198 protein-coding genes and 3 pseudogenes (1 of these 201 running past the window's edge) are annotated in these 227,834 nt (G+C 67.8%); 98 read left to right on the forward strand and 103 right to left on the reverse strand.

Features of this window, described 5'->3' with window-relative positions:
- From BFF94_RS05310 to BFF94_RS05340, 7 genes are all read left to right on the forward strand, one after another.
- The coding region (locus BFF94_RS05310; protein WP_219139060.1) for a circularly permuted type 2 ATP-grasp protein at nt 1-246 on the forward strand (246 nt) is incomplete at its 5' end.
- A gap of 64 nt (nt 247-310) precedes the next feature.
- Nucleotides 311-1,252, forward strand: coding sequence for an alpha-E domain-containing protein (locus tag BFF94_RS05315; RefSeq protein WP_219139061.1), 942 nt, complete (start codon nt 311-313; stop codon nt 1,250-1,252).
- Between the two features lie 8 nt (nt 1,253-1,260).
- Nucleotides 1,261-2,268: a transglutaminase family protein gene (locus BFF94_RS05320; protein WP_128846792.1), complete on the forward strand. Its 1,008-nt coding sequence runs from the start codon at nt 1,261-1,263 to the stop codon at nt 2,266-2,268.
- 104 nt (nt 2,269-2,372) lie between these two features.
- Nucleotides 2,373-5,801: a transglutaminase family protein gene (locus BFF94_RS05325; protein ID WP_219139062.1), complete on the forward strand. Its 3,429-nt coding sequence runs from the start codon at nt 2,373-2,375 to the stop codon at nt 5,799-5,801.
- Nucleotides 5,802-6,020: 219 nt separating this feature from the next.
- Complete coding sequence (locus BFF94_RS05330) at nt 6,021-8,627, forward strand: circularly permuted type 2 ATP-grasp protein (RefSeq protein ID WP_219139164.1); 2,607 nt, start codon at nt 6,021-6,023, stop codon at nt 8,625-8,627.
- Complete coding sequence (locus tag BFF94_RS05335; protein ID WP_219139063.1) at nt 8,621-9,664, forward strand: transglutaminase family protein; 1,044 nt, start codon at nt 8,621-8,623, stop codon at nt 9,662-9,664. Before BFF94_RS05330 ends, BFF94_RS05335 begins: the two co-directional genes overlap by 7 nt.
- A gap of 181 nt (nt 9,665-9,845) precedes the next feature.
- Entirely contained in the window at nt 9,846-10,118 is a 273-nt protein-coding gene (locus tag BFF94_RS05340; protein WP_128849232.1) for a hypothetical protein, read from the forward strand.
- A gap of 64 nt (nt 10,119-10,182) precedes the next feature.
- Here the strand turns inward: BFF94_RS05340 and pip are convergent, their stop codons facing one another.
- Complete coding sequence (gene pip, locus BFF94_RS05345) at nt 10,183-11,115, reverse strand: prolyl aminopeptidase (RefSeq protein WP_128849235.1); 933 nt, start codon at nt 11,113-11,115, stop codon at nt 10,183-10,185.
- Nucleotides 11,116-11,438: 323 nt separating this feature from the next.
- On the opposite strand from pip, the gene BFF94_RS05350 reads away from it, so the two are divergent.
- Nucleotides 11,439-12,590: an acyltransferase family protein gene (locus BFF94_RS05350; protein WP_128849238.1), complete on the forward strand. Its 1,152-nt coding sequence runs from the start codon at nt 11,439-11,441 to the stop codon at nt 12,588-12,590.
- A gap of 28 nt (nt 12,591-12,618) precedes the next feature.
- Here the strand turns inward: BFF94_RS05350 and BFF94_RS05355 are convergent, their stop codons facing one another.
- Entirely contained in the window at nt 12,619-13,437 is an 819-nt protein-coding gene (locus BFF94_RS05355) for a PA3715 family protein (protein WP_128849240.1), read from the reverse strand.
- 246 nt (nt 13,438-13,683) lie between these two features.
- A complete protein-coding gene (locus BFF94_RS05360) occupies nt 13,684-14,067 on the reverse strand; it encodes an ATP-dependent protease (protein ID WP_128849243.1) in 384 nt (127 codons plus the stop codon).
- Nucleotides 14,068-14,527: 460 nt separating this feature from the next.
- Here BFF94_RS05360 and BFF94_RS05365 point away from each other — a divergent pair, with 460 nt between their 5' ends.
- A complete protein-coding gene (locus BFF94_RS05365; protein WP_128849245.1) occupies nt 14,528-15,064 on the forward strand; it encodes a 2'-5' RNA ligase family protein in 537 nt (178 codons plus the stop codon).
- Nucleotides 15,065-15,128: 64 nt separating this feature from the next.
- On the opposite strand, the gene BFF94_RS05370 is transcribed toward BFF94_RS05365, so the two are convergent.
- From BFF94_RS05370 to BFF94_RS05410, 9 genes are all read right to left on the reverse strand, one after another.
- Nucleotides 15,129-15,707 carry a nucleotidyltransferase family protein gene (locus BFF94_RS05370; RefSeq protein ID WP_128849302.1) on the reverse strand — a complete coding sequence of 193 codons (579 nt, stop codon included), beginning with the start codon at nt 15,705-15,707 and terminating at the stop codon, nt 15,129-15,131.
- A gap of 313 nt (nt 15,708-16,020) precedes the next feature.
- Entirely contained in the window at nt 16,021-16,395 is a 375-nt protein-coding gene (locus BFF94_RS05375) for a hypothetical protein (protein ID WP_128849247.1), read from the reverse strand.
- Nucleotides 16,396-16,570: 175 nt separating this feature from the next.
- Entirely contained in the window at nt 16,571-17,635 is a 1,065-nt protein-coding gene (locus BFF94_RS05380; RefSeq protein ID WP_128849250.1) for a 2-aminoethylphosphonate aminotransferase, read from the reverse strand.
- A complete protein-coding gene (gene aepY / locus BFF94_RS05385; protein WP_128849253.1) occupies nt 17,635-18,816 on the reverse strand; it encodes a phosphonopyruvate decarboxylase in 1,182 nt (393 codons plus the stop codon). The genes BFF94_RS05380 and aepY overlap by 1 nt, the downstream gene beginning before the upstream one ends.
- Nucleotides 18,813-20,498 carry a phosphoenolpyruvate mutase gene (gene aepX, locus BFF94_RS05390; RefSeq protein ID WP_128849256.1) on the reverse strand — a complete coding sequence of 562 codons (1,686 nt, stop codon included), beginning with the start codon at nt 20,496-20,498 and terminating at the stop codon, nt 18,813-18,815. Before aepX ends, aepY begins: the two co-directional genes overlap by 4 nt.
- A complete protein-coding gene (locus tag BFF94_RS05395) occupies nt 20,495-21,262 on the reverse strand; it encodes a phosphocholine cytidylyltransferase family protein (protein WP_128849258.1) in 768 nt (255 codons plus the stop codon). The genes aepX and BFF94_RS05395 overlap by 4 nt, the downstream gene beginning before the upstream one ends.
- 36 nt (nt 21,263-21,298) lie before the next feature.
- Nucleotides 21,299-22,300 (reverse strand): HpnL family protein, encoded by a 1,002-nt coding sequence (locus BFF94_RS05400; RefSeq protein ID WP_128849260.1) that lies wholly within the window; start codon nt 22,298-22,300, stop codon nt 21,299-21,301.
- The gene (locus tag BFF94_RS05405; protein ID WP_128849263.1) at nt 22,297-23,106 is read right to left on the reverse strand and encodes a HalD/BesD family halogenase; all 810 of its coding nucleotides are present in this window, start codon (nt 23,104-23,106) and stop codon (nt 22,297-22,299) included. Before BFF94_RS05405 ends, BFF94_RS05400 begins: the two co-directional genes overlap by 4 nt.
- Nucleotides 23,103-23,792 (reverse strand): CDP-alcohol phosphatidyltransferase family protein, encoded by a 690-nt coding sequence (locus BFF94_RS05410; RefSeq protein ID WP_128849266.1) that lies wholly within the window; start codon nt 23,790-23,792, stop codon nt 23,103-23,105. The genes BFF94_RS05405 and BFF94_RS05410 overlap by 4 nt, the downstream gene beginning before the upstream one ends.
- 651 nt (nt 23,793-24,443) lie before the next feature.
- Here BFF94_RS05410 and scpC point away from each other — a divergent pair.
- On the forward strand, nt 24,444-25,958 hold the full coding sequence (scpC, locus tag BFF94_RS05415) for a succinyl-CoA:acetate CoA-transferase ScpC (RefSeq protein WP_128849272.1): 1,515 nt from the start codon (nt 24,444-24,446) through the stop codon (nt 25,956-25,958).
- 24 nt (nt 25,959-25,982) lie between these two features.
- Here scpC and BFF94_RS05420 read toward each other — a convergent pair whose 3' ends face one another.
- Nucleotides 25,983-27,512, reverse strand: coding sequence for a DHA2 family efflux MFS transporter permease subunit (locus BFF94_RS05420; RefSeq protein ID WP_128849275.1), 1,530 nt, complete (start codon nt 27,510-27,512; stop codon nt 25,983-25,985).
- A gap of 134 nt (nt 27,513-27,646) precedes the next feature.
- Between BFF94_RS05420 and BFF94_RS05425 the strand changes: the two genes are divergently transcribed.
- Entirely contained in the window at nt 27,647-28,087 is a 441-nt protein-coding gene (locus BFF94_RS05425) for a MarR family winged helix-turn-helix transcriptional regulator (RefSeq protein ID WP_128849277.1), read from the forward strand.
- A complete protein-coding gene (locus tag BFF94_RS05430) occupies nt 28,084-28,311 on the forward strand; it encodes a hypothetical protein (protein WP_128849280.1) in 228 nt (75 codons plus the stop codon). The genes BFF94_RS05425 and BFF94_RS05430 overlap by 4 nt, the downstream gene beginning before the upstream one ends.
- Nucleotides 28,312-28,350: 39 nt before the next feature.
- Here the strand turns inward: BFF94_RS05430 and BFF94_RS05435 are convergent, their stop codons facing one another.
- The gene (locus BFF94_RS05435; RefSeq protein WP_128849283.1) at nt 28,351-28,848 is read right to left on the reverse strand and encodes a DUF2938 domain-containing protein; all 498 of its coding nucleotides are present in this window, start codon (nt 28,846-28,848) and stop codon (nt 28,351-28,353) included.
- Nucleotides 28,849-28,988: 140 nt separating this feature from the next.
- On the opposite strand from BFF94_RS05435, the gene BFF94_RS05440 reads away from it, so the two are divergent.
- Together BFF94_RS05440 and BFF94_RS05445 are read left to right on the forward strand one after the other, a co-directional pair.
- Nucleotides 28,989-29,414 carry a helix-turn-helix domain-containing protein gene (locus BFF94_RS05440; RefSeq protein WP_128849285.1) on the forward strand — a complete coding sequence of 142 codons (426 nt, stop codon included), beginning with the start codon at nt 28,989-28,991 and terminating at the stop codon, nt 29,412-29,414.
- A 59-nt stretch (nt 29,415-29,473) separates the two neighbouring features.
- A complete protein-coding gene (locus tag BFF94_RS05445; protein WP_128849288.1) occupies nt 29,474-29,653 on the forward strand; it encodes a hypothetical protein in 180 nt (59 codons plus the stop codon).
- A 1-nt stretch (nt 29,654) separates the two neighbouring features.
- Here BFF94_RS05445 and BFF94_RS05450 read toward each other — a convergent pair whose 3' ends face one another.
- Together BFF94_RS05450 and BFF94_RS05455 are read right to left on the reverse strand one after the other, a co-directional pair.
- On the reverse strand, nt 29,655-30,536 hold the full coding sequence (locus BFF94_RS05450; protein ID WP_128849291.1) for a helix-hairpin-helix domain-containing protein: 882 nt from the start codon (nt 30,534-30,536) through the stop codon (nt 29,655-29,657).
- A gap of 179 nt (nt 30,537-30,715) precedes the next feature.
- A complete protein-coding gene (locus tag BFF94_RS05455) occupies nt 30,716-32,245 on the reverse strand; it encodes a sigma-70 family RNA polymerase sigma factor (protein WP_128849294.1) in 1,530 nt (509 codons plus the stop codon).
- A 297-nt stretch (nt 32,246-32,542) separates the two neighbouring features.
- Between BFF94_RS05455 and BFF94_RS05460 the strand changes: the two genes are divergently transcribed.
- Both BFF94_RS05460 and BFF94_RS05465 read left to right on the forward strand, forming a co-directional pair.
- Nucleotides 32,543-32,962: a hypothetical protein gene (locus BFF94_RS05460; RefSeq protein ID WP_128849296.1), complete on the forward strand. Its 420-nt coding sequence runs from the start codon at nt 32,543-32,545 to the stop codon at nt 32,960-32,962.
- A 30-nt stretch (nt 32,963-32,992) separates the two neighbouring features.
- Nucleotides 32,993-33,811 (forward strand): SH3 domain-containing protein, encoded by an 819-nt coding sequence (locus BFF94_RS05465; protein WP_219139064.1) that lies wholly within the window; start codon nt 32,993-32,995, stop codon nt 33,809-33,811.
- 190 nt (nt 33,812-34,001) lie between these two features.
- Here the strand turns inward: BFF94_RS05465 and ilvD are convergent, their stop codons facing one another.
- From ilvD to BFF94_RS05490, 5 genes are all read right to left on the reverse strand, one after another.
- A complete protein-coding gene (ilvD, locus tag BFF94_RS05470) occupies nt 34,002-35,861 on the reverse strand; it encodes a dihydroxy-acid dehydratase (protein ID WP_219139065.1) in 1,860 nt (619 codons plus the stop codon).
- 284 nt (nt 35,862-36,145) lie between these two features.
- Entirely contained in the window at nt 36,146-37,168 is a 1,023-nt protein-coding gene (locus BFF94_RS05475) for an Ldh family oxidoreductase (RefSeq protein ID WP_128841351.1), read from the reverse strand.
- Nucleotides 37,161-38,753: an aldehyde dehydrogenase (NADP(+)) gene (locus BFF94_RS05480; RefSeq protein ID WP_219139066.1), complete on the reverse strand. Its 1,593-nt coding sequence runs from the start codon at nt 38,751-38,753 to the stop codon at nt 37,161-37,163. The genes BFF94_RS05475 and BFF94_RS05480 overlap by 8 nt, the downstream gene beginning before the upstream one ends.
- Nucleotides 38,754-38,820: 67 nt before the next feature.
- Nucleotides 38,821-40,446 carry an APC family permease gene (locus tag BFF94_RS05485; protein WP_128841349.1) on the reverse strand — a complete coding sequence of 542 codons (1,626 nt, stop codon included), beginning with the start codon at nt 40,444-40,446 and terminating at the stop codon, nt 38,821-38,823.
- Nucleotides 40,447-40,674: 228 nt separating this feature from the next.
- Nucleotides 40,675-41,595 (reverse strand): dihydrodipicolinate synthase family protein, encoded by a 921-nt coding sequence (locus tag BFF94_RS05490; RefSeq protein ID WP_006484863.1) that lies wholly within the window; start codon nt 41,593-41,595, stop codon nt 40,675-40,677.
- Between the two features lie 251 nt (nt 41,596-41,846).
- Between BFF94_RS05490 and BFF94_RS05495 the strand changes: the two genes are divergently transcribed.
- The 4 genes from BFF94_RS05495 to BFF94_RS05510 all read left to right on the forward strand — a co-directional run bounded on the left by BFF94_RS05495 (nt 41,847) and on the right by BFF94_RS05510 (nt 45,529).
- Nucleotides 41,847-42,779 (forward strand): 4-hydroxyproline epimerase, encoded by a 933-nt coding sequence (locus BFF94_RS05495; protein ID WP_128841352.1) that lies wholly within the window; start codon nt 41,847-41,849, stop codon nt 42,777-42,779.
- The gene (locus tag BFF94_RS05500) at nt 42,776-43,903 is read left to right on the forward strand and encodes an NAD(P)/FAD-dependent oxidoreductase (RefSeq protein WP_219139067.1); all 1,128 of its coding nucleotides are present in this window, start codon (nt 42,776-42,778) and stop codon (nt 43,901-43,903) included. The genes BFF94_RS05495 and BFF94_RS05500 overlap by 4 nt, the downstream gene beginning before the upstream one ends.
- 127 nt (nt 43,904-44,030) lie before the next feature.
- Complete coding sequence (locus BFF94_RS05505; RefSeq protein WP_219139068.1) at nt 44,031-44,264, forward strand: 2Fe-2S iron-sulfur cluster-binding protein; 234 nt, start codon at nt 44,031-44,033, stop codon at nt 44,262-44,264.
- The gene (locus BFF94_RS05510; protein ID WP_128841348.1) at nt 44,261-45,529 is read left to right on the forward strand and encodes an NAD(P)/FAD-dependent oxidoreductase; all 1,269 of its coding nucleotides are present in this window, start codon (nt 44,261-44,263) and stop codon (nt 45,527-45,529) included. Before BFF94_RS05505 ends, BFF94_RS05510 begins: the two co-directional genes overlap by 4 nt.
- Nucleotides 45,530-45,572: 43 nt before the next feature.
- Here BFF94_RS05510 and BFF94_RS05515 read toward each other — a convergent pair whose 3' ends face one another.
- Nucleotides 45,573-46,517 carry a LysR family transcriptional regulator gene (locus BFF94_RS05515; protein WP_219139069.1) on the reverse strand — a complete coding sequence of 315 codons (945 nt, stop codon included), beginning with the start codon at nt 46,515-46,517 and terminating at the stop codon, nt 45,573-45,575.
- Between the two features lie 164 nt (nt 46,518-46,681).
- Between BFF94_RS05515 and gtdA the strand changes: the two genes are divergently transcribed.
- The 8 genes from gtdA to BFF94_RS05555 all read left to right on the forward strand — a co-directional run bounded on the left by gtdA (nt 46,682) and on the right by BFF94_RS05555 (nt 53,143).
- Nucleotides 46,682-47,728, forward strand: coding sequence for a gentisate 1,2-dioxygenase (gene gtdA, locus BFF94_RS05520; RefSeq protein ID WP_128841346.1), 1,047 nt, complete (start codon nt 46,682-46,684; stop codon nt 47,726-47,728).
- Between the two features lie 84 nt (nt 47,729-47,812).
- Nucleotides 47,813-48,511, forward strand: coding sequence for a fumarylacetoacetate hydrolase family protein (locus BFF94_RS05525; RefSeq protein WP_128841345.1), 699 nt, complete (start codon nt 47,813-47,815; stop codon nt 48,509-48,511).
- Nucleotides 48,512-48,536: 25 nt separating this feature from the next.
- The gene (gene maiA, locus BFF94_RS05530; RefSeq protein WP_128841344.1) at nt 48,537-49,178 is read left to right on the forward strand and encodes a maleylacetoacetate isomerase; all 642 of its coding nucleotides are present in this window, start codon (nt 48,537-48,539) and stop codon (nt 49,176-49,178) included.
- Nucleotides 49,179-49,197: 19 nt separating this feature from the next.
- A complete protein-coding gene (locus BFF94_RS05535) occupies nt 49,198-50,406 on the forward strand; it encodes a 3-hydroxybenzoate 6-monooxygenase (protein WP_128841343.1) in 1,209 nt (402 codons plus the stop codon).
- Between the two features lie 79 nt (nt 50,407-50,485).
- On the forward strand, nt 50,486-51,847 hold the full coding sequence (locus BFF94_RS05540; RefSeq protein WP_219139070.1) for an MFS transporter: 1,362 nt from the start codon (nt 50,486-50,488) through the stop codon (nt 51,845-51,847).
- Nucleotides 51,848-51,944: 97 nt separating this feature from the next.
- Complete coding sequence (locus tag BFF94_RS05545) at nt 51,945-52,295, forward strand: ArsR/SmtB family transcription factor (protein ID WP_128841342.1); 351 nt, start codon at nt 51,945-51,947, stop codon at nt 52,293-52,295.
- On the forward strand, nt 52,285-52,719 hold the full coding sequence (locus BFF94_RS05550; protein WP_219139071.1) for a YeeE/YedE family protein: 435 nt from the start codon (nt 52,285-52,287) through the stop codon (nt 52,717-52,719). Before BFF94_RS05545 ends, BFF94_RS05550 begins: the two co-directional genes overlap by 11 nt.
- A gap of 1 nt (nt 52,720) precedes the next feature.
- Complete coding sequence (locus BFF94_RS05555; RefSeq protein WP_128841341.1) at nt 52,721-53,143, forward strand: DUF6691 family protein; 423 nt, start codon at nt 52,721-52,723, stop codon at nt 53,141-53,143.
- Nucleotides 53,144-53,297: 154 nt separating this feature from the next.
- Here the strand turns inward: BFF94_RS05555 and BFF94_RS05560 are convergent, their stop codons facing one another.
- On the reverse strand, nt 53,298-53,648 hold the full coding sequence (locus tag BFF94_RS05560; RefSeq protein WP_128841340.1) for a hypothetical protein: 351 nt from the start codon (nt 53,646-53,648) through the stop codon (nt 53,298-53,300).
- Between the two features lie 203 nt (nt 53,649-53,851).
- On the opposite strand from BFF94_RS05560, the gene BFF94_RS05565 reads away from it, so the two are divergent.
- Nucleotides 53,852-55,336, forward strand: a complete 1,485-nt coding sequence (locus tag BFF94_RS05565; RefSeq protein ID WP_201260342.1) for an aminotransferase-like domain-containing protein — start codon at nt 53,852-53,854, stop codon at nt 55,334-55,336.
- Between the two features lie 30 nt (nt 55,337-55,366).
- Here the strand turns inward: BFF94_RS05565 and BFF94_RS05570 are convergent, their stop codons facing one another.
- The 3 genes from BFF94_RS05570 to BFF94_RS05580 form a co-directional block, all read right to left on the reverse strand.
- Nucleotides 55,367-55,642, reverse strand: coding sequence for a CppA family protein (locus tag BFF94_RS05570; protein WP_128841338.1), 276 nt, complete (start codon nt 55,640-55,642; stop codon nt 55,367-55,369).
- A 97-nt stretch (nt 55,643-55,739) separates the two neighbouring features.
- Entirely contained in the window at nt 55,740-57,158 is a 1,419-nt protein-coding gene (locus BFF94_RS05575; protein ID WP_219139072.1) for a cytochrome-c peroxidase, read from the reverse strand.
- Nucleotides 57,155-58,618: a metallophosphoesterase gene (locus BFF94_RS05580; RefSeq protein WP_128849817.1), complete on the reverse strand. Its 1,464-nt coding sequence runs from the start codon at nt 58,616-58,618 to the stop codon at nt 57,155-57,157. The genes BFF94_RS05575 and BFF94_RS05580 overlap by 4 nt, the downstream gene beginning before the upstream one ends.
- Before the next feature lie 177 nt (nt 58,619-58,795).
- Between BFF94_RS05580 and BFF94_RS05585 the strand changes: the two genes are divergently transcribed.
- Entirely contained in the window at nt 58,796-59,644 is an 849-nt protein-coding gene (locus tag BFF94_RS05585; RefSeq protein ID WP_128849815.1) for a methyltransferase domain-containing protein, read from the forward strand.
- A gap of 102 nt (nt 59,645-59,746) precedes the next feature.
- Here the strand turns inward: BFF94_RS05585 and BFF94_RS05590 are convergent, their stop codons facing one another.
- From BFF94_RS05590 to BFF94_RS05610, 5 genes are all read right to left on the reverse strand, one after another.
- On the reverse strand, nt 59,747-60,058 hold the full coding sequence (locus BFF94_RS05590) for a hypothetical protein (RefSeq protein WP_128849813.1): 312 nt from the start codon (nt 60,056-60,058) through the stop codon (nt 59,747-59,749).
- A gap of 61 nt (nt 60,059-60,119) precedes the next feature.
- Nucleotides 60,120-62,141 carry a BCCT family transporter gene (locus BFF94_RS05595; protein ID WP_128849811.1) on the reverse strand — a complete coding sequence of 674 codons (2,022 nt, stop codon included), beginning with the start codon at nt 62,139-62,141 and terminating at the stop codon, nt 60,120-60,122.
- 309 nt (nt 62,142-62,450) lie between these two features.
- Entirely contained in the window at nt 62,451-63,638 is a 1,188-nt protein-coding gene (locus BFF94_RS05600) for a porin (protein ID WP_128849809.1), read from the reverse strand.
- Nucleotides 63,639-63,748: 110 nt separating this feature from the next.
- Nucleotides 63,749-66,169: a glycoside hydrolase family 31 protein gene (locus tag BFF94_RS05605; protein WP_128849804.1), complete on the reverse strand. Its 2,421-nt coding sequence runs from the start codon at nt 66,167-66,169 to the stop codon at nt 63,749-63,751.
- Between the two features lie 27 nt (nt 66,170-66,196).
- On the reverse strand, nt 66,197-67,468 hold the full coding sequence (locus BFF94_RS05610; protein WP_128849801.1) for an MFS transporter: 1,272 nt from the start codon (nt 67,466-67,468) through the stop codon (nt 66,197-66,199).
- Between the two features lie 464 nt (nt 67,469-67,932).
- Here BFF94_RS05610 and BFF94_RS05615 point away from each other — a divergent pair, with 464 nt between their 5' ends.
- The 8 genes from BFF94_RS05615 (at nt 67,933) to BFF94_RS05650 (ending at nt 77,279) form a co-directional block, all read left to right on the forward strand.
- Nucleotides 67,933-68,877 (forward strand): MurR/RpiR family transcriptional regulator, encoded by a 945-nt coding sequence (locus tag BFF94_RS05615; RefSeq protein ID WP_128849799.1) that lies wholly within the window; start codon nt 67,933-67,935, stop codon nt 68,875-68,877.
- The gene (locus BFF94_RS05620; RefSeq protein WP_128849796.1) at nt 68,874-69,869 is read left to right on the forward strand and encodes an isoaspartyl peptidase/L-asparaginase family protein; all 996 of its coding nucleotides are present in this window, start codon (nt 68,874-68,876) and stop codon (nt 69,867-69,869) included. Before BFF94_RS05615 ends, BFF94_RS05620 begins: the two co-directional genes overlap by 4 nt.
- Nucleotides 69,870-69,897: 28 nt before the next feature.
- Nucleotides 69,898-71,802 carry a dipeptide ABC transporter ATP-binding protein gene (locus tag BFF94_RS05625; protein ID WP_128849794.1) on the forward strand — a complete coding sequence of 635 codons (1,905 nt, stop codon included), beginning with the start codon at nt 69,898-69,900 and terminating at the stop codon, nt 71,800-71,802.
- Between the two features lie 127 nt (nt 71,803-71,929).
- Nucleotides 71,930-73,492: a glutathione ABC transporter substrate-binding protein GsiB gene (gene gsiB, locus BFF94_RS05630; protein ID WP_128849792.1), complete on the forward strand. Its 1,563-nt coding sequence runs from the start codon at nt 71,930-71,932 to the stop codon at nt 73,490-73,492.
- A gap of 67 nt (nt 73,493-73,559) precedes the next feature.
- Nucleotides 73,560-74,480, forward strand: a complete 921-nt coding sequence (gene gsiC / locus BFF94_RS05635) for a glutathione ABC transporter permease GsiC (protein ID WP_128849790.1) — start codon at nt 73,560-73,562, stop codon at nt 74,478-74,480.
- 8 nt (nt 74,481-74,488) lie between these two features.
- Nucleotides 74,489-75,382, forward strand: a complete 894-nt coding sequence (gene gsiD, locus BFF94_RS05640) for a glutathione ABC transporter permease GsiD (protein ID WP_128849788.1) — start codon at nt 74,489-74,491, stop codon at nt 75,380-75,382.
- Nucleotides 75,382-76,455, forward strand: a complete 1,074-nt coding sequence (locus BFF94_RS05645) for a DmpA family aminopeptidase (protein ID WP_219139073.1) — start codon at nt 75,382-75,384, stop codon at nt 76,453-76,455. Before gsiD ends, BFF94_RS05645 begins: the two co-directional genes overlap by 1 nt.
- Nucleotides 76,452-77,279: a M55 family metallopeptidase gene (locus BFF94_RS05650; RefSeq protein ID WP_219139074.1), complete on the forward strand. Its 828-nt coding sequence runs from the start codon at nt 76,452-76,454 to the stop codon at nt 77,277-77,279. The genes BFF94_RS05645 and BFF94_RS05650 overlap by 4 nt, the downstream gene beginning before the upstream one ends.
- 35 nt (nt 77,280-77,314) lie before the next feature.
- Here the strand turns inward: BFF94_RS05650 and BFF94_RS05655 are convergent, their stop codons facing one another.
- Nucleotides 77,315-78,094: an alpha/beta fold hydrolase gene (locus BFF94_RS05655; protein ID WP_128849786.1), complete on the reverse strand. Its 780-nt coding sequence runs from the start codon at nt 78,092-78,094 to the stop codon at nt 77,315-77,317.
- A 141-nt stretch (nt 78,095-78,235) separates the two neighbouring features.
- Here BFF94_RS05655 and BFF94_RS05660 point away from each other — a divergent pair, with 141 nt between their 5' ends.
- Nucleotides 78,236-79,015: an AraC family transcriptional regulator gene (locus BFF94_RS05660; protein WP_219139075.1), complete on the forward strand. Its 780-nt coding sequence runs from the start codon at nt 78,236-78,238 to the stop codon at nt 79,013-79,015.
- A gap of 468 nt (nt 79,016-79,483) precedes the next feature.
- On the opposite strand, the gene pcaG is transcribed toward BFF94_RS05660, so the two are convergent.
- From pcaG to BFF94_RS05675, 3 genes are all read right to left on the reverse strand, one after another.
- Nucleotides 79,484-80,077, reverse strand: a complete 594-nt coding sequence (pcaG, locus tag BFF94_RS05665; protein ID WP_128849782.1) for a protocatechuate 3,4-dioxygenase subunit alpha — start codon at nt 80,075-80,077, stop codon at nt 79,484-79,486.
- Between the two features lie 3 nt (nt 80,078-80,080).
- Entirely contained in the window at nt 80,081-80,788 is a 708-nt protein-coding gene (pcaH, locus tag BFF94_RS05670; RefSeq protein WP_128849780.1) for a protocatechuate 3,4-dioxygenase subunit beta, read from the reverse strand.
- Nucleotides 80,789-81,064: 276 nt separating this feature from the next.
- The gene (locus tag BFF94_RS05675) at nt 81,065-81,640 is read right to left on the reverse strand and encodes a YiiX/YebB-like N1pC/P60 family cysteine hydrolase (RefSeq protein ID WP_128849778.1); all 576 of its coding nucleotides are present in this window, start codon (nt 81,638-81,640) and stop codon (nt 81,065-81,067) included.
- Nucleotides 81,641-81,760: 120 nt separating this feature from the next.
- Here BFF94_RS05675 and BFF94_RS05680 point away from each other — a divergent pair, with 120 nt between their 5' ends.
- From BFF94_RS05680 to BFF94_RS05695, 4 genes are all read left to right on the forward strand, one after another.
- Nucleotides 81,761-82,498: a helix-turn-helix domain-containing protein gene (locus BFF94_RS05680; protein WP_128849776.1), complete on the forward strand. Its 738-nt coding sequence runs from the start codon at nt 81,761-81,763 to the stop codon at nt 82,496-82,498.
- Between the two features lie 77 nt (nt 82,499-82,575).
- Nucleotides 82,576-83,562, forward strand: coding sequence for a pca operon transcription factor PcaQ (gene pcaQ, locus BFF94_RS05685; protein WP_128849773.1), 987 nt, complete (start codon nt 82,576-82,578; stop codon nt 83,560-83,562).
- Nucleotides 83,563-83,688: 126 nt separating this feature from the next.
- Nucleotides 83,689-84,048 carry a type II toxin-antitoxin system RelE/ParE family toxin gene (locus tag BFF94_RS05690; protein WP_128849771.1) on the forward strand — a complete coding sequence of 120 codons (360 nt, stop codon included), beginning with the start codon at nt 83,689-83,691 and terminating at the stop codon, nt 84,046-84,048.
- A gap of 73 nt (nt 84,049-84,121) precedes the next feature.
- A complete protein-coding gene (locus tag BFF94_RS05695; protein ID WP_128849769.1) occupies nt 84,122-84,418 on the forward strand; it encodes an XRE family transcriptional regulator in 297 nt (98 codons plus the stop codon).
- Nucleotides 84,419-84,592: 174 nt separating this feature from the next.
- Here the strand turns inward: BFF94_RS05695 and BFF94_RS05700 are convergent, their stop codons facing one another.
- From BFF94_RS05700 to BFF94_RS05710, 3 genes are all read right to left on the reverse strand, one after another.
- Nucleotides 84,593-85,867 (reverse strand): APC family permease, encoded by a 1,275-nt coding sequence (locus BFF94_RS05700; RefSeq protein ID WP_219139076.1) that lies wholly within the window; start codon nt 85,865-85,867, stop codon nt 84,593-84,595.
- A gap of 135 nt (nt 85,868-86,002) precedes the next feature.
- Nucleotides 86,003-90,514 carry a DEAD/DEAH box helicase gene (locus tag BFF94_RS05705; RefSeq protein ID WP_219139077.1) on the reverse strand — a complete coding sequence of 1,504 codons (4,512 nt, stop codon included), beginning with the start codon at nt 90,512-90,514 and terminating at the stop codon, nt 86,003-86,005.
- A 210-nt stretch (nt 90,515-90,724) separates the two neighbouring features.
- Nucleotides 90,725-91,249, reverse strand: a complete 525-nt coding sequence (locus tag BFF94_RS05710; protein ID WP_128849767.1) for a metal-dependent hydrolase — start codon at nt 91,247-91,249, stop codon at nt 90,725-90,727.
- Between the two features lie 401 nt (nt 91,250-91,650).
- Here BFF94_RS05710 and ggt point away from each other — a divergent pair, with 401 nt between their 5' ends.
- On the forward strand, nt 91,651-93,372 hold the full coding sequence (ggt, locus tag BFF94_RS05715; RefSeq protein ID WP_128849765.1) for a gamma-glutamyltransferase: 1,722 nt from the start codon (nt 91,651-91,653) through the stop codon (nt 93,370-93,372).
- 86 nt (nt 93,373-93,458) lie between these two features.
- Here ggt and BFF94_RS37770 read toward each other — a convergent pair.
- A pseudogene (locus BFF94_RS37770) lies at nt 93,459-93,587 on the reverse strand (alpha/beta fold hydrolase); the annotation flags it as partial.
- Between BFF94_RS37770 and BFF94_RS05720 the strand changes: the two are divergent.
- Both BFF94_RS05720 and ppk2 read left to right on the forward strand, forming a co-directional pair.
- Nucleotides 93,577-93,738 carry a hypothetical protein gene (locus BFF94_RS05720; protein WP_158062134.1) on the forward strand — a complete coding sequence of 54 codons (162 nt, stop codon included), beginning with the start codon at nt 93,577-93,579 and terminating at the stop codon, nt 93,736-93,738. The pseudogene BFF94_RS37770 and the gene BFF94_RS05720 sit on opposite strands and share 11 nt — an antisense overlap.
- Nucleotides 93,739-93,825: 87 nt before the next feature.
- Nucleotides 93,826-94,776, forward strand: a complete 951-nt coding sequence (gene ppk2, locus BFF94_RS05725; protein ID WP_128849763.1) for a polyphosphate kinase 2 — start codon at nt 93,826-93,828, stop codon at nt 94,774-94,776.
- Nucleotides 94,777-94,837: 61 nt separating this feature from the next.
- Here ppk2 and BFF94_RS05730 read toward each other — a convergent pair whose 3' ends face one another.
- The 3 genes from BFF94_RS05730 to BFF94_RS05740 all read right to left on the reverse strand — a co-directional run bounded on the left by BFF94_RS05730 (nt 94,838) and on the right by BFF94_RS05740 (nt 97,036).
- Entirely contained in the window at nt 94,838-95,128 is a 291-nt protein-coding gene (locus BFF94_RS05730; protein WP_128849761.1) for an H-NS histone family protein, read from the reverse strand.
- 266 nt (nt 95,129-95,394) lie between these two features.
- Nucleotides 95,395-95,982: an IMPACT family protein gene (locus tag BFF94_RS05735; protein ID WP_128849759.1), complete on the reverse strand. Its 588-nt coding sequence runs from the start codon at nt 95,980-95,982 to the stop codon at nt 95,395-95,397.
- Between the two features lie 196 nt (nt 95,983-96,178).
- On the reverse strand, nt 96,179-97,036 hold the full coding sequence (locus BFF94_RS05740) for a LysR family transcriptional regulator (protein WP_128849757.1): 858 nt from the start codon (nt 97,034-97,036) through the stop codon (nt 96,179-96,181).
- Nucleotides 97,037-97,163: 127 nt separating this feature from the next.
- On the opposite strand from BFF94_RS05740, the gene BFF94_RS05745 reads away from it, so the two are divergent.
- Nucleotides 97,164-97,745 (forward strand): DUF4865 family protein, encoded by a 582-nt coding sequence (locus tag BFF94_RS05745; protein WP_128849755.1) that lies wholly within the window; start codon nt 97,164-97,166, stop codon nt 97,743-97,745.
- On the forward strand, nt 97,742-97,867 hold the full coding sequence (locus BFF94_RS38175) for a hypothetical protein (protein ID WP_281426099.1): 126 nt from the start codon (nt 97,742-97,744) through the stop codon (nt 97,865-97,867). The genes BFF94_RS05745 and BFF94_RS38175 overlap by 4 nt, the downstream gene beginning before the upstream one ends.
- A gap of 75 nt (nt 97,868-97,942) precedes the next feature.
- On the opposite strand, the gene BFF94_RS05750 is transcribed toward BFF94_RS38175, so the two are convergent.
- A complete protein-coding gene (locus tag BFF94_RS05750; protein ID WP_128849753.1) occupies nt 97,943-100,144 on the reverse strand; it encodes a glycoside hydrolase family 3 C-terminal domain-containing protein in 2,202 nt (733 codons plus the stop codon).
- 724 nt (nt 100,145-100,868) lie between these two features.
- On the opposite strand from BFF94_RS05750, the gene BFF94_RS05755 reads away from it, so the two are divergent.
- Nucleotides 100,869-103,292 carry a right-handed parallel beta-helix repeat-containing protein gene (locus BFF94_RS05755; protein ID WP_128849751.1) on the forward strand — a complete coding sequence of 808 codons (2,424 nt, stop codon included), beginning with the start codon at nt 100,869-100,871 and terminating at the stop codon, nt 103,290-103,292.
- A gap of 61 nt (nt 103,293-103,353) precedes the next feature.
- Here BFF94_RS05755 and BFF94_RS05760 read toward each other — a convergent pair whose 3' ends face one another.
- On the reverse strand, nt 103,354-103,560 hold the full coding sequence (locus tag BFF94_RS05760; RefSeq protein ID WP_128849749.1) for a hypothetical protein: 207 nt from the start codon (nt 103,558-103,560) through the stop codon (nt 103,354-103,356).
- Between the two features lie 184 nt (nt 103,561-103,744).
- Nucleotides 103,745-105,004 (reverse strand): oligosaccharide flippase family protein, encoded by a 1,260-nt coding sequence (locus tag BFF94_RS05765; RefSeq protein WP_128849747.1) that lies wholly within the window; start codon nt 105,002-105,004, stop codon nt 103,745-103,747.
- A gap of 622 nt (nt 105,005-105,626) precedes the next feature.
- Between BFF94_RS05765 and BFF94_RS05770 the strand changes: the two genes are divergently transcribed.
- The gene (locus BFF94_RS05770; protein WP_128849743.1) at nt 105,627-107,477 is read left to right on the forward strand and encodes a serine aminopeptidase domain-containing protein; all 1,851 of its coding nucleotides are present in this window, start codon (nt 105,627-105,629) and stop codon (nt 107,475-107,477) included.
- Nucleotides 107,478-107,638: 161 nt separating this feature from the next.
- Here BFF94_RS05770 and BFF94_RS05775 read toward each other — a convergent pair whose 3' ends face one another.
- Nucleotides 107,639-108,049 (reverse strand): hypothetical protein, encoded by a 411-nt coding sequence (locus tag BFF94_RS05775; protein ID WP_128849823.1) that lies wholly within the window; start codon nt 108,047-108,049, stop codon nt 107,639-107,641.
- A 127-nt stretch (nt 108,050-108,176) separates the two neighbouring features.
- On the opposite strand from BFF94_RS05775, the gene BFF94_RS05780 reads away from it, so the two are divergent.
- From BFF94_RS05780 to BFF94_RS05790, 3 genes are all read left to right on the forward strand, one after another.
- On the forward strand, nt 108,177-109,409 hold the full coding sequence (locus BFF94_RS05780) for a polysaccharide biosynthesis/export family protein (protein ID WP_128849741.1): 1,233 nt from the start codon (nt 108,177-108,179) through the stop codon (nt 109,407-109,409).
- 74 nt (nt 109,410-109,483) lie between these two features.
- On the forward strand, nt 109,484-111,757 hold the full coding sequence (locus BFF94_RS05785; protein WP_219139078.1) for a polysaccharide biosynthesis tyrosine autokinase: 2,274 nt from the start codon (nt 109,484-109,486) through the stop codon (nt 111,755-111,757).
- Nucleotides 111,754-113,175 carry an O-antigen polymerase gene (locus BFF94_RS05790; protein WP_128849739.1) on the forward strand — a complete coding sequence of 474 codons (1,422 nt, stop codon included), beginning with the start codon at nt 111,754-111,756 and terminating at the stop codon, nt 113,173-113,175. The genes BFF94_RS05785 and BFF94_RS05790 overlap by 4 nt, the downstream gene beginning before the upstream one ends.
- A 454-nt stretch (nt 113,176-113,629) precedes the next feature.
- Here BFF94_RS05790 and BFF94_RS05795 read toward each other — a convergent pair whose 3' ends face one another.
- From BFF94_RS05795 to BFF94_RS05810, 4 genes are all read right to left on the reverse strand, one after another.
- Nucleotides 113,630-114,682, reverse strand: a complete 1,053-nt coding sequence (locus tag BFF94_RS05795) for an acyltransferase family protein (RefSeq protein WP_128849737.1) — start codon at nt 114,680-114,682, stop codon at nt 113,630-113,632.
- Between the two features lie 194 nt (nt 114,683-114,876).
- A complete protein-coding gene (locus tag BFF94_RS05800; RefSeq protein WP_128849734.1) occupies nt 114,877-115,956 on the reverse strand; it encodes a glycosyltransferase family 4 protein in 1,080 nt (359 codons plus the stop codon).
- A gap of 27 nt (nt 115,957-115,983) precedes the next feature.
- Nucleotides 115,984-117,132 carry a glycosyltransferase gene (locus BFF94_RS05805; protein WP_219139165.1) on the reverse strand — a complete coding sequence of 383 codons (1,149 nt, stop codon included), beginning with the start codon at nt 117,130-117,132 and terminating at the stop codon, nt 115,984-115,986.
- Between the two features lie 525 nt (nt 117,133-117,657).
- Nucleotides 117,658-118,719 (reverse strand): glycosyltransferase family 2 protein, encoded by a 1,062-nt coding sequence (locus BFF94_RS05810; protein WP_128849732.1) that lies wholly within the window; start codon nt 118,717-118,719, stop codon nt 117,658-117,660.
- A gap of 625 nt (nt 118,720-119,344) precedes the next feature.
- Between BFF94_RS05810 and BFF94_RS05815 the strand changes: the two genes are divergently transcribed.
- The gene (locus BFF94_RS05815) at nt 119,345-120,625 is read left to right on the forward strand and encodes a right-handed parallel beta-helix repeat-containing protein (protein ID WP_128849730.1); all 1,281 of its coding nucleotides are present in this window, start codon (nt 119,345-119,347) and stop codon (nt 120,623-120,625) included.
- Between the two features lie 125 nt (nt 120,626-120,750).
- Here BFF94_RS05815 and BFF94_RS05820 read toward each other — a convergent pair whose 3' ends face one another.
- The 3 genes from BFF94_RS05820 to BFF94_RS05830 all read right to left on the reverse strand — a co-directional run bounded on the left by BFF94_RS05820 (nt 120,751) and on the right by BFF94_RS05830 (nt 123,368).
- Entirely contained in the window at nt 120,751-122,331 is a 1,581-nt protein-coding gene (locus BFF94_RS05820) for a mannose-1-phosphate guanylyltransferase/mannose-6-phosphate isomerase (RefSeq protein WP_219139079.1), read from the reverse strand.
- On the reverse strand, nt 122,328-122,912 hold the full coding sequence (locus BFF94_RS05825) for a GNAT family protein (RefSeq protein ID WP_128849728.1): 585 nt from the start codon (nt 122,910-122,912) through the stop codon (nt 122,328-122,330). The genes BFF94_RS05820 and BFF94_RS05825 overlap by 4 nt, the downstream gene beginning before the upstream one ends.
- A 318-nt stretch (nt 122,913-123,230) precedes the next feature.
- On the reverse strand, nt 123,231-123,368 hold the full coding sequence (locus BFF94_RS05830) for a hypothetical protein (protein ID WP_219139080.1): 138 nt from the start codon (nt 123,366-123,368) through the stop codon (nt 123,231-123,233).
- Between the two features lie 933 nt (nt 123,369-124,301).
- Between BFF94_RS05830 and BFF94_RS05835 the strand changes: the two genes are divergently transcribed.
- Entirely contained in the window at nt 124,302-125,693 is a 1,392-nt protein-coding gene (locus BFF94_RS05835; protein WP_162285587.1) for a sigma-54 dependent transcriptional regulator, read from the forward strand.
- A gap of 46 nt (nt 125,694-125,739) precedes the next feature.
- Here the strand turns inward: BFF94_RS05835 and BFF94_RS05840 are convergent, their stop codons facing one another.
- The 6 genes from BFF94_RS05840 to BFF94_RS05865 form a co-directional block, all read right to left on the reverse strand.
- Nucleotides 125,740-128,223, reverse strand: coding sequence for a glycoside hydrolase family 2 protein (locus BFF94_RS05840; RefSeq protein WP_219139081.1), 2,484 nt, complete (start codon nt 128,221-128,223; stop codon nt 125,740-125,742).
- Entirely contained in the window at nt 128,220-129,275 is a 1,056-nt protein-coding gene (locus tag BFF94_RS05845; protein ID WP_128843353.1) for a DUF1839 family protein, read from the reverse strand. The genes BFF94_RS05840 and BFF94_RS05845 overlap by 4 nt, the downstream gene beginning before the upstream one ends.
- Nucleotides 129,272-130,264 carry an amino acid--[acyl-carrier-protein] ligase gene (locus BFF94_RS05850; RefSeq protein ID WP_128843354.1) on the reverse strand — a complete coding sequence of 331 codons (993 nt, stop codon included), beginning with the start codon at nt 130,262-130,264 and terminating at the stop codon, nt 129,272-129,274. The genes BFF94_RS05845 and BFF94_RS05850 overlap by 4 nt, the downstream gene beginning before the upstream one ends.
- The gene (locus BFF94_RS05855; RefSeq protein ID WP_219139082.1) at nt 130,261-131,457 is read right to left on the reverse strand and encodes an acyl-CoA dehydrogenase family protein; all 1,197 of its coding nucleotides are present in this window, start codon (nt 131,455-131,457) and stop codon (nt 130,261-130,263) included. The genes BFF94_RS05850 and BFF94_RS05855 overlap by 4 nt, the downstream gene beginning before the upstream one ends.
- Complete coding sequence (locus BFF94_RS05860; protein ID WP_128843355.1) at nt 131,454-131,705, reverse strand: acyl carrier protein; 252 nt, start codon at nt 131,703-131,705, stop codon at nt 131,454-131,456. The genes BFF94_RS05855 and BFF94_RS05860 overlap by 4 nt, the downstream gene beginning before the upstream one ends.
- 172 nt (nt 131,706-131,877) lie before the next feature.
- Nucleotides 131,878-132,660, reverse strand: coding sequence for a Crp/Fnr family transcriptional regulator (locus BFF94_RS05865; protein ID WP_201260391.1), 783 nt, complete (start codon nt 132,658-132,660; stop codon nt 131,878-131,880).
- A 921-nt stretch (nt 132,661-133,581) separates the two neighbouring features.
- On the opposite strand from BFF94_RS05865, the gene BFF94_RS05870 reads away from it, so the two are divergent.
- The 4 genes from BFF94_RS05870 (at nt 133,582) to polX (ending at nt 138,423) form a co-directional block, all read left to right on the forward strand.
- Entirely contained in the window at nt 133,582-134,364 is a 783-nt protein-coding gene (locus BFF94_RS05870) for a Crp/Fnr family transcriptional regulator (protein ID WP_128843356.1), read from the forward strand.
- 11 nt (nt 134,365-134,375) lie between these two features.
- Nucleotides 134,376-135,776, forward strand: coding sequence for an undecaprenyl-phosphate glucose phosphotransferase (locus BFF94_RS05875; protein WP_128843357.1), 1,401 nt, complete (start codon nt 134,376-134,378; stop codon nt 135,774-135,776).
- Nucleotides 135,777-136,142: 366 nt separating this feature from the next.
- Nucleotides 136,143-136,535 carry a TraR/DksA family transcriptional regulator gene (locus BFF94_RS05880; RefSeq protein ID WP_128843358.1) on the forward strand — a complete coding sequence of 131 codons (393 nt, stop codon included), beginning with the start codon at nt 136,143-136,145 and terminating at the stop codon, nt 136,533-136,535.
- 121 nt (nt 136,536-136,656) lie between these two features.
- Nucleotides 136,657-138,423 carry a DNA polymerase/3'-5' exonuclease PolX gene (gene polX / locus BFF94_RS05885; protein ID WP_128843359.1) on the forward strand — a complete coding sequence of 589 codons (1,767 nt, stop codon included), beginning with the start codon at nt 136,657-136,659 and terminating at the stop codon, nt 138,421-138,423.
- A gap of 71 nt (nt 138,424-138,494) precedes the next feature.
- Here polX and ald read toward each other — a convergent pair whose 3' ends face one another.
- The gene (ald, locus tag BFF94_RS05890; RefSeq protein WP_219139083.1) at nt 138,495-139,610 is read right to left on the reverse strand and encodes an alanine dehydrogenase; all 1,116 of its coding nucleotides are present in this window, start codon (nt 139,608-139,610) and stop codon (nt 138,495-138,497) included.
- 319 nt (nt 139,611-139,929) lie between these two features.
- Between ald and BFF94_RS05895 the strand changes: the two genes are divergently transcribed.
- Nucleotides 139,930-140,346, forward strand: coding sequence for a DUF3995 domain-containing protein (locus BFF94_RS05895; protein WP_219139084.1), 417 nt, complete (start codon nt 139,930-139,932; stop codon nt 140,344-140,346).
- A 9-nt stretch (nt 140,347-140,355) separates the two neighbouring features.
- Here the strand turns inward: BFF94_RS05895 and BFF94_RS05900 are convergent, their stop codons facing one another.
- Nucleotides 140,356-140,940: an RNA 2'-phosphotransferase gene (locus tag BFF94_RS05900; RefSeq protein WP_128842422.1), complete on the reverse strand. Its 585-nt coding sequence runs from the start codon at nt 140,938-140,940 to the stop codon at nt 140,356-140,358.
- A gap of 366 nt (nt 140,941-141,306) precedes the next feature.
- Between BFF94_RS05900 and BFF94_RS05905 the strand changes: the two genes are divergently transcribed.
- The 8 genes from BFF94_RS05905 (at nt 141,307) to BFF94_RS05940 (ending at nt 149,189) form a co-directional block, all read left to right on the forward strand.
- Entirely contained in the window at nt 141,307-141,570 is a 264-nt protein-coding gene (locus BFF94_RS05905) for a hypothetical protein (protein WP_219139085.1), read from the forward strand.
- On the forward strand, nt 141,554-142,294 hold the full coding sequence (locus BFF94_RS05910) for a gluconate 2-dehydrogenase subunit 3 family protein (RefSeq protein ID WP_128842421.1): 741 nt from the start codon (nt 141,554-141,556) through the stop codon (nt 142,292-142,294). The genes BFF94_RS05905 and BFF94_RS05910 overlap by 17 nt, the downstream gene beginning before the upstream one ends.
- Complete coding sequence (locus BFF94_RS05915) at nt 142,294-144,072, forward strand: GMC family oxidoreductase (protein WP_128842420.1); 1,779 nt, start codon at nt 142,294-142,296, stop codon at nt 144,070-144,072. Before BFF94_RS05910 ends, BFF94_RS05915 begins: the two co-directional genes overlap by 1 nt.
- Complete coding sequence (locus tag BFF94_RS05920; protein WP_219139086.1) at nt 144,069-145,490, forward strand: cytochrome c; 1,422 nt, start codon at nt 144,069-144,071, stop codon at nt 145,488-145,490. Before BFF94_RS05915 ends, BFF94_RS05920 begins: the two co-directional genes overlap by 4 nt.
- Nucleotides 145,491-145,698: 208 nt before the next feature.
- Nucleotides 145,699-147,417 carry a cation:proton antiporter domain-containing protein gene (locus tag BFF94_RS05925; RefSeq protein ID WP_219139087.1) on the forward strand — a complete coding sequence of 573 codons (1,719 nt, stop codon included), beginning with the start codon at nt 145,699-145,701 and terminating at the stop codon, nt 147,415-147,417.
- A 255-nt stretch (nt 147,418-147,672) separates the two neighbouring features.
- Nucleotides 147,673-148,227, forward strand: a complete 555-nt coding sequence (locus tag BFF94_RS05930; RefSeq protein ID WP_128842418.1) for a PAAR domain-containing protein — start codon at nt 147,673-147,675, stop codon at nt 148,225-148,227.
- Between the two features lie 3 nt (nt 148,228-148,230).
- The gene (locus tag BFF94_RS05935) at nt 148,231-148,851 is read left to right on the forward strand and encodes a type VI secretion system amidase effector protein Tae4 (RefSeq protein WP_128842417.1); all 621 of its coding nucleotides are present in this window, start codon (nt 148,231-148,233) and stop codon (nt 148,849-148,851) included.
- Nucleotides 148,851-149,189 (forward strand): hypothetical protein, encoded by a 339-nt coding sequence (locus BFF94_RS05940; RefSeq protein ID WP_128842416.1) that lies wholly within the window; start codon nt 148,851-148,853, stop codon nt 149,187-149,189. The genes BFF94_RS05935 and BFF94_RS05940 overlap by 1 nt, the downstream gene beginning before the upstream one ends.
- 404 nt (nt 149,190-149,593) lie before the next feature.
- Here BFF94_RS05940 and BFF94_RS05945 read toward each other — a convergent pair.
- Nucleotides 149,594-149,751: pseudogene (locus BFF94_RS05945) on the reverse strand (transposase); the annotation flags it as partial.
- An 82-nt stretch (nt 149,752-149,833) separates the two neighbouring features.
- On the opposite strand from BFF94_RS05945, the pseudogene BFF94_RS37775 reads away from it, so the two are divergent.
- A pseudogene (locus BFF94_RS37775) lies at nt 149,834-150,109 on the forward strand (IS5/IS1182 family transposase); the annotation flags it as partial.
- 159 nt (nt 150,110-150,268) lie between these two features.
- Here BFF94_RS37775 and BFF94_RS05950 read toward each other — a convergent pair.
- Nucleotides 150,269-152,146 (reverse strand): peptidoglycan D,D-transpeptidase FtsI family protein, encoded by a 1,878-nt coding sequence (locus BFF94_RS05950; protein ID WP_128842415.1) that lies wholly within the window; start codon nt 152,144-152,146, stop codon nt 150,269-150,271.
- Between the two features lie 415 nt (nt 152,147-152,561).
- Entirely contained in the window at nt 152,562-152,906 is a 345-nt protein-coding gene (locus BFF94_RS05955) for a DUF3564 family protein (RefSeq protein WP_128842414.1), read from the reverse strand.
- Nucleotides 152,907-153,554: 648 nt separating this feature from the next.
- Here BFF94_RS05955 and BFF94_RS05960 point away from each other — a divergent pair.
- A complete protein-coding gene (locus BFF94_RS05960) occupies nt 153,555-154,766 on the forward strand; it encodes an SDR family oxidoreductase (protein ID WP_219139088.1) in 1,212 nt (403 codons plus the stop codon).
- A 55-nt stretch (nt 154,767-154,821) separates the two neighbouring features.
- Here the strand turns inward: BFF94_RS05960 and hpaR are convergent, their stop codons facing one another.
- Nucleotides 154,822-155,262 carry a homoprotocatechuate degradation operon regulator HpaR gene (gene hpaR / locus BFF94_RS05965; protein WP_034179682.1) on the reverse strand — a complete coding sequence of 147 codons (441 nt, stop codon included), beginning with the start codon at nt 155,260-155,262 and terminating at the stop codon, nt 154,822-154,824.
- A 153-nt stretch (nt 155,263-155,415) separates the two neighbouring features.
- Between hpaR and BFF94_RS05970 the strand changes: the two genes are divergently transcribed.
- The 9 genes from BFF94_RS05970 (at nt 155,416) to BFF94_RS06010 (ending at nt 162,466) form a co-directional block, all read left to right on the forward strand.
- Nucleotides 155,416-156,105: a fumarylacetoacetate hydrolase family protein gene (locus tag BFF94_RS05970; protein WP_219139089.1), complete on the forward strand. Its 690-nt coding sequence runs from the start codon at nt 155,416-155,418 to the stop codon at nt 156,103-156,105.
- Nucleotides 156,102-156,866, forward strand: coding sequence for a fumarylacetoacetate hydrolase family protein (locus BFF94_RS05975; RefSeq protein ID WP_128850012.1), 765 nt, complete (start codon nt 156,102-156,104; stop codon nt 156,864-156,866). The genes BFF94_RS05970 and BFF94_RS05975 overlap by 4 nt, the downstream gene beginning before the upstream one ends.
- Nucleotides 156,867-156,888: 22 nt before the next feature.
- A complete protein-coding gene (gene hpaE / locus BFF94_RS05980) occupies nt 156,889-158,352 on the forward strand; it encodes a 5-carboxymethyl-2-hydroxymuconate semialdehyde dehydrogenase (protein WP_128850010.1) in 1,464 nt (487 codons plus the stop codon).
- A 43-nt stretch (nt 158,353-158,395) separates the two neighbouring features.
- A complete protein-coding gene (gene hpaD, locus BFF94_RS05985; protein WP_128850008.1) occupies nt 158,396-159,244 on the forward strand; it encodes a 3,4-dihydroxyphenylacetate 2,3-dioxygenase in 849 nt (282 codons plus the stop codon).
- 38 nt (nt 159,245-159,282) lie between these two features.
- Nucleotides 159,283-159,675, forward strand: a complete 393-nt coding sequence (locus tag BFF94_RS05990; protein ID WP_128850006.1) for a 5-carboxymethyl-2-hydroxymuconate Delta-isomerase — start codon at nt 159,283-159,285, stop codon at nt 159,673-159,675.
- 20 nt (nt 159,676-159,695) lie between these two features.
- A complete protein-coding gene (gene hpaH, locus BFF94_RS05995; protein WP_128850004.1) occupies nt 159,696-160,499 on the forward strand; it encodes a 2-oxo-hept-4-ene-1,7-dioate hydratase in 804 nt (267 codons plus the stop codon).
- A 7-nt stretch (nt 160,500-160,506) separates the two neighbouring features.
- Nucleotides 160,507-161,313: a 4-hydroxy-2-oxoheptanedioate aldolase gene (gene hpaI / locus BFF94_RS06000; protein ID WP_128850001.1), complete on the forward strand. Its 807-nt coding sequence runs from the start codon at nt 160,507-160,509 to the stop codon at nt 161,311-161,313.
- Between the two features lie 113 nt (nt 161,314-161,426).
- Nucleotides 161,427-161,894 (forward strand): helix-turn-helix domain-containing protein, encoded by a 468-nt coding sequence (locus BFF94_RS06005; RefSeq protein ID WP_128849999.1) that lies wholly within the window; start codon nt 161,427-161,429, stop codon nt 161,892-161,894.
- Nucleotides 161,891-162,466 (forward strand): PIN domain-containing protein, encoded by a 576-nt coding sequence (locus BFF94_RS06010; RefSeq protein ID WP_128849997.1) that lies wholly within the window; start codon nt 161,891-161,893, stop codon nt 162,464-162,466. Before BFF94_RS06005 ends, BFF94_RS06010 begins: the two co-directional genes overlap by 4 nt.
- Nucleotides 162,467-162,514: 48 nt before the next feature.
- Here the strand turns inward: BFF94_RS06010 and BFF94_RS06015 are convergent, their stop codons facing one another.
- Nucleotides 162,515-163,312 carry an AraC family transcriptional regulator gene (locus BFF94_RS06015; RefSeq protein WP_128849995.1) on the reverse strand — a complete coding sequence of 266 codons (798 nt, stop codon included), beginning with the start codon at nt 163,310-163,312 and terminating at the stop codon, nt 162,515-162,517.
- A gap of 95 nt (nt 163,313-163,407) precedes the next feature.
- Here BFF94_RS06015 and BFF94_RS06020 point away from each other — a divergent pair, with 95 nt between their 5' ends.
- Together BFF94_RS06020 and BFF94_RS06025 are read left to right on the forward strand one after the other, a co-directional pair.
- On the forward strand, nt 163,408-163,659 hold the full coding sequence (locus tag BFF94_RS06020) for a hypothetical protein (protein WP_128849993.1): 252 nt from the start codon (nt 163,408-163,410) through the stop codon (nt 163,657-163,659).
- 46 nt (nt 163,660-163,705) lie between these two features.
- Nucleotides 163,706-164,671 carry a quinone oxidoreductase family protein gene (locus tag BFF94_RS06025; RefSeq protein WP_128849991.1) on the forward strand — a complete coding sequence of 322 codons (966 nt, stop codon included), beginning with the start codon at nt 163,706-163,708 and terminating at the stop codon, nt 164,669-164,671.
- Nucleotides 164,672-164,735: 64 nt separating this feature from the next.
- Here the strand turns inward: BFF94_RS06025 and BFF94_RS06030 are convergent, their stop codons facing one another.
- The 5 genes from BFF94_RS06030 to pdxR (BFF94_RS06050) form a co-directional block, all read right to left on the reverse strand.
- Nucleotides 164,736-165,827, reverse strand: coding sequence for a porin (locus BFF94_RS06030; RefSeq protein WP_128849989.1), 1,092 nt, complete (start codon nt 165,825-165,827; stop codon nt 164,736-164,738).
- A 160-nt stretch (nt 165,828-165,987) separates the two neighbouring features.
- Nucleotides 165,988-167,055 (reverse strand): ABC transporter ATP-binding protein, encoded by a 1,068-nt coding sequence (locus tag BFF94_RS06035; RefSeq protein ID WP_219139090.1) that lies wholly within the window; start codon nt 167,053-167,055, stop codon nt 165,988-165,990.
- Nucleotides 167,048-168,820: an ABC transporter permease gene (locus BFF94_RS06040; RefSeq protein ID WP_128849985.1), complete on the reverse strand. Its 1,773-nt coding sequence runs from the start codon at nt 168,818-168,820 to the stop codon at nt 167,048-167,050. Before BFF94_RS06040 ends, BFF94_RS06035 begins: the two co-directional genes overlap by 8 nt.
- Before the next feature lie 100 nt (nt 168,821-168,920).
- A complete protein-coding gene (locus BFF94_RS06045; RefSeq protein WP_128849983.1) occupies nt 168,921-170,021 on the reverse strand; it encodes an ABC transporter substrate-binding protein in 1,101 nt (366 codons plus the stop codon).
- Between the two features lie 218 nt (nt 170,022-170,239).
- Nucleotides 170,240-171,718, reverse strand: a complete 1,479-nt coding sequence (gene pdxR / locus BFF94_RS06050; RefSeq protein ID WP_128849980.1) for a MocR-like pyridoxine biosynthesis transcription factor PdxR — start codon at nt 171,716-171,718, stop codon at nt 170,240-170,242.
- A 101-nt stretch (nt 171,719-171,819) separates the two neighbouring features.
- Here pdxR (BFF94_RS06050) and BFF94_RS06055 point away from each other — a divergent pair, with 101 nt between their 5' ends.
- The 3 genes from BFF94_RS06055 (at nt 171,820) to BFF94_RS06065 (ending at nt 175,275) form a co-directional block, all read left to right on the forward strand.
- Complete coding sequence (locus tag BFF94_RS06055) at nt 171,820-173,055, forward strand: multidrug effflux MFS transporter (RefSeq protein WP_219139091.1); 1,236 nt, start codon at nt 171,820-171,822, stop codon at nt 173,053-173,055.
- Nucleotides 173,056-173,185: 130 nt separating this feature from the next.
- On the forward strand, nt 173,186-173,860 hold the full coding sequence (locus tag BFF94_RS06060; protein ID WP_128849978.1) for a response regulator: 675 nt from the start codon (nt 173,186-173,188) through the stop codon (nt 173,858-173,860).
- Nucleotides 173,857-175,275, forward strand: coding sequence for a sensor histidine kinase (locus tag BFF94_RS06065; protein ID WP_128849976.1), 1,419 nt, complete (start codon nt 173,857-173,859; stop codon nt 175,273-175,275). Before BFF94_RS06060 ends, BFF94_RS06065 begins: the two co-directional genes overlap by 4 nt.
- A 182-nt stretch (nt 175,276-175,457) precedes the next feature.
- Here BFF94_RS06065 and BFF94_RS06070 read toward each other — a convergent pair whose 3' ends face one another.
- The 8 genes from BFF94_RS06070 to BFF94_RS06105 form a co-directional block, all read right to left on the reverse strand.
- The gene (locus BFF94_RS06070; protein ID WP_128849974.1) at nt 175,458-176,330 is read right to left on the reverse strand and encodes an MOSC domain-containing protein; all 873 of its coding nucleotides are present in this window, start codon (nt 176,328-176,330) and stop codon (nt 175,458-175,460) included.
- Between the two features lie 89 nt (nt 176,331-176,419).
- Entirely contained in the window at nt 176,420-177,373 is a 954-nt protein-coding gene (locus BFF94_RS06075) for an ABC transporter substrate-binding protein (RefSeq protein WP_128849972.1), read from the reverse strand.
- A 37-nt stretch (nt 177,374-177,410) separates the two neighbouring features.
- Nucleotides 177,411-178,598 carry a c-type cytochrome gene (locus tag BFF94_RS06080; protein ID WP_219139092.1) on the reverse strand — a complete coding sequence of 396 codons (1,188 nt, stop codon included), beginning with the start codon at nt 178,596-178,598 and terminating at the stop codon, nt 177,411-177,413.
- Nucleotides 178,599-178,648: 50 nt separating this feature from the next.
- Nucleotides 178,649-179,464, reverse strand: coding sequence for an ABC transporter ATP-binding protein (locus BFF94_RS06085; RefSeq protein ID WP_219139093.1), 816 nt, complete (start codon nt 179,462-179,464; stop codon nt 178,649-178,651).
- A complete protein-coding gene (locus BFF94_RS06090) occupies nt 179,458-180,549 on the reverse strand; it encodes an ABC transporter permease (RefSeq protein WP_219139094.1) in 1,092 nt (363 codons plus the stop codon). The genes BFF94_RS06085 and BFF94_RS06090 overlap by 7 nt, the downstream gene beginning before the upstream one ends.
- Before the next feature lie 4 nt (nt 180,550-180,553).
- Nucleotides 180,554-181,594, reverse strand: a complete 1,041-nt coding sequence (locus BFF94_RS06095) for an ABC transporter substrate-binding protein (protein ID WP_219139095.1) — start codon at nt 181,592-181,594, stop codon at nt 180,554-180,556.
- 32 nt (nt 181,595-181,626) lie between these two features.
- Nucleotides 181,627-182,466, reverse strand: coding sequence for a class II aldolase/adducin family protein (locus tag BFF94_RS06100; protein ID WP_219139096.1), 840 nt, complete (start codon nt 182,464-182,466; stop codon nt 181,627-181,629).
- Nucleotides 182,467-182,486: 20 nt separating this feature from the next.
- Nucleotides 182,487-183,572: an LLM class flavin-dependent oxidoreductase gene (locus tag BFF94_RS06105; protein ID WP_219139097.1), complete on the reverse strand. Its 1,086-nt coding sequence runs from the start codon at nt 183,570-183,572 to the stop codon at nt 182,487-182,489.
- Between the two features lie 279 nt (nt 183,573-183,851).
- On the opposite strand from BFF94_RS06105, the gene BFF94_RS06110 reads away from it, so the two are divergent.
- Nucleotides 183,852-185,180: an acyl-CoA dehydrogenase family protein gene (locus BFF94_RS06110; RefSeq protein ID WP_219139098.1), complete on the forward strand. Its 1,329-nt coding sequence runs from the start codon at nt 183,852-183,854 to the stop codon at nt 185,178-185,180.
- 61 nt (nt 185,181-185,241) lie between these two features.
- Here the strand turns inward: BFF94_RS06110 and BFF94_RS06115 are convergent, their stop codons facing one another.
- A complete protein-coding gene (locus BFF94_RS06115) occupies nt 185,242-186,159 on the reverse strand; it encodes a LysR family transcriptional regulator (protein WP_128846608.1) in 918 nt (305 codons plus the stop codon).
- A 62-nt stretch (nt 186,160-186,221) separates the two neighbouring features.
- Here BFF94_RS06115 and BFF94_RS06120 point away from each other — a divergent pair, with 62 nt between their 5' ends.
- A complete protein-coding gene (locus BFF94_RS06120; RefSeq protein ID WP_128846606.1) occupies nt 186,222-186,788 on the forward strand; it encodes a cysteine dioxygenase family protein in 567 nt (188 codons plus the stop codon).
- Between the two features lie 106 nt (nt 186,789-186,894).
- On the forward strand, nt 186,895-188,520 hold the full coding sequence (locus BFF94_RS06125) for a rhodanese-related sulfurtransferase (protein ID WP_219139099.1): 1,626 nt from the start codon (nt 186,895-186,897) through the stop codon (nt 188,518-188,520).
- A gap of 66 nt (nt 188,521-188,586) precedes the next feature.
- Here the strand turns inward: BFF94_RS06125 and BFF94_RS06130 are convergent, their stop codons facing one another.
- Entirely contained in the window at nt 188,587-189,732 is a 1,146-nt protein-coding gene (locus BFF94_RS06130) for a glycerophosphodiester phosphodiesterase (protein WP_128843137.1), read from the reverse strand.
- Between the two features lie 372 nt (nt 189,733-190,104).
- On the opposite strand from BFF94_RS06130, the gene BFF94_RS06135 reads away from it, so the two are divergent.
- Together BFF94_RS06135 and BFF94_RS06140 are read left to right on the forward strand one after the other, a co-directional pair.
- Nucleotides 190,105-191,169 (forward strand): phytoene/squalene synthase family protein, encoded by a 1,065-nt coding sequence (locus tag BFF94_RS06135; RefSeq protein WP_128843136.1) that lies wholly within the window; start codon nt 190,105-190,107, stop codon nt 191,167-191,169.
- A gap of 480 nt (nt 191,170-191,649) precedes the next feature.
- Nucleotides 191,650-192,867: a porin gene (locus BFF94_RS06140; protein ID WP_128843135.1), complete on the forward strand. Its 1,218-nt coding sequence runs from the start codon at nt 191,650-191,652 to the stop codon at nt 192,865-192,867.
- Between the two features lie 226 nt (nt 192,868-193,093).
- On the opposite strand, the gene BFF94_RS06145 is transcribed toward BFF94_RS06140, so the two are convergent.
- The 8 genes from BFF94_RS06145 to pdxR (BFF94_RS06180) all read right to left on the reverse strand — a co-directional run bounded on the left by BFF94_RS06145 (nt 193,094) and on the right by pdxR (BFF94_RS06180) (nt 201,093).
- Nucleotides 193,094-194,584: an efflux transporter outer membrane subunit gene (locus BFF94_RS06145; RefSeq protein ID WP_219139100.1), complete on the reverse strand. Its 1,491-nt coding sequence runs from the start codon at nt 194,582-194,584 to the stop codon at nt 193,094-193,096.
- 10 nt (nt 194,585-194,594) lie between these two features.
- Nucleotides 194,595-195,749: an ABC transporter permease gene (locus BFF94_RS06150; RefSeq protein ID WP_128843133.1), complete on the reverse strand. Its 1,155-nt coding sequence runs from the start codon at nt 195,747-195,749 to the stop codon at nt 194,595-194,597.
- Nucleotides 195,746-196,705 (reverse strand): ABC transporter ATP-binding protein, encoded by a 960-nt coding sequence (locus BFF94_RS06155; protein WP_219139101.1) that lies wholly within the window; start codon nt 196,703-196,705, stop codon nt 195,746-195,748. The genes BFF94_RS06150 and BFF94_RS06155 overlap by 4 nt, the downstream gene beginning before the upstream one ends.
- The gene (locus BFF94_RS06160) at nt 196,702-197,667 is read right to left on the reverse strand and encodes an HlyD family secretion protein (RefSeq protein ID WP_219139102.1); all 966 of its coding nucleotides are present in this window, start codon (nt 197,665-197,667) and stop codon (nt 196,702-196,704) included. Before BFF94_RS06160 ends, BFF94_RS06155 begins: the two co-directional genes overlap by 4 nt.
- Nucleotides 197,664-198,362 (reverse strand): TetR/AcrR family transcriptional regulator, encoded by a 699-nt coding sequence (locus tag BFF94_RS06165; RefSeq protein WP_219139103.1) that lies wholly within the window; start codon nt 198,360-198,362, stop codon nt 197,664-197,666. Before BFF94_RS06165 ends, BFF94_RS06160 begins: the two co-directional genes overlap by 4 nt.
- A 285-nt stretch (nt 198,363-198,647) precedes the next feature.
- Nucleotides 198,648-199,067: a cupin domain-containing protein gene (locus BFF94_RS06170; RefSeq protein WP_128847329.1), complete on the reverse strand. Its 420-nt coding sequence runs from the start codon at nt 199,065-199,067 to the stop codon at nt 198,648-198,650.
- A gap of 10 nt (nt 199,068-199,077) precedes the next feature.
- Nucleotides 199,078-199,515 carry a carboxymuconolactone decarboxylase family protein gene (locus BFF94_RS06175; RefSeq protein ID WP_128847326.1) on the reverse strand — a complete coding sequence of 146 codons (438 nt, stop codon included), beginning with the start codon at nt 199,513-199,515 and terminating at the stop codon, nt 199,078-199,080.
- A gap of 93 nt (nt 199,516-199,608) precedes the next feature.
- Entirely contained in the window at nt 199,609-201,093 is a 1,485-nt protein-coding gene (gene pdxR / locus BFF94_RS06180) for a MocR-like pyridoxine biosynthesis transcription factor PdxR (protein ID WP_219139104.1), read from the reverse strand.
- A 373-nt stretch (nt 201,094-201,466) separates the two neighbouring features.
- Here pdxR (BFF94_RS06180) and BFF94_RS06185 point away from each other — a divergent pair, with 373 nt between their 5' ends.
- Nucleotides 201,467-202,384: a LysR family transcriptional regulator gene (locus BFF94_RS06185; protein ID WP_219139105.1), complete on the forward strand. Its 918-nt coding sequence runs from the start codon at nt 201,467-201,469 to the stop codon at nt 202,382-202,384.
- A 140-nt stretch (nt 202,385-202,524) separates the two neighbouring features.
- Nucleotides 202,525-203,274: an SDR family oxidoreductase gene (locus BFF94_RS06190; protein ID WP_128841227.1), complete on the forward strand. Its 750-nt coding sequence runs from the start codon at nt 202,525-202,527 to the stop codon at nt 203,272-203,274.
- 92 nt (nt 203,275-203,366) lie between these two features.
- Here BFF94_RS06190 and BFF94_RS06195 read toward each other — a convergent pair whose 3' ends face one another.
- Both BFF94_RS06195 and BFF94_RS06200 read right to left on the reverse strand, forming a co-directional pair.
- A complete protein-coding gene (locus BFF94_RS06195) occupies nt 203,367-205,004 on the reverse strand; it encodes a glycoside hydrolase family 32 protein (RefSeq protein ID WP_128841226.1) in 1,638 nt (545 codons plus the stop codon).
- 161 nt (nt 205,005-205,165) lie between these two features.
- A complete protein-coding gene (locus BFF94_RS06200; RefSeq protein ID WP_219139106.1) occupies nt 205,166-206,752 on the reverse strand; it encodes a glycoside hydrolase family 68 protein in 1,587 nt (528 codons plus the stop codon).
- A 153-nt stretch (nt 206,753-206,905) separates the two neighbouring features.
- Between BFF94_RS06200 and BFF94_RS06205 the strand changes: the two genes are divergently transcribed.
- The 5 genes from BFF94_RS06205 (at nt 206,906) to BFF94_RS06225 (ending at nt 212,094) form a co-directional block, all read left to right on the forward strand.
- On the forward strand, nt 206,906-207,955 hold the full coding sequence (locus BFF94_RS06205) for a substrate-binding domain-containing protein (protein ID WP_128841234.1): 1,050 nt from the start codon (nt 206,906-206,908) through the stop codon (nt 207,953-207,955).
- Between the two features lie 403 nt (nt 207,956-208,358).
- Entirely contained in the window at nt 208,359-209,045 is a 687-nt protein-coding gene (locus tag BFF94_RS06210) for a type 1 glutamine amidotransferase domain-containing protein (protein ID WP_128841225.1), read from the forward strand.
- Between the two features lie 142 nt (nt 209,046-209,187).
- The gene (locus tag BFF94_RS06215; protein ID WP_128841224.1) at nt 209,188-210,297 is read left to right on the forward strand and encodes an NADH:flavin oxidoreductase/NADH oxidase; all 1,110 of its coding nucleotides are present in this window, start codon (nt 209,188-209,190) and stop codon (nt 210,295-210,297) included.
- Between the two features lie 139 nt (nt 210,298-210,436).
- Nucleotides 210,437-211,507 carry an AI-2E family transporter gene (locus BFF94_RS06220; protein ID WP_128841223.1) on the forward strand — a complete coding sequence of 357 codons (1,071 nt, stop codon included), beginning with the start codon at nt 210,437-210,439 and terminating at the stop codon, nt 211,505-211,507.
- Between the two features lie 212 nt (nt 211,508-211,719).
- Complete coding sequence (locus BFF94_RS06225) at nt 211,720-212,094, forward strand: hypothetical protein (protein ID WP_128841222.1); 375 nt, start codon at nt 211,720-211,722, stop codon at nt 212,092-212,094.
- A 24-nt stretch (nt 212,095-212,118) separates the two neighbouring features.
- Here BFF94_RS06225 and BFF94_RS06230 read toward each other — a convergent pair whose 3' ends face one another.
- Nucleotides 212,119-212,913, reverse strand: a complete 795-nt coding sequence (locus tag BFF94_RS06230; protein ID WP_128841221.1) for an SDR family NAD(P)-dependent oxidoreductase — start codon at nt 212,911-212,913, stop codon at nt 212,119-212,121.
- Nucleotides 212,914-213,082: 169 nt separating this feature from the next.
- Here BFF94_RS06230 and BFF94_RS06235 point away from each other — a divergent pair, with 169 nt between their 5' ends.
- Nucleotides 213,083-213,928, forward strand: coding sequence for an AraC family transcriptional regulator (locus BFF94_RS06235; RefSeq protein ID WP_128841220.1), 846 nt, complete (start codon nt 213,083-213,085; stop codon nt 213,926-213,928).
- 110 nt (nt 213,929-214,038) lie between these two features.
- On the opposite strand, the gene BFF94_RS06240 is transcribed toward BFF94_RS06235, so the two are convergent.
- From BFF94_RS06240 to BFF94_RS06270, 7 genes are all read right to left on the reverse strand, one after another.
- Nucleotides 214,039-214,626, reverse strand: a complete 588-nt coding sequence (locus tag BFF94_RS06240) for a LysE family translocator (protein ID WP_128841219.1) — start codon at nt 214,624-214,626, stop codon at nt 214,039-214,041.
- Nucleotides 214,627-214,725: 99 nt separating this feature from the next.
- The gene (locus tag BFF94_RS06245) at nt 214,726-216,183 is read right to left on the reverse strand and encodes a heavy metal sensor histidine kinase (protein ID WP_219139107.1); all 1,458 of its coding nucleotides are present in this window, start codon (nt 216,181-216,183) and stop codon (nt 214,726-214,728) included.
- A complete protein-coding gene (locus BFF94_RS06250; protein WP_128848954.1) occupies nt 216,180-216,875 on the reverse strand; it encodes a heavy metal response regulator transcription factor in 696 nt (231 codons plus the stop codon). Before BFF94_RS06250 ends, BFF94_RS06245 begins: the two co-directional genes overlap by 4 nt.
- A gap of 28 nt (nt 216,876-216,903) precedes the next feature.
- On the reverse strand, nt 216,904-218,421 hold the full coding sequence (locus BFF94_RS06255; protein ID WP_219139108.1) for an efflux transporter outer membrane subunit: 1,518 nt from the start codon (nt 218,419-218,421) through the stop codon (nt 216,904-216,906).
- 5 nt (nt 218,422-218,426) lie between these two features.
- Nucleotides 218,427-219,659: an efflux RND transporter periplasmic adaptor subunit gene (locus BFF94_RS06260; protein ID WP_128842007.1), complete on the reverse strand. Its 1,233-nt coding sequence runs from the start codon at nt 219,657-219,659 to the stop codon at nt 218,427-218,429.
- A gap of 50 nt (nt 219,660-219,709) precedes the next feature.
- Nucleotides 219,710-222,958, reverse strand: coding sequence for an efflux RND transporter permease subunit (locus BFF94_RS06265; RefSeq protein ID WP_219139109.1), 3,249 nt, complete (start codon nt 222,956-222,958; stop codon nt 219,710-219,712).
- 187 nt (nt 222,959-223,145) lie between these two features.
- The gene (locus BFF94_RS06270; RefSeq protein WP_219139110.1) at nt 223,146-223,901 is read right to left on the reverse strand and encodes a Crp/Fnr family transcriptional regulator; all 756 of its coding nucleotides are present in this window, start codon (nt 223,899-223,901) and stop codon (nt 223,146-223,148) included.
- Nucleotides 223,902-224,069: 168 nt separating this feature from the next.
- Here BFF94_RS06270 and BFF94_RS06275 point away from each other — a divergent pair, with 168 nt between their 5' ends.
- Nucleotides 224,070-225,722: an acyl-CoA synthetase gene (locus BFF94_RS06275; protein WP_128842008.1), complete on the forward strand. Its 1,653-nt coding sequence runs from the start codon at nt 224,070-224,072 to the stop codon at nt 225,720-225,722.
- Nucleotides 225,723-225,847: 125 nt separating this feature from the next.
- Here BFF94_RS06275 and BFF94_RS06280 read toward each other — a convergent pair whose 3' ends face one another.
- The 4 genes from BFF94_RS06280 to kch all read right to left on the reverse strand — a co-directional run.
- On the reverse strand, nt 225,848-226,129 hold the full coding sequence (locus BFF94_RS06280; protein ID WP_246637240.1) for a helix-turn-helix domain-containing protein: 282 nt from the start codon (nt 226,127-226,129) through the stop codon (nt 225,848-225,850).
- A 46-nt stretch (nt 226,130-226,175) separates the two neighbouring features.
- Nucleotides 226,176-226,502 (reverse strand): type II toxin-antitoxin system RelE/ParE family toxin, encoded by a 327-nt coding sequence (locus BFF94_RS06285; RefSeq protein ID WP_128842010.1) that lies wholly within the window; start codon nt 226,500-226,502, stop codon nt 226,176-226,178.
- A gap of 97 nt (nt 226,503-226,599) precedes the next feature.
- Complete coding sequence (locus BFF94_RS06290; RefSeq protein WP_128842011.1) at nt 226,600-227,031, reverse strand: YqaA family protein; 432 nt, start codon at nt 227,029-227,031, stop codon at nt 226,600-226,602.
- Between the two features lie 69 nt (nt 227,032-227,100).
- On the reverse strand, nt 227,101-227,834 hold the 3' portion of the coding sequence (kch, locus tag BFF94_RS06295; RefSeq protein WP_128842012.1) for a voltage-gated potassium channel protein. It continues 442 nt past the right edge of the window; the window shows 734 of its 1,176 coding nt (coding positions 443-1,176); its start codon lies off the right edge, out of view — the gene reads right to left on this strand; the stop codon is at nt 227,101-227,103.

Consider the following 227,834-nt stretch of genomic DNA (forward strand, 5'->3'; position numbering starts at 1 on the left):
GCGAAGCTGCGCGCGCGCCCCGCGAACTACATCGCGCAACCGACGCTGGCGCTGTCCACGACGCCGATCCTGACCGAAGCCGGCCTCGCGCCGCGCCACGTCGACCTGCGGCCGTTCGTGCTGGTGTCGGACCGGATCCGCATCACGCCGGGCGGGCTCACGCGCGTCGCGCTGAAGGAAGGATCGCTCGTCGTCAACTCGAGCCAGGGCGGCGGCACCAAGGACACCTGGGTGCTGGCCGACTGAGCCGGATGCGACCGCGCGCGCCGGAGTCGGCGCGCGAACCGAACGAAGATGGAGTGGATACGAGATGCTTCTGGGACGCACTGCGAGCGGTCTCTTCTGGATGTACCGCTATATCGAACGCGCGGAAAACATCGCGCGTATTGTCGACGCCGGGCTGCGGATGGCGCTGACGCGCACGTCCGACGCGCCGGCCGAATGGTCGTCGGTGCTCGTCAGCTCGGGCGCGGACGACGGCTATCGGCAGAAATACGACGCGTATGCGGCCGATACCGTGACCGACTACCTGCTGCGCGACCGCGACAACCCGTCGAGCGTGCTGTCGTGCATCGAGGCCGCGCGCTCGAATGCGCGGATGGTGCGCACGGCGCTCACCCGCGAGGCGTGGGAAAGCGTGAACGGCGCGTGGCTCGCGCTGCGCCGCGCGCTCGAGCGGCCGGTGCCGGAGAGCGAACTGCCGGCCGTGCTCGACGAGGTGAAGCGCGAAACCGCGCTGATCCTCGGCAGCTTCTACAGCACGATGCTGCGCAACGAGATCTTCGATTTCGCGCAGATCGGCGCGTTCGTCGAGCGCGCGGACAACACCGCGCGGATCATCGACGTGAAATATCACCTGCTGCTGCCGTCGGTGTCGCATGTCGGCACGATCCTCGACAACTACCAGTGGGAGACGATCCTGCGCTGCGTGGCCGCGCATCGTTCGTACCGCTGGGTGTACGACGTGCAGTACAAGCCGATGAACATCGCCGACTACCTGATCCTGAACGGCCGCATGCCGCGTTCGCTGCGCTATTGCTACGGGCGCGTCGTGTCGAGCCTGAACCTGCTCGCGAAGGATTACGGCGTGACACACCCGTGTCACGACACGGCCGCGAAGATCCTGCAGATGCTGTCCGACACCTCGGTCGAGCGGATCTTCAAGAGCGGCCTGCACGAGTTCCTGACCGACTTCATCGGCCGTAACAACAGCCTCGGGGTCGACATCGCCCAGGCCTACAACTTCGACTGAGACTTACCATGCGACTCGCCATTCGACACATCTCGCGTTATCAGTTCGACGATCAAGCCACCCACGCGCTGCAACGGCTGCGGCTGCGGCCTCAATCGGGCCCCGGGCAGACGGTGCGTGCGTGGCAGGTCACGATCGACGGCGTCGAGCCGACGCTGTCGTACGCCGACGGGCTCGGCAACCGGATCGACCTCGTGCGTCACGACCGCGGCGCGAAGGCGGAGATCGTCGTCGTCGCGGCCGGCGTCGTCGAGACGCAGGACCGCGCCGGCATTATTGGCAATCCCGAGGGTTATGCACCGCCGTGGATCTTCGAGCGCGAGACCGCGCTCACGAAGGCGGGCGATACCGTGTGCGCGCTCGCCGAAGCGCTGCCGATCGAGCCGCACGGCCTCGACGCATTGCACTGGCTGATGACGGAAGTGCACGGCCGCATCGCGTACGCGCCGAACCTGGCCGCCGACGCGCCCGTCGATGCGGAAACCGCGCTGCAAAGCGGCGAGGGCACGAGCCGCGACCATGCGCATGCGTTCATCGCGGCCGCGCGCGTGCTGAAGATTCCCGCGCGCTATATCTCGGGCTATGTGCTCGCCGACAGCGCGATGCAGCGCATCGCCGACGCGAAGCAGAGCGCGGGCGACGAAGACGTGGAGGAAGCGCTCGCGCTGCAGAGCGGCGAGGGCATGGAGCAGGCGCTCGGCGCGTCGCATGCCGCGCAGTCTCAGTCGCAGTCCCAGTCCCAGTCCCAGTCGCAGGGGCTGTCGCAGCCGGCGCTCGGCGCGCAGCCGCAAGCCGCCGCGTTGATGCAGCAGCCGGCCGGCCATGCATGGGCCGAGGCCTATGTCGAAGGGCTCGGCTGGGTCGGGTTCGATCCGTTCATGAACCGTTGCCCGGACGAGCGCTATGTGCGCATCGCGGTCGGCCTCGACTATCGCGACGCGCAGCCGGTGACGGGGCTCGGCGCGACGGCCGTCGGCGTCGAGATCAGCGTCGTGCAGACGCCGGAACTCGTCTGACCCGACGCGCGCTTTCGCCGAATCCGCCATGCCGGGCCGCCGCGTCGAAGGCGACGCGGCGGCCCGGCATGGCGTGAACAGACCCTAACCTGAACCGAGCTCCCATGTCCATCCACGTCGCGCTGCATCACACCACCCGCTACCGCTACGACCGGCTCGTCAACCTCGGCCCGCAGGTCGTGCGGCTGCGGCCCGCGCCGCACTGCCGGACGCCGATTCTCGCGTATTCGATGACGGTCGAGCCCGCGGAGCACTTCGTCAACTGGCAGCAGGATCCGTTCTCGAACTATCTCGCGCGGCTCGTGTTTCCCGAGCGCACGGATCACTTCGAGATCACGATCGATCTCGTCGCCGAGATGTCGGTGTACAACCCGTTCGACTTCTTCCTGGAAGCGAGCGCGGACCAATATCCGTTCAGCTATGACGATGCGCTGAAGACCGAGCTCGCGCCGTATCTCGTGTGCGATCCGCAGGCGAGCGCGTCGCCGCTGTTCCGCGCGTATGTCGACGGCGTCGACCGCACGCCGGCCGGCACCGTGGACTTCCTGGTCGCGCTGAACCAGCAGCTTCAGCACGACATCGGCTATCTCGTGCGGATGGAGCCGGGCGTGCAGACGCCCGAGCAGACGCTCGAGCTTGCATCCGGGTCGTGCCGCGACAGCGCATGGCTGCTCGTGCAGCTGTGCCGGCATCTCGGCATCGCCGCGCGTTTCGTGTCGGGCTACCTGATCCAGCTCACGCCCGACGTGAAGTCGCTCGACGGCCCGAGCGGCACGTCGGTCGACTTCACCGACCTGCACGCGTGGTGCGAGGTCTACCTGCCCGGCGCCGGCTGGATCGGCTTCGACCCGACGTCGGGCCTGCTTGCCGGCGAAGGACATATCCCGCTCGCGTGCACGCCGCAGCCGACCAGCGCCGCACCCGTCGAAGGTCTGATGGACGAGTGCGAGGTGTCGTTCGAGCACGAGATGGCCGTGACGCGCGTGTACGAATCGCCGCGTGTGACGAAGCCTTATACGGAGTCGCAATGGAACGCCATGCGCGCGCTCGGCACGCAGGTCGACGGCGCGCTGGCGGCCGGCGACGTGCGGCTCACGCAGGGCGGCGAGCCGACCTTCGTGTCGATCGACGATCGCGACGGCGCCGAGTGGAATACCGATGCGCTCGGCCCGACCAAGCGCGGCTATGCGACCGAACTCGTGCAGCGGCTGCGCGCCGAATACGGTGACGGCGGCTTCCTGCATTTCGGGCAGGGCAAGTGGTACCCGGGCGAGCAACTGCCGCGCTGGGCGCTGTCGATCTTCTGGCGCGCGGACGGCCAGCCCGTGTGGCACGATCCGTCGCTGTTCGCGGACGAGCGCGAGCCGTCCGCGCTGACGACCGACGATGCGAAACGCTTCATCGACGCGCTGGCCGCGCGGCTGAACCTGACTGGCGAATTCATCCTGCCCGGCTACGAAGATGTCTGGTACTACCTGTGGCGCGAACGCCGGCTGCCCGTCAACGTCGATCCGTTCGACTCGCGCCTTGACGACGAGCTCGAACGCGCGCGGCTGCGCAAGGTGTTCGAGCAGCAGCTCGACAGCGTGGTCGGCTACGTGCTGCCGGTCAAGCGCACGGAAGACGCGCCGGGCCGCGATCGGCCGAGCCTCGACGGGCCGCGCTGGCAGACGGGCCCGTGGTTCTTCCGCGACGAGCGGATGTACCTCGTGCCCGGCGATTCGCCGATGGGCTATCGGCTGCCGCTCGATTCGCTGCCGTGGGCCGGCCGCGCCGACTTGCCGTACCTCGTCGAGCGCGATCCGTTCGCGCCGCGCGACGCGTTGCCGGAAGCCGCTGCCATCCGCGCGCGATACGCGGGCCCGGCCGACGCGCCGCGTTACCTGTCCGGCGTACATCGCGAAGCGACCGCGCAGACCGTGATGCAGTGGCGCAACGACGAATCGGCCGCGGACGGGCGGCGCGCCGCGCACGACTCGCAGCGCCGGCCCGAGCCCTTCGAATCGGCCGGGTGGATCACGCGCACCGCGCTGTGCGTCGAAGTGCGCAACGGCATCCTGTACCTGTTCATGCCGCCGCTCACCGCGCTCGAGGATTATCTGGAGCTGCTCGGCGCGATCGAGCTGACCGCGCACGCGCTCGGCGTGAAGCTCGTGCTCGAAGGCTATCCGCCGCCGCGCGACGCGCGGCTGAAGGTGCTGCAGGTGACGCCCGATCCCGGCGTGATCGAGGTGAACATCCATCCGGCCGCGAGCTTCGACGAGCTCGTCGACCACACCGAATTCCTGTACGACGCCGCCTGGCAGTCGCGGCTGTGCAGCGAGAAGTTCATGGTCGACGGCCGCCATGTCGGCACGGGCGGCGGCAACCACTTCGTGCTCGGCGGCGCGACGCCGGCCGACAGCCCGTTCCTGCGCCGCCCGGACCTGCTCGCGAGCCTGATCGCGTACTGGCACAACCATCCGTCGCTGTCGTACCTGTTCTCCGGCCTCTTCATCGGGCCGACGAGCCAGGCGCCGCGCGTCGACGAGGCGCGCAACGACCAGCTCTACGAACTCGACATCGCGTTCGCGGAGATCCAGCGCAACAAGCTGCTGTACGGGCAGGGCATGCCGCCGTGGCTCGTCGACCGCGTGCTGCGCAACCTGCTGATCGACGTGACCGGCAACACGCACCGCAGCGAGTTCTGCATCGACAAGCTGTATTCGCCCGATTCGCCGACCGGCCGGCTCGGCCTGCTCGAACTGCGCGCGTTCGAGATGCCGCCGCATGCGCGGATGAGCGTCGTGCAGCAACTGCTGCTGCGCGCGCTGGTCGCGCGCTTCTGGGCCGAGCCGTACACGACGCCGCTCACGCGCTGGGGCACCGCGCTGCACGACCGCTTCATGCTGCCGGCGTTTCTTCAGATGGATTTCGGCGACGTGCTGGCCGAATTGCGCGACGCCGGTTTCGCGTTCGATCCGGCGTGGTTCGCACCGCACTTCGAATTCCGCTTCCCGCTGTTCGGCCAGATCGCGGTGAACGGGATGGCGCTTTCGCTGCGCGGCGCGCTGGAGCCGTGGCACGTGATGGGCGAGGAGGGCGCGCCCGGCGGCAACGTGCGCTACGTCGATTCGTCGGTCGAGCGGCTCGAAGTGCGTGTGACGGGGTTGAACGACAACCGGCACGTCGTGACGGTCAACGGCCGCGCGCTGCCGCTGCAGCCGACCGGCACCGTCGGCGAATACGTCGCGGGCGTGCGCTACAAGGCATGGTCGCCGCCGTCCGCGCTGCATCCGACCATCGACGTGCACGCGCCGCTCACGTTCGACATCGTCGACACTTGGCTGCAGCGCTCGCTCGGCGGCTGCCGCTATCACGTCACGCATCCGGGCGGGCGCAGCTATGACACGTTCCCCGTCAACGCATACGAGGCCGAGAGCCGCCGGCTCGCGCGCTTCGTCGAGATGGGGCACACGCCGGGGCGGATGGATGTCGCGGCCGCCGCGCCGAGCCGCGAATTCCCGTTCACGCTCGACTTGCGGCGGCCGTGACCGGCCGATGACGGGGTGACGACGATGCGCGGTTCGCGACCTGCCGGCACGCCGGCCGCTGTCGGCCCCGCCGGAATGCTAGGATGCGGGCAGATTGCGGCCGCGCGCCGCGGCCCGCCGCCTGTGCGGCGGCGCGCGTGCGCGGCCGCGGTCGCACCCTGAAGACGGAACGACATAGTGCCGCCCATTGACATCGATCATCTCGCCGCCCCCGACGCGATGCCCACGCTTTTCGATACCGGCGCGCAGCCGGACGCCGCAGAACTGGCCGCCGCGCTCGCGGCGCCGGCCGCCGCCGGCCGCTACGACGAACTGCGCGGCAGCGCGGCCGGCCTGAACGCGCCTTCGCTCGCGCCCGCGTGGCGCAGCTTCTTCACGTCGATCGGCAGCGACGGCGTGGCCGACCTCGATCGCCGCGCCGACGCGCTGCACCGGCGCATGCGCGAGAACGGCCTGTTCTACCAGCTGCACGAGCAGCGCGCCGGCGACGGCGCGGCCGGCCCGTGGTCGCTCGACCTGCTGCCGCTGATCGTCACGCCCGAGGACTGGGTCGCGATCGAGCGCGGCGTGCTGCAGCGCGTGCGGTTGCTCAACGCGACGCTGGCCGACCTGTACGGGCCGCAGACGATCCTGCAGCGCGGGCTGCTGCCGCCCGCGCTCGTCACCGGGCATCCCGGCTACCTGCGCGCGATGCGCGGCGCGCGCGTGCCGGGCGACACCTGGCTGCACGTCGTCGCGTTCGATCTCGCGCGCGGCCCGGACGGGCAGTGGCGGATCGTCGCGCAGCACACGCAGGGCGCGGCCGGGCTCGGCTACCTGCTCGAAAACCGGCTCATCGTGTCGCGGCTTTTTCCGCGCGGGTTTCGCGGGCTGCGCGTGCAGCGGCTCGCGTCCGCGTACCGCGCGCTGTTGCAGAGCATGCAGGCGCTCAGCCCTGCCGCCAGGAATTCGCGGATCGTGCTGCTGACGCCGGGGCCGCACAGCGCGACGTATTTCGAGCACGCGTATCTCGCGCGCTACCTCGGCCTCACGCTCGTCGAAGGCGGCGACCTGACTGCGCGCGACAACCGCGTATTCCTGAAGACGCTGCGCGGGCTCGAGCCGGTGCACGGCATCCTGCGGCGCGTCGACGACGCGTGGCTCGATCCGCTCGAACTGCGGCCCGATTCGATGCTCGGCGTTCCGGGGCTGCTGCAGGCCGTGCGTGCGGGCAACGTGCTGCTCGCGAACGCGCCGGGCTCGGGCTTCCTCGAATCGCCGGCCATGCTCGGCTTCATGCCGCGTCTCGCGGAAGGCCTGCTCGGCGAAACGCTGACGTTGCCGGCCGTGCATTCATGGTGGTGCGGCGAGGCGGCCGCGTGCGGCGACGCGCTGCCGCAGCTCGCGCGCGGCATCGTGAAGGCGTCCTATCCGCCCGACGTGCAGGCCGGCGGCCCGTTCGACCCGGTGATCGGCGCGCGGCTCACGCAGGCGCAGCTTGCCGACTGGCGCGCGCGGATCCTCGCACAGCCCGAACACTACACGGTGCAGGCCGACTTGCCGCTGTCGCAGGCGCCGACCTGGCCGCAGCCCGACGCGCCCGATGGCAACGGCAGCGCGCGCATCGTGCCGAAGCCGCTGCTGCTGCGCGTCTTCGCGCTCGCCGACGGTGCGCAGCGCTGGCGGCTCCTGCCCGGCGGGCTGTCGCGGGTCGGCACCCGCGACACGCTGTTCAACGCGCCGATGCCGCACGGCGGCAGCACCGTCGATACGTGGGTGATGACCGAAGGCGTCGTCGATTCGACGACGCTGCTGCAGACCCACCTCGGCCCCGACGATCTCGTCGAGCGGCCGCGCGCGATCGCGAGCCGCGCGGCCGAGAACCTGTTCTGGCTCGGCCGCTACACCGAGCGCGCGACCAACCTGATGCGACTGGCGCGCGCCGCGCTCGAACGGCTGCGCGGCGAGGACGATGTCGACAGCCCCGCGCATCTGGAACTGATCGACACGCTGTGCCGCGACACGGGCCTGATCGCGGCCGATGCACCGAACGCCGTCGATGCGCCGCGCGCGTTCCAGCACGCGCTCGCGACGTCGCTGACGCGCGGCGCGGATCGCACGTCGGGCATCGCGTCGTGCCTGTTCGGGATGCGCGGCGCGGCCGCCGCGATCCGCGAACGATTGTCGAGCGATCAGTGGCGGCTGATCGACGACGCGACGCAACTGTTCGCGGACAGCGCGGGCCAGCCGGAAGCCGAGGAGCAGATCGGCAACGAGGCGCTGCAGTTGCTGGAACGTCTCGGCCTGCTGCTCGGCGCGATCACCGGCGCGCAGACCGACAACATGACGCGCGACGACGGCTGGCGATTGCTGTCGATCGGCCGGCAGATCGACCGGCTGGACTTCCTGTGCAGCGTCCTGAAATTCGCGTTCGAGGAAGGCGCCGTGCACCGGCAGGACGGCTTCGAGCTCGTGCTGGAACTGCTCGACAGCACGATCACGTTCCGCTCGCGGTTCCAGCGCGGTTTCGATGTCGCGCCGCTGCTGTCGCTCGTCGTGCTCGATACCGACAATCCGCGCTCGCTCGGCTGGGTCGTGCAGGCGCTGCGCGGCCGGCTGACGAAGGTCGAGCGCGGCGAAGGCTATGCGCTGTCCGAGCTGGCCGAGACGATTCCGGACGTGCCCGCGTGGTCGCTGCACGAGCTGTGCGAAACCGCCGACGGCGGCCGGCACGACCGGCTGCTCGACGCGCTCGATACGACGGTGAAGGCGGTCTGGGAATTGTCGAACCGGATCGGCGAACGCTATTTCAGCCACGTGCGCGAGGCGGGCAGGACGCTATGGTGACGACCAAGGGCGCAGCGAAAACGCCGCCCGGTTCCGGCAATGCACGCCAGACCGCGGCACCGGCCACGCCGGCCGCACCGGCCGCCGTTGCGTCCGGCCGGTTGCTGCGCGTCACGCACGATACCGAATACCGTTACGCGGCACGCGTCGAATCGGCGCAGCACCAGGCACGCCTGCAACCGCTCGCGACGTCGCGCCAGCAAGTGCTGTCGTTCTCGCTCGACATCGAGCCCGCGCCGGAATCGGTCTGCACGGAGATCGACGCGTTCGGCAACGCGCGCGCATCGTTCGCGCTGAACCAGCCGCACGACGCGTTGCTCGTGCGCAGCCGCAGCACGGTGCGCGTGACGCCGCCCGCGTGGTCGCTCGGTGCGCGCGGCGAGCCGCCGCCCGCGATCGCGCAGCCGGATGGAAAGCTGGCGACCGCGTGGGAAGCCGTGCGCGACCGCTTGCAGTTCCGCGCGGGGCAGCCTTACGACGCGGCGAGCGAATTCGTGTTCGCGTCGCCGCACGTCGTGTGCGATCCCGAACTCGCCGCGTATGCGGCCGCGAGCTTCACGCCGCAACGGCCGCTCGTGCAGGCCGCGTGGGACCTGATGCGGCGCGTGCATGCCGACTTTGCCTATACGCCGAACAGCACCGACATCACGACGTCGGCGCTCGATGCGCTGCGCTTGCGCAAGGGGGTCTGCCAGGATTTCGCGCACGTGATGATCGGCGCATTGCGCTCGCTCGGGCTGGCTGCGCGTTACGTGAGCGGCTATCTGCTCACGCAGCCGCCGCCCGGGCAGCCGCGGCTGATCGGCGCCGACGCGTCGCATGCGTGGGCCGAGGTGTACGACCCGGCGTGGCCCGAGGACGGCGGCTGGCTGCAGCTCGATCCGACCAACGACCGCGCGCCGGGCGACGACTACGTGATGCTGTCGATCGGCCGCGACTACGCGGACGTGACGCCGCTACGCGGCGTGATCCGCGGCGGCGGTGCCGATCAGGAGCTGAAGGTCGGTGTGACGGTCGAGCCGCTTGATACGCCGTGATGCGGTGCCGCCCGCCCGGGCGATTCATCGTTTAAGTCTTCGTTAATACTGCACGCCTAGCATGGTGTTGCCGGCGAACGGATCGGACCTTGGTCCGGCGCGCCGGCGGCACGCGCGGGTGCGTCGACGTCACGGCGCCGCGCCGTCGCGCGTCGCCATGACCTTGCAACGGCGGCAGACCATGATCAAGAACTTCGACTACACGCTCGGCAGCGAGACGATTGCGCTCTGCGCGAGCTTCGGCGCGGGGCCGGCGTGGCGCCGCGTGCTCGTGAGCCGTGCGGATTCGATGGAGACGCTGGTGGTGCTCGACGCGCGCGGCCTGTCGGGCCTGTTGAAGGTGGCGACCGAGGAGCCGGAAGGGTTGCTCGACGACGCGATCCGCAAGGTCGGCGACGAACAGCTCGTCGAGCGGGCGATCAGCGGCAGGGCGATCGTCGAAGCGGCGCTTTGATCAGGCGGCGCGTGCGTGCCGGCAGGCATGGCCGCACGCGCCGCGTTGCGTTGCGTTGTGTTGACTACGCGGCGAACCGGTCCGTCGCCGCGAGCAGCGCCTTCAGGATCCCCGGCTCGTTGTACGCGTGTCCGGCGCCGGGCACGATCTCGAACGTCGCGTTCGGCCACGCTTTCGACAATTCCCATGCGGTACGCGCGGGCGTCGGGATGTCGTAGCGGCCCTGCACGATCACGCCAGGAATGCCGGCGAGGCGATGTGCGTCGCGCAGCAGCTGGCCTTCCTCGACGAAGCCCTTGTTCACGAAGTAGTGGTTTTCGATCCGCGCGAACGCGAGCGCGTAGTGGCCGTCCGCGTAGTGCGCGGCGAGCGCGGGATCGGGCAGCAGCGTGATCGTGCGGCCTTCCCAGATGCTCCATGCACGCGCGGCTTCGAGCTTCGCGGCTTCGTCGTCGCCCGTCAGCCGGCGATGGTAGGCAGCCATCAGGTCGCCGCGCTCGGCTTCCGGAATCGGTGCAACGAAGGCTTCCCACAGGTCGGGGAACAGCCACGACGCGCCTTCCTGGTAGTACCACAGCAATTCCGCGCGACGCATCGTGAAGATCCCGCGCACGATCAGCGCGCTTACGCGCTCGGGGTGCGTCTCGGCGTACGCGAGCGACAGCGCGCTGCCCCACGAGCCGCCGAAGACGAGCCATTGCTCGGCGCCGACCATCTCGCGCAGGCGTTCGATATCGGCAACCAGATGCCACGTCGTGTTGTTCTCGAGGCTCGCATGCGGCGTCGAGCGCCCGCAGCCGCGCTGGTCGAACAGCAGGATGTCGTAACGCTCGGGATCGAACAGGCGGCGATGGTCGGGGCTGCAGCCGGCGCCGGGGCCGCCGTGCAGGAACACGGCGGGTTTGCCGGCCGGGTTGCCGCAGCGCTCCCAGTAGATGCGATGGCCGTCGCCGGTGTCGAGGTGGCCGTGGGCGTAGGGTTCGATCGGTGGGTACACAGACAGGCTCCGGGTGAGGGTCGACAGGAGGCGGACGAGGCGCGGGCCGGTGTGCGGGCGGGGACTGCGGATATTGCGGCGCCGCAAAAAATTCGTTGCGTAGGCATCGGACCGGCCGCCGCCGGACAAGGCTTGTCATTATGCCCATTCGCCGCCCCGGATGTCGGCTCGCTTCGGCGTGCGCCGCCGCCGGTGTCCGCGCCGGGGATTTTTGAAGCAATTTCATTCCGATATTTTTCATACAAAATCCCGGCGGCAGATCGGTGTGCCGGAACGGCGGCGCCGGCCTGCCGCCCATCCACCGTGCCAGCGGGAACCAGCCGATGAACCATCGCGTCACGCAGTTGACCGGATTGCGCGCCGTCGCGGTGGCGATGGTTGTGGTCGGACACGCCGAGCACGTGCTGCCCGGCGGCTATACGGGCTGGTATGCGCCGTTGCGGCTGATCGCCGATGGCCGGCTCGGCGTGCTGATCTTCTTCGTCCTCAGCGGCTTCCTGATCACCAACGTGCTGCGCGCCGAGTTCGCGCGCACGGGCGGCATCGCGCTGACGTCGTTCTACGTGCGCCGTGCGCTGCGGATCTGGCCGGCCTGCTATGTGTATCTCGCGGCCGTCGCGATCGTGGCTTTCGCCGGCTGGTTCGACGTCGACCGCCGGCAGTGGCTCTATGCCGCGCTGCACCTGTGGAATTACTCGGCGTGGTTCGGGCTGACCGCCGACAACCTGCTGCATCCGGACGGCGCTTGGTATCTCGGCCACTTTTGGTCGCTCGCGCTCGAGGAGCAGTTCTACTGGTTCTGGCCGCTGTTGTTCGTGTTCGGCGCCCGCCGCACCGGCACGCGCTGGCTGGCCGCGCTGATCCTGATCGTGCCGCTGGTGCGTGCCGTCACGTATTTCGTTGCGCCTGCACTGCGCGGGCAACTCGCGATGATGCTACACACGGGTGTCGATCCGATCCTGATCGGCTGCTATGCGTCGCTCAACCGCGAACGGCTCGAAGCGTGGATCGGCTCGTGGCGAGGCGAGGCGCGCATCGTGACGGCGATCATCCTCATCGTGCTGCTCGGGATGCCGCTTGCCGAACATCGGCTCGGCGGCTTCTGGAATGCGACGTATGGCGTCACGCTCGAAGCCGCGCTGATCGCAGTCGTGATCGTCGTGCTGAATTTCCGTAGTGAGTTCTGGTGCGCGCGCTGGCTACGGGCTGGACCGGTGGTGTTCATCGGCACGATTTCGTTCAGCCTCTATCTTTGGCAGCAGCCGTTCGCGAATCCGGACCTGCCGGTTCCGCACGCGTTTCCGCTCGGGATCGTGTGGGCGCTGCTGGCCGCGACGGCCAGCTACTTCCTCGTCGAAAAACCGTTCCTGCGGCTGAAGGATCGCTATACGGCGCGCGAGGCGCGACGCGTGCGCGACGACGCGCGGCGGATGCCGGCGCCGACCGACGCGATCGGGCCGAAGGTGGCGGAGTAGGCGGGCGGGGCGGCGGTTCGCCGCAGTCTTACTTGAAGCGCTTCATCGCGGCGGGCGAGTACCAGAAGTTTCGGAACATATCGATCCCGTACGTCTTGCCGTCGTAGTGGACGATCGTGCGCGCGGTGCGCTTGCCCGTCTCCGAGTATTTGCCGTCCTTGCGCTGCGTCTTCGTGATGTGGGCTGTGATCGACAAGTCCGCGAAATCGTGGTTCGATGTTTTTTCAACGGCGATCGTCATGCGGGCATTTTCGCTGAGCGCGTCGCCGGCGCCGGGGCCGCAGGCGTCGCCTTCGACGCTGACCCACCCGTAGAGGTTGGTGCCGAACACAGGGCGGATGCGGTTGCCTTCGCGTACCCACAGTGTCAGCTCCTCACTCGCGTCGGCATCGGGACAGCTCGCCCCGCGCGCGCTGCTCGTGAACACGACGCCGAACGCACGCACATCGGGCGACAGCCGGTACGGCGCCGTGTCGATGCGGTAGCTGTTCTCGCCGATTTCCGTCGCCGCATCCTCTTGGACCACCGACCGCTCGGCCGCCACGACCTTGCCGCCTTCGACGAGCGCAACGACCTGCAGCTTGTTGCTTTCGTCCGGGTTCTTGCTTTTCGGCAGAGAATCGAACGCGACGGCTGCGATTGTCGTGTCCGGCGCATTCGGCATGACCTTGCACGCCGACGCGACGACGAGCCGGTTCGTGTCGCGCGCGGCGATGCGTGCGCTGACGATGCCGGCCCAGCGGGCGACGGCAACGACGGTCGCGTCGTCGCAAGCCTGGTTGTCAGCGGCCTGGACGGCGGGGGCGGCGGCGAGCGCCAGCAGCGGGGCGAAACGAAGGATTCTCATGGTCACGATGGAAAAGGTTCTTCACGGATTTCCGTGGGGGTTGCTTACCGACCCGTTGCTGCCGGTCGAGCCGTTGCACCTCCGGGGGCAGGTGTCAGAGTACAACGCTCACTCGTTCCGAAGATCCGAAAGTTTGTCCTCCCTTAGCGGATCGGCTGCAGCAACTGAGAGCCCGGCGCACCACGTGACTGACCTGACTCTAGCCCCGCACCCAGCACGACTTGAGATCCCAATGGCGAGCAATGGTCAGAGATCTCCGCGCACTTCACCGGTTCCCAGCGCGCTCCGCTGCCGGTTGACTTCCGCCCAAAGCTCATCGCTGTCGTCATTGCGCAGCAGGACCATCCAGTCCAGTTGATTGTCGGTCACGCCGAAGTATTCCAGGATTTCCCGGCGAACCGCATCGACGAACTGCGCGTATTCCGGGGTTGCCTGGGCCTGCGCGTGCAAGGCATCGTATGCTGCATCGTCCGCGCCGCCGCCGTGCTCGTCGATATAGCGCGAGATCCACTGGTCTCGTTCGTGGTCGTAATCGGCCTCGGCGCGCATTGCTTGCACAGCCGTGTAGAAATCCAATTGGGCAAACGCGGCGATCGCCGCCGTTGTCGCCTCGTCGAATGTAGTCGTCATTCCATCTCTCATGTTGGTCATGGCACATCATCACACGGGTCGCACCCGGGGAGGCGCCTCGAATCCGGACGGTGCAACACGTCGCCTGGCGCCGACGTTTGGCCCGTGCAAAGGCACCGGGATCGGGAGGTTCACGCCTTCGAGTGCGCCACTCATCGGGGCCGCACGGGCGACAGGATACTCAATTTGCTGCGCCGCAAGCACAGCGATGAAAACAACCGGGTGCGGCAGATCGCAGAACAAGTTTCGAGCGTATCGCCGCGAGCGTCACACCGGCACTTAGGCGCCATGCGGGCGCTGGTCGTGAAAATTGCTCATAATGGCCGAACTCCGCCGGATACCTTCCCGGTGGTCCGTTACCGGTTCAAAACGACCCACAAGGGCCATCTGGAACGCTCCATAGCGGCCGTTCGACCTGGTGTGGCACACTCTCAAGAAATTTACCTAAACCGATCGTAGTATGTTCACGTCAGCGTTTGTCGTTGAGGTTTCCGCAGCCGAACCTGTAGTCGCTGACCTGCGGCGCCGCTTCGATGCTTCCGCAAGCTTGGGAGTGCCAGCACATATAACGCTTCTGTTTCCGTTCATGTCACCCGCCGAAATTACGTCGGAAATCATTCAGCACATCGAAAGCGCGTTGAGCCTTGTGCCATCGTTCGATTTCTCGTTGACGCAGATCGGTCGGTTTCCGACCACCACCTACCTCACCCCAGATCCTGTTGAGCCGTTCGTCGCGCTGACAACTGCCCTGGTTGAACGCTTTCCCCAGTATCGTCCCTACGGCGGCGTACACGATGGCACAGTTCCGCACCTGACTGTCGCGCACGGAGACGCCGCAATAGCAAATTCCGCCGCCACCGCACTGGAAGAGCGTCTGCGCATTCTTGAGCCGATTCGAACACGATGCAGCTCCGTGTATTTGCTTGAAAATTCGTCAGGGCGTTGGAAGCAGATGCGCGTATTCGACCTTCCTGCAACCAACATGCGGAGCCAATAGACCGGGCCCCGCCACGCCCGAAAGCCTATTGAGCGCCCCTGTCACCCCGGTATTCCTCCGGTAATCAACAAGGTACGACGACGACTTGGGGCCAGCGCTTTCGGTATTGCTTTTCCGCGACGCGCATTCGATATGTATCAACACTGACGCGCTGCGGGTTGCGCCGAATGACCATCGAGAAAAGATCCTCCAGCCCATACGGCGCAATAACGTCTACCGAATCATCATCACGAAGCACGATCCCGACCGAGGTTGCAAATTCCGGCCACGATGCAACTGCGTCCTCCAGAGAGCCAAGCGGTGGAACTGGATGGCCGAAGGTTCGCTCGAACCAGACGTGAACGGCCGCTTGATTGGTAACCTCCCACGGCACACTGAGAAGCGTGGCGGTCAAACGGCGCTTGAGGCTCGCGTCCCGCGCGGCGGAGAAATCGGTCGAGTCAAAGTAAGCAACATCGATGTCCGATAGCGCGGATGGCGTCCGAAACGCGTGCAGTTCATCCCACACGAGGTTACGTATCGCCCCGGCTCCGATACACCACGAGGAGAGATTCAGGCTACGCGCAGCGACGAGTGCAGGCCAGAACCATGCCGATTGGCGCGCAATACTCGCAAGACGTGCTTCCAAGTCGGCTGCTGACATGGACGATTGTTCTCCATTAACGAAGCGCTGGCGGTACAACGCCAAGCGTTCGTCCGGCGCTAGTCTTCACCATCGTCTCTCGAATCTTTCGACATCGCAACGACGAAGTCATCAAGCGTTCCATATGCAGACCACGTCGGATACTCGGCTGCGAACTGGTCCACGCTTGACTGGCCCCAAGTGAGATGCACATTGGCGTACGTGCCATCGAAAAGAACCACGAGAACGTCGTCGCTATCAACGCGTCGGCACCTCAGCAGGTCGATGGGAACAGCGATGGAAGTGCATGGCCATCCGGGCGCAGTTCGAGTAGCTAGCCAATAACACTGCCATCTGCGCCATACACTTCACACTCGTCGCCTTGTACCTTTGCGTCAAGCTTCCGGGCTAAATGCCACATCTTTTCGAGAATCGCGCCGTCAGGATTCTTGACTACTACGTTGCCTTGCCAGAAATCGAACCACGCCATGTTTCCACCTGCCCCTGTTCCTGCGTAGGCGGTCCAAACAGCCAACCCGTCACTATCCACGCGCAGAACACTGCCGTCGCCAACAACTGCACTCGCGTACCCATCGAGACGCATATCTGGATCGGACAGAACAAGTGCTTTCCACTCGTCGATATCAATTTTTGGTCCGCGTTCGTCGAACCAATTTTCCCTGCGAGTGATGTGGACGTCGTATCCCATAGTCTTCCTTCCAAGCTGCGGAGAGTCATTTCGACCACAATTGTCAACGATTCAGGTCATCCCGTCGAACGTCTCTTCATGGCCGAACACGAACAAACGTATCGCGCTTCCCGAAAACCCGAGATGAACCAAAAAAAAGGCCCTTGCGGGCCTTAGGTCAACGAAAGGGCGCGGCTTACCGCGTCAACGCCGTAAACCCATCCAGCAACCGCTCAACATCAGCCGCTTCGATCGCGCCCATCGTCGAGATGCGGAACAGTTCCTTCGACAACCCGCCTTGCCCGGCATAGATCACGAAGCCGCGAGCCTTCAACCCATCGTGCAGCGCCTCATACGTGACGCCCTGCGGCAACCGGTACGCACGCAGCACAACCGACGACGCACCTTCCGGCAACACAAGCGACATCCCGCGCGCTGCAAGCCCGGCCTGCGCCTGGTCCGCCAGCGCCTTGTAATGCGCATGACGCGCACGCCAGCCGCCAGCTTCATCAAACTCACGCAGCGCCTCGACCAGCGCGTAATACGCATGCACGGACGGCGTGAACGGCGTATTCCGCTGATCCTGCAGCTTCGCAAGACGACCGAGGTCGAGGTAGTAAGTACGGCTCGTGGCCTTCGTGAGCGCGCTGCGGCGCACGATCACGAACGCTGCTCCCGGCACGCCGTGCAGGCACTTGTTCGCGGTCGCGGCAACGGCATCGATATCACCGCCGGCAAAATCGATCGCTTCCGCGCCAAAGCTGCTCACACCGTCGACGAGCATTTTCACGCCGCGCGAACGACATACTTCGGCGATCGCGCCGAGGTCGTTCAGCCGCCCCGTCGTCGTTTCATGATGAATCACGGCGACATGCGAGTACCCACCCGCGTCGAGCCGCGCGCCAATCTGCACGAGATCAGGCGCCTGCATCCACTCATGCTTCAACACATCATGCGCGATCCCGTACTGCGTCGCGATCTGCGTGATCCGCTCGCCGTACACGCCGTTCTCGATCACGAGCAGCTTGCCGTCCTGCGGCACGAGCGCCGCGATCATGCTCTCGACGGCGGCCGTTCCGGAGCCCGTCATCAGCACGGCTGCCCATTCAGCCGGATCGAGTTCATAAGCAGCGACGAGGCGCGCGCGCGCTTCATCCTGCAGATCGAAGAATTCGCTTTCGCGATGGCACAGGTCGGGTTGCAGCAGGCTGCGGCGCACGCGTTCGGTGAGCGTGACCGGGCCGGGGTTCAGCAGCAGCATCAATGGGCTCCTTCAACGTGGGCTTCGGTCTGCGCGGCGCCGATGTGCCGCATCAGACGGGTCTTGACCTCGACCGGCGTGACGGTCGGGCGGGGCAGGCCGTCGGGCACGCCGGTGCGGATCGCCAGGCGCACGAACTGCGCACCGTCGGCCGGCGCGGCAAGCGCCGTATCGAGCAGGTCGAGCGTATCGCCTTCGACCGCCGACGCATACCCGCACGCGGCAGCAACACCCGCGAACGAAACATGTTGCGACACGGTGGCCTGGCCGCCCGTCGATTCGTGCGCGCCGTTGTCGAGCAGCACGTGCATTAGGTTGGCCGGGCCGTAGGTGCCGAGCGTGGCGAACACGCCCATCCGCATCAGCGCGGCGCCGTCGCCGTCGACTGCCACCACGCGCAGGTCGGGGCGCGCGAGCGCGAGGCCGAGCGCGAGCGGCGTCACGCAGCCCATCGAGCCGACCATGTACAGCTGGTTCGGACGATCGTCGATCGCGTAAAGCTCGCGGCCGCAGAAGCCGGTCGACGCGAGCACGACGGTCGAATCGACCGGCGTGTGCGCGATCACGCGCTGCAGCGCATCCTGGCGGGTCGGCCATGCGTCGGCCGACGCGGCGCGCGACGACGATTGCGCGGCGACATGCGCGCGCGGCTTCGCGGCCGGGTTTGCCTTCAGTTCATACGGCGCGACGCTGCCTTTCTGCATCACGAGCGCGTACGGGCGGCCCGTCGCGTCCATGTGCGCGATCGCGCGGTCGAGTGCCGGGCCGACCTGTTCGGGGTCGGTCGGGAACGTCTCCCACGGGATCTCCATCGTGTCGAGCATCGCGGGCGTGATCGGGCCCATCAGCGCGTGCTGCGGCTCGTCGGCCACGCCCGGCTGGCCGCGCCACGTGACGATCAGCAGTTGCGGCAGGCGGAACGTCCAGGTCAGCGACGTCAGCGGGCTCACCGCGTTGCCGAGCCCCGAGTTCTGCATCATCGCAATGCCGCGCTTGCCGCCGAGCGTCGCGCCGGCGATCAGCGCGACCGCGTCGCCTTCGTTCGCGGCCGACACGTAATTCAGCGTCGGGTCCTGCAGCACGTAATTGATGAACGGCGTCAGGTACGAGCAGGGCACGCCCGCGTACCAGTCGAAACCGCGCTCGCGCGCGGCCTCGACGAACTGGGCCGCTTCGATCATTGCGCGCCCCCGTTGCCGGCACCCGGTTCGGACAGCGGCGTCTGGCCGTGCGCGAAGTCGCCCGCGCGGCGGAAGTCCTCGAGATCGTTGACGCCGCGCCAGTGGCCGTGCACGTACTGCACCTCGATCTTCTCGCCGGCGGCGATCAGTTCGTTGAGCAGCGACGGGATATCGAGCGTGTCGAAATCAGGACGCGCCTGCAGCGTCGCGAGCATCGCCTTCAGGCGGTCGACACCGGCGCCGCGCACGTTCAGCAGGCCAATCCAGCGGCCGTGCGGCGTGCCTGCGGCGACATCGCTCGATACGCGTTGCAGGTACGTCTTCTGGCCGAACAGGCCGCGATCGTCTTCAGCCGAGCAGAGCGCGAAATCGCGCACGCTCTGGTTGGTCTCCGTGAGCGACGAATCGACCACCACGCTGAACTCGGCCTCGCTCTCCGCGAGGTCGCGCACGATGTAGCTGCGGAACAGCAGGTCGCCGTACGAGATCACGGTATCGCCCGTCAGGCGTTCGGCCGCGCATGCGAGCGATGCGAGCTCGCCCGTCTGCGCATGGCGTTCGTTGACGACGAGCTTGATGCCCGACGTGTCGATCGCGTCGGCGCGATAGCCGCCGACCACGGTGATGTCGTTCACGCCGTGCGTCTTGAAGCCGTCGACGAGCCAGCGCAGCAGCGGCTTGCCGGCGACCGGCAGCATGACCTTCGGCTTGTCTTCGGTCACGGCTTCGAGGCCCTTGCCGCGGCTCGCGGCGAGCACGATCGCCGCGTTCGACGCGCGCGACGACGACGACAGGTAGATACGCTCGGCCGCCGAGTATTCGTCGGCGTCCTGCAGGCGGAAGATCTCGTTGACCGATGCGACGCGGTCCTCGACGTTGATCAGCGTTTCGTTCTCGTGGATCTCGCGGGCGGTCGCCTGCATCGCGGATGCCGATGCGCGGATCAGGTGGTTCGCCCAGATCACGGTGCTGATGCCGGCCTGGCGGAACACGTCGGTCGGCGTGCTGTAGTACTTGGTCGGCACGATCACGAGCGGCGCCTTGCCGCTCCATTCGCGCGCGAACTGCAGGATCTCGTCCGGGCGCGACAGCTTGCTGTGGATCAGGATCGCGTCGGCGCCGGCTTCCGCGTACGCGTTCGCGCGGCGCAGCGCCTCGTCCATCCCCCAGCCGGCGATCAGCGCTTCGACGCGTGCGACGATCGAGAAGTCGGGGTCGGTCTGCGAATCCTTGCCGGCCTTGATCTTGCCGCAGAACTCGTCGATTTCCGCGAGCGGCTGGCGCTCGCCGCCGATGAAGCTGTTCGTCTTCGGGAACTGCTTGTCCTCGATACAGACGCCGGCGATGCCGCGCTGCTCGAGCTTCTTCACGAGGCGGCGCACGTTGTTGAAGTTGCCGTAGCCGGTGTCGCCGTCGAGCAGGATCGGCAGGTCGCTCGCGTCGGCCATGAATTCGAGCACGTCGACGACCTGGGTCCAGCTCGCCTCGTTGTTGTCACGCACGCCGAACTGCGCGGAGATCGCGAGGCCCGATGCCCAGATGCCCTTGAAGCCGGCCTCGCGGACGATTCGCGCGGACAGGCCGTTGTGCGCTTCCATCAGGAATTCGAGGTCGCTGCTGACGAGCATGCGGCGCAGGCGTGCGCTGCGCGATTCGGTGAAGTTGGGTTCGCGTGCGTTCATCGTGCGGCTCCTGCGGTGGTGCGTTGAATCAGGGGGAGAATGTCTTGCGTGGCGCGTGCGACATCGTTCGGGAAGTCGATCTCGATCCACGGCAAACCGGTGACGTCGGCGACGTCGAACGAATGACCGCCTTCGAGCAGCAGGTCGCGCACGGCTTCCTCGTGCGGCATGTTCGCGCGGCCGCTGTCGACGTAGCCCGCGACGATCGCCGCGAGGCGGCGCGCGGTGCCTTCGGTGAAGCGGAAGAAGCCGACCGATTCGCCGATCGTGTCGTACTCGAGGTCGACCGCGAGCTGCTTGCGCAACTCGACCGGCACGCCGTTCTTCACGCACAGCTTGACGGGCTCGTCGCCGGCCTCGAAGTCGCGGTCGATCAGCAGGCGATCGACTGCCTTGTCGGGATCGGCCACCAGCGCATGCAGGATGTTCTCGTCATACAGCACATCGGCGTCCATCAGCAGCACGTCGCCGCCGCGCGTCATCGCATCGGCGACGGTATGCACGGTCAGCACGCTGCCGAGGTCGTAGCGGTCGTTGATCACGATCTCGGCCTGGCGGCCGAGGCGCTTCAATTCCTGTTCGACCTTCTCGTGCTGGAAGCCGAGCCCGAGCACGATCTCGTCGACGCCCGCGGCATCGAGTACGCGCAGATGGCGCTCGAGCAGCGACACGTCGTCGAAGCGCAGCAGGCACTTCGGGAACTGCGCTTCGGGCGGTTGTTGCAGGCGCAAGCCGAGGCCTGCCGCAAGAATGATGGCTCGCATGGGTTCTCCAACCAAAAAGCCGGCGGATCTGAACGATCAGTCGGCGAGCGGCTGCGGCGTACGGCGCCGCTGCCAGTTTCTTTCACTGAAATGCAGATAGAGCAGGCCGGGCAGGCCGAGCGCGAGTTCGCGCGCGCGCTTCGCGAGCGACAGCGCAAGCGCCGCGTCGGGCGGCAGGCCGACCAGCGGGGCGAGCAGCAGGTAGCCGCCTTCCTGCGCGCCGAGCGAGCCCGGGATCGCGAAGGCCGCGCCGCGGATCGCCTGGCCGACGCTTTCGAGCAGCAGCGCGTCGAGCCAGCTCACCGGGTGCCCGAGGAAGTGCAGCGCGAGCCACACTTCCGCGGTGCCGACGATCCAGCCGACGAGGCTCAATGCGAACGTCTTCGCGACCTTCGCGCGATCGCGGTACAGCGCGCCGACCGCGTCGTCGATCGCGTCGGCGCGGGTGGCCAGCGACGACCAGTCGCGCGGGCCGAACAGCTTCGACGCGAGGCGCAGGCCTCGGCCGAACAGCCCGCGCCGCTGCGCCGCATAGAACAGCACGGCCAGCGTGCCGAGCACGCCGGTGGCGATCAGCGCGGGCGTGCGCAGGTGCGCGACCGACTCGTGCGTCGCATAGAGACTGAACGCGGCGATGCCGATCAGCGCGAACGCCATCTGCGCGAGCGCCTGCATCGTCGTGCTGACGGTAACCGCCGCCGCCGCGTCGGCCATCCGCGTGCCGCGCTGTGCGAGGTGGCGCACCATCAGCACGGGGCCGCCGATCTGCCCGGCGGGCAGCAGGCTGTTCACCGATTCGCCGACCCAGCGCGCGCGTAGCGCGTTGCCGAGCTCGGCGCCCGGCTGGCCGCGGCGGAACATCACGGAGATCGCGATCGCGTCGATCACGAGCGGCACGACGTGGAACGCCGCGACGAGCGCGAGCCCCCAGCCGGCCGCGAGGAACGTGGACGCGACCGCGCCGACGCCCTGCCATGCCAGGAGTGCGATGAAGAGCGCCGTCCCGAGGGACAGCAGGATCAGGCCGGCGCGCGTCATGACCCGCTCGTGCGCCGCGTGGCCAGTTGCTTGAACACCTGGCGGAAACCGAAATACGCGATCGCGTCCTTCATGTTCGAGATGAAGCGCTTCCACGGCCGCATGCCGGGGTTCGTCACGTATTCGAAGGTCAGCGACACGCGCATCTCGTTCTGGCCGAGCGGCGTGATGCGGTGGCGCAGCTTGTCGCCGTCGAACAGCACGATGCCGCCGTCGGCGATCTGCACGGAGCCCGGTTCGTCGGCCACGTCCGGATTGCGCGTGTGCAGCTCGTAGTCGAGCCGGCACGACGATTCGTCGATCACGCCGATCAGCAGCGTGTAGCGGCGGCCGTCGTAGTACGACGTGTCGTAGTGCCAGCCGATGTGGTCGCCGGGCTTCGTGTAGTAATACAGCGCATACGCGTGCGGGTCGTCGTCCGGCGACAGCATCAGCTTGTCGCCCGTGATCTTCTCGAGGAAACCGATCAGCGCCTTCGAGCGATACAGTTCGGCGATGTACGGCGCCTGCTCGTCGATCGTATGGCGGCTCACGCTGCCGCCCTGCTTGTGGCCGGGCAGGTAATTGCGGTTCAGGCCGGCCTGCATCGCGCGGGCGGCGTCCGCCAGCTTCGCGTGCGCGTCGGCGGGCAGGAACGCGTCGAGGTACAGGAACGAGCCCTGGCGCGTGTAGTCGCCGCGCAGGTTGTCGAGGTCGAGACGGCCGACGCAGCCGGCCACCGTGCGATCGGGGTCGGCCGCGGCCGCGCGCGCAGGCGCGGGGCGTGCCGGGCTCAGCACGGAGTCGTCGCGCGTGCTAGGAGTCATTTGGAAGCCTGGATTTCGGTTGGGTTCTGAATGGCGTTGCCGGCGTTGCCGCGCCGGACGATGCGCCACCAGTCGATCACGACCCAGGTCGCGAACAGCGGGGCGCCGATCGAAGCCGCCAGCAGGAACGGCTCGACGCCGTCGACGAGCGTCACGAGCGGCAGCAGGTACAGCACGTCTTCCGTCTCGAAGCCGCCGGCGAACGCCTGCTTGGTGCCGGCCTTGCCCGCGATCGATTCGATCCGCATGCGCAGGAAGAAGATCAGCGCGACGGCCGCGCCGGCCACCGCGCCGAGCAGCACCGGCGACGCGGCCATCTGGCCGCCCTGGGCGACGATGCCGAGGCCCATGCTGACGAACAGCGCGATCGTCACGAGCGCGTCCGCCGCGAGATCGTAAAAATGACCGATCTTGCTGGACTTGCCGCTGATGCGTGCGAGCTCGCCGTCGGTGTGGTCGACGAAGTTCGACAACACGATCAGGAACGCGCCTGCATTGCTCCAGCCGAAGCCGCCGTGCGCGAGGCACCAGGCGCCGGCGAGGCCGATCAGCAGACGAAGGGTGGTGAGGTGATTCGGGGTGACCGGCGTATCGACGAGCGGTCGGACAAGCGAGCGCGCGAGCCGTGCATCCCAGGTGCGCGGCAGCGGTGGCTCGGAGCGTGTGGCGGTTTTTCTTTGGTCCATCGGCGAAATATATACGGAATTGTAATTTGTTGCTTTTTATTCGATCAATGTCCTGACATACGGGAGTGTTACCGCGTCTTGCAGCTATCGGCCGGTCGAAAACCGGGTGCGCGAAAGGGCGGGCAAACAGGGCGGCCGGACTCGTATTCCAGTGTGGTTCGCGTTGCGCGGCTGTCAAGGGCTGGCGGGCCTCGAAGGCCGGTGCGGCGGCGATTTCCACGCATGCCGGCGGACGGCGCGCGGCACGTGCGAACTTGATCTGCGTCAGGCCCGGAAAAGCCGCATCGGGCGACAATTGGCCGCGCCGGACGGGTGCCGGCCATTGCTGATCGCCAGGCGATCAATTTCGGTGGAAATCCGCCGATTGACGCGCAAGGGTTGGCGATCGTCGGCCGGTCATTCTGCCCGATGCTTTCGCGCACCTTTCGTGTGCATTCGGTGCATGCGTCGCCTGTCACAGAGCGGTCGTTCGATACCCGGCAAATTCGGTAAGAATCTTTTGCATCCGGCGGACCTTTCGCGGCGATTGCCTCTGCGATACTCCGACCGTGCCTGTGGTGCCGGCCGCTCCTCGCGGCCCCAAGGGCTTCGCGTCGCTCAGGAGACACCCCCCGCGACGTCAACGACAGACCAAAGCGTCAGAAACCAGCCATGTCTTCATCACGCATCCTCGCTCCCGCCCTGCGTTCGCTCGTCCGCACCGCCGACGAAGCCGCCGCGCTGATCCGCCCCGGCATGACCGTCGCCATGAGCGGCTTCACGGGTTCGGGCTATCCGAAGGCCGTGCCGGCCGCGCTTGCCGCCCACATCGACGCGGCGCACGCGCGCGGCGAGGATTTCCGGATCAACGTGCTGACGGGCGCGTCGACCGCACCGGAACTCGACGGCGCGCTCGCCCGCACCAACGGCATCTCGATGCGGCTGCCGTACCAGTCCGACCCGACGCTGCGCGACAAGATCAACGGCGGCGAAGTCGATTACCAGGACGTCCACCTGAGCCACGTCGCGCAGTACGCGTGGTTCGGGCTGTATGGCGACCTCGACGTCGCGATCGTCGAAGTCGCGGGCATCCGCGAGGACGGGCTGCTGATTCCGTCCGCGTCGATCGGCAACAACAAGACCTGGCTCGAACGCGCGAAGCACGTGATTCTCGAAGTCAATTCGCGCCAGCCGCTCGGCCTCGACGGGATGCACGACATCTATTACGGCACCGCGCTGCCGCCGCACCGCAAGCCGATTCCGCTGACGAAGAGCGACGACCGGATCGGCGAGCCGTACCTGCGCTGCCCGGCCGACAAGATCGTCGCGATCGTCGAGACCGACGCGCCGGATCGCAGCAACGCGTTCTCCGCGCCGGACGAGACGTCGAAGCAGATCGCGCAGCAACTGATCGACTTCCTGCGCCACGAAGTGAAGCGCGGCCGCCTGCCGGAAAACCTGCTGCCGCTGCAGTCGGGCGTCGGCAACATCACGAACGCGGTGCTCGCGGAACTGAGCTCGGCCGGTTTCTCGAACCTGACCGCCTACACCGAAGTGATCCAGGACGGCATGCTCGACCTGCTCGATGACGGCACGCTGGGCTTCGCATCGGCCACCGCGCTGTCGCTGAGCCCGGCCGCCGTGCAGCGCTTCGCCGACGAAATCGCGACGTTCCGCGAGAAGATCGTGCTGCGCCCGCAGGAGATCAGCAACCATCCGGAGCTCGTGCGCCGCCTCGGCTGCATCGCGATGAACGGGATGATCGAGGCCGACATCTACGGCAACGTGAATTCGACGCATGTGATGGGCACGAAGATCCAGAACGGCATCGGCGGCTCGGGCGACTTCGCGCGCAACGGCTACCTGTCGTGCTTCATGTCGGCGAGTACCGCGAAGGGCGGCGCGATCTCGCGGATCGTGCCGATGGCGAGCCATGTCGACCATACCGAGCACGATGTCGCGGTAGTCGTCACCGAGCAGGGCCTCGCGGACCTGCGCGGCCTGTCGCCGAAGCAGCGCGCGCGCAAGGTCATCGCGACCTGCGCTCACCCCGATTACCGGCCGATGCTCGAGGACTACTTCGAGCGCGCGTCGCGCGAAAGCTTCGGCAAGCACACGCCGCACCTGCTTGCCGAGGCGCTGTCGTGGCACGAGCGCTACGTGCGTACCGGGACGATGAAGGCCTGACGCGATTCGAAGCGCGCGCGCCGGTCAGTCCATCGCCGCGTGCGCGACATCGACGCTCGCCGCTTTCTGCGGCGGGCGGATCAGCAGCAACAGCGGAATCATCAGCAGCGTCGCGACGAACATCAGCTTGAAGTCGTTCAGGTACGCGATCATCGTCGCCTGCTGGGTGATCGTGCGGTCGAGCAGCGCGATGTCGAGGCGGCTGCCGGCCATCGCCTGCACGGCCGGGTTGAACGGCGTGATGTGGGTCGCGAGGTCGGCATGCGCGACCTGCGTGTTGCGCGTCATCAGCGTCTGCACGATCGAGATGCCGATGCTGCTGCCGATGTTGCGCATCAGGCTGTAGGTGGCCGTGCCGTCCGCGCGCAGGTCGGGCGGCAGCGTCGAGAACGACAGCGCGCTCAGCGGCACGAACACGAGCCCCAGCCCGAAGCCCTGCACCACGCCCGGCCACACGATGTCCGCTTCGGACAGCACGACCGTGTACTGCATCATCTGCCATAGCGCGAGCGCGGAAATCGACAGTCCCGCGAGCAACAGCATCCGCGCATCCACGTATTTCAGCAGCCGCCCGACGAACAGCATCGCGATCATCGTGCCGGCGCCGCTCGGCGCGGTGACGAGGCCCGTCGTCGCGACCGGGTAGCCCATCAGGTTCTGCAGCATCGGCGGCAGCAGCGCGCGCGTCGCGTACAGCACCGCGCCGACCACGAAGATGAACAGCGTGCCCGTCGCGAAGTTCGGGTCGCGCAGCAGTTCCGACTTGAAGAACGACGCCTTGCCGACGGTCGCCGTATGCACGAGGAAGAACGCGAAGCCGAGCACCGCGACGAGCGCCTCGATACGGATCTCGTACGAACCGAACCAGTCGAGCTGCTCGCCGCGATCGAGCATCGCCTGCAACGCACCGATCGCGAGGGCCAGCGTCGCGAAGCCGAACGCGTCGAATTTCACGTGCGGGCGCGGCGCGCGCGCGGGCAGGAAGGTCATCACGCCGGCGAGCGCGAATGCGCCGATCGGCACGTTGATGAAGAACACCCAGCGCCAGTTGTAGCTGTCGGTGAGCCAGCCGCCGAGCGTCGGGCCGAGGATCGGGCCGACCATCACGCCCATCCCCCAGATCGCCATCGCCTGGCCCTGCTTCTCGCGCGAGTTGATGTCGAGCAGGATCGACTGCGACAGCGGCACCAGCGCGGCGCCGAACACACCCTGCAGCAGGCGTGCGCCGACGATCTGCACGAGCGATTCGGCCAGCCCGCACAGCGCCGATGCGACCGTGAAGCCCGCGATCGACACGATCAGCAGCCGCTTGATGCCGAGCCGGTCGGACAGCCAGCCGGTGAGCGGCGTCGCGATCGCCGCGGCGACGATATAGGAGGTCAGCACCCACGTGATCTCGTCCTGCGACGCGGACAGGGTGCCCTGCATGTGCGGCAGCGCGACGTTCGCGATCGTGCTGTCGAGGGTCTGGATCAGCGTGGCAAGCATGATCGACAGGGTCAGCATCGGCCGGTTCAGGGTGGGCGAGGCGGGAGCGTCGGCGGCGGGGTTCAAGCGGGTGTCTCCGTGGGGCGGTCGCCGTGGGCGGCGATCCGGTATGACTCGAACTATAAGTATGCTTATTATATATCCGCTCATAGCTGGGTCGCGAGCCGCGGGCCGTTTCCGGCTTGACCCTATAATTCCGCATGGACAAGACCTACGAGAACCGGATCGGTTACCTGATCGCCGACGTGGCACGCCTGAACGGACGCCTGTTCGACCGGCGCGCGAAGCGTATCGGGCTGACGCGTGCGCAAAGCCGCGTGCTCGCGTACCTGACGTGGAAGGGCGAGATGAATCAGGCGCGGCTTGCCGAATGGCTCGAGATCACGCCGATCTCGCTCACGCGGCTGCTCGACCGGATGGAAAGCTATGGCTGGATCGAACGCATCGCGAACGACGACGATCGCCGCGCGTTCGTGATCCGTCTGACCGACAAGTCGCGCGAAATCTTTCCGCAGATGCTCGAGGTCGGCGATACCGTCGCCGACGACGGGCTGCGCGGCTTCACGCCCGACGAGCGCGATACGCTGGTGCGGTTGCTCGGGCGCATGCGCCGCAACCTGATCGACTGCGGCGGGGAGTGACGCGCATTGCCATCCGGGCGGGCCGGATGAACGGTTTGAAAATACCGGGAACACGGGGAGACAGCGCGCAAGCACGCCGCGTTGGCCCGCATGCCGGCATGGGCATCGTCATCGCCGTTGTGCAGGTGTTGATGCCCGGCGCGGCCTTCGTGCGGCTTGCGCAGGGCGATGCGCCCGTCACGCTCGACGAAGCGTTCGCGTGGGCGGCGGCGTCGGCCGGTTGAGCCGACGCTACCTGTTACGGCTTTGGCGAAGCTGCGTGCTCAACGCGCCAGCGCCGCAAGCGTGAACGCCGCCAGATAGAGCCCCACGCCGTACGACAGATGCGTGATGAGGCTGCGCCGGCGCGCGACGCCCGGATGCGGCGTGCGCGACGCCGCGATGCCGAAACCGAACGCGGGTTGCATCACGAAGAACGGCGCGACCACGCTCGCGAGGCCGGCGACGAGCGCGGGGAGCGGCGTCGGCGTGCCGATCCATTCCGGGCCCGCGATCACGACGGGCAGCGCCGCGAACGCGATGCCGATCACGTAATGCGCGATCCAGCCGAGCGTACGTTCTCCCGGCACGGGCGGCGCGGCGACGATCGACGCATGCCGGAACCGGCCGTACATCATGTGGCCGATCCAGCGGCCGACCAGCGCATAGTCGAGCGACGGAATGCCGAACGCACGGCGCCGGAACAGCGTCCACAGATCCATCACCAGCGTGGCGCCCGCACCGATCAGCAGCAGGTTGAACAGGACATCGGGCGGGTTCATCGCGCACCTCCGGGGCGGACGGTGACGGTTGCGCGGCGCAGCGGAATACGAGTCGGTTGCAGCGGTTTCATGTCGGTCGAGGCTTGTCTTTACGGAGTCGGGCGACTATCTTGCAACTTCAAGTTCACTTGAGGTCAAGCATGAGCCGTCTGGACATTGCGGACGTCGCGCGGCGCTCGGGATTGCCCGCGTCGACGCTGCGCTACTACGAGGAAAAGGGGCTGATCGTCCCGAACGGCCGACACGGGTTGCGGCGGCAATACGACGAGTCGGTGCTGGAGCGCCTGGCGCTGATCGCGCTCGGCCGCGAGGCCGGTTTTTCGCTCGACGACATCCTCGCGATGGTCGGCGCGGACGGCCGGCCCGCGATCGATCGCGCGAAGCTTGACGGCAAGGCCGACGAACTCGATCGCACGATCCGCCGTCTTGGCGCCGTGCGCGATGCGCTGCGGCATGCGGCCGTGTGCCCGGCATCGAACCATCTCGAATGCCCGTCGTTTCAGCAGTTGCTGCGCATCGCCGCGCATCGTCGTCCGGCGCGCCGCACGAAGGCGGAAGGCGCGTAGGCGGTCGGCCTGCGCGATGCGCATTCATCGGCGGGTTGCCGTGGAGGCCCGGCGGCAGGGTGGCGCGCCGCGCGATTCCCGCCGGGCGTCACGAACAGGAACAACGGGGTTGCCGCGTGTGGTTTTTCTTTCTGCTTTTTGTGCTCGATCTCGATCCGGACCATTCCGATCAACGTTTACGCACGCTCACCAGCGTGCTCGATGCGGCATTCGACTTCGACGGCGCGTCCGGCGCATGACTCATCCCGCGTAATACACGCGGCATTCCATCTCGCGCCCGCGCACGATGCGCTTGCCGACGAGCGAGCCGACCGTTTCGGTGAAGACGGTGCGCTGATGCTCGCACTGCACGGCGTCGTAGAAATAGAGCGAGACCCAGTCCGTCGGGCGGCAGGCCTCCGGCGTGCGCATGGCGGCATGCAGGCTCAGCACCGTGAAATGCCAGCCGCCCTTGGTCATGTGCATCACGGGCAGCGGCACGTAGCCGTCCGCGTTCAGGCGTCGGTGCGCGGGCGTCGGCAACACGCCGGCGGCGGCCCTGTTGCGGTACAGGCGGTCGATGTACAGCAGCAGTTCGACAGGGGGTTCCGTGCCGGGGCCGGCGTTTTGCGCGTGATCCTGCCAGCGCCGGCGGCGGCTCAGCACATCGTCGAGCGCGATGCGGATGCCGGCCGCGCGCCGCGGGCCGACGCCCGCGATCGTTTCGAGCTGGCCGTTGCGGGCCGCGCGTTCGAGTTCCTCGAGCGTATCGATATGCAGCAGGTCGTGAATGCGCAGCGCGAGCGCGTGGCCGATGCCCGGCACGGCTTCGAACGCGGATGTGCGTTCGGCGTCGCCGCACAGCCGGTCGAGCTGGCGCCAACGCCCCGTCACCAGCAGCTCGGCGATCGCCTGCGCGACGCCCGTGCCGATCTCGGGCAGCGCGCGGAGCGCATCGATGCCACCGGACTCGAACAGCATGCGAACGTCGCGGTCGAGCGCCTCGACCGTCCCGGCCGACGCGCGGTAGGCCGCGACCCGGTACGGATTCGCGCCCTGGTCGGCAAGCCGCTGCGCGGCCTCGCGCAGGCAGGCCGCGATATGCCGGTTTTCCTCGAACGTTTGGCTGACGGTCATCTGCATGGGAGGGACCAGGGGAAGCGCAAACGGAATGGACACGGCGAGCGATACGCCGGTCGGCTTTTACCATTGTCGCGACACGCGATCAAGAAAACTTGACGCACGTCAATGGCAAACGTAGCACAGGCGCGAAGCGCACGGTCGTGCCGGTTGGCGGCACGACCGTGCGTCGCGCGACGCGATCAAGCGTCGAGAAACGACTGCGCGTTCTCGGCCTCGGCGGCCGTGCGCAGCGCGGCGAGCGCCCGTTTCTCGATCTGCCGCACGCGTTCACGCGACATGCCAGCGTCCTGCGCGATCGTGTCGTAGGTATCGGGCTCGGTGCCGCCGAGGCCGAACCGCCGGCGCAACACGTCGGCCTCGGCCGGCGTGACCGACCGGAGCAGCGACGTCACGCATTCGCGCATGCGCGTATCGGCCAGTTGCTCGAACGGGCTGGCCGACGCCTGATCCTCGATCAGATCCACGAGGCCGGTGTCCGCGTCGGGCAGCGGCGTGTCGAGCGAGACGGGCTCGGCGGGCAGCGCGAGCACCGCGCGCAGTTTATCTTCGTCGAAGCCGGTTTCGGCTGCGAGTTCGGCCGGCGTTGCCCGGCGGCCCGTGCGCTGGCGAAAGCGCAGCGCATGTCGCTGCACGCGCTGGTACTGGTCGCCGACGTGCACGGGTACGCGGATCGTGCGCGAGCGATCCGCAACCGCGCGCGCGATCGCCTGGCGGATCCACCAGGTCGCATAGGTCGAGAACTTGAACCCGCGCCGGTATTCGAATTTCTCGATCGCGCGCATCAGCCCGAGGCAGCCGTCCTGCACGAGATCGGACAGGTCGACGCCGCGATTCATGTATTTGCGCGCGATCGACAGCACGAGCCGCAGGTTCGCCTCGAGCATCGCGCGCGTGGCGTCGCGCACCTTCTGCTGGCCGTCGGTGAGCGCGGCCGCGAGCGCCCGCCGGGCGACCGCGTCGAAGCAGGCGGCTTCGCCCGCCGCGGTGTCGTGCGGTGCTGCCGCGAGCGTGCGCACGACGCGGCTCGCATCGTCGACGGCCGGCGCGACCCATGCGATCGAGCCGAGCAGGGCGGCCATGCGGTTGCGGGCGTCGCGGCATTCGGCCGATCGGAAGCCATGCGCATGCAATGCGCCGCGCAACGCAGAGAGCGCCGCCTGCAGCGCATCGTGGCTGGCGGGCACGGGGGTGTCGTCGTCATCGGATGGCTCGGCTGCGCCGGTCGCACCCGTTGCGCGGTGACGCGCAAGCAGCGCTTCGACCGCCGCCGGACAGCCGGCGAGCGCGTGCAGGATCTGATGGCGACCCGTCTCGATCTCGCGGGCCAGCACGATTTCGCCTTCGCGCGTGAGCAGCGGCACCGCCTGCATGCGCCGCATGTAGAGCGCGAGCGGATCGGTCGACGCGCTCGTGCCGCGTGCGAGGTCGCGGAGCAGGGTTCGGCCTTCGTCGAGCGCGTCGCGATCGACGTCGACAGGCGCCGTGCCGGCGAACGGCGCAGGCGCGGCCGGCTCGTCGAGCACGGCGATGCCGATGTCGGCGAGCGCGGCGCGCACGACGTCGAGCCCGTCGGGGCTGTCGCTTTCGGGCGGCAGCGCGTCGACGAGGTCGGCGTGTGTCAGATAACCCTGTTCGCCGGCGAGCGCCAGCAACTGGATGATCGGATCGAGCGGCGTTTCCGCCCGGAGAGTGGGGCGTGGCGTGGTCATGTCGATGGCGGCGTGAGCCGCGCTCCTGTCTGGGCGGGCCGAAGTCCGCCGGTTTGCGGCCACCGGGTGTCCGCGAACGCCCGTTCGCGCCGGTCAGCCTGACATCGTTCAAGTTGAGGGCATTTGCGCCAACTTCAATGCGGGTGCGGCAGACGTGCCAGCACGCGGCATGCCCGCGCGACCGTCCGGCGCAGGAAACAAAAAGTAACCGATCATACGCCCGGAAATATGCTGGGGACGTAATCTAGAGTCAGGCGCGCGCCCTGCGGCGACGCGCGGATTCTGCCGGAGCACGAGATGAACCCGATTCCTGCCGCGAGGCCCACCGTCATCGCGCTGGCCGCGCTGACGCTCGGCGGCTGCTACTACACGAGCCCGTACGGCTATGCACCTTATTACGCGCCGGTGCCCGCTACGGTGGCGCAGCGCGAAATCCCGGTTGTGCCGGCTACGCCCGGTCCGGCCCCTTCACCGGCGCCCGACACGGCGGCCGACATCGGTACGCCGGCACCGGTGTATGTCGCGCCGGCCTATGTGCCGCCGCCGTATCCGTACTACCCCGCATACTACCCGGGCTGGTACGGGCCGCCCGTCACGATCGGCTTCTGGGGCGGTTGGGGCGGCGGCTACTGGGGCGGGCGCGGCGGGTACTGGCGTCGTCCGTGGGGCGGCGGGCATTGGGGTGGCGGCCACTGGGGCGGCGGCCGCCGGCACTGACCGGCGCGCGGCACCGCGCGGGAGAGCATCATGAGGAACACGATTGTCCGATGTCTGTGCGTCGTCCTGGTCGGCTTCGCGGCCGTGCCGGGCGCCGCCAATGCGCAGAGCAGCGCTTACACGAACTCGCCGGCCGAGCTGTACGCCGGGCCGGCGCCCGACTATCCGGTGGTCGCGCAGATTCCGCCGGACACCGCGCTGGAAGTATTTGGCTGCATGAGCGACTACTCGTGGTGCGACGTCGCGCTGCCGGGCGTGCGCGGCTGGATCGATGCGCAGTTGCTCGAGTATCCGTACCAGGGTAACTATGTGCCGTTGCTCGAATACGGCGCGATCATCGGTATCCCGGTGACCGGATTCGCGATCGGCGCGTACTGGGATCGTTATTACCGACACCGCCCGTGGTATCACGACCGCGATCGCTGGGCGCATCGTCCGGAGCCGAGGCTCGGCCCCGGGGGCTGGCCGCCGGGACAAGGGCGTCAGCAACCGGGCCAGCCGATGCAGGTCGCACCAGGCGGCTCGCCGCCCGTGCATGACGCGCGGCCGTCGGCCGCACGCGGCGGCTGGAACGGCGCGATCCGCACGCAGCCGCCGGCTGCACCTGCGCCGGCACCTGCACAGATGCCGGGCGCCGTGCACAATGCGCGTCCGGCCGAGGCACCGCCGGCGGCCGTGTTGCGTCCGCAGCCGGCGCCGGGCGGCGAGGCACGTACGATGCCGCCGCCGGTGCGTCAGGGTGGTGGTGGTGGCGGTGGCGGTGGCGGTGGCGGTGGCGCGCGGCCGCAAGGTGGCGGAAACCACGGTGGCGATGGCGGAGGCGGCAGCCACGACGAATACCGTCGCTGACGGCGCCCCGGTTTCTCCTGGCGCCGGACGAAAAAAAGCCGCTCCGGAGAGCGGCTTCTGGATCGGGCGAATGGGCGGCTGGCGGTCGTGAAACCGCCGCGTGACTGGCTGTCCGTTGCCGGATGCCCGTCGTCGGTAGGCCGCCCCCGGATGCTCGTCGTCGGATGGCCGCCCCCGGATGCCCGTCGCGTCAGTCCTCAAGCAGCGACAGGTCGCGCACTGCACCCTTGTCGGCCGACATCACCAGCTTCGCGTACGCCTTCAGCGCCGCGGACACCTTGCGCGGGCGCGGCTGCGCCGGCTTCCAGCCCTTCGCGTTCTGCTCTTCGCGGCGGCGCGCCAGCTCCTCGTCCGACACCAGCACGTCGATCGTGCGGTTCGGAATGTCGATGCGGATCCTGTCGCCGTTGCGCACGAGGCCGATTGCACCGCCCGCTGCCGCTTCCGGCGAGCAGTGGCCGATCGACAAACCCGACGTGCCGCCCGAGAAGCGGCCGTCCGTCAGCAGCGCGCATGCCTTGCCGAGCCCCTTCGACTTGATGTAGCTGGTCGGGTAGAGCATTTCCTGCATGCCGGGGCCGCCCTTCGGGCCTTCGTAGCGCACGATCACCACGTCGCCGGCCTTGACCTTGTCGTTCAGGATGTTCTCGACCGCTTCATCCTGCGATTCGGTCACGTGAGCCGAGCCCTCGAACACGAGGATGCTCTCGTCGACGCCGGCCGTCTTCACCACGCAGCCGTCGAGCGCGATGTTGCCCGTCAGCACGGCGAGGCCGCCTTCCTTCGAGAACGCATGCTCGTACGAGCGGATGCAGCCTTCCGCGCGGTCGAGGTCGAGGCTCGGCCAGCGCGTGTCCTGGCTGAACGCGACCTGCGTCGGGACGCCGGCCGGGCCGGCCAGGTAGAACGTGCGGACCGCTTCGTCCTGCGTGCGGACGATGTCCCACTGGTCCAGTGCATCCTTCAGGGTCGGCGCGTGCACGGTCGGCACGTCGGTGTGCAGCTTGCCGGCGCGCTCGAGCTCGCCGAGGATCGCCATGATGCCGCCTGCGCGGTGCACGTCCTCGATGTGGTACTTGTTCGTGTTCGGCGCGACCTTGCACAGTTGCGGCACGGAGCGCGACAGGCGATCGATGTCCTTCATCGTGAAGTCGATGCCGGCTTCCTGCGCGATCGCCAGCAGGTGCAGGATCGTGTTGGTCGACCCGCCCATCGCGATGTCGAGCGTGATCGCGTTCTCGAACGCCTTGAAGCCGACCGAACGCGGCAGCACGCGCGCGTCGTCCTGCTCGTAGTGCTGGCGCGTCAGTTCGACGATGCGGCGGCCGGCGCGCTTGAACAGTTGTTCGCGATCGGCGTGCGTGGCGACCACCGTGCCGTTGCCGGGCAGCGACAGGCCGAGCGCTTCGGTCAGGCAGTTCATCGAGTTCGCGGTGAACATGCCCGAGCACGAGCCGCAGGTCGGGCAGGCCGAACGTTCGACTTCGGCGACTTCGGCGTCGGAATACGACGGGTCGACCGCGATCACCATCGCGTCGACGAGGTCGAGCTTCTTCAGTTCGAGGGTCTTGGTCACCGGGTTCGCGAGGCGCGTCTTGCCGGCTTCCATCGGGCCGCCCGACACGAAGATCACCGGAATGTCGAGGCGCATCGCGGCCATCAGCATCCCCGGCGTGATTTTGTCGCAGTTCGAGATGCACACCATCGCGTCCGCGCAGTGCGCGTTCACCATGTATTCGACCGAGTCGGCGATGATGTCGCGGCTCGGCAGCGAATAGAGCATGCCGTCGTGGCCCATCGCGATGCCGTCGTCGACCGCGATCGTGTTGAATTCCTTCGCGACGCCGCCGGCGGCCTCGATCTCGCGCGCGACGAGCTGGCCGAGATCCTTCAGGTGCACGTGCCCGGGCACGAACTGGGTGAACGAGTTGACGACCGCGATGATCGGCTTCGAGAAATCGTCGTCTTTCATGCCGGTGGCGCGCCACAGCGAGCGCGCGCCTGCCATGTTGCGGCCGGCGGTAGAGGTTTTGGAACGGTAAGTGGGCATCGTGGTTGCTGAAGAAATATCGCGGGAAAAGGGTGGAGGCACGGGGAATAAAGGCCTCTCTCGCGCCCGTGCGAACAACCTCTTGAGCTGCGCCCTGGGCAAACCGGGCGATTATCCCACACCCGCCGCGGGCGTGGCGCCCGCGGGGCCGGCAACCGGCGCGGGCGGCGTGCCTGGCGCGGAACGGGCGGGCGGCTGCGGGGCGCCTGCGCGACCGGCTCGGGAGGCGGCCGGATCACGCATCGATCGGCGATGAATGCGTGATCCGGCCCCGCGTTTCGGCGTCAGTCGAGCAGCGTCAGGATCTCGTCGTACAGCGCCTTCGGAATCCGCACGCCGTGCGCGATGCTGCGCGCGCGGGCGTCGAAGCGGCGTTGCGACGGCAGCCGCGCGCCCTGCGCGACGATCGATTCGAACATCCGTTCGCCGCGCGCGAGCCCCGCGTCGAGATCGTCGCCGAGGAACACCTTCGGGTCGAACGCGATCACGAGCTCGCCGTGGCACGGCGTCGCGCCGACGCCTTCGTCGAAGTCCATCGACTCGCGGCTCGTCATGTCGCCGATCAGCGCACCGCCGAGCAGCTCGACCATTGCCGCGAGCGCCGAACCCTTGTGGCCGCCGAACGTGCGCATCGCACCCTGCAGCGCGGCCTTCGGGTCGGTGGTCGGCTGGCCGTCGGCGTCGATCGCCCAGTGCGGCGGAATCGCCTTGCCTTGCTTCGCGTGCAGCTCGATGTCGCCGCGCGCGATCGCGCTCGTCGCGAAATCGAACACGAACGGCTCGCTGCCCGGACGCGGCCACGCGAACGCGATCGGGTTCGTGCCGAACACCGGCTCGCGGCCGCCTTCCGGCGCGACCCAGCTGTGGCTCGGGTTCATCGCGATGCCGACCAGCCCTGCGGCGGCGATCGCCTCGACCTCGGGCCACAGCGCGGAGAAGTGGTAGCAGTGGTTGATCGCCATCGCGGCGATGCCGTGCTGCTTCGCCATCCCGACGAGCACGGGCAGCCCGGTCTCGAAGCTCAGCAGCGAGAAGCCGCGATGCGCATCGACCGCGACGATCGACGACGACAGCCGGCGCAACGTCGGCACGGCTTGCGGATCGACCTTGCCTTTCTTCAGCGAACGCACGCAGACGAGCAGCCGGTACACGCCGTGCGAATGGCATTCGTCGCGCTGGCCCTGCGTGATCACGTTGGCGATCGCGTGCGCATGCGCGTCGGACATCCCGTTGTGCGTCAGCACGCGCAGCGCGAGCGCATGGACTTCATCGAGCGACAGGACGACGTCGGCCGTTTGCTCAGACATGATTCGCCTCCTGTGGCGCGGGCACGCTGTCGATGCGCTGCGGCACGTGCAGCGGGTTGCCGTTGCGGATCGCTTCCGGCAGCAGTGCGTCCGGCAGGTCCTGGTACGACACGGGGCGCAGGAAGCGCTCGATCGCGCGTGCGCCGACCGACGTCGTGCGCGTGTCGGAGGTGGCCGGGAACGGGCCGCCGTGCACCATCGCATGGCCGACCTCGACGCCCGTGCCGAAGCCGTTGACGAGAATGCGGCCGGCCTTGCGCTCGAGCGTCGGGCGCAGCGCGGCGAACAGCGCCGCGTCGCCGTCGGCGAGATGCGCGGCGATCGTCAACTGGCCTTCGAGCGACTTCAACACGCGATGCAGCGTGTCGGCATCCGGGCAGCGCACGATCAGCGAAGCGGGGCCGAACACTTCGTCGCGCAGTTCGGGGTGCGCGACGAACGCGTCGGCCGACGTCGCGAACAGCGCCGCGCGGGCCTGGTAGCGGCCGCCTTCGGCGCCTTCCGCCAGCCGTTCGACCGCATCGTGCCCGCACAGCGCCGCGACGCCTTGCGCATAGCTCGCGTGGATGTGCGGCGTCAGCATCGTCTGCGCGGCCGCCGCGCGCACGGCATCGGCCGCCGCGGCCTCGAACGCGCGCAGCGCGGGGCCGTCGACGGCCAGCACGAGGCCCGGGTTCGTGCAGAACTGGCCGGCGCCGAGCGTGAGCGATGCGACGAACTGCGGCGCGATCGCATTGTGACGCGCGTCGAGCGCGGCGGGAAACAGCAGCACGGGATTGATCGAGCTCATTTCCGCATAGACGGGAATCGGTTCGTGGCGCGCGGCCGCGATATGCATCAGCGCGACGCCGCCGCGGCGCGAGCCGGTGAAGCCGACGGCCTTGATGCGCGGGTCGGCGACGAGCGCCTGGCCGATCTCGCGCGACGCGTCGAACAGCAGCGAGAACACGCCGGCCGGCATCCCGCATTCGAGTGCTGCCTGCTGGATCGCGCGGCCGACGAGCTCCGACGTGCCCGGGTGCGCGGAATGCGCCTTGACGATCACCGGGCAGCCGGCCGCGAGCGCCGATGCCGTATCGCCGCCGGCGACCGAGAACGCGAGCGGGAAGTTCGACGCGCCGAACACGGCGACCGGCCCGATCGCGACGTTGCGCAGGCGCAGGTCGACACGCGGCAGCGGCTTGCGCTCGGGGCGCGCCGGATCGATCCGCGCATCGAGAAAGCCGCCGTCGCGCACGAGCGACGCGAACAGCGCGAGCTGGCCGACCGTGCGGCCGCGCTCGCCCTCGATGCGTGCGCGCGGCAGCCCCGTTTCGGCGACGCAGCGCTCGATCAGGTCGTCGCCGAGCGCCATGATGTGGCGGCCGATCGCGTCGAGAAACGCGGCGCGTGCTTCGAGCGACGTTTCGCGATACGTGTCGAACGCGTCGTCGGCGAGCGCGCAGGCGGTCTCCAGGTCGCGCAGGCTCGCGCCACCGAACGCGGGTTCGAGCGGTTCGCCGGTTGCGGCGGCGATCGCATGGAGAGTGCCGTTCTGTCCGGCGACGGCGGACTGGCCGATCAGGAGCTGACCTGTGAGTTGCATGGTTTTCCTCGTAAAAAGCAGGGGCCGGGCGTGGTGCGCCCGGCCGATGGAAGGCGGAACGGGCGCGTCAGTCCTCGTCGTCGTCGAGCTGCAGCTTGTCGGAGCGGACGCCCGTGTTGGCGCCCCAGTAGTAGATGACGAGCGCGACGGCCGCGACGACGACCGTGTCGTACGGATGCGCGAGCCGGCCCGTGCCGCCGAAGCCGCCGAGATACGACAGCACGATCATCGCCGCATAGAACGCGATCAGCCACGCGGACGAGCGCACCTGTTCGGCGAGACTCAGGTGCGCGGTCGGCACCCAGCGGCGGCATGCGAGATAGATGACGAACATCACGATCTGCAGCCCGAGCAGCCAGGACACCGTGCTCCAGCCCGACCAGTAGACGATCAGCGCGGCGATCACGAACGACGCGGGCCCGGTGATGCCGAACGCGCTCGCGCGGAACGGCCGCGGCAGGTCGGGCGCGGTGCGGCGCAGCGCGGCGACCGATACCGGTGCCACCGCATAGCTCAGCACCAGCGCGGCCGACACGATGTTGATCAGCGCTTCCCACGACGGGAACGGCAGCGTCCAGAAGATCGCAAGACCGAACGTGAGCCACAGGCCCGCACGCGGGATGCCCGACGCTTCGTCGACGCGCGTGAACACCTTGAAGAACGTGCCCGTCTTCGCCCAGCCGTAGACGACGCGCGGCGTCGCGTTCATGTAGATGTTGCCGCAGCCGCTCGGCGAGATCATCGCGTCGGCGACGACCATCACCGCGAGCCAGCCGACGCCGAGTGCGAGCGCGATGTCGCGGTACGGCAGCGAGAACGCCTTGCTCACGTCGTGCCAGCCGGCGGCGAGCATTTCCGTCGGGATGCTGCCGATGAACGCGAGCTGCAGCAGCACGTAGATCAGCGTCGACAGCAGGATCGACAGGATCAGCGCGATCGGGATCGTGCGTTGCGGATTGCGCACCTCGCTCGCGACCGACACGATCGGCGTGAGCCCGAGGTACGCGAAGATGATGCCGCCCGCGGACACGGCCATCTCGATGCCCGGCACGCCGAACGGCGCGAAGCCGCGCACGGTCAGGTTGGCGGGCTTGAAGAACGTGAACAGCACCGCGATGACCGCCAACGGCACGATGAACTTGAAGATGCTGATGATGTTGTTCGCCTTCGCGAACGTCTTCACGCTCGAATAGTTCAGGTAAAAGAAGAAGCAGAGCAGCGCGGCCTGCACGAGCCAGCCGAGCGTCGTCGGGTCGCTCGATCCGGCGACCGTCAGGCCCGGAAACCACGCGGCCGCGTACTGGCGCGCGGCGACGACTTCGATCGCGATCAGGCTCGAGAACGCGATCAGCGTGATGAAGCCCATCAGGTAGCCGAGCAGCGGGCCGTGCGAGAACACCGGGTAGCGGACTACGCCGCCCGCGCGCGGCAGCGCGGCGCCGAGCTCGCAATAGACGATGCCGAGCAGCAGCACGGCGAAGCCGCCGAGCAGCCACGAGAAGATGCCGGCCGGGCCTGCGATCGTCGACACGTGACTCGCGGCGAACAGCCACCCCGAACCGAAAATGGCGCCGAGACCGATGAACGTGAGATCGGTCAGCGACAACTGTTTCTTGAACTTGCCGTGACCCGCGTCGGGGTGCGCGGAACGGGAAAGCGGGACAGACGGGTGAGCGTTGCCTTGGCCTGGCATGGGCTTGTCTCCTAGGGGAATGGCGGCACAGGCGTGAGCTGCGCGCGCTCCGACGGAGCAGCGCGCACGCCTGCCGGCCGGCGTCGCCCGGTTCGAACGACCGGGGCGGGCCGCGGGACGTTCACGCGCGGCGCGGGCTGGCGCCGGTGCGAACGGGCCCGCGGGCCATGCCGGACCGGAGACGGCGGCGCGACCGGAACGCCGGTGCGCCGCCGCCGGGGGAGTCGGTCAGAGACCGACGTCGGGCAGCGCCGGGCGCGTTTCGAGCGCCTTCGCGACGATCGCCTTCACTTCCGCGAGCGTGTCGCCTTGCAGCGCGAGGCGCGGCGGGCGCGTGATCGCGCTGCCGCGGCCGACGAGTTCTTCGCACAGCTTGATGCACTGCACGAGGTCGGGGCGTGCGTCGAGGTGCAGCAGCGGCATGAACCAGCGGTACAGCGCGAGCGCTTCGTCGAAACGCTTTTGCTTCGCGAGGCGGAACAGCGTCTCGCCTTCCTTCGGGAACGCGTTCGACATGCCCGACACCCAGCCTTCGGCGCCGACCGCGATGCTCTCGACCACGACGTCGTCGAGGCCCGCGAACAGCACGAAGCGATCGCCGACCGCGTTGCGCAGGTCGATGAAGCGGCGCGTATCGCCCGACGAATCCTTGAAGCAGACGATGTTCTCGCAGTCCTGCAGCGCGATCAGCACGTCGGGCGTCACGTCGTTCTTGTAGATCGGCGGGTTGTTGTAGACCATCACCGGCAGGTCGGTGCTCGTCGCGACCGCGCGGAAGTGTGCGGCGGTTTCGTGCGGCTTCGCCGAGTAGACCAGCGCGGGCATCACCATCACGCCGTCGACGCCGACGCGTTGCGCTTCACGCACCGTGTTGCGCGCGAATTCGGTCGTGAATTCGGCGATGCCGGCGATCACCGGAATCTTGCCGCCGGCCGCGTCGCGTGCGGCCTCGATCACCTGGAGCTTCTCGCTCGTCGACAGCGACGTGTTTTCGCCGACCGTGCCGCAGACCACGAGGCCCGACACGCCGTCGTTCACCAGGTTCTTCACCACGCGATGCGTGGCGTCGATGTCGAGGGAAAAGTCCGGCTTGAACTGGGTGCTGACGGCCGGGAAAACCCCGGTCCACTGAATGGCGTTTCGGCTCACTGAAATCTCCTACGTTCGTATCGGTCGGCCGACAGGTGTGTCGGTGTGGCAACCAGTATCGCCGCGCAAACGCCCATCACGCTTGAGTCGTATCGCGGAGCAAAATGACGAAATCGGCACAGCGGCCGGCAGGGGCGCGAAGGGCGCTTCGTACTATGCCGATTTCGTCGTCGTCCTCATCGAAAAGCCACAAGCGGACGGACGCGCGACGGAGGAAGCTATGCTCCTTTCCCCACTTCGAACGGCTCATGATGAAGCGCATCCAGATCATCGATTCGCACACGGGCGGCGAACCCACTCGGCTCGTCGTGTCCGGCTTCCCCGCGCTCGGCAGCGGCACGATGGCCGAGCGCCGCGACGTGCTCGCGCGCGAGCACGACCGTTACCGCACCGCGTGCATCCTCGAGCCGCGCGGCAGCGACGTGCTGGTCGGCGCGCTGCTGTGCGAACCCGTGTCGCCCGACGCGGCGGCCGGCGTGATCTTCTTCAACAATAGCGGCTATCTCGGGATGTGCGGGCACGGCACGATCGGCGTCGTGCGCACGCTGCATCACATGGGGCGCATCGAGCCCGGCATGCACCGGATCGAGACGCCCGTCGGCACCGTCGAGGCGACGCTGCACGACGACCTGTCGGTCAGCGTGCGCAACGTGCCGGCGTATCGGCATGCGAAGGGCGTCGCGGTCGACGTGCCGGGTTATGGCCCCGTGAAGGGCGACATCGCGTGGGGCGGCAACTGGTTCTTCCTGATCAGCGACCACGGGCAGCGAGTCGCCGGCGACAACGTCGCGGCGCTCACTGCGTACGCGTCTGCCGTGCGCGAAGGGCTCGAACGCGCGGGCATCACCGGCGCGAACGGCGGCGAGATCGATCACATCGAGCTGTTCGCCGACGATCCCGCGCACGACAGCCGCAGCTTCGTGCTGTGTCCGGGCCTGGCATACGACCGTTCGCCGTGCGGCACCGGCACCAGCGCGAAGCTCGCGTGCCTCGCGGCCGACGGCAAGCTCGCGCCGGGTGCCGTGTGGCGGCAGGCGAGCGTGATCGGCAGCGTGTTCCAAGCGAGCTACGAACAGGCCGACGGCGGCATCGTGCCGACGATCCGCGGCAGCGCGCACCTGAGCGCGGAAGCGACGCTGCTGATCGAGGAAGACGACCCGTTCGGCTGGGGCATCGTGTCGTGAGCGAAGCGAAGACCGACGTCGTCGTGATCGGCGCCGGCATCGTCGGTGCGGCATGCGCGCACGAACTCGCGCAGCGCGGGCTGCGCGTGCTCGTCGTCGACGACGCAAGCGGCGGCGCGACCGGCGCGGGGATGGGGCACCTCGTCGCGATGGACGACAACGCGGCCGAACTCGCGCTGAGCCATTACTCGATCGAACTGTGGCGCGCGTTGAGCGGCGAGATGCCGGCAGGCTGCGCGTACCGCAACTGCGGCACGCTGTGGCTCGCGGCCGATGCGCACGAGATGGATCTCGCGCGCGCGAAGCAGGCGACGCTGGCCGCGCACGGCGTGGCCGGCGAGCTGATCGATGCGGCGGCGCTTGCGCAACTGGAGCCGATGCTGCGCACGGGCCTCGGTGGCGCGCTGAAGATTCCCGGCGACGCGATCCTCTATGCGCCCGTCACCGCGAACTGGCTGCTGCAGCGCGCACCGCGCATCACGTTGCGCCGCGACCGGGCCGTCGCGATCGATGGCCCGAGCGTGACGCTCGCGAGCGGCGATACGCTGCGCGCGGAACGCGTGGTCGTCGCGAACGGCGTCGCGGCGCGCACGCTGCTGCCCGAGTTGCCGCTGCGCCCGAAAAAGGGCCACCTTCTGATTACCGACCGCTATCCGGGCCAGGTATCGCACCAGCTCGTCGAGTTGGGCTATGCGGCGAGCGCGCATGCGAGCGACGGCACGTCGGTCGCGTTCAACGTGCAGCCGCGGCCGACCGGCCAGCTGCTGATCGGCTCGTCGCGCCAGTTCGACACGGAAGACGCGCGGGTCGAGCCGCCCGTGCTCGCGCGCATGCTGCGCCGCGCGGTCGGCTACCTGCCGGACCTGGCCGAACTGAACGGAATCCGTGCATGGACCGGATTCCGCTCCGCGAGCCCCGACGGCCTGCCGCTGCTCGGCGAGCACCCGGCGCGGCCGGGCGTGTGGCTCGCGGTCGGGCACGAAGGGCTCGGCGTGACGACCGCGCCGGGCAGCGCGCGGCTCGTCGCCGCGCTGATGGCCGGCGAACGGCCGCCCATCGATATCGAACCGTATTTGCCGGGACGCTTCCTGACCGCGTCCCTCGTAGCCGGAGCGCTGACATGAAACGACCCCCACGCTCACTTCGTTCGCTGTCGACCGGAGTTGGCGCTTCAGCGCTTACTCCGGTCCCATGCACGGCTCCCCCCGCGGGGGCGGTCAGCCCCCTTGGGGCGGCCCGGCGGAGGCTGACATGATCATTCATCTGGACGGCCGCACGCTGACGGTGGCCGACGGCGCGAGCGTCGCGGCCGCCGTCGCGGCGAGCGGCGACGACACGACGCGCGTGTCGTGCACGGGTGCGGCGCGTGCGCCGTTTTGCGGCATGGGCGTCTGCCAGGAGTGCAGGATGACGATCGACGGCCGCCGCAGGCTGGCTTGCCAGACGCTGTGCCGGGACGGGATGCGGGTGGAGCGTACGCGATGAAACAGGAACGACTGAGCGTCGACGTCGCGATCGTCGGTGCGGGCCCGGCTGGACTGTCGGCCGCGCGGGCCGCCGCGCAAAGCGGTGCGGTGGTCGCGATCGTCGACGACAATCCGCGGGCGGGCGGGCAGATCTGGCGGCAGGCAGCTGCTTCGCGTGCGGTACCGGCCGCCGCCGAGCGCCTCGCCGTCTTGCGGCAGCCGAATGTCACGCATCTCGCGGCGACACGCATCGTCGCCGAAACGCAGCCGGGCACGCTGCTGCTCGAGGACGACGAACGCGGGCTGCTGCTCGACTACCGGACGCTGATTCTCTGCTGCGGCGCACGCGAGTTGCTGCTGCCGTTTCCGGGCTGGACGCTGCCGGGCGTCACCGGCGCGGGCGGCTTGCAGGCGCTGATCAAGTACGGCCTCGATGTGCGCGGGCAGCGCACGGTGATCGCGGGCAGCGGGCCGCTGCTGCTGGCGAGCGCGGCAACGGCCCGTCAGGCCGGCGCGCGCGTGTCGCACGTGCTGGAACAGGCGGGATGGGGCGACGTGGCCGGCTTCGGCGCGGGGCTGTGGCGCTGGCCGTCGAAGCTCGCGCAGGCCGCGAAGCTCGTCACGGCCGCGTATCGGCCCGATGCGTACGTCGTCGAGGCGTTCGGTGACAAGCGGCTCGAACGCGTGCGGATCCGCCACGGCGAACGCGAGTTCGACGTCGATTGCGACCGGCTCGCGTGCGGCTTCGGGCTCGTGCCGAATATCGTGCTGCCGAGCCATCTCGGCTGCCGGATCGAAAACGGCGCGGTGGCGGTCGACATGCACCAGCGTACGAGCCGCGACGGGCATTTCGCGGCCGGCGAGTGCACGGGCGTTGGCGGCAGCGAACTGGCGATGGTCGAAGGCGAGATCGCCGGCCATGCGGCGACCGGGCAGATGGCACCGTTGGCCGCGCTCGTCGCGCGGCGCGAGCACTGGCAGGCCTTTGCGGATGCCGTGCGCGAGCGCTTCGCGATCCGCGAGCCGATCCGCCGGCTCGCGCGGCCCGATACGCTGCTGTGCCGCTGCGAGGATGTGCGTTTCGACGCGGTCGCACAGGAACCGGGCTGGACGGCCGCGAAGCTGCAGTCGCGGTGCGGGATGGGCGCGTGCCAGGGCCGCGTGTGCGGCGCGGCCGCGCAGGCGCTGTTCGGCTGGACGCCGCCCGTGCCGCGCACGCCGCTCGTGCCCGCACGGGTCGGCACGCTGATGCTGGACGGCACGGCATCCTGCGACGGCGCGTGACGCGTCGCGGCGAAGCGGCCCGGTTGGCGCCGGGCCGCGCGATTCATTCCACCTTCACTTTCTCCCAGCCGCCGACCTGCGGCGCCGCACAGGCGCGCAGGCATTCGATCGTCGCGGCCACGGCCGCGCGGTTCGCGCTGTCGGGGTGCCAGTACATCGACACCGCGCCCTGGCCTTCGAGTTCCATCGGCAGGATGCGGATCGCGTTCAATTGCGCGAAGCGCCGCGCGGCACGATGCGACGCGACGCCGAGCAGGTCGGTGTTGTTCAGCAGCGTGAGGTTGAGGATCGACGAATTCGATTCGACGCAGTGCGGCGGCTGCACGCGGCCGGCGGCCGCCAGCGCGGCCTCCAGCGCGTTGTGCACGGGCGTGCCCGACGGCCACACGATCCACGGGTAGGCGAGCACGTCGTCCCAGCCGACCGACGCCGCGCCGGCGAGCGCGTGGCCGGGCCGCGCGACGAACACGACCGGATCGACATACAGCGCTTCGGCCTGCAACTGCGGATCGACGGACGTCGAGCCCGAGCGGCCGACGACGATGTCGAGTTCGCCGCGCGCGAGCTGCGGCATCAACTGGTTCATCGTGCTTTCGGTCAGCCGCACCTGCGCGCGCGGCATCCGTTTCAGCAGTTGCGACACGGCGAACGGCACCGTGTCGGCCGCCGCGACGCCCGACGTACCGATCGTCACGAGGCCGCTGCCGCCTTCGCGCAGCGCGGCCATGTCGTCGCGCGCGACGTCGAGCTGCGCTTCGACGCGGCGCGCGTGTTCGATCAGCGCTTCGCCGTAAGGCGTCGGCCGCAGGCCGCGCGCATGCCGTTCGAACAGCGGCAGCCCGACATCCTCCTCCAGTTCCTTCAGCCATTTCGACAGCGCGGGCTGCGTGGTCGCGAGCGCCACCGCTGACTGGCTCAGATTGCCGGTGCCGGCAAGGCTCAGCAGTACCTGCAGATGCCGCAGTCGCAGCCGGTGGGTCCAGTCCATCGCATGCCTCGTCGCGAGAAGGTATATCCAGAATTATATGGATCAGATGATTTAATCATTTTACCGGGTATGTCTGAGTCGAATATAAATCAGCTAACGGACTGCAGCACGGTCCCCGACCCGACATAGCGCCGACGCCGATCGGCCGACTCCCAGGAGACCTCATGACGACCCGACATCCGGACGCATCGCGCGCCGCGTACTACGCACGGATCGCCGAGCAGCGCCTGGCGCCGCTGTGGGAATCGCTGCACAACCTCGTGCCGAAATCCCCGCAGCCGGCCGCGCAGGCCGCGATCTGGAAGTACGCGCAGGTGCGCGACCTCGTGATGCAGGCGGGCAGCGTGATCAGCGCGGAAGAGGCCGTGCGCCGCGTGCTGGTGCTGGAGAACCCGGGGCTGCCGGCCAAGTCGAGCATGACGCCGAGCCTGTATGCGGGGCTGCAGTTGATCCTGCCGGGCGAGATCGCGCCGAGCCATCGGCATACGCAGTCGGCGCTGCGCTTCATCGTCGAGGGGCGCGGCGCATGGACGGCCGTGAACAGCGAACGCACGACGATGCATCCGGGCGACTTCATCATCACGCCGTCGTGGGCGTGGCACGACCACGGCAATCCGTCGGCCGAAGAGGGCGGCGAGCCGGTCGTGTGGCTCGACGGGCTCGACATTCCGCTGCTCGCGAACCTCGACGCGGGCTTCGCGGAGAACTATTCGGAAGCCGTGCAGCCCGTGAATCGCCCGGAAGGCGACAGCTTCGCGCGCTTCGGTCACAACATGGTGCCGGTGCGGCATCGCGTGAGCGATCCGACGTCGCCGGTATTCAGCTATCCGTATGCACGCAGCCGCGAAGCGCTCGACACGCTGTACCGGAACGGCGAGCTCGATGCGTGGGACGGCGTGAAGTTGCGCTATGTGAACCCCGCGACGGGCGGCTGGCCGATGCCGACGATCGCGACCTTCATGCAGTTCCTGCCCGCCGGCTTCGACGGCCGCACGTACCGCAGCACCGACGCGACGATCTACTGCGTCGTCGAGGGCAGCGGCACCGCGCACATCGGTGGCAGCGCATTCGAATTCGAGCCGCACGACATTTTCGTCGCGCCGTCGTGGGCGCCGGTGCGGCTGTCGGCGTCGTCCGACAGCGTGCTGTTCAGCTATTCCGACCGGCCCGTGCTGTCCGCGCTGAACCTGCTGCGCGAAGCGCGCGACTGACGCCGGCCGGTTTCGACGATCCGTTTTCCGTGCGCCGCCGCTGTGGCGCGCGTCCCTTCATTCATGCCTACGCTGGAGCCGTTCATGACTTTCGTTTTCCCGCCCGAAGCGCCGGTGGCGCTGACCGTCGCCGGCAGCGACGCCCGGTTCGCGGTACGCCGCGTGTATTGCGTCGGCCGCAACTACGCGGCCCATGCGCGCGAAATGGGCTTCGATCCCGATCGCGAACCGCCGTTCTTCTTCTGCAAGCCGGCCGATTCGATCGTGCCGGTCGCGTACGGCGAAACGCTCGATCTCGCGTATCCGTCGCAAACGCAGAACTATCACTACGAAGCGGAACTCGTCGTGGTGATCGGCAAGGGCGGCGCCGACATCCCGCTCGAGCGCGCGCTCGAACACGTGTGGGGCTACGCGGTCGGCCTCGACATGACGCGCCGCGACCTGCAGATGAAGATGCGCGAGATGGGCCGGCCGTGGGAGATCGGCAAGGCGTTCGACCGCTCGGCGCCGATCGGGCCCGTGCATCCGGCAAGCGAAGCCGGTCATTTCGAGCAGGGCGGCCTGTGGCTGACCGTTAACGGCGCGACGAAGCAGAAGAGCGACGTGTCGCACCTGATCTGGTCGGTCGCGGAGACGGTTGCCGACCTGTCGAAGTTCTTCCGCCTCGAACCGGGCGACGTGATCTTCACGGGCACACCCGAAGGCGTGGGCGCGGTGGTCGCGGGCGACGTGATGAAGGTCGGTGTCGAGCGTCTCGGTGAACTGACCGTGCGCGTGGTCTGACGCGCTTTCCCCGAAAGGTCCCATCGTGCAACTGCATAGCTTCTTCAACAGTTCGACATCCTACCGGGTGCGCATCGCGCTCGCGCTGAAAGGGCTGCCGTACGACACGCTGCCCGTGAACATCCGCGCCGGCGAGCATCGCGATGCCGGTTATGTCGCGCAGGTGAACCCGTCCGCGGCGGTGCCGGCGCTGGTCGACGGCGATTTCCGTCTAGGCCAGTCGCTCGCGATCCTCGATTACCTCGACCGGATCCATCCGGAACCGAGGCTGATTCCGCTCGAACCGCGCCGCCGTGCACGCGTACTGGAACTGACGGCGCTGATCGCGTGCGACATTCATCCCGTCAACAACCTGCGCGTGCTGCGCTATCTCGACGGCGAGCTGAAGGTCACGCCGCAGCAGAAGACCGCGTGGTACCGGCACTGGATCGAGGAAGGGATGGCCGGCGTCGAGCGGCTGCTCGCGCGCGCGGATGCAGGCCCGTGGTGCTTCGGCGATGCACCGACACTGGCCGACGTGTGCCTCGTGCCGCAGGTCGCGAACGCATTGCGGATGGATTGCGACCTGAGCGCGTATCCGCGCAGCCTCGCGGTTTATGAACACGCGCGGCGCGAGCCGGCGTTCGACGCGGCGCAGCCGCAGCGGCAACCGGATTACGTCGCGTAACACGAAGAAGGAGACAGACATGGGCGAGACAAAAAACAACGGCCGGCGCGTGCTCGTGATCGGCGGCGGCATCGGCGGGCTCGCGGCGGCGCTGGCGCTCGCGCGCCAGGGCATTCGCGTGAAGCTGCTCGAACAGGCCGAGCGGATCGGCGAGATCGGCGCGGGAATCCAGCTCGCCGCGAACGCATTCAACGCGCTCGATGCGCTGGGCGTCGGCGAGGCCGCGCGCGGCCGGGCCGTGTTCACCGACTGGCTGCAACTGATGGATGCGGTCGATGCGCGCGAGGTCGTGCGCATCGATACGGGCGCCGCGTACCGCGAGCGCTTCGGCAATCCGTATGCGGTGATCCATCGCGCGGACATTCACCTGTCGATCTACGAAGCGGTCAAGGATCACCCGCTGATCGAATTCCGGACGAGCACGCAGGTGTGCGGGCTCGAGCAGGACGGTAGCGGCGTGACCGTGATCGACCAGCACGGCGAACGCTATCGCGCCGATGCGGTGGTCGGCTGCGACGGCGTGAAGTCCGCGATCCGTCACGCGCTGATCGGCGACGCGCATCGCGTGACGGGCCACGTCGTGTATCGCGCGGTGGTCGACGTCGACAACATGCCGAAGGATTTGCAGATCAACGCACCGGTCGTGTGGGCCGGCCCGCATTGCCATCTCGTCCACTATCCGCTGCGCGGCGGGCGGCAATACAACCTCGTCGTCACGTTCCATAGCCGCGAGCAGGAGACCTGGGGCGTGCGCGAGGGCAGCAAGGAAGAAGTGCTGTCGTACTTCGACGACATCCATCCGCTGCCGAAGCAGATGCTCGACCGGCCGACGTCGTGGAAGCGCTGGGCGACCGCCGATCGCGATCCGGTCGAGCACTGGAGTGCGGGCCGCGCGACGGTGCTCGGCGACGCCGCGCATCCGATGACGCAATATCTCGCGCAGGGCGCGTGCCAGGCGCTCGAGGACGCGGTGACGCTCGGTGCGGCTGTTGCCCGGGCCGACGGCGATTTCGAGGCCGCGTTCGCGCTGTACGAGCGCGTGCGGATTCCGCGCACCGCGCGCGTGCTGTATTCGGCACGCGAGATGGGTCGGATCTATCACGCGAAGGGCGTCGAGCGGCAGGTGCGCAACGGGCTCTGGGGCGGCCGCACGCAGGCGCGGTTCTACGACGGGCTCGACTGGCTGCACGGCTGGCGCGCGGAGGATTGCCTGACGTCCTGCGCATAACGCGTGCTTTTTGCCCGATTCCGGCGCCGCGCATTTCAACGACACGACGCGCGACCGCCTTCCTGGAGGAGACACCATCATGGCCGATACGCTGTCCATCGACGTCAGCGAATGGATCGACCGGCATCGCGTAGCGCCGTTTCAGGCCGCGATCGTCGTACTGTGCTTTCTGATCGTTGCGATCGACGGTTTCGATACCGCGTCGATCGGTTTCATCGCACCCGTCATCCGCGCGGAATGGGGCTTGTCGCCCGTGCAGCTCGCGCCCGTGTTCGGCGCGGGGCTCGCCGGGTTGATGGCCGGCGCGCTCGTATTCGGGCCGTTCGGCGACCGGTTCGGCCGCAAGCGCCTCTTGCTCGCGTGCGTGGCGTGCTTCGGCATCGCGAGCGCCGCGTCGGCGAGTGCCGGCGGCCTGACCGAACTGATCGCGTGGCGCTTCGTGACCGGCCTCGGGCTCGGCGGCGCGATGCCGAATGCGATCACGCTGACATCCGAATACTGTCCGGCGCGACGCCGTTCGTTGCTCGTGACGACGATGTTCTGCGGCTTCACGATCGGCTCCGCGCTCGGCGGGCTCGCGGCCGCGTCGCTGATCGAGCACCACGGCTGGCGCGCGGTGCTCGTCGTCGGCGGTGCCGCGCCGCTGTTGCTGCTGCCGGTGCTCGCGTGGCGGCTGCCGGAATCGGTGCGCTATCTCGTCAACCAGGGCGCGTCTTCCGCACGGATCGCGGCGATGCTCGGCCGGATCGCACCCGACCCGCACCTCGCGCACGCGTCGTTCATCGCGTCGGGCGGCAAGCCGGCCGGGTCGCCGCTCGGTCGCCTGTTCGGCGCCGACCTGCTGCGCGGCACGCTGCTGCTGTGGCTCACGTTCTTCATGAGCCTGCTCGTCATCTACCTGCTGTCGAGCTGGCTGCCGACGCTGCTGCGGACGACCGGCGCGACGTTGCAGACGGCCGCGCGCGTGACCGCGATGTTCCAGGTCGGCGGCACGCTCGGCGCGATCGTCCTCGGCTGGCTGATGGACCGCTTCGACCCGCATCGCGTGCTGGCCTGCAGCTATGCGGCGGCCGGCGCGTTCGTCGCTGCGATCGGCGTGTTTGCCGCGTCGCCGTGGGGTGCCGCGCTCGCCGTGTTCGCGGCCGGCTTCTGCGTGTCGGGCTCGCAGGTCGGCGCGAATGCGCTGTCGGCCGCGTTCTATCCGACGGAGTGCCGGACCACCGGCGTGAGCTGGGCGAACGGGATCGGCCGCGGCGGCTCGGTAGTCGGATCGATGGCGGGCGGTGCGATGCTGGCGATGGGCGTGCCGCTGTCGACCGCGTTCGCCGTCGTTGCGGCGCCATGCGTGATTGCGGCGATCACCGTGCTGGCGCTCGGCATGGTGCGCGCCGATGCGAAGTGCGTGCCGGCCGCCGAGGCGATCGCGGGCGAGCAAGCCTGAGCGAAGGAGGACGGCAAGGTTGCGGACGGGCAATCGGCGGGAATCAATAATATATAAAATGATATAATATTGATTCTTTAATTGTCTTCCCGCCACGATGAACGACGATCTTCCCGCCGGGCTGCCCGAGCCCGACCAGATGCGCGCGGCCGCCGAATCGGCCTGCGCGCTGCTCAAGGTGCTGTCGAATCCCGACCGGCTGCTGCTGCTCTGCGAACTGTCGCAGGGCGAGCGCGGCGTGAGCGAGCTCGAGACGGAGCTGGACATCCGCCAGCCGACGCTGTCGCAGCAGCTCGGCGTGTTGCGGGACAACGCGCTGGTCCGTACGCGCCGCGACGGCAAGAACATCCACTATTCGCTCGACAGCCCGGCCGCGATCGCGGTGATCGGCGTGCTGTACGAACAGTTCTGCGGGCCGGCCGCGAAGGGGAAGCGCGATGCAGCTTGATGCGCTTCATTTCACGCCGTGGCTGTCGCTGGCCGGCGGCGTGCTGATCGGGCTCGCAGCCGCGTGGCTCGTCGCGTTCAACGGCCGGATTGCCGGCATCAGCGGCATCGTCGGCGGTCTGCTCACGGCGCGCGCCGGCGAGCGCGACTGGCGCGCCGCGTTCGTCGCCGGGCTGATCGCTGCACCGCTCGTGATGCGCGCCGCCGGGGGCGGCCTGACGCCGCAGGTCGACGCAAGCTGGTTCGAATTGCTGGCGGCCGGGCTGCTGGTCGGGATCGGCACACGGTACGCGGGCGGCTGCACGAGCGGCCACGGTGTGTGCGGGATGTCGCGCGGCGCATTGCGTTCGGTGGTCGCGACGGCGACCTTCATGGTCGCGGGCTTCGTGACCGTATTCGTGCGGCGGCACGTGCTGGGAGGCTGACATGCAGGCAGGATTCGCGTTTCTGGCCGGGCTGCTGTTCGGCGTCGGCCTCATCGTGTCGGGCATGGCCAATCCGCAGAAGGTGCTCGGTTTTCTCGACCTGGCGGGCCGCTGGGATCCGTCGCTCGCGTTCGTGATGGCCGGCGCGACGGGCGTGGCCGTGTTCGCGTTCGCGTGGGCGAAGCGCCGGACGCGGTCGTGGCTCGGCTTGCCGATGCAGTTGCCGGCCTTGCGGACGATCACCGTGCGCCTGGTCGCCGGAAGCGCCGCGTTCGGCATCGGCTGGGGGATTGCCGGGTTCTGCCCGGGGCCCGCGATCGTGTCGATCGGCTTCGGGTCGGCCAAGGGGATCGTGTTCGTCGTCGCGATGCTGGTCGGGATGGCGGTATTCGAGTGGGTCGAGCGTCGCCGGAGCGCGGGGTGAAGCGATCGCACGCCGCGTGCCGGGCAAGACGTGGCGATCGAGGCGGTCTCTCCGGAGGAATGACCGGAGCAGAGCGCGTTCGCGGGTCGCCGCGATGATGCGGTGGGTGCCCGGCGCTCTCCGCGACGCCGCGAGCCGCGATGTCAGGGACGTGTCAGGAATGCTCGCGCACATGATGGCCGCCGCGCACCTGCCCGGACAGCCGGCGCAGGATCGCGCGCCACACCGCAAGCACGCTTCGCCGGCCGGTTGGCTCGACGACAGTCGTGCTGACCGCGCCTGTACCGCCGGCCGACAACGTCACGTGACCGGCCGTCTCCAGCGTCAGGCATTCGCCTTCGTCGAGTATGCGGCGAACATGCTGCGGCGCATCGGGCAGCCAGTCGAGCCCGCCGTGACGCAGCGAGACCGCGAGCGCGCCGTCCAGCACGACGACCTGGCTGCCCTTGTCGAACCACGCAAAGTGGCTTTGCCCGGCGTCGAGCCGGATGTGTTGCGTTCGCATGGCGATTCCCTTTCCCGGTTGCGCGGCCTCGCGACGGCGAGGCGATAGCGTGCAGTCAGGTTAGGGAAACGGGCGCGGGCACGACAGATTCAGGGGACGGGAATCTGTTGCGGTGCAGGCGACGATTTCGAGCCGCTGTATCGGTGGGTTTTCCCCGAATCTGTATCTGGCGTGCTCTGGGCTGCGCGGGCACGATGGTCCGCATGACGCCTGTCACCGACGCATCCCGCACGCCTTTGCCGATGGACGGCGGGCCGCTTTACGAACGGCTCGCCGAACATTACCGCCGCATCATCGCGGCCGGCACGCTGTCGCCCGGCGACCGGATGCCGTCGGTTCGCGCGTTCATGGCGCAGCATGGCGTGAGCCTGTCGACCGCGATCCAGGCGTTCCGGCGGCTCGAGGATACGGGCTGGTGCGAGGCGAAGCCGCGATCGGGTTACTTCGTGCGACGCCGCGCGGCGGCCGTGCTCGAAACGCTGCCGGAAAGCGAAGGGCCGCCGCTGAGCGTCGAGCCGCCGTTCGCGGGCCTGCACGAACGCGTGTCGCGCGTGATCGACCGCGCGAATGCGGCGACCGATGCGTTGAATCTCGGCGGCGCGTCCGCGCTCGCCACGCTGTATCCGACCGAGCGCCTGCAGGCGCTGGCGATCCGGCTGCTGCGGCGCAAACCCACGTTGCTGACCGATGCGGGGCCGGTCGGCGGCTCGCCCGAATTCCGGCAGACGATGGCCAAACGCGCGTTGTCGTACGGCGTGACGGTGACGCCGGACGACGTGATGTCGACGAGCGGCGGCGTCGATGCCGTGAATCTCGCGTTGCGTGCGGTGGCGCGCCCCGGCGACACGATCGCGATCGAATCGCCGGCCTTCTTCGGCCTGATCCAGCTGCTCGAAAGCCTTGGCCTGCGTGCACTCGAAATCCCGGCGAGCCCGACGGCCGGCCTGTCGATCGAGGCGCTCGAAGTGGCACTGACCGCGTATCCGGACATTCGGGCCGTGGTGGTCGTGCCGAACCTGCAGAACCCGCTCGGCTGCGTGATGCCCGACGAGCGCAAGGCCGCGCTCGTGTCGCTCTGTTCGCACCACGGCGTGGCCGTGATCGAGGACGAGCCTTATCGCGAGCTCGTCGAGGCGCCGCAGGCGGTCAAGCCGGTCAAGGCATGGGACCGCGACGGCACTGTGATTTACTGCCCGTCGTTCAACAAGGTGCTGGCCCCCGGAATGCGGCTCGGCTGGCTGAGTGCGGGCCGCTGGCATGCGCGCGTGAGGATGCTGAAGTTCGCGCACAGCCGGCACAACGCCGCATTGCTGCAGGCCGTTGCGGCCGAATTCGTCGGCTCGGGCGCATTCGACCGCCACCTGCACCGGTTCCGTGAGCAGTTGCGCGTGCAGCGTGACGTGACGATCGACGCGATTGCGCGGCATTTCCCGGCCGGCACGCGGATGAACCAGCCGCCGGGCGGGATGCTGCTGTGGATCGCGTTGCCGGACGGCGTGCGCTCCGACGCACTGTTCGACGCCGCCCTGGCGCACGGGGTCAAGATCGCGCCCGGTTCGATCTTCTCGAATTCCGATCGCTTCGACGGCTATATCCGGCTCGCCTGCACGCGCGTGTTCGATGCGGCGCACGAGGCGGCTTTCGAAACGCTCGGCCGCCTGATCCGCGACGCCGCGGCCGCTGCGTAAGCACGGCGGCGGCAGCCGGACACCGCCATTTCAGCGGCTGGTCGAGTGCGTGGCGAGGTGCTGGCGGATCAGCGACAGGTAACGATCGCCGACCGAGAAATCACGTGCGGCGCGCGGCCGGGCGGCCGGGCGCAGCGTGGCCGGCGCGCTCATGCCCAGATACCGGCAGACGGCTGACGGAAAGGGCTTGCGTGTGTGCCCGAGCTGACGCGCCGCGCGCTCGACGCGGGCATCGCCGACCTGGGCACGAAGCCACGCCAGCACTTGGCGATCGGTGTCGTTGACGATACGGACCAGATGTTCCATCGCGCACCTCACTGTTCATAAATACAGTACTGTAAATATAACCAGTATTCGGAGCGACCGCAAGCGGGCGCGCGTGCGGCTGGCCATTCGGCCAGGGTCAGCGCGCCGGCGCGGCGCTTCGGCGGTCAGGCGATCCGGGGATCCCGGCAGCGGGGGGAGTGGGGGTAGCGGGGGTAGCGGGGGCGGCGCCCCCCGTATAGCGCGCGTCGGTCAGCGTGCCGAGGAACGCGACGATGTCGTCGATTTCCGCGTCGGTCAGCGCGGGCGGCGTGCCGGGCCGGCGGTTCATCGGCGTCGAGTTGACGTTGATGTTGCCGCGGTAGGCGGGCGGCACGTCGTCGAACGTCCTGGCGCCGTGATACCAGAAGCCGGGGTCGGTCGAGCGCGTGTTGTAGAACGCGACCGCGTCGCGCAGCGTCGTGAACACGCCGTTGTGCATGAACGTCTGCTTGATCGCGACGTTGCGCAGCCCCGGCGTGCGCAGGTAGCCGCACCATTGCGTCGGCTCGGGCCAGCGCAGCCGTCGTGCGGTGTCGCACAGCCCGTTGTCGAAATGACGCGGATCGCGGTTCGCCGGCAGCGCGCGGTTGCGCGGCACCGCGATCGCGTCGTAGCCGAAATCGGTGAAGAGCGAGCGCTCCGGGCGGCTCGATGTCTCCGACAGCGTATGGCAGCTCATGCAGTTGCCCTTGTCCGGATTCCGGAACAGCGCGAGGCCGCGCATCTCGGCCGGCGCGAGCGGCTTGCGCGTGCGCAGGAACGCGTCGAAGCGCGACGTGAACGGCGCCATCTCGTCGCTCTGCAGATAGGCTTCGACGGCCGAACCGAGCGCGCGCACCAGTTGCTCGGGATCGCGCCGCACCGGCGCGCCGAAGCGCGCGGCGAGATCGGGCGCGAGTTCGGTCGCATCGACCTTGCGCAGCAGCGCGGCCGGCGACCGGTTGTTCATCTCGTTCGGATCGAACAGCGGCCCGCGGATCTGCTCGGCGAGCGTATCCGCGCGGCCGTCGCTGAACAGGCCGCCGAACGGCGACGGCGCGGGCGCGTCGTCGTCCCGGTAGAAATGGCGGCGCGGCACGTAGCGCACATAGAGCAGCGACGGCGCATTGCGCTGGCTGAAACGCCCGGGCCGACTGCCTTCCGGCACGCCGGGCCCCGCGAGCGATGCGGCCGACAGCGTCGGTGCGAACGCGCGGCCCGGGTCGTGGCAGCTTGCGCACGACATGCCGCGGGGCTCGGACAGCCGCGGGTCGAAGAAGATCCGGCGGCCGAGCGCGACGAGCGTCGGGTCGGGCGCGAAGCGCGCGGTGGCCGCATCGATCTTGCCGGTCACCTGCGGCGTGCCGCTGCCGATCGTATCGACGACGCGCGACGGCGGCGCGCCGGGGAGCAGTACCGTTTCGGCCGGCGCGGCGTGGGCCGCGAGCGCCAGGCCGGCGAGCACGGCCGCGGCCAGCGCGTGCAGCGTTTGCCGGCCGCGTGCAACGCGGCCGTCACATCGAACTTCGTCGCTCACGGCGCAATGAACCCCGTCTTGTCGCAAGCGAGCGTCGTGCCCGACTGGTTGCACGACGCGAGCAGCTTGCCAGCCGCCGAGTACGCATGGAACACCCAGCCCGTCGCCGGTGCGGCGCTGCGCTCCATGATCAGGAAGCCGAAACTGTTGTGGTGAGACAGCCGCTCGATCACGGCGCCCGGTGCGGGCGTCAGGCCGGCCGGGAACGGGTCGGGCAGTGCGACGTCGAGGTTGTCGCCGCCGTTGCCGGACACGATCGTTGCCGGGTGTCCGGACGAGAAGTTGATCGCCTGGAAGTCGTGCACGTGCCCATGCAGCGCAACGTGCACGCCGGGCGGGTAGTACGCCTGTGCATTGAGGCTCGACATCACCGACTGCAGCGCGAGGTTGCCCGGCGCGGGCGTGCTGCCGGCGATCGGCGCGAACGCGAGGATCGGATGATGGTTCGTGAAGATCGTCGTCGTCATGCCGGCCTTTGATGCGAGCGCCGCCACCGTCTGGAACTGCTTCTGGTAGATGCCGAATTGCGCGTCGGTCGTCTTGAGCGGCGTGCGGCCGACCTTCGCGGTGTCGAACACGATCACCTGCGAGCCGCCGCCGAGCGAAACCGCATAGGGTTCCGAATAGTTCGCGTTGTTGTCGTTGGCCGGATCGTCGCACGAGCGCGCGGCCGAATACGGGCGCGGATCGAGGAAGCGGAACCAGCCCTGGCCCGCACGCGCGCATTCCTCGTGGTTGCCGCGTACGACGACCCACGGCGCCTTCGCGAGCAGCGGCGCGGCAGGGCGGAACAGGTCGGCCTGCCACGTATCCCAGCCGTAGCCCCACGGGCTGTCCTTGCAGCCGGCGATGTCCGGCGGGCATGCGTTCTCGCGATAGTGGTAGTCGCCGACGTGCAGCACCAGATCGGGAGACAGCTTCGCGACGCTGGCCGCGATCGTGTCGAACGGCCAGACCGTCGCGTCGTTGCACGCCTGCCATGCGTTGTCGGCCTTTTTCATCCGGCAGCCCGTGTCGGCGATGATCGCAATGCGCTGCGGCTGCGCCTTCGGCAGCGGCAGCGTGCGGCCCGCGACGCTCGCCGCCTGCGCGCCGGCCGGCAGCGTCGCCTCGCACACGGACACCGGGAAGCTCGACGGCTTCGAATCGGACGGGTCGCTGGCGGTCGGCCGCTTGGCGACGGTCGCGGCGCTTGCGCGCAGCGTCATGCGCGACAGCTTGCCGTCGACGGTCAGTTGCGGGCACAGCGGATCGCTGGCCGACGCGGGGGTGTAGTTCGTGATGACGCGCGCGATCGCCTGGTTCGCGTCGCCGATCTCGACCCATGCGGCCTGGACGTTGATCGACGCGCTGGCCGGATCGTCCGGCGTATCGATGTGATTCGAGCACGCGGACAGCGCGGCGAGGGCAACAAGGGGGGCGCAGCGCGTGAGCAGTGCGCGCGGGAGGAGTCGTCGCATGGGAGGCACCGTAGGAAAGTCGTCAACGATACGCAACACGAATGTAAGAAATATGAAAAAACGGGGTGCGACAGGGGGCTCGCATCCGGGCCGGTATCGCGGCCGGGGCTTGACCTCAAGCCGGCTTGAAGCAGCACAGTCCGGTTCATCATCCATGAACCAGAAGGGGAATCGACGATGGAAACCAACCGGCCCAACGACGAACAATCCGCGCTGTGGAACGGCCCGTCGGGGCGTGCCTGGGTCGATGCGCAGGCGCCGATCGACCGGATGTTCGCGCCGTTCGAGACGCTGCTCGCGGATGCGGCGGCCGCGTCGTCGGCGCGCAGCGTGCTCGATGTCGGCTGCGGCACGGGTGCGGTCACGCTCGCGATCGCACGGCGGCTCGGCGCGAACGCGCAATGCACAGGCATCGATATCTCGGCCCGGATGATCGACGCGGCACGGGCGCGCGCCGAACGCAGCGGCCTTCGCGCCCGCTTCGAGTGCGCGGATGTGCAGATGCATGCGTTCGAGCCCGCGAGCGTCGACTTGATCGTGTCGCGCCTCGGCGTGATGTTCTTCGACGATCCGGTCCGGGCCTTCGCGAATCTACGGCGTGCGGCGCGGCCGGACGCGCAGCTGCGGTTCGTCGCGTGGCGCGGCGCGGCCGACAACCCGTTCATGACGACGGCCGAGCGGGCAGCCGCGCCGTTGCTGCCGAACCTGCCCGCGCGGCGGCCCGGTGCGCCGGGGCAGTTCGCGTTCGGCGACCGGCAGCGGATCGCGTCGGTGCTGTCGGACAGCGGCTGGGCGGAGCTTGCGATCGAGCCGGTCGATGTGGCGTGCGCATTGCCCGAGCCCGCGCTGGACGACTACATCTCGCGGCTGGGCCCGGTCGGGCTCGCGTTGCTGGAGACGGACGACGCGACGCGGCGGCGCGTGGTCGACACGATGCGTGCCGCGTTCGAGCGTTACGTCCACGGCGCGGATGTGTGCTTCGACGCGGCGTGCTGGCTCGTGACGGCGCGCGCGCCGTCCGCGTAACGCGATGCGGTAAAACGGATCGACGCAGGGACGGCGGCCGCCGGTCCGTGCTGAGCGCTGCCGTTCGCGCGTGACGCAGCCCGGCCGCGCGATATGCGTGCGTCAGCGTCGCCGCGCGCGCAGCATCAGCCACGCGCAACCTCCGGCAACCAGCACGAGACCGAGCAGGACGGCCTCGACGCCGAGCGCGAAACCGGGCGGCATTTCACCGCTGTTCGGCACGGGCGACAGGTTGCCGCCCATCGCGATCGCACCGCCGGCGAGCAGCGCTGCGCAGACGATCCAGTACACCTTGCCGCGCGGCGCCGCGGCCCGGATCCGCCATAGCGCGATGCCGGCTCCGCCGAGGTAGAGCACGGCGAGCGTGCCGAGCGCGACGACGTCGGCGGAGTGGCTTTGCAGGAGTGCGTTCATCGTGCGGCTCCGTCGGGCGTGGCGGGCCGGCACAGCGCGGTAAAGGCTGCGGCACGCAGGTTCATTCGGCCTCCGTCGCATGCCCCGGCGCGCGACTCAGCAGATGCGTGCGCTTGTCAGCCGCGAGCGACACGTAGCGTTCGTACTGGCGCAGCACGTCGGCGATCACTTCGTCGCCGCGCAGGTATTCGACGTCGTAGCCGAGCCGCCCGTCCTCGAAGAACGTGACGATCCCGTACACGTGCGCCCGCTCGGTTTCCGGCTCGGCCGCCTCGCGCACCAGGAACGCGGCCGCAGATTTGATCGTCACGCGCACGCCGTACACGAAATCGCGATGCTCGGCGGTCGGCACGGTGAGCCGCACGGCGTCGTCGCTGTCGCGCTGCACGTGCGCATCGACGCCGCTCGCGCGCAGTTCGTCGGCGACTTTGCGCAGCGCGGGCTCGATCGTGTCGGCGACGAACTGGCGTGCCTCGGCTTCGGTCGTCTGCCGCAGGATGTGCGTCAGGCGGTGGCGCCAGTGCTGGCCGGTCCAGAAGCTCGTCGCGGGCGCGACGTCCTGCGAATAGTGCGCGCGGTCGGCCGCAAGGCCGCGCCACAGCCCGTAGCAGAGCGCGAGCATGATGATGGCGACCGGCAGCGCGGCGATCAGCGTCATCGCCTGCAGCGCGCCGAGCCCGCCCGCGACGAGCAGCACCGCGGCCGTCACGCCGAGCAGCGCGGCCCAGAACAGCCGTTGCCAGACGGGCGAGTGCGCGTTGCCGCGCGTCGCGATCTGGTCGATCACGAATGCGCCCGAATCGGCGGACGTGACGAAGAACACCGCGATCAGCACGATCGCGACGATCGACAGAAGTTGCGGCAGCGGCAAGAAATCGAAGAAGCGGAACAGCAGCGCGTCGACACTGGTGGCCGTCTGCGCGAGCGCGCCGGCCGCGCCGTGCGTATCGAGCCAGATCGCGCTGTTGCCGAACACGGTCATCCAGACGAGGTTGAACGCGGTCGGCACGAGCAGCACGCCGATCACGAACTGGCGGATCGTGCGGCCGCGCGAGATGCGCGCGATGAACATGCCGACGAACGGCGACCACGAGATCCACCACGCCCAGTAGAGGATCGTCCAGCCGCCGAACCAGCCTTCCTCGCGCGGCGACGCGTACGCATAGGTGCGGAACGACAGGTCGACCAGGCTCGACAGGTACTGGCCGATGTTGTCGCCGAGCGCGCGCAGCAGGAACGCCGTCGGGCCCGCGAAGGCCACGAACGCAAGTAACAGGAACGCAAGCAGCAGGTTCAGCTCGGAGAGCCGCCGCACGCCCTTGTCGAGGCCACTCGCGGCGGAGGCGCCCGCGAGGATCACGACGAGCGCGACAAGCCCGATGCGGAACGCGTTGCCGCTCGTGTCCCAGCCCGCAACCGTGTGCAGCCCCGCGCTGATCTGCATCACGCCGTAGCCGAGCGTCGTCGCGATGCCGGCGACCGTGCCGACCAGCGCGAACGCGTCGACCGTGTGGCCGATCCAGCCGTTGATGCGCTCGCGCAGCACCGGATACAGCCCCGAGCGCAATGTCAGCGGCAGGTTGTAGCGAAAGCCGAAATATGCGAGCACGAGCCCCATCAGCCCGTAGATCGCCCACGCATGGAAGCCCCAGTGGAAGAAGGTCATCAGCATCGCCTCGCGCGCGGCGGCGGGCGTGCCGGGGTCGACGGTCGGCGGTTTCAGGAAATGCTGCATCGGCTCGCCGACGCCGAAGTACATCAGGCCGATACCCATGCCGGCCGCGAACAGCATGGCCGTCCACGACAGGAAGCTGAATTCGGGCTCGGCATCGTCGGGGCCGAGCCGGATGTTGCCGAAGTCGCTCGCGGCGATCAGCACGAGAAACACGAGGAAGCCGGTGACGGCGAGCACGTAGAACCAGTCGAAGCGTGCGATGACCCATTGCTGGCCGGCGGAGAACAGCGCGCCGGCTTCGCTCGGGCGCAGCGCGCACACGACGAGCAGCGCGCCGATGACCGCGAGCGCGGGCAGGACGACCTGCGGCTTGAATGTCGTGCGGGGCGAGGAACGGGAATCTGGCATGGCAGGCATCCAGTTGTAGGCGCAACGAAGCGCGACGCCGCCCGGCGCGCTTCGTTGCGCGTCGGACCCTGAAACGGCGTGCGTCGAGTGTACCGCGGTGTCAGGACTGCAAGAAGGGGCATGCAGAAGGGGTTAATCTGACGAATTGTAAGGTATTGAGGGGATTGGGAAAACCCGCACGGTTCGGGCGGTGGGAGGACGGGATGCGGAAAACGCTTTGGCGGCCGTGCATCGGGCGCCCGGACGGCGCGCCTGGAATGCGCTTCGCCCGGGGCGGAGGCAGCGCGCGGAAGGCGCCGCCGGGCAGGTTCAGAACGTGACGGCGATGCCGGCCATGCCGACGAACTGGCCGTGCGTCGTCGACGGCGTGAGTTGCTGCGAATCCCCGACGATCGGCGCCGCATCGACGATGTGGCCGCCGCCTTGCGCGCCGAGCGTCCGCCCGCTCGAATGCGTGTAAGCCTGCAGCGCATAGAGCGTCGTGCGCTTCGACAGGCTGTACGACTCCTTCAGCGAAACCTGCTGGTAGCGGGCCGCGTTCGGGACGCCGTTCGCTTTCGACGCGAGCGTGTACGCGAACGCGCCGGCCACCGAGAACGCCGGCGTGAAGCGGTACGCGGCGAGCGCGCCGTAGGTGTTGAACACGGCCGTGTCGGCGAACGCGGAGCCGTTGCCGGGCAGGTACTTCACGTTCGAATAGTTGATGCCCATCGTCAGGGCGCCGAGCGTGTAGTTGCCGGCCGCCGCGACCTGCTCGACGGCCTTCGCGGTCAGGTAGCCCTGGTTCAGCACGGACACCGCGAAGCTGCCCGACGACGCGGTGGCCGGGTTCAGGAAGCCCGCGGACGAGCCCGAGCTGTTGATGCGCAGGTAGCCGGCCGCGATCCCGATCGGCCCGTTCGCGTAGCGCAGCGCGGCGCTGAACGTGTTGCCCTTGCCGGTCGCGCCGGCAATGCCGCCGAATGCATACATCGCGCTCGCGGTCAGCCCGGCGAAGGTCGGCGACGTATAGGTGACCGAGTTGTTCACGCGGATCGTCGTGTCGAGGCCGTCGATATCGCCCGGATGCGCGCCCGTCGCACCGGTCAGCCAGCTGCTCGACGCGTACGGGCCGACGAACAGGAAGTAGGGGGTGTACTGGCGGCCGGCCGTCAGCGTGCCATAGTGATCGTTGCGCAGGCCGACGAATGCCTGGCGATTGAACATCGTGCCGGCGGCGGACTGTGCGCCGTTGTTCAGGTTGAAGCCGGACTGCAGGTCGAAGATCGCATGCGTGCCGCCGCCGAGATCCTCGTCGCCGCGCAGCCCGAACTTCGACGCATACAGGTTGCCGTCGCGCATGTACACGTTCGAGTGGCCCTGCTGGTTGTTCACGTACGCGAGCGAATCGTCGACGACGCCGTACAGCGTCACGCTGCTCTGCGCGTGGGCGGCGGTCGTGCCGAGCGATGCGGCCGAAAAAATAAGGATTACATAGCGGTTGACGGGTGTTTTCATTGTCGATCTCCAGATCTCTTCATCTTTTCAAGGGGGCGGGAGGCTGGGTTGCCTCCTCTGTGGCGGGCGGCGGGCCGCGTGAACGGCCCGCCTGACAGGGCTTGCGCGGTTCAGCTGTCGAACGTGACGACCAGGCGGCGCCATGCGCCGTCCTGCGTGTCCTGCTCGACGCGTGCGCCGCGGACGGCGACCGGGCCTTGCAGCGACGCGGGCAGCAGGATCTCGACGCGGTCGGCCGGGCGGCCCGGGCGGCCGTCCCAGCGGACCGACACGCCGAGCACGCCCGACGCCTCGCGGCCGGTTTCGATCCGCCACAGTCCGTATTCGCCATCGCGCCACGCTTCCGTCTCGCCGTCGTCCTCGACGCATTCGCCGTACGCGACGCCGTCCTCGATGCGCGGCGCGACGAGGAAGCCGCGCGTGTCGGCGCGCGCGCCGAAATGCTGTGTCGCGACGTCCAGCGGCAGCACGCGGCCCTCGCGCAGCAGCATCACCGGCGTGTCGAGCGGTGCGGGCAGCGTTACGCTCGTGCCGCCGTCGAACGACTGCGCGCTCGCGCCGCACATCCAGCGCGCGCCCGACGGCAGGTAGACCGTGCGCTCCGTGCGGCCGGGATCGACGACCGGCGCGACGAGCAGCGCGTCGCCGAGCATCATGTCGTCGCATTCGTCGTAGCAGCGCGCATCGCCGGGGAAATCCGCGAAGGTCGGCCGCAGCACGGGTTCGTAGCGCGTCGTCGACAGCCACAGCAGGTGATAGAGGTAGGGCAGCAGCCGGTAGCGCTGCTTGATCAGCGACGCGACCTGCGCGGTGATCTCCGGATACATCCACGGCTCGTTGACGGTGCCGTCGTCGTTCCACGAATGGATGCTGAAGCGCGGCATGAAGATGCCGAACTGCACCCAGCGCAGCAGCAGCTCGGGCGACGGCGCGGGCCCGGAGAAGCCGCCGATGTCGTGACCGATGTTCGACACGCCCGACAGCGCGAGCCCGAGGCCCATCTTCAGGTTGTAGCGCAGCGTTTCCCACGACGTATAGTTGTCGCCGGACCAGGTCTGCACGTAGCGCTGCATGCCGGCGCCGCCGGAGCGCGACACGAGGAACGGCCGCTGCGCCGGCGCATGCGCACGCTGCGCTTCGCGCGAAGCGCGCATCATCAGCATCGTCTGCAGCACCTTCGCTTCGCGCGCGGGGAAAGGCTGGCCGAAGCCGTGCGCGATCGCATCGGGCGACCAGATCTCGTATTCGTTGTTGTCGTTCCAGGTCGACTCGATCCCGTATTCGAGCAGCGCCGACGTGACCTGCTCGCGCCACCAGCGGTATGCGTCCGGCTGCGTGAAGTCGAGATACGCGCCGACTTCGTCCCAGAACTGCACCCACGCGGGTTCGCCGGATGCCGAGCGGATCAGCAGCCCGCGTTTTGCGGCATCGTCGAACGCGGGATGGTCGCGCAGCAGGCACGGCTTGATGTTCGCGCACAGGCGGATGCCGTGGTCGCGGTAGTGCTTCACGAAGCCCTTCGCGTCCGGAAACTTGTCGCGGTTCCAGTTGAACACGTAGCGCTTCGCGCCGATCGACGTATAGCCCGACGACAGGTGGAACGAATCGCACAGGATGTCGTGCGCGTCGCACTGCTCGACGAACTGGTTCATCTGCCGCTGCGCGTCCGGCGCATCGGTGTAGCTCATCGTCGAGCCGGAATAGCCGAGCCCCCATTTCGGCGTGCGCGCGGGGCGCCCGGTGAGCCACGTGAAGCGCCGCGCGGCCGCGAGCGGCGTGCCGGGCGATGCGATGAAGTAGTAGTCGAGGTCGCCGTGCTCGGCGACGAAATAGCGGTACGGGCCGTGATAGTTGTCGAGCTCGCGGCCCATGTCGAACGTGCAGTCCGACAGCGTGTCGTAGAACAGCCCGAACCCCTGGCACGCGTCGGGCGACCACGTGATGGTGAACGGGATGTGCTTGTACAGCGGGTCAGTGTGCTTCGCGCTGTAGCCCATCGCGTCGATGTTGCGCATCTCGAAGCGCCCGCCCGTGCGGTCGAGTTCGCCCGCGCGTTCGCCGAGGCCGAACACCTTGTCGCCGCGCTTGCGGGCGACGTAGTGATACGCGCGGTCGTCCCACCAGCCGAAGTTGTACGCCTGTGTCGAGCGGTCCGCGAGCGCGACGCGCCATGCGCCGTCCGCACCGCGCATCGACCACGTGCAATGGCCGCCTTGCCGGCGCACCTCGAGCCGGATCTGCGCGGTTTCGATGCGCAGGCCGTCGTCGTCTTCGGCGAGGTCATAGGCGGGCAGCGTGAAGCCGCTCAGGTCGAGACGATCGCGCCCGTCGAGCGGCACGTCGTCGAGGCCCGGCGCGATCGTCCACGTGCGCGGGGTGCGCGCTGTCGCGTCGGGCAGCACGCGCACTCGCACGATGTCGTCCTCGAGCACGAAGATCTCGAGGGTTGCGCCCGCATCGGACGCGAGCAGCACGCGGTTCGCGTGCTGGCCGGCGACGCGGAACACGGGCGGATGAAGAAGCGAGGTCATGAATGCGATTCCTGGTGAGGGCGAATGTCAGGCGTGCTGCGCGAGCAGGCGTTCCTGCTTCGACTGCCCGCGGATCAGCACCGCGAGCAGCGTGACGCCGATGAGGTCGAACAGGCCGAGGCACGCGAACAGCGGCGCATAGCCGATCTTGTCGGCGAGTGCGCCGACCAGCAGCGAGAAGCCGAGCCCGCCGATCCACGCGGCCATCCCGGCGAAGCCGCTCGCGGTGCCGACTTCCTCGGAGTCGAATACGTCGGCCGACAGCGTGTTGACGAGCGCGGAGATCATCTGGTGCGCGAAGCCGCCGACGCAGAACAGCGCGATGGCCGTGTACGGCGACGACACGAGCCCGATCAGCGCGGGCCCGAGCATCAGCACCGCGCCGAGCGCGACGCCGGCGACGCGCGACCATACGAGCGGCAGGTTGAACCGTTTCGCGAGATACGGCGACAGGTAGCCGCCCGCGATGCCGCCGAGGTCGGCCGCGAGAAACGGCATCCACGCGAAGATCGCGATCTGCGTGAGCGCCATGTGGCGCTCGGTCGCGAGGTACAGCGGAATCCAGAAGCTGAAGGTCTGCCATGCGGGTTCGGCAAAGAAGCGCGGCAGCGCGATCGCCCAGAAGCGCCGTGCGGTGACGACGTCGCGGATGCGGCGCTTCGACACGGGCGGCATCGTCGTCTGGCCGTCGCGGATCAGCGCGCGCTCCTGCGGCGTGAGGCGGGGATGATCGGCGGGCGACCGGTATTGCGTGTACCAGAGCGCGGCCCACGCGAACCCGAGCGCGCCGGTGGCCATGAACGCGGCCTGCCAGCCGAACTGCATCGACAGGAACACGACGAGCGGCGGCGCGATCGCGGCGCCGAGCGACGTGCCCGCGTTGAAGTAGCCGACCGCGACGGATTTCTCGCGATCGGGAAACCATTCGGCGACGGCCTTCATCCCCGACGGAATCGCGGCGGCCTCGAATAGCCCGAGAAAGCCGCGCAGGATGCCGAGCGACAGCCAGCCCGACGCGAAGCCGTGCGCGACGCCGACCACCGACCACAGCATCGCGAACAGCGCGAACCCGAGCCGCAGCCCGATCAGGTCGACGATGAACCCGCACACCGGCTGCATGATCGTGTAGCCGATCTGGAACGCGCCGACGATGTACGAGTACTGCTGCGTCGAGATCGAGAACACGTGCTTCAGCTCGGGCGCGAGCACCGCGAGGGAATTCCGTGCGAGGTAGTTGAGGATCGTGCCGAGACATACGAGCACGATGATCCACCAGCGCAACGCCTTGACTGTCTTCACTGCTGTCTCCTGTCAGGTAGGGCAGGCGCATGGCGCCAGCCCGATCCATGAGGGCCGTCCGTCCGGACGGCTTGTTCGTCTTTGTACGATGTCCGATCTTGATGCGCGCCAATTTTCCCGGTTCATATCGAAATTCGGGCGTTCGAGCGAACATTCCGTCGTCATTGGCTACGGATGTTATATGACGACTGATCATTTTCGAACATCCTATGTTCGAATACGAATCCGGTCAACGTGAATTTGCATTCGAACGAACTTACTCGGGGTTTTCCCGATGGCGAGTGAAAGCGGCACGCGCGGCGAAGCATGGCGGGCGCGCGCCAAAGGCCCATGGGCGGGGCCGGGCGATGGCCACGCGGCGGGGAGACGCGGGATGGGGCGTGACAACCCTGATGAAAATTTATTTCTTTCCGGGATGCATATTGTGTAAATTGATTTTCATCATTCTTGCAACGACCCTTCGCATGACGCTTCTCGTTCCGCACGACGCCAGCCACGACGAACCCGCGATCGCCGAGCGGATCGCGTCGGCGATGCCGTTGATGACGCCGATTCACCGGCGCATGGGCGAATTCGTGCTCGCGAATCCGTTTCGCGCGGCGACGATGCGGATCGACGAACTCGCGCAGGCCGTGAATGCGTCGATCGCGACCGCGAACCGCTTCGCGAAGGCGCTGGGCTTCGACGGCTATCCGGCGATGCGCGCGGCGCTCGTGCGCGGCTTCGAGGCGACGCTCGGGCCGGTCGAGCGGTTGCGTTCCGCGCAGGAGCAGGAGCCGGGCGTACGCGGCGCCGCATGGATCGACGCGGTATTCGACCAGGCCGTCGCGAACATCGGGAACACCCGCGCGCAACTGGACGCGGCCGATGTCGAGGCCGCGGTCGAGGCGATCGTCGGCGCGCGGCGCGTGCTGATCCTCGGCGCGGGCTCCAGCGCGTTTCTTGCCGGGTTGATGGAGCACGGGCTGTCCGTGTGCCACGACAGCGTGCAGTCGCTCGCGCTGCTCGGCGGCCCGTCGCACGCGGCGCGGCGCCTGTATACGGCCGATTCCCGCGATCTCGTGATCGCGCTCGCGTTTCCGCGCTACGTGAAGGACACGGTCGAGCTGGCGCGCCGCGCGGCGGTGCGCGGCGCGCGCGTGCTCGGCATTTCCGACGGCCCGCAATCGCCGCTGGCGCCGATCGCGTCGCTGAACCTGTACGTCAAGGCCGAGCGGCGCTTCGCGGCCACGTCGGAAGCGGCCGTGCTCGCGATGATCGAGGCGCTGATCGACGCGGTCGCGCTGCGCACGCACCGGTCCGCGAAATCCGCCGCCGAGATGACCGAATTCCTGCTGCCGTGGCTCGTGCAGCCGCAAGCGGCGCTGCCGGCCGCCAACCCTTCTTCCCCCGGTCCGAAAAAATCATGACTTCACCCGCGATCGTTGCGATTCACGGCGGCGCAGGCACGATCCTGCGCGATGCGATGGATACCGACACCGAACGTCGGTACCGCGCCGAACTGACCGCGATCCTGCAGGCCGCGCAGCAGGTGCTGGCCGACGGCGGCAGCGCGCTCGACGCCGTCACCGTCGCGGTGCGGATGCTTGAAGACTGCCCGCTGTTCAACGCCGGGCGCGGCGCCGTGTATACGGCCGAAGGCAAGCACGAACTCGACGCCGCGGTCATGGATGGCGCGACGCTCGGCGCCGGCGCGATCTGCTGCGCGACGCGCGTGCGCAATCCCGTGCTCGCCGCGCGGCGCGTGATGGAGGCAAGCGAACACGTGCTGTTCGCCGGCGCGGGCGCCGATGCGTTCGCGGCCGCGCAGGGGCTCGAACTCGCGGAACCCGGCTACTTCGACACCGAATCGCGTCACGCGCAGTGGCTCAAGGCGCGCGCGGCGGCCGGCATGATGCTCGACCACGATGCGGCGACGTTCACGTTCGGCGCTTCACGGTCGCAGCCGGCCGAACCGCTCGATCCTGACCGCAAGCACGGCACGGTCGGCGCGGTCGCGTGCGACCTGAACGGCCACATCGCGGCAGCCACGTCGACGGGCGGCATCACGAACAAGCAGCCGGGGCGTGTCGGCGATTCGCCGATCATCGGCGCGGGCTGCTATGCGGACGACGCGACCTGCGCCGTGTCGTCGACGGGCACCGGCGAGATGTTCATCCGGCTCGCGACCGCGCATGACGTTGCCGCGCAGATCGCGTATCGCGGCGCGTCGCTCGCCGACGCCGCGCACGACGTCGTGATGAACAAGCTGCCGCGCCTGGCGGGCCGCGGCGGGATCATCGCGGTCGACGCGCACGGCAACGTCGCGATGCCGTTCAACACCGAAGGGATGTACCGCGGCTACGCGCGCGTCGGTGAAGCGCCGGTGGTCGGCATCTATCGCGACGACGACACGGCGTGATTCCGGATCGCACGAGGAGAGACTCACGATGACTTCGAACCGTAACCCGTCCGGCCTGGCGCTGCCCGAGCAGCGCGTCGTCGCCGTCGACGACCTGTCGGTCACGTTCCGCCGCGAAGGCGCGACGTTCGACGCGGTGCGCAACGTGTCGTTTCACGTCGATCGCGGCGAGACGCTCGCGATCGTCGGCGAATCGGGCTCCGGCAAGTCGGTCACGTCGCTCGCACTGATGCGGCTCGTCGAGCATGGCGGCGGCGAGATCACGGGCGGCCGGATCGCGTTCCGGCGCCGCGGCGGCGCGCTCGTCGATCTTGCGCAGGCGAGCGCCGCGACGATGCGCGGCATCCGCGGCGCGGACATCGCGATGATCTTCCAGGAACCGATGACGTCGTTGAACCCAGTGTTTACGGTCGGCGACCAGATCAGCGAGGCGATCGCGCTGCACCAGTCGAAGAGCCCGTCGGAAGCGCGCGCGGAGACGCTGCGGCTGCTCGATCTCGTGCGCATTCCGGAAGCGCGCCGCGTGTTCGTGCGCTATCCGCACCAGTTGTCGGGCGGGATGCGGCAGCGCGTGATGATCGCGATGGCGCTGTCGTGCCGGCCCGCGCTGCTGATCGCCGACGAGCCGACGACCGCGCTCGACGTGACGATCCAGGCGCAGATCCTGCAACTGATCCGCGGGTTGCAGGACGAAATGAACATGGGCGTGATCTTCATCACGCACGACATGGGCGTGGTGGCTGAAGTGGCCGACCGCGTGCTCGTGATGTATCGCGGCGAGAAGGTCGAGGAGGGCGAGTCGGACCGCATTTTCGCGGCGCCCGTGCATCGCTATACGCGCGCGCTGCTCGCGGCCGTGCCGAAACTCGGCTCGATGCAGGGTACCGACGCGCCCGAGAAATTCCCGCTGCTGAAGGTGGAAGGCGCGAGCGCGGCCGCCGTGCCCGCCGCGCAAGACGCGGCACCCGCCGCCGCGCAACCGCACGTCGACCCGGCCGCGCCGCCGATCCTGCGCGTGCGCGATCTCGTCACGCGCTTTCCGGTGAAGAGCGGCGTGTTCGGCCGCGTGTCGCAATACGTGCATGCGGTCGAGCGCGTGAGCTTCGAGCTGCGCGCGGGAGAAACACTCGCGCTGGTCGGCGAATCGGGCTGCGGCAAGTCGACCACCGGCCGCTCGCTGCTGCGCCTCGTCGAATCGCAGAGCGGCTCGATCGAATTCGACGGCCGCGACATCAGCGCGATGAAGGGCCCGGACCTGCAGGCGCTGCGCCGGAACATCCAGTTCATCTTCCAGGATCCGTTCGCGTCGCTGAACCCGCGCCTGACCGTCGGCTTCTCGATCATGGAGCCGCTGCTCGTGCACGGCGTCGCGAGCGGCCGCGAAGCGCAGGCGCGCGTCGACTGGCTGCTCGACAAGGTCGGTCTGCCGCCCGAGGCCGCGCGCCGCTATCCGCATGAATTCTCCGGCGGCCAGCGCCAGCGGATCGCGATCGCACGCGCGCTCGCGCTGAACCCGAAGGTCGTGATCGCGGACGAATCGGTGTCGGCGCTCGACGTGTCGGTGCAGGCGCAGATCGTCAACCTGATGCTCGACCTGCAGCGCGAGCTCGGCGTCGCATACCTGTTCATCTCGCACGACATGGCCGTCGTCGAGCGCGTCAGCCATCGCGTCGCGGTGATGTATCTCGGCCAGATCGTCGAGATCGGCCCGCGCCGCGCGGTGTTCGAGGCGCCGCAGCATCCTTACACGAAGAAGCTGATGAGCGCGGTGCCGGTGGCCGACCCCGCGCGCCGGCATGCGCCGCGCCAGCTCGCGGCGGACGAGATCCCGAGCCCGATCCGCGCGGCCGGCGACGAGCCGGTGATTGCACCGCTCGTCGCGGTCGGCCCCGATCATTTCGTCGCGACGCATCGCGTCGGCGGCGCGTATTGAGCGCGCGGAGGCGGCGATGGATCGCAGTTGCGCACGCGCGAGGCAGCGACGGTTTTTTCCCGAGCGGGGGCAGTCACACCGCGATTTCCACCACGCGTTACCGAATCATGCACAGGAGTCAGACAAGATGAACAAGCCGTATTCGTTCCCGATGTTCCGTCCGCGCGCGTTGTTCGCCGCGGGGGCAGGCGCGCTCGCACTGTCGGTCGCGGTGCCCGCGTTCGCGCAGCAGAATGTCGTGGTCGCCGTGTACTCGACATTCACGACGATGGACCCGTACGACGCGAACGATACGGTGTCGCAGGCTGTCGTCAAGTCGTTCTACGAGGGTCTGTTCGGCTTCGACCGGAACATGAAGCTCGTCAACGTGCTGGCGACCAGCTACACGGCATCGCCGGACGCGAAGGTGTACACGATCAAGCTGCGCCAAGGCGTGAAATTCCACGACGGCACCGAGTTCAATGCCGCCGCGGTGAAGGCGAATTTCGACCGCGTGACCGATCCGGCGAACAAGCTGAAGCGTTACGGCCTGTTCCGGGTGATCGAGAAGACCGAAGTGGTCGATCCGACCACGGTGCGGTTCACGTTGCGCGAGCCGTTCTCGGCGTTCGTCAACACGCTCGCGCACCCGTCGGCGGTGATGATCTCGCCGGCCGCGCTGAAGAAGTGGGGGCGTGACGTGTCGCTGCATCCGGTCGGGACCGGGCCGTTCGAGTTCGTCGAATGGAAGCAGACCGATGACATGAAGGTGAAGAAATTCGCCGGCTACTGGAAGAAGGGCTACCCCAAGGTCGACACGATCGACTGGAAGCCGGTGGTCGACAACAATACGCGCGCCGCGCTGATCAAGACCGGCGAGGCGGATTTCGCGTTCACGATTCCGTTCGAGCAGGCGAACGATCTCAAGAGCAACCCGAAGGTCGACCTGATCGAGGCGCCGTCGATCATTCAGCGCTACATTTCGCTGAACACGCAGCAAAAGCCGTTCGACAACCCGAAGGTGCGTCAAGCGCTGAACTACGCGGTCAACAAGGATGCGCTCGCGAAGGTCGTGTTCGCCGGTTACGCGACACCGCAGACGGGAGTCGCGCCGATGGGCGTCGAATTCGCAACGAAGCTCGGGCCCTGGCCGTATGACCCGGCGAAGGCGCGCGCGCTGTTGAAGGAAGCCGGCTATCCGAACGGCTTCGAGTCGACGCTCTGGTCTGCCTACAATCACACGACGGCGCAGAAGCTGATCCAGTTCGTCCAGCAGCAGCTCGCGCAGGTCGGCGTGAAGGTGCAGGTGCAGGCGCTCGAGGCCGGTGAGCGGGTGGCGCGGGTGGAGAGCGCACAGGATCCGGCGAAGGCGCCGGTGCGGATGTACTACAGCGGCTGGTCGGCGTCGACCGGCGAGGCGAACTGGGCACTGTCGCCGCTGCTTGCTTCGGAGTCGGCGCCGCCGAAGCTGTACAACACGGCGTACTACAAGAACGGTCTGGTCGACGACGATCTCGCGCAGGCACTCTCCACGACCGATCGCACGAAGAAGGCCACCCTCTACGCCGATGCGCAGAAGCAGATCTGGTCCGACGCGCCGTGGATCTTCCTCGTGCAGGAGAAGATCGTCTACGCACGCAGCAAGCGCCTGCAGGGCATGTACGTGATGCCGGACGGCTCGTTCAACTTCGACGAAATCTCGCTGAAATGACGGCGGTTCGCCCGCCACGCGGTGCCGGCGGCGCAATCCGCCGGCGCCTTGACCCGATCGGTGCCCCATGCTGAATTTTCTCGTCAAACGCCTGTTCGGCCTGCTGCCCACGCTCGCGATCGTCGCCGTGCTCGTGTTCCTGTTCGTGCACCTGCTGCCGGGCGATCCGGCGCGGCTCGCGGCCGGGCCGGAAGCCGACGACGCGACGGTCGCGCTCGTACGCGCCGACCTCGGCCTCGACAAGCCGATGCCGACCCAGTTCGCGAACTTCTTCGTGAAGATCGCGCACGGCGATTTCGGCATGTCGACGCGCAGCAAGCGGCCGGTGTCGACCGAGATCGGCGAGCGCTTCATGCCGACGCTGCTGCTGACGCTCGTCAGCATGGTGTGGGCGACGCTGTTCGGGATGGCGATCGGGATCGCGTCGGCGGTGTGGCGCAATCGCTGGCCCGACCGCATCGGGATGACGATCGCGGTGTCGGGCATCTCGTTTCCCGCGTTCGCGCTCGGCATGCTGCTGATGGAAATCTTCTCGGTGAAGCTCGGCTGGCTGCCGGTCGTGCCGGACGGCACGTGGAAGAGCTATGTGTTGCCGTCGCTCACGCTCGGCGCCGCGGTCGCGGCCGTGATGGCGCGCTTCACGCGCGCGTCGTTCGTCGAGGTGCTGAACGAGGATTTCGTGCGCACCGCGCGCGCGAAAGGCGTGCACGAGCCGATGGTCGTGCTCAAGCACTGCCTGCGCAACGCGATGATCCCCGTCGTCACGATGATGGGGCTGCAGTTCGGCTTCCTGCTCGGCGGCTCGATCGTCGTCGAGGCCGTGTTCAACTGGCCGGGGCTCGGGCGACTGCTCGTCGACGCGGTGACGATGCGCGATTACCCGGTGATCCAGGCGATCGTGCTGCTGTTCTCGCTCGAATTCATCCTGATCAACCTGACCGTCGACGTGCTGTACGCGGTCATCAACCCGACCATCCGGTTCAAGTGAGGCGCAGCATGAACGCGACTGTCCAGACCGCGGCGCCGGCCGCATCGAGCGCGATCCGCACGCCGTGGCGCGAATTCTGGCGCAAGTTCCGCAAGCAGACCGTCGCGCTCGCCGCGGGCGGCTTCGTGCTGGTGCTCGTCGTGCTGGCATTCGTCGGCCCGCACATCGTGCCGTTCGATCCGGAGAACTATTTCGACTACGACGCGCTGAATGCGGGGCCGTCAGCCGTGCACTGGTTCGGCGTCGATTCGCTCGGCCGCGACATCTTCAGCCGGATCATCGCGGGCACGCGCATCTCGCTCGCGGCCGGCTTCTTCTCGGTCGCGCTCGGCGCGTTGATCGGCACGATCTTCGGGCTGCTCGCCGGCTACTACGAAGGCTGGTGGGACCGCATCACGATGCGCGTGGCCGACGTGCTGTTCGCGTTCCCCGGCATCCTGCTGGCGATCGGCGTGGTCGCGATCCTCGGCAACGGGATGATCAACGTGATCTGCGCGGTCGCGATCTTCAGCATCCCGGCGTTCGCGCGGCTCGTGCGCGGCAACACGCTGATGCTCAAGCACATGACCTACGTCGAGGCCGCGCGCAGCATCGGCGCGTCGGACTGGACGATCATCATGCGGCACATCCTGCCGGGCACCGTGTCGTCGGTCGTCGTCTACTTCACGATGCGGATCGGCACGTCGATCATCACGGCCGCGAGCCTGTCGTTCCTCGGGCTCGGCGCGCAGCCGCCGACGCCGGAGTGGGGCGCGATGCTCAACGAGGCGCGCGCGGACATGGTGACGGCGCCGCACATCGCGGTGTTCCCGAGCCTCGCGATCTTCCTGACCGTGCTCGCGTTCAACCTGCTCGGCGACGGGCTGCGCGACGCGCTCGATCCGAAGCTGGAGCGCCGCTGATGCGTGCAGCACCGATGTGGGCGGCGACGCTGCCGGCCGGGCCGCGCGGCACGATCGCCGACGTGCCGGGCGTGACCGTCGGCCATTGCACGCTCGATGCCGGCGACGTGCAGACGGGCGTGACCGTCGTGAAACCGCATCCGGGCGATGTATACCGCAGCAAGGTGCCGGCCGGTGCGGCCGTGATCAACGGCTTCGGCAAGAGCGTGGGGCTCGTGCAGGTCGACGAACTCGGCACGCTCGATACGCCGATCGCGCTGACCAACACGTTCGGCGTCGGCGCGGTCGCGCAGGCGCAGATCCGCGCGGCGATCGCGGCGAACCCGCAGGTCGGCCGCGACTGGTCGACCGTCAACCCGCTCGTGTTCGAGTGCAACGACGGCTATCTGAACGATATCCAGGCATTCGCGGTCACGGCCGCGCATTACGACGACGCGTGCCGCGCGGCGTCGCGCGATGTCGCACGCGGCGCGGTGGGCGCCGGGCGCGGGATGTCGTGCTTCGACCTGAAGGGCGGGATCGGCTCGGCGTCGCGTGTCGCCGTCGCGGCCGGCAGGCCCTATACGGTCGGCGCGCTCGTGCTCGCGAATTTCGGCCGGCTGCCGATGCTGGCGCTCGGCGGCGTGCCGCTCGGGCGCATCGTCGCGCAACGGCGTGCGGCCGGGGCCGCGCATGCGGCGCCGCCCGAGCAGGGCTCGATCATCCTGTTGCTTGCCACCGACGCGCCGCTCGACGCGCGGCAACTGTCGCGGCTCGCGCGCCGCGCGGGCGCGGGGCTGGCCCGCACGGGTTCCGTCTACGGGCATGGCAGCGGCGACATCGCGCTCGCATTCTCGACCGCATACACGATCGCGCACGACGCGGCGACGATCGCGCTGCCGGCCCTCGTGGCCGATGCGGCGCTCGATCCGCTGTTCATGGCCGCGGCCGAGAGCGTCGAGCACGCGATCGCCGACGCGCTGCTGCAGGCCGTGACGGTCGCCGGGCGCGACGGCCACGTGCGGCAATCGCTGCACGATGCGCTGCCCGATCTCGAGCGCCTGTTCAACGAAGGATGTTTTGCCCAGTCATGAAGATCCTGATTTCGATCGACATCGAAGGCGTCGCCGGCGTGTTCGCCACCGAGCAGACGCGCGCCGGCAATCCGGAATACGAGCGCGCGCGCCGCTGGATGACCGCCGAGGCCAACGCGGCGATCGAAGGCGCGTTCGCGGGCGGCGCGCAGGCCGTCTGGATCAACGATTCGCATGGCAGCTTTCGCAACCTGCTGCCCGACGGGCTCGATGCGCGCACCCGCGTCGTGCTCGGCAAGCCGCGCACGCTCGGGATGATGACGGGCCTCGAACAGCAGCCCGATCTCGTGTTCATGATCGGCTATCACGCGAAATCGCAGACGCGCGGCGTGCTCGCGCACACGATCAACAGCTTCGCGTTCACCCAGGTGTGGCTGAACGGCGTCGAACTCGGCGAAGCCGGGCTGTACGGCGCGCTGGCGCGTGAATATGGCGCGCACGTCGCGCTGGCGACGGGCGACGACGTGTTCGCCGAGGAAACGCGGCTGCTGTTTCCGGATGCGCGTTTCGAGACGGTCAAGACGGCCGGCGGCGCATCGAGCGGCGACACGCTCACGCCCGCCGCGTCGTGTGCCCGGATCGCGACCGCCGCGCGCGAAGCGGTCGCGCAGGCGCTGTCGGCTGGCTTGCGCGCGGGCGCCCATCGGCCTGCGCCGGCTGCTTGCACGCTGCGCGTGCAGACAGCCGCGCTTGCCGACCTGTTCTGCGTGCTGCCGTCGCTCGAGCGCGTCGATGCGGTGACGCTGCGCTTCGACGGGCCTTCGGTCGAGCACGTGGTGCGCACGCTGAACAGCCTGTCGGCGATGTCGTTCATGCTGCGGTGAGGCGCGCCGCAACGATGCCGCTGGCGCGCGGCGGGTCAGTCGCTGCCGCCGGGGCTGCCTGTCGCGGCGAGCAGGAACGCTTCCATCGCCGCGACCAGCGCGAGCGGCGTCTCGTTCATCGGATAGTGGCCCGCATTGCGCAGCACGTCGACGGTGGCGAGCGGATAGCGCCGCAGGTAGGTGCGGGCCATCAGCGCCGCGTCGAACGCCGGATCGTGCTCGCCGATCAGCACTTTCACCGGATGGACGCCCGCGATCTCGTCGCTGAAATCCGTATCGGCCCACGCGCGGAAGTACGCGCCGAATGCTTGCGCCGACGAACGGGCTGCCGAATACGCGGCTTTCCACTCGATCCAGGCGGCGGGCAGCCGGCCGCCCGTGCTGCGATCGATGATGGTCCTGCGATCGGCAACGTGGCCGGCGGCGCGCTCGAATAGCGCGCGCCGTTCCGCGTCGAACGGCAGGCCGCCGCAAGGCACGGGCGCGATCGGCACCAGCGCGCGCACGCGGTCGGGTGCGACGGCGGCGATCTTCTCGATCGCCATGCCGCCCATCGAATGGCCGACGAGGCTGAAGGTCGGGAAATCGAGTGCGTCGGCAAGCGCGAGCGCGTCGGCGGCGATCTCGTCGATCGTGTAGTCGCCGCGTGTGTCGCGCATGCGGCCGTAACCGCGGTAGTCCATGAACACATAGCTGAAGTGCTCGCGCGACAGCCACGCTTCGACGGGTTCGAACGCGCGGGCGTCGCCGAACCAGCCGTGCAGCACGAGAACAGGGTGGGGGCCGTCCCCCACGCGATGAAACGTATTCGGCATGTCCGCTCCAATGAAGTGCAATCCGGCCGATCAGGCCGACGGGTCCCGCGGCCGTGAGGTCGCGCAACGGTGGAGCGGATCGTAGATCGATCGAAGGCGACCCGCCTTCGATATCGGGTCATTGATGATGGAATTCGGGCCGTGAGAAATACGCTTCTAGATCCCTACGAACACATTCCCCGGAGCGTGGTCGTGACCGCCAACGACTATGCGGCGGGCACGACGTTTCCGGAGCACGCGCACGGGCGCGGGCAATTCGCGTTCGCGTCGCGCGGCACGATCAGCGTGTCGACGCCGCACGGGCGCTGGCTGGTGCCGCCGCAGCGCGCATGCTGGGTGCCGGCCGGCGTGCGGCACGAAATGACGATGACCGGGCCGGTCACGATGCTCAACACGTTCGTGTCCGGCGACGCCGCGCAGGCGGCGGGCCTGCCCGGGCAGTGCGGCGTCTATGGCGTATCGGCGCTGCTGCGGCAACTGATCGACGATGCGGTCGACCTGCCGGCCATGTACGACGTCGACGGGCGTGCGGGCAAGCTGATGGCGCTGCTGGTCGCGGAAATCGCGACGATGCCGCGCCTGTCGCTGCATGCGCCGCTGCCGGCTGACGCACGGCTCGCGAAGGTGTGCCGGCACCTGCTCGCGTCGCCGTCGATCGAGGCCGATCTCGACCGCGTGGCCGCCGATGCGGGCGTGAGCCGGCGCACGTTCACGCGGCAGTTTCGCGCGCAAACGGGCGTGAGTTTTGCCGCATGGCGCCAGCAGGTGTGCATGCTCGCGGCGATCGCCCGCCTGAGCGACGGGCAGCCGGTGACGCGCGTCGCGCTCGATCTCGGGTACGCGAGCGCAAGCGCGTTCACGTCGGCGTTTCGCCGCATTCTGGGCGACACGCCGAGCCGGTATCTGGAGATCCGGCGCTAGCCGGAAGGAATCGGCAGGCGGCGCGTGCCGCGCCGGTTCGCCTGTTGCAGCCGTAAAAAAATACGCGCCTGCCCACTTCGGCCAGACGCGTTTCAAGGCACTCGGTCAGAAAAAATGCGCGAACAGCCTGCCGGGCAGGGTCGCGCATGGTTTGCTTGATTGTTGCTCGATCCGATTTAATCCTGTCGGCTCGTTGTGGATACCGAAGGATACGCCGCATAACGCGCAAACGATATCCCGCTGGCCCGACGATTCATGTGCTTCCGCAGCATGCGTTTCAATCGCGCGTTCGATGTTCGTGCCGGACGCCCGGGTAACAGGCATCGGCAACCGCGACGGGGTGCGATGCGGCGCAGCATCGAATGATTGCGACGGAACACGGAAAACGCCGCGTGGCGCGATGCCGGTCGGTATCGCGCCACGCGGCGGTGCGGTTGCATGCGAAGCCGGCGTGCACCGGCGCATGCGTCAAACGTCGAAGAACACCGTTTCGTCCGGCCCCTGCATGCGGATGTCGAAGCGGTAGACGACCGGGCGTCCCGGCTGCGCGTCGCGCTTCGCGACGAGCGTCGCGCGGCGCTCGGCCGGCACGGCGTTCAGCACGGGGTCGGCCGCGTTTGCGGCGGCTTCGTCGTCGAAGTACACGCGCGTGAACGCATGGGTGAGGATCCCGCGCATCATCACGGTCACGTTGATGTGCGGCGCTTCGTCGGCGGTGATGCGGCCCGGCTTCACCGTCTCGACGACGAAGCGTTGTTGCGCATCGGTGCCCGTGCCGACCCGCGCGAAGCCCGTGAAGCCGGATTTCGCGATGTCGCCGCGCGAGGCGGGGTAGCGGCCCGCGCCGTCCACCTGCGTGAATTCGAGCACCGCGTCGCCGACGACGTTGCCGTCGCCGTCGAACACCTGCCCGACCAGCAGCACGTGCTCGCCTTCGGCGTGCGCCGCGGCGATCGTCGGCGTGAACAGGCTTTTCAGGTCGTAGTCGTATTGCTGCGGGCACAGGCCGTATGCGAAGTACGGGCCGACCGTCTGCGAAGGGGTTTGCTTCAGCGTCGTCATGGTTCAGCGCTCCATCGGGGTAGCGTCGCGGCCGCGCAGCACGATGTCGAATTCGTAGCCGAGCGCATAGCCTTCTTCGGTGATGTCCATCGAGAAGCGCGAGATCAGGCGATCGCGCGCGGCCTCGGGCGTGCCCTGGAAGATCGGGTCGTACGCGAGCAGCGGGTCGCCGGGGAAGTACATCTGCGTGACGAGACGCGAGCTGAAGTAATCGCCGAACAGCGAGAAGTGGATGTGATTCGGGCGCCACGCGTTCGGATGGTTGCCCCACGGATACGCGCCGGGCTTGATCGTCAGGAAGCGGTAGCGGCCTTCGTCGTCGGTCAGGCAGCGGCCTGCGCCGAGGAAGTTCGGGTCGAGCGGCGCGTCGTGCTGGTCGACCTTGTGCACGTAGCGGCCGGCCGCGTTCGCCTGCCACACCTCGACGAGCGTGTTGCGCACGGGCTTGCCGCCTTCGTCGAGCACGCGGCCCGTGACGATCATGCGCTCGCCGAGCGGCTCGCCGTTCTTCACGGCGTTCTTCGTCAGGTCGTGGTCGAGCGCGCCGAGATCCTCGGCGCCGTAGACGGGTGCGTACTGGTCGCGCAGCTTGTCCTTCAGCGGGATCAGCGGGCGGGTCGGGCCGCGCTTAACCGACGAACGGTACTCGGGGTGGACATAGGCCGGATGCGACGGCCAGTCGCGCGGCGTGAGGATCGTGGGGGAATCCATCGGGCGTCTCCTGATAGGTATTTCGCGAAGTGCGATGGCACGACTTTAGCCAATCCGGAAAGTTATGCAAAATGACCTTTTTTCGCGAATCGCATAACCGTTTGTTATATTTGCCGAGCCAATGAAAATTCCGCCGGACAGGATGCCCTGTCCGGCGGAAAAAGCGATCGGGCTTTGCGTCGTCGGTGACGACCCCGTGCACGGCCCTCCAGCCAGCCCGTCGCTGCTTTTTTTGTCTTTCTTCTTGTTGTTATCCGGTCTCCCCGAGCGTGCCCGTCATGACCGACGACCAGGATCGAACACGATCCCGTCGAATTCGAGCGACAGCGTGCCGCTGCGCAGCAGTGCGGCCGGCGTTGCGGCCCGGTCGGCACCGAGTACGTCGCTCGCGTACTGCGCGCAGAACCCGCGCCGCGCCCGCAGGTTGAAGCGGTTGCCGAGCAGCGTGTCGATCCGCTGTTCGGCCGTCGCGTGCACCCGGCGTTGCGCGTCGGCGGTCGGTGCCGCGACTCGGCGCGCCAGTGCGATCCGTCCGCCGTCGGTACGGGCGACGAAGCGCGACAGCGGCGTGAGCTTCGTCCACGCAAGCGCTGGCTCGGCGATCACGGGTTCGTCGCCCGACGTATCGACGACGATGCCGAAGCGATTGGCCCACGCGCCCTCCGGGCCCGTCTTGCCTGCCGCGTCGCGCGGCGTGCTCGCCGGAATGCGGATGAATACGAGATCCCCGACATGCGCGCTGGCGGCCAGCGTGCGGACGGTGGCGAGCGGCATCGTGCGATCCGTGTCGCGTGCATCGCGCGGTGCGGTGTGGGGCGGTTCGTAGGCAGCGGTTTCGGTTCGGGCGGTCATTTCGGCTCCGTCGTTGCGTGACAGGACGGAGCGGATTATGCAGACAAGTATCCGAAAATGTTCATCTGCATACGCAGGTAGCCTAGTATCCGACCTGGAGCATCATTTTTCGATACCAACATGACCGAAACCGCCCAACTCATCGAAACGCTGAAGCGCCAGTTGAAGGCGCAGGGAATGACCTACCGCGACGTCGCGCGTGCGCTCGACGTCTCCGAGACGAGCGTGAAGCGGCTGTTCGCCAGCGGCCGCTTTACGCTGGAGCGTGTCGCGGAGATCGCGCAACTGCTCGGCTATACGCTGGCCGAGCTGACGCAGGAGGCATCGGCGTCGGCGCCGAGGCTGCACGTGCTGACCGAGCAGCAGGAGGCGCTGCTCGTGTCGGACGAGAAGCTGCTGCTCGTGGCCGTCTGCGCGATCAACTACTGGACCGTGCAGGACATCGTGTCGGCTTACCGCGTGACGAAGGCCGAGTGCGTGAAATACCTGCTGATGCTCGACCGGATGAACGTCGTCGCGCTGCTGCCGGGCGACCGGATTCGCGTGCGGGTCGCGCGCGATTTCGACTGGCTGCCGGGCGGGCCGATCCGTCGCTATTTCCATGCGCACGCGCTCGGCGATTTCCTCGACAGCCGCTTCGACGGGGCGGGCGAGACGATGACGTTCTCGCAGGGGATGCTGACGGAGGCCGCCGCCGCGGAGCTCGAACTCGAGTTGCGCCGGCTGCGCAGCAAGGCGGCCGCGCTGCATGCGGAATCGTCATCCGCGCCGCTCGGGCAGAAGCACGGGACGGGCTTGCTGATCGCGAAGCGGATCTGGGAGCCGACCGGTTTCCACGCGCTGCGGCGTGATGCGTGACGCGTCATCGAGTGCTTGGGACTATCCGGAAAGTTATGCAAAATGGCATTTCATCGTCAACCGCATAACCATCCGTTATGAATAACCGCATCGCCGACGGCCGCGTCAAGTTCCGCCACCTGCAGTGCTTTCTCGCGGTCGCGCAGTTGGGCGGCGTGCAGAAGGCGGCCGCAAGCCTGTCGATCACGCAGCCGGCCGTCTCGAAGACGATCGCCGAACTGGAGGCGATCCTCGGCGTGAAGCTGTTCGAGCGCGGCCGGCAGGGCGCGCAGCCGACCCGCGAAGCGCAGTTGTTCATGCCGCACGCGAACGCGTGCGTGCTGGCGCTGCGACAGGGCGTCGGGCTGCTCGCGCGCGAGGGCGGGGCCGCCGCCGCGACGCTGGAAATCGGCATGCTGCCGACCGTCGCGGCATCGCTCGCGCCCGCGTTGATGAAGGCGCTCGCCGCACGCTGGCCGCGCGTCGTCGTGCGAATCACGACGGCCGCGAATGCCGATCTGCTCGAGCGGCTGAAGTCCGGTGCGATCGAATGCGCGATCGGGCGGCTGTCGGAGCCGGAGCGGATGATCGGGCTCGCGTTCGAGCAGTTGTACAACGAGCCGCTCGTCGCGGTCGTGCGCGCCGGGCATCCACTGCTTTCCAGCACGGCGCCGGCCGCCGAGCTTGCGCGCTATCCGGTCGTGCTGCCGCCCTTCGGCACGCTGATCCGCCAGTCGGCCGAGCAACTGCTCGGCGCATGCGGAGCGCCGCCGCTGGATTCGTTCATCGAGGTGCTGTCGGTATCGGTCGCGCGCGCGCTGGCGCTCGAGAACGACGCGGTCTGGTTCGTGCCGCTCTATGCGGCCGAATACGACCTGTCGGCCGGTGCGCTGGCGCGCCTGCCGTTGCCGTCCGCTGGCACCGACGAGCCGGTCGGGCTCGTCCTGCGCACCGACGCGCAGCCGTCGCCGGTCGCGCGGACGCTGATCGATGCCGTGCGCGACATCGCGCGGTCGCGGTTCGGCGATACGCGGGCACACCGGACGCCACGCGCGGCGCGCAAGCCGGCTCGCCGCGACCGTTGATCCCTCGGGCCGGGCGGCAAGCGCGGCTCAATTCTTTCCCGGCTGCCGGATTGGCCATCCGGACAGTAGCCGATCTCGTGGTGCTTGGCATATCGTACCGTTTTTGGTACGATTGGTGACAAGACGATGGCGAGACAGCAGATCCAGGTCACGCTCGGCGTGCGGTTCTTCCGGACGGCCCGTGGCAACGAGCCGGTGCGCGAATGGCTCAACGCGCTCGGGCAAGCGGAGCGAAGGACGATCGGCGAAGAGATCAAGACCGTTCAACTCGGCTGGCCGCTCGGCATGCCGCTGGTCCGGAAGATGGCGAAGGATCTGTGGGAGATCCGCGTGATGGTGCCGGGGCGGAGCGCCCGCGTGCTGTTCACGGTCGTCGGCGACACGATGGTCCTGCTGCACGGCTTCTTCAAGCAGTCGCGGGCCACGCCGTCGGACGATCTCGACGTCACCGTCGCGCGCCTGAAAGCGCTGACGCACGCCATCTGAATTTCCCGGTTGCGCCGGAACGCACCGTCTTCGACGGTCGGGCAGCCGGCAACGCCATGCACTGGAGTACGACATGACGACCACGAACAACCCGCATATCGGCAGCGATTTCGATACCTTCCTCGAAGGGGACGGCAATCTCGAAGCGGCCACCGCCACCGCGATCAAGCGCGTGATCGCGTGGCAGATCGGGCAGGAAATGAAGGCGCAGCACATCACTAAAACCGCGATGGCCGCGCGGATGAAAACCAGCCGCGCCGCGCTCAACCGTCTGCTCGACGAAACCGACACGAGCCTTACGCTGGCGACGCTCGCGAGCGCGGCCGCCGCGCTCGGCAAACGGCTCAGCTTCGAGCTGGTGCCGGCCTGACCGGCGGGAAGAAACGGCGCGCGGCCGGTTTGCCGCGATCGTCCCGATCGTCCGCATGATGCGCGCGGCGGATTGGCCGGCGATCCGGCCGGCAATTCGGCCCGCAATCCGGTCGGCGATTGGCCGGCGCGTCGCCGCAAGCGGGAGGGCGTCAGCCCACGCGCGCCCACCGGGTCATTTACGCGGCTCGGCCACCCGCAGATAAAGCAGCGCACCGCCCGCGAGCAGCAGCGGGCACAGGAAATACCATCCCGTCGTCAGGAACAGCCCGGCGACCGCGACCAGCGAAATCCATGCGCATCGGTAAGCGATGCCGCCGCGCGGCAGCAATTTCAGCGCGGCCGCCGCGCCGAGCCCGTACACCATCACGAAACACCCGGACGTGACCAGCACGAGCGGCTTCGGTCCGACGTCCGAGATCGTCGTCGCGGCCAGCGCGACGGCCGCGAGCACGGCGATCACGCCGAGGCTGCGGCGCGGTACGCCGCCGACCTGGCTGCCTTGCGCGAGCCACGCGGGCAATGCGCCGTCGCGCCCGAGCGCCGCGCCGAGCTTGGCCGCGCCCGCGAAATACGCGTTCATCGTGCCGAGCGTGAGCAGCAGCGCGGCCGCGGCGGCCAGCACCTGCGCATGACCGCCGATGCCGCCCGCGATCAGTTCGGCGAGCGGCGCGCCCGATGCGCCCGCGGTCGGCCCGAGCACCGTCACGCTCGCGGCGGCGACCGACAGATACAGGAACCCGACAACCACGACCGCGATGCCGGCCGAGCGCGGCATGTCGTGCGCGGGCCGGCGGAATTCGGCCGCGAGATGCGTGATCGCTTCCCAGCCGGCGAAGCTCCACACCAGCAGCGCGGCGGCCTGGCCGACCGCGAGCCAGCCGTGCGGCGCGAACGGATGCAGGTTGGCGGTGCGCGCATGCGGCGCGGACGTGAGCACCGCGGCGAGCAGCAGCGTGACGAGCAGCGCCGACAATACGAGCTGCATGCGGCCCGAAACGGTCACACCGAATGCGTTCGCGGCCGACACGGTCGCGATCAGCGCGGCGGCCGTGACGATGACCGTCGTGTGCCCGCCGCCCGTGACGGCCGCGACGTATGCGCCGCCGAACATCGCGGCGGCCGGCGCGCCGGCCGGTACCGCGAAGTAGAAGCACCAGCCGACGATCGCCGCGGCTTTCGGCCCGAATGCGCGTCGCGCATAGGTCGATACGCCGCCCGAGTCGGGATAGCGCGCGCCGAGCGCGGCGAAGGTGGCCGCGAGCGGCCCGGACAGCACGACGAGCGCGGCCCATGCGAGCAGCGAGGCCGGGCCCGCGACCTCGGCGGCCAGCGCGGGCAATGCGATCACGCCGGTGCCGAGCACCGCGCCGATATAGAGCGCGGCACCCTGGAAAATCGTCAGCGAACCCGCGTGATGAGCGGCGGGTGAGTCGGCATGCGAGGACATCGGCGGCAGTCTCCGGGAGTCTTGTTTTGTCTGGGCGCGTGAGCGCGCGCGGGAAATCGTTCGATGCTACCCGAACGATGGCGGCGACGCGGCCCGGCGATCAGTAGTCTGCGCCGCGCCGCGTGTCAGCCGGTGTCAGCAGCAGCGCGCGAGCCGCAGGCGCGCATCCTCGCGCGCGGCGGGCGACAGTTCGGGCGCGTAGTGGAACGTACCCGACACGAGCGACGCGACGGGCACGCCGTCGCGGAACAGCACGCGATTGCCGGCCAGCGCCGGTACCTTGTCGCCGGGCAGCAGCGTGCCGGCGAGATTCAGCGGGTCGGCGCCCGTCACGCAGATGAATTGTCCGTCGCCCGGTTGCCGCCGCAGTTCGCGCAGGATCGGGATCGCCTCGGGCAGCGCGAACTGTTCGCCCGCGAGCCCGGCGACGAAGCGTCCGCCGCGAATCTCGCCGCGCGCTTCGAGGCGCTGCAGCACGCGCACGAGTTCGCGCCAGTTCGGCAGCCAGTCGGCTTCGCGTTCGAGCAGCCGCCAGAACACGACGCCATAGCGGCGCAGCAGCGTCCACGCGATGTGTTCGAGCGCGTCGGGATCGGTCGCGGCAGGCCCGCGCTTCGGCACCGGCGCATCGTCCGGCGGCGCCTGGCGCTGTACGAGCGCCCAGCGGCCTGCGTCGTCCATTCCGCCGATCAGCGCACCGCCGCGCCGCGTGCGCGGCGCATAGGTCGCGCTGCGCTTGACGGCCGGCTTCAGCAGCGCGCGCAGGCCCGCGTAGCTGTCCGCATTCACGAGGCCGGCCGACACGAGTTCGCCGAGCGCCTGTTCGAGTTCGACGGGCAGCACGTGCAGGTCGTCGAGCAGCGCATCGAAGAACATCGCGCCGTGCGCGGCGAGCGCGTCGTGCACCTGCGCGGCCCGCGCGGACAGCGCCGGTTGCGCGTCGGGGTCGCGCAGCGCGTGCCAGGCGGCGAGATGACGGCGCGGCAACAGCACGATCGGCGTCGTCTTCACGGGCGTGCCGGCCGCGCGCGCCGGCGCGCCGATGCGTGTCCACACGAGCTTGCCCGAGCGGCACAGCTCGTCGAGACCGCCCGCCGTGTAGTCGGTGAGCCGCGCGGGCAGCAGCGCGTCTTCCCACGCGCTCGCCGCGGCCTCGTAGCCTTCGAGCTGTTCGACCACGGCCGCGAGTGCGTCGCGGCCCGCGCCGCGCGTGTCGGGCGTCAGGTGCTGCCAGTGGAACAGGAAGCGCATGAAATCGGCGCGCTCGACCGGTTCGATCTCGCGGCGCAGCCGCTTCACCGTATAGCGATGAATGCGGGCGAGCAGGTGGCGTTCGCACCATTCGTCCGTCGTCGCGCCCGGCGTGAAGCGGCCGCGCATCACGTAGCCTTCGCGCTCCAGCGCCGCGAGTGCCGTCGCGATCGACGCAGGCGGCAGGCCGAGCGGGGTCGCGATCGCGTCGAGCGCGAGCGGCCCGAAGCCGGTGAGCCGCGCGCGGATCATGTCGACGAGCGCGGCGTCCGCTTCCCACGGCTGCGCGCAGGCGGCCGGCACCTTGAGCGCCGGCGCCATGCGGGCGTCGGGATGCAGCGCGCGCAGGCACACGAGCCGTTCGACCGGCACCCACAGGGCGGCACCGCCCGGCGTGACGAGTTTCGTCGCGCGGCGGCGTTCCGCGAGTTCCGCGAGCCGGTCGGGCCAGCCTGCGTGCGCCTGTGCTTCGCTGTCGGCGACGCATGCGAGCGTGAGCAGCGCGTCGTGCATTTCGTCGGCGTCGCGCACGAGCGGCCATGCTTCGTCGCGCACCGCATCGATCGCGTCGGCATCGAGCGCGCCGAGATCGTCGGCCGATTCGGGATCGCTCCAGCGGCGCGACTGCACGGCCTGCGTGCGGCGCTCCTCGAGCGGCGCATCGTCGAGGAATGCGTAGGGTTTCGCGTTCAGTATCTCGGCCGCGAGCGGCGACGGCGCGGGCAGGTCGCGCGCGACGAGCTCGATCGCGCCGCTTTCGATCCGGCGCAGCAGCGCGAGCCAGCCGTCGGTATCCATCGCGTCGTGCAGGCAGTCGTCGAGCGTCTGGTCGACGAGCGGGTGATGCGGTATCTCGCGCTCGCCGACGATGTTCTCGAGGCACGCGACCTGATCGGGGAACACGGTCGCGAGCAGATCATCGCTCTTCATCCGCTGCAGTTGCGGCGCGGTGCGCTTGCCGCCCGTGAAGCGCGGCAGCGCGAGCGCGGTCGTCGCGTTCCAGCGCCAGCGCACGCCGAACATCGGCGCGTCGAGCAGCGCCTGGACCAGCACGTGCTCGGCGCTGGCCGAGCGCAGGTAGCGCCACACGTCGTCGAGCGCGAAACTATGCGCGAGCGACAGCGACAGGATGATCGCGTCGTCGGTCGCGGCGGCCTGCAGTTCGAAGTTGAAACTGCGGCAGAAGCGCTTGCGCAGCGCGAGCCCCCATGCGCGGTTGATGCGGCTGCCGAACGGCGAATGGATCACGAGCTGCGTGCCGCCCGATTCGTCGAAGAAACGCTCCATCACGAGCGTGTCCTGCGTCGGCAGCGCGCCGAGCGCGGCGCGTGTGCGCGCGAGGTAGTCGGCAATCTGGCGCGCGGCGTCGGGCGCCAGGTGGAGATCGTCGACGAGCCAGCGCAATGCGGGCGCGAGGCGGCTTTCGGCAGGGGCAATAGCGGCGCCGTCGGCGTCGTTTCGCGGATCGACCGTGGAGCCTGTGTCGCCTTCCGCTTTGGCTTTCGCTTTCGCGTTGCTTCGCGCTGCCGTCTTGCTCACGGCCTCGCCGGCCGCGCGCTTGCGGCCACCGGCGTTCGCCTGCCGGTCGCCGTCGGCGAACAGCCCGTCGAGCCGCGCGCGCAGCCGGCCGACCGCGGCCGACAGCTCGTCGCTGCGTCCCGGCGCCTCGCCGAGCCAGAACGGAATGTTCGGAGACTGGCCCTGTGCGTCCTCGACGCGCACGCGGCCCGTTTCCACGCGAATGATCCGGTACGACTGGTTGCCCAGCTGGAACACGTCGCCGGCGAGGCTCTCGATCGCGAAATCCTCGTTGACGGTGCCGACCTGGATGCCCTGCGGTTCGAGCAGCACCGCATAGTCGGCCATGTCGGGGATCGTGCCGCCCGACGTGGTCGCGGTCATCATCGCGTTGCGGCGCCCGCGCACCGTGCCGCCGACCACGTCGCGATGCAGGTACGCGCCGCGCACGCCGCGGCGGCTCGTGAAGCCTTCGGCGAGCATCTTCATCACTTCGTCGAAGCGCTCGCGCGACAGCCGAGAGTACGGCGCCGCGCGCGTGAAGCTCGCGTACAGCGCGTCCTCCTGCCATTCCGCGCACGCGACTTCGGCGACGATCTGCTGCGCGAGCACGTCGAGCGGCGCTTCGGGAATCCGCAATGCGTCGAGCTCGCCGCGTTGCACGCAATCGAGCAGCGCCGCGCATTCGACGAGTTCGTCGCGCGACAGCGGGAACAGCCGGCCCTTCGGCACGCCGCCGACATGGTGCCCCGAGCGGCCGACGCGCTGCAGGAACGGCGCGATTCCGCGCGGCGAGCCGACCTGGCAGACGAGATCGACGTCGCCGATGTCGATGCCGAGTTCGAGCGATGCGGTCGCGACGAGCAGCTTCAGTTCGCCGCGCTTCAGCCGTTGCTCGGCATCGAAGCGGTGCTCCTTCGCGAGACTGCCGTGATGCGCGGCGATCGCTTCCTTGCCGAGCCGGTCCGCGAGATGGCGCGCCATGCGCTCGGCGGTGCGCCGCGTGTTGACGAACACCAGCGTCGTGCGATGCGCGGCCGCGAGCCCGGCGATCCGGTCGTACACCTGCTCCCACACGTCGGTCGCCATCACGGGCCCGAGCGGCACGTTCGGCAGTTCGAGCGCGAGATCGCGCTCGCGCGTGTGGCCGGTGTCGACGATCGTGCAGTCGCGCGGCGCGTCGGCCGGGCCGCCGACCAGGAAGCGCGCGACCGCGTCGATCGGCTTTTGCGTCGCCGACAGCCCGATGCGCGGCAGCGCATGGCCGGCCAGCGCGTCGAGACGCTCGAGCGACAGCGCGAGATGGCTGCCGCGCTTGGACGACGCGAGCGCATGGATCTCGTCGACGATGACCGAGCGCACGTTCGACAGCATCTGCCGCCCCGAGGTCGACGACAGCAGCACGTACAGCGATTCGGGCGTCGTGACGAGGATGTGCGGCGCGCGCTTGCGCAGCGCGGTGCGCTCGGCCTGCGTCGTGTCGCCGGTGCGCACGGCGGTGCGGATCGCGGGCACCGGCAGGCCGAGCTGGGCGAGCGATTCGGCGATGCCGGCGAGCGGCGCGTCGAGGTTCACGTGGATGTCGTTCGACAGCGCCTTCAGCGGCGACACGTAGACGACGAGCGTCGCGTCGGGAAGCGTGCCGTCGTGCGACAGCGCATCGCGCACCAGATCGTCGAGCGCGCACAGGAACGCGGTGAGCGTCTTGCCGGAGCCGGTCGGCGCGGCGACGAGCGTCGACCGGCCGGCCTTGATGTGCGGCCACGCGAGCGCCTGCGCGCCGGTCGGCGCGGCGAACGTGCGGCGGAACCACGCGGCGACGGCCGGGTGGAACACGTCGAGCGCACTGGCGGCAGGGCGGGTAGCTGTGACGTCCATCGAAGCGTTGAAATAGGGTGCGAGCGGGGTGCGAGCGCGCGGACAAAGCGTGCGCGAATCGAACCGTCAGTGTGCCAGACGTCGCGTGTGCATGCGGGGCGCGCGCCGACGATCGGGAATCAGATGAGACCCGGCAGCGCACTTTCAATGGACGGAAAGTTGCATGCGTGTCGGCACGCCGATAGCGCGCCGGATTGTGCCGAATTGCAACTACACGCGATGCAGCCAGCCGAGCCAGTGTTCGAGCAGCGGCGCGCGTGACCACAGCGACTGCGCGAGCCACAGCGTGCCGCCCCATGCGGCGGCCACCACGATCAGGTCGCAATGCCCGCTATTCCACAGGTTGAGCGAGTGACGCCGCCAGATCCACGGTACGCCGAGCGGGTTCGGCCAGTCGGCGAGCAGGTGCATTACGCCGCCGCACGCGAAGCCGAACAGCGGCGCGGCCCACAGCGGATGCGGATGATGGATGAGCCCGTGCCACCCGAGCGCGAGCAGCGCGACCCAGCCGATGCCCCAGTGCGTGACGGTACGGTGCGTGATCCACAGGCGGCGCTTGCGGCTCCACCATGCGACTTCGAGCCAGTCGGGCGCGGTGCCGCCCGCGACGCCGGCCGCGAACGCGGCGAGCATGCCCGTGTGCCACGGGCCCGTTGCGCCGGTTTGTGCGACGAGGACGGCGGCGGCGACGCCGGCCGCGAAGCCGGACGCATGATGCGCATTGTGTGATGCCATAGGGAGCGAGACGAAGAAACGTGAAGCGGCGCGTGAACGAAAGAAAAATGATGCGGCGCGAAAGCGGGGCGCTATCTTCTCAGATCAGCCTGCGCAGCGGGCGATTCGCCTGCACATTTTTTGCATGTGCGGTGCGGCATGCAACGAGGTTTGCAACTTTCCGATTTGTGCATTGCGTGATGACGCGCGCCGCAGCAATTTCGACCGCTCCATACGCATGTGTCGGCGCCGCAGCGTGAACGGGCGCACATAGCCGATGGCGCTTTCGTCGCGCGCCGCGTGTTCGACCCTTTTTGTCCCCCTATACTACGAAACCGGCGTATGGCCGCCGGCGCGCCAGCGGCTATAAGCGGATCGGGTGCTTTTCCTGCCTGAAGGAGATCAAAAATGGGGGACATGCAATGACTACGCTGAATCGCTTCAAATCATCCGCTGTCGTGCTTGCGACGGTGGCCGGCATCGGGTTCCTGCCGAACGCGCCCGCCTATGCGAAAGGGTCGCAGCCTGCGGTCCTGACGAGCTCGGCGGTCGCGGTGGCCGACAAGTACAGCGCGGATGCCGCGGAGCGGATCTTCAAGGAAGGCGGCAACGCGATCGACGCGGCCGTCGCGATCGCGTTCACGCTCGCCGTCACGTACCCCGAAGCCGGCAACATCGGCGGCGGCGGCTTCATGACGATCTACAAGGACGGCAAGCCGTACTTCATCGACTACCGCGAGCGCGCGCCGCTCGCCGCGACGAAGGACATGTACCTCGACAAGGACGGCAACGTCGTCAAGGGCATGAGCCTGTACGGCCCGCGCGCGGTCGGCGTGCCGGGCACGGTCGCGGGCATGTGGGAAGCGCAGAAGCGCTTCGGCAAGTTGAAGTGGAAGCAGGTGCTCGCGCCGGCGATCCACTATGCGCGCGACGGCTTCGTCGTCGACGAACAACTGGCGCAGCGCGGCGTCGACGCATCGAAGGAGTTCGGCGGCAAGACCAACTTCGACAAGTACTTCTCCGGGTTGAAGGCCGGCGTGAACTTCAAGCAGGCCGATCTCGCCGACGTGCTCACGCGAATCGCGAACGACGGCGCGGAAGGTTTCTACAAGGGCAAGACGGCCGAGCTGATCGCCGCGTCGATGAAGACCGGCGACGGCAACGGGCTGATCACCACCGAGGATCTCGCGCAATATCGCGCGGTGTGGCGCCAGCCGGTGCAGGCGAAGTGGAACGGCTATGACGTGATCACCGCGCCGCCCCCGAGCTCGGGCGGCATCGGCCTCGTGCAGTTGCTGAAGATGAAGGCCGACCTCAAGCAGGACTTCGAGGGCGTGAAGCTCAACTCGCCGCAATACATCCACCTCGTCGCGGAAATCGAGAAGCGCGTGTTCGCCGATCGCGCGCAGTATCTCGGCGATCCCGACTTCTACAAGGTGCCGATCGCGCAGCTGACCGCCGACGCGTACATCGCGAAGCGTGCGGCCGAGGTCAACCCGAAGGAGCCGTCGGACACGAAGGGCGTGCAGCCGGGCCTCGGCACGACGATGCCGGAGAAGGCCGAAACGACGCACTTCTCGGTGGTCGACAAGTGGGGCAACGCGGTGTCGAACACGTACACGGTCAACGGCTACTTCGGCTCGGGCGTGATCGCCGACGGCACGGGCATCGTGCTGAACGACGAGATGGACGACTTCTCCGCGAAGCCGGGCGTCGCGAACATGTTCGGCGTGGTCGGCAGCGACGCGAACGCGATCGAACCGAAGAAGCGCCCGCTGTCGTCGATGTCGCCGACGATCATGACCCGGGACGGCAAGGTGTCGCTGGTGATCGGCACGCCGGGCGGCTCGCGCATCTTCACGTCGATCTTCCAGGTGATCAACAACATCTACGATTTCAAGATGCCGTTGAAGGAAGCCGTTGGCGCGATGCGCTTCCATCATCAGCTGCTGCCGCCGAACACGATCTTCTGGGAGCCGTACCACCCGATCGAAGGCGAACTCGCGAAGCAGATCGAGGCGCGCGGCTATACGCTGCAGGGCCAGGACTTCAGCGGCGATATCCAGGTGATCAAGATCGACGGCAAGACGCCGGAGGCGATGGCCGATCCGCGCGGGCGTGGCGTGACGCGGATCATTCACTGACGTGTGAAGCGACGCGTGCGCGTTCGCGAAAGCGGCCGCGCGCGCCGTTCGGCAGCCGGGCGTTCCGGCTTGGCTGCCGAACGCTGTCAGGCGGTGGTCCGGATGAATCCGGCGATCCGTGCCGCAATGGCGTCGGGCGCATCCTCGAAGCAGTAATGTCCGACGCCCGCGAGCCGCTCGACCGGCGCGGACGGAAACAGCGCGGTGAAGAGCGGTGTCGCCCATGCCGACCGGATGTCGTACGAGCTGCATCCGGTCGATCCGTTGCGACTGCCCGATCAGCCGAACCGGCAGCTTGCGTCGAACACGTTCGACGTTTCGGCGAACCCAGAGCTGGCCGGCGTGCTGCTCGCGTTCCGCTTCTGACGGGGTGACAGGCGTTTTTCATCTATTTGACGCGCGACACTGGGATAATGGCGGAGTTTGACTGCGTCAATGATGGAAGGAGGCCCCATGGGCGACAACGATACCCGTACCGAGACCGACAACCTCACCGATATGACATCGATGGAGACGCGCCAGCGCCGTTTCGAGGAAGATCTCGTCGACGCGTATGACGAAGAGCTCGAGATGGAACTCGACGATCGCCGCTTCGACAACGACGAGGATCTGCTGTTTTCGCCCGAGCGTCGCGAGGCGCGCAAGGCTTATTTCCGCGAACTGTTCCGGCTGCAGGGCGAGCTCGTGAAGCTGCAGGACTGGGTCGTGAACACCGGGCACCGGCTCGTCGTCATCTTCGAGGGGCGCGACGCGGCAGGCAAGGGCGGTGCGATCAAGCGCATCACGCAGCGCCTGAACCCGCGCGTGTGCCGGGTGGCGGCATTGCCCGCGCCGAACAACCGCGAGCGCACGCAGTGGTACTTCCAGCGCTACGTCGCGCATCTGCCGGCCGGCGGCGAGATCGTGCTGTTCGACCGTAGCTGGTACAACCGCGCGGGCGTCGAGCGCGTGATGAATTTCTGTACCGAGGACGAATACGAGGAGTTTTTCCGTTCGGTGCCCGAATTCGAGAAGATGCTGGTGCGCAGCGGGATCCAGATCGTCAAGTACTGGTTCTCGATCACCGATCATGAGCAGGAGACGCGCTTCCAGAGCCGCATCGAGGATCCGCTGAAGCAGTGGAAGCTGAGCCCGATGGATCTCGAGAGCCGCCGCCGCTGGGAAGCCTATACGGCCGCGAAGGAAGAGATGCTGCAGCGCACGCATATTCCGGAAGCGCCGTGGTGGGTCGTGCAGGCCGTCGACAAGAAGCGCGCGCGGCTGAACTGCATTCACCATCTGTTGCAGCAGGTGCCGTATCACGATGTGCCGCGCCAGACGATCGACCTGCCGCAGCGCGAGCATCACGAGGATTACATCCGCCGGCCGGTGCCGGACAACATGATCGTGCCGGATACCTACTGAGCGTGAGCGGCCGAGGCGGATTCGATGCGATGAAGGGGCGCGCCGCGCAACGCGGCGCGCGTTACTCCCGGATCAGGAACGCGGCCCGGTCGCGCCCGACGATCCATGCGGGTGCGCGGCCGCGCCCGCTCCATGTCGCCCCTGTTGCCGGGTCGCGATACTTCACGCCGACGGTGAACAGCTTCGCGCGATCGCTGTAACCCTGCCCGAAGATTTCCCGCGCGGTCAGCGCGTAGTCCGTGACGAGCTCGCGCACCTGCGCCAGTACTGCATTGCGTTCGCGGCACCGTGCCGCCTTGATGCGCCGATCGAGTTCCGCAAGCTGGGCTTGCAGTGTCTGCACTTGATGCATGCGTCCGTTATCCCATAGCTGAGTTTTGATTATTGGCGACGCGTGACGAACCGCACGTCGGCACGCCCGGCCAGGGCATGCCGCCTCGCCGGTGGCGTATTCGTGCAGCTTGCGCCGGCCTGCCGGCCAAACGTTTGCGGCGCGAGTCGCCGGGAACCCGGTGAGATTAAGTTTCGGCGCGTGGTTTTTCTATCGGACGTATCTGATTTTTCGGGTGAATTTGCAGGCAGCCGGGGGTGCGGGACGGGGAGGATTGTTAGCGTTCGTTACAGATCGGGAAACCCCGAGCGACCTTGCGTCAGGTCGAACAGTTCGATTTTCGAATCGGCCGCGGTGGTTTCCGGCAGCTTGATCACGAGCTTGACCGTCATCCCGTACGCGCTGTCCACCAGTTCATGACCCGCCTGCTCGATCCAGCGGCGCACGCGCGCCTCATCGGGATAACCGATCTCGATCGCAAGCCGTGTGTAGCGGATGCGTTCGACACGCTCGGCATCGAGCAGCGCCGAGGCAATCGCATCCGTATAGGCCCGCACCAGACCGCCGGCTCCCAGCTTCACGCCGCCGTAGTAGCGCACGACCGCGCCGAGCACGCCGTCGAGATCGTGATGGCGCAACACTTCGAGGATCGGCCGACCCGCGGTGCCCGACGGCTCGCCGTCATCCGACATGCCCGATTGGCCGCCCGCCAGCAGCGCCCAGCACACATGGGTGGCCGCGGGATGCTCGCTGCGCAGGCGCTGCAGCACCTGCATCGCGGCGTCGCGGTCGTCGACGGGAATCGCGAACGCGATGAAGCGGCTCTTGCGGATTTCGAGTTCGGTCGTGCGGGGAGCGGATAGGGTGTAAGTCACGTCGATCGTCAGGGGCAAGCGCGATCGATGCAATCGCGGGCCCGTATTCCGGGTGTTGTCTGTATCGGCCGCGGCGGATGCGCGGCGGGTCTCGAAGCATACCGCGTGCGAGGCGGGAGGGCGGCGAAACGTCCCGCGAACAGGCCCCCGGCCGGCATCCGGCGCACCTGCCGATCCGTCCATGCCGCGCTCGACATCACCGCACGCCGACCGACGACCGCAGCGCCGCGCCCAGCGTGCGCAGCGCCTGCCTGGCCGGGGCATCGGTCTGACTCGAGTAGAGCACGACATCGCGCGTCGGCAACCGCGGTAATCCATATTGCGCACCTACGTCGACCGTACCGGCGGGCGCCACGCGATGCCCGAGCGCGGCGACGGCCAGCCCCGCGGATACCGCCGCGCCGATCGTCGCCACGCCGCCGCCGACAAAGACTTCCGTCCATGCGACACCGGCTTCGTCCAGCGCGCCGACCGCCATGCGGCGCACGCTGCAGGGCTCGGCCTGCGTCGCGAGCCGCAGCGGTTGCGGCGGATGGTACTCGAAATCGGTCGCGGCCATCCAGCCGAACGACTCCGACAGGATGGTTTCGCCGTCGAGCCGCCGGCTGTCGAGCTGCAGCGCGACGGCGGCGTCGAGCTGGCCACGGTCGAACGCATCGAGCACGTCGCGCGACGTCGCAACCCGGATTTCCAGCACGAGCCCCGGCTCTGCTTCGCTCATGCGCCGCAGCAGCATCGGGAGATCGGCGCCGACGACATGGTGGCTCACGCCGATCACCAGCCGCCGCCGGCCGGTGCCGAATGCGCCGACCGCACCCTGGTGCGCAGCCACCAGTTCGCGCGCCGGTTCCAGGAACGCGGTGCCGTCGGCCGACAGGCGGACCTGCCGCGGCGTGCGTTCCAGCAGGCGGCGGCCGAGCCCGTCTTCGAGCCGCTTGATCTTCAGGCTCACCGCGGACTGCGTCGTGTCCATCGCTTCCGCAGCCCGCGTGAAGCTCTTGAGGTCGGCGGTCAGCACGAACGCCTGCACGGCTTCGATGTCGAGCGTTTTCATCGTCCCTTCATCCATTTCAAAATTGAATCATTGAAATATTCTGCCATCGTCTTTTCAAATGATTCAAGGTCTTCTACGCTGTTTTCAGCCGCCCGGAATCCCTTCGTTTCTTTCGCCAGGATCGACCATGCTGACCGCGTACTACGTGCACCGCCTGCCGGCGGGCTACGACCTCGACATCATCCGCAATCGCGTCCTCGAGCGCGGCAGGCTCTGGGACGACACGCCGGACCTGCTGTTCAAGGGATTCCTGCTGCGCGAGGCCGGCCGTTACGGCGCGACGGAAAACGGCTATGCGTCGTTTTACCTGTGGCGTAACGAACAAGCGTTCGCCGGGTTCGTGACGGATGGCCGCTATCGGGTCGTGACGGACAGCTTCGGACGCGCGCCGATCGAGACGCAGGTCGTGCTCGATGCGCGCAAGGGCAGTGCGTCGACGGGACGCTTCGCCCGTCTGGAAGCCATCGATATTCCGGCGGATGCCGATCTCGACGCGACGCTTGCACGAGAGGTTGCGCGCAATCGCGAAGCGGCGGCGCGGCAGGGTGTGGTCGCGGCCGCGGTCAGCCTCGATCCGCTGCGCTGGCGGCTGACGCGGATACTCGTATCGGAACACGAACCGGACGACGACAACGGTTCGGGCATGGTGTACCAGGTCATGCATCTGGCCCGGCCGTTGCTCGATACGCTGGAAGGGAGTGGTGTGTGATGACCGGCACCGGGTCGCGATTGCCGGCCGGCCTGGCGGTCGCCGCGCATCTGGCCGGCGTGGCGGCGGGGATCGCGGCGATTGCCGCGCTCGCGACATTGCTGGCGCTGCTGTGCCGGTAAAGATTGTCGGCGGATGGGCAAACTCGGGGGAGCCGGGCACGCGATGCGCGGCTCCCCCGGTTGGTTCATCTCCGATCAGTGCCCCTGCAACCGGATATCGCGCGACGATGCGCCGACATACACCGTGCCGCCCGGCACGACCCGCCAGCCGTTGCGCGACGTATCCCACACGCTCTGCATCCTCGGCGACACGGTGACGCGCACATGCCGCGCCTCACCCGGATTCAGCCGGATCTTCTCCCAGCCGACCAGCCGCTTCGGCGGTTCGTCCTTGTACGGCACGCCGAGATAGACCTGCGGCGTTTCCGCACCGGCCACGCGCCCGTCGTTACGCACCGTGAACGCGACGCTCAGCGAGCCGTCCCATTGCTTCGACACCGACAGCCCCGAATACGCGAAGTGCGTATACGACAGCCCGTAGCCGAATTCGAACATCGGCTTGATGTTGCGCGCGTCATACCAGCGATAGCCCATGTTCAGCTTTTCCGCGTAGACGGGATCGTTGTCGAACGCGCCGTTTTGCCCCCAGGTCGGCGAATCCTGGTCGCGCGCGGGGAACGTGACGGGCAGCTTGCCGGACGGATTGACGGCGCCGAACAGCACGTTCGCGATCGCCTTGCCGCCGGCTTCGCCCGGATACCACGCCTCGACGATGGCAGACACGTTGTCCTTCCACGGCATCAGCACCGGATTGCCGCTCTGCACGACGACGATCGTATGCGGATTCGCGCGCGCGACGGCTTCGACGAGCGCATCCTGGTTCGACGGATTCGCGAGGCTCAGGCTCTGCAGGTCGCCGAAGTCCTCGCCGGCCGGCTGCGCGACCACGACGATCGCGACGTCCGAACGGCCCGCGAGCGCCGCGGCCTGGTCGATCTCCTGCTGCGTGTACGCGCGGAACGGCGACTGCTGGTCGCTGTTGCCCGCGTACGTGACCTGTGCGGCCGGCGCAAGCGCGCGAATCGCGGCGACGATCGGCACGTCGACCTTCAGCCACGGATTGCGCCACCAGCTGCACCCCGTCGACGACCCGAACGTCAGGCCGCCGCAGCCCGCGAACGATCCCGATACCGGGTCGCGCGTGTTGCCCGAGCCGCCGCCCGACAGCACGGCCGCATCGGCGTGACCGCCGATCACGGCGATACGCGACAGCGCCGATGCGGCGAGCGGTAACTGGTTGCCGTCATTCTTCAGCAGTACGATCGACTGCTCGGAGGCTGCCTGCACGAACCGGTTCGCGGCCGCGAAATCGATCGTGCCGCCGCCCTTGGCCGGATCGTCCATCACGCCGACGCGGATCATCACGGCGAGCTTGCGGCGCACCATGTCGTCGAGGCGCGCGGTCGACACCGAGCCGTTCGCGATCGCCTGCTTGACGGCCGCCGGCGTCAGGTACACGGTCGGCCCGACGTCTTCTTCCTCGTCCAGCCCGGCGTTGATCGCGGCGGCGGTGCTGTGCGCGGCGCCCCAGTCGGACTGCACCTGGCCCTGGAAGCCCCATTCGTTCTTCAGCACGTCGTTCAGCAGGTGAGTGTTCTCGCACGCATACGCGCCGTTCAGGCGGTTGTAGCTGCACATCACGCTGCCGGGCCGCCCGCGCTTCGCGGCGATCTCGAACGGCAGCAGGTAGAGCTCGCGCAGCGTGCGCTCGTCGATCTGCGTGTTGCCGCCCATCCGGCCGTGCTCCTGTTCGTTGCCGGCGTAGTGCTTGATGGTCGCGATGACTTTCTGCCGCTGCGTGGCGAGCGTGCGTTCGGCGAGCAGGTCGCCGGCGAGCAGCGGATCCTCGCCGAGATACTCGAACAGGCGGCCGCCGCGCGGCTCGCGCGCGAGATTGGTGCCGCCGGCAAGACCCATGCCGAATCCTTGCGCGCGCAACTGGATCGCGACCTGCTTGCCGAATTCGTACGACAGGCGGCGATCCCAGCTCGCGGCGACGGCGATCGTCGCGGGGAACGTCGTGCTGGCCTGCGACGTGCTGCCGGAGCCGGTCGCTGAATCAACCATGTTGAGATCGGGGATGCCGAGCCGCGGCACGCCCTGGATGTAGCCGGCGCCGCCACCCGGCACCTGAGACATTTCGTATTGCGAATGAATGAGTTGAAGTTTTTCGTCGAGCGTCATCTTGCGCACGAGCAGGTCGGCGCGCCGAAGCGCGGCGGCCGACGCGAACGCATCGGTGGCGTCGCCCTGCGCGTTGAAATCGGCGTCGCCCGCGTAGGCGGTGGTGCAGAGGGTCGCTGCCAGCACGACGGCCGGCCAGAGTTTGTCCCGCATGTTGCTCTCCATGATCGTATTGCTCGTTGTTCGGATGATGTCTGGAGCTGCGCACGCCCGGTGGATTCGCACCGGGCGCATTCGGCTGGCGATGCAGGGTGGTTGCGCGTCGGCATGCCAGGCCAGGCGGGGAATCGTTACGGCCGGTTGGGCTCGATCGGTCCACGCGGGCGGCGACGCACAGGCCGCCCGACGCTGACGAATCGGATGTAGCGATTCTCTGCAGTGGCTAATGGTATGAATGTAGTCTGACTACAGCATCGGTGTTTGTACCGATAGGTATGATCTTTATTCGGCGCGGTCGCGCGACGCGTCGAAAAGACGGTCATCGTTCCCGATTGCGGCTGTGTGGCGGAGTAAGAAGTACTCGGCCGAAGAAAAATCGTCGTCCATCGTGATGTCGTTGAACTGTCATCCCTTCGTGTTGGATGCGATACGCATCAGTGCATGGTGCAGCGTCGGAATCCCTGTCAGGTTTCTGCCGTATCGGAAGCGCAAGGATATTTCGGGCCGGCCTGTTCGCTTCGGTTATTCCGCGCACATTTCGTCGAGAAATCTGCCCCTATTCTGAGGCTGATTCGTGCGTTCAGATGCGAGTACGCGCGCATTGAAGGTGGTCGACAAGGTCGCGAAACGATGTATGCGAGATCGGGTGATCGCCGAGAATCCCGCAACTCCACTTCAATTTTTGCGTCGCAACGGATTGCGATCGCAGGAGCGCCCAATGACAGCAGAATTTCCCGCTACATATATCGTTGGTACGGCGACAGGCCTGACCGCAAGAACGCTTCTCCAGGAATTGGTCGATTTGCCGATGAGTGTGAGGCGGTTCGGGGTGGTGGGTGACGGCGTGACCGATGATACGGCGGCACTCCAGGTAGCGCTCAATGCCGGGATTCCTCTCTATTTCCCACCTGGTATCTATCTGTACAGCAATACACTGACTGCAACCGCGTCAATTATTGGAGCCGGCTGGAATTCAATTCTTCAGTGCACGACGTCACAAGGCCAAAACGCATCGATATACTGGAACAACGCCAGCAATTTTAAAATTCAGAATTTGCAGTTCTTCTCGAAAAATGCGACGGGGTACTATGCCAACGAAAATGCCGGGCCGATCAACCTGGGGAAATGCAGCCTGTTCGAGATATCTGGATGCAAAATCAACAATGCTGCGAGCCAGGCCATCATGATGCGTGCCTGCGTCAACGGGAAGATTTTTGGCAATACAGTGCTTAATGTCTGGCATGACGGCTTCCACGTTACCGGCGCAAGCGCGGACATTACGATCACAGGCAACGAAGTCATAAATGGTGGCGATGATGCGTTTGCTGTCATTGGGTATCAAACAGATTTCGCTCGTCCTCGTCGCATTATTATTGCAAACAACCGCGTTGATCAGACAAAATACGCTCGCGGCATTGCCATTGTTGGCGCCCAGGATATAACAGTTTCAGGAAACCAAATTTATAATTCTCAGTGTGCGGGAATTTATGTTGCCTCGGAATCATTTTATCAAACGTATGGTAACGACAACGTCAAAATAACCGACAACATTCTGGATACGTGTGGCATATCGTCCGACATCGTCGCCCGTCCCAATCTTCCGAACGCCCCAAATTATTACGGGGCATTGCATTTAAGTACGGCAAATGGATTCAACAATTCCCGCATTTCAATCACCAACAACACCATCAAGAATTCAGCAGGGAGCCCAATATTTTTAGGAGCATCCGGCGGCACCCACATTCAGGTCAACATTTCACAGAACGCGATAGTCAATGGCTGGGATCCGAATAACAAGAACGGGTTCCCGTTGACGACGATCAGTGCGACCTCGGCGTCTCGGACGCTGAACTTCGCCAATACCCCTGGTGTTGCCGTCGGCATGACGGCCTGGTATTTCAACGGTTCAACAAGCGTACCGATCGGCACGGTCGTATCGGCAGACGTATCGACGGTAACGCTGAACCAGAATGCAACTGTACCGAGTGGCGGGACCGTGATTTTTTCCGGCATCGGCTTGTTCGGTGCGACGATCGCGACGACTGCCTCCGCCGCGAGTGGCGCCATATCGTTGACGTTCGCCACGACGGCCGGCGTGGCCTACAACGACAACTATGGTTTCGGGTCGCCCGGAGACGAAACGACCGGGGTGTCGGTCGGGCAGAGCGTCAGCGGTACCAACATCGCGGTCGGAACCTTCGTGACCGGCGTGGCGGCGAATTCGGTGACGCTCAGCAAGGCGACGATCGGCACCGTGGCGAGCGGTGCTTCCATCGTCTTTACCCCGATGGTCTGCATGACGTCTCAGACGATCACGACCTCGGCCGCATCGGCGGCGGGAACCAACACGCTGACGTTTGCGCCGTATCCGTCGGCACGCGGCTGTGCGGTGGGGCAAGGCGTATCCGGAACGAATATCCCGATCGGCACATACGTGACGTCGGTCTCCGGTAACGGAAATGGCCCGACCGTCACGTTGTCCAATAATTTCACCGGCAGCGGAATTGCGAACGGCGCTTCCATTACATTCACCGGAACAAGTTCATTGAGCACTTCCACCGGAATCAGCCTATCTGCCACTAGTGACTGTATCGTTTCGAATAATCAACTATCCGGCATCGCGAAGGACGGGATTTATTTGGACGGCTCCTGCTCAAATTTCACGGAGATCAGTGGCAATATTGGAGAAAACATCGGTTGTTGCAACGGATTTGCCTGTCTTATCACGATCGCAACACTCGTGGCAGGAGCGTCTCTAAAATTGCGAGGAAATTATATGGCTCAACCGGTCAATTATCCTCGAGCAGTCGGTAATTTTATTTATTCTGCCTCCTGGAACAATACGTCGTGGAGTGAAGACAATTTCGCCCAAAACGGGTTTGTCGGCCCCTATGTCCAGATGGCTCCCGTTGTGGAGACGGTCGGTGCTTCACCATGGACGTTTGCGAATAACAACGTGAGCGCGGTCAGCATGTCGATCGCTGGTGGCGCCGTATCGTCAATCAGTGTTTCCCGAAACGGACAAGCATCCTATGCGACCGGGTTGACGAACGGCATGGTCGATCTCAAGCCGGGCGACGCCATGACGGTTACCTATAGCGCCGCTCCTACAGTCACGATGATTCCGAGATTGGGTCAATAAACGCGGATCAGGAGTTCGACGAGCCGGTGAGCAAGTAATTCAATGCAGAGTCGCCGGCTCTTCAGCCCGTCTTCAGCGGGTCTGTATACACGCGTTGAGCTGCTTTCATTGGTACGGAAGCGCTATCGCTCGCCAGCGTAACGGCGGGAATGGGAAAACGGATCGACATCGCCGCGACAAACGCGAATGGCGTCGCAATGTTGATTGTATCCACGACGATTGCGGTGCTCATCGGCGCAGCTGCATCGCGCGTGAAAATAACGGCCATCGTTCCAGATCGCGCGTGTGCGGCGGAGCAAGCAGTGCCTGTGCGCAGGCGTTCGGAGCGGGGCAGGCGTTGATGCTGGCGAAGTGAAGCGCGCCCGCATGATGCGGCTCGTTACATGCGCATCGACCGACCGCGGCGCGATCGGATTCGGGCCACCCGAGAAAGAGGCCGGGCGGCCCGTCCGCTAGCCACGCCGCGCGACAGGGCTGCCGGGCAGTGGAATGCCGGCGCGATACACGACAGTCGCGAGCGCGGCGGCGACCGCGGCCTCCGCGAGCAGCACGGCGGCCGCGGCACCCAGTTCGGCGAAGTACTTTGCGAGTACCGGAACCAGCACGATGTTGAGGACCCCGGACGACATCAGAATCCGCGTGAATGCGGACTTCATCCCGAGCGGCAGCATGGTTTGCACGCCGAACAGGTCGGTCATGCCGGCCATGAACGGAATGAACGCCATCCAGCGCAGCACGTGGACCGTCGGCTCGTACGACGGGCCGTACAGGAGGCGCACGGCGAGCGGCGCGCCGAAGAAAATCGCGAACGAGATGCCGAGCACCATCACGACCTGCACGACGAACAGCTTGCGCAGGAACGAAAATGCATCGTTGCGCGCGTGCCGCATCAGGTAGCTGATGCGCGGGTAGGTGGCCGCTTTCAGCGGCTGGAGCATGCTGAGCGCCGCGCGGATCAACTTGTCGCCGGCAGCGAAGTAGCCGGCCGCGACGTTACCCGACACGAAGCCGAGCAGCACGGTGTTGGTCGACGCGTAAAACGCGATCGACGTCGATGCGAGAAACACCTGCCAGCCGCCCTTCAGCGATTCGGCGATGTCGGCGAAACCCACGCGAACGAAGTCGATCTCGTGCTGGGCATACAGGTAGACGGCCAGCACGACCGCGGACAGCGTCGGGACGGCGGCGTTGACGATCATCGCCCGGTCGATGTCCGCCGAGCTGTGCACGAGCGCGAACATCGCGGGTAGGCTCAGGATGCGGCCGATGAACAGGATCACGCTGAGCGCGCGCAATTTCTCCATGCCCTGGAAATACCAGCCCGGCGTGAACGCCACGCCGGCCACCATCCCGAAGCCGATCAGCAGCAGGTGGCGGTCTTCGCCGAAGCGCCCGACCAGAAAGGTCAATGCGACCAGCACGATGAAACAGATCGCCGCGATGCCGATCTGCGCGTACAGCGTCGCCCAGAATATGCGGGAGCGTTCGGTGCGGTCGTCGCGTGCGAGCGCGATGCGCGGCGTGGCGGTCAGGTCGAAGCTGTAGCTCGTGCAGTTGGTGAGATACGCGATGACTGCGAGCGAGAACGCGAGCTGCCCGTAGCCTTCCGGGCCCAGCGCGTGCGTGAGCAACGGTGCGATCAGCAGCGGCACCGCATACATCGAAATCTGAAGCGTCAGCAACAGCAGGAAGTTCTTCTTGAGGTTTGACATTCGCTCGGTCGGCGCCGTGGGTGTCGCAGGGCGGCGGATTGCAGACCACCGTGCGCTCGCGCGGCCGGTCGGCGTTGACCCGGCTGCGTGGGTTAGCGACCCGCTCCGGCGGGCGCCGGTTCCGTCCGGCGATGACGGCGCGGCCACATCGTATGACGGCCATGATACGGGCCACGAGAGGCGCCTGTGTTCGCGAGCCTACCGTTCGGGGATTCCGTGCGCGCGCGCGGCGCGAATCGCGGCTACGAGCGCCTCGCTGTATCGCCGCAGTGAAGAATGCATTTGTAAGCTGCCGCACCGAAGGCCGATCGACCCGAATGATCTAATCGGACGCACTGTTTTCGTTCATGGCGAATGCATCCGGCGCAACGCGCCGTCGCGGCAACGCGGCGGATTCCGCGGAGCGGGCCGGCACGGGCGATCGCTCGAGGCCGTCCCCGGCGCAGGAGCCGGACAACGCATGGAGCAGGGCGAGCGGGCCGCGCAGGGGCGCGGTGGATGTCCGCTGCCGGGCGATCGCGCGTTCGTCGAGCCGTCGCATGGTCGTGGAGTCGCTTACTCCTGTGGAGCCGCCGGAACGCGTGTCCGTGTCCGATAACAATACCGATCCGAGGAGTACCGATTGAAGCCGATAACGTTCGGCAGCTGCGTGGGGTGGCTGCACGAAGGACAGACGAAACAAGGCGTGATCCTGTGCGAATCGTTGGGCCACGAGGCTTCGTGGACGCACAAGCTCATGCGGGCAATCGCGGAGCGTCTGGCTCGCGAAGGCGTCGCGGTGTTGCGATTCAGCTATCCGGGTACCGGCGATTCAGCGGGCGACGACCGCGACGCCGGCCGGCATGCCGCCAGCATCGCCAGTATTCACGACGCGATCGACCTGCTGCGCGACGAGGTCGGCGTGACCGATCTCACGCTCGTCGGGATCCGCGCGGGCGCGCTGTTCGCGCTGCTGGCCGCCGCGAGCATGAGCCCGTCGCCGCGCGTCGATGCGCTGGTCGCGCTGGCGCCGGTCGTGCGCGGCCGAGCGTACCTGCGCGAGCTGTCGTTCATGCATCGCCAGTGGCTCGACACCACGTCGCCGGCGATCCGCCTCGCGCATCGCGACGAACCGTGCATGAACGTGCTCGGGCACCGCTTTCCCGCCGATTTCGTCGATGCGCTGAAGGCGGTCGATCTATGCGACATCGTGCACGATGCGCCGACGCTGCCCGGCGCGATGCTGCTGATCCAGCCCGACCAGGGCGACGGGCCGGCGTTGCGAGACGCGTTGCTCGCACGCGGCGTGGAGGTGGCGAGCGAACCGTTCCACGAATGGGCGACGACGATGCTGGATGGCACGCGCTCGCGCCTGCCGCTGGCCGCGATCGACACGCTCGTGAACTGGATCGCCGAACGCGCGCCGCGTATGCCGGTTGTCGCTGAAACTCACTTGCGAGCGGACCCGGTGTGGAGTGGCGAGTTGGCCGTCGCGCTCGACATGAACGACATGACCGAGCAGTTCGTCGCGGTCGGTCCGGACCGGCTGGTCGGCGTGCTTTGCCGTCCCGCCGAGACGCGGCCGGAGAATCCGGCCGGCCCGGCGGTCGTGATCGCAAACACGTCGACGAATCCGCGCAGCGGCGAAGGGCGCTTCAGCGTGCGGCTTGCCCGCGCGCTCGCGCGCGTCGGCGTGACGACCCTGCGGATCGACGTGAATGGTGTCGGCGACAGCGGACCCAATGCGCTGGACGACCAATCGGGCGTCGTGTATTCGGCGCAGTCGATCGACGACGTGGCGGCCGCTGCGGACTGGCTTCGCGCGCTCGGTCACCTGGAGGTGGTCGCCGCCGGCATCTGTTCCGGCGCGTACGCGGCGTTGCATGCGGCGGTGAAGACGCCGTCGCTCGGCGGCGTGATCGCGATCAATCTCGCGCGTTTCGTGTGGCCGTCCGGCCTCACGCTCGAGGCGGTGCAGAAGCAGCGGAACAACTCGGTGCGCGGCTACTGGCTGTCGGTGCGCGACTGGCAGAAGTGGAGGCGGCTCGTGCGGGAACGGCGCGACCTGCGGCCGATCGTGAGCGCGGTGGCCGCGAATGCCGTCGCGCGTATCAGCGTGCCCGTGAAGGGGATTGCCGCGCGCGTCGGCTGGAAGCCGCGCATCGACACGCCGCGCGGCGTGATGCGTGAGCTCGAGCAGCGCAACGTGTGGACGACGCTGGTGTACGGCGCCCTCGACCCCGGTATCGACGATGTCCGGCGTCACTTCGGCGCGATCGAGCATGCGTTCCAGCGGTCGCGCCACGTTCGCCTGCACCTGAAATCAGAGATCGACCACGCCGTGTACGGCGCGGTGGGCACGGACATCGTGATCGACCTGTGCATGCAGGCGCTGGGCCGTGAGACGGGCCGGCCGGTCGCGCGCGTTGCCGATCCGGCCGCGCCCGAGGCGGCGGGGCGGTCGTACGCGAAGATGTCGGTCGGCGGGCCGTGACGCTTCGAGCGGCACGCTTGCCGGTGCTTCGGGGTGCGATCCCCGTTTCGTACGAAGATCGGCGTTTGGTGGGGTCGCTCACAGACGCATCGGCCGGCGTGGTGTCCAATCCTGTATCGGCACATGCGCGGTCATGCCGCGGCATGACCGGTCGCGATGCGTCAGTCCGGATCGCCCGGCTGTGCGTAGGGCGATTTCGCGTAAGGCGACATGTACAGCGTATCGCTGCTCCATACGTCGTTGGCGGGGGCGCTGGCTGCCTGAGGGCGGTGTGGCCGCTCCGGCACGATTGGTCGGCTCAGTTTGCTTTGAGCGCGCGATTCGGGTGGTGTGGCGGCGGGAAGCGTGAAGGCGGAAGTCGCAACCTCGGACGCGGCTGCGGCGGGTTCCGCCGCAGCGCTCTTCGCAGTGGTTTGCGCCGAACGTTGCTGCGGCACCGGCGCGAGCAGCGTCGACGACGCGAAAACCGGCGCGTCGGCCAGCGCGGCAGGCGGCGTCTGCGCACCGGCGGTGCAGGCAAGGCTGGCCGACACGATGCAGAGGAGCGACGAAAGCGACGAAGTGCAGTTCATGACGAATCGTACGGAGTGACGTGCGGTGAAGAGGGAGGCGCGGCATCGCAATGCGAGCCGCGCTGGTAAGCGTAACGCCGGAGTCTGCCGTGTTCGGCGGGTTACCGCACAGTTTCGGAAGGACACCATGTCAATCACCACGCAAAAGGAATCGACGTTCGGGACGTTGCGGCGGCGTACGGCCGGCGCCCGTCGCGCACCGTGGCTGTCGCACATGGCGATCGTCGCGGCCGCGTGCGCGCTGAGTGCGTGCGTGCTGTCGCCGGGCATGACGTACCGGGGGCCGGTCGAACGCGATGCGAATGCGAATGCGCGAGTGAGCGACGATGCGTCGGGTTCAGGCAGTATCGACGGCGTGCAGAACGTGTCGAGCGAGGATTTGATCGAAATCACGCCGGCGTTCGTCGCGCAGCAGCACGCGGCGCGACCGGCCAATGTCGATGCCGAGATCCGGCAATTGTTCGGCAAGCCGAAGCCCTATGCGATCGGCCCCGGCGACGTGCTCAGCATCGTCGTGTGGGACCACCCCGAATTGAACCTGCCCACGACGCAGACGACGGGCGGGGGCGACGGCGTCGCCGCCAGCTCGGTCGCGACCGGCTACACGGTCGACGCAAGTGGCAACGTGCAGTTCGCATACGCCGGCCTCGTGCATGTGGCCGGGCTGACCGAGGCGCAGGCGCGCGCGCTGCTGACGAAACGGCTCGGCGAATACGTGCGAAAGCCGCAGATCGCGCTGCGCGTGCAGACTTACCGGAGCAAGCGCGTCTATCTCGACGGCGAAGTGCGCACGCCGGGTTTGCAGATCGTCAACGACATGCCGATGACGTTGCCCGAGGCGATCGACCGCGCGGGCGGCTTCACCGCGACGGCTGACCGCTCGCAGGTATCGGTGACGCGCGGCGACAAGACCGTGAACGTGAGCCTGCCGGCGATGATCGCCGCGGGCGTGAATCCGTCGAACATCCTGCTGCGCGACGGCGACCTCGTGCGCGTGCGCGCGGCGAGCGACGCGAAGGTGTTCGTGCTCGGCGAGGTGTCGCGTCCGGCGACGCTGACGCTGACCGACGGCCGGATGAGTCTCGGCGAAGCGCTCGGCGATACCGGCGGCGTGAGCCAGTACACGTCGGACGCGCGGCAGGTTTTCGTCGTGCGTCGCGGCCCGGGCAATCGCCCGCAGGTGTACCACCTCGACGGCAGTTCGCCCGCGTCGTTTGCGTTGGCCGACCAGTTCCCGCTCGAGCGACGCGACGTCGTGTTCGTCGATGCGTCGTCGCTGGTGCGCTGGAGCCGCGTTGTCAACCTGCTGATTCCGTCGGCCGCGCAGGGCGCGCTGACGGCCAAGGCGGTTTCGCCGTGATCCCCGTGCCCCCCGTGATCTTTGTGACCTACTTCGTAATCGCGACCGTGCGTCGCGCCATACGGGACTGATGCATGACTTCTTCGACCTTGCCTGACCCGCACGGCGGGCCCACCCTGCGACCGTCCAATCCGGTTCGCCGCTACTGGGGCATGCTGTACGGCGGACGGCGCCTGATTCTTTGCACGACGCTCGCGGGTGCGCTCGTCGGCGCCGTGTATGCGCTGTGCGCGGCCCCTGTCTACCGCTCCGACATCCTGTTCCAGGTCGAGCAGAGTCCGAGCGATTCGAAGCCGACGTCGCCGCCCGGCGATCCGTCGTCGGTGTTCGATCTGAAGACGGACGCGTCGACCGAGATCGAGGTGCTGAAATCCCGCGCGGTGCTGGACCGCGCGATCGACAGCACCAATCTGTCCGTCGACGCGCGACCGCATTACCTGCCGCTGATCGGCTGGCGGTTCGTGAACGCGGCGGACGGACTGTCGTCGCCGTTGCCGGGTGGTTACGTATACGGCACCGAGCGCATCGACGTGCCGACCTTCGACGTGGCGAAGCGCCTGCTCGGCAAGCGTTTCGCGCTGATCGTCGGTGATGGCGGCGCCTATACGATGCAGCTCACGGGCCTGTTCGGCCGGAAGGGGCCTGTGTGGCAGGGCCGCATCGGCCAGCCGCTGCACATCGAGACGCCGCAGGGCCCGATCGACGTGTTCGTGCGCGACGTGGCGGGCAAGCCCGGCGCACGCTTCGACCTGACGCGCTACAGCGACGAGGAGGCGACGGACTGGCTGCAGAAGAATGCGCTGATCTCGGAGCGCGGCAAGCAGTCGAACATGGTCGGCGTGACGCTCGACGGCATTGATCCCGTGCATGACAGCCGTGTGCTGAACGCGATCGGCGATGCGTATCTGGCGCAGAACACGCAGCGCAAGGCCGAGGCGGCTGACAAGCTGATTCGGTTCATGGATGCGCAACTGCCGCAGCTCAAGGCGCAACTCGAAAAGGCGGAGAGCCGCTTCAATGCGTTCCGTGCATCGCACGGCACGGTCAATACGAGTGACGAGGCGCTGGCGTTGCGCCAGCAGTCGGTCGACATCGAGACGCGCGTGCAGACGCTGCAGCAGCGGCGCGAAGAATTGCTGACGCGCTTCATGCCAAAGCATCCGGCGGTGGCGGCCGTCGATGTGCAGCTTGCCGACGCGCAGCGTTCGCTCGACACGACGCGCAAGCAGATCCAGCAGTTGCCGGCCGTGGAACAGGGTGTGCTGCAGCTGCAGCGAGACGTGGCCGTCGATACCGCGCTGTACACGAACCTGCTCAACGCACGCCAGCAGATGATTATCGCGCGGGCCAGCAAGACCGGCACCGTGCGGATCGTCGATACGGCGAAAGTTGCCGAACAACCGATCGGTCCGCATCGCGGCGTCGCGGTGATCGCCTTGCTGATGGTGGGCCTGTTGGCGGGCGGGGCGATCGTGATCGTCCGGCAGCGTTTCGTCGGCACGATCGGCGACGCCGAGGAAATCGAATGGACGACGGGGCTGCCCGTGTTCGCGACGGTGTCGCACAGTCCGGCCGCGGCACAGGCCGAGCCGCACGCGAAGGCCGCGGGGCGGGGCAAACGCACGTCGATGGCGCCGGTCGCCGCGCAGGATGCGGCGCTCGAAAGCCTGCGCAATTTCCGTGCGGCGCTGCAACTGTCGATGCCGGAGGCGTCGAACCGCATCGTGCTGATCTCCGGGCCAACGACGGGTGTCGGCAAGTCGTTCGTCGCCGCGAATATCGCGTCGCTGGTCGGGGCCGCGAAACGGCGCGTACTGCTGATCGACGCCGACCTGCGCAAGGGGGCACTGCACGAGCGGTTCCGATACAGCCGCACGCCGGGGCTGTCGGACGTGGTGGCCGGCACCCACGGGCACGATCAGGCGATCAGGCGCGACGTGGTGCCGGGCCTCGATTTCATGGCGATGGGTAACGTCGTGCCCGATCCGGGCGAGTTGTTGCTGCAGCCCGCGCTCGCCGAACTGATCGAGCAGATGGCCTCGCGCTACGACATGGTCGTGATCGACGCTCCGCCGTTGCTGTCGGTGGCCGACGCGCTGGTGCTCGGGCGCCTGGCGGGAACCGTGTTCCTCGTCGCGCGCAGCGGCGTGACGACGCTGACGGAGCTCGACGAAAGCGCGCGCCGGCTCGAGCACGCGCATATCGATGTGCGCGGCGTGATCCTGAACGATTACAAGGGCATGCCGGGGCGGTACGACTACAGCTATACGGATACGGACACGCACCAGGCCGCATCCGGATATGCGGGAGCGGTGGCGCCGCGGCAACGGGTGGAACGGGCGTCATGACGCGGCGAGCGGGCGGCACCGGGCCCGGGTCGAGACAGAGCCCGGCGACGATGCGCAGGATGGCGCGCGTGCGCGGGGCCGCAGGCGGCTATACGGGCTATTGGTGGGAAGATCCGGCGCGTCTCGTGCTGATTTTCATCCTGCCGTTGTACGGGATGCTGTCGCTCAGCCTGCTGGGCGACCAGAAAGCGATTGCGCGAATCTATTTCGACGGCTTCTACACGTTCATCGGCGCGTTGTTCCTGATGGTCGTGATGGCGGCATCGTGGTTCGCGACGACTGAAGTGCAGGCGCGGCGGGGGCCACCGGCCGCGGCAGTCGAAGTGTCGCCCCGTGTGCTTGATTTCGTGTTTGCGCTTGCGCTGTTTGGCAACCTCGTGATGATGAGCGGCGTCATTACACATCCGATGTTGCTGCTGCAGTTCCTGAATGGCCAGGCCAACGCGTATGATCTGCTTCAGCAGATCGGTCGCGTAACGGGGCTGAGTTCGTTCACGCAGGCAACGGCGCCGTTCGTCGCGCTCTATTTCTACGTGTTCAAGACACCGGTGAAAGGCCTGAACCGGTACAAGATCTACATGGTCGTGCTCGCGGTATTGACACTGCTGCGCAGCTTTCTTTTCGCCGAGCGGCTCGCGTTGATCGAGATGGTGATGCCGCTTGCCCTCATGGTCGTGCGATTCCGGCTGCGCGGTAGGTGGCGGTTGCTGACGTTCGGGCCGTACGCGGCGATTCCGCTGCTGTTCGCGCTGTTTATCGCCAACGAATACAACCGGTCGTGGGAAGCCTATTACGTTAACGTCTACGACAATATTTTCGACTTCGCGCTAGAACGTCTCGGCCTGTACTATTCGACGTCGCTGAACAACGGTGCCGGAATTCTGGCGGTGCTCGGCTGGGGCCAGGGTCATCCGATGTTCACGTTCGACTGGCTGATGCGCTTTCCGGTAATCGGCGCGACGTTCCAGCCATGGTTTGATTCAAGCGACAGCTTCAACCTGTTCCTGAACAGCTACGCCGACCCGGAATTCAATAATCCGTCGGGCATCTTCGTCTACTTTTACGAGTGGGGGTGGTTCGGGTTGCTCAATGGGGCCGTACTGGGCTGGTTGCTTGGTCGTAGCTATGCGGGCTGGCGCAGCGGCAACGGATTCTGGTGCTGCGCGCACGCGGTGCTCTACGTGTCTCTGATGGAAATCATGCGTACGCCAAACCTGTTCAGCGGGCGCAATTTCGTGCCGCTCGTATTGCCGATCATCGTGTTCCGCTGGTTCGCGACGCGCGCGGCACGCAGCTCGCCGACTGGCGAGCATTCAGGGGCCGGGCGGGACGAAACCGGGGGGCAGGCATGCGCGAGAGCCGCTCGGCGGCGTTGCAATCAGCCGGGCGCGTGTCGGATATCGGCTGATTATCCGTAGAACCCGAAATCACTCGGACACCGCGGCGGCTTCGTCATCGAGCTTAACTGCATTGGACTGTCGGAATCGACGTAGGCATCGTCATCCACGCTCGGTGCAGATGCGACGCAGGCCGGTCGAAAAGCTCGCCATGTTTCGGAAAGGGGGCATTGTCGCGGCTTGATGTTTCCGTGTCGGGCGGAACTGCATCGATGCCCGGGGACGGGAATGAAACCGGTATCGGGGAGCAACGCAACCGATGGCGACACGGTCGCGGTAGATGACGCGATTTGGGCTTTTTCGTCGGCTATTCCAGGCGATGCCGCCGAATCGACGTGACGCCGTCCTCGGCGCGCAGGTGGCAGTGGCTTGTCACGACCGATCGCCTGATACACGGATGCCCGGCATCGCGACTTTCGCGTCGGACTGGGCAATGCGATCTACACACGTTTGACCGCTTCCGATTCGATGAAGATCACGCCGCACGCGTTTGCACCGCCGTGCCGCGTCCGGGCCACGAAGGGAAGCCAGCAACGCGGGCCAGCCCCGTGCGCAACGCGACCCGATAGACGATCATCGGGATTGCGACGCCCGTCAGCGTGCCGAGCGCGAGGTGTACCGCGAGGCCGGTGATGCCGACGCGCATCAGCACGATGCGTCCGGCGGCCATCACGAAAATATGTATCAGATAGATCGGCATCGATGCACGGCCGATTGCCGCCAGCCAAGCTGCGCGTGCCGGTCGCAATGCATACCGGTGAGCGAGTTGCAGCGTCAGGGCGATGCCTGTGAACGCAGCAGGAAGCGCCCAGATGCTCGTCGCGCTACCGAAACTGTGGGCGAATACGACCGCTGCGACGAACGCAGCTGCCGTGGTGGCACATGCGATCGGTCCGCTGTTGCGCTCGAGCCAGCCGGACAACGCCTGCGCTGCAAGGACACCTGCCACGAAGAACGGTCCGTTCATCAGCGTGATCGACAGGATGCCCCACTGTGTGGCCGTACCGAGCAGCAGGCCGAGCCCCACGCATCCGGCGAGCCAGCCACGGACGTGCGCCGGCATCGGAGTTCGCGTAACGTCCGGCATAGTCTTTGCGAATCCCCAGACGCCGGTCATGCAGAGCATCAGCGCGTACAAGAACCAGAACTGCGCGAAAGGCCGCCAGCCGATCGCCAGCAAATCATTCAGCGTAAACGGATGATTGGTGCCATGCGACGCCATCGCAATCTGCACAGTGCCCTGCAGGATCGACCACAGCACGTACGGATACACGATGGTCGTGACCTTCGACCACAGGAATCCGTGTGGCGCGCGGCGCAGCGAACTGCAGACGTGTAGGCCGGACAGGAAAAAGAACAACGGCATGTGGAACGTATAGATCACGTAATCGTTCCACGCGAACGCAGCATCGGCCACGCCCGCAGGCACGAGATCCGCAGAGACAGCCCCACGCAGCACATGCCCGTATACGACAAGAATGATCCCTGCGCCGCGGGCGACGTCGAGGCTGGTTTCGCGTGCAGTCATAACGAAAGGGCGGGTGGCCCGTGAGGACCGCGCCTGAAGTGATATCAGATGAATTACTTCACTCTATGCAGGGCCGACGCCAAAGACAGTGCGCTGGACGACCGTGGGTCGCCGCGGATACTCGTGGCGGCGTTCGACTCGATGCAAAGCGGGGTCCGGCGCGCGTATAGGCCCGACACCCGTATGGCCTCTCACTACAGCCCCTCGAATATCTCCGTCATCATTTCCGCACTTCGGCTCCAGCGATATGTCTCCGCGTGCAGGCTTCCCTTGCGTTTGAGCTCGGCCCTGAGCTCGGCGGAATCCAGCAGGTTCCGCAATTTCTCCGCGATGTCGTCCAGCGAATAGGGATCGCAGTACAACGCCGCATCGGCGCAGACTTCCGGCAAGGCCGCGGATTTTCCGACGACCGCCGGGCAGCCGTATCGCATCGCCTCGAGAGGTGGTATGCCGAAGCCTTCGTAAATCGATGGGTAAAGGAAGCAGGCCGCGTTTTGATACAGCGCCTTCAATTGCTCGTCGCTGATATAGCCGACGTACTTGATGTTCGGCTCCGCGGCCGAGACATGATCCTGCTTGCCGAACACGACGGTGTTCTGCATCCCGACGATGACGAGGTCGACCGAAGGATCGTTGATCTGCCGGAATGCCGCGATCAGCCGGCCGAAGTTCTTGGTGGGATTCATACTGCTGACCGCGAGCACGAAGCGGCCAGGCGTCAGCGAATGTGCTTCGAGCACGCTCGTGTCCGGCTCCAGCGCATCGAGGTGATCCGCACCGAGCGGCACGACGCAGATCTTCTCCACGGAAACGCCGCAGTGATGAGCGAGGCGATCCCGCGAGAAATAGGAGTTGGTCAGCACGCAAGCGGAGGTTCGTGCCAGGATCCAGAACATGATTCGGTACCACACCCGAAACGCCCGGGAAAAATGCGCGGGCGTGTCGAACACCGCCGCATCATGCATGTAGATGATCTGGTTGCCGATGAAAATGGACGCCGAATTGCTGAGATTGACGATGCGGCCGCGGCGCGCGAAAAGGGGAAGCACCAGTTGCTCCCAAACCACCCCCTTGTAAAAGCCCACCTTGACCGTATTCGCGCCGCTCACCGCGACGCCGGGATGCGGAGGTACGAGGACGGTCACCGGATCGTGAGGCTGAACCTTGATCAGGGCGGCGATCAACTCGCGTGCGACTCGTTGCACTCCGGTCGTTTTCTGCGTGGTGAACCGGCCGTTGTACACGAGTTGTTTCGGTTTTTTGAAAGCGATCATGTCAATAATTGAATAGCGGAATCGGAATCAGGCTTTGACGTGATCCGGGGCAATCGGCGTGAAGTCGCGGGTGTCGACACGAGGCTCGCCGATGTCCAGTCCGTAGAGGGCATGCCACTGCCGGAATATCGCGTTCATCGAAAACCGTTGAAACGCCCGTTTCCGGGCTGCCGCGCCCATTTGCTCGCGAAGCTGCCGGTCGTCGCGGAGCGTGGTCAAATAACCGGCCATCTCGTCGGCGTTCGATGCGACGTAGCCGGTCACGCCGTGAATCACCACGTCGCGATTGCCGACGACGTCCGTCACCACTGCCGGTATGCCGGCAACCTGGGCCTCGATCAGCGCGACCGGCATACCTTCCCAGCGTGAGGTCTGGACATAGATCTCCAGTTCCGATGTGAGCTCCAGCGCGCGAGCGCGGGTCACCCAGCCGCTGCAGACGACGGCGCGGCGCTGGTCGGGATCCGGGATCTCGGCGGCGTTGCCGCCGATCCACAGAAACTCGAAGTCGGCGCCATGCAACTGGTCGGCGAGCCGCACGAATGCTTCATGGTTCTTCTGGAACGACGCGCGGCCGCTCATCCCGATGACGACTTTGTGATCGTCACGCGGTCGACGGGGCGGGATCTCCGCCACGTTGACGCCGTTTTCCACCAGTACCGCCGATTTCGCCCGGACCTTTCCATTGATCTCGGCGAGCTCGCTGCCCGAGCACGCCACGATGGTTCCACCGATGCGAGCCCCGATTCGTTCGAAACTCAGATAGGCGAACTGCTTCATGCGGGAAACGTCGCAGCGCAGGAACGAGAGTCCGTGCGGCGAGTAGAGGACCGTCGCATTCGGGGCGGCGATCCTGGCGGCGACCCGTCCCAGCACGCCTGCCTTCGACGAATGAAGATGAATCACGGTCGGCTTGCAGTCGCGAAGGTTTCTGACCAGCGCGCGCAGGCTTCGCAGGTCGTGTTTGACGCTGACTTCGCGCGCCATGTCGACGTAGACGAGCTTCACCTCGGGCCGGAACAGCGTCGAGAAATCGGTCGGAGTTTCCGGTCGGATCGAATGCAATACCGTCACGTCGACGCCGGTTGCCGCCGCGTGGTTCGCGAGAAGGGTCAGCATCGAAAGCACGCCGCCACCAAACGCTTCGGCAATATGAACGATCTTTTCTTTGGTCATCTTCATGTTTAGCGATTCGATCGCGCTTTTCGTCGCCCATCGTGAAGATGGGTGGCCAGCGAATCGTCAGGTCGCCGGCGAGTCGCGCAGGTGCAACTTCCGGTTCAATTAACTATGCATTCCTAATTGGTAAATGCATGCCAGTCGTGGCCATTGGATCCATGCTGCCGTGCTCAGTCCTACGATCGGGTGACGCGGCCGGGGTGTCCGGGCCGGGATGCTATCGGCCCGACGCTGTCCCGAGCGATGCCGTGATCACGGATGAAACCGACCGCCGGCGAGGTATTTCCCGGGGCAGCGACGCTGCGACAGGAATAAGCGCCGCGTTCCACATGCCGGGTCGATCCGGCGACACATCGGATACCGGCGTTCGGCCACGACGACTCGAGGTCAAGCGACCGAGAATGTCTGTCGTGGCGCGTGCATCCAGTGGTCCGAACCATTGTGCAGCGCATGCCCGAAGTACTGGGTGCGATGGCTTACCGAAGAAGCGATTCGGCGACTGCAGTTCCGACCCGGCGGCGTTCATCGGGCATCGGCTCGAGGCGCAGGTGGGTTGCGCACACGGGCGAGTGGATTGGAGAGGTAGCGAATCGCACGGTTGCTGAGCGTGGACGACGGCAGCAGGCATGCGAGCGACAAGCCGGCGACGGCCACTTTCTTGGACGGGCGCCAGAACGGATTGCGCAGCACGGTATGCCAGTAGCGGCCGGACTCGTACAGGAACCAGCGCCAGCGCCGGGCGAGCGGCGCGCGGTACAGCGTGCTCGCGAAGCGCGCCTTCTCGATGGCGAAATCGAGCGGGGCGATCGGCAACGCTTCGTGCAGCCGCGTGCCGGCGAGCGTACGCAGTATCGACCAGCGGCGTTCGGTCTTCAGCGCGCCCGTGGCGGCGTCCTCCGAATTGGTGAGCGCGAGGGCCGGTGCGGCAGAGGCCGCTTCATCGGCCTGGCTCGCGTCCGCCTGCTGATGCACACGATAGCCGCCGAGCGTTGCGTCGATCATGTGGACTGCACCGAGTAGCGCGATCCCATAGATCGCATAGAAATCGGCGCCGTGCATGTTATCGGCGGTGACGGGCACCGGAAAGATGCGCTTCAGTGCATCGACCCGGTACGCATTGCCCGACGCGGGTGGCGACGGGTACAGCCAGCCCGCGCGCAACAGGCGGCCGCAATCCGTGTCGACCGCCGACTGCGGCACGCTTGCGCCGGTCGGCGCGCCGTCCCGCGCGATCACGTCGAGCCGAAAATGCACCTTCACGAAATCGCCGGATGCGAACGCGGTCAGTACGCGTGCGGCCGCGTCGGCATAGAGCAGGTCGTCCGCGTCGAGCAGGATCACGTAGCGCGTCGCGACATGCTCGAGCGCGCGATTGTATGCGGCGACCTGGCCGCGATTCTCCTGGAAGACCACCGCAATGCGCTCGCCGTACGAGCGAATGATGTCGCGGGAATCGTCGGTGGAACCGTCGTCGACGACCAGCACGCGTACGCCGTCCGCGCTTTGCGCAAGCGCCGAATCGATCGCGTCGCGCAGGTACGCACCGTGGTTGTAGTTGCAGATAGCGATGGTTAGGTCGGTCATGAGCGAATTTCGGACGAGCGGCGCGCGGACGATCCGGACATCCCGCGTCGCGCATTGACTGCCGGCGCGGTGCGCGTCGGAGTTTGCGGCGTCGTTGTCGGGATTCGGCATGCGCTCGATCGGCGCCGCAAGGTGTCGCACGGCGACGGGTTGCAGTGGGGCGCAGCCGGCCGGCGTCTTTCGGGTGGCCAGGATTCGCGGTCCGGATCGGCCCGCGCCGGGATCGCCCGCCGGTGACGGAGCACGGCCACGTCGTATGGTGGCCATGATACGGATCGCGCATCGGCGCTCAGTTCGCGAGCGTACCGTTCGGGAATTCGTTTCAGGCCATGGCAACGCATCGTCGATTGGCACGCGGCGTTGCGTCGCGGCGGTGCCGGATATTTTGGTCTGCTGACGCACAGAAGCCCGTCCGGATTGAATGATCTAATCAAACGTATCGCGTCGTCAGTTTCGGCGGCTTCGGTGATTTCGCGGGCGTGCCCCGCAGTCCGCGGTCGACGGCATCGCTGCCAATGCACCGATTACCCGGGCACCGGCCGCGAGCCGCGAATGCCGTGACACGCAGCGGTCCGAGCGCGCGCATATCGACGTGCGCCAAGTCATTCCAGGGAATCGATTCGATATGCGTAGATCGCAATGCCTGTCCGGCGCATGCGCCGTGCTCGCCGGCATGTGCATGGCGGGCGGGCTGTCGTGGCCGGGGCTCGCCGTGGCCGTACCCGGCACACCCGTACCGGGCGCGCTTCATGCGAACGTACCGGACGCGTACGTTCATCCCGACCCCGATGCCGCTGATCAGGCCGACGCGCTGCAACGCGCGCTGGACGCGTTGCAGCCGGGCCAGCGGCTGGTGTTCGCGCCGGGTCGCTATGTCGTCGGTCGTTCGCTGGTCGTGCGGCAGCCGAATGTCGTGGTGTCGGGCTACGGCGCGACGCTGATCGCCACAGTCCCGGACGACCAGGCGATCGAACTGCGCGGCGACGGCACGACGCTCGTGGGGTTTCGACTGACGGGAACTGGCACGACGCGCCTCACGACGCCGGAGTCGTCGAAGGTCGTCGTGACTGGGCGCGACGTGCAGGTGCTCGACAACGTCATCGACCGCGGCGCGGGTGGCGGAATCTTCGTGTTCGGCGGTGCGGACGTCGCGATCGTCGGCAACGAGGTGCTGTCGACGCTGGCGGACGGCATTCACATGACGCACGGTTCGCACAACGTGCTCGTGCAGGGCAACGTCGTGCGCGGCACCGGCGACGACATGATAGCCGTGGTGAGCTACCAGGCGGAGGGCGTGCTGACGCGCAACGTGCTGATTACCGGCAACTCGCTGGAAGGCAACCCGTGGGGCCGGGGCGTCACGGTGGTCGGCGGAGCGAACGTCACCATTTCGAACAACAGCGTGCGTAACGTGCAGGTCAGTTCGGGAATTCTCGTCGCGCAGGAAGACAGCAACCGGACTGCCGGCTCGTCCGACATCCGGGTCGAGAACAACGTGATCGCGGATATCCAGACCGCGACGGACCGGACCGACCCTCGCCCGATCACGCAGCAGGCGGCGATCGAGGTCAGCACGTGGTCGGGTTCGGTGTCGCGCGTGACCGTGATCGGCAACCGCGTGTCGCATGCGCGATTCGACGGCATTCGCTTGTGGGGAAACGTGTCGGGCGTACGGCTCGCGGACAATCAGCTGTCGGGGATCGGGGGAATGCAGGTCCGGCGCGGCCCTGCGCAAGATTGCGCGGCCGGCCGACCAGCGGCGCCCTCGGCGAAGGGCGCGCCGTGTACCGCAGCGAGTCAGTCGCTGTCGGCCGCGACCGACGCGGTCGGCGCGGATACGTCATTGCTGCCGCACGTGCGGGAGTCCGTCAGGCAGGCGCGCTGGTCGAAAGGGCACATCGATTGATCGCGCGGCGCGTGGACCGCGAGCCGGCCGCGACATGCGGTGAACCCGCGCCGATCGGGCGTCCGACCGTCGTTCGTGCGGCGGCGCCCGTCGTCGACGAGTACGCCGCGGTGGTCCGTACGCGCTTATCGAACGACGTCGCGTTCCGCGGTTTCATCGACCGGTTCGCGCGCGGCGAGCGGGGCGGGCGGCCGCAACTGCGCGGTCTCGACGACGGGGCGCCCGTATCGATCATCGAAGCGGACGATATCGTCCTCGCCGAGATAGTCGCCCGATTGCACCTCGATGATCTCGAGCGGAATCCGGCCGGGATTCTCGAGGCGATGGACCTCGCCGACGGCGATGTAGGTCGATTCGTTCTCGCTGAGCAGGAACGTCTCGCTGCCGCGCGTGACCTTCGCGGTGCCGCGCACAACGATCCAGTGCTCGGCGCGGTGATAGTGCATCTGCAGCGACAGCTGCTTGCCGGGTTCGACGACGATCCGTTTCACCTGGAACCGCTCGCCCATGTCGATCGAATCGTAGTGGCCCCACGGTCGCTGGACCTTGCGGTGCTCATGCACCTGCGGCTGCCGGGCCGTCTTCAGGCGCGCAACCATGTTCTTCACACGCTGCGCGTCGTGCTTGTTCGTGACCAGCACCGCATCGGGCGTCTCGATCACGACGACGTCCTTCATCCCCACGCACGCTACCAGTCGCCCCTCGGAGCGGATGAGACTGTCCTGGGTATCCTCTAACACGATCGGCCCGCGCGCGACGTTGCCCTGATCGTCCTTCGGCATGATTTCCCAGATCGCGTCCCACGTGCCGACATCGGACCAGCCCGCCGAGAGCGGCACCACGATTCCCTCGATCCCGAGTTCGCGATTGCACGCGAGGCGCTCCATCACTGCGTAGTCGATCGAGTCCGACGGACACGCGTCGAACGTCGTCGCGTCGATCCGGAAGAACGGATACTCGGCGACGCCCGCGCGCCATGCGGCTTCGCACGCAGCATGGATGTCCGGCGCGAGCGCGCGGATCGCCTTCAGCCACACCGACGCACGGGTGACGAAAATCCCGCTGTTCCACCAGTAGTCGCCCGACTGCAGGTAGCGCTCCGCGAGTGCGGTGTCGGGTTTTTCGACGAAGCGGCCGATCGTGTAGCCGCCTTGCCCGCCCTGGCGGCCGGTGTGCGGCTCGCCGACCTGGATGTAGCCGTAGCCCGTTTCCGCGCGGCGCGGCAGCACGCCGAGCGCGACGATCGCACCGTCCTGCGCATAGCGCGCCGCGCGCCCGATCGCATCCTGGAACGCGGCGACGTCGACGATCGCGTGATCGGCGGGCATGACCACGAGCACCGGATCGTCCGCGAGCACGTTCGCGTCGAGCGCGGCCAACGTGAGCGCCGGCGCCGTATTGCGCGCGGCGGGTTCGAGCAGGATGCGGGCGGGCGCCGCGCGTCCACCGACTTGCGCGGCGCTCATGAAGCGGTGCTGTTCGCCGCAGACCAACAGCAGCGTGTCGTCGAGCAACGCGCTGGCGATGCCGTCGAGGCGGCGAGCCGTCCCCGTCAGCGGCGACTCGTCGGAGATGAGTTCGATCAACTGCTTCGGATGGTGCTCGCGCGACAGCGGCCACAACCGCGTGCCGGAGCCGCCGGCGAGGATCACCGGCAGGATGCGCGGCAGATCGGGTTCGGGAACCGGGCGAAGGGTTCGAGTCATCGGTTGGCTCCGGTATCGGCGGGCAGCCGGTGGTGCGCGCGGCCGTCGGCACGCGTGTCGTCATTGCGCGGCAGGGTAGCCGAAACGGCCCGGGACAGCAGGTGACGCAGCGCGCCGGCGGCGCGGTCGGCCGACCGGACCAGGCCGACGAACGGCGCGCCCTGTTCGAGATACGGCCCGTAGGCCTTGCGGAATCCGAAGCGTTTGTAGAACGCCTGACGCGGTGCGGAGACGTGCGTGCGCACCGCGGCGTCCGGCCACGCGGCCTGCGCGGCGGTGAGCGCGCGTCCGATCAGCCGCTCGAGCGTGTCGTCGTCGCGGCAGCTCTCGCTCGTCAGCACCTTGTCGATCACGACGTCCGGATCGATGTCGTCGCCGGGCAGGATGCGCGCGTAGGCCGCGACTTCCGTCGTGTCGCCGTCGCGCACGCTCGCATAGACATGCAGCGCACCCGCGTCCTTGCCGTCGATGTCGAGATGCGTGTGCGCGTCCTCGACCACCAGCACGGCGTTGCGCGCGCGCAGGATTGCATAGAGATCGACGGCGCTCAGATGTTCGAATTCACAACAATGCCATTCCATGATGCTGTCCTCGCGTGATGCCTTCGGCACGCCGTGCCGCACGGACGCGATCGTTCCGTGCGGTGAGGCGATCTTCATCATCCGGATGCGCGGTGCACCGGTCTGTTCGAAAGCGTACTCACGCTCCGGATTCGCGCGGCGGCCGCGGGATGCGCGGCCGCGCGCCCGTCACGGGAGCGCCGCAATGTGCGGTAGCACACACTGCCGCGGCCGGTGCTTTTTCATAATTGATCCTTCCTGGCGGCTCGCCGCGATGCGCGGCCAGCCAGCATCGAATGTGAATAAGGACTCGGGGCAGGACTTGGAGATTGCAATCGTTCACGACGGGCCGGTCGTGCATGGCGGCGCGGGGCGCGCGCTCGCGCACACGATCGGTGCATGGCGCACACCGATGTCCGCGGCATCGTCGAATGCCTTCGGGATCGTGCGTGCCGGCGCGGCGCGCGTATCCTTCATCCGTCCGTTGCCGTTCGCACGCATGCGCTACCGCGGCGATCGGTCGTTGTTTCCGCATGCGTGCCGACGGCACACCGGGCACAATCGCGACGTGCTCGCGCGCCTTGTGTCGGACGGCGCATGCCGCGCCGCGGGAGTCGAGTGTCGGCACGAGCAATTTCATGCTTCGCCGCGGCGATTCGCCGGAGAATGGCCTGCACGAGCGGCACGCGTGTCGCGGTGCGTCGGCACTGCGAACGCGATGCACGACGTGGTGCGGTTAATTACGGCATGTAACGGACGAGCGGGCCGCGCGTCGTTACGACACGATGCGGCCGCTCGTCGGTGCGCGCGATTATGCGATGCGCGGAGCGCGGTGCCGGTCTTTTTCGGGTATTTCGGCGGAAATCGCGGGCAATCGGAGGCACCCGTCTTGCGGAAAAGTAATATTTGCCACTGATTGACGGGAATGGTCGTAGATAATCAAATCTCGGTGGTCAAAGGCACGTGGTGCGGTGCGGCCGGTGGCGTAACCGGCTGATTCAGGTTTAGCTTTTGGTAACAAGACCATCTCGAAACGGGGTGTAGATTCAGGAACGGATGAAATGCGGCGGTCATTCCGGGAGCGGGTTGGCGGCCATCCGGTTCAGCATCGGGCGCAACTGTCGTGTACGACATGACGCACATGTGGACGGCATCCTGTCTGCCGACGCGCCCCGCCTTGACGGCGGGTCGCATCAAAGCCGGAACGTCGTGGCTCCCGCAGCCCCGCGTTCCGTTCGAGTTCGATGACAACGAGGCCGGATGACATCCGGCTCGACCTCCGGGGCTCTCGCCGTGTGCAGTTTCGATCTTCGCCAAGGCTGCGGAAACGCAGCGCGGACAGGCGGCCATGCGCCGCCGGCCGCAGCGCACGCGAACGGTTCGCGGAGTGGAGAAAGTGATGGTTCGGTTATGAATATGCCAATAACGCGCGATAAGAGCGCCGGCAGGGAGAGCGGTAACGGGCAGCGTCCGCTGATTTACTGGACGCAGTCGCCGTCCGTCATGCTGCGAAAGGAACTGTCGCGACGCGACTGGAAGGTATCGATCGTCGCGCATGCGAACGAACTGCGCGACACGTCCGGCGAAATCACCTGCGGCATCCTCGACCTGAGCGGCGGCCACGCCGATGCGATCGGCAGCATCGCGTCGACCTGCGCGTCGATGCGCGACGTCGTCTGGGTCGCGCTCGTCGACGCGGGCCAGACCGCTTCGCCGAACGTGCGCGCGCTGCTTCGCGACTATTGCTTCGACTATGTCACGTTGCCCGCGTCGCACCAGCGGATTGCCGATACGGTCGGCCATGCATACGGCATGGAATGCCTGTTCGCGCGCGACCGCGAACAACTCGAAACGGACGAGAAAGGCATCGTCGGCACCTGCAGCGCGATGCTGCGGTTGTTCGATACGGTGCGTCGCTTCGCGCGCACCGACGCGCCGGTGTTCGTGTTCGGCGAAACGGGAACCGGCAAGGAATTGACGGCCGTCGCGATCCATCGTCATTCGGAGCGGCGCAACGGCCCGTTCGTCGCGGTCAACTGCGGCGCGATTCCGCCGCACCTGCTGCAATCGGAGCTGTTCGGCTATGAGCGCGGTGCGTTTACCGGCGCGAACGCGCGCAAGATCGGCTATGTCGAGGCGGCGAACGGCGGCACGCTGCTGCTCGACGAGATCGGCGACTTGCCGCACGAGAGCCAGGCGAGCCTGCTGCGGTTTCTGCAGGAGCGCTCGATTCATCGCCTCGGCGGCAGCGATCCGGTGCCGGTCGATGTCCGGATCGTGTCGGCGACGCACGTCGACCTGCGCGACGCGATGGCGGAAGGGCGCTTTCGCGCGGACCTGTTCCATCGTCTGTGCGTGATGCGCATCGACCAGCCGCCGCTGCGCGCGCGCGGCAAGGACATCGAACTGCTCGCGCACCACATGCTCGAACGCTTCCGCGGCGACGCGCGTCACCGCGTGCGCGGCTTCTCGACGGATGCGATCACGGCACTCTACAAGCACGACTGGCCGGGCAATGTCCGCGAGCTGATCAACCGCGTGCGTCGCGCGGTCGTGATGACGGAAGGGCGCCTGATCACCGCGCGAGATCTCGAACTCGAATACTGTCTCGATGCGGCGTCACCGTCGGTGGCCGACATCCGCAAGTCGATCGAGCGCGAGGCGATCGAAACCGCATTGCTGCGCACACGTGGGCGCATCGCGGCTTCGGCACGCGAGCTTGGCGTGTCGCGCGCGACGCTGTATCGCTGGATGGAGGCGTACGGGATCGAGCGGCCGCGCGGCACGGGCTCGTCCGACTGAGATTCGACCAGGGCGTTCGCGGCTTGCGGCAGCCGCGAGCGTCGCTTTAACCGGCGTGCGTTGCGCGCACCGCGCGCGCGGCGTTCACCGCCCGGATTTCCACGGTGGGCGGTGCATCGGCGGCGGGCGCAGGCTTCCCGACCATTTCGAGCGGAACGAGCGCGACGCGCGCCGGCGTGCCCGGCGCGAGATGGAACCAGTCGTCGCGCGGCACGAAGCCCGGCGCGTCGATCTGCACGTGGCGCGCGACGTGTCGCGTGTCGATGTCGACGTGCCAGGTGTCGCCGGTGCGCGACACGCACGCCTCGATCCCGAGTTCGCGGCGCGCCAGCACGGCCGGATGCGTGCGGGACGGGAAATGGAACGCCTGCGACAGCAGCGTGCCGTCGTCGGCGCGCAGCGTCGCGACGACGGTGTCGTGTTCGCAGGGCCCGAAGCGGTACGCATAGGTCCAGTCGAAGAACCGGCCGAGCAGCTCGGCCGATCCGATCCGCACCGTGTCGTGCGCGGCGATCCGCACCGGGCAGCCGGCCCGCGCGACCGGCGTACGGCCGTCGCGCAGCGCGACCAGCTCGACCGCCGCCGACAGCGGCGCGGGCCGCTCGTTGACGACGTGCACGTCGAGCCCGTTCAAGCCTTCGTCGACGAGCAGCACCTGCACGGGCTGCAGGACCTGGCGCAGCGCATGCCACGCCGACTTCGGCCGGTGCGCGGCGTCGATCACACCCCATCCGGCCCCCGGCATCACGTCCTGGAACTGCCACACGAGCGCGCCGGCGCAGCGCGAGCCGGTGCGACGCCATTCGGAAAACGTCTCGCGCATCAGGTCCGCGATCACCGCGCGCGACAGCTCGAAGTAGCGAACCGGATCCTCGCGCCGCAGCCGGTCGGGCGCGACGTCGTACAGCGTCTGCAGATAGTGGTCGCGAATATCCTCGAAATCCCACGACGTGCCGGGGTCGCGCGGCACGGCCGCCTTCCAGCGCGGCTCGTGCACGCCGGGCCAGCCGAGCTCGGCGAGCGCCGCGTCGCACGGCACGTTGGCGAACGCGAGACATTCGCTCGCGAAGCGCACGTCCGCGCGGCGCGCGTCGTCGAGCGGGCGCAGGTACGCGCCGACGCCGTAGTAGTGCGACACGCGTTCGCGCGGTGCGAACGGCAGCACGCCGCCGTCGGGCGAATCGGGCACGTACGGGACGTCGGGCCGGCGCGCGGCCGCATGGCCGGCCAGCCGGTCGGCGGTCAGCTCGACGAAGCGCTGCTTCGGCCCGAGGCCCGACATCGCGGCCTGTTGCGCGATCTCGCTGCCGCCGCACAGCACCGCGAGCGACGGCGACGCGCCGTGGCGCGAGAGGAACTGTGCGGCTTCGCGATCGACGTTGTCCGCGAACGCGGGATCGTCGAGCGCATGGTCGAAGTTCGCGAACATGAAATCCTGCCAGACCAGCAGGCCGAGCCGGTCGCACCACGCGTGGAAGGCGTCGGCCTCGTAGGTCATCGTGCCGCCGACGCGGATCATGTTGAAGCCGGCGTCGCGCGCGAGCCCGAGCAGGTGGCCGTAGGCCGCGTCGTCCGCGTGCAGCGCGAGCGGCGCGGCGCTGCTCCAGCACGCGCCGCGCGCGAACACGGGCACGCCGTTGATGCGCAGCCCGAAGCCCTTGCCGTCGGCGCCGGCGTCGACCTCGATCGTGCGGAAGCCCGTCGAGCCGAGCGGCCGCCGTTCGTCGCCGATATGCAGCGCAATGTCGTAGAGTGCCGGCTCGCCGTGCGTATGCGGCCACCAGCGGCGCACGTTCGGCACCGCGACGCGCGTGCGCAGCCGGTCGGCGCCGGCGCGTTCGAGCGTCGCATGGTGTTCGCCGCACGACAGCCGCGCCGCGAGCGTGTCGGGCAGCGGCGCGGCGAACGCCAGTTCCGCGTCGAGCCAGCCCGTGTCGCCTTCGACGCACGCACGCAGGTCGCAATCGACGAGAACGGGCCCGTCGGCCGGATCGAGCACGTCGACGGGCCGCCACGGGCCGGTCGGCACGTACGGCGGGAACCAGCCGGGCATGTGCCCGAACAGCGACGTGCGGATCGTGCGCAGCGCCGCCGGCTCCGCGAGCCGCGTGCGCCAGCGCGCGCGACGCGGCGCGCGCGCGTCGCGCAGGTGCGGGGCGAGCGCGCGGAAGCAGAGGGTCAGCCGGTGCGTGCCGTCGAGCGACACGGACACGTCATGCGCGACGAACATGCTGTCGGAGTGGAGGATCGGCGTGTCGTCGAGCCATGCTTGCGCGAGCGTCGCAAGGCCGTGAAAGCGCAGCACGCGCGGCCCGTATCCGCGCAGCTCGATCCGGTACCAGTGGTCGCGCTCGTCGAGCGATTCTGCTTCGTCGAGCCGGCCGGCCAGCGCGAGCGCCTGCGCGACCGTGCCGGGCACGGGCGCCGCGATCCAGCCGGCGCCGGCGGCCGGGAGGTCGCGCGGTTCCCGCGCGGCGCCCTCGGCCGTCGCCAGCATCGACCACGCGGGCAGGGCTTGCGTGCGTGTCACCGCATGACCGGTACGGGCGCCGCGGCGCTGCGCACGGGCGTCATGTGCCGCAGCGGCAAGCCGATCTGCCGCGCGCAGGCGACCACATCCGCGTACGCGGCCTCGATCGCTTCGAGCGTCGAGTCGCCGCGTTCTTCCTTGCCGCGCGCGCAGGCGCGCGCGAGCCTGAATTCCAGCACCATCGCTTCGGACGCGATGCGGTCGCACGCGGCGCGGATCTCGGCGAACGGCCCGACGCAGCCGCTGGCCTGCAGCCAGCGCGCGTAATGGCCGAACAGTTCGAAGTTCGCACCGAGCTGCCGCACCGAATTGAACGAGTACGCATGGAAGTGCTCGAGCGGCGCATCCGCGAGCGTCCGCGCGTCGGTCTGCAACTGCCGCCGGAATGCGGCGATCGGATCGACGACCGGCAGGCGCCGCAGGTGGCGCTGCAGCGCGGCGAGCGACGCTTCGCAGAGCACGCGCTCGTCGAGCGGCGCAAACCGCCGCTTCGCGCACTCGACGTAGGGCGGCAGCGTCATCGGCGAGCTGCCGCCGACGAGCCCGTTGTAGTCGAAATCCTCGGCCACGTAGTAGCCGCTGTTGTGGAAATAGCCGATCTGGTGCTTCGCGCGGTCGATCGCGTCGATGCCGATCGTCGTCTTCGTGTGCTGTGTGCGGTAGCTGCTGCCGCGCGTGTCGGGCAGGAACCACGCGTCGACCTCGACGATCATCAGGTGGCCGCGCGCGACCTGCGTCTCGATGTGCTGGTCGAGCGGCTCGTAGATCGAGTGCTCCTGCACGACGATCCCGTAAAGCCGTTCCAGTTCGTCGTGCGGAAACTTGAAGAACGTGAACTGGTCGCCCTCGAAATCGAGCGCGATCGTAAACGGCAGCGCCGCGTATGGATTGAAGCCCCACCACCGGAGCACCTCGAGCCACATGTCGACGTAGCAGTTGGTCTGTTTCCAGACCATCTCCTGGCTGTGCAGCGGATGCGGCCGATAGTGGCGCGCGCGGTGGCGCACGTCTTCGAACGACGTGTGTTCGCCGTCGCGGGACACGAATCTCATGGCGTGCCCCACAGCACGTCGCGCACTTCTCGCGGCCATGCGTCGAGGTCGAAGCCGTGGTGACGGAACAGTGCGAGCGTGAGCCGTTCGAGGCCGAAACCGACGCAGCCCGTGTGCGCGACGCTGCCCGTCGCGGTGCGGATGTCCCACAGCAACCCGAAATGGTCCATGTGGTAGTTGAAGCTCAGGCACGCGGTCTGGCGGTCGTCGTGTTCGATCGGGATCAGCAGCTCGAACTTCAGGTTCTGCTCGCGCTGGCTGTTCGCGACGATCTTGCCGCCGCGTCCGAAGAACGGGTCGTTCGCGAGATCGATCGCGTTGGGCAGGCGCAGCGCCTCGATCATCCGCGTGCCGCGTTCGATCCACGTCTCGCGGAACGCAACGATCTGCTCGGGCGTGCCGATCCGCACATACTCGCGCATCCGGAACAGCTGCATGCGGGTCGGGTCGAGCGACGGTTCGTGGCGGAAGCAGTACGAGAACACGTCGACGGTCCGGCCGTCGGCGGGCAGCGCGCCCGCGCGCGCGACGACGGGATAGACGGGGTAGCACGCGGCCGGCGTCATCACCACGTAGGTCGGTTTCTGGTTTTCCGTCCAGTCGTCGCCGCGATCGAGGCACTGCAGCACGCGCTGGTGCTGGTGTTCGTCGCCGCAGAACGCATGCACGCTGCCCGCGAGCTGCGGAAAGCTCTTCATGTATTCGCTGCGCTCGAATTCGAGGCGGCTCATCGCCGGCGGGAAGCGCAGCAATTCGGCCTGCTGGTCGGCGCCGATACGCGTGACGAACGCGTCGAGCGCTTCCACGACGCGCTCGAACCGTTCGCTGCGGCCGAACAGGCCCTGGATGCCGGTCGAGACCAGCAGGCCCGCGTCGATCAGCGCGTCGCGCAGCGGGTTGACGCCCGCGCGGTCGAGCGGTGCGTCGGCGGGAGTGGAGTTGGCGGAGTTGGCGGAGTTGGCGGAGGGCGCGGCGAGGCGATCGTTCACGTGTGTTTCTCCAGCGTCGCGGGACGCAGCGCGAGCAGCAGGCTCGCAGTGTTGGCGGCAATGCGGTCGTTGCTGATCATCAGCGGCGCCGCGTGCAGGTCGCGAATGTGTCGGCCGATGCTGAACGGCGTGCCTTGCTTGTAGCCGGCCATCCCGCAGATCATCATGGCCTGGTGCGCGACTTCCAGCGCGGTCGTCGATACATAGGTCTTCAGCGTGTTGATCTCGGCGGCCCAGGCCATGCCGGCCGACCACGAGCGGGCCGACGCATTCGCGTAGAGGCGCAGCACGCCGTCGACGCGGGACTGCATCGCCTGCATCAGCGCGAGCGATTCGGCGATGCGCCGCGATGCGGGCGACGGCGCTCCGTCGGTCTGGCGTGCCTGCGCGCGGAAGAACTGGTGCGCGCGATGGAACGCGTCGCCGGCCACGCCGATCCATACCGCGGCCCACAGGATGTGCGAGACCGGCACCATCGTTTCCTCGGCGATCGTCGCGAACGGCACGGGCAGGCACTGGACGGCGGCGCCCTGTGCGTCGAGCTCGAAACCATTGCTGCACGTGCCGCGCATCCCGAGCGTGTCCCATTCGCCGCGGCGCGTGAGCGTATAGCCGTCGCGCAGCAGCGTGACGAGCACCTGCTCGGAAGCCGGCGCGTCCGCGTCGCGTCGCGCGGTCGCGAGGATGCCGTCCGCATAGTCGCCGTACGAGATCGTCGGCGCGGATTTGCGCAGCCGGAATTCGCCGCCGTCGGTTTCGAGCGCGCACTGGCTCGCGCGCAGGTTGCCGCCGACGCCGTCTTCCGACGTGGCCGACGCGAGCAGCCACTGGTGGCGCACGAGCTGCTGCAGGAACAGCTTGTGCCAGCCCTGGTCGATCGCGTGGTTGACGATGCAGGCCATCTGGATCTGGTGCATCGCGAACACCATCGCCGACGATGCGCAAGCCTGGCCGAGGATCGAGCAGGCCGACGCGACGTCTTCCAGCGACGCGCCGGCGCCGCCCAGATGGGGCGGCACCATCGCGCCCAGCAGCCGGCGTGCGCGCATCGCCTCGATCGCCTCGACGGGGCAGCGCGCGTCGCGATCGACCGCGTCCGCGTGCTGCGCGGCGATCTGGGCGACGGCATGCGCGGCCTCGTCGAGCCGATGCGATTCGCTGTCGGCCGCGAGTTCGGGAAGCAGCGCGCTCATGCGGAATGCTCGGTGCGTTGAAGCGTGGCGATCGTGTTCGCGAGCGCGTCGACGCTGCGGAACAGGTTGCGGTTCAGCATCTCGTCGGGAATCTCGATGTTGAACTGCTTCTCGATCGCGAGCATCAGCTGGATCGTGTCGAGTGAGGAGAGGCCCGCTTCGTAGAGGTCGTCCCCGTCGCCGATCGAATCGATCGCGGCTTCGAGATGGGCGACGTGCTTCAGGATGGTTCTGATTTCGTTTTTCACGTGCTGCTCCGGCGTGCGTGGTGTCGTCCGCTCGGGCGGACGCGCGATATGCGCTGACGTCCCCCCGGCAGTCCGGCATCAGTAGACCATTGGCAGACACGGCGTTCTGTTCGCCACCCTACAAACGGCTGACCCCGGGCGCCGACGCGCCGCGCCGAACGGGGCAATCCGGTCAGGCGCGCGATGCGGCCGGCACGCCCGAGTCGGCCGACAGGATGCGCTTCATCTCGTCGCGCACGATCGCGCGGCAGCCGCACGACATTTTTTCGAGGCCGTCGAGGTCGGCCAGCTCGATCGAGCTTCGGTATTGCCGGATCAGGCCGAGCTTCTGGATTTCGCCGGCGGCATCGGTGACCGTTTCTCGCCGCACGCCGAGCATCTGCGCCAGCATGCTGTGCGTCACCTGGATCTCGATGCTGCGCGTCCGGTCGTACGCGAGCAGGAACCATCTGCATAACTGATGTTTGAGAACATGATGACGGCTGCAGAACGTGATCTGCGATACCTGCGCCATCAGCAGCCGCACGCAGACGAACACGAGATGGCGGATCACCGGCGACGCGTCGAACGCGGCGGCGAAGACGCGCCGGTCGAGCCGGTAGACGAAGCCGTCGCGGCAGGCGACCGCCCGGCAGGGCATCCAGCCGCTGCCGCCGATCACGTCGTCGCAGACCACGCTCTCGCTGCCGATTTCCGCGACTTCCAGCGTCATGCCGACGGACGACACGTACTGCAGCGAAATCGCCGTCGTGACGGGCAAGTAGACCGCGGCGAGCATCTCGCCGGGTTCGCAGAGCACTTGCCCCGATTTCAGATGGACGAGTTGAAGGTGGGGGACCAGCGTGGCGAGCTCGTCGCGGTCGATGGCCGCGAGAAACCGGTTGGCGTCGAAGCTGTGGGAAAGCTCGATCATGCCGTTCGCGTACGCGACGGCGTCAGGGGCCTGGTGAGTCACGGCACATCCTCGTAGGGTGGCGGTCACGCGTCGTCGCTGAGATATCCCGGAAAAAGGGAATTCGCACGATCGTGCGGACTTGTGTTCATCGAAAATTAAATGACGATGCTGACAAAAAGGCTAGCACGCAATTGAATTCAGGTAATTGCACGTTGCGTCATTTCACAAAGTTTGACGATTGGGACCGAGTTCAAACGTTATGCGGATTTGATGATTCATTTCGATGGACTTAATCATCCGGAAGTGGAATGAAACGCTGGCCAACCATTCAATGTCGATCGGGAATCAATCGCACAACACCGCGCATCGTACAGCGAAAGTGCCTGACGGACGTCGAACATTATTTTACAAATAAACGCTGCATGGACGATTTGCAAGTTAAATCAAAGGCTTATATGAGATATGTGCGATAGCAGACAGAGCCTGAAATTAGTGTGTCGATTCAAATTTGAGACAGTTTCAAACGAGCGTGTGAACCGTGAGGATGCCGTGAAGCGCTGTCCGGAACATCACGGAAACAATTGAAAATCGACTGTAAGTATATGAATGACAAGCCTCGCGGCCCGATGCGAATGGCTCTGTTCGGTGCGCGGGAATTGATCAGTCGAATGGCGCGCTGTGTCTGTCGCGAGGAAGAGTGTCCGAAAATGAGACGCTTTTTTTGTTTTGAGGCGGGTTATTCGGGCGATCTAAATCGGGCGTGATTCATATATTAAAGATAGGCATGTATTGGCACGTAAATCGCTTATTCGGGTTGGCGCGTCGAAACGGGACGGCCGACTCAATCCGGCGGCATATGCCGATGGTCAGTCGGATTCAGGGTTGTGGGCCGCAACCTTTGTCAACGTCCGGGCGCGCATCGCGATAACGAGTTCCGTGCACGCGGCTGCAGGCGGCGCGGACAATAAAAGGGATACAGATATGCTTCATCTTCACTCGAGCTACTCGGCGAATGCCATCCTCGATGCCCTCCCGGAGGACAGCATCCGCACCATCGCACCGCATCTCGAGCTGGTCAGGATCAAGGCCGGCATGCTCGACCGGGTCGGCGAGCCGATGCGCCACATGCATTTTCCGACGACGGCAATGATGTCGGTGCAGCACCTGATGGAGGACGGTGCGATGGTCGAGGTGGCGGTGGTCGGCCGCGAGGGGGTGGTCGGGCTTGCGACGCTGGTCGGTGGCGCCGCGGCGTCGAGCCGGGTCGAGGTCCGCATCGGCGGGATGGCCTATCGCGTGCCGAGTTGCGTGATGCGCGCCGAATTCGAGCGGTCGCCGGCGACCTACCGGCTGCTGCTCAACTACTGCCAGGCGGCGATGGCGCAGATCTCGCGCAGCGCGCTGTGCAACCGGCATCACTCGGTCAGCGAGCAGCTCTGCCGCTGGCTGCTGCTCGCGCACGACCGGATCGACGGCGACGAGCTGGCCGTCACGCAGCAGACGATCGCGAACATGCTCGGCGTGCGGCGCGAAGGCGTGACGGAAGCGGCCGGCAACCTGCAGGAAGCCGGGCTGATCCGGCAGCGCCGCGGCCGCATCACGGTGCTCGACCGCGACGGCCTTGAACATCACGCGTGCGAATGCTACGACCTGATTCGCGCCGACTATCGCAGGTTGCTCGGCACGCGCGGGAATGCCAGGCCGACGCCGGTTCGCGCCCGCCTGCCGGAGGGGCGTTGCGGATTCCCGGCACATGGTGCGTGACGATGCAGTCGATGTCCGGTGGAACGAATGCGATGCGGCGCGCCGCGATCGCGGCGGCCGACGTCGTGCTCGTGCTGGCAGGGGCGCTCGCGGCGCAGGCGGTGTCGGGCCTGGCGTGGCGCGAGCTGTCCGACGCGCAGCGCGGCGCGATCGCGCTGCTGTGCGTGCTGACCGTGGCGCTGTTGCCGCGCTACCTGCGTACCGTGCGCGGCCGTGTGGAGGGCGGGGCTCGCGTGCTGACGCGGACGATGGTGGCGGTCGTTTGCGCGGGCGTGCTGACGGTGGCCGGCACGATGTGGATCATGAACCGCGGTGGCACGGTCACGACACGCTGGATCGTACGCACGGTGCTGGCCGGCGATGCGGCGCTGCTGCTCGGCCGCGCCGTGCTGCTGGCGCTCGCGCTGACGCGCGACGACCCGCGTGCGCGGCAGCGCCGCGTCGCCGTGGTCGGCGCAACGGCGTACGGGCGCGTTGCGATCGAGCGGATGCAGCTCGAGCCGAATGGCCCTTTTGTGGCGGCGTGCGTATTCGATGACGATGCGCAGGCCGCCGCGGGCGGCATCGGCGGCATGCCGGTGATCGACGACTGGAATGCGTTGCGCGACATGATTCGCGGCGGCGAGATCGACGAGGTGTGGCTCACGCTGCCGATGTCGCACGAGTGGCGGATCCAGCGCATCGTGCGCGAGTTGCGCGACGAATTCGTCGAGCTGCGGCTGTTGCCCGACGTGCGGCAGATGGCGGTCATCGATCGCTCGGCGACCGACGTGCTCGGCATGCCAGCGATCAATCTCGCGACTACGCCGCGCTCCGCGCCGGAGCTGTGGGCGAAGTTCGCGTTCGACCGGCTGTTCGCCTTCGGCGTGCTGATTCCGTTGTTGCCGCTGCTGTCGCTGCTGGCGATCGCGGTCAAGCTGTCGTCGCCGGGGCCCGTGTTGTTCAGGCAGCGCCGCAAAGGCGTCGACGGCCGCGAGTTCGACATCCTGAAGTTCCGGACGATGCATGTGCATCGCGCGCAACCGGGCGTCGTGCGGCAGGCGTCGCGCAACGATTCGCGCATCACGCCCGTCGGTGCGTTCCTGCGGCGCACGTCGCTCGACGAGCTGCCGCAGTTCTTCAACGTGCTGTTCGGGCAGATGTCGGTCGTCGGCCCGCGCCCGCACGCGATCGAGCACGACGATTTCTATCGGCAACTGATCGACTGCTACATGTACCGCTACCGCGTGCGGCCGGGCATCACCGGATGGGCGCAGGTGAACGGCTATCGCGGCGAGACGCGCAAGGTCGAGGCAATGGAAGCGCGCGTGAAGTTCGATCTCTTCTACATGCAGAACTGGAGCTTCTGGTTCGACATGAAGATCATCGTGCTGACGATCGTGCGAGGGTTCATCGGGCGTAATGCTTTCTGAGGATGGCGAATCATTAGATGGGCGATGCGCCATGCCGGCAATCATGTCGCTGGCTGACGCCGGTTCCCGTGTGCCGAGGGAACGGCGCGGCAGCGCGGTGAATTGCTGCACTGCGGCTGCGCCGCCGTTACGATTTCGCGTCCGTCCCCAGTTTCCGCGAGTGTGTCGCGAGCGTCTCCGGTACGCTGATTCCAGTCAACACACGCGTGTTCAATGGGTTTATCCTGCGTCGAATGCGTCCGGTGCTTCTTCGTGCATCGAGCGCACATCCGGGCGCGGCGGCGCCGGTCTTGCCTGCCCGCCGCGCACCGGCGTTTCACCGCGCGCCGCACTTTCCGCGCGGAACCCGGAACAGGAGAGACGGCCATGTCGCTCGACCAATTACAACGGCAGACGCTGAAACAGCGGCTGAACGAGAGCGAGCAGACGTTGCGTGCGGAGATCCGCACGAGCGAAGACCAGCGTGCGTCGGAATCCTATGCGGACCTTGCCGGCGCGGCGCCGGACGAGGGCGACGAGGCGAACGCGGATCTGTTCGTCGACGTCGATCATGCATTGATCGGCATGAAACTGACCGAACTGCGCGCGGTCGGCCGCGCACAGCAGCGGATGCGCGACGGCAGCTACGGCGAATGCATCGATTGCGATACGCCGGTCGGCTATGAGCGCCTGCTGGCGCGCCCGACCGCCGAACGCTGCACGCATTGCCAGTCGCTCTACGAGCGACGATACGGGACGCCGCCGCGGGCATCGCTCTGACGTCGCGGCCGGCGTACGATGACAAGCGGGCGCCCGGCGGCGTCGACATGCGGCGCCGGGCGGGCAGACGCCGTCGCGCACGCGCGCGGCGCCATCCACGTGGAAGGGAGCCACGCCGATCATGCCGATCCACAATGCCGGGTGCGCGGCCGTGTTCGCCGAGATCGCCGACATGCTCGAGATCCAGGGCGCCAATCCGTTCCGCGTGCGTGCCTATCGCAACGCCGCGCGCACGATCGCCGACTACGGGCGCGACATCCCGACGATGATCGCGAACGGCGACGATCTCGGGAAGATTCCGTCGATCGGGCCCGATCTCGCGGCGAAGCTGCGCGAGATCGCCGCGACCGGCACCTGCGAATTGCAGCAAACGCTGCGTCACGCGCTGCCGGGCGCGATCGTCGAGCTGCTCGACGTACCGGGGCTCGGCGCGAAACGCGTCAAGGCGCTGCATGACGCGCTGCACGTCGATTCGCTCGAACAGCTTCGCGCCGAAGCAAAGAACGGGCATGTGCGCGAGCTGCCGGGCTTCGGCGCGAAAACCGAAGCGCATCTGCTCGAAGCGATCGACGACCGCCTGCAGCGCGAACCGCAACGTTTCCTGTTGCCGGATGCCGCGCAATCGCTGACGCCGTTGCTCGAACGCCTGCACGCGGTCGCAGGCGTCGGCAAGGTCGTGCCGGCCGGCAGTTTCCGCCGCCGTCGCGAGACGGTCGGCGATCTCGACATCCTCGTCACCGCACGCGATCCGGTTGCCGTGGCCGAAGCATTCGTCGGCTACGGCGAGGTGGCGCGTGTGCTCGCGCATGGCAAGACGAAGTCGAGCGTCGTGCTCGTCAGCGGGCTGCAGGTCGACCTGCGCGTCGTCGATGCCGAAGCGTTCGGCGCGGCGCTCGTCTACTTCACGGGATCGAAGGCACACAACATCGCACTGCGCAGGATCGCGCAGGCCGGCGGACTGAAGATCAACGAATACGGCGTGTTTCGCGGCGACGAACGGATTGCCGGCGCGACCGAAGCGTCGGTCTACGCTGCCATCGGGTTGCACGACGTGCCGCCCGAACTGCGCGAGGATCGCGGCGAGATCGACGCATCGCGTGCCGGCACGCTGCCGGCGCTGGTCGAGCGCAAGCACGTCCGCGGCGACCTGCATGCACATACCGACGCATCGGCCGGCCGCGACAGCCTGCGCACGATGGCCGACGCGGCGCGCGCACGCGGGCTCGCCTACCTGGCCGTCACCGACCGGACGCCGCATGCCGGCGGCGGCCGCAACAGCTTCGAATGGCTTGCTCGGCAGCTCGACGAGATCGATCGCGTCAACGCGTCGTTCGATGATTTCGTGCTGCTCAAGGGCGTGGAGGCCGGCATTCGCGAGGACGGCAGCCTCGATGTGCCCGATGCGATGCTCGGCCGGCTCGACCTCGTGGTCGGCGCGGTGCGCGACGGCTTCGACCTGTCGCGCGACGCGCAGACCGAGCGCATGCTGCGCGCGATGGACCATCCGCATTTCACGATTCTCGCGCACCCGACCGGCCGCGTGCTCGGCGAGCGCGACGCATGCGAACTCGACGTGCCGCGCGTGCTCGGGCAGGCCGCGGCGCGCGGCTGCTTCGTCGAGCTCGATGCGCAGCCGCGGCGGCTCGACTTGGCGGACTTCTGGTGCCGCGAGGCCGCGAAGTCCGGCGTGCCGGTGGCGATCGGCTCGGACGCGTGCAGCGCGGACGAACTCGATAATCTTGCGTACGGCGTCGATCAGGCGCGACGGGGCTGGCTCACGCGGCCCGACGTGCTGAACACGCGCACGCTCGCGCAACTGCGGCCGTTGCTGGCGCGCACGATGGGCGCGGGCGGCGCGGCGAAGCGGGGCCGGTCGAAGGGCGCGTGAACGCGGCCGGTGGCGCGTGCCGCCGGCCGTGCGTCAATGCGTCATTGCGTCATTGCGTCATTGCGTCAGCGTCACGCCAGCACGCCGGCCGCCGGCACATAAGGCAGGCCGAGCGCCAGCGCCACCGCTTCGTACGTGATGTGCCCGTCGCACACGTTCAGGCCCGCGCGCAGATGCGGATCGTCGGCCATTGCCTGCTTCCAGCCCTTGTCGGCGAGCGCGAGCGCATGTCCGAGCGTCGCGTTGTTCAGCGCGAAGGTCGACGTGCGCGCGACTGCGCCGGGCATGTTCGCGACGCAGTAGTGCACGACGCCGTCGACGACAAAGGTCGGATCCGCGTGCGTCGTCGCATGCGATGTCTCGAAGCATCCGCCCTGGTCGATCGCGACGTCGACGACGACCGCACCCGTGCGCATCGTCGCGATCATGTCGCGCGTGACGAGCCGCGGCGCCGATGCGCCCGGCACGAGCACGGCGCCGATCACGACGTCGGCATCGCGCACGGCTTCGTCGATCGTATGCGCATTCGAGCAGATGGTCGTGATCCGGTTGGCGAAGACGAGGTCGAGCTGGCGCAGCCGGTTCACGTTGGTGTCGAGCACGGTGACGCGCGCGCCGAGGCCCACCGCCATCTGCAGCGCGCCGGTGCCCACCACGCCCGCGCCGAGCACGACGACATGCGCGGCCGGCACGCCCGGTACGCCGGCCATCAGCAGGCCGCGGCCGCCGCGCGGGCTTTCGAGGTGGGTCGCCGCGACCTGGATCGACATGCGCCCCGCGACCTCGCTCATCGGCGCGAGCAGCGGCAGGCCGCCGCCGGGGCCCGTCACGGTTTCGTATGCGACGCAGACGGCGCCGGACTTCACGAGCGCGGCCGCCTGCTCGGGATCGGGCGCGAGATGCAGGTACGTATAGAGAATCTGGCCGCGCCGCAGCATCGCGCATTCGGCCGGCTGCGGCTCCTTGACCTTGATGATCATGTCGGCGCGCACGAAGACTTCGTCGGCGCCGTCGCAGAGCGACGCACCCGCGGCGGTGTAGTCGTTGTCGAGCAGGCCGATCGCCGTGCCCGCGCCGCGCTGCACGAGCACGCGATGGCCGTGCCGCGTCAGTTCGCGCGCGCCGGCAGGCGTGAGGCCGACGCGGTACTCGTGGTTCTTGATCTCCTTCGGCACACCGATCAGCATGATTCGCCTCCATGGCCTTCGTTATCGTTGTCGTGCAGGTGCGCCGCGCGGCGAACGATACACGTGCGCCCGATCGTGCAAGGGCCGGCCGCAGTACTGGAATAACAGCGTAGTAGTGCGCGGTGGGAAGTCAAGCGGCCGGCCGGCGCGGCGGGGCATGCACACTGCATCGCAACATGCGCTGCCACGGGTTGCGACCGGACGTCGCAATGCATTCATTGCCGGGTTTCGGTATCGTCATGCGTGGCGCGGGCCGGGGCCGCGTGCCGGAGCCCTTCCGGCAGAACAACGAGACAAAGAGACGAGGACATCGACCGACATGACCGGTGCGTATTTCAGCGTGCCGACGCTTTGCGCGATCGCGCTCGTGCACGTCTACTGGGCGTTCGGCGGGCGGCTGGGCAAGCGTGCGGCCATTCCGGAACAGGACGGCGAGCCGCTGCTGCGGCCGACCGCCGTCGGCACGCTTGCCGTCGCGGCGGCGCTGCTGGGCGGCGCATGCGTGGTCGCCGCGCGTGCCGGCTGGCTGGGGCGGAACGCGTATCCCGGCACGATCGCGTTCGCGGTCGTTGCGCTCGCATTGATCTTCGCGGTGCGGGCCGTCGGCGATTTCCGCTACGTCGGCTTCTTCAAGCGGATTCGCGGGTCGCGTTTCGCGCGGATGGACACGCTGTATTACTCGCCGCTTTGCGCGGCGCTGGCGCTGTCCATCGCGTCGATGTTCTGGCCGTGGTGAGCGCGCGGTTCAGCGCGCAGGCGTGTCGATCGGCGTGAGGCATTCGGCCGGCACGGCGTCGGTCAGCCAGACGCCGTTCTCGGCGACGAAGAACGTGTGCCCCTGCCGGTGCATGCGCTGCGCATCGATCTCGAGAATCACGGGCACGCCGTAGCGCGTGCCGACGGCCAGCGCAGTCCGGATGTCCGGCGACAGGTGCACGTGATGACGGGCGCCGGGTTTCAGCCCTTGCGCGCGGATCGAATCCAGGAAGCGTGTCGCGGTGCCGTGATAGAGGCGCTCGGGCGGCTGTGCGGCCGGATACCGGCGTTGCACGACGGACGTCGAATGACCTTGTACCGCACGGATGCGGCGACCGTCGTCGGAGAGGGCGAAGCGCTGCTTGTCGCTGGTCGCGCAGACGGTCTCGATCGTCGCGCGATCGAGCCGGTGCCCGTGGCGTGCGGCGCCGGCGATCAGTTCGCCGATGTCGGCCCAGCCTTCCGGGTCCAGTTGCAGGCCGATGGCCTGAGGCTCGTGGCGCAGCAGGTAGCTGAGATATTTGCTGATACGGGTCGCGTCGGGCGCCAACGGTTCGTTTTTCCGTGTCGTCATGAGATGCGGAGGCTACCAGACCGCCGTGCAAACCGGCACCCGCCGTCCGGCCCCGCGTGGCTGGAAAGAGACAGCCGCCCGCCATGCGCACGGCAGAACAATCGTCTGCACGGCGCGCATCGGCCGGCAAATCAGCCATCCTTCTTGCGCATTCCGGCTTCCGGATTTTTCAATTGTTGCGATTTTCGATGCATTGAATTGCATTGAGCCTTCTAGCAATGGAACCGGTTCCAGTTATAATTCGCGGCACTCGTCGCCCGGCTCGAAAGAGGGTCGTGATCGTCGCGCTTGCCGTCGCCGAACGCGACGTCTAAGTTGAATCAGGGTCGTGGGCGATGACGGGCAGATGCAGGCTGATGTCAGCATTTGTCAGACGATAAGACCCGCGAAGAGGTCGATTCGCGCAGCGCCGCCGGAATCGGCGTGATGCGCGGCTGCATGAAGGCGCCGTCGCAGACCGTTGCAGATTGCGCGGCCGGCGGCCGCATCGAGGTTGTTCGCAACACCGAAAGAACAGGACGGCCAGCCGCGTGCGGCATGGCTGCCGTGCCGCACGCGGCGCATGTGGAATGCGCGCGTCCGGCCCCCGATCCCCAACGATCAACATCCGACCATGTCCACGCCACCTGACAAACCCAACTCGCGCCGTCGTTTCCTGCGCACGTCGGTCGCGCTCGTGCCGATCGCGTCGGTCGCCGGCTGCGACCTGCGCTCGTCGTCGCAGTCCGCGACGGCGGCCGGCAACGCACCCGCCGCATCGGCCAACGCCGAACGTGCTCCATACAAGCCGACTTTCTTCGATGCGAAGGAATGGGCGTTCGTCCAGGCTGCCGTCGACCGGCTGATTCCGGCCGACGCCGAAGGCCCCGGCGCGCTCGAATCGGGCGTGCCCGAATTCATCGACCGCCAGATGGAGACGCCGTATGCGCACGGCGCGACGTGGTACATGCAGGGGCCGTTCCAGCAGGGCGTGCCGGAGCTCGGCTACCAGCTGAAACTGGTACCGCGCGACATCTACCGGCTCGGCATCGCGGCGGTCAACCGTTATTGCGAGAAGGCCCACGGCAAGACGTTCGCGGATCTCGACGCGCCGACGCGTGACACCGTGCTCGGCGCGCTGGAGAAGGGCGGCGCACAGATCGACGACGTGCCGCCCGGCGTGTTCTTCGGCCAGTTGCTGCAGAACACGCGCGAAGGCTACTTCTGCGATCCGGTGCACGGCGGAAATCACGACATGGCCGCGTGGAAGATGATCGGCTTTCCGGGTGCGCGCGCGGACTTCATGGATTTCGTCAACCAGAGCGGCAAGCCCTATCCGTACGGCCCGGTCTCGATCAACGGGGAGCGCAGCTAATGGCCGCAGAGAAAAAGCCGCATGTCGATGCGGTGATCGTCGGCTTCGGCTGGACCGGCGCGATCCTCGCGAAGGAACTGACCGAAGCGGGCCTGAAGGTCGTCGCGCTCGAGCGCGGCGAGTATCGCGACACCTATCCGGACGGCGCGTATCCGAACACGATCGACGAGCTGACCTACAACGTCCGCAAGAAGTTGTTCCTGGACCTGTCGAAGACGACCGTATCGATCCGGCACGGCGTGCAGGACACCGCGCTGCCGTACCGGCAGCTCGCCGCGTTCCTGCCCGGCGAAGGGGTTGGCGGCGCGGGGCTGCACTGGTCGGGCGTGCATTTCCGGATCACGCCGGAAGAGCTGCGTCTGCGCAGCCACTATGAAGAGCGCTACGGCAAGAATTTCATTCCCGCAGGGATGACGATCCAGGACACGGGCGTCAGCTACGACGAGCTCGAGCCGCATTTCGATTTCGCCGAGAAGGTGTTCGGCACGTCGGGGCAGGCGTACAAGGTCGGCGGCAAGGTGGTCGGCGACGGCAACGTGTTCGAAGCGCACCGCAGCGACAACTTCCCGTTGCCCGCGCAGCTCAATACCTATTCGGCACAGCGCTTCTTCGATGCGGCGCAGTCGCTCGGCCTGCATCCGTACCGGCTGCCGTCGGCGAACACGTCGGGCCCGTACACGAACCCGTACGGCGTGCAGATGGGCCCGTGCAACTTCTGCGGCTACTGCAGCGGCTACGCGTGCTACATGTACTCGAAGGCGTCGCCGAACCTGAACATCCTGCCCGCGCTGAAGCAGGCGCCGAACTTCGAGCTGCGCTCGAAGTGCCACGTGCTGCGCGTCGACCTCGACGACACGAAGAAGCGCGCGACGGGCGTGACCTACGTCGACCCGGCCGGGCGTGAAGTGCACCAGCCGGCCGATCTGGTGATCGTGGCCGCGTTCCAGTATCACAACGTGCACCTGCTGCTGCTGTCGGGCATCGGCAAGCCGTACGACCCGATCTCGGGCGAAGGCGTCGTGGGCCGTAATTTCGCGTACCAGAACCTGTCGACGATCAAGGCGTTCTTCGACAAGGACACCTACACGAATCCGTTCATCGGCGCGGGCGGCAACGGCGTCGCGGTGGACGACTTCAACGCGGACAACTTCGATCACGGCCCGCTCGGCTTCGTCGGCGGCTCGCCGCTGTGGGTGAACCAGGCCGGCGTGAAGCCGATCAGCGGCATCGCGACGCCGCCGGGTACGCCGCAATGGGGCTCGGCGTGGAAGAAGGCGGTGAAGGACAACTACGCGCACACGATCTCGATGGACGCACACGGCACGAACATGTCGTACCGCGACGTCTATCTCGACCTCGATCCGACCTATCGCGATTCGTACGGCCAGCCGCTGCTGCGGATGACCTTCGACTGGAAGGACAACGACATCAAGATGGCGCAGTACGTGACCGGGCAGATGAAGAAGATCGCGGAAGCGATGGGGCCGAAGGCGATCGGCGTGTCGACGCGCGAGCTCGGCAAGCACTTCGATTCGCGCGCGTACCAGACGACCCACCTCGTCGGCGGCGCGATCATGGGCACCGACCCGAAGACGAGCGTGCTGAACCGCTACCTGCAGTGCTGGGACGTGCACAACGTGTTCGTGATGGGCGCGTCGGCGCTACCGCAGGGCATCGGCTACAACCCGACCGGGATCATCGCGGCGCTGGCCTACTGGTCGGCGCGCGCGATCCGCGAGCAATACCTGAAAAATCCCGCCCCGCTGGTGACCGTATGAAGAGGACGATGAACCACCTCGCCGCGCGCCGCATTTCCCCGTTGCGGCGCGCACTAGCGGCCGGTGCAGCCTGGGCCGCGTTCGGCTTTGCCGGCACGACGGCGTTCGCGCAGCCGGCAGCGCCCGCGGCGGCTTCCGGTGCGGCGGCCGCTCCCGCGGCCCAATCCGCCGACGCGAACCTGATCAAGCGCGGCGAATATCTTGCACGCGCAGGCGACTGCATCGCGTGCCACACCGCGAGCGGCGGCAAGCCGTTCGCGGGCGGCCTGAAGTTCGACACGCCGATCGGCGGCATCTATTCGACGAACATCACGCCGGACCCGAAAACGGGCCTGGGCGGCTGGACGGTCGACGACTTCACGCGCGCGGTGCGCGAGGGCGTGCGCAAGAACGGCGACACGATGTATCCGGCCATGCCGTTCCCGTCCTATGCACGCCTCACCGACGACGACATGAAGGCGCTGTACGCGTACTTCATGCACGGCGTCGCGCCCGTCGAGCATGAGAGCCGTGCGGTCGACATCGTGTGGCCGCTGTCGATGCGCTGGCCGCTCGGTATCTGGCGCAAGATGTTCGCGCCGTCGCCGAAGCCGTTCGACGCGGCGCCGTACACCGACCCGGTGGTCGCGCGCGGCGCGTATCTCGTGCAGGGTCTCGGTCACTGCGGCGCGTGTCACACGCCGCGCGCGCCGACGATGCAGGAGCGCGGGCTGACCGACGCGGACGGCCCGGACTTCCTGGCCGGCGGCGCGGCGATCGACGGCTGGGTGCCGACGAGCCTGCGCGGCGAGCCGCGCACGGGCCTCGGCACGTGGACGGACACCGAGATCGTGCAGTTCCTGAAGACGGGCCGCACGCTGCGCACGGCCGCGTTCGGCGGGATGACGGACGTGGTCGGCCACAGCATGCAGCACATGACCGACGACGACCTGAACGCGATCGCGCGCTACCTGAAGACGCTGCCGCCGCGCGTGCCGGGCGAGCAGCCGCACGTGTACGACGCGGCCGCCGCGAAGGCGCTGCAGACCGGCGACGCGAGCAAGCCGGGCGCGGCCGTCTATCGCGACAACTGCATGGCCTGCCATCGCAGCGACGGCCACGGCTACACGCGCGTGTTCCCGGCGCTCGCCGGCAACCCGGTCGTGCAGGGCGACGATCCGACGTCGCTGATCCACGTCGTGCTGGAAGGCAGTGCGCTGCAGGGCACGCGCACCGCGCCGTCGACCTTCACGATGCCGCCGTTCGGCTGGCGCCTGTCGGACCAGGAAGTCGCGGATGTGTCGAACTTCGTGCGCACGAGCTGGGGCAACACGGGCGCGCCGGTGACGGCCGCGCGGGTCGCGAAGCTGCGCAAGAACGTGCCGTCGACGCGGCCCGAACCGCCGCCGGGCGCGCGGTTCCCGCAAGCGTCGCGCTGACGGGGGAGGCGGGGTGCCAGCCCCGTCTGTCCGACCCGCTTCAAGGCGCCGGCGAGCCCGTGCGGCGCCTTCCATTAGGCCGGGGTTGCACCCCGCAAAGGCGCGCCACCGCGTGATTTTTTTGCGGCGGCGCGCCATTTTTCCGCCTCATCCCTTATCCTTCCATTCTTGAACCTTACTAAATAGTTACAAGAACTCGGGAGGGGGGATGCCTCATGACGTCAGCCTGATTGCGTTGCTCGCGGCCGGTTTCGGTCTCGCGATGGTCTTCGGCTATCTCGCGTCGCTGTTGAAAATGCCGCCGCTCGTCGGCTATTTGCTTGCCGGGATCGTGATCGGCCCCGGCACGCCCGGTTTCGTCGGCGACCTGTCGCTCGCGCAGCAGCTCGCCGAAGTCGGCGTGATGCTGCTGATGTTCGGCGTCGGCCTGCATTTCTCGCTCGGCGATCTGCTCGCGGTGCGCAAGATCGCGCTGCCGGGCGCGATCGTCCAGATTACGGTGGCCACGCTGCTCGGCGGCGGGCTCGCGCTCACGTGGGGCTGGAGCTACGGTGCGGCGCTCGTGTTCGGGCTCGCGCTGTCGGTCGCGAGCACGGTCGTACTGCTGCGCGCGCTCGAAGGGCGCGGGCTCGTCGAGACGGTCAACGGGCGCATCGCGGTCGGCTGGCTCGTCGTCGAGGATCTCGTGATGGTGCTCGTGCTGGTGCTGCTGCCGCCCGTCGCGGGGCTGCTCGGCGGCACGCCGCCCGGCGACGCGCATGCGGCCGGCGGCAGCGTGTGGGGCACGCTCGGCGTCACGATGCTGAAGGTCGCGGCGTTCATCGCGCTGATGCTGGTGGTCGGCAAGCGCGTGTTTCCGCGCATTTTGTGGCTCGTCGCGCGCACGGGCTCGCGCGAGCTGTTCACGCTGTGCATGATCGCGGCCGCGGTCGGCATCGCGTTCGGCGCGGCGAAGCTATTCGACGTGTCGTTCGCGCTCGGCGCGTTCTTCGCCGGGATGATGATGCGCGAGTCGGAGTTCAGCCGGCGCGCAGCCGACGAGACGATGCCGCTGCGCGACGCGTTCTCGGTGCTGTTCTTCATCTCGGTCGGGATGCTGTTCGACCCGAAGATCCTGCTCGCGGAGCCGCTGCACGTGATCGAGGTCGCGGCGATCGTGGTGGTCGGCAAGACACTCGCGGCGGTCGCGCTCGTGATCGCGTTCCGCTATCCGCTGAACACCGCGCTGACGGTCGGCGCGGGCCTCGCGCAGATCGGCGAATTCTCGTTCATCCTCGCGGGGCTCGGCCGCGCGCTCGGGCTTTTGTCGGCCGAGGGGCAGAGCCTGATTCTGGCGGTCGCGCTGATCTCGATCGCGATGAACACGCTGCTGTTCGCGATGATCGATCCGGCGCTCGCGTGGATCCGCAAGCATTCGGCGTTCGCGCGCAAGCTCGAGGCGCGCGACGATCCGCTCGCCGCGCTGCCGATGTCGACGCCGCAAACGCACCTGACCGGGCAGGTCGTGATCGTCGGCTACGGCAAGGTCGGCACGCGGATCGCGCACGCGCTCGACGAGCGCGGGATCGCCTATGTCGTCGTCGAGCAGAATCGCGAGCTCGTCGAGAAGCTGCGCGCGGAAGGCGTCGCGGCCGTGTCGGGCGACGCGATCGAGCCGATCGTGCTCGTGCAGGCGCATATCGCGCGCGCCGGGATGCTGGTCGTCACGCTGCCCGACGTGTTCGACGTGCGGCAGATCGTCGAGATCTCGCGCACGCTCAACCCGACGCTCGAGGTCGTGTTGTGCACGAACAGCGGCGACGAGGCCGCGCTGCTGTCGAGCGAGGGCATCGGCACCGTGTTCATGGGCGAGACCGAACTCGCGCGCGGGATGACCGAGCACGTGCTCGGCAGGATGGCGAGGCCGGTCGCGGCGGCTGCGCATTGATGCGGCGCGGCGGGCAGGGCGGCGGCTTCGAATTTTCTCAACCGGGCCGGATTTTAACGCCCGGAAGGCCACTTGGTCCGCACAACGCCGTCACGGGGTGAGATTGTCCGCATCCTACCGATGGCCTCGCCTACCCAAGGCGAGGCCTTGTGGCAATGCCGGCTGAAACCCTTCATCTCAAGTCCCTCGGGCAATATCAAGATATCCCCTTGCGCCGCGCGGCTAAGATCATGATTTTCTGCGAGGGCCAAACGGATGAATAGAAGAATTGCTGTTGTTGGCGATAGTCTTTCGAGTGGCGGGACAATTCAGCCATATAGTGGGCCACCGTTTCTTGTTCACGGCCATCAAGCGGCGCTGATTGGCGGTAACGCGTTCTGCGCCGCGTGTAAAAGCACCGGCATCATCGCAAAGGCGGGCGGTCCGTATCGGCTCAAGTTTCAGGGGGAAGTTGCACTCGACCAAGACATCGTGCTGTGTGGTTGCTCGACGCCCCCGCGCATCATGGCATCACTTGCCGGTGAAGCATGGTGCAGTGACGGGCTAAAGGGGCTCGGGGAAGTCGTTTCGAGCCGCACGACAACGGGTGGTGTCGCATCGATCAAGAAAGGCGCGTTCGATGAGTGCGTGAGGGCAACCGAGCATGCGACGGAAGGCATGCCGTACTACATCGAAACTTCGGATGGGCGCGTGCATTTCGGGCGTCTTGATGCGAGCGGCCAACTTCCTCGTGTCCACACCGGCGACAGCACCGACGATTACACCGTCTATTGGGGCGATGACGCGCTCGCGAAACAACACGGAGAATAATGCATGCCACACCCTAAGCCCGTCAAAATCCGTTCGAACAACACGCAAGGCTCAGAGAAAGAAGTGCCGCTAACAGCCGTTACGTTCAGAGAGCTTTGGGATAACTTCCCTTCGGGCAATCCGTACGACAACCCGGCGTACACAAACCAATGCGCGATTCGGGTGAGCGTGACACTTCATCGCGTCGGCGTCGGCATGAAGTCATTCAATGCAAAGACCGTCAAACCCATGTCCGGCGCCGAGACAATCGGCCGCATCTTGCTCGATGGCAAGCCGACCGCAACGCGTGCCGACGAGTTGGGTGAATGGTTGCAGCTACAACCGTTCCCCGGTCTCCCCAAGGCCGAAAACATCACCGGCCCGGATTGGGAATCGAAGGTCAAAGGGCGTACCGGTATCATTCAGTTCTCGCGATACTGGACACGCAGCGGCGAATCGACAGAGAGTGCAAGCGGCGGGCACATCGATCTATGGAACGGATCACGCTTAACTGTCAGCAGTGCCCCGGACGCGGTAGCGACGTTTAGTCGTGTGCTCGGCTTTCAATCGTTTCTCCCGGGAACCTTTATCGGCTGGTCGGACCTGCGCAATTCAAAAAAAATCCTCTTTTGGGAAATCAAGTGATGCGGCGCTTCTTCGGTGCAATTGGATTTGCGATCGTCGGACTCGTGAGCGTTGTCGTGTGGGCGGCGATCGACACGCGCCTGTGTTCTGCTTTCGATCGACTCTGCACTCCGCACCCCGGAGAATGTGGCGGCGGGGTCGATGCTTGCGCCACAACCCTTCATTCGACAATCTCTTTGCTCGCTTACCTATTCGGACCGCCGATCATCTTCGGGGCGATCGGCTTCGTGCTGTTCGCTCGCCGCCGTACGCCAGCCGCGATCGCCGGATACCTGGCGATTGCGATCGCTGCGCAGTGGTTGCTAACGTTCGTTGGCGTGCGCGTCTTACATATCTAACGTGAAGCGAATCACGATAGCGCTATGCGGTTTGGTCTTCGGCCTGTTCGTGTCACGGTTTTTCATGTATACGTTCAGCCACGCCCACGTCGCAAAACCTGACCACATCGCGACCGGCTGCAATGAGCTAGGCAAGTGCCGTACGTCTTGGTGGGCCGGTTCGTTTGTGTTCGCGTACCTATGCGGCCCGGCGGTTGCGTTTGGCGTTCTCAACGCGATTGCGTGGAAGCGATGGACATTGAGGAGGTGGGCGCTGTGGGGGAGCGCAATTCTCGTCACGACAGCCGCCCTTTACATTACCGACTACCTTCTGAAGTAAGTTACGAGCGCGGCTGAATCACAACCAAGTCCATTGTGTGGGTCAATCAGAAGTGGCCGCGGAAATTCGGAGCGATTCGAACACGCCTGCCCGACGCCTCGGCCTTCACCCAGTTGCGAAGCGTTTTTGCTCCGAAATGCCCAGCTCGTGGGCCACCACGGCCACTCCTTGGCCATCCGTGACCCGTTGCGCGGCGGCCAGCTTGAACTCCGCCGTGTACACCTGTTTTGGTGCCTTGAACATCTCTGATTTCCTTCCTTTCTGCCGAGTTTATACACGACCTCTTGGAAGGCGAAATTTCAGGGGAAGCTCAGTCCGCTGTATGACGGTGAAACTAGCCTTCCCAGATCAAGGTCACACGGGCCAGATGCTTGCTCAAGCCGCTCGCGATGAAGGCATCGAGTTGCAGGTCATCAAACTACCGGAGGCAAAAAAAGCTTTGTACTGCTGCCGCGTCGAATGCAGTTTCGGTTGGGCAGACAGCATTCGGCGGCTTGCCCGGGACTACGAATGATTACCGGGGACCTTGGCTGGTCTGCACTTCGTCGTCTTCGCCATGCGCATGCTCGTTCATGCCGTGCGGATCCTTCAAAGTGCATAACTCGTTCTAAAGTCAGGTGTCAGGTTACGCAATTGCCCTCAAAACTTCCACGGCTTACTGCGATGAACCTGATTTTGGGTAGGCCCGAGGAAGTTCGAATCCGGCCGCCTTGCCGATCAGTTTCAGTCGAACGTCTCGCGTGTCGGTTCCTGCGGCGCTTCAGCCCGCCGCCGTCCTGGCCGGCGCGGCCGGTTTCTGCGCGGCAGCCGTTTTTGCCGGGGCAACCGTCTTCGGCGCGACGGCCGCCTTCGGTGCGGCGACCGTCTTCTGCGGCGCAACCGCCCTGGCCGGCTGCGGCTTTTCCGGCTCGACCGGCGCGTCGGGCGGCACGCCGAGCAACTGCAGCGAGCCGCTCGTGACCGACGCGAACACCGGGCCAGCCACCGTGCCGCCGTAGTACCCCTTGCCGCGTGGCTCGTCGATCATCACCGCGACGATCAGGCGCGGGTTGCTCATCGGCGCCATGCCCGCGAACAGCGCGCGGTACTTGCCTTTCGCATAGGTCGCGCCGACCTGCTTGCGCGCGGTGCCCGTCTTGCCGCCGATCCGGTAGCCGTCGACGCGCGCGCGGCGCCCCGTGCCGCCTTCGCCGACCGCCATCTCGAGCATCGAGCGGATCGACGCGGCCGTTTGCGGCGACGTCACGCGGTGGCCGCGATGCGCGTCGATCGTCTGCTGGTCGGTGCCGTTCTTCAGCAGCGACACGGGGTGCAGCGTGCCGTCGCCCGCATAGGCCGTGTAGGTCTGCGCGATCTGCAGCAGCGACATCGACAGGCCGTAGCCGTACGCCATCGTCGCCTGCTCGATCGGCCGCCAGCGCTTGTAGCCGCGCAGCCGGCCCGATGCGACGCCCGGGAACGTCAATTCCGGCGCGCGGCCGATCCCGTATTCCTGGTATTTGTTCCAGATCGTTTCGGCGGGCAGGTTCAGCGCGAGCTTCGCGAGCGCGACGTTGCTCGACTTCTGCAGCGCCTGCGATACCGTCAGCGAGCCGTGGTTCGACGTGTCGTGGATCACGGCCGGCCCGATCTTGTAGGTGCCCGGCGACGTGTTGATGATCGTGTTCGGCGTGACCTTGCGCTCGTCGATCGACAGCGCGACGACGAGCGGCTTGATCGTCGAGCCCGGTTCGAACGTGTCGATCACCGCGCGGTTGCGCAACTGCTGGCCGGTGAGGCGCGCGCGATCGTTCGGGTCGAAGGTCGGGTAGTTCGCGAGCGCGAGGATCTCGCCGTTCTGCGCGTCGAGCACGACGACGCTGCCGGCCACCGCATTGTTCTCGACCACGGCCGCCTTGAGCTGGCTGAACGCGAGCTGCTGGATGCGGCGGTCGATCGTCAGCTCGATCGTCGCGCCATGCTGCGCGGGGACGAGCGGGCGCGTGTCCGACACGATGCGGCCGAGCCGGTCGCGGATCACCTCGCGCTGCCCCGACGTACCCAACAGGCGCGTGTTCGCCGCGAGCTCGACGCCTTCCTGGCCCTTGTCCTCGACGTTCGTGAAGCCGACCACGTGCGCGGCCGATTCGCCTTCCGGGTAGAAGCGCTTCGAATCCGCGATTTGCGTGACGCCGTCGATCGCGAGCTTGTCGAGCTTGCCCGCGGTGTCCGCGTCCACCTGCCGCTTGAGCAGCACGAACGTACGGTCGTGGCCGAGGCGCCGCTTCACCTCGGCGAGCGGCATGTCGAGCAGCTTCGCGATCTGCGGGTAGTCGATATCGGCGACCTGTTTCGGGTTCGCCCAGATTTCATAGGTCGACAGGCTGACCGCGAGCATCGCGCCGTTGCGGTCGACGATGCGCCCGCGCATCGCGTCGAGCTCGATCGTGCGCTGGTAGCGTTTCTGGCCCTGGCCGACGTAGAAATCCTGGTTCGCGACCTGCACCCAGAAGGCGCGCACGATCAGCGCGGCGAACGCGAGGAACACGACGATCACGATCAGTTTCGAGCGCCACATAGGCAGGCGCGACGCGAGCATCGGATTCTTGGTTGCGGCCGCGTACGGATCGGCGGGGTGGGTCTTCTTTTTCACGCTCATGCAATGGCCGGGTCGGGCCGCCGGGCGGCGGCGAGTCAGTCTGAATAATGCGATTGTAATAAATGAGTAAACCCCGTGTGGGGAAAGTGTGTTCCGGCCCCGAAAAAAAGCATGCGGCGGCCACCCGGCGAAGCGTGGAAAGGGGCGCAGAGGCGAGGCGGGAGCGGAATTTCGCCGAAGCGGCAGACGATGAAAGACGGGCGATCCGCTGCGCGTCGATCCGGGTGCACGAGATCCGGGACGGTCGATTCCGATCGCGCCGGTGCGCGATCAATTGCCCGGTCTCCGGTTATTTCTTTAAACCCGAAAATGAAAAACGCCTCGAAAGGAGGCGCCGTTGATGCTGAATATCGAAATGAATATCACAGGAACCAGAATAAACCCGAAAACCGCAGACGATTCACGTCAATGATTTCTATCGGTCGACGGAAATGAATTCCTGGTATTCCGGCTGGGTCGTGCAGGTATCGACGGCCTGCAGCCGCCACGCGCCGGGATGATTGCCGGCGAGCACGGCGGGGCCCTGCTCGCGCCGTGTCGCATCGAAAGACAGCCCCTTCAACTGGCATACGGCATTCCTGCCGTCGGCCGCGCAGAGGGCCATCGCGCCCTCGACGTCGCGGACCTTGCCCCAGCTCGGAAGATCCATGCCCTGATGTGCCTCGCGCGACCACAGCTTCTCGTCGGTATCGACCCACAGTACCGCGAAGGATTGCCGGGTTGCCGACTCGCTGCCGTTAATTCGAATAGTGAGGCGCATTGCATCGTCTCCTGGAAAATGACGCATTCGACCGATTTGACTTGAACAGTCTAGATAGACTGGTGTGAAACGCAAGTGATAATCCGCAATAAACCGTAATGAATTAATTGCGGTTTCGGATGAAAGGACGTCTGACGATTCATGGTTGCTCCGTAGACGCACGCACACGCAGGCGTCACCGGCGATGGCGGTGTTCGAGCGTGCATGGGCGACGGTCCGGACATGGGATGACGTGGCAGCGGGCCGCGTCGATCTGTCGCGCGCCGGCCGCCGCCGAAACCGGGCCGACCGACGCAATTCGATGCCGCCCGAATGCAGCCCGACCGGAGGTTTCGTCGTTTTGGCGATGCTGCCGGAGCGACACACTCCGACAATCGCGTACAAATCGGCACACTTTCACAAAACTTTCGGGACAGACTTGCATGCGGTCGGGCCCCACACTGGGAGCTTCCCGATCCTGTGCCGCGGACGCCCGTCCTCGGCGGCTGCCGCCGCCTCGTGCCAGAGACGCGATCGACGCGATCGCGGGCCGCACGCCCGATCGGGACTGCCGGGGCGCGCGTCAAGCCCCGGCCCGGCCGGCGAGCCGTGCGCAGCCCGCAACCGCGGGCGCCACGCCGCCCGGCCGACTCTTCGAAGGAGACTATCGTGCTGATCTGGAAAACCGCGTTGTCGCTCAACTGGCGGACGAGCCTCGTGTCGCCGGCCAGCGCACCGGTCGCGGCGGCGAACGTCGGGCGGCTGGTGCTGACCGGCGCAACCGGCTTCATCGGCAGTACCGTGCTGACGGCGCTTGTCAATGCGGGACTGCTCGAGCGCATCGTCTGCGTCGTTCGCGCGCAGGATCGCGGCCATGCCGTCGCGCGGCTGCGCGAAGCGGCGTTGCGCGCGGGGCTTGCGCCGTACTGGGCGTCGCGCCTGACCGATGCGAACGTGATCGTCGGCGCGCTCGGCGACGTATGGCAGGGCGCCGACGCCCCGCGTCTCGCCCGCGCGACGCACGTGATTCACTGCGCCGGCCATGCGTCGCCGGCCGACGGCGTGCACCTGCAGGCGGACATCGCGGATGTGGTGCGCTTCGCCGAACGCTTCGCGCGGGCGCCGGGCCTGCAGCGCTTCGTGTACGTCGGCACGGCCTACGCGCATGCGGGCCGCGGCGGGATCGTGCAGGAAGAGACGGCGGGCGACGCGGCGAACGACGTCGCTCAACACGACGAACGCCTGCCGGGCGCGGTGCTCGCGGCGGACTACCTGCACGCGAAGGCGGAAACGGAGCAGCGCCTGCGCGCGCTTGGGCTGCCGCTCGTCGTGGTGCGGCCGTCGCACGTCGTCGGCCACACGGTGCTCGGCACGCGGCCCGCGCCGAATTCGTTCTGGATGTTCCGGCTTGCGCATGCCGCGCGCCGCTTCACCGCGCGGCCGATGACGCGTATCGACATCGTGTCGGTGGACGACGTGGCGCGTGCGACGATGCTGCTGGCCGTCAAGCCGACGCTCGCGCACGACCTCTATCACGTGTCGGCCGGCGACGAGGCGCCGCAGGTCGCGCAGATCGTGCGCGCGATGGACGAGGCGGCGGGGATGACGGGCGCGCCGCGTTACGCGGCGTGCGCGTCGGCCGAGCTGCCGCTCGTGGTGCGCGACGTGCTCGGGCGGCCCGATCCGGCACTCGAGCGCGTGATCGGCCGGGCGCTGCAGCGCTGCGCGGAATTCGCGACGGTCGATCGCGTGTTCGACAACCGCCGCGTGCGCGACGAAATCGATTTCGAGCCGCTGCCGTTCATCGATTACGTCGAGGAATGCATGCGCACGTCGCGCGGCGTTGCCGTGACCGAGCTGATGCGCGGCGCGGTGCACTGACCGCCCGCGTGGCACCGGCGCCCGCTCCCGCGACTGGCGGGAGCGGGCGCCGTCATCACGCGTTGCCGCCGAGTTCGATGAGCCGGTCGAGCGCGCGGTAGATGTCTTCGAGGCCGTCCTGGCCGAAGCGCGACTCGAGCTGCCGGTATTGCTCGTCGATGCGCGGACCGATTTCCGTGACCAGTTTCCTGCTTTGCGGCGTCAGGCTGACCAGTAGCCGGCGCTGGTCTTCCTGCGCGCGCGTGCGCGTGATCAGGCCGTCGCGCTCCATCCGTTCCAGCACGCCCGTGAGGCTCGGGCTCAGGATGCAACAGCGTCGCGCGATCTGTCCCGCTTCGAGCGCGTGCGCCGGTTCGCCGTCGAGCACGCGGATGATCCGCCATTGCTGTTCGGTCAGCGCGAATTCCTTGAGAATGGGGCGGAACAGGCCCATCAGCGTTTCGCGGGCCTCGAGCAGCAGCATGGCCAAGTTGCGATGGTCGAGCGTACGGTTCATCGGAGGTGGGCAGAGGACGGGGACGCATCAATCTTAACAGCCGAAGGTGATGAATTTCGCATCTCAGGGTAATCGAGGTTGCCAGCGCCCGATTGTTTACTTAAGATATTAACTATTGACGATGCGCCGCGACGCGCGGCAGGGGAATGACGCATGGAGCTGTCTTGCACGACCGCCGGGGCGCCGCCGTTGCCGGTCGCCATCGGTACCGTCTACGGTGCGCTGCTCAACGAGCGCGCGGCGCTCGACGCGCTCGGCGATGCCGTGAACGCGCCGCCTTACGGCCGCCCGCCGCAGGCGCCGATCCTTTATATCAAGCCGGCCAACACGCATGCGGCCGACGGCGCGGCCGTCGTCGTGCCGGCCGGCGTCGACGCGCTGGAGATCGGCGCGTCGGTGGCCGTCGTGTTCTCCCGGCGCGCGACGCGGGTGCCGGCCGCGCAGGCGCTCGACCATGTACACGGCTTCACGCTCGCGAGCGACGTGTCGGTGCCGCATCCCGATTACTACCGTCCGGCCGTGCGCTTCAAGTGCCGCGACGGCTTTTGCCCGCTGGGTCCTGCCATCGTGCCGGCTGCCGATCTCGCCGATCTCGATGCAATCGGCCTGACCGTGCGGATCGACGGCGAGGTCGCGGCATCCGTATCGACCGCCACGCTGATTCGTTCCGTGCGCGAGCTGATCGCCGACGTGACGGCCTTCATGTCGTTCGACGCGGGCGATGTGCTGCTGCTCGGCGTCGCGGGGGGCGCACCGCGCGCCCGCGCGGGCAGCACGATCGAGATCGCCGCCGCCGGCATCGGCACGTTGCGGCATACGCTGATTGCGGAGGAAACACGATGAAGACGGCGCGCGTGATCTACAACGGCGCACTGCATGCGGCCGAACCGGCCGGCGACGGCACGATCCGCCTCGATACGGGGCGCGTGGTCGCCGAGGATGGGGTCGCATGGCTGCCGCCCGTCGCGCCGCGCACGACGTTCGCGCTGGGCCTCAACTACGCCGACCACGCGAAGGAACTCGCATTCAAGGCGCCGAGCGAGCCGCTGATCTTCCTGAAGGGGCCGAACACGTTCATCGGCCACCGGTCGCGCACCGTGCGCCCGGCGGACGCCACCCACATGCACTACGAGTGCGAACTGGCCGTCGTGATCGGCCGGCCCGCGCGCAACGTGAGCCGCGCGCAGGCGATCGACTATGTGGCCGGCTATACGGTCGCGAACGACTACGCGATTCGCGATTACCTCGAGAACTACTACCGCCCGAACCTGCGCGTGAAGAACCGCGACACCTGCACGCCGCTCGGGCCGTGGTTCGTCGGACGCGACGAGATCGGCGATGCGGGCGACCTGATGTTGCGCACGACGGTGAACGGCCGGGAGACGCAGCGCGGCAGCACGCGCGACATGATCTTCGACGTGCCGGCGCTGATCGAGCACATCAGCGGCTTCATGACGCTCTCGCCGGGCGACCTGATCCTGACCGGCACGCCGGAGGGGCTGGCGGACACGAAGCCGGGCGACGAGGTCGTGACCGAAATCGAAGGGATCGGCCGGCTCGTGAACACGATCGTCGGCGAAGCAGACTACTATCGCGCCGGCTGAGCCCGTCGCCCAAGGAGAACGCATGACCATCAAGCACTGGATCGACGGCCGCGAAGTCGAGAGCCGCGAAACCTTCACGACGCTGAATCCCGCGACGGGCGACGTGATCACCGACGTCGCGGCGGGCGGCGAGGCCGAAGTGGACGCGGCCGTGCGCGCGGCGAAGGAAGCGTTCCCGAAGTGGGCGAACACGCCCGCGAAGGAGCGCGCGAAGCTGATGCGCAAGCTCGGCGAGCTGATCGAGAAGAACGTGCCGATGCTCGCGGCGCTGGAGACGCAGGACACCGGCCTGCCGATCGCGCAGACGAGCAAGCAGTTGATTCCGCGCGCGTCCGAGAACTTCAACTTCTTCGCGGAAGTGTGCGTGCAGATGAACGGCCGCACCTATCCGGTCGACGACCAGATGCTGAACTACACGCTGTACCAGCCGGTCGGCGTGTGCGCGCTGGTGTCGCCGTGGAACGTGCCGTTCATGACCGCGACGTGGAAGACCGCACCGTGTCTCGCGCTCGGCAATACGGCCGTGCTGAAGATGTCGGAGCTGTCGCCGCTGACGGCCGACCAGCTCGGCCGGCTCGCGCTCGAGGCCGGCATTCCGTCCGGCGTGCTGAACGTCGTGCAGGGCTACGGCGCGACCGCCGGCGATGCGCTGGTGCGCCATCCCGACGTGCGCGCGGTGTCGTTCACCGGCGGTACGGTCACCGGCAAGCGGATCATGGAGCGCGCGGGCCTGAAGAAGTATTCGATGGAGCTCGGCGGCAAGTCGCCGGTGCTGATCTTCGACGACGCCGATTTCGACCGCGCGCTCGACGCGTCGCTGTTCACGATCTTCTCGATCAACGGCGAACGCTGCACCGCGGGCTCGCGGATCTTCGTGCAGCGCACGATCTACGACCGCTTCGTGCAGGAATTCGCGCGTCGCGCGAACAACCTGGTGGTCGGCGATCCGTCCGATCCGGCCACGCAGCTCGGCGCGATGATCACGCGCCAGCACTGGGAGAAGGTGACGGGCTATATCCGTATCGGCGAACAGGAAGGCGCGCGCGTAGTTGCGGGCGGCGCGGACAAGCCGGCAGGCCTGCCCGACCATCTGCGCAACGGCAACTTCGTGCGGCCGACCGTGTTCGCCGACGTCGACAACCGGATGCGCATCGCGCAGGAAGAGATCTTCGGGCCGGTCGCGTGCGTGATCCCGTTCGAGGACGAGGAAGAAGGGCTGCGGCTCGCGAACGACACGGCGTACGGCCTCGCGTCGTACATCTGGACGCAGGACGTCGGCAAGGTGCATCGCCTCGCGCGCGGCATCGAGGCCGGGATGGTGTTCGTGAACAGCCAGAACGTGCGCGACCTGCGCCAGCCGTTCGGCGGCGTGAAGGAATCGGGCACCGGGCGCGAGGGCGGCGAATACAGTTTCGAGGTGTTCGCGGAGATCAAGAACGTGTGCATCTCGATGGGCTCGCACCCTATCCCGCGCTGGGGCGTGTGACAGGCGCGGGTCGTTGCGCCGCAAGAACAAACGGAGATTCACGATGGGAAAACTGTCCCTCGCCGCGAAGATCACGCACGTGCCATCGATGTACCTGTCGGAATTTCCCGGCAGGCATCATGGCTGCCGTGAAGCGGCAATCAGCGGCCACCGACTGATCGGCGAGCGCTGCCGCGCGCTCGGCGTCGACACGATCGTCGTGTCGGACGTGCACTGGCTCGTCAATGCCGGCTATCACGTGAACTGCAATGCGCGGTTCTCGGGCACGTACACGAGCAACGAGCTGCCGCATTTCATCCGCGACATGCAGTACGCGTATCCGGGCAACCCGGCGCTTGGCCGGCTGATCGCGGAGACGGCCAGCGAGCGCGGCGTCGCGACGCGCGCGCACGAGATCGACAGCCTCGAACTCGAATACGGCACGCTCGTACCGATGCGCTACATGAACGGCGACCAGCACTTCAAGGTCGTGTCGATCGCCGGCTGGTGCATGTGGCATCAGCTCGACGAAAGCCGGCGTTTCGGCGAGGCGCTGCTCGAGGCGATCGAGAAAAGCGATTCGAACGTCGCGTTCCTCGCGAGCGGGTCGCTGTCGCACCGCTTCAACGACAACGGCAGCCCGGAGGAGTCGATTCATCAGATCAGCCGCGAATTCTTCAGGCAGGTCGACCTGCGCGTGGTCGAGCTGTGGAAGCAGGGCGATTTCAAGACCTTCTGCGCGATGCTGCCCGAGTACAACACGCATTGCCACGGCGAAGGCGGCATGCACGATACGGCGATGCTGCTCGGACTGCTCGGCTGGGATCGCTACGACAAGCCCGTCGAGATCGTCACCGACTACTTCGCGAGTTCGGGCACCGGGCAGATCAACGCGATTTTTCCGCTGCCCTGAGCGTCGTCGCCCACCACGCAATCGACCGGAGATTTGCCATGCCACATATCGTCGTCGAATACACCGCGAACATCCGCGACGACGCGCGCATTCCCGCGCTGCTGCGCACGATCAACGAAACGCTGATCGCGCAGGGCGGCGTGTTCCCGACCGGCGGCATCCGCTCGCGCGCGATCGAGCTGCACGACTACTGCGTCGCCGACGGCACGGAGGACGACGCGTTCGTCCACGTCACGCTGAAGATCGGCTCGGGCCGCACCGACGCACAGAAGCAAGCCGCGTGCGACGCGCTGTTCGACGCGATCAAGGCGCATTTCGCCGAGCTGTACGCGAAACGCTACCTCGCGCTGTCGATGGAACTGACCGAGTTCAGCGAAAGCGGCTCGTACAAGCACAACAACATCCACGCCCGCTACAAGCGGGCCGGCTGAACCCCATTCCCGATCCGACCATGCTCGAACCCGCCATCATCGACCAGCTCGCGCAGCGCCTGCATGACGCCGAGCGCGAGCGCAAGCAGATCCGCCAGATCTCGCTCGACCATCCCGACATCACGATCGACGACGCGTATGCGATCCAGCGCGCGTGGGTGGCCCTCAAGCTCGCGGAAGGCCGCACGCTGAAAGGGCACAAGATCGGCCTCACGTCGAAGGCGATGCAGAACACGTCGCAGATCGACGAGCCCGACTACGGCGCGCTGCTCGACGACATGTTTTTCGCAGATGGCGGCACGATTCCCGCAGGCCGCTTCATCGTGCCGCGCGTCGAGGTCGAGCTCGCGTTCGTGCTCGGCAAGCGGCTTGCGGGCCCGAACTGCACGATCTTCGACGTGTACGACGCGGTCGATTACGTCGTGCCTGCGCTCGAGATCATCGACGCGCGCAGCCAGTCGATCGACCCCGATACGAAACGGCCGCGCAAGGTGTTCGACACGATCGCCGACAACGCGGCGAACGCGGGCGTCGTGATCGGCGGGCGGCCCGTGAAGCCGCACGATGTCGACCTGCGCTGGGTCGCGGCGATCATGTCGCGCAACGGCGTGGTCGAGGAAACCGGTGTTGCGGCCGGCGTGCTGAACCATCCGGCCAACGGCGTCGCGTGGCTCGCGAACCGGCTGTCGCGCTTCGACGTCGCGCTGGAACCGGGCCAGATCGTGCTCGGCGGCTCGTTCACGCGGCCATGCGCGGCGCGGCCGGGCGACACGTTCAGCGTCGATTACGGCCCGCTCGGGACGATCCAGTGCTACTTCGAGTGAGCGAGCGATGCAGATTCCTTCGAATGTCTTCAAGGCCGCGCTCGCGCGCGGCGACGCGCAGGTCGGGCTGTGGCTCGGGCTGGCGAACCCGTACAGCGCCGAAGTGGTCGCGGGCGCCGGTTTCGACTGGCTTCTGATCGACGGCGAGCATGCGCCGAACACGGTGCCGACGATCCTCGCGCAACTGCAGGCGATCGCGCCGTATCCGTCTCATCCGGTCGTGCGCGTGCCCTGGAATGATCCGGTGATCGTCAAGCAGGTGCTCGATCTCGGCGCACAAACGCTGCTTGTGCCGATGGTGCAGAGCGCCGACGAAGCGCGCGCGGCGATTGCCGCGACGCGTTACCCGCCGCACGGGATTCGCGGTGTCGGCAGTGCGCTGGCGCGCGCGTCGCGGTGGAATCGCGTCGGCGACTACCTGCACCGCGCGAACGACGAGATGGCCGTGCTCGTGCAGGTCGAGACGCGCACGGGGCTCGATGCGGTCGATGCCATCGCGCGTGTCGAAGGCGTGGACGGCGTGTTCATCGGACCGGCCGACCTTGCGGCCGATCTCGGGCATCTCGGCAGTCCGGGCCATCCGGACGTGCAGGCCGCGATCGACGGCGCGATCCGGACGATCAAGGCGGCCGGCAAGGCGCCGGGCATTCTGAGCGCGGATGAGGCGGCCGCGCGGCGTTATCTGGAAGCGGGCGCGTTGTTCGTCGCGGTCGGCGTTGATACGACGCTGCTGGCGAGAAGCGCGGAGCGGCTGGCTGCGCAGTTCAAGGGGAAGGGCGGCGAGGCAGCGAAGAAGGGCGACGGCACGTATTGAATCGGGCAGGGTGTGGCGGAAATATTTAGGGGTTAATCAATTTTCGTTTATTGCGAATTTCGTTTATTGCGAATAAACTGGCGCAATCCTGAAACCCTCGATTGGAGAGCGCGATGCCCCATACCAAGACACCCGACATGATCTTGCCCGTCGAGCGCGAGATGCAGGCGGCTGTCGAAGGGCAGCGCACGCTGGCGGCTTATCTCGCCACGCGAACCGATACACAGCGCATCCAGATCTTTGACGACGAGAATCGTGCGCATCAGGTTGAGCTCCCGACTTCCGCACTTCGGCTGTTGGTGGATATCCTCGCGGAGTTGGCCGATGGCAACGCGGTCAAGGTCGTCCCGGTTCATGCGGAATTGACGACCCAGGAAGCAGCAGATTTGCTCAATGTTTCTCGCCCGCACCTGATCAAGCTGCTTGAATCGAATGCGCTGCCGTATCACCGGACAGGCAAGCATCGACGTGTGCGTTTTTCCGATCTGATGCATTACAAGGCAGAGCGCGATCAGGCGAGTGCCGAGGCAATGGAGGAGTTGAGCAGGCAGGCGCAGGAACTGCGGATGGGCTACGAATGACGAGTTCGCCATTTACGGCCGTCTACGATGCCTGTGTGCTTTATCCCGCGCCGCTTCGCGATTTTCTGATGCGCCTTGCGTTGAGCGGATGTTTCCGGGCCCGCTGGAGCACGCATATTCACAACGAGTGGAAGCGTAACCTGTTGCGTAATCGTCCCGACTTGACCGCAGGGCAGCTTGATCGGACGTCGTGCCTGATGGATCGAGCGATACCCGACGCCGTCGTGACCGGATATGAATCGCTGATCGACGGGCTTACCCTCCCGGATGCGGATGATCGCCACGTACTCGCGGCTGCAATCCGTTGCAATGCCAGCGTGATCGTGACGTTCAATCAGAAGGACTTTCCGGAGGAGAGACTGTCGCCGTACGGCGTCGAGGCCCAGCACCCTGACGAGTTCGTCGACAATCTTTTCGATCTCGAACCCGCGGCGGTCGTTGCGGCTGCGCGGCAGCAGCGGGAGACGCTCAGGCATCCTCCAGTGACTGCAGGCCGGTATCTCGAGATCCTGCAACGACAGGGTATGGTTCAGACCTGCAAGGCACTCGAAGCCTATCGGGCAATTCTTTGAACGGTGTCGCGCAGCGTGCCGGTTGAATGACTTTACGCGACCTGCTCGCTAGGTCGCGCTTCGCGGTTCCCGTCCCGCCTCCAGATACCTTCCCGGCGTCGTCCCCAGCGCACGCCGGAACATGTCGATGAACGCGCTCACGTTGTCGTACCCGAGATCGAGCGCGATCGTCGTCACCGGCACACCGTCGGCGATTCGCTCCAGCGCCCGCAGCAGCCTGGCCTGCTGACGCCACTGCGCGAACGTCAGCCCCGTCTCGGTGACGAAGCGCCGGCTCATCGTCCGCGCACTGATGCCGGCCCATTCGGCCCATTCCTCCAGCCGCCGGTTGTCCGCGAGATCCGCGGCAAGCGCATCGGTGATCTTCATGAGCCGCGGGTCCTGAGGCCGTACCAGTCCCAGCGCTTCGACCTCCGATGACGCGATCTCGTCGAGGATCACGTCGGCGATCCGTGTCTGCGCGGCATCCAGTTCCGCATCGCCCCAGCTTGCCGCGCGCTGCACGGCTTCGCGCAGCAACGGCGTCGTGCGGATCGCGCGCGGCGTGTCCGGCAGCGCCGCGCAGCACGCTTCGGCGACAAATGCCGACCAGCCGGAAATCGGCCCGAACGAGCGCAGCGAGTGCCGGTAATGCGGCGGAATCCAGATCGCGTGGATCGCCGGCACGACCCAGTCCTGGTCGTCGAGGCCGATCGTCAGCAGCCCGCTCAGCGCGCCGACGAGCTGGCCGCGCGCATGCGAATGCGGCGCGGTCACGCGCGGGTCGCGTTGCGACAGCACGGCGGCGACCACGAACGGGCCGTCGTCGGACGTGACGAATCGGGCAGGCAGGAGTGGATCGGACATGGCCGGATATCGGTATCGAATGGCTGTTATACCGGAGATCGGCCGGTTTCGCACGCCTACACTGCCTCAATCGACCACCACCGGAGTACCACGCAATGCGAGCCGAAGACCTTCTCCCCGACCACGCTGACCGGATCCAGACCGACGGCACGACGATCCGCAAGGGCACCGTCGGCGCATTTTTGATCAACGCACGCGTGCTGGCCGACCCGCACGCGGCGCCCGCCGACCGGGCGCGCGCGGAAGCCGACACGATCGACGCATTGCCTGCGTTGCGCGCGCTCGGGCTGTTCGACGTGCTGGACGTACGCGATCCCGCGCTGCGTGCGTGGCTCGACGCGCAATGACACGCGCCGGCGCCATCGACCGAGATACCCGCTTCAAGGAGCCAGCATGAAAGCTGCAGTCGTGAAGGGCGCCGGCGAGCGCCCCGTCTATACGGAATTCGAACCGCCGCACGCGATGCCGGGGCACCGGCCGATCGACGTGACGGCGTCAGCCCTGAGCCGGCTCGCGCAGGCGCGGGCGGCGGGTGCGCACTACTCGTCGGGCGACGGCTATCCGTTTGTTGTCGGCGTCGATGGCGTAGGCCGTCTCGACGATGGTCAACGTGTCTACTTCTTCGGCGCCCCCGCGCCGTACGGCACGATGGCCGAGCGCACGCTCGCGCCCGATGCCCGGTGCGTGCCGCTGCCGGATGCACTCGACGACGTCACGGCGGCGGCGATCGCGATTCCCGGGATGTCGTCGTGGGCGGCGCTGACCGAACGTGCGCGGTTTGCGGCGGGCGAGACGGTGCTGGTGAACGGCGCGACAGGTACGTCGGGACGCCTGGCGGTGCAAATCGCGAAGCATCTCGGCGCCGCGAAGGTGATCGCGACGGGCCGCAATGCGGTCGCGCTGGAAGCGCTGCTGAGTGCCGGTGCGGACGCCGTCGTGTCGCTGCAGCAGGACGACGCGCATCTGGCGCGCGCATTCGAAGCGCATTTCCGTGCCGGCGTGGATGTCGTGCTCGACTATGTGTGGGGCGCCAGCGCGCAGGCGCTGCTGAGCGCCGCGGCGAAAGCGACGCCCGACGGAAGACGGTTGCGCTTCGTGCAGATCGGCTCGATCGGCGGCGCGGACGTGCTGTTGCCGGGGGCGGTGCTGCGGGCGACCGCGATCGAACTGATGGGCAGCGGTATCGGCAGCGTGTCGGTGCCGGGGTTGCTGGCATCGGTGCGCGGCGTGTTCGATGCGGCGGGGCCGGCACGGCTGACGATCGCGACTCGCGCGGTGCCGCTGTCGGCCGTCGGCGAGCATTGGGACGACACGAACAGTCTCGTTCGCCCGGTGTTCACGATGGGCGAGCGTGGATGACGGGCGTGGCAGCGCGGGCGGCGACGGACGAGGCCCGCCGCCGCTCGCAAAGTCGGCCCCGGAATCAGAACCGCTGCTGGATCCCCGCCGTCACGCCGACCTGCGTGGTGCCGTATCCGGCGAAATCGCGCGACACGCCGACTTTCTCCCCATGCTGCGCGATCGCGAACGCGCCCGCTGCATACAGCACCGTGCGCTTCGACAGCGCGTATTGCGCGCGCACCGACACGAGCGTCGGATCGGCGTCCGTCCCGCCCTTGATGTTCTGGTGATACACGGCCGCGATCAGCAAGAACGTCGGCGTGAACTGGTACGACCCGCCGAGCCAATACATGTCGCTCAACTGGTTCGCGGCAGTGGTGTGATACGTGCGCTTGTAGTTGCGATAGCCGGCCATCGTCTTCAGGTTGCCGAAGTCGTAGCTCAGGCCCGCATGGATGCCTTGAATGTAGTTGACCGTGTCGGCTGGCGTGACGCTGTCGGCCGCGCCGTTCTGCCGATCGAACGTGACCACCGCCGCGAACGGGCCGGTCTCGTAGCCGAGCGCGAAATCGTATTTCGAGCTGGTCTTCATGCTGCCCGGCACGTTGCCGAAGCCGTACAGCGCGCCGAACTTGAAGCCGCTGAATTCGCCGTCGTAGCGCACGGCGTTCGACGAGCGCGTGAACAGGCCGTCCTTGCGCCCGCCCGTCGCCATCGACGACGACGCCCACGAGTAGTTCTGCGCATAACCCATCGGGTCGAACGGCGCCATGTAGTCGTAGGTGACGGTGTAGTTGCGGCCGAGCGACAGTTCGCCCCATTTGCCCTTCAGGCCGACCGTCGCGCGGCGCGCGAAGATCGAGTCGGGGCCGTCGTCGAAGGCGCCGTTCGCGAGATCGATCCCGCTTTCGAGGCGGAACACGGCCTTCAGGCCGCCGCCGAGATCCTCGACGCCGCGCAGGCCCCAGCGCGACGTGTTCTTGTTGCCCGACTTGAGCTTGAACAAATTGCCGCCCTGCGGTGCCGCGTGGTTCGTGTATTCGATGCCGGCATCCATGATCCCGTACATCGTGACCGACGACTGCGCGTGCGCGGCTTGCGCGGCGATGCAGGCCGCGGCGGCCGAGCCCGTGAGGACTACTGTACGTAAGGAACGTTCTGCGCGTGACTTCATTGACGGTGTCTCCTTGGTTCTTTTGTGGGTGGGTGAAACGGATGCGGCACGCAACCGGCCGCGGCGGACGCCGAAGGACGTCCGCCGGACGTGCCCGTCATTGCGTGGCGCGCTGCATGCGGGGTGCAGGCGCGGCGGCGTGCAGGCCGCCGCGATCGGGTCAGCCCGCCGTCGCGAACGCCCAGCAGTCGTTGGTCGGGAATTCGATCCAGTGCTTGCCGGCCGCGCGCGGCACGTGGCCGAACGCGCGCAGGCGCATGTCGCCGCAATGGAACAGGTATTCCCAGCGGTCGCCGAGATACATCGAAGTGACGAGGTCGGCCTGCAGCCGGTTCGCGCCCGGGCCGTCGGTCACCTGCACGCGTTCGAGGCGGATCACGGCCTGCGCATCCTGGCCCGGCGCGAGCGTGTCGCGGGCGAGCGCGCGCAGCTCCCAGCCGTCGCCGGCGAGCGTCACGCATTCGCCGTCGATCGCCGCGACGCGCGCGTCGATCCGGTTGTTGCTGCCCATGAACTCGGCCGTGTACAGCGAGCGCGGCGCGCCGTACAGCTCGGCCGGCGTGCCTTCCTGCTCGATGCGGCCGTTGCGCAGCAGCAGGATGCGATCGGACATCGCCATCGCTTCGGTCTGGTCGTGCGTCACGCACAACGCGGATAGCCCGAGCGACACGATCAGTTCGCGCAGCCACGCACGCGCTTCCTCGCGCAGCTTCGCGTCGAGGTTCGACAGCGGCTCGTCGAGCAGGATCACCGGCGGGTTGTAGACGAGCGCGCGCGCAATCGCGACGCGCTGCTGCTGGCCGCCCGACAACTGGTGCGGAAAGCGTTCCGCGAGATGGCCGAGGCCGAGCTGGTCGAGCGCGCTCTGCACGCGGCGCTTCTGTTCGGCCGCCGAAACGCGGCGCAGCTTCAGCCCGTAGCCGACGTTGTCGGCGACGGTGCGGTGCGGCCACAGCGCGTACGACTGGAACACGAGGCCGAGCGAACGCTGCTCGACGGGCAGGTCGACGCGCTGCGCACCGTCGAAGAACACCCGGTCGTCGAGCTGGATGCGGCCGTCGGACGGCTGTTCGAGGCCGGCCACCGCGCGCAGCAGCGTGGTCTTGCCGCTGCCCGACGCGCCGAGCAGGCACACGACTTCGCCGGCCTTCAGTTCGAACGACACGCCCTTGAGGATCGGATTGGCGCCGTAGCTGAGATGCAGGTCGTCGACGATGAGCTTATCCATGAAGTTTCACTCCGAAGCGCAGGGCCACGCCGAGACCGGCACCGACCATCGCGATGTTGATGACAGAAAGCGCGGCGACCTGGTCGACGGCGCCGGTCGCCCACAGCGACACGAGCAGCGCGCCGATCACTTCGGTGCCGGGCGACAGCAGGTAGACGGCCGTCGAGTATTCGCGCTCGAAGATCATGAAGATCAGGAGCCACGCGGCGAGCAGGCCGAAGCGCACGAGCGGCAGCGTCACGTCGAGCGACACGCGGCTGCGCGTCGCGCCGACGCTGCGGCCGGCTTCCTCGAGCTCGGGGCCGACCTGCAGCAGCGCGCTCTGGATGAGGCGCATCCCGTACGCGAGCCACACAACCGTGTACGCGATCCAGATGCTCCACATCGAGTTCTTCAGCTCGCGCAGGCCGGGGACGAACAGGAAGATCCACAGGAACGCGAGACCGGCGAGCAGGCCGGGCACCGCGCGCGGCAGCAGCACGAGATAGTCGAGCAGCTTGGTCGCCCAGTCGGGGCGGCGGTGGCCGGCGAACGCGACGAGCGAGTAGAAGCCGACCGCGAGCGCGCCGCCGATCACGCCGATACCGAGCGTGTTGACGATCGCGCGCACGAGGTTGTCCTGCTCGAACAGCTCGATGAAGTTCGACAGCGTCAGCACCTCGGCGAGCGCGACGCCTTCGCCCCAGTTGGTCACGAACGCGCGCAGCACGATGCCGGAGAGCGGCACGATCACGGTCAGCATCAGCCACAGCGCGACGATCGCGAGCGCGACCCAGCGCCACACGCCGAGCGGCAGCACGGTTGCGCGGCCGGCCTTGCCCTTCACGGTGACGAAGCGGTTCGCGGTCTTCAGCAGGCGGCGCTGCAGCAGCACGAGCGGGAACGTGATCGCGACGATGCACACGGCGACCGCGGCCATCAGGTGATACGACGGCACGCCGAGCTTGTTGGTCAGCTTGTACAGGTAGGTGGCGAGCACGAGGTGGCCTTCCGGATCGCCGAGCACGAGCGGCAGCCCGAACACCTCGAAGCCGAGGAAGAACACGAGGACCCCGGCGAACAGCAGCGCGGGCATCGTCATCGGCAGGCTCACGTCGAGCGCGACGCGGAACGGGCGGGCGCCCGCCACGCGGGCGGCTTCCTCGACGTCCGAGCCGAGGTTGCGCAGCGCGGCCGACGAGTACAGATACACGTGCGGCACGTGCGTGAGGCCGACGATCACCGTGATCGCGAAGATCGAGTACACGTTCCAGGGTATGTTCTGCACCCCGAACAGTTCCTTGAACCACACCGAGTAGAAGCCGACCGGGCCGACTGCCACCACGTAGCCGAACGCGAGCACCATCGGCGACACGAACACGGGTGTGAGCAGCAGCGGTTCGAGCCAGCGGCGGCCGGGCAGGTTGGTGCGCACCATCAGGAACGCGAGGATGCCGCCTAGCGGGATCGAGATGAACAGCATCCCGCCGGCGATGATGAACGAGTTCTTCACGGCCGACCAGAAGTCGGGATCGCGGAAGACGAAGCGGAAGCCTTCGATGCCGAGCGTCTTGTTCGCGTCGAAGAACGGCGCGGTCAGCAGGCTCTGGAACAGGATGAAGCCGAGCGGCAGCGCGACCGCGACGGTCAGCACCGCGACGACGATCCAGCGCAGCATGCCGGCGAACGGCTGCAGGCTGTTGACCGGCAGCGCGGGAATCGCGCCGCCCTGGCCGGTGGTGAGCGGAACGGCCGGCGCCGTTCCGCGTGTGCTGGTTGAAAGCATGAGTTCGCCCCTGCGGCCATCCGGATGGCCGCCTCTAGGAAGTCGGTAAGGGGAAGGGGCCGCCCGCGCGATGTGCGGCGGGCGGCCTGAGGTCAGCGGCTCAGCGCTTGATCGCCTGCTGCCATTGCTTCAGGAAGGCAAGCCGCTTCGACTGGTCGAGATAGACGAGCAGGCCGGTGCCGATCGGGATCGGCTTCAGCGAATCGCCGAGTTCCTTCGTGAGGCTCGCGGCCGACGTTTCGCCGATCACGTCCGTGCGGATCGCGTACAGGTTCGCCTGGTTAGCGATCAGCGTCTGGCCGCGCTTGGACAGCAGATAGTCGACCCACAGCTTCGCGGCGTTCGGGTTCTTCGCCTTCTTCGAGACCGTGGCGAGGCGGCTCACGATCTGCGTGTAGTCCTTCGGAAACACATAGCCGATCGACTTGTCCTTCTTCGCCTTCGCATACGCATACGAACCGATGATGTTGTAGCCGATCAGGTTCTCGCCCGACGAGATCCGCTCCATCATCGCGCCCGTGCTCGACTGCAGCTTCGGGCCGGTCGCGCCGATCGCCTTCACGAGCTCCCACGTGACCTTCTCGTTCACGTGCGCATCCTGAGTCAGGCTGTTGAAGCCGACGCCCGATTTCTCGATGTCGTAGGTCGTGACCTTGCCCTTGAACTTGTCGGCCTGCGTGGTGAGCAGCTTGATCAGGTCGGCGCGCGTCGTCGGCACTTCGTTCTCGGGGATCAGGCGCTTGTTGTAGACGATCGCGAGCGGCTCGAACGTCGTGCCGTACGCCAGCTTCTGGTATTGCGCCCACTGCGGCACGTTCGCGCTTTCGGGCGAGTCGTACGGGGCCATCAGGCCGTCGTTGACGAGCTTGACCTGCAGGTCCATCGCCGAGCTCCACAGCACGTCGGCGCTCGTGCTGCTCGCCGCGTTCTCGCTGATGTAGCGGTTGTACAGCTCGGTGCTGTTCATGTCGTTGTACTCGACCTTGACGCCGTACAGGCTTTCGAAATCCTTGATCAGCGGACGCACGAGGCCCGTGTCGGTCGTCGAGTAGACGATCAGCTTGCCTTCCTTCTTCGCGGCGTCGATCACGCCCTGGTAGCTACCCGGATAGCCGGCCGGAACCTGCGCGGCGGCGTTGCCGGCGGCAGTGCCCAGAGCGACCGCCAGCGCGGTGGCGAGGTGCTTCGGTGCAAACGGCATGTCTTCCTCCAGTTACGTATAGGTGTTGTTCGAGTGACGCGGATGTTAATTGCGGGGCACTTTCAGCCTGCTTTCATTTCCGTTCACAATCGTGTCGTTTGTGTCATGGATTTCCCGGAGTCGAAGCGGCGGCGGCCGCGGGTTTCGCGGCCCGCGGCACGGTTTGACAAGCCAGGGAAGCGAGTCGCCGCCAAGCGCGGCAACGATGGCAACGGCGGCTACGCGGGTTGCGCCAGCAGCTTGCCGAGGATTCGGCCGCCATGCCGCGCGTGCGCGGCTGTCAGTGCGGCGTACCCGATGACGACGCCCGCTTCGCACCGGGCGCTTCGGCAGAATTCGCGGATCGGCTGCAATGCGATGCCGGCCGCATGGGCCTGCGCGACATAGGACGCGTCGTCCATTCCGGGCGGCAGCCACAGCACGAAATGAAAGCCCGCGTGCTCGCCGGACACCGCGTACGGTCCGCCGGCGTGCTTCGCCAACTGATCGAGCACGATGTCGCGCCGCTGCCGGTACGCGTGGCGGCAGGCGCGCAGGTGCTTCGCAAAATCGCCGTGGCCGATGAAGCGGGCCAGCGCAAGCTGGGGCGCCGCGCCGACCGAGCGCGCGGTCGCGTGCCACACGGCCGACAGCGCCGGCCGCAGTTCCGCCGGCATGACCATGAAGCCGATGCGCAGCCCCGAGAACAGCGTCTTGTTGAACGAGCCGCAGTAGATCACGCGATCGCACGCGTCGAGCGATTTCAGCGCAGGCAGCGGGGCGGTCTGGTAGCTGAATTCGCCGTCGTAGTCGTCTTCGATGATCCACGCGCGGTTGCGCTGCGCCCAGTCGAGCAGTTCGAGCCGGCGCGACACCGACATCGTGATGCCTAGCGGCGCCTGATGGGCGGGCGTCACGTAGGCGGCGCGCGCATCGGGATAGCGGTCCAGCGACGCCGTGTCGATCCCTTCGCGATCGACCGGCACGTCGATCACGGTCGCGCCCGCGATCGTGAAAATCTGCCAGGCCGACGCATAGCCGGGATCTTCCATCAGCACCGTCGAGCCGGGCGCGAGCAGGGTTCGCGCGACGAGATCGATCGAATGCCGGATGCCGGTCGTGATGAAGATGTCGCCGGCCTCGCACGGGATGCCGCGGTATTCCCGCAGATACGCGGCGATTTCGTCGCGCAGCCCTTCGACGCCTTGCGCGGGCGTTGCCCCGAGGTCGTTTGCCGTCGCGGCGAGCAGGCTCGCCCCGAGCGCCTTCTTCCATTGCTGCATCGGCAGCAGGCCGGGATCGGCGAGCCGCGCGACGAACGGGACGCCCGGACGCACGCCATGCTCCGGCTCGGCCGTGTCGGCCGGCGCCGGGGGCGCGGCGGTGCGAGTCGGGCCGCCGTCGCGCGACTGCGCGGCCGCGCGCAGATAGCTGTCCGGCACCACCGCGCAGACCCTCGACCCGGCACCTCGCGTGCGTGCGATGTAGCCCTCGGAGCACAACCGGTCGTATGCCGCTTCGACGGTTCCCCGTGCGATGCCCCAGCGCGCGGCCAGGGTCCGGCTCGACGGCAGCGGGCTGTCGCCGGGCAGCAGGCGCTTCAGGATCGCGTCGCGAATCGCGTCGGCAATGCACTCCTGCTTCGACTGCGGGCTGCCGGTCGTCAGGCCGGAAGGGCACGGCAGATCAAGCGGAATCGCGGCTTTGCCTCGCGGCATAGTGGTCCAGTCGATATTCAATTTAATGGTCCTTCAGCTTATATCACTTTCCCCTTAGATTGCTGTCGACCACACCCATCCGACCGAAACGGACTTACCGCATGAAGACGCGTTCCTTGCCCCAGCGGGGCTGGCTGTTCCTGTTGATGCTCGTCGTGTGCCTGCCGCGCGTCACGATCGATGCGTACCTGCCGTCGCTGCCCGCGATGGCGGACGCGCTGCATGGCACCGATGCCCAGTTGCAGCTCACGCTGACCCTCTACATGGTCGGCTATGCGCTGTCGATGCTGGTGTCGGGGCCGTTGTCCGACCGCTACGGCCGTCGTCCCGTGCTCGTCGGCGGCCTGTGCCTTTACGTCGTCGCGAGCGTGGCCTGTGCGTTGTCGACCAGCATTCCGGCGCTGATCGCCGCGCGCGTGTTCCAGGCGCTGGGCGGCTGCAGCGGCACCGTGATCGGGCGCGTGATCGTGCGCGAGCGCTTTCCGGCCGCGACGCAGGCCACGATGCTCGGCCATATTTCGGCCGGCATGGCGCTGTCGCCGGTGATTGCGCCGCTGGCAGGCAGTGCGATTGCCGAGTGGCTCGGCTGGCGCGGCGTGTTCGGATGGCTGGCGGCGGGCGGGCTGGTCGCGACCGCGATGGTGCTGCGCTACCTGCCCGAGACCCGCGAACGCGACGCGCGGCCGCAGCCCGGCCCCGGGCTCCTGCGGACCTACGCAGGCCTGCTGCGCGACCGCCGTTTCCTGCGCTACTCGCTGGCGATCAGCTTCGCTTACTGCACGTACTATCCGTTCATCGCGGAATCGTCGACGCTGTTCCAGCGGCAAATCGGGGTGTCGGGCCCGGTCTATGCGGCGATCTTCGGCGTGACCGTGCTCGGTTACCTGATCGGCTCGAGCGTGTTCGCGCGGGCCAGTGGCCGCTGGAAAGCCGATTCGGTCATCGCGGCGGCGGCAGGCGTCAATCTGGCCGGCGCCGCCGTGCTGTGGGGCGCAGGCGCTGCCGCCCCCGCTGCGGTGGCGGCCCTCGTCGTGCCGATGTTCTTCGTGATGATTGCCGTCGGGATCGCGATCCCGGCCTGCCAGTTTGCGGTGATGCAGCCGTACACGAAGATTGCCGGCACGGCGTCGGGACTGTTCTTCTTTATCCAGATGGCGATCACGGCCGCGTGCGGCGGCGTGCTGGCGTGGCTGTCGGACGGCACGGCCCGCCCGATGATTGCCGTCACGGTTGGCGCGAGCGTCGCGTTCCTGGCGGTGGTGGTCGGTCTGCGCGAACGGAGCGTTGCCGGCGGTTCGCGTTTCGCGACGGGGAAACGTCCCGCTGCGGAGCGATGAGCGACGCTCGACCGGGTGGCGCGTCGCGTCGCGCGTTCGCAGGGACCGCACAACCGGTGTTTCCGCGAGGCGTCGACATGGAAAGGATCATGTAATGTAGCGGCCTGTCGCTGACCTTACCGGAATCCCCATGCGTGTGCTGCTCGTCGAAGACAATCCGAACCTGGCCCAGTCGCTGAACGACGCGTTGAGCGCCGCGCGCTTCGCGGTCGATCACATGGCGGACGGCGAGGCGGCGGATCACGTGCTGCGCACGCAGGATTACGCGCTGGTGATCCTCGATCTTGGGCTGCCGAAGCTCGACGGGCTGGAGGTGCTGCGGCGGCTGCGCGCGCGCCGCAATCCGGTGCCGGTGCTGATTCTCACCGCGCACGGGTCGGTGGAGGACCGCGTGAAGGGGCTCGATCTCGGCGCCGACGACTATCTCGCGAAACCGTTCGAGCTGACCGAGCTGGAGGCGCGCGCCCGCGCGCTGATCCGGCGCAGCCTCGGCCACGAGCATTCGCGGGTCGAATGCGGGCCGCTTTCGTATGACAGTATCGACCGCAGCTTCAACCTCGCGGGCGAGCCGCTGTCGCTCACGCCGCGCGAGCGCTCGGTGCTCGAGGTGCTGATCCTGCGCAACGGCCGCGCGATCAACAAGGACACGCTGTCGGAGAAGATCTTCGGGCTCGACGAGTCGGTCAACGCCGATGCGATCGAGATCTACGTGTACCGGCTGCGCAAGAAGCTGGAAAACACGGGCGTCGCGATCGTCACGCTGCGCGGGCTGGGTTATTTGCTCGAAGCGAAGGCAGTGGAATGACCCGCCCGAACCTGCGCACGCAGGTCGCGCTGTGGCTGCTGCTGCCGTTGCTCGGTCTGCTCGCGCTCGATTCGTGGCTCACGTACCAGCGCGCGATGAGCGCCGCGCACGTCGCGTTCGACCGCACGCTGTCGTCGTCGCTGAAGTCGATCCGCGAAGGCGTGCGGCTCAACGACGGCGAGATCGAGGTCGACCTGCCGTATCTCGCGCTCGAAATGCTCGAATCGAGCGACGGCGGCAAGGTCTACTACCTGATCCGCGAGGACAACGGCCACACGATCACCGGCTACCCGGACCTGCCGCTGCCGCAAGGGCGCGACGCGGGCGACGGCGCGCTGTTCGTCACGCGCTACTACGACGTCGTGTATCGCGGCGAGCAGTTGCGGATGGCCGCGCTGCGCATCCCGGTGCACGACGTGCCGACCGCGCAGTCGCGCATCGTGTGGGTGATGGTCGGCGAGACGATCGAGGCGCGCCAGGCGCTCGCGCGCGAGATCCTGATCGGTTCACTGCTGCAGGAAGGGCTGCTCGTCGTGCTCGCGCTCGGGATCGTGTGGCTCGGCGTCGGGCGCGGGCTGCGGCCGCTGAACCGGCTGTCGGCGACGGTCGCCGCGCGCAGCGAGGACGACACGACGCCGCTCGATACCGGCGCGATGCCGAGCGAGCTGGCGCCGCTCGTCGATTCGATCAACCAGTACATCGGCCGCACGCAGCGGATGCAGGTCGCGCGGCGCCGTTTCTTCGCGGATGCGGCCCATCAGCTGAAGACGCCGCTCGCGGCCGTGCAGGCCGGCGTCGAGCTCGCGCTGCGGCCCGACGAGCAGCCGCGCGCGAACGTGCACCTGCGGCGCGCGAACGGCGCGGTGCGGCAGGCCGCGAAGATCGTCCAGCAACTGCTGTCGCTGTCGCGGCTCGATTCGGACAGCGGCCATGCGGTCACGCACAAGCCGGTCGCGCTGCACCGGCTCGCGCGCAGCGTGACGCTCGACTGGTCGCCGGTGGCCCGTGCGCGCGACATCGATCTCGGCTTCGAGCACGACGCCGACGTCGACGTGCTCGGCCAGCCCGACCTGCTCGGCGAGATGATCGGCAACCTGATCGACAACGCGATCCGCTATGCGAGCGACCGCGCGGTGATCACCGTGCGCGTGTCGCGCGACGGCGGGCACGCGCGGCTCGACGTGATCGACAACGGGCCGGGGATTCCCGCGGACGAGCGCGACGCGGTGTTCGAGCGCTTCCATCGCGGCAGCAAGACGCAGACCGTCGAAGGCACGGGGCTCGGGTTGTCGATCGTGCGCGAGATCGCGCGGGTGCATCAGGGCAGGGTGACGCTCGCCGATGCGGCGGGTGGCGGGTTGGTCGTGACGATCCGGCTGCCGGCGGTGAACGAGGCGGGGCTGCGCGCCGCGTGATGGCGTGTGGCGTGCGACAAGGATTCGGTCGCCGCGCCACCGCCGCGCAAGCGCGAGCAGGGACGAACATCGACCGGTCATGCACGTTCCCGCGCACGTTCCGGTTCGAATCACGGCGCCGGCCTGCGCGCCGGACCGGCTGCTTCGCGACTGCGAAGGCTATGCCCCTCCGCGAACCCGGCTCAATCGCCGAACCCGATCTCCGCTTCGACCGGCTGGCCGATTTCGAGCCACGCGCCCGCGCCTTCGACGACGATCGCGTTGATGCCGAACGTCAGCGCGTCGTCGTAGTTCGGGTTCGCGCGATAGGTCTGCATCGTGTCGGTCGGCTCGTGCGGCCATGCGGGGTCGGGCGCGCCGGTGACCTGGTCGATCGTCGGCATCGGGCAGCGCGTGCACAGCTTCACGAGGCGCAGCCGCACGGGCGTCGAGCCATCGGCTTCGGTGTCGAGGTGTTCGACGAAATCCTCTTCGTACGCATCGAGATCCGACACGACGATGTTCGGACGGAAGCGGTTCATCGGAATCGCCGGCGCGCCTTTCGCGGCGAGCCGCGTGTTCAGGTCGTCGAGCGACGACTGGCCGATCACGAGCAGCGGGTAGCCGTCCGCGAACTGCGTGTGCGTATCGATCTCGCCGGTCCATTTGCGGCTGCAGCCGCGGCGCGCGTCGGGCCCGAAGCGTGCGAGCTTCATGGGCATGCCGAGAAATTCGGTGAGCCACGCGGCCGTTTCGGCGCCCGTGTCGATCGCGTCGACGGTGTCGCGCCAGACGGTCGCGGCCATTTTCGGCGTGGCGGGCGATACGTCGCCGTCGAGCGGCGTACGGATCTCGCGCATGCCCGGCGCGTTCAGCACGAGCGTATCGCTGTCGAGCGCGGGGCGGATCAGCGCAAGGCGCGGGTGCGTGCGCTGCGTGATCATCTGCCCGTCGGGATCGGTGATCAGCCAGTGGCGGTCGTACGCGAGGCCCGTCTCGAGCAGTTGCGCGCGCGACAGCGCGATGCCGGCGCAGGATTTGATCGGGTAGACGAAGAGTTCGGTGATGGCTGGCATGACGCTGGCTGAAGGCGGGGTGGTCGAATCGCGATTGTGCCAGATCGTGCCGAAGCCGTTCGGGCGGCTGTGTACCGCCGCGCGGCCGGTTACGCGAGCGGGAAGCCGGAGTCGAAGGTCGTGCGCACGTCGAGCGGCCGGCGCAGCAGCCCGGCCTTCAGGTAGAAATCGGCCGTGCGCTGCTGTTCGGCGATCACCGTCGCGTCGATCGGCAGCCAGCGCGTGTTCCGGCGCTGGAACTGCAGCTGCGCGGCGGCCGGCGGAATGCCGATGATGCGCGCGAGCGCCGCGGAATACGCGTCGACATGCCGGTACGACCACGTCTGCGCGCGCACGACGCGCCGCAGGAAATCGTGCAATACGTCGCGCTTCGACGCGATCGCCGCGTCGGTCGCCGCGACGTAGCTAAGGCCCGACCAGAGGCCACGGCCGTTGACGAGCACGCGCGCACGGCCGCTCGTTTCGGCGAGCGCGGTATAGGGCTCCCAGGTCGCCCATGCGTCGATCGAGCCGGTTGCAAGCGCAAGCATCGTGTCGGCCGGCGGCAGGAAGCGGAACGACACGGCGTCGGGCGGCAGGCCGGCCGCGTCGAGCGCCTTCAGCGTGACGAAATGGCCGATCGAGCCGCGCGTGGTGCCGATCCGCTTGCCCTTCAGGTCCGCCGCGCCTTGCAGCGGTGCGTCGGGCCGCACGAGCACGGCCGTGCCATACGGATCGGAACGGTTTGCGCCGATCACCTTGATGCGTGCGCCCGATGCGAGCGCGAAGATCACCGGCGCGTCGCCGATCGGCCCGCAGTCGACGGCGGCCGCGTTCAGCGCTTCGGCAAGCGGCGCGGCGGCCGGGAACTCGGTCCACGCGATGTCATATCCGAGGCCGTTCAGTTCGCCGGCCGCTTCGAGCAGCGCGCGCAGCCCGCCTTTCTGGTCGCCCGCGCGCAGCAGCGGCCGTGCGCCCGATTGCGCGCGCAGTGCGGCCGGGGCTGCGGCGATCGTGGCGAGGGCGCTCGCCTGTGCGAGGAAATGGCGTCGGGTCGGATTCATCGTGAAGTTCGGTCGGAAGAAAGGTTCAGGGATTCATTCAATGCGGGAGCCCGGCCTGCACGTCGCGCACGGGTTCCGTGTCGACGCGCAGCAGCAGCGCGGACAGCGGATCGCCGTTATCGACAGGCATGGCCGGCCGTGCAGCGGTATCGGAACGGCACAGCAGGTCGGCGTTCGACCAGCCGGCGCTGCCCGGCAACGCGCGCGCCCGCAGCCAGCCGCGGCGATCGGCGAGCAGTTGCGTGCCGCCGAGCGCGTCCGGCGCCACACCCGCGATCGTCGCGAACGCGAGCCACGCATCGGGCGTCGCTGCGACGCAGTTCGCGCGCGTGCTGCCCGATGCGCTCGGCGGCACGGGCACACCGCGCGCCGTGACGAGCAAGGTCTGCCAGCGCGCGTCTTCCGGCGGCGGCGTCGCGCCCGGCGCGAGCGCGACGATGCGCAGACGCTGGCCTTCGCGCCAGCGATCGAGCGGTTCAGGCGCGGCGGCGCCGCAGCGCACGTCGAGCGCCGGCAGCGGGACGGGCACGGGCCACGCGCCTTCCGCCTGCGCGCCGCTGCCCGCGGCGAGCGCTTTCAGGTAGTCGAGCACGGCCCACGTGTCCTGCGGGTCGAGCGTCGCGGCGAAGCCGGGCATCGTCGATGCGCCGTGTTCGTCGCGCGTGCCGTGGCGGACACGCCAGAACAGTTCGCCGTCGAGACGACGCGCGAGCAACGCACCGGCGAAGGTCGGCGGCCAGTGCGCGAGCGTGGCCGCGAGCGGCCCTTCGCCACGGCCGTCCGCGCCGTGGCAGGCCGCGCAGTGCTGCGCATACAGGTGCGCGCCGCGCACCACGTTCGATACGGAAAACGGCGCGGGATCGCGCTGGAAACTGGTCGGCACGGCGGGCGAGAGCCACAGCGACGACGGCGGCCACGGTGCGAACCAGGCAACGGCCAGCGCGGCGATCGCCAATGCGAAACGCCGCCTGCGCGAAGCGAGCGCGATGCAGGCGAGCACGACGGCCAGTGCCGTCGCCACGCTGGCGAATGCGAGTTGCCGCGTGAGTCCCGCGTCGATGCGCAGCGTCTCGAGAGCGATGCGGTGCGCCCACGGCCACGCGGCTTGCCCGTCGGCGTCGCCGGTCAGCCCGGCCGCATGCAGCACGCGCGCCAGCGCGATCTGCGCGCGATACAGCCCTTGCAGGAACACGAGCGCCCAGTCGGCGAACGGCGGCGCGTTCATCGGCTACGTTCCCGCCGCGCGGCGGCCCATCGTCGAACGACACCGCGCATCTACCAGCTCGCATCGAGTCCGAGATGCCGCAGCGCCTCGTGACGCAGTTCGGCGAGGCGCGGGTCGCCGCGATGGCGCGGGTAGGGCAGGTCGACGCGCAATTCGGCGAGGATCCGCGCGGGACGCGGCCCGAACACGATCACGCGCTGCGCGAGGAACAGCGCTTCCTCGACATCGTGCGTGACGAGCAGCGCGGAGAAACCGTCGCGTTGCCACAGCGCGGTCAGCTCGGCCTGCATCGTGAGCCGCGTCAGCGAATCGAGCTTGCCGAGCGGCTCGTCGAGAATCAGCAGGCGCGGATCGTTGACGAGCGCACGGGCGAGCGCGACACGCTGCGCCATCCCGCCGGACAACTGATGCGGGAACACGTTCGAGAATTCCTGCAGCCCGACACGCGCGAGCGCATCGTCGACGCGATGCTGCGAAACGCGCGCCACGCCGCGCGCTTCGAGGCCGAGCGCGACGTTCGCGCGCACGCGCCGCCACGGGTACAGCGTCGGGTCCTGGAACACGACGATGCGCGACGGATCGGGTTGCTCGATCGGTACGCCGTCCTGCGCGATCGTGCCTTGCCGCGCGGCGTCGAGGCCGGCGACGAGGCGCAGCAGTGTCGACTTCCCGCAGCCGCTCGGGCCGAGCAGCGCGACGAATTCGCCGGCCGCGACCGACAGCGTGACGTCGTCGAGCACCGGCAGCGCGCCGCCGGGGCCGTCGAACGCATGGCTCACGCGGCGGATGTCGATGCGCGCGCCGCGCGGCGCCGCGACCGCAGGCGAGGCGGCAACGGACGGTTCGGGTACGGCGGCGCTCACCATTTGACGGTTCCTTTCTGCCACGCGAGCACGCGGTCGCGCACCGCGAACAGCAGCGCGATCAGCCCGGAAAACAGCAGCGCCATTACGATCAGCGCCGCATACATGTTCACGTACGACGCCCAGCCCTGCGCCCAGCTCAGGTACCAGCCAAGCCCCGACTTGACGCCCATCATCTCGGCGACGACCAGCACCGTGAACGACGCGCTCAGCCCCATGAAAATACCGACGAACACGTGCGGCAGCGCGGCCGGAATCGCGACACGCAGCACGAGGAAGCGCGCGTTCGCGCCGAGCGTGCGCGCGACGTCGTAATACTGCTTGTTGACGCTCGCGACGCCCGACCACGTGAGCACCGCGACCGGAAAGCCGGTCGCAAGCGCGATCAGGAACGCGGCGGCCGAATAGCTAGACGGGAAGAAGTAGAACGTGAGCGGCAGCAGCGCGGTGGCCGGCACGGGGCCGAGCACGCGCAGCACCGGATGCACCCAGTAGCCGATCCGGCGCGACCAGCCGATCGATACGCCCACCGCGAAGCCGACCGCGACGCCGTACGCAAACCCGAGCGCGAGCAGCTTCAGCGTATTGCCGGCGCTGCCGGCGAGGCGCGGCCAGTCGTCGACGTAGACCTCGATCAGCGCCTGCGGCGGCGCGAAGAACGGCGTCGGCAGCCAGCCGGTTTTCGCGGTGACGATTTCCCATGCGGCGAGCACGAGCGGCAGCGCGACGAGCCACGGGCCGGCCGGCCGCGCGCGCGCGAGCCGCGTGCGCGTCGCGGGGACGAGATGGCCGAGCGTCGCGACGGCGAGCAGCAGCGCGGCGATCGACCACGCGGCCGTGCCGAACGTGTCCGTGTACGCCCAGTCGCTGAAGCCGACGACGCGGTTCGGCCACAGTTGCGTGAGCGCGCCGAGCGCGGCCCACGCAAGCGCGGCGGCGATGCCGGTCGGCCAGATGCGGGCGCGGCGGTCAACGGCTGCCAGGGTGGCTTCGCATGCCGTGCAGGCGCCGCGCGCGGACGCGGCGGCACTGCCGGCGGCCGGGGCGGATCCGGCGCGCGTGGGGGAAGCGTGTTCGATCGTCGACATCGCGTCACCCCAGCACGTTCGCATAGACCTGCTGCGCAAAGCGCTGCGGGTCCGTGCTTTTCTTCAGCACGCTGATGCGGCGGAAATCGTCCGCATAGAACGCGATTTCCTGCTGCAGGTCGACGTTGGTCGGGTGATGCGTGTAGGTGAGCGTCGCGTAGAGCTTGCGCAGGTCCTCGGGGCTGATCTTCGGCGAATACTTCGCGAACACCTTCGCGGCTTCGTTCGGGTTGTCGTGCGTGAACTCGGTGGCCTGCACGATCGAACGCGCCAGCGCGGCGGCCGACGGCCGGTCGTTGCGCACGAGGTCGCCGCGCGCGCCGATCACGCAGCACACCTTGCGTGCGTATTCGCCGGACAGGTTCGTCGCCAGTTCGGCATACGCGCCGTTGCTGCGCTTTTCGAGCAGATAGAGATTCGGGTCGCCGTCGGCGATCGCGTGGATCTCGCCCTTGTCGACCGCGACGCCGAGCAGGTCGGCCGGATACTGCCGCCACGTGATGTCGCGCTCGGGATCGATCCCGTTCTTCGCGAGCAGGATCGAAAAGAAATGCTTGCCGGGCGCGGCCAGATCGCTGACGCCGACCGTCTTGCCCTTCAGCGCCTGCAGCGTCGTGACGCCGGCCGCCTTCGCGCCGATCAGCCGCACGCAGCCGCCGTGCGAGCTGCCGATGATCTTCACGTCGAAGCCGGCTTCGAGCGGCTTCAGCCAGCGGTGGATCATCCCGACCGCCGCATCGGCCTTGCCGGTCGCGATCGATTCGAGCAACTGGTCGGTCGACCCGCTGTAGTTGATCAGGTCGACTTTCAGCCCGTTTTTCTCGAAGAAGCCGCGTTCCTGCGCGACGACGATAGGCGTCAGGCAGAACGCGTTCTGGTTCCACGCGAACGTGAGCTTCTTCAGCGGCGGCGCGGACCATGCTTTGCGGCCGAGCGTGATCGCCGGTGCGGCGAGCGCGGCGGCGCCGGCCGCGCGCAGCAGCCGGCGGCGTTTGTCGTCGTGCGCGCCGGCGGGCGCGGGCGCGGGTGCGATGGGTCGGGTCATGTGGTCTGGTCTCCGGTCTTGCGGAAAGGCGCTCAGTCGAGCAGGTCGGGTTCGTCGGCGAGAACGCGTGCGAACAGGCTGTCGAATGCATGCAGCGCACCCTCGGGGCCGCCGATCTGGCCGTGCGTATGGCGCGCGGTCGCGTGATCGATCGGCTGCGGTATGCCGGCCGCTTCGGCCAGCAACTGCGTGTGCGCGGCGTTGTCGAGCGCGATGTACCACCACGCGGCGGCCTCGACCGTCGGGCCGGCGGTCAGGATCCCGTGGTTCTTCAGGATCGCGCCCTTGTGCGTGCCGCCGTCCGGTTTCGCGAGTGCATGCGCGATCCGCGCGCCTTCGCTCGTGTCGACGACCATCCCCGTGAAGTCGTCGAACAGCGCGTGATCCTCGTAGAACACGCACGCGTCCTGCGTGAGCGGATCGAGCGGGCGGCCGAGCGTCGACCACGCCTTGCCGTATGTCGAATGCGTATGCGCGGCGGCGACGACGTGCGGATGGGCTTCGTGGATCGCCGCATGGATCGCGAACGCGGCCTTGTTCAGCGGCCGGGAACCGATCGCGGTTTCGCCGCGCGCGTTGACGAGCAGCAGGTCGGATACCTTGATCTGTGAGAAATGCACGCCGAGCGGATTCACCCAGAAATGATCGGGCAGTTCCGGATCGCGCGCGGTGATATGGCCGGCGAGGCCGGACGCGAAGCCGAAACGCGCGAACAGGCGGAACGCGGCCGCGAGCCGCTCCTGCCGGTGGCGGCGTTCGGCGGCGACGTCGATGCGCGGCGCGGGCGGGTCGAACCAGAAATGCTGGCGCGGCGCTTCGGCGAGCACGAGGCCCGATGCGGTGCGCACGGGCGTGGCGAGGACGGCGGACATGGCGTGCGGCTCCCTTTGCGTCAGGCCGCGCGGCGCGCGGCGTCGCGTATGGCGACAGCGCGGCGCACGCGCGGAATCAGTTCTCGGCCGTAGTCGATCGCATCCTCGAGCGGGTCGAAGCCGCGGATCAGGAACGTCGTGACGCCGAGGTCGTAGTAGTCGAGCAGCGCTTCGGCGACCTGTTCGGGCGTGCCGACGAGCGCCGTCGAATTCGAGCGCGCGCCGGTGAGCTTCGCGATCTCGGTCCACAGCCGCTTGTCGACGCGCGAGCCGCGGTCGGCCGCGGCCAGCAGGCGGCGCGCGCCCTCGCTTTGCTGCGGGCCGCCGGCGCCGAGGCCGGCCGCCTCGCGCAGCCGGCGCGTTTCGTCGAGGATGCGATGCGCGCGCGCCCACGCTTCGTCCTCGGTGGCGGCGAGGATCGGGCGGAACGACACGGAGAAGCGCACCTGCCGGCCGTGCTGCGCGGCTTCGGCGCGCACGCGCGTCGTCAGGTCGCGCACCTGGTCGAGCGATTCGCCCCACAGCGCGTAGACGTCCGCGTGCTTGCCGGCCACCGCGAGCGCGGCGTCCGATGCGCCGCCGAAGTAGATCGGCACATGCGGCTGCTGGAACGGTTTCACTTCCGAAAAGCCCTGCCTGAACCGATAGTGCGCGCCGTCGTGATCGAACGGCTGCGCTTCGGTCCAGATTCGCCGCAGGATGCCGAGGTATTCGTCGGTGCGCGCATAGCGTGCGTCGTGGTCGAGGAAATCGCCGTCGCGCTGCTGCTCGCTGTCCGAGCCGCCGGAGATGAAGTGCACGGCGAGCCGGCCGCGGCTGAACTGGTCGAGCGTCGCGATCTGCCGCGCGGCGAGCGTCGGCGCGGTGAAGCCCGGGCGATGCGCGAGCATGAAGTGGATGCGCTCGGTCGCGGCCGCCGCGAACGCGATCGTCAGCGTCGCCGACGGGCCGGTCGAGTGATGCGGCACGAGGATCCGGTCGAAGCCGGCCGTTTCGTGGGCGCGGGCAAAGTCGCGCACATAGTCGGGATCGACCACGGGGCCGGACGGCGGGTGGATTTCCGACTGCTTCTGGCTCTGGATCATGCCGATGAATTCGACGCTCATCTGGGTCTCCGGTGCTGGGACGTCCCGGCACGCGGCCGGGCAGGAATGGAGCGCAGGTTAACGCCGGGATCATGCGGAATGGAAATAATCAATCCCGATTTGAATATCAGATTTGCATGGTTTGGGCGTGTGCGCGTTGCGCATACGCTGTGGGCTCACGAACGATCGGGCGCGCGTTGGCGCTGTATCGCGCGGCGCGTGCCGATCGCTCGCCGCCATGGACGCCTGCGCCTTTGCCTTCACCTTTGCCGCGTTCGCACTACCCGGGAATCCGTCTCGATGTCCGCCAGCCTTGCCGCTTCGTCGCCGTCACTGCAGCCGCCTTCGCTGCGCCTCCTGCCCACCGATGATGCGGACGATGCACGTGTCGCCGCGCTGCTCGACCGTCTCGCGCCGGAGCTCGCCGCCGATGCGGCCCGCAACGACGTCGACGGCCGTTTCCCGCACGAGAACTTCGCGCGGCTGCATCGTGCCGGGCTGATCGCGCAGGTCGTGCCGCGCGAGCATGGCGGCGCCGGCGCGACGCTCGCGCAGGCGAGCCGGATCGTGGCGGCCGTCGCGCGGGCCGATCCGGCGACCGCACTGGTGCTGACGATGACGTATCTGCAGCATCGCGCGCTTGGCCGCGCCGACAACCGCTGGCCTGCACCGGTGCGGCGCGCGGTGTTCGACAGCGCGGTCGCGCACGGCGCGCTGATCAACGCGCTGCGCGTCGAGCCCGCGCTCGGTTCGCCGTCGCGCGGCGGCCTGCCGGACACCGTTGCACGCCGCGACGGCGACGGCTGGCGGCTGTCCGGCCACAAGCTGTACAGCACCGGGATTCCGGCGCTGCGCTGGCTGGCCGTATGGGCGCGCACCGACGAGCCGGAGCCGCGGGTCGGCGTGTTTCTCGTGCCGCGCGACCGCGATGCGGACGGCGATCGCATCCGCGTGATCGAAAGCTGGAATCACCTGGGCCTGCGCGCGTCGGGCAGTCATGAGGTCGTGTTCGACGACGTGCGGCTGCCGGCCGATCACGCGGTCGACGTGCGCGCGCCGCAAGCGTGGGCCGTGTCGGCCGCGACCCATGCGGATGCCGACGCACAGGCCGACCAGCAGGCGTGGATGGTTGCGCTGCTCGGCAGCCTGTACGACGCGGTGGCGCGCGCGTCGCGCGACTGGCTGGTCGGGTTCGCGACGACGCGCGCGCCGAGCGGGCTCGGTGCGCCGCTCGCGACGTTGCCGCGCGTGCAGGAGGCGGTCGGCGAAATCGAGGGCTGGCTGCATGCGAACCGTGTGCTGCTCGACGATCACATCGCGCGCACCGACGCGGGCGATGCGCCGCCGGTCACGACGAGCGGCCTCGTCAAGCGGACCGTGACCGAGCACGCGATCCGTACGGTCGAGCAGGCGCTGAAGCTGTCGGGCAATCACGGGCTGAGCCGCGGCAACCCGCTCGAACGCCACTATCGCGACGTGCTGTGCAGCCGCGTGCATACGCCGCAGGACGACGCGATCGCGGTGGCGGCGGGGCGTGCGGCGCTTGACGCGGCGAGTCGGGGCGAAACGAAGGCGGAGGCGGGCGGGACGCCACGCAACGAGGTCGAACGCGGTCGAAACGATGCGTGAGCGGCGCAGGGCTGCCGCGGGAGCAAACCGGGCGGCGCGATGCGGGCGCCGCCCCGCAGGGTTACGCAGCCTTGCCGTGCGTTTGTTCGGGCAACGCAAACGCCGTGCGCGCATGCGCGGCGACGGCCGCGAGCGGCGCGTCGAGGCGGGCCGCATCGTGCCGGCGCAGCAGCCACAGATCGATCTGCGGCTTGAAATCGGCGAGCGGCACGATCTCGAGCGCGTCGCGCAGCGGGCTGCACTCGACGAGCGGCAGCGGCATCAGCCCGATGCCGAAGCCGTTCGCGACGCTCTGCAGTTGCAGGTCGCGGCCGTAGGTGTCGAGCGTGACCGGCATCGGCAGGCCCTGCGCGTCGAGCGCGCGCCGCAGGCCGGCCCGGAAGCCGCAGCCGTCCGGATTGAGCACCCAGCCGCGCGCTTGGCAATCGGCGAGCCGGTAGCTGCGGCGCGGCCAGTCGCCCTTGCGGCCGACCGCGACGAGCCGCGTGGCCAGCAGCCGAACGCCCTCGACCTGCGCCGGCAGCACCATCTCGCGCGCGAGGAATACGAGCGCCGCATCGAGTTCGCGGCGTGCGACGCGCTCGACGAGCAGGCCGCCCCACGCGGTCGTGACCTGCGTCGCGAGCGCGGGCCACTGCGCGGCGAGTTCCGCGATGAGCGCGGGCAGCATCAGCTCGCCGAGCCCCTGCGTAAGCCCGATCCGGAATTCACCGGCGGGCGGCTGCTCGCCGGCCGTCAGTTCGCGCAGCGCATCGACCTCGCGCAGGATCGCGCGACACTGCTCGAATACCTGCCGGCCGATGTCGGTCGGGCGCGGCGGCTTCGTGTTGCGGTCGAGCAGGATCACGCCGAGCGCTTCCTCGAGATTCTGTACGCGCCGCGTGATCGCGGGCTGCGTCATCCCGAGTTCGGTCGCGGCCTGGCTCAGGGTCTGGCAGCGGACGACCGCTGCAAAAGCGTCGATATCGCTAATTTTCATGTTTGTTCTGCATGGTCTTTCGGGTGCATCATGACGATCCATCATATTCGAGGAGGCAGCCGATGAGTACGCTTTCGTTGCATCAGACGCCGCTGCGTCCGTTCGTCGACGGTCTGGGCGCGCTGCTCGCGTCCGGCGCGAACGAGGCGCGCATTCTCGACGAGGGCGGCGCGCTGCTCGCCACGCTCGTCGAACACGACGACTGGTTGCCCGACGCGTTCGCCCAGCCCGATCCGGCGCGCTATCGGCAGTACCTGCTGAATCTCGACCCGGACGAGCGGTTCTCGGTCGTCAGCTTCGTGTGGGGGCCCGGGCAGGCGACGCCGATCCACAACCACACGGTGTGGGGGCTGATCGGGATGCTGCGCGGCGGCGAGTTTTCGCAGCCGTACCGGTTCGACGCAGCGGGCAAGCCCGTGCCGTCGGGCGAAGTCGTGCGGCTGCGGCCGGGCGAGGTCGAGGCCGTGTCGCCGCGCATCGGCGACGTCCATCGCGTGACCAATGCCTTCGCCGATCAGGTATCGATCAGCATCCACGTGTACGGCGCGAACATCGGCACGGTCGAGCGCGCGGTGTACCTGGACGACGGCACCGTGAAGCCGTTCGTGTCAGGCTATTCGAACGCTTGACGCGACGTCTGATGCGGACGGCCGGTTGCCGGCACGCGCCGGCCGGCCCAGGATTCATCCGTTCTACTTTCTTCACCGACTTCAACGTATTCAAGACAGAGACATCGTGACGCAATCCGCCGATTCCACTTCCCGCTTTTCCGCCGCGTCGTACCAGGACGTGCGCGCACGCCTGCTGGCCCGCGACGAGATCGCGCTGATCGACGTACGCGAGGAAGATCCGTACGCGCAGGGCCATCCGCTGTGGGCCGCCAACTTTCCGTTGTCGAAGCTCGAACTCGACGCGTGGACACGGATTCCGCGCCGCGACACACCGATCGTCGTGTTCGGCGAAGCGGGCGGCGAGGATCTCGCGCCGCGTGCGGCCGCGAAGCTCGCGCAGCTCGGCTACACCGACGTGCGGCTGCTCGACGGCGGCCTCGCGGGCTGGCTGGCCGCGGGCGGTGAACTGTTCATCGACGTGAACGTGCCGAGCAAGTCGTTCGGCGAATGGGTCGAGGCCGAGCGGCATACGCCGTCGCTGTCCGCGCAGGAAGTGCAGGCGCTGATCGATGCGAAGGCCGATGTCGTGATCGTCGACGCGCGCCGTTTCGACGAATACCAGACGATGAACATCCCGACCTCGACGAGCGTGCCGGGCGCGGAACTCGTGCTGCGCGTGCGTGCGCTCGCGCCGAATCCGCAAACGCAGGTGGTCGTTAACTGCGCGGGCCGCACGCGCAGCATCATCGGCACGCAGTCGCTCGTCAACGCGGGGCTGCCGAATCCGGTCGCCGCGCTGCGCAACGGCACGATCGGCTGGACGCTCGCCGGCCAGACGCTCGAGCGAGGCGCCGCGCGACGCTTTCCGGACGATATCGACGCGACGCAGCGTGCCGACGCACGCCAGGCAGCACGCGCGGTGGCCGAACGCGCCGGCGTGCCGCGCATCGCGCTTGCGGATGTCGCCACGCTCGACGAGCCGGGGCGCACGCTGTACCGCTTCGACGTGCGTACGCCGGAGGAATACGAAGCCGGCCATCTGCCGGGCTTCCTGAGCACGCCGGGCGGCCAGCTCGTGCAGGAGACCGACCATCATGCGGCCGTGCGCGGCGCGCGGATCGTGCTGGCCGACGACGACGGCGTGCGCGCGGACATGACCGCGTCGTGGCTCGCACAGATGGGCTGGGACGTGCGCATTGTCGAACCGGCCGGCGCGGCGGCGTTCGGCGAGCGCGGCCAGCCGCCGCGCGACGTGCCGGCGGCGCCGCCCGCGACCGACGTATCGCCCGCGACGCTTGCGGGCTGGCTGAAGGAGGCCGCGCCCGGCGAACTCGCGATCGTCGACGTGACGGCCAGCGCGAACTACGTGAAGCGCCATGTCCCGGGCGCATGGTTCGCCGTGCGCGCGCAGTTGCGCGACGCGCTCGCGGCGATCCCGCCCGCGAAGCGCTACGTGTTCACGTGCGGATCGAGCCTGCTTGCGCGGTTCGCGGCGGACGACGCACGCGCGCTGCTGCCGGCTTCGGCCGGCATTGCGGTGCTGACCGGCGGCACGGCCGCATGGATCGACGCCGGGCTGCCGCTCGAAAGCGGCGAAACGCACCTCGCGTCACCGCGTGTCGACCGCTACCGGCGTCCGTACGAAGGCACCGACAACGCGGCTGCCGCGATGCAGGCGTATCTCGACTGGGAATACGGGCTCGTCGACCAGTTGAAGCGCGACGGCACGCACCACTTCAACGTGATCTGACCGACGACGCGCAGCCGGGCGCGGCACGCAGTGCGGCGCGCCCGGCCACCACACGTTCGGCGCGTTTCAGCGCTTGAACGTATCGACGGCCGTGCGGCCGACGGCGGGATCGTCGGTGAAGAAGCCGTCGATGCCCGCGCGCAGGTACGCCTGGATCTCGCGCACCGAACCGGCCGGATTGCGCGTGGCCGGCGTGCCGCCGTCCTTCAGCGGCGCGGGCAGGAAGTTGTTCTCCGGGCGGAACGTGTACGGATGCACGACGAGGCCGGCCTCGTGCGCGTAGCGCACGTACGGCGTCGGCTGCTGCAGCGTGCCGTCGGCGGCGACCGCGATGATCGACGTCTTGTACGGGCCGACACCGTTCGCATAGGTCGCGATCTCGCGCATGCCGTCGCGCGTCGACAGGTCGCCATAGGTGCGCTTGTCGTTCGCCTTCACGAAGTCGTACGGGCGCTGGCCGGCTTCGTCCATCAGCTGCACGAGCTTCCAGTTCGGCTGGCTCGACTTGATCCGGTTGCGGATCGTCTTCAGGTTCGCGACTTCGAATGACTGGATGTAGACGGTCGCCGTGCGCGACGTGTACGCATCCTTCAGCAGCGCGTCGACGAGACGGTCCTCGAGCGGCAGGTTGATCGACTGGAAGTAGGTCGGATGCTTGGTTTCCGGATACAGGTGGATCGTGCGGCCGGTCTGCGCGGACATCTGCTTCGCGAGCGCGACGATCTCGTCGAACGTCGGAATCTCGAACTGGTCGTTGTACGCGGTGTTCGCGGGGCGGACTTGCGGAATGCGCTCGCGGGCGCGCAGCGTCTTCAGCTCGGCGAGCGTGAAATCCTCGGTGAACCAGCCCGTCAACTGCGCGCCGTCGATCGTCTTGGTCGCCTTGCGGCTTGCGAACTGCGGCAGCGCCGACACGTTCGTCGTGCCCGAGATCTCGTTTTCATGACGCGCGACGAGCACGCCGTCGCGCGTCGACACGAGGTCGGGCTCGATGATGTCCGCGCCGTCCTCGATCGCCTTGCGGTACGACGCGAGCGTGTGTTCGGGGCGCAGCGCGCTCGCGCCGCGATGGCCGACCACCTGGACCTTCGCGGAAATCGGCTGCGTGGGATCGGACGTCGGATCGTCGTCGCCGCCGCACGCGGCGAGCAGGAACGCGGCGGCACAGGCGAACGGGACGTAGCGCAGGGAGGTCGGGCGCTTGAAGAGCATGTCGATGAACCTTCGAAACGAGAGTCGGAAAAGGGCGGTCGCTCCGGCGGTGCGGCTGTCGTGCTGCGCGACGCGGAATCGATCGGGACGCGATCGTCGCACCGAATAATTACATATGTATTACTTTGGCCTTTCCGTTTCATTTGAGGGCGCGATGCTCGCTGCAGGGCGGGTCAGGGCGGCCGTGCACGCGCCGCATTCCCGCTGTCTCCGGCAGGCCGCGCGCCGGATGCACTAAACTTGCGGGAATTTTGCATCGCCGCGCGGGGGCCGACGCCCGACTGGCGCGACGATGCGGCGACTCGCGAGCCGGCGCGGGCGCTCGGCGCCCGTGTGCGTCCGGGGCTCGCGCCGGCCGATTTTTCCCGACTCATGACGACCCATACCGATTCCGCCTATCTGCTCGGCGAACTGCTGAAGAACGTTTCCCGCTCCTTCTACCTGACGCTGCGCGTGCTGCCCGACGGCATGCGCGACCCGGTCGGCCTCGCGTACCTGCTCGCGCGCGCGGCCGACACGATTGCCGACACGGCGCTCGTCGCGCCCGATCGCCGGGCGGCGCTGCTGACCGACCTGCGCGACGAGATCGAGCGGCTCGGTGACGGCGCGGCGCTGTCGCGTTCGCTCGAGGACGTGACGCGGATGCAGACCGATTCGCACGAGCATGTGCTGCTCGACTCGATGGAGCCGATGCTCGCGCTGCTGCGCGCGCAGCCGGACGCCGACCGCGCGTCGATCCGCAAGGTCGTCGCGACGCTGACGTCGGGGATGGAATTCGACCTGCGCATGTTCCCCGACGAGCAGTCGGGGCAGGTCGCGTCGCTGCCGACGCGCGACGTGCTCGACCATTACACGTACCTCGTCGCCGGCTGCGTGGGGGAGTTCTGGACCGACATGACGGGCATGCACACGCGCGCCGCGCGCGGCTGGGACCTGCCGGACATGCGCGAGAAGGGCATCCGTTTCGGCAAGGCGCTGCAGATGACCAACATCCTGCGCGACTGCGCGAAGGATCTGCGCATCGGCCGCTGCTACCTGCCCGAGGACGTGCTGGGCGCGCACCGGGTCGGCCTCGCCGACCTGATGTCTCCCGATGCGTCGGCGCGTGCGCGCGGCGTGCTGGTCGATCTGATGCGCGTGACGCTCGACCAGTATCGCGACGCGTGCCTGTATACGCTCGCGATCCCGCGCCGCTTCGTGCGGCTGCGGCTCGCGTGCCTGTGGCCGATCATGATCGGTCTCGAAACGCTCGAGCTGCTGGCCGGCCACGATGCGTGGCTCGATCCGGCGAGGCCGGCCAAGGTGCCGAGAAAGCGCATCTACCGGATCATGGCGTCGTCGCTTGCGCTCGTCGGCTCGAACACGGCGATCCGTGCGCGCATGACCGCGCTCACCGATGCAGTGAACGCGCGGCTTGCCCGCCAGGCATCACACTGAATGTTGCCGGCGCGCCAGGCGCCGGCATCGCCTCCGGGCCCGCGTTCGCCGGGCCGTTCCCGTCCGATCGCCCGCACACCGACTGAAACGTTTTCATGATTTCATGTCCCGAAATGTGGGTGTCATGAATGTCAGCGATCCTGCGCGGCGGCGTGAATCGCGGCGTCAGCTGCGATCGCGCATTTGTAAGATGATTATTGCCGAAGGCGTCTGACAACATTGGATGGTCGTGTTGCACCCGTAAAAATGTAAAGCTAGGGTTTTCACCGGGAAATGCCGGAAAGGCCCGCCGCACAAGCGTTTTCAGGTGTTATGTAACCGTTTGGTGAACCCGCGCGTTGCGTCGATCATACGATGACCGACTGCACGTATTGGGAAACAGTTGGTAATCCGTCAGAATTGCCCCCGGCATGTACTCGCACATGTGTCAGTCATAAAACCACACCAGAAAAGAAATCATTCTTTGAGGACGGAGAATCAATGAAAAAGCGCGTCGCTTTCGCCATGACGGCAGTGGGCCTTGCAGCCGCTACCGCCGCCCACGCCCAGAGCAGCGTGACCCTGTACGGTATCGTCGACAATGCCATCGCTTGGCAGAACAACTCGTCGGCAACCGGCGCGACCACGGGCGGTCACTCGAAGGTTCAGATGGCCACCGGCATCTGGGCTGGCAGCCGCTTCGGCCTGAAGGGCAGCGAAGATCTCGGCGGCGGCACGAAGGCGATTTTCCAGTTGGAAGCCGGCTTCAACGCGAATAACGGCTCGTCGCAGTGGACGAACGGCATCTTCACGCGTCAGGCATGGGTCGGTATGACGAACCCGGTCTACGGTACGCTGACGGCCGGCCGCCAGTACACCGCGTACTACACGCTGCTGTCGCCGTACAGCCCGACGACCTGGCTGACCGGTTACTACGGCGCGCACCCGGGCGATATCGACTCGCTGGATACCAGCTACCGCGCGAACAACTCGCTCGTCTACATGTCGCCGAAGTTCTACGGCTTCACGGTCGGCGGTTCGTACTCGTTCGGCGGCGTCGCAGGCGCGACGAACCGCGGCTCGACGTGGAGCGCGGCGGTCCAGTACCTGAACGGCCCGGCAGGCATCGCAGTCGGCTACCAGAAGGTCAACAACGCGACGCTCGGCGGCGGCGTGTGGGGCGCGAACTCGACGGTCCAGAACGGCCTGACGGCAACGGGCGACGGTAACCAGCCGGCAGTTTCGTCGATCAACAACGGCTACGCCACCGCGCAATCGCAGCAGCGCATCGCCGTGACGGCGGGCTACCAGTTCACGCCGGCATGGGACATTTCGGCGTCGTACTCGAACGTCAAGTACACGCCGGGCGTCGGTTCGTCGTTCCGCAACACGGCAATCTTCAACACGGCAGGCGCCGTGCTGCACTGGAAGGCAGCCGCTCAGTGGGACTTCGCGGCGGGCTACTCGTACACGGCGGCGACGCAGTCGAACGGTATCTCGAGCGCGGCCAAGTACCACCAGGTCACGCTGTCGCAGTACTACAGCCTGTCGAAGCGTACGGGCCTGTACGCGGTTGAGGCTTACCAGCATTCAAGCGGCAACACGTGGAACCCGAAGCTCGGCGTCATTGCGGCAACGACGTCGATCGGCGACGGCGTGGGCGCAGGTTCGAAGCAGAACCAGATCGCGGCAGGCGTCGGCCTGATCCACCGCTTCTGATGTCGCGCGGCGCGCGAGCGCCGCATACGGCATGCGGTATGAAAACCGGCCTTCGGGCCGGTTTTTTCATCGACGGCGTGCTTTTCGCGTATTCCGGTTTTCGGCATCGGCCGGTATCGACCGGAAGCGGGCGGCGGCGGAAGCCGCGCCTGACAAGCGTGCCGCTCATGCGGTACGTGGCGTGCGGACCGGTAGCACCCGGCCCGTGCCAAAGCCGTTTTGCCGATCACTTCGCTGCATCATCCGTCCAGCTCCCCGCCAGCGCCTGGAACAGCGCCGCCGTATCGGCGAGCCGGTCGGCTTGCGTGCGCGTGCGGTCGAGCGCCGTCTGCAGCGCCTGCCGCTGCGCGTCGAGCAGGTCGAACGTGCTGATCCCGCCGGCCGCGTAACGGTCGGCGGCAATCCTGTTGCTTGCCGCCGATTCCCGCGCGGCGGTGTCTCTCGCCTGTAGCTCGGCCGCGTCGTGTTCGACTGCGCGCATCGCGTCGGCTACCTGTTGCAGCGCCTGCAGTACGGTTTCCCGATAGCTTGCGAACGCGGCGTCATACGCCGCTTCGGCCGCGCGTTTCTTCGCGCGCAGCTCGCCGCCATGAAAGAGCGGTTGGGTCAGGCCGAGGCCGACATTCCACACATTGAGTCCGCTCACGATATCCGCGATGCGCGTGCGTTCCGAGCCGACCCCCGCCGAAATCGAAAAACGCGGATACAGGTTCGCGGTGGCCACGCCGACGTTCGCGCTCGCCTGGTGCAGCATCGCTTCCGCCGCGCGGATGTCGGGCCGCTCGCGCGCGAGCGTCGACGGCAGCGCGACGGGCAGCGTGGGCGGCAACACGAGCGCATCGAGCGTGAGGTCGGGCAGCACGGCGTCGGACGGCGGCGCGCCGAGTAGGATCGCGAGGCGGTGGCCGGCTTGCGCGACGCGGGCCTCGAGTGGCGGCAGCGACGCCTGAGTCTGCGCGAGCAGCGCGCGTTGCGCATGCACGTCGGCCTGCGACACGCCGCCTGCCGCGAAACGCGCTTCGACGATGCGCAACTGCCGCGCCTGCGCGTCGACGAGCTGCCGCGTGAGCGCGACCTGCTGCGCGAGCGACGCGCGCAGGATCGCGGTGGCGACGACGTTGCCCGCGAGCGTCAGGCGCGCGGCGTCCAGCGTGTACGCGTGATAGTCGACCTGCGCGCGCAGCGCTTCGAGTGCGCGCCGGTTGCCGCCGAACACGTCGAGCACGTACGACACGCTCACCGACGCGTCATACAGCGTGAACGGCCCCGGATTCGGCACGTTGGCCGGCAACCCGAATGCGGTGGTATCGACTTGCTCGCGCGTGGCGGACAGGTTCGCGTCGACGCGCGGCAGCATCGTCGCGCCGGCTTCGGCTGCGTGGTTCTGCCGGGCTTCGTCGAGCCGCGCGCGCGCTTCGGCGAGCGTCGGGCTGTTCTGCCACGCGGTGTCGACGAGCCGGTTCAACGGTTCGGAGCCGAATTGCGTCCACCAGCGTCGCGGCGTGTGCGCGGCTGACGAGAACGTCTGCGCGTCGCCGGCCGGGCCGGCGGCGGCAGCCGTCGTCGTGGGCGATTCGCCGCGCGTGTAGTGTTGCGTGGCCGGTGCGTCCGGCGTGCGGAAATCCGGCCCGACCGCGCATCCGGCGGCAAGCAGCGCCGCGGCGGCCAATGCGCCGCCGCGGGGAGCGTGGGAGGCGCGACGCGAAGCCGGTTTCATCGTGCGGCTCCTAATCGAGCGTGCGCCGGTAGAAGCGCAGCGCGACGCCCATCACGACGACGGTGAACAGCGCGACCGGCCACACGGACGGCCACAGGTCGGCCCAGCCGTTGCCTTTCAGCAGGATGCCGCGCACGAGGCGGTTGAAGTAGGTGAGCGGCAGCAGGTTGCCGACGAACTGCGCCCACTTCGGCATCCCGGCGAACGGGAACATGAAGCCCGACAGCAGGATGTTCGGCAGGAAATAGAACACCGCGAGCTGCATCGCCTGCAACTGATTCTGCGCGAGCGACGACAGCGTGATGCCGACCGTCAGGTTCGCGGCGATGAACAGCAGCGCGGACAGGTAGATCGCGAACGCGCCGCCGACGAACGGCACCTCGAACACGTACCGCGCGGCGGCGAGAATGATCGACACCTGGATCAGCCCGATGAACACGTACGGGACGATCTTGCCCGTCATCACCTCGAGCGGCCGCACGGGCGTCGCGAGCAGGTTCTCCATCGTGCCGCGCTCGCGTTCGCGTGTAATTGCGAGGCCCGTCATCATCACCATCGTCATCGTCAGGATCACGCCCATCAGGCCCGGCACGACGTTGTACTGCGTGATGCCTTCCGGGTTGTACAGCCGGTGCAGAACGACGTCGAACGCGGCCGGGTGGCCGTTCAGGTGCGCGAGCGGCCCGGTCAGGTCCTTGTCCGCGACGGGCTGCACGAGGCCCGGCAGCGCGCCGATCGCCGATGCGGTCGCGACGGGATCGGTCGCATCGGCTTCGACGAGCAGCGACGGACGCTCGCCGCGCAGCAGCCGCCGCGAAAAATCGGCCGGCACGTTCAGCACGAACTGCACGTCGCCGCGCGCGAGCGCATGGTGGCCGGCCGCTTCGTCGGGCAAGGTTTCGACGATGTCGAAGTACGCGGAATTGCGCATCGCGGCGATGAAGCTGCGCGCGAACGGGCTCGCATCGGCGACGATCACCGCGGTCGGCAGGTGCTTCGGATCGGTGTTGATCGCGAAGCCGAACAGCGCGAGCTGGATGATCGGCACGCCGACGATCATCGCGAACGTCACGCGGTCGCGGCGCAGCTGCAGGAACTCCTTCAGCACGATGCTCCACCAGCGTGCGACCGAGAACGCGTCGCGCAGGCCCGTCCATGCGTTCATGGCGACGCTCCGCCGGGCGGCCCGGACGCGCGGCCCATCATATAAATGAAGACGTCTTCGAGCCCGGTGTCGATCGGCGCGACCTGCAGCGCTGCTTTCCCGTCGGCCGGCGCCGCGACCTGTGCGAGCGTCGCATCCAGCAGCGCGCGATCGCGGCCGCTCACGTGCAGCGCCGAGCCGAACACGACCGTCTGGTCGACGCCCGGCATCGTGCGCAGCCGCTCGGACAGTTCGGTCAGGTGATCGCCGGTGATCGCGCGGGTCGACAGGTGCTGCGACGCGACGATCTCCGCCGACGTACCCTGCGCGAGCAGTTCGCCGGACGCGATGTACGCGAGCTTGTGGCAGCGTTCGGCCTCGTCCATGTAGTGCGTGCTGACGAGCACCGAAATCCCCTGCGCGGCGAGCCGGTGCAGTTCTTCCCAGAAGTCGCGGCGCGCGGCCGGGTCGACGCCGGCGGTCGGCTCGTCGAGCAGCAGCAGCTCCGGCTCGTGCAGCATGCAGGCGGCCAGCGCGAGGCGTTGCTTCCAGCCGCCCGACAGCGCGCCCGTGAGCTGGTCCGCGCGGCTTGCGAGGCCGAGCCCGTCGAGCGCGCGCGCGACGGCCGCCTTGCGGTCGGGCATCCCGTACACGCGTGCGACGAAGTCGAGGTTCTCGCGAATCGACAGGTCTTCCCAGTACGAGAAGCGCTGCGTCATGTAGCCGACGCGCCGCTTGATCTGCGCGCTGTCGCGCACGATGTCGTAGCCGAGGCAGGTGCCGCTGCCCGAGTCGGGCGTGAGCAGGCCGCACATCATCCGGATCGACGTGGTCTTGCCGCTGCCGTTCGGCCCGAGAAAGCCGAAGATCTCGCCGCGCGCGACGCGCAGCGATACGTCCTTCACGACGTGCTTGTCGCCGAAGCGCTTGTTCAGGCGATCGACGTCGATCGCATACGGAGCGGGCGGCGCGTTCATTGCACCCTCACGGCGACGGGTTGGCCGGGATGCAGCTTCGGCGCGTCGGCGACGGTGGGGCGCGCCTCGATCATGAACACGAGCTTGGTCCGGCTCTCGTTGCTGTAGATCACCGGCGGCGTGTATTCGGCCTCGCTCGACACGTAGGTGATGCGCGCGGGCACGTCGGCCGCGCAGCCGTCGCAGCGGATCGCGACCATGCGCCCCGTTGCGAGCGATGCGATGGCGGCCTTCGGCACGAAGAAGCGCACCTTCAGGTTTTGCGGCGGCAGCATCTGCACGACCGGATTGCCGGCCTGCACCCATTCGCCGACGCGGTACAGCGTGTCGTACACGCGCCCGGCGGCGGGTGCGGCAACGCGCTTCTGGTCGAGCTTCCATTGCGCTTCGGCCACCGCCGCCTGCGCGGCGTCGACCTGGGCGGCCTGCGCGGCGACCTGCTGCGCGCGGCCCGGCAGGCGTGCGACGTCGACCTGCTTGTGCAGCTCGCGCATCTGCGCGGCGGTGGTTTGCGCGGACGTGCGGGAATCGTCGAGCTGCTGCTTCGACAGGCCGCCGGCCGCGTACTGGCGTTCGTCGCGCGCGAGTTGCGCGGCGGCCCGCGTGGCCCGCGCGGTGGCCTGCGCGAGTTGCGCCTGCGTGACCGCGACTTCCGGCGGGCGCTTGCCGCTCTGCAGGTCGGCGAGCTGCGCGCGCGCGGCCGCGAGCTGATGTTGCGCTTGCAGCAGCGCGGCCGTTTCGCTGAGCGCTTCGAGCGAGAACGCCGGTGCACCGGCGGCGACCGCCTGGCCGCGCTGGACCGACAACTGCGTCAGCGTGCCCGGTTGCGACGACGACAGGTACACGAATTCGCCTTCGACATAGCCCTGGTAGGTCGTGCCGTTGTCCGCTGTCCTGCCGCAACCGGCGAGCAGTGCGACGGCGGCGGCCAGCGCGAGCGGCAGCGCGCGGGCCGCGTTCACGACGGCCTCCGCGGCGAGCGGGCCCGCGCGCGAGGCGCGGCGGCCGGCGGCTGCAGGCCGGAACCGAGCAGCGCGCGGACGTGGCGGTGCAGCACGTCGCGGTCGATCGGCGGCAGGCCGCGCGCGCTTTGCCACAGTTTCGCGGTCGCGAGCGGCAGCATCACGAGCGCGATGATCGAATGGAACAGGAACGCGGGTTCGAGCGCGGGATTCAGCGTGCCGGCCTGCTGCGCGCCGCGGATGCGTTCGGCGAAGCGCCCGACATGGTCGAGCGGAATGCGCCGGACCATCCGCTCGCGCAGCAGCCCGCCTTCATGGACGATCTCGCGCAACCAGATCGACGGCAGCCACGGCATGCGGTGCGTGACGTCGAAGAAGCGGTCGACGAGCTCGGCGACGAGCGCGAACGGATCGTTCTCGATCTGCGGTTCGGTCGGCCGCCACACGAACGCGATGACCTGCGCGAGCCGTTCCTCGACGATCGCGTCGAGCAACTGCTCGCGGTTCGTGAAGTAGTAGTGGACCATCGCCGACGTGACGCCGGCGGCGGCGGCAATCTGCGCGACCGTCGTCGCGGCGATGCCGCGCTCGGCGAACAACTGCATCGCGACGTCGAGCATGTGGTCGCGCAGGTCGAAATCGTCCACCGACGGGCGGCGCCCGCGCGGCCTGGCGATGGTGGATTTCGCGTTCATGAAATCGACGCTAATTGATGAGTTAGTTAATTTCAAGGAAGGGTTTTCGCCGTTGTTGACCGGGATCAGGCGAGTGTCGAATGGCGGCGCGGACGAGCGGGGGCGCGACGCGGCGGCGGGCTGGGTGCCGCGGGCGGCGTGTAGGGAGCGGCTAACGAGGACCGGCGGAGGACCGGCGGAGGACAGGCGGAGGACAGGCGGAGGACAGGCGGAGGACAGGCGAGGAAGCCGGTCGCGAAGCGAAGCGGGGCGCGGGCCGGATATCGCGCGCGCCCCGGAACCCGGTTACTGATCGATCGGCGACTTCAGCGGCTCGTGCTCGCCGGTCAGCCCGAATACGATGAGTTGCGCGGGCTCGGTCGCGCTCGCGTTGCGCGATACCTGGTGGCGCGAGCCGGGCGCTTCGTACCAGCCTTCGCCGGCGCGGTAGCGGTGCAGCGGGCCGCCGTTCATCTGCGACAGCACTTCGCCTTTCGACACGACCGCGAACACCGAGCCGAGGTGCTTGTGCGCTGCGGAGGCCTGGCCGGGCGCATAGTCGACGGTCGCGACGACCACGAGCTTGCCGGGCGCTTCGGGCACGGCCTGCTGCATGATCGCGTGCACGTTGTCGCCGGTGTCGTGCGCATCGGCGGCGGCCGGCAGCGCGGCGCCGAGCGCGAGCCACGCGCACAGGGCGGTGCGATTGAGCGTGGAGCGCATCATCGTCGTCTCCTTACTCGGGCATCTTGCGGAACGCGATCGCGAAGCGGTTCCACGAGTTGATCGTCGCGATCAGCATCGACAGGTCGAACAGCTCCTCGTCGCTGAAGTGCGGCTTCACGGCTTCCCAGACGGCGTCCGGCACGTGATTGTCGGCGACCAGCGTCAGCGCCTCGGTCCACTCCAGCGCGGCACGTTCGCGCTCGGTGAAGAACGGCGTTTCGCGCCATGTGACGACAGTTGCCAGGCGGCGGTCGGTTTCGCCGCCCTTGCGCGCGTCGGCCGTGTGCATGTCGACGCAGAACGCGCAGCCGTTGATCTGCGACGCGCGCAGGCGGACGAGTTCGGCGAGCGGCTTCTCGATCGAGCTCTTCGCGAGGAATTCCTCGGCGTTGCGCATCACCTTGATCCCATTCGGGCTGGCGGCATAGAAGTTCAGGCGCGGTTGCATGGCAGGTCCTTTTCGGTTGGAGCGCACGGTGGCGCGACAGGACCCACTTTAAGACGCACGCTGGCCTGCTTGAATGGCCAATTTCCAGAAAATTCAGGTAACCAGTGACGAGCCGCCGATGCTGCCCGAACCCAGCAGCCCGGCCAGCTTCGCGAGCGCCGTATCGATGCGCAGCGCGTCGATCCCGCCATAGCCGAACAGCAGCCCCGCGCGGACCGGCACGCCGACGTGGAACGCCGAGATGCCGTACAGGCCGATGTCCTGCGCGCGCGCCGCGCGGACCAGCGCCGCCTCGTCGAGCCCCGGCTTCAGGTGCGCGGCGAGGTGGATGCCGGCGGTCGGCACGATCGCGTCGAACCACGGCGCGAGTTCGCCGCGCAGATGCGCGATCAGCATCTTGCGGCGCGCGTCGTAGTGCTTCTGCACGCGCTTCAGGTGCCGCGCGAAATCGCCTTCGAGCATGAAGCGCGCGAGCGCCGCCTGCGTCAGCGTGCAGGTGTGCCAGTCGACGATCTGCTTCGCCTTGGCCAGCGGGCCGCGCAGCGCGCGCGGCGGAATCGCGTAGCCGATCCGCAGTTCGGGAAAGATCGTCTTCGAGAACGTGCCGACATAGGCGACGAGGCCCGTGCGGTCGAGGCTCTTCAGCGATTCCACCGGCCGGCCTTCGAAACGGAACTCGCCGTCGTAGTCGTCCTCGATGATCACCGCGCGGCGGCGCTGCGCCCATTCGAGCAGCGCGACGCGCCGGTCCAGCGTCATCGGCATTCCGAGCGGGAACTGGTGCGACGGCGTCACGTAGACGAGGCGCGCTTCGTCGGGCAGCCGCTCGGTGACGAGGCCGTGCGCGTCGACCGGCACGCCGATCACCGTCGCGCCGAGCGACGCGAACGCGGCGCGCGCGGGCGGATAGCCGGGATCCTCGACCGCGACGACGTCGCCGGGCCGCACGACGACGCGCGCGAGCAGGTCGAGCGCCTGTTGCGCGCCCTGCGTGACGAGCACGTCGTCCCAACTGCACGCGACCGCGCGGCTGAACGCGACGTAGCGCGCGATCGCGCCGCGCAGTTGCGGATCGCCGGCCGGATCGTGGTATTGGCCGGGGCCGCGCGCCTGCAGGCGCAGCGCGTGATGCAGGCAGCGCCGCCATGCGTCGAACGGGAACAGCGCCTTGTCGGTCACGCCGCCGCGGAAGTCGAAGCCGGGCGAATCCTGCGGCGCGGGCATCGCGAGCGCGTCGGGCAGCTCGTCCCACAACGCGCGCGCATCGACCGCATCGATGCGCGGCGTGTCCTCGACGATCGACGGCGCCGACATCGCGGCGGCGTGCGGCACGCGCGCGAGACCGTCGGCGACGAACGTGCCGTCGCCCGCGCGCGTATTCAGGTAGCCCTCGGCGACGAGACGTTCGAACGCGTCGAGCGTCGTCTTGCGCGATACGCCGAGCTGCTTCGCGAGGTCGCGCGTCGACGGCAGCCGCGCGCCGCCTTCGAGACGCCCGTCGACGATCGCGGTGCGCAGTTGCCGGAAGATTTGGCCCGTCAGGTCGTGACGGCCGTCGATGCGGATTGCGATGTCCATCGCGGTGGTTACCTTGATTGGGGGAATTTCGTGCCAGTCAGCATACCGGAAGTCGACCGGCGGATCGGGGTTCGGGGCGGCGGCATGACGGCTTCGCTGGTTTTTCGCGATGTCGGAGCCGGCCATCACGGCGCAAGGAATCCGGATGGAGCGACGCGGCCGGAGAACCGGAGAACCGGAGAACCGAAGAACCGGAGAACCGGAGAACCGGAGAACCGGAGAACCGGAGAACCGGAGAACCGGAGAACCGGAGAACCGGAGAACCGGGCAGGGCCGGCCTACTGGCATCGGTCGTCGCCGCCCCTGTCGCCCGATTGGACCGCGGCCCGCCGCTGGCTTACGATCCACGACAACCCCATACCGGAGCGACCTCATGCTGTCCGAAGACGAACTGGCGCTGCTCGACGCGATCCGCGCCACCGGCAGCCTGTCGCGGGCCGCCGCGCGGCTCGGCAAGGCGCCGTCGACGGTGTCGCACGCGGCGCGCCAGCTCGAAACGCGTTTCGACGCGCTGCTGTTCGACCGGCGCGGCTACCGGCTGCAGCTGACGCCGGCCGGGCAATTGCTCGCCGACGAGGCGGCACGGCTGGCGCTGGACGTCGCGCGGCTGACGCAGCGCGTGCGGCAGGTCGCGAGCGGCTGGGAGGACCGGCTGTGGATCGTCAGCGACGAGGTGCTGGAGTTCGACACGCTGCTGCCGGTGGTCCGCGCGTTCGACGCGCTCGATTCGGGCGTGTCGCTGCGCTTCACGCACGAGGTGCTCGGCGGCACCTGGGAAGCGCTGCGCGACGGCCGCGCGGATCTGGTGATCGGCGCGACCAACGAGCCGCCGGCGATTCCGGGCTTCAAATGGTTCGAACTGGGCGCGATGGAGTGGGTGTTCGCGGTGTCGCCGCGCCATCCGCTGGCGTCCGGGAGCGGCGTGCTGACGCGCGACGCGATCGGCGCGCATCGCGCGGTCGTCGTCGCCGATTCGTCGCGGCGCGCGGCCGGCCGCGCGTATGGCCTGCTCGGCGGGCAGGCCGTGCTCGCGGTGCCGTCGATGCGCGCGAAGATCCTCGCGCAGCGCGACGGGCTCGGCGTCGGCTGGGTGCCGAGCCGACGCGTGGTGTCGCTGCTCGCGCGCGGCGAACTGGTCGAGAAACAGACGGCCGATCCGCGTGAACCGAACCTGCTGTATGTCGCGTGGCGCGGCGACCGCGACGGCCGCGCGCTGCAATGGTGGCTGGAGCGACTGCGCGAGCCGAGACTCGCGCAGCGCCTGCTCGACGGGATCGACGTGACCGGCTGAGCGCGGAACCGGGCGGCGGGGCGTCCGCCCAAACATGTTCGACGGTTTCGAACATGTTCGTCGTGCACATCGCACGGCAAGGCCCGGCGCCGCGCGCATCCTGTGCTCACGGTCAACTCACCGGTTCACAGGAGAACATCATGCAACGCTTCGAAGGAAAGACGGTTCTGGTCACGGGCGGCAACAGCGGCATCGGCCTGGCGGCCGCCAACGCATTCGCGGCCGAAGGCGCGCGGGTCATCATCACCGGGCGCGACGCGCAGACGCTGGAAGCCGCACGGCAAACGCTCGGCGAAGGCGCGCTCGCGATCCGCAACGAGGCCGGCAGCGTCGCGTCGGCCCGTGCGCTGGCGGACGCGATCGCAACCGCGGGCGTGCGGCTCGACGCCGTGTTCATCAACGCGGGCGTCGCGAAACTCGCGCCGTTCGCCGACAGCGACGAGGCCATGTGGGACCTCGTGTTCAACACCAACGTGAAGGGCGCGTATTTCCAGATCCAGTCGCTGGTGCCGCTGCTGAACCGCGGCGCGTCGATCGTGATCAACGGCTCGATCAACGCGCACATCGGGATGCCCGGCTCGTCGGTATACGCGGCGAGCAAGGCGGCCGTCAATTCGTTCGCGAAGACGCTGTCGACGGAACTGCTGCCGCACGGCGTGCGCGTGAATGTCGTGAGCCCCGGGCCGGTTCAGACGCCGCTGTACGGCAAGCTCGGGCTCGATGCGGCGACGCTCGACGCGACGGCCGAAAAGATCAAGGGCCTCGTCCCGATCGGCCGGTTCGGCACGCCGGACGAAATCGCGTCCACGGTGCTGCACCTCAGCGCGCCGGAATCCGCGTTCATCGTCGGCGCGGAGATCATCGCGTCGGGCGGGATGGGATTGCTCTGATCCGTGGCGCCGGCGGGGACCGCATCCGTCCGACGCAAGCCGGGCGGACGGTCCCCGTCACCTGCCGGGCGGATGGCGCCCGCAAGCCGTACCTATCGCGGCGCACAGGCGCCGCGCGTGTCGCCGCCCGCTTCGAGCTGCGTCACCGTGAGCCCGGAGAACGTCGCGCGGCCTTGCTCGGCAAACACGGCGACGCGGTCCGCATCGAGCGGCGGAAAGATCAGGTCGGTGAGCGCCACGCGGCCGCCGTTCGCGAACACTTCGACCGATCCGCGATCGACGACGATCTCGAGCCGTAGTTGCCCGTGCTCGAGTGGCAGGTCCACGATGTGCTCGCGGCTGAACGTGCCGGCGAAGTTCGCTTCGCCGGATTGGGAGCGGTCGAGCGTCAGCGTGCGTTTCGCGGTGTCGTACACGATCCGGGTACCGGTCGAGCCGTCCGCCGAGCGCCGGACGATCAGGCCCGCGCGTGCCGCTTGCTGCGGCGCGATCGTCACCGTGATGCGCTGGACGACGCCGCGCGTGGCGGCCGACAGCGCGCGCGTCGTGGAGTCGATCGTGAGGTTGCCTTCGTGCACGGCGGGTCGGCCGTCCGCCCAAGCGTCGAATGCGGCGGCCGGCGCGACGACGAGCCTGGGTTCGCCGTCGATCGTCTTCAGCGACAGTTCGCGCGGCAGGGTGGTTGCGCCGCGCCATGGCGTCGTCGGCACGTTCGCCGCGTAATCCCAGTTGCTCATCCACGCGATCGCGACCGGCCGTGTGCCGGGCGCGCCCGAGAAGGTGCCGGCCGCGTAGAAGTCCGCGCCATGGTCGACCCAGCGGAATTGCGCGGGATCGGAGCCGGCGGGGGCAACGCGATCCGGTGTAAACGTGCGGCCGTCGAAGTTGCCGACGAAGTACATGGCCCCGGAGCCCCCCGCGATCGACCACGGGTTGACGTTGACGATCATGACCCACCTGATTCGTGTGGGGTCGTCGTCGAGCGGCAGGGGGACGAGGTCGGGCATTTCCCACAGCGCGCCGTCGTGCGGCACGCCCGGCCGCGTGAAGTCGCTCAGGAAATTCCAGTGGATCAGGTCGTCCGAGCGATAGAGCTTCACGACGTGCGCGTCGGCGACGACCGTCGTCATCAGCCAGTAGCCGCCCGGCGCGTACCACGACACTTTCGGGTCGCGAAATTGCTTTGATTCCGGATCGAGCGTCAGCACCGGATTGTGCGCGTATGGCTGCCAGGTCGTGCCCTGATCGAGGCTGTACGCCAGCGACTGGGCCTGGATGCCCGGCGCGTGGCCGGAGCCGGGCTTGTAGACGCTCGTATAGAGCGCGACGAGCGGCGTGCGGCCCGGTTTGCCCAGGCCGGACGTGTTGAGCGTGTCGGCGACGATCGAGCCGGAGAAGATTTCCTCGGTGGCGTTCGCGCGCATCGCGACCGGTTGCTCGCGCCAGTGGACGAGATCGGTGCTCGTCGCGTGGCCCCATGACATGTTGCCCCAGTCGTTGCCGAGCGGGTTGTACTGATAGAACAGGTGGTAGCGGCCGTTCTCGTAGACGAGCCCGTTCGGATCGTTCATCCAGTTGCGCTGCGGCGTGTAATGCAGCGCCGGTCGCCATTGCGGCGTGCCGTTTTCGGGCGGCGCGTTGCAGGGCGCTGCGGCAACCTGCGTGGAGGCCACGCAGGCGAGCAGCAACCGGGCGATCCGGACGGAACAGCGGAAAGACGTCAATTTCATGCGGGGCCAAGTACTCCGTCGGACGAAGCGGGAAAAGAGGGCGCATGCCGCTTGCAACGGCGGCGTGCGCGATCTGCGGAACAAAAAGGGCGGACGCACACGCGGCACGCGCGATGTGCATCCGCCGAACTGGCAGCCAGGCGACTAGGCGGTCGCGGCCGTTACGGCCGGGTGCCGGAGCCGCCGTCGTTGTGACCGGCGCCCGTCGCGGGCAGGTTCGACGGGATGTCGCCGTACCCGCCGAGGCCGCCGCGTCCGTACGCGCGGTCGACCGCCGTCGACGTGCCGTTGATGTTGACCTTCACCGTCGGCGCGAGCGTGCCGCCGCGGCGCGGGCCGATCGCATCGATGAACGACTCGACGAGCCCGCCCGGCATCACGTAGTGCGAATACGACTGGAACTCGCGCGGGTTCTGGTTCGGATCCTGCGAATACGGTGCGCCGGCCGGTGCGGAGAAGTCGGTCGGGTTGCCGAGCACGAGACCGCTGCCGCCGTTCAGCGGCAGGAAGTCGCTGCGGATGCCGTTGCCGACGAAGCCGTACACGCCGTCCGGGCCGTCGACGCCGGCCGCCATCGTCGTGCGGTGGCTGATCGTGAACAGGTAGTACTTGCCGTCCTTCAGGTAGATCTGCGGGCGCTCGGTCTGGTCGTCGACGCAGTTCGCCGACAGGATCGGCGGCAGGAACTTCCACTCGGTCAATTGCGGGTTCGTCGCGATCGCGAGGCCGACATTGGCCTTTTGATACACTGCGCCCGAATTCATCACCGCGTTGAGATCTTCCCGGTACGGATCGTTCGGCGCGTAGCCGAGATCGGCTTCGGTGCAGGTGCGTGAGCCGCGCTGGCCGCCCGTATTGCCTTCGAAGACCATGTAGGTCTTGCCCGGGTGGGCCGGGTCGGTGAACACGAACGGATCGCGGAACGAGAAGTAGGTGTTCTGCTGGCCGCTCTGGTAGTACTTGCCGTCCGGTTCCAGCAGCGCCTTGTGATCGTCGAAGCCGGTGAACCACACGTGCTTGTCGTCGGCCTGGATGTGGCCGTCGGTGCGCGTGATGATCGCCTGCGGCGGCGTGATGTCGGCGCCGCCGGGTGCCGAGCGGTTGAACGACGTCGCGGTGTAGTAGAGGCTGACGTTGTCGCCGTGCGTGAGGCGCGCCGAGCCCGACCATTCGGCATTGTTGGTCATCGGCGAGGTGCCGAACACCCTGGCGCTCGCGCCGTCCGGGAACAGGTGGCCGCCCCAGGTCCAGCCGCCGTTGGCGGGGCGCTGCGACGCGGGGATGCCCGCGCGGCGGTAGAAGAAGCCGATGCGTGCATGGACGTGACGGTCGTCGAACGTGTAGCCCGCGTGCGGATCGGCGGTGAGCGAGAAGATCACCTCCCAGCCCTTGTAGCTGAGCTGGTTCGCGCGCAGGTCGGCCAGCGGCCACGTGTCCCACACCCACACGTTCGAGTTGATCAGCGGGAAATCCTGCGGGATGTCCGGCATCGACAGTGCTTGCGGCAGCGAGTTCTTGTCGGCGCCGGCGGTGTGCGACTGCGCGACGATCTGACGGATGTCGGCGCGCGTCCAGCGCATCGTGAAGTTGCCCTCGGGATCGTAGGCCTGCTGCGTATGAGGCGTGGGCGCCGGTGCGCCCGTGCCGCCGGACTGCGCATGCGCGACGGACGCGAAGGCGGCAAGTGCGCCGCCAGCGAGGAGCAAACGTTTCGCCGCGGTCGGGCGGAAAAGGGGAAAGTATGTCATCTCGTCGTTGTTCCCTGGAAAAGTGAAAGTGAACGGCTGAGTGGGCATCGATGTCCAAACCGGTTCGGATGCTATTTCAAACCGGTTTGGACGTCAAAAGATAAATATTTGACAGTAATAGCTACCGAGCGGAAATAATTGCCGTCAATCGGCATGCCCGTGCGGTACATCGAGTGCGAGGAACGACGGTTGAAAGTGAATCTGAAGGCGTTATCGGACGCGCTCGGGCTGTCGCGGACGACGGTCAGCCGCGCGTTGAACGGTTACGATGACGTCAGCGAGGCGACGCGCGAACGCGTGGCGAGGGCGGCGCGCGAAATGGGCTACGTGGCGGATCCGACCGCGCGCCGGCTGGCGACCGGGCGGGCGGACATGATCGGGATCGTCTATCCGTTCGGCGCGGGCGATCTCGGCGATCCGCGTTTCGGCGAGGTCGTCGCGGGCATCACGGAAAGGCTCGCCGAACGCAATCTCGATTTCATCATCGCGGCCGCGCGACCGAACGCGGAACTGGACACCTATCGGCGGATCGTCGACGGCAAACTCGTCGACGGACTGATCGTCGCGCGCACGCTCGTCGACGATCCGCGCATCGCCTACCTGCAGTCGAGCGCATTTCCGTACGTCGCGTACGGCCGCACGCAGGCTGCCGAGCCGTATGCGTGGTTCGATTTCGACAACGAGGCGGGCGCGCGGGACGCGGTGCGCCGGCTGACGGGTTTCGGGCATCGGCGCATTGCGATGATCAGCGCGCCGCTCGCGCTGAATTTCGCCGCACAGCGTCGCGCAGGCTATCTGTCGGCACTGCGCGAAGCCGGTATCGAACCGGATCCGGCGCTGCTCGTCGAGTGCGCGTTTACGCACGACGGCGGGCTGCAGGCCGTGCGGGCGCTGCTCGCGCTCGCCGAGCGGCCGACGGCGCTGCTGGTCGACAACAATATCGCGGGCGGCGGCGCGTTTCGGGCGCTCGTGGATAGCGGCCTGCGCCTGGGCGAGGACATGTCGCTGATCGTCTATGACGGCGTGCCGCCGGACATCGCGCAACCCCATCGCGTGACGGCGGTCGTGCAGCCGACCGGGCACGAATCGGGGCGCGCGCTGGCGGAATTGATGCTGCGGCTGCTGGGCGACGGCGTGCGCGAACATCGACTCGAAGCGCCGGCAATCGAGGCCGGCAACACGGACGGTCCGTTGCGCGGCTAGCCTGCGCGGTGGAGGCGGGGGGGGGGGCGATCGGCAGCGGACGGTGCGGTGCCGGGCCGCGCCCCGTCGAAAAGGCCATGACGACGGCAGGGGCGAATATCCGTTCTCCTAGACGACCGGTCTAATCCGGGGATATCATCCGTTCTCGTGAATGCGACGACGTTCGCGGCTCGTGCAACAAAGACGCGAAAATGCCATTTCACGCTGCGATGCTGTTCGTGCAGCGAGACGCCGTCGTTTATTTCGACTCTTTCTAGACGACTGGTCTAATACACGCATGGCGCATTCGGAAACATGAGTCGCACGTTGACGCGCCATAGCTGACTAACCGACAGGCGTGCCGCGCCGACCGGCCACCCCGGTTGCGCAGCCCCGTTCCCCCATTTTCGAAGGAGTTCCGATCATGAAGATCCTGGTTGTCCTGACCTCGCACGACACGCTCGGCGACACCGGCAAGAAGACCGGCTTCTGGCTCGAGGAACTGGCCGCGCCGTACTACACGTTCAAGGATGCGGGTGTCGAGCTGACGCTCGCGTCGCCGCAGGGCGGCCAGCCGCCGTTCGACCCGAAAAGCAGCGATCCGGCCGCGCAGACCGATGCGACGCGCCGCTTCGAAGCCGATGCGGCGGCCAAGGCCGAACTCGCGTCGACGCGCAAGCTGGCCGACGTGTCCGTGGACGACTACGACGCCGTGTTCTACCCGGGCGGCCACGGCCCGCTGTGGGATCTCGCCGAGGATCTGCATTCGATCGGCCTGATCGAGCGCGCGCTGGCGGCCGGCAAGCCGGTCGCGGCCGTCTGCCATGCGCCGGGCGTGCTGCGTCACGTGAAGAACCCGAAGACCGGCGAATCGGTCGTGCGCGGCAAGCGCGCGACGGGCTTCACCAACAGCGAGGAAGCGGCCGTCGAACTGACGGAAGTCGTGCCATTCCTCGTCGAGGACATGCTGAAGACCAACGGCGCGGAATTCGAGCGCAGCGCCGACTGGGCGCCGCATGTCGTCACCGACGGGCTGCTGATCACGGGGCAGAACCCCGCGTCGTCGGAGCCCGCCGCCGAGGCGCTGCTCGCGAAGCTCGGCCGCCGGTAAGCCCATGGCGCCGGCCCGGGCCGGCGCCGTTCCGTATCCGTCGCCGGGCGCAGCCCGCCCGCCGACGGCCCGAATCGTTCCGCCGCGCGTGCTGCGCGGCGCGTTCCCGATCGTTTTGCAGAACCAAACAAAGGAGTCGAGGATGTCTGCCCTGTTCGAACCGTTCAAACTCAAGGATGTCACGCTGCGCAACCGCATCGCGGTGCCGCCGATGTGCCAGTACGTCGCCGAGGACGGCGTCGTCAACGACTGGCATCACGTGCATCTGGCCGGCATCGCGCGCGGCGGCGCGGGCCTCGTGATCGCGGAGGCGACGGCCGTGTCGCCGGAGGGGCGCATCACGCCGGGCTGCGCGGGGCTGTGGAACGATGCGCAGGCCGAGGCGTTCGCGCCGTCGGTCGCGGCGATCAAGGCGGCCGGCTCGGTACCCGGCATCCAGATCGCGCATGCGGGCCGCAAGGCGAGCGCGAACCGTCCGTGGGAAGGCGACGACCATATCGCCGACGGCGATCCGCGCGGCTGGCCGACCATCGCGCCGTCGGCCGTGCCGTTCGGCGCGCATCTGCCGAAGGTGCCGCGCGAAATGACGCACGACGACATCGCCCGCGTGCAGGCCGACTTCGTCGCCTCGGCGAAGCGCGCGCGCGACCTGGGCTTCGAATGGCTCGAGCTGCATTTCGCGCACGGCTATCTCGGCCAGAGCTTCTTCTCGGTGCATGCGAACCACCGCGACGACGAATACGGCGGTTCGGTCGAGAATCGCGGCCGCTTCCTCGTCGACACGCTCGCGGCCGTCCGCAAGGTATGGCCCGAGCATCTGCCGCTGACCGCGCGCCTGGGCGTGATCGAATACGACGGCCGCGACGAAGAAACGCTCGCCGAGTCGATTGCGCTCACGCAGCGGATGAAGCGGGAAGGGCTCGACATGCTGAGCGTGTCGGTCGGTTTCTCGACGCCCGACGCGCAGATTCCGTGGGGCCCGGCGTTCCTGGCGCCGATCGCCGGGCGCGTGCGCCGCGAGGCCGGGCTGCCCGTGTCGTCCGCGTGGGGGATCGACACGCCGCAACTGGCGAACCGCGTGGTCGCCGACGAGCAGCTCGATCTCGTGATGGTCGGCCGCGCGCATCTCGCCGATCCGCACTGGCCGTACTACGCGGCCAAGCAGCTCGGCGTCGAGCGTCCGTCGTGGACGCTGCCCGCGCCGTACGCGCACTGGCTCGAACGTTACCGGACCGCCGACAAGGCGGCCTGAGCGGGCGCGGCAATCCGGCGCCGGATCGGCGGCCTGCGCATGATGCGCGCCGCCGATCCGGCGCCGATGGATAGAATGGCGGTTCGTGCAGGCCGGTTGCCTGCGCGAACCGCCATTTTTCCATTTCAACAGAGGTGCCATGGGCGCACATGTCCCGTCGTCTCACGACCCCGCCGCGCAGCCGCGCACGCAGCAGATCGCCCGCGTCATGCTGTATGCGGCGCTGCTCGCGCTCGCGCTGTGGGTGATCCGCGACTTCATTCCCGCCATCGCGTGGGCCTGCGTGATCGCCATCGCGATGTGGCCGCTGCTGAAACGCTTCGAATCGCACCGGCTGTTCCGCCACCGGCCGACGCTCATCGCGCTCGTCATCACGGCGGCGATCTCGCTGCTCGTCGTGCTGCCGGTGGCCGTCGCGGCGACCCAGGCGATCGGGCAGGCGCACGACCTGCGCGAGTGGCTGCACACGATCCAGGACAACGGCATCCCGGTGCCCGAAGTGATCGGCCGGCTGCCTTACGGCGCGGTACAGATCACCGAATGGTGGCAGGCCAATCTCGGCCATCCGCTGCATGCGGCCAGCGCGATGCACGGCGTCAACAGCGAGAAATTCCTCGCGTTCGGCCGGCAGTTCGGCACGAAGCTCGCGCATGCGCTGCTCGAGTTCGGCTTCATGCTCGTCACGCTGTTCGTGATCCTGCGCGCGGGCCACAAGCTGTCGGGCGCCTTGCTGGAGGGCGCGCGGCGAGCGGTCGGGCGCAACGGCGCGGAACTGATCGAGCGGATGGTCAAGGCCGTGTACGGCACGGTGACGGGGCTCGTCGTCGTCGGGCTCGGCGAGGGCGCACTGCTCGGCGTCGCCTATGCGCTCGCGGGCGTGCCGCATGCGGCGCTGCTCGGCCTCGTCACGGCGATTGCCGCGATGCTGCCGTTCTGCGCGCCGATCGTGTTCTGCGGCGCGGCGCTCTGGCTGTTCGTGCAGGGCGCGACCATGTGGGCCGTCGCGGTGGCCGTGCTCGGTTTCGTCGTCGTGTTCGTCGCCGAGCATTTCGTGCGGCCGCTATTGATCGGCGGTTCGGCGCGGCTGCCGTTCCTGCTCGTGCTCTTCGGCATCCTCGGCGGCGCCGAGACGTTCGGCCTGATCGGGCTGTTCGTCGGCCCCGCGCTGATGACGGTGCTGACGATGCTGTGGGCCGAATGGATCGCGTGACGATGCACGCCGCGGCGCCGGTTTGACGCATCGGCGCGGCGACAGGGATGCATGCGCAGGCATGCGCCGGCCGCGACGATCCGGTTTGCGCGGGGGCTTGCGAGGCAAGGCTCCGGAACCGGATCTTTACATTTCTTTTCGATCCGGACCCAAAGGTCTAGTAGCATGGGGCTTTCGATCACGCCGGCATGGCGCAGCAGATTTCCCCAAGCATGCGATTGATTTCGATGTCCCGTCCCGCAGCGACGCTGTCCCTGGCCGCCGGCTGCCTGATGTTGCACGGCTGCGCGTGGTTCGACTCGTGGCTACCGTTCTCGTATTCGCGTACGCCGCTCGCGAGGGCCGCGTCGCGGCACGGCGCGACGCGCGCCGATGTCGTCCGCGCCGGCGGCAACCCGCGCAGCGTATGGATGGTCCGCAACGGCAGCGGCGTCTGCTACAACTATTTCATCGAGCACGGCGACGATCACCGGGCTTACTTCGTCGTGTTCGACAAGGCCGGCGTCGTCACCCGATACGGCTTCGATTCCTGCATGGACGCCGACCGCAAGGGCACGCTCCAGCCGGGCAAGGCCGCTTCGCGCTAGCGCGGCGGCCGTGCCCGCCCGCCGTCACGCGATCGTGTCGACCACGCCGCCGTCCACCCGCAACGCGGCGCCCGTCGTCGCCGAAGCCAGCGGCGAGCACACGTAGACGACCATGTTCGCGACTTCCTCGGGCGTCGCGGGCCGCTGGATGATCGAGCTTGCGCGATGGTTGCGCACAAAATCCACGGCCACGTCTTCGACGCTGCGGCCGGTTTCGTCGGCCGTTTCCTTCAGCAGCGCGCGTACGCCGTCCGACATCGTCGGCCCCGGCAGCACCGAGTTGACGGTCACGTTGGTGCCGGCCGCGAGTTTCGCGAGGCCGCGCGCAATCGACAGCTGCGCGGTTTTCGTGAACCCGTAATGAATCATGTCGACCGGGATGTTCAGGCCCGATTCCGACGAAATGAACACGATGCGCCCGGCATTGCGTTCGATCATCCCTTTCAGGTAATGCCGCGCGAGCCGCACGCCGGACATCACGTTCATCTGGAAATAATGTTCCCATTCGGCGTCGTCGATGTCGAAGAACGCCTTCAGGCCGTAGATGCCCGCGTTGTTGACCAGGATGTCGGCCTCCGGCGCGTGCTGCGCGATGCGCGCGACGCCGGCCGCGTCGGACAGGTCGGCGGCGACGCCGTCGAAGTGCGCGTCGGGCACGGCGGCGCGCAGTTGCGCGAGCGCGGACTGCACCGATGCGTCGCTGCGGCCGTTGACGACGACACGCGCGCCGGCGCGCGCGAGCCCTTCGGCGATCGCGAACCCGATGCCGGCGGTGGAGGCGGTGACGACCGCGGTCTTGCCTTTCAGATCGATGTGCATGAGCTTGACGGAAGAGGGGGAACGGGAACCGCCGCGCAAGCCGCGGCGGACGGAATTCAAAGCTTAGGCGAAATGGCGCGATCCGGCTTCGAAGCCGGGGGACCCGGTTGCGCCGCGCCGCACAGTCTTGTACGGTGAGCGTTCGCCGTCCGAACCGGGAGCCCGCCGCGTGAGCCGTACCGTCAACCGATCCGTCGTACCGTCGCCGTTCTGGCGCGATGCCGCGCTGCCGTTCATCGAGGCGCGCACCGTCGACGACGGGCGTGAGATCTGCTACGTGAAGCATACGCACGACACGTTTTCGCTGGGCGCGATCGTCGGCGGCACGAGCACCTACGTGAACGGCGCGACGAACGCGCACGTCGGGCGCGGCGTGCTCGTGATCATCGATCCGGAGCAGGTGCATGCGTGCAATCCGTACGGCCCCGATGCGTGGGCGTACCGGATGGTCTATGTCGACGTGCCGTGGCTCGCGCGGCTGCAGCATTCGCTGGGCCGCGATCCGAACAGCGATTTTCACGGTTTTTCGCCGAAGTTGACTGAGCGGCGCGATCTGTTCGCGCAATTTGGCGGCTTCTACCGCACGCTCGTGTCGCCCGCCGTCGATCCGCTCGGCAAGGAGAGCGCGGCGGTCGAGTTCTTCACGCAACTGCACGGCGCGCTCGATCGCGAGTTGCCCGACGCGCGGCCCGGGGACGACAACGCCAGGCTCGCGCGCGCGGCCGACTACATCGCCGCGCATTGCCGCGAGGGCGTCACGCTCGATGCGATCTGCGCGGCGGCCGACCTGTCGCCGTCGTACCTGATCCGTGCATTCAACGCGCGCTACGGGATGACGCCGCATGCGTTCCTGATCGATCGCCGCGTGCAGTACGGCCGCACCGAGCTGCGCCGCGGCCGGCCGATCGCCGAAGTCGCGCTCGATGCGGGCTTCGCGGACCAGGCGCATTTCCAGCGCGCGTTCCGGCGGATCGCGGCCGCAACACCGGGGCAATATCGAAGCGCCGCGAACTGACCCGCGCAAGGGCGGGCCTGCATTGCCGCACACGGGCTGGCCGTCGATGAGGGTCAGCCACGCCGGTCACACGTGGTAGCCGATGCAAAACGCTCGGCGAAGCGGCAACGCTAGATATCGAGCAGGAAGAGCGCGCTGCCCGCGAGCAGCAGCGCCATAAGCCGGTTGAACACGCGCATGCGCCGCGCGTTCGCGAGCCGGTGCCGCAGCGACGCGCCCGCATACGCCCAGCACGCGATCGACGCGAAACAGATCACCAGGTACAGCGCCGCGAATTGCCAGACCTGCGTGCGGTCGCCGTCGGCCGCATACGCACCCATCGCGGCCACGCACGCGAGCCACGCCTTCGGATTCAGCCACTGCATCGCCGCGCCGGCCGCCGCGGACGGGCCGGCTACGTTGGGGGCGGCCGACAGCCGGCCGTCATCGAGCGCGAGCCGCAGCGCCATGTACAGCAGGAACGCGATCCCCGACCACTGCGTGGCGGTCGTCAGAATGGGCCAGCGCGCGAGCGCCGCGTGCAGGCCGAGCCCGATCAGCAGGAACAGCGCGACGAAGCCGAGCGTCGCGCCGGCCGCGTAGCGCAGGCTCGCGCCGAGGCCGTGACGCGCGCCGGCACTGAGCGCGACGATGTTGACGGGACCGGGGGTGATCGACGAGGCGAGCGCGAACGCGGCCATCGAAACCAGCATGCTCATCAGGTGTCTCCATGCGAAATGTCGAAAGTCACATCGAGACTACGGAAGCCGCACCGGCGCGTATTGAAGAAAACTGCCCTCGGCGGCGCGCGGCCGCGGTCAGTGCAATGCGCGCGGCGCGTGCGCCGGCCGCGCATCGGCCGGGTCGGCCGGGTCGGCTGCATCGGCCGCACGCGGCGGGTCGCCCGCGCAGGGCTGCGCCGATACCGAGAAGCCGAACGTGTTGACGCCGCCCGAGCACGCGACGAACACGCTGCCGCCGTGCATTTCCGCCACGGCCTTGACGATCGACAGCCCGAGCCCGTGGTTCTCCTTGCTGTTCGCGCGGGCTTCCTCGAGCCGGTAGAAGCGCTCGAACACGTGCGAGCGCTGGGCGGGGTCGATCGGCTCGCCGGGGTTCGCGACGGCCATTTCGACGAGCGCGTCGCGGCGCGTGATCGTCACGCTGACCGTCGCGCCGGGCGCCGAATGCTGGATCGCGTTGATCAGCAGGTTCGTCATCGCGCGACGGAACAGCGACGGATCGACGGCCGCGCGCGCATCGCCGTGCAGTTCTGCGTGCAACTGCGCCTCGTCGAGCGGGATTTCGAGGAAGTCGAGCATGCGCCGCACCTCGTCGGCGAGCGACACGTCCTTCAGGTCGGTCGCGCGTTCGCCGCGGTCGCTGCGCGACAGGAACAGCATGTCGTTGATGATCACGCGCAGCCGCTCGAATTCCTCGAGGTTCGACTGCAGCGTCTGGCGCATCCGGTCGACCGAGCGGTCGCGGCTCGTCAGCGCAACCTGGGTCTGGCCGATCAGGATGCCGATCGGCGTGCGCAACTCGTGCGCGACGTCCGCGTTGAACGCTTCGAGTCGCGCGTAGGTTTGCTGGATGCGGTCGAGCGCGCCGTTGAACGACGTGGCGAGATCGCGCAACTCGGTCGGCAGCGCGTCGGTATGCAGCCGCTGGCGGCGGTTCGTCGCGCTCACGGTCGCCGCGTCCTGCGACAGCCGGTCGAGCGGCGCGAGCCCGAAGCGGGCGACCGCGCGGCTCAGCAGCAACGTGATGACGGTGGCCGTCGCGATCAGCGCGGCGAGTGTCCAGCCGAAGCGGCGCAGCATCCGCTGCGTGCGCTCGCACGACGTCGCGACGATCAGCTGCGACGTCGGCCGCTCGCCGGCACCGGCCAGCGTGACGGTCTTCGTCATCACGTCGTAGCTGCTGTCGTTGAGCGCGTAGCGCTGGAATGCGCCGTTCGGCGGGTCGACGGGTACGCCGTTGACGGGGCTGCCGAAGCGGAAGCTGGCGTCCGGGCTGACGACCTGGTAGTGCGTCGAGCCGTCGGGCGGCTCGAGATCGGTGAGCTTTTCCTGCATCATGCGGCCGCGCGCGGCCGTGGTCGCGTGCGACACGATCATTTGGGCGACCTTCGCGCGCGTGTCGATCGTCGCGCGCAATTCGGCGAAAAGCTGGCGTTCCATCATCACGAACAGCCCGCAGCCGACCAGCGTGAACACGAGCAGCGACACGATGCCGAACATCGCCGAGAGCCGCAGGACGATCGAGCGTTTCATGCGGGCCTCTCGGTGTCGCCGTCCTCGCGCGCCTCGAGCACGTAGCCCATGCCGCGGATCGTGTGCAGCAGCTTGTCCGCGAACGGGCCGTCGAGTTTCGCGCGCAGGCGCTTGATCGCCGTCTCGACGACGTTCGCGTTGCTGTCGAAGTTCACGTCCCACACGAGTTCGGCGATGGTCGTCTTCGACAGCACCTCGCCGCTGCGCCGCGCGAGCACGCCGAGCAGCTGGAATTCCTGCGCGGTCAGGTCGAGGCGGCTGCCGTCGCGGGTCGCGCGCCGGCCGATCAGGTCGACGCGCAGGTCGCCGATCGAGATCAGCGTCGATTCCTGCACGCGCGCGCGGCGCGTCAGCGCGCGCAGCCGTTCGATCAGCTCGAGGAACGAGAAGGGCTTGGTCAGGTAGTCGTCGGCGCCGCCGCGCAGCCCGCGCACGCGATCGTCGACGCGGTCGCGCGCGGTCAGCATGATGACGGGCGTCTGCTTCTGCGCGCGCAACGCGCGTAGCACGCCGAAGCCGTCCAGCTTCGGCAGCATCACGTCGAGCACGACCACGTCGTAGTCGAATTCGACGGCCTTCCACGCGCCGTCCTCGCCGTCGAGCGCGGTGTCGACGACCCAGCCTTCCTCGGTCAGGCCGCTCTTCAGGTACTCGACGACTTTCGGTTCGTCTTCGACGATCAGTACTTTCATATTCGAATCCGTTGTCCGGGTAATCCGGTTAAGGGCTCGGCGGGTGCGCCGGGGCCGCCGGGGTTGCCGGGGTCGCCGTCGCGACCTCGGCCGGCGCGGGGCCGTCCGCCGCATCGCCGTCCCAGCCGCCGCCGAGCGCCTTCGCGAGAAACACGACGAGCGCCGCGCGCTGGCCCTGGATCTGCACGGCCTGCCGCTCGCTCGTCAGCAGTTGCTGCTGGGCCGTGAGCACGTCGATGAACGGCGTCAGGCCGCCCGTGTAGCGATCCTGCGCGAGCGACACGAGCTTGCGCGCGTCGTCGACGGCCGCCGATGCCTGCCGCGCGGCTTCGGCGAGCACCGACAGGCCCGTGACCGCATTCTGCACCTCCTGGAACGCGGTGAGCACGGCCTGCCGGTAGCTGGCCTGCGCGGCGACATAGCCGGCCTGCGCGAAATCGACGCCGGCCTTCAGCTTGCCGCCTTCGAACAGCGGCTGGCTGAGCGACCCGCCGATCGACCACAGCAGCGCAGGCACGGTGAACAGGCCCGCGAAGCGCGTCGCATCCCAGCCGATATCCGGCGACAGCGTGATGCGCGGGAAATACGCGGCGCGCGCGACGCCGATCTGCGCGTTCGCGGCGGCCATCGCGCGCTCGGCCGACGCGACGTCGGGCCGCCGCTGCAGCAGGTCGCTCGGCAGGCCGGTCGGCAGCGTCGGCGCGTTGATCGGCACGACGCGTGACGCGATCGAGAAGGCGGGCGCCGGCGTGCCGACCAGCGTCGCGATCGCGGTTTCGACCTGCGCGCGCTGCTGGATCAGCAACTGCGCCTGCGTGCGCGTCGCGTCGAGCTGCGCACGCTGCTGCAGCAGGTCGAGACCCGACACCGCGCCGAGGTCGTGGCGCGCGCTCACGTAGTCGAGCGCCTTCTGCTGCAGGTCGATCGAGCGCTTGACGACGTCGATCTCGGTGTCGAACTCGCGCAGCGCGAAATAGCTCGACGCGAGATCGGCGGTCAGCACGAGGCGCGCGTTCGCGAAATCGTCGGCGGCTTGCCCGGTGGTCGCCTGCGCGGATTCGACGCTGCGCCGCACGCGGCCGAACAGGTCGAGCTCGTAGCTGACGGCCGCGCCGACCTGGATGTCGTTCTGCACGGTCGACGTGCTTCGCGTCGCGTAATTGGTCTGCGGCCGGTCGGCGGAGATCTTGAAGCGCTGGCCGCTCGCGTTCAGGCCCACGGCCGGATATTGCGCGGATGCGACCGACGCGAGCGTCGCCTTCGCCTGGTCGTAGCGCGCGGCGACGGCCTTCAGGTTCTGGTTGTTGCGCAGCGCGTCGGCTTCCAGCGCGTCGAGCTGCGGATCGCCGAACGCGGTCCACCACGCGGGATCGAGCGGGGCGCGGGCCGGCGCGGCCGGGTGCCAGTATGCGTCGGCCGGGTCGAGCCGCCACGCGGCCGGCGTATCGACGTCCGGACGCCGGTAGTCGGGGCCGACCGTGCAGCCGGCGAGCGCGGCTGCCGCCACCACGACGGCGAGCGTTGGAGGCCGCAAGCGGGCGCGCATGCCGATCACGACTTGGCTCCCGCGACGGCGGAGGCCGGTTTCACGACTGCCGGCGCTTGCACGATGACCACGTCGCCGTTCGCGAGCGCATCGCTCGGGTTCGCGACGAGGCGGTCGTTCGGCGTGAGCGGGCCGTCGACTTCGAGGGTCTGCCCGATCGTGCGCACGACCGTCACCGGTTTCAGGCGAACCTGGCCGTTCGCGTCGACGGTCGCGACCGTCGGGCCTTCGGCGCGGAACAGCAACGTATTGGCCGGGACCTGCAGGCGGCCGACCGGCGTCATCGGCAGCGTCGCCTGCACGTATGCGCCGGGCAGCAGCCGGCTGTCCGGGTTCGGCAGCGTGATCTCGATCTGCAGCGAGCGCGTCGCGACGTCGATGGCCGCGGACGTGCGCGTGATGGTCCCGTCGAAGGTCCGGCCCGGCAGCTCGGCCTGCGCGACGCCCACGTGCTGGCCGACCTTCACCTGCTGCGCATACGCCTGCGGTACCTGTACGTAGAGGCGCAGCCGGTCGGCCTGCACGACCGTGAACAGCGAGCGGCCCGCGTTGCCGGAACTGACGAGATCGCCGACGTCGACGTTGCGCTGCGTGACGATCCCGTCGATCGGTGCGACGATCCGCTGGAAGGCCTTCAGTTCGGTGAGCCGGCGCATGTTCGCATCGGCCGCGGCGAGGTTCGCGGTGCCCTGGTTGAACGCGCCTTGCCGGTCGTCGAGCTCCTGCTGCGAGACGGCATCGCGCTGGCGCAACTGCTGGGCGCGGTCGAACGACGTCTTCGCGAGCGCGAGCGCCGCCTGCGCCTGCTGGCGCTGCGCGGTCGCCTGCGCGAGCTCCTGGTTCAGCTCGGGCGTGTCGAGTTCGGCGAGCAGTTGGCCCTGCTTCATGTGCGCGCCGATGTCGGCCTGCCAGCGCAGCACGTAGCCGCTCGCACGCGCGTAGATCGGCGCCTCGACGAAGCCGCGCAGCGTGCCGGGCAGCGTCAGCTTGCCGCCGGTGGCGGCGTCGACCGGATGCACGACGCTCACGTACTGGCGCGTGTTCTGCTCGGCGACAGCGTCGAGCCGGTTGCGGTTCAGCACGTTGACGACGATCGTGCGCGCGGCGCCCGCGGCCAGCAGCACGCCGATCACGATCAGCACGACCCGTCCGCGCCGCGACACCGACGTGCGCGTCGGCAGGTGCATGCCGTGTTCGTCCACCTGGATGCCGACGGAGCTGTGATGTTTCTCTTCCATGAATTCAACCGATTCAACCGGGTAGTAGGACGAAAGTCAGGGGACGAAAGTCAGTGTCCGGCCTGGCGCGCGCGCCGGCGGGCCAGCCGCGAATGCACGCCGCCGAACACGAGCGGCACGAACAGCAAGGTCGATACGGTCGCGAACAGCAGCCCGCCGATCACCGCGCGGCCGAGCGGCGCATTCTGCTCGGCGCCTTCGCCGAGGCCGAGCGCCATCGGCACCATCCCGATGATCATCGCGAGCGCCGTCATCAGCACCGGCCGGATCCGCGTCGCGCCGGCCTCCAGCGCGGCCGTGAGCGGCGGCGCGCCGTCCGCGAGGCGCTGGCGCGCGAACGACACGACCAGAATGCTGTTCGCGGTCGCGACGCCCACTGTCATGATCGCGCCCGTCAGCGCGGGCACGCTCAGGTGCGTGCCGGTGATGAACAGCATCCAGGCGATGCCGGCGAGCGCGGCCGGCATCGCGCTGATGATGATCAGCGGGTCGAGCCACGACTGGAAATTGACGACGATCAGCAGGTAGACGAGCACGATCGCCATCGCGACGCCCGCGCCGAGGCCGATATACGACGTGCGCATCGTTTCGATCTGGCCGCGCATCGTCAGCTCGGTGCCGCGCGGCAGCGTCGCGCGCGCGTCGGACACGATGCGGTCGATCTCGCCCGCGACCGAGCCGAGGTCGCGGCCCTCGACGCTCACGTACAGGTCGATCGCCGGACGGATGTTGTAGTGCGTGGTCACGGCCGGGCTCGCGACGCTGCGCATCTGCACCAGGTTGCCGAGCAGTTGCAGCGGCATGCCGGTGCGGCCGCTGGCCGAGATCGGCGTGCCGAGCAGGTCGTCGACCGACGAGATGTCGTATTGCGGGGTCTGGATCTGCAGCGGGTACTGGACGCCGGTACGCGGGTTGATCCAGAACGACGGCGTAGTCTGCGAACTGCCGGACAGCGAGATCAGCATGTTCTGCGCGACGTTCTGCGCGGAGAGATTGAGCTGCTGCATGCGCGTACGGTCCATGTCGGCCAGCAGGGTCGGCTCGTCGTTGCGTTGCAGCACATGCACGTCGACGGCGCCGGGAATTTGCCTGACCTTTTTCATCAGGCTGCTCGCGATTGCCATGTTACTCGCGAGATCGTTGCCGAGCACCTGCACGTCGATCGCGGCCGGCTGGCCGAAGTTGAGGATCTGCGTGATGATGTCCGACGGCTGGAAGAAGAACTCGACGCCCGGGAAGCGCTCGGGCAACAGCTTGCGCAGCGTCTGCAGGTAATGCTGGGTCGCGCGGTGGCCGGGCTTCAGCGCAATCAGCAGCTCGCCGTCGAGCGTGCCGATGGTGCCGGCATTGCTGTACGACAGGTTGATGCCGCTCACCGGCAGGCCGAGGTTGTCGACGATCGCGCCGAGCTCGTCGGGCGGCACGGTTTCGCGGATCACGCGCTCGACCTGGTCGGCGAGGCGTGCGGTTTCCTCGATCCGGTAGCCGGTCGGCGCGCGCATGTGCAGCCGGATGTTGCCGGAATCGGCGTTCGGGAAGAAGTCGCGGCCGAGCACGAACACGAGGCCGGTCGACAGCACGCAGAAGCCGAGGAAGCACATTGCGTAGAAACGGCGGCGCACGAGCAGGATGCTCAGCAGCACGATGTACCACGCGCGCAGCCGCTCGAACGCAGCGTTGAACGCGTGATGGAGGCGCGCGAAATGCGACGTCGAATGGTCGGGGCCCGTGCTCGCCTGCTGCGGGCGGAACAGCAGCATCGCGAGCGTCGGCACCAGCGTGCGCGACAGCACGTAGGACGCGAGCATCGCGAACACGACGGCTTCCGCGAGCGGGACGAACAGGAAGCGCGCGACGCCCGTCAGGAAGAACATCGGCACGAACACGATGCAGATGCACAGCGTCGACACGAACGCGGGCACCGCGATCTCGCCGGCGCCTTCGAGGATTGCCTCGTGCAGGTTCGTGCCGAACGACGACCTCGACGCGTCCTTCGGTCGCTGCTCCCCGAGGGGGCCGCCCGGCACGCTTGGGGCGGCCTGGCGCATGCCGAGATGCAGGTGCCGCTCGATGTTCTCGATCGTGACGGTCGCGTCGTCGACCAGGATCCCGACCGCGAGCGCGAGCCCGCCGAGCGTCATGATGTTGATGGTCTCGCCGAGCGCCGACAGCGCGATCAGCGACGTGAAGATCGACAGCGGGATCGAGATCGCGATGATCAGCGTGCTGCGCCAGTTGCCGAGGAACAGCAGGATCATCATCGCGGTCAGCACGGCGGCGATCAGCGCCTCGTGGATCACGCCCTGCACGGCCGCGTCGACGAACACCGACTGGTCGAACAGCGGCGTGATCGTGAGCCCTTCGGGCAGCGTCGGGATCACCTTCGGCAGCAGCGCCTTCAGGTCCGACACGACCTTGAGCGTCGACGCGTCGCCGGTTTTCAGGATCGAGATCAGCACGCCGCGCTGGCCGTTCTGGCGTACGACGTTGGTCTGCGGCGCGAAGCCGTCGCGTACCGCCGCCACCTCGCGCAGGTAGGTCGTCGCGCCGTTGACGGTCTGGATCGGCAGGTTGTTGATGTCGGCGACGGTATCGGCCGACGCGTTCGTGTCGATCCGGTATTCGGTCTGGCCCATCTTCGCGGTGCCGGTCGGCAGCACCAGATTCTGCGCGTTGACCGCGTTGACGATGTCGGCGGGCGTGAGGCCCTTCGCGAGCAGCGCCTGCGGATCGAGATCGATCGCGACCACGCGCGTGCGGCCGCCGTACGGGAACGGGATCTGCGCGCCCGGAATCGTGATCAGTTGCGGGCGCAGGAAGTTGAGTGCGATGTCGGCAAGCGACTGTTCGCTGAGCGTCTTGCTCGACAGCCCGAGCTGGATCACCGGGATGCTCGACGCCGAATAGGTGATCACGAGCGGCGGCGTTGCCCCCTGCGGCATCTGCCGCACGATCGCCTGCGCGGACGATACCGTCTGCGCGATCGCCGTCTGCACGTTCGCGCCGGGCTGCAGGAACACCTTCACGACCGCGATGCCGGGCAGCGACGTCGACTCGATGTGCTGGATGTTGTTGACGGTCGTCGTCAGGATCCGTTCATGCACGGACGTGATGCGGTTCGTCATCTCCGTCGCGGAGAAGCCGTTGTAATTCCAGATCACGCTGATCACCGGGATGTTGATCGCGGGCAGCACGTCGACCGGCGTGCGCATCAGCGCAAGCGGCGTGGCCAGCACGATCATGATGGCCATGACGATGAACGTGTAGGGGCGCCTGAGCGCGAGATTGACGATCCACATGGCGGCAGCGGGACAGGCGGTGATCAGGCGTCGATGAAGGGAACCCGAATGATAGGCGTCGGCGTGGAACGGGTTACTGGCGCGAAACTGGCCGAATCGTCAGGTTGGGGGCGAGGCGACTGTCGGCCGATTCCGCAGACGGAATGCATGCGTCGTGACGGCGACGGTTTCGCTCATCGGGCCGCGCTCAGATCTGCTCCATCCCGACGCGCGCAAGCGCACCCAGATCGACGACCTCGATCTGGTTGTACGCGAGCCGCAGCGCACCGCGCTTCTCGAGTTGCTGCAGCGCCTGGTTGATCCGCTGCCGCGACACGCCGACGAGCATCCCCAGTTCCTCCTGCGAGATCGACAGCGACGGGCCGGTGTCCGGATACAGGTCGGGGTTGAAGAGCTGCGCGAGCGCCTGCGCGACGCGTGCATCGACGTCGAGCAGCCGGCTGTTCTGGATCGATGCGATGAATTCGCCCATCCGGTTGTTCAACTGGTGGATCACGAAGCGCGTGAACGGCAGGCTCGTGTCGAGCAGCGCATGGAACGTGTCGACCGGCACGAACAGCACGGTCGAGCGCTGGATCGCGACGACCTCGTACTTGCGCAGCTCGCGCTTGATTACGCTGCCTTCGCCGAACCAGCCGCCCGACGGCACGCCGGAAAACGTGCAGCCGCGCCCCGACGCGTTGAAGATCGCGAGCTTCAGCAGCCCGCGATGCACGCCGATCCAGTACTCGGACGGCGCGAGCCGGTGCGCGATCACGTCGCCGGCCTCGCACTGCTCGACGCGCGACTGCGCGAGCACGAGCGCCTGGTGCTCGGGCGCGAGCGTGCGGAACCAGGCGCACTGGCCGAACAGCGTCGACAGCGCCGGCAGCGGGCCCGGTTCGGGAAGCGCGTCGGCCGGGTGAACGGCCGCGTCGGGCGGCGCAACGAGGTGGTCGTGCATGGGTGCGGGTTTGCGAGGATAGGGATAACGCGCAGCGCTCGAAACGCACTCTGTCGTTTCGATGACAGACGGCTCACAATAACGTCCGTTACGCTGTCGGCAATTGAACCACATCAAATCGACCCGCGGTGCATGCACGCCGGTCGGCAGAACACGGGAGACAGGATCATGACGCAGATGTTCGAGGCCGGACTCGGCCGCCGCGACGCCAATTACGTGCCGCTCACCCCGATCGACTTCCTGGTCCGGACGGCCGAAGTCTACGGCGAGCGCCTTGCGATCGTGCACGGCGACGTGCGGCGCACCTGGGGCGAGACCTACGCGCGCGCGAAGCGGCTGGCGAGTGCGCTCGCACAGGCGGGCGTCGGCCGCGGCGACACGGTCGCGGCGATGCTGCCGAACATCCCGGCGATGGTCGAGGCACACTTCGGCGTGCCGATGGCCGGCGCCGTGCTGAACACGATCAACACGCGGCTCGACGTGCCGTCGGTGCTGTTCATGCTGCGTCATGGCGAGGCGAAGGTGCTGATCGTCGACACCGAATACGCGGAGCTCGCGCATCGCGCGGCGCTCGAGGTGCCGGGCCTGAAGATCGTCAGCGTCGCCGACGCGATGCCGGCCGATCCCGCGTGCTTCGCGGGCGCGACCGACTATGAGGCGTTCGTCGCCGGCGGCGACGCCGACTACGCATGGACGCCGCCCGCCGACGAATGGGATGCGATCGCGCTGAACTACACGTCCGGCACGACCGGCGACCCGAAGGGCGTTGTCTACCACCATCGCGGCGCGTATCTCGCGGCGATCAGCAATCTCCTCGAATGGGACATGCCGAAGCACGCGGTGTATCTGTGGACGCTGCCGATGTTCCACTGCAACGGCTGGTGCTTCCCGTGGGCCGTCGCGGCGCGCGCGGGCGTGAACGTCTGCCTGCGCAAGTTCGACGCGAAGACCGTGTTCGACCTGATTCGCCGCGAACGCATCACGCACTATTGCGGCGCGCCGATCGTGCAGAGCGCGATCGCGAACGCGCCGGCCGAATTCCGCGAAGGCATCGACCACACGGTGCACGCGATGGTCGCGGGCGCGGCGCCCGCGCCGGCCGTGATCGCGAAGATGAAGGAGATCGGCTTCGACCTGCTGCACGTGTACGGGCTGACCGAGGTTTATGGCCCGGCGACCGTGTGCGCGAAGCAGTCGCACTGGGAAGCACTGCCCGATGAAGAGCTCGCGCGGCTCAATGCGCGCCAGGGTGTGCGCTACCACCTCGAAGCGGGCGCGACGGTGCTCGATCCCGACACGATGGCGCCGGTGCCGGCCGACGGCGAGACGCTCGGCGAGATCATGTTCCGCGGCAACATCTGCATGAAGGGCTACCTGAAGAACCCGAAGGCGACCGACGAGGCGTTCCACGGCGGCTGGTTCCATACTGGGGACCTCGCGGTGCTGATGCCGGACGGCTATATCCGGATCAAGGATCGCAAGAAGGACATCATCATCTCCGGCGGCGAGAACATCTCGAGCATCGAGGTCGAGGACGCGCTGTACCGGCATCCGGCCGTCGCGGTCGCGGCCGTCGTCGCGATGCCCGACCCGAAATGGGGCGAGGTGCCGTGCGCGTTCGTCGAGCTGCGGGAGGGCGCGAGCGCGACCGAGGAGGAGATCGTCGCGCACTGCCGGCAACTGCTGGCGGGTTTCAAGGTGCCGAAGGCCGTGCGCTTCGGCGAGCTGCCGAAGACGTCGACCGGGAAGATCCAGAAATTCCAGCTGCGCAACGCGGTTGGTTCGGACAAGGCGATCGACCTGGCGGGCGGCAAGAAGTAGCGGGTGACGCGGCCATTTCGGCCGCTGTCGCGTGTGCTGTCGGATTTGTCGCGTTGGCGACCGTTACGCATCGCAATCGGACAGCATCACGCGCGCCGAGAATGAGGCGCGATGCTGTGTTTCGTTCAGGCGAACGAGATCACCAGCTTTTTCCCGCAGGCCGCCGCATATTTTCGCAGCGTCGAGAACGACGGTGAATGCTTGTCGCTGGAAAGCGATGCTTCCAGGCGCGACACGGCTGATGCGGTCGTCCCCATACGTTCGGCAACTTGCGCCTGGGTGAGGCCGGCATCCCGACGAGCGGCCAGTAGTGCGTCGAGTGCCGTGAATTCCTCATCGAGCGCGTCATAGGCAGCCTTGACCACCGGATCGGCGAGCAGACGTTTCGTATCGGCTTTCGTGTGCATGACCGGCGCATACCGGTCCTCACGCTCACGAGCAGGGCGTGCGGCTTTAGCCATTGTGTACCTCTTTCATTCGGTTACGGGCGATGCGTAATTCGCTGTCAGGCGTTTCCTGAGTTTTCTTGACGAAGGAGTGCAGGACAACGATATGCTCACCGACCTCCATGCAATAGAAAACACGCCCGATACCTTCGCGGCCCTTGGGGCGTAGTTCAAAGAGACCGCCGCCCATTGCTCGCGAGTGTGGCATGCGAAGGTCAGCTCCGTACGACTCCATCAATTCAAGCAGTCTCAGATAACTGGCGAGAATTCCTGGCGGCAGGTCGAACACATCGCGTTTGACACGTTCGCTGTAGTAAGTGACGGTCCAATTCATCGGCGAATATTAGCAAATTTGCTAATATTCGGCAAGGTATGAGCAGGGGTGATGCAGGAGGGTTGTGTGTGTCAAAGCGGGCGCCACGTCGCGCGCCTCAATGCACGACGAGCCACGCGACGGCCAGATAGCGGCCGACTTTCGCGATCGTCACGATGACGAGAAAGGTCGGCAGCGGCTCGCGCAGCACGCCGGCGATCATCGTCAGCGGATCGCCGATCACCGGCGCCCAGCTCAGCAGCAGCGACCAGCGGCCGTAGCGCGCATACCAGCGCTCGGCGCGCGCGAGCGCGGCGGGCTTGACCGGAAACCAGCGGCGCTCGCGGAAGTGCTCGATACCGCGCCCGAGCGCCCAGTTGATCACGGAGCCGGCGACGTTGCCGATGCTCGCGACGAGCACCAGCGCCCACACGGGTTCGCGCCCGGCGAGCAGCAGGCCGGCGAGCACGGCTTCGGACTGGAGCGGCAACAGGGTCGCGGCGACCATCGACACGGCGAACAGGCCGCCGTAAGTGAGCAATTCGGACATCGCGCGATTGTACCGGCCGCACGCCGGCCGGCCCGGGTCGCTCGGTCACATGGTCACAGGCTCACGATGTCACGCGGCATCGGCCGTGCCGAACAGCAGGTGCGAGATCACCGACTTGTCGACGGGTTCGTCGTTGAGCGTGCTGGCGAGCAGTTCGCCTGCAAGCTGCTGCGGCGAGAACACCATGTCGGGCTTCAGCAGGCGCAGCCGTTCGAGGTTGCGCTGATGGTTCACGAGCGCGACCGTGCGCACCGACGGCGCGATCTCGCGGATCGCGAGGATGATGAACGCGTTTTCGGCGTCGTCGGAGCGCAGCGCGAGCACGGCGCGGGCCGTTGCCGCACCGGCATTTTCCAGCACGGCATGGTCGGTCGCATCGCCGACGATCAGGTCGGTCGCGGCCGCGTAGTTGTGCTCGACGCCGGCCGGCACGACGACGGTCACCGCGTAGCCGCGCTTGCGCAGCCCGTCGTGCACCGCATGCGCGACCGGCGTCGCGCCGACGATCAGGAAATGATGCTTGCGGATCACGTTCGAAAGGCCTCCCTTGACGATCCGTTTCAGATTGCCGCCGATCACGGGGCCGACGACCGCGCTGATCGACGTCGCGAACACCGTGATGCCGAGCACGATCACCGACGCGGTGAACAGGCGCGCGGTCGGCGCGTGCGGCACGATGTCGCCGTAGCCGACCGTCGACATCGACACGATCGAGAAATAGACGGCGGTGGCGAGATCGTGGACGGGCGGCGTGAATTCGTCGCCGAGATACAGCACGCCGAAGGTCGCGTAGATCAGCAGCG

Origin of the sequence: Burkholderia catarinensis (assembly GCF_001883705.2) — a bacterium.
GTDB lineage: Bacteria > Pseudomonadota > Gammaproteobacteria > Burkholderiales > Burkholderiaceae > Burkholderia > Burkholderia catarinensis.

Excerpts from the sequence above, each read along its gene's own strand:
- BFF94_RS05380 (WP_128849250.1), bottom strand. The coding sequence starts at position 17,635 with ATGCTGCTGCTGAACCCCGGCCCGGTCACGCTCACCGAACGCGTGCGC.
- BFF94_RS05815 (WP_128849730.1), top strand. The coding sequence starts at position 119,345 with ATGCGTAGATCGCAATGCCTGTCCGGCGCATGCGCCGTGCTCGCCGGC.
- BFF94_RS05480 (WP_219139066.1), bottom strand. The coding sequence starts at position 38,753 with ATGCAACTCACAGGTCAGCTCCTGATCGGCCAGTCCGCCGTCGCCGGA.
- BFF94_RS06120 (WP_128846606.1), top strand. The coding sequence starts at position 186,222 with ATGAGTACGCTTTCGTTGCATCAGACGCCGCTGCGTCCGTTCGTCGAC.
- BFF94_RS05375 (WP_128849247.1), bottom strand. The coding sequence starts at position 16,395 with ATGGGATACGACGTCCACATCACTCGCAGGGAAAATTGGTTCGACGAA.
- BFF94_RS05870 (WP_128843356.1), top strand. The coding sequence starts at position 133,582 with ATGCTTCATCTTCACTCGAGCTACTCGGCGAATGCCATCCTCGATGCC.
- BFF94_RS06265 (WP_219139109.1), bottom strand. The coding sequence starts at position 222,958 with ATGTGGATCGTCAATCTCGCGCTCAGGCGCCCCTACACGTTCATCGTC.
- BFF94_RS05485 (WP_128841349.1), bottom strand. The coding sequence starts at position 40,446 with ATGCCAGGCCAAGGCAACGCTCACCCGTCTGTCCCGCTTTCCCGTTCC.
- BFF94_RS05615 (WP_128849799.1), top strand. The coding sequence starts at position 67,933 with ATGACGCTTCTCGTTCCGCACGACGCCAGCCACGACGAACCCGCGATC.
- pcaG (WP_128849782.1), bottom strand. The coding sequence starts at position 80,077 with ATGACGACGCTGAAGCAAACCCCTTCGCAGACGGTCGGCCCGTACTTC.
- aepY (WP_128849253.1), bottom strand. The coding sequence starts at position 18,816 with ATGATCGAAGCGGCCCAGTTCGTCGAGGCCGCGCGCGAGCGCGGTTTC.
- BFF94_RS05620 (WP_128849796.1), top strand. The coding sequence starts at position 68,874 with ATGACTTCACCCGCGATCGTTGCGATTCACGGCGGCGCAGGCACGATC.
- pcaQ (WP_128849773.1), top strand. The coding sequence starts at position 82,576 with ATGAATAACCGCATCGCCGACGGCCGCGTCAAGTTCCGCCACCTGCAG.
- BFF94_RS06040 (WP_128849985.1), bottom strand. The coding sequence starts at position 168,820 with ATGCTTTCAACCAGCACACGCGGAACGGCGCCGGCCGTTCCGCTCACC.
- BFF94_RS06240 (WP_128841219.1), bottom strand. The coding sequence starts at position 214,626 with ATGAGCATGCTGGTTTCGATGGCCGCGTTCGCGCTCGCCTCGTCGATC.
- BFF94_RS06020 (WP_128849993.1), top strand. The coding sequence starts at position 163,408 with ATGCGAGCCGAAGACCTTCTCCCCGACCACGCTGACCGGATCCAGACC.
- BFF94_RS05895 (WP_219139084.1), top strand. The coding sequence starts at position 139,930 with ATGACCGGTGCGTATTTCAGCGTGCCGACGCTTTGCGCGATCGCGCTC.
- scpC (WP_128849272.1), top strand. The coding sequence starts at position 24,444 with ATGTCTTCATCACGCATCCTCGCTCCCGCCCTGCGTTCGCTCGTCCGC.
- BFF94_RS05350 (WP_128849238.1), top strand. The coding sequence starts at position 11,439 with ATGAACCATCGCGTCACGCAGTTGACCGGATTGCGCGCCGTCGCGGTG.
- BFF94_RS05710 (WP_128849767.1), bottom strand. The coding sequence starts at position 91,249 with ATGGCATCACACAATGCGCATCATGCGTCCGGCTTCGCGGCCGGCGTC.
- BFF94_RS06165 (WP_219139103.1), bottom strand. The coding sequence starts at position 198,362 with ATGAACGCGAAATCCACCATCGCCAGGCCGCGCGGGCGCCGCCCGTCG.
- BFF94_RS05755 (WP_128849751.1), top strand. The coding sequence starts at position 100,869 with ATGACAGCAGAATTTCCCGCTACATATATCGTTGGTACGGCGACAGGC.
- BFF94_RS06080 (WP_219139092.1), bottom strand. The coding sequence starts at position 178,598 with ATGAACGCGCCGCCGTTCGCCGACTGGGCGCTCGTGTTCCTGCAAGGG.
- BFF94_RS05915 (WP_128842420.1), top strand. The coding sequence starts at position 142,294 with ATGGCCGCAGAGAAAAAGCCGCATGTCGATGCGGTGATCGTCGGCTTC.
- BFF94_RS05700 (WP_219139076.1), bottom strand. The coding sequence starts at position 85,867 with ATGTCCTCGCATGCCGACTCACCCGCCGCTCATCACGCGGGTTCGCTG.
- BFF94_RS05580 (WP_128849817.1), bottom strand. The coding sequence starts at position 58,618 with ATGCGACGACTCCTCCCGCGCGCACTGCTCACGCGCTGCGCCCCCCTT.
- BFF94_RS06270 (WP_219139110.1), bottom strand. The coding sequence starts at position 223,901 with ATGCACGACCACCTCGTTGCGCCGCCCGACGCGGCCGTTCACCCGGCC.
- gsiD (WP_128849788.1), top strand. The coding sequence starts at position 74,489 with ATGAACGCGACTGTCCAGACCGCGGCGCCGGCCGCATCGAGCGCGATC.
- BFF94_RS05845 (WP_128843353.1), bottom strand. The coding sequence starts at position 129,275 with ATGAGATTCGTGTCCCGCGACGGCGAACACACGTCGTTCGAAGACGTG.
- BFF94_RS05680 (WP_128849776.1), top strand. The coding sequence starts at position 81,761 with ATGACCGAAACCGCCCAACTCATCGAAACGCTGAAGCGCCAGTTGAAG.
- BFF94_RS06005 (WP_128849999.1), top strand. The coding sequence starts at position 161,427 with ATGCCCCATACCAAGACACCCGACATGATCTTGCCCGTCGAGCGCGAG.
- BFF94_RS05565 (WP_201260342.1), top strand. The coding sequence starts at position 53,852 with ATGACGCCTGTCACCGACGCATCCCGCACGCCTTTGCCGATGGACGGC.
- BFF94_RS05465 (WP_219139064.1), top strand. The coding sequence starts at position 32,993 with ATGAGGAACACGATTGTCCGATGTCTGTGCGTCGTCCTGGTCGGCTTC.
- BFF94_RS05800 (WP_128849734.1), bottom strand. The coding sequence starts at position 115,956 with ATGATCGCTTTCAAAAAACCGAAACAACTCGTGTACAACGGCCGGTTC.
- BFF94_RS06140 (WP_128843135.1), top strand. The coding sequence starts at position 191,650 with ATGAAAAAGCGCGTCGCTTTCGCCATGACGGCAGTGGGCCTTGCAGCC.
- BFF94_RS05405 (WP_128849263.1), bottom strand. The coding sequence starts at position 23,106 with ATGACTCCTAGCACGCGCGACGACTCCGTGCTGAGCCCGGCACGCCCC.
- BFF94_RS05320 (WP_128846792.1), top strand. The coding sequence starts at position 1,261 with ATGCGACTCGCCATTCGACACATCTCGCGTTATCAGTTCGACGATCAA.
- BFF94_RS05975 (WP_128850012.1), top strand. The coding sequence starts at position 156,102 with ATGAAGACGGCGCGCGTGATCTACAACGGCGCACTGCATGCGGCCGAA.
- BFF94_RS06090 (WP_219139094.1), bottom strand. The coding sequence starts at position 180,549 with ATGTCGACGATCGAACACGCTTCCCCCACGCGCGCCGGATCCGCCCCG.
- pdxR (WP_219139104.1), bottom strand. The coding sequence starts at position 201,093 with ATGGACATCGCAATCCGCATCGACGGCCGTCACGACCTGACGGGCCAA.
- BFF94_RS05775 (WP_128849823.1), bottom strand. The coding sequence starts at position 108,049 with ATGAACTGCACTTCGTCGCTTTCGTCGCTCCTCTGCATCGTGTCGGCC.
- BFF94_RS05510 (WP_128841348.1), top strand. The coding sequence starts at position 44,261 with ATGAAACAGGAACGACTGAGCGTCGACGTCGCGATCGTCGGTGCGGGC.
- BFF94_RS06195 (WP_128841226.1), bottom strand. The coding sequence starts at position 205,004 with ATGAAATTGACGTCTTTCCGCTGTTCCGTCCGGATCGCCCGGTTGCTG.
- BFF94_RS05535 (WP_128841343.1), top strand. The coding sequence starts at position 49,198 with ATGGGCGAGACAAAAAACAACGGCCGGCGCGTGCTCGTGATCGGCGGC.
- BFF94_RS06010 (WP_128849997.1), top strand. The coding sequence starts at position 161,891 with ATGACGAGTTCGCCATTTACGGCCGTCTACGATGCCTGTGTGCTTTAT.
- BFF94_RS06095 (WP_219139095.1), bottom strand. The coding sequence starts at position 181,594 with ATGACCCGACCCATCGCACCCGCGCCCGCGCCCGCCGGCGCGCACGAC.
- BFF94_RS05455 (WP_128849294.1), bottom strand. The coding sequence starts at position 32,245 with ATGACCACGCCACGCCCCACTCTCCGGGCGGAAACGCCGCTCGATCCG.
- BFF94_RS05730 (WP_128849761.1), bottom strand. The coding sequence starts at position 95,128 with ATGCATCAAGTGCAGACACTGCAAGCCCAGCTTGCGGAACTCGATCGG.
- BFF94_RS05950 (WP_128842415.1), bottom strand. The coding sequence starts at position 152,146 with ATGAGCGTGAAAAAGAAGACCCACCCCGCCGATCCGTACGCGGCCGCA.
- BFF94_RS05955 (WP_128842414.1), bottom strand. The coding sequence starts at position 152,906 with ATGCGCCTCACTATTCGAATTAACGGCAGCGAGTCGGCAACCCGGCAA.
- hpaH (WP_128850004.1), top strand. The coding sequence starts at position 159,696 with ATGCTCGAACCCGCCATCATCGACCAGCTCGCGCAGCGCCTGCATGAC.
- BFF94_RS05540 (WP_219139070.1), top strand. The coding sequence starts at position 50,486 with ATGGCCGATACGCTGTCCATCGACGTCAGCGAATGGATCGACCGGCAT.
- BFF94_RS06175 (WP_128847326.1), bottom strand. The coding sequence starts at position 199,515 with ATGCAACCGCGCCTGAACTTCTATGCCGCCAGCCCGAATGGGATCAAG.
- BFF94_RS05315 (WP_219139061.1), top strand. The coding sequence starts at position 311 with ATGCTTCTGGGACGCACTGCGAGCGGTCTCTTCTGGATGTACCGCTAT.
- BFF94_RS05590 (WP_128849813.1), bottom strand. The coding sequence starts at position 60,058 with ATGAACGCACTCCTGCAAAGCCACTCCGCCGACGTCGTCGCGCTCGGC.
- BFF94_RS06135 (WP_128843136.1), top strand. The coding sequence starts at position 190,105 with ATGACGACCCATACCGATTCCGCCTATCTGCTCGGCGAACTGCTGAAG.
- BFF94_RS05900 (WP_128842422.1), bottom strand. The coding sequence starts at position 140,940 with ATGACGACACGGAAAAACGAACCGTTGGCGCCCGACGCGACCCGTATC.
- BFF94_RS05515 (WP_219139069.1), bottom strand. The coding sequence starts at position 46,517 with ATGGACTGGACCCACCGGCTGCGACTGCGGCATCTGCAGGTACTGCTG.
- BFF94_RS06065 (WP_128849976.1), top strand. The coding sequence starts at position 173,857 with ATGACCCGCCCGAACCTGCGCACGCAGGTCGCGCTGTGGCTGCTGCTG.
- BFF94_RS06060 (WP_128849978.1), top strand. The coding sequence starts at position 173,186 with ATGCGTGTGCTGCTCGTCGAAGACAATCCGAACCTGGCCCAGTCGCTG.
- BFF94_RS05935 (WP_128842417.1), top strand. The coding sequence starts at position 148,231 with ATGCCACACCCTAAGCCCGTCAAAATCCGTTCGAACAACACGCAAGGC.
- ppk2 (WP_128849763.1), top strand. The coding sequence starts at position 93,826 with ATGGGCGACAACGATACCCGTACCGAGACCGACAACCTCACCGATATG.
- BFF94_RS05780 (WP_128849741.1), top strand. The coding sequence starts at position 108,177 with ATGTCAATCACCACGCAAAAGGAATCGACGTTCGGGACGTTGCGGCGG.
- BFF94_RS06260 (WP_128842007.1), bottom strand. The coding sequence starts at position 219,659 with ATGGAAGAGAAACATCACAGCTCCGTCGGCATCCAGGTGGACGAACAC.
- aepX (WP_128849256.1), bottom strand. The coding sequence starts at position 20,498 with ATGAACGCACGCGAACCCAACTTCACCGAATCGCGCAGCGCACGCCTG.
- BFF94_RS05495 (WP_128841352.1), top strand. The coding sequence starts at position 41,847 with ATGAAGCGCATCCAGATCATCGATTCGCACACGGGCGGCGAACCCACT.
- BFF94_RS06130 (WP_128843137.1), bottom strand. The coding sequence starts at position 189,732 with ATGCTCTTCAAGCGCCCGACCTCCCTGCGCTACGTCCCGTTCGCCTGT.
- BFF94_RS05365 (WP_128849245.1), top strand. The coding sequence starts at position 14,528 with ATGTTCACGTCAGCGTTTGTCGTTGAGGTTTCCGCAGCCGAACCTGTA.
- BFF94_RS05400 (WP_128849260.1), bottom strand. The coding sequence starts at position 22,300 with ATGACGCGCGCCGGCCTGATCCTGCTGTCCCTCGGGACGGCGCTCTTC.
- BFF94_RS05875 (WP_128843357.1), top strand. The coding sequence starts at position 134,376 with ATGTCCGGTGGAACGAATGCGATGCGGCGCGCCGCGATCGCGGCGGCC.
- BFF94_RS06210 (WP_128841225.1), top strand. The coding sequence starts at position 208,359 with ATGAAGATCCTGGTTGTCCTGACCTCGCACGACACGCTCGGCGACACC.
- ald (WP_219139083.1), bottom strand. The coding sequence starts at position 139,610 with ATGCTGATCGGTGTGCCGAAGGAGATCAAGAACCACGAGTACCGCGTC.
- BFF94_RS05765 (WP_128849747.1), bottom strand. The coding sequence starts at position 105,004 with ATGTCAAACCTCAAGAAGAACTTCCTGCTGTTGCTGACGCTTCAGATT.
- BFF94_RS05460 (WP_128849296.1), top strand. The coding sequence starts at position 32,543 with ATGAACCCGATTCCTGCCGCGAGGCCCACCGTCATCGCGCTGGCCGCG.
- BFF94_RS05440 (WP_128849285.1), top strand. The coding sequence starts at position 28,989 with ATGAGCCGTCTGGACATTGCGGACGTCGCGCGGCGCTCGGGATTGCCC.
- BFF94_RS05655 (WP_128849786.1), bottom strand. The coding sequence starts at position 78,094 with ATGCCGAATACGTTTCATCGCGTGGGGGACGGCCCCCACCCTGTTCTC.
- BFF94_RS05335 (WP_219139063.1), top strand. The coding sequence starts at position 8,621 with ATGGTGACGACCAAGGGCGCAGCGAAAACGCCGCCCGGTTCCGGCAAT.
- BFF94_RS06035 (WP_219139090.1), bottom strand. The coding sequence starts at position 167,055 with ATGGATAAGCTCATCGTCGACGACCTGCATCTCAGCTACGGCGCCAAT.
- BFF94_RS06215 (WP_128841224.1), top strand. The coding sequence starts at position 209,188 with ATGTCTGCCCTGTTCGAACCGTTCAAACTCAAGGATGTCACGCTGCGC.
- BFF94_RS05435 (WP_128849283.1), bottom strand. The coding sequence starts at position 28,848 with ATGAACCCGCCCGATGTCCTGTTCAACCTGCTGCTGATCGGTGCGGGC.
- BFF94_RS06190 (WP_128841227.1), top strand. The coding sequence starts at position 202,525 with ATGCAACGCTTCGAAGGAAAGACGGTTCTGGTCACGGGCGGCAACAGC.
- BFF94_RS05545 (WP_128841342.1), top strand. The coding sequence starts at position 51,945 with ATGAACGACGATCTTCCCGCCGGGCTGCCCGAGCCCGACCAGATGCGC.
- BFF94_RS06145 (WP_219139100.1), bottom strand. The coding sequence starts at position 194,584 with ATGAAACCGGCTTCGCGTCGCGCCTCCCACGCTCCCCGCGGCGGCGCA.
- BFF94_RS05650 (WP_219139074.1), top strand. The coding sequence starts at position 76,452 with ATGAAGATCCTGATTTCGATCGACATCGAAGGCGTCGCCGGCGTGTTC.
- BFF94_RS05695 (WP_128849769.1), top strand. The coding sequence starts at position 84,122 with ATGACGACCACGAACAACCCGCATATCGGCAGCGATTTCGATACCTTC.
- BFF94_RS05750 (WP_128849753.1), bottom strand. The coding sequence starts at position 100,144 with ATGCGGGACAAACTCTGGCCGGCCGTCGTGCTGGCAGCGACCCTCTGC.
- hpaD (WP_128850008.1), top strand. The coding sequence starts at position 158,396 with ATGGGAAAACTGTCCCTCGCCGCGAAGATCACGCACGTGCCATCGATG.
- BFF94_RS06255 (WP_219139108.1), bottom strand. The coding sequence starts at position 218,421 with ATGCGCGCCCGCTTGCGGCCTCCAACGCTCGCCGTCGTGGTGGCGGCA.
- BFF94_RS05805 (WP_219139165.1), bottom strand. The coding sequence starts at position 117,132 with ATGACCAAAGAAAAGATCGTTCATATTGCCGAAGCGTTTGGTGGCGGC.
- BFF94_RS05550 (WP_219139071.1), top strand. The coding sequence starts at position 52,285 with ATGCAGCTTGATGCGCTTCATTTCACGCCGTGGCTGTCGCTGGCCGGC.
- BFF94_RS05475 (WP_128841351.1), bottom strand. The coding sequence starts at position 37,168 with ATGTCTGAGCAAACGGCCGACGTCGTCCTGTCGCTCGATGAAGTCCAT.
- ggt (WP_128849765.1), top strand. The coding sequence starts at position 91,651 with ATGACTACGCTGAATCGCTTCAAATCATCCGCTGTCGTGCTTGCGACG.
- BFF94_RS05675 (WP_128849778.1), bottom strand. The coding sequence starts at position 81,640 with ATGACCGCCCGAACCGAAACCGCTGCCTACGAACCGCCCCACACCGCA.
- BFF94_RS05605 (WP_128849804.1), bottom strand. The coding sequence starts at position 66,169 with ATGACCTCGCTTCTTCATCCGCCCGTGTTCCGCGTCGCCGGCCAGCAC.
- BFF94_RS05330 (WP_219139164.1), top strand. The coding sequence starts at position 6,021 with ATGCCCACGCTTTTCGATACCGGCGCGCAGCCGGACGCCGCAGAACTG.
- BFF94_RS06030 (WP_128849989.1), bottom strand. The coding sequence starts at position 165,827 with ATGAAGTCACGCGCAGAACGTTCCTTACGTACAGTAGTCCTCACGGGC.
- BFF94_RS05830 (WP_219139080.1), bottom strand. The coding sequence starts at position 123,368 with ATGAAGGATACGCGCGCCGCGCCGGCACGCACGATCCCGAAGGCATTC.
- BFF94_RS06170 (WP_128847329.1), bottom strand. The coding sequence starts at position 199,067 with ATGATGCGCTCCACGCTCAATCGCACCGCCCTGTGCGCGTGGCTCGCG.
- BFF94_RS06045 (WP_128849983.1), bottom strand. The coding sequence starts at position 170,021 with ATGCCGTTTGCACCGAAGCACCTCGCCACCGCGCTGGCGGTCGCTCTG.
- BFF94_RS05795 (WP_128849737.1), bottom strand. The coding sequence starts at position 114,682 with ATGACTGCACGCGAAACCAGCCTCGACGTCGCCCGCGGCGCAGGGATC.
- BFF94_RS05395 (WP_128849258.1), bottom strand. The coding sequence starts at position 21,262 with ATGCGAGCCATCATTCTTGCGGCAGGCCTCGGCTTGCGCCTGCAACAA.
- BFF94_RS05560 (WP_128841340.1), bottom strand. The coding sequence starts at position 53,648 with ATGCGAACGCAACACATCCGGCTCGACGCCGGGCAAAGCCACTTTGCG.
- BFF94_RS06055 (WP_219139091.1), top strand. The coding sequence starts at position 171,820 with ATGAAGACGCGTTCCTTGCCCCAGCGGGGCTGGCTGTTCCTGTTGATG.
- BFF94_RS05920 (WP_219139086.1), top strand. The coding sequence starts at position 144,069 with ATGAAGAGGACGATGAACCACCTCGCCGCGCGCCGCATTTCCCCGTTG.
- BFF94_RS06105 (WP_219139097.1), bottom strand. The coding sequence starts at position 183,572 with ATGAGCGTCGAATTCATCGGCATGATCCAGAGCCAGAAGCAGTCGGAA.
- BFF94_RS06085 (WP_219139093.1), bottom strand. The coding sequence starts at position 179,464 with ATGGTGAGCGCCGCCGTACCCGAACCGTCCGTTGCCGCCTCGCCTGCG.
- BFF94_RS05835 (WP_162285587.1), top strand. The coding sequence starts at position 124,302 with ATGAATATGCCAATAACGCGCGATAAGAGCGCCGGCAGGGAGAGCGGT.
- ilvD (WP_219139065.1), bottom strand. The coding sequence starts at position 35,861 with ATGCCCACTTACCGTTCCAAAACCTCTACCGCCGGCCGCAACATGGCA.
- BFF94_RS06290 (WP_128842011.1), bottom strand. The coding sequence starts at position 227,031 with ATGTCCGAATTGCTCACTTACGGCGGCCTGTTCGCCGTGTCGATGGTC.
- BFF94_RS05760 (WP_128849749.1), bottom strand. The coding sequence starts at position 103,560 with ATGGCCGTTATTTTCACGCGCGATGCAGCTGCGCCGATGAGCACCGCA.
- BFF94_RS06250 (WP_128848954.1), bottom strand. The coding sequence starts at position 216,875 with ATGAAAGTACTGATCGTCGAAGACGAACCGAAAGTCGTCGAGTACCTG.
- BFF94_RS06285 (WP_128842010.1), bottom strand. The coding sequence starts at position 226,502 with ATGAATTGGACCGTCACTTACTACAGCGAACGTGTCAAACGCGATGTG.
- BFF94_RS05505 (WP_219139068.1), top strand. The coding sequence starts at position 44,031 with ATGATCATTCATCTGGACGGCCGCACGCTGACGGTGGCCGACGGCGCG.
- BFF94_RS06115 (WP_128846608.1), bottom strand. The coding sequence starts at position 186,159 with ATGAAAATTAGCGATATCGACGCTTTTGCAGCGGTCGTCCGCTGCCAG.
- BFF94_RS06220 (WP_128841223.1), top strand. The coding sequence starts at position 210,437 with ATGGGCGCACATGTCCCGTCGTCTCACGACCCCGCCGCGCAGCCGCGC.
- BFF94_RS06110 (WP_219139098.1), top strand. The coding sequence starts at position 183,852 with ATGTCCGCCAGCCTTGCCGCTTCGTCGCCGTCACTGCAGCCGCCTTCG.
- BFF94_RS05745 (WP_128849755.1), top strand. The coding sequence starts at position 97,164 with ATGCTGACCGCGTACTACGTGCACCGCCTGCCGGCGGGCTACGACCTC.
- gsiB (WP_128849792.1), top strand. The coding sequence starts at position 71,930 with ATGAACAAGCCGTATTCGTTCCCGATGTTCCGTCCGCGCGCGTTGTTC.
- gtdA (WP_128841346.1), top strand. The coding sequence starts at position 46,682 with ATGACGACCCGACATCCGGACGCATCGCGCGCCGCGTACTACGCACGG.
- BFF94_RS05705 (WP_219139077.1), bottom strand. The coding sequence starts at position 90,514 with ATGGACGTCACAGCTACCCGCCCTGCCGCCAGTGCGCTCGACGTGTTC.
- BFF94_RS05355 (WP_128849240.1), bottom strand. The coding sequence starts at position 13,437 with ATGAGAATCCTTCGTTTCGCCCCGCTGCTGGCGCTCGCCGCCGCCCCC.
- BFF94_RS05855 (WP_219139082.1), bottom strand. The coding sequence starts at position 131,457 with ATGAGCGCGCTGCTTCCCGAACTCGCGGCCGACAGCGAATCGCATCGG.
- BFF94_RS05785 (WP_219139078.1), top strand. The coding sequence starts at position 109,484 with ATGACTTCTTCGACCTTGCCTGACCCGCACGGCGGGCCCACCCTGCGA.
- BFF94_RS06200 (WP_219139106.1), bottom strand. The coding sequence starts at position 206,752 with ATGACATACTTTCCCCTTTTCCGCCCGACCGCGGCGAAACGTTTGCTC.
- BFF94_RS06230 (WP_128841221.1), bottom strand. The coding sequence starts at position 212,913 with ATGCACATCGATCTGAAAGGCAAGACCGCGGTCGTCACCGCCTCCACC.
- BFF94_RS05970 (WP_219139089.1), top strand. The coding sequence starts at position 155,416 with ATGGAGCTGTCTTGCACGACCGCCGGGGCGCCGCCGTTGCCGGTCGCC.
- BFF94_RS05940 (WP_128842416.1), top strand. The coding sequence starts at position 148,851 with ATGCGGCGCTTCTTCGGTGCAATTGGATTTGCGATCGTCGGACTCGTG.
- BFF94_RS05990 (WP_128850006.1), top strand. The coding sequence starts at position 159,283 with ATGCCACATATCGTCGTCGAATACACCGCGAACATCCGCGACGACGCG.
- BFF94_RS05600 (WP_128849809.1), bottom strand. The coding sequence starts at position 63,638 with ATGAAAACACCCGTCAACCGCTATGTAATCCTTATTTTTTCGGCCGCA.
- BFF94_RS06155 (WP_219139101.1), bottom strand. The coding sequence starts at position 196,705 with ATGAACGCGCCGCCCGCTCCGTATGCGATCGACGTCGATCGCCTGAAC.
- BFF94_RS06280 (WP_246637240.1), bottom strand. The coding sequence starts at position 226,129 with ATGCACACGAAAGCCGATACGAAACGTCTGCTCGCCGATCCGGTGGTC.
- BFF94_RS05625 (WP_128849794.1), top strand. The coding sequence starts at position 69,898 with ATGACTTCGAACCGTAACCCGTCCGGCCTGGCGCTGCCCGAGCAGCGC.
- BFF94_RS05410 (WP_128849266.1), bottom strand. The coding sequence starts at position 23,792 with ATGGACCAAAGAAAAACCGCCACACGCTCCGAGCCACCGCTGCCGCGC.
- BFF94_RS05370 (WP_128849302.1), bottom strand. The coding sequence starts at position 15,707 with ATGTCAGCAGCCGACTTGGAAGCACGTCTTGCGAGTATTGCGCGCCAA.
- BFF94_RS05825 (WP_128849728.1), bottom strand. The coding sequence starts at position 122,912 with ATGGAATGGCATTGTTGTGAATTCGAACATCTGAGCGCCGTCGATCTC.
- BFF94_RS05425 (WP_128849277.1), top strand. The coding sequence starts at position 27,647 with ATGGACAAGACCTACGAGAACCGGATCGGTTACCTGATCGCCGACGTG.
- hpaR (WP_034179682.1), bottom strand. The coding sequence starts at position 155,262 with ATGAACCGTACGCTCGACCATCGCAACTTGGCCATGCTGCTGCTCGAG.
- BFF94_RS05910 (WP_128842421.1), top strand. The coding sequence starts at position 141,554 with ATGTCCACGCCACCTGACAAACCCAACTCGCGCCGTCGTTTCCTGCGC.
- hpaI (WP_128850001.1), top strand. The coding sequence starts at position 160,507 with ATGCAGATTCCTTCGAATGTCTTCAAGGCCGCGCTCGCGCGCGGCGAC.
- BFF94_RS06015 (WP_128849995.1), bottom strand. The coding sequence starts at position 163,312 with ATGTCCGATCCACTCCTGCCTGCCCGATTCGTCACGTCCGACGACGGC.
- BFF94_RS05325 (WP_219139062.1), top strand. The coding sequence starts at position 2,373 with ATGTCCATCCACGTCGCGCTGCATCACACCACCCGCTACCGCTACGAC.
- BFF94_RS05930 (WP_128842418.1), top strand. The coding sequence starts at position 147,673 with ATGAATAGAAGAATTGCTGTTGTTGGCGATAGTCTTTCGAGTGGCGGG.
- BFF94_RS06075 (WP_128849972.1), bottom strand. The coding sequence starts at position 177,373 with ATGAATCCGACCCGACGCCATTTCCTCGCACAGGCGAGCGCCCTCGCC.
- BFF94_RS06275 (WP_128842008.1), top strand. The coding sequence starts at position 224,070 with ATGACGCAGATGTTCGAGGCCGGACTCGGCCGCCGCGACGCCAATTAC.
- BFF94_RS06245 (WP_219139107.1), bottom strand. The coding sequence starts at position 216,183 with ATGAAACGCTCGATCGTCCTGCGGCTCTCGGCGATGTTCGGCATCGTG.
- BFF94_RS06225 (WP_128841222.1), top strand. The coding sequence starts at position 211,720 with ATGCGATTGATTTCGATGTCCCGTCCCGCAGCGACGCTGTCCCTGGCC.
- BFF94_RS06100 (WP_219139096.1), bottom strand. The coding sequence starts at position 182,466 with ATGTCCGCCGTCCTCGCCACGCCCGTGCGCACCGCATCGGGCCTCGTG.
- BFF94_RS05450 (WP_128849291.1), bottom strand. The coding sequence starts at position 30,536 with ATGCAGATGACCGTCAGCCAAACGTTCGAGGAAAACCGGCATATCGCG.
- BFF94_RS05925 (WP_219139087.1), top strand. The coding sequence starts at position 145,699 with ATGCCTCATGACGTCAGCCTGATTGCGTTGCTCGCGGCCGGTTTCGGT.
- BFF94_RS05585 (WP_128849815.1), top strand. The coding sequence starts at position 58,796 with ATGGAAACCAACCGGCCCAACGACGAACAATCCGCGCTGTGGAACGGC.
- BFF94_RS05820 (WP_219139079.1), bottom strand. The coding sequence starts at position 122,331 with ATGACTCGAACCCTTCGCCCGGTTCCCGAACCCGATCTGCCGCGCATC.
- BFF94_RS05690 (WP_128849771.1), top strand. The coding sequence starts at position 83,689 with ATGGCGAGACAGCAGATCCAGGTCACGCTCGGCGTGCGGTTCTTCCGG.
- BFF94_RS06205 (WP_128841234.1), top strand. The coding sequence starts at position 206,906 with ATGCCCGTGCGGTACATCGAGTGCGAGGAACGACGGTTGAAAGTGAAT.
- BFF94_RS06025 (WP_128849991.1), top strand. The coding sequence starts at position 163,706 with ATGAAAGCTGCAGTCGTGAAGGGCGCCGGCGAGCGCCCCGTCTATACG.
- BFF94_RS05525 (WP_128841345.1), top strand. The coding sequence starts at position 47,813 with ATGACTTTCGTTTTCCCGCCCGAAGCGCCGGTGGCGCTGACCGTCGCC.
- hpaE (WP_128850010.1), top strand. The coding sequence starts at position 156,889 with ATGACCATCAAGCACTGGATCGACGGCCGCGAAGTCGAGAGCCGCGAA.
- BFF94_RS05595 (WP_128849811.1), bottom strand. The coding sequence starts at position 62,141 with ATGCCAGATTCCCGTTCCTCGCCCCGCACGACATTCAAGCCGCAGGTC.
- BFF94_RS06150 (WP_128843133.1), bottom strand. The coding sequence starts at position 195,749 with ATGAACGCATGGACGGGCCTGCGCGACGCGTTCTCGGTCGCACGCTGG.
- BFF94_RS05570 (WP_128841338.1), bottom strand. The coding sequence starts at position 55,642 with ATGGAACATCTGGTCCGTATCGTCAACGACACCGATCGCCAAGTGCTG.
- polX (WP_128843359.1), top strand. The coding sequence starts at position 136,657 with ATGCCGATCCACAATGCCGGGTGCGCGGCCGTGTTCGCCGAGATCGCC.
- BFF94_RS05740 (WP_128849757.1), bottom strand. The coding sequence starts at position 97,036 with ATGAAAACGCTCGACATCGAAGCCGTGCAGGCGTTCGTGCTGACCGCC.
- BFF94_RS06070 (WP_128849974.1), bottom strand. The coding sequence starts at position 176,330 with ATGCCAGCCATCACCGAACTCTTCGTCTACCCGATCAAATCCTGCGCC.
- BFF94_RS06185 (WP_219139105.1), top strand. The coding sequence starts at position 201,467 with ATGCTGTCCGAAGACGAACTGGCGCTGCTCGACGCGATCCGCGCCACC.
- pdxR (WP_128849980.1), bottom strand. The coding sequence starts at position 171,718 with ATGCCGCGAGGCAAAGCCGCGATTCCGCTTGATCTGCCGTGCCCTTCC.
- BFF94_RS05555 (WP_128841341.1), top strand. The coding sequence starts at position 52,721 with ATGCAGGCAGGATTCGCGTTTCTGGCCGGGCTGCTGTTCGGCGTCGGC.
- BFF94_RS05810 (WP_128849732.1), bottom strand. The coding sequence starts at position 118,719 with ATGACCGACCTAACCATCGCTATCTGCAACTACAACCACGGTGCGTAC.
- BFF94_RS05360 (WP_128849243.1), bottom strand. The coding sequence starts at position 14,067 with ATGACGACTACATTCGACGAGGCGACAACGGCGGCGATCGCCGCGTTT.
- BFF94_RS05645 (WP_219139073.1), top strand. The coding sequence starts at position 75,382 with ATGCGTGCAGCACCGATGTGGGCGGCGACGCTGCCGGCCGGGCCGCGC.
- BFF94_RS05340 (WP_128849232.1), top strand. The coding sequence starts at position 9,846 with ATGATCAAGAACTTCGACTACACGCTCGGCAGCGAGACGATTGCGCTC.
- gsiC (WP_128849790.1), top strand. The coding sequence starts at position 73,560 with ATGCTGAATTTTCTCGTCAAACGCCTGTTCGGCCTGCTGCCCACGCTC.
- pcaH (WP_128849780.1), bottom strand. The coding sequence starts at position 80,788 with ATGGATTCCCCCACGATCCTCACGCCGCGCGACTGGCCGTCGCATCCG.
- BFF94_RS05790 (WP_128849739.1), top strand. The coding sequence starts at position 111,754 with ATGACGCGGCGAGCGGGCGGCACCGGGCCCGGGTCGAGACAGAGCCCG.
- BFF94_RS05880 (WP_128843358.1), top strand. The coding sequence starts at position 136,143 with ATGTCGCTCGACCAATTACAACGGCAGACGCTGAAACAGCGGCTGAAC.